Origin of the sequence: Thalassospira sp. CH_XMU1458 (assembly GCF_037027205.1) — a bacterium.
In the GTDB taxonomy this organism is placed as follows: Bacteria; Pseudomonadota; Alphaproteobacteria; order Rhodospirillales; family Thalassospiraceae; genus Thalassospira; species Thalassospira tepidiphila.
Window position 1 is genome coordinate 576,534 of sequence record NZ_JAYMDW010000003.1, and the last position, 230,686, is coordinate 807,219.

At 54.9% G+C, this 230,686-nt stretch carries 207 protein-coding genes and 2 pseudogenes (2 of these 209 only partly in view); 94 read left to right on the plus strand and 115 right to left on the minus strand.

Features of this window, described 5'->3' with window-relative positions; all coding sequences use genetic code 11:
• A protein-coding gene (locus WBY09_RS16660; protein ID WP_063087371.1) for a DUF4870 family protein crosses the window boundary here: on the minus strand, positions 1 to 417 show its 5' portion. 3 nt of this gene lie to the left of the window's left edge; only the first 417 of its 420 coding nucleotides appear in the window; it begins with the start codon at positions 415 to 417; its stop codon lies off the left edge, out of view.
• Positions 418 to 644: 227 nt separating this feature from the next.
• On the opposite strand from WBY09_RS16660, the gene gor reads away from it, so the two are divergent.
• Positions 645 to 2,006, plus strand: coding sequence for a glutathione-disulfide reductase (gor, locus tag WBY09_RS16665; protein WP_064782124.1), 1,362 nt, complete (start codon positions 645 to 647; stop codon positions 2,004 to 2,006).
• A 70-nt stretch (positions 2,007 to 2,076) separates the two neighbouring features.
• Here gor and WBY09_RS16670 read toward each other — a convergent pair whose 3' ends face one another.
• From WBY09_RS16670 to WBY09_RS16685, 4 genes are all read right to left on the minus strand, one after another.
• Positions 2,077 to 3,384, minus strand: coding sequence for a TRAP transporter large permease (locus tag WBY09_RS16670; RefSeq protein WP_336233342.1), 1,308 nt, complete (start codon positions 3,382 to 3,384; stop codon positions 2,077 to 2,079).
• A 73-nt stretch (positions 3,385 to 3,457) separates the two neighbouring features.
• A complete protein-coding gene (locus tag WBY09_RS16675) occupies positions 3,458 to 4,060 on the minus strand; it encodes a TRAP transporter small permease subunit (protein ID WP_064788924.1) in 603 nt (200 codons plus the stop codon).
• A gap of 155 nt (positions 4,061 to 4,215) precedes the next feature.
• Positions 4,216 to 5,244 (minus strand): TRAP transporter substrate-binding protein, encoded by a 1,029-nt coding sequence (locus WBY09_RS16680; protein ID WP_008891579.1) that lies wholly within the window; start codon positions 5,242 to 5,244, stop codon positions 4,216 to 4,218.
• Positions 5,245 to 5,265: 21 nt separating this feature from the next.
• Positions 5,266 to 5,853 (minus strand): gluconokinase, encoded by a 588-nt coding sequence (locus WBY09_RS16685; protein ID WP_336233343.1) that lies wholly within the window; start codon positions 5,851 to 5,853, stop codon positions 5,266 to 5,268.
• A 182-nt stretch (positions 5,854 to 6,035) separates the two neighbouring features.
• Here WBY09_RS16685 and WBY09_RS16690 point away from each other — a divergent pair, with 182 nt between their 5' ends.
• On the plus strand, positions 6,036 to 7,073 hold the full coding sequence (locus WBY09_RS16690; protein WP_008891581.1) for a LacI family DNA-binding transcriptional regulator: 1,038 nt from the start codon (positions 6,036 to 6,038) through the stop codon (positions 7,071 to 7,073).
• A 6-nt stretch (positions 7,074 to 7,079) separates the two neighbouring features.
• Here WBY09_RS16690 and WBY09_RS16695 read toward each other — a convergent pair whose 3' ends face one another.
• The gene (locus WBY09_RS16695; RefSeq protein WP_336233344.1) at positions 7,080 to 7,646 is read right to left on the minus strand and encodes an IMPACT family protein; all 567 of its coding nucleotides are present in this window, start codon (positions 7,644 to 7,646) and stop codon (positions 7,080 to 7,082) included.
• 68 nt (positions 7,647 to 7,714) lie between these two features.
• Entirely contained in the window at positions 7,715 to 8,458 is a 744-nt protein-coding gene (locus tag WBY09_RS16700; RefSeq protein ID WP_063087383.1) for a sulfite exporter TauE/SafE family protein, read from the minus strand.
• A gap of 18 nt (positions 8,459 to 8,476) precedes the next feature.
• Here WBY09_RS16700 and WBY09_RS16705 point away from each other — a divergent pair, with 18 nt between their 5' ends.
• The 3 genes from WBY09_RS16705 (at position 8,477) to WBY09_RS16715 (ending at position 11,776) form a co-directional block, all read left to right on the plus strand.
• A complete protein-coding gene (locus WBY09_RS16705; protein ID WP_336233345.1) occupies positions 8,477 to 8,830 on the plus strand; it encodes a hypothetical protein in 354 nt (117 codons plus the stop codon).
• A gap of 10 nt (positions 8,831 to 8,840) precedes the next feature.
• The gene (locus tag WBY09_RS16710; RefSeq protein ID WP_008891584.1) at positions 8,841 to 10,226 is read left to right on the plus strand and encodes a class II 3-deoxy-7-phosphoheptulonate synthase; all 1,386 of its coding nucleotides are present in this window, start codon (positions 8,841 to 8,843) and stop codon (positions 10,224 to 10,226) included.
• Between the two features lie 86 nt (positions 10,227 to 10,312).
• Positions 10,313 to 11,776, plus strand: a complete 1,464-nt coding sequence (locus WBY09_RS16715; protein ID WP_336233346.1) for a hypothetical protein — start codon at positions 10,313 to 10,315, stop codon at positions 11,774 to 11,776.
• Here the strand turns inward: WBY09_RS16715 and WBY09_RS16720 are convergent.
• Genes WBY09_RS16720 through WBY09_RS16730 form a run of 3 tightly spaced genes read right to left on the minus strand, consistent with a single transcriptional unit; the run spans position 11,766 to position 15,039 of the window.
• Positions 11,766 to 12,140 (minus strand): GtrA family protein, encoded by a 375-nt coding sequence (locus WBY09_RS16720; RefSeq protein ID WP_064782113.1) that lies wholly within the window; start codon positions 12,138 to 12,140, stop codon positions 11,766 to 11,768. The genes WBY09_RS16715 and WBY09_RS16720 overlap by 11 nt on opposite strands.
• A 53-nt stretch (positions 12,141 to 12,193) precedes the next feature.
• A complete protein-coding gene (gene asnB / locus WBY09_RS16725) occupies positions 12,194 to 14,053 on the minus strand; it encodes an asparagine synthase (glutamine-hydrolyzing) (RefSeq protein ID WP_197146835.1) in 1,860 nt (619 codons plus the stop codon).
• Positions 14,054 to 14,055: 2 nt separating this feature from the next.
• A complete protein-coding gene (locus WBY09_RS16730) occupies positions 14,056 to 15,039 on the minus strand; it encodes a glycosyltransferase family 2 protein (protein WP_157097785.1) in 984 nt (327 codons plus the stop codon).
• A 271-nt stretch (positions 15,040 to 15,310) separates the two neighbouring features.
• Between WBY09_RS16730 and WBY09_RS16735 the strand changes: the two genes are divergently transcribed.
• A complete protein-coding gene (locus tag WBY09_RS16735) occupies positions 15,311 to 15,796 on the plus strand; it encodes a hypothetical protein (RefSeq protein ID WP_197146836.1) in 486 nt (161 codons plus the stop codon).
• A gap of 94 nt (positions 15,797 to 15,890) precedes the next feature.
• Here the strand turns inward: WBY09_RS16735 and WBY09_RS16740 are convergent, their stop codons facing one another.
• Genes WBY09_RS16740 through WBY09_RS16750 form a run of 3 tightly spaced genes read right to left on the minus strand, consistent with a single transcriptional unit; the run spans position 15,891 to position 18,194 of the window.
• On the minus strand, positions 15,891 to 16,466 hold the full coding sequence (locus WBY09_RS16740; protein WP_197146837.1) for a hypothetical protein: 576 nt from the start codon (positions 16,464 to 16,466) through the stop codon (positions 15,891 to 15,893).
• A 3-nt stretch (positions 16,467 to 16,469) separates the two neighbouring features.
• A complete protein-coding gene (locus WBY09_RS16745) occupies positions 16,470 to 17,831 on the minus strand; it encodes a M48 family metallopeptidase (protein WP_336233347.1) in 1,362 nt (453 codons plus the stop codon).
• 18 nt (positions 17,832 to 17,849) lie between these two features.
• A complete protein-coding gene (locus tag WBY09_RS16750) occupies positions 17,850 to 18,194 on the minus strand; it encodes a YbjQ family protein (RefSeq protein WP_336233348.1) in 345 nt (114 codons plus the stop codon).
• 259 nt (positions 18,195 to 18,453) lie between these two features.
• Here WBY09_RS16750 and WBY09_RS16755 point away from each other — a divergent pair, with 259 nt between their 5' ends.
• The 6 genes from WBY09_RS16755 to WBY09_RS16780 all read left to right on the plus strand — a co-directional run bounded on the left by WBY09_RS16755 (position 18,454) and on the right by WBY09_RS16780 (position 26,305).
• Entirely contained in the window at positions 18,454 to 20,130 is a 1,677-nt protein-coding gene (locus WBY09_RS16755) for an NAD+ synthase (protein ID WP_336233561.1), read from the plus strand.
• 14 nt (positions 20,131 to 20,144) lie between these two features.
• Positions 20,145 to 21,497 carry a glutamate--tRNA ligase gene (gene gltX, locus WBY09_RS16760; protein WP_336233349.1) on the plus strand — a complete coding sequence of 451 codons (1,353 nt, stop codon included), beginning with the start codon at positions 20,145 to 20,147 and terminating at the stop codon, positions 21,495 to 21,497.
• 67 nt (positions 21,498 to 21,564) lie between these two features.
• The gene (gene cysS / locus WBY09_RS16765) at positions 21,565 to 22,941 is read left to right on the plus strand and encodes a cysteine--tRNA ligase (protein WP_336233350.1); all 1,377 of its coding nucleotides are present in this window, start codon (positions 21,565 to 21,567) and stop codon (positions 22,939 to 22,941) included.
• Between the two features lie 181 nt (positions 22,942 to 23,122).
• Entirely contained in the window at positions 23,123 to 24,064 is a 942-nt protein-coding gene (locus tag WBY09_RS16770; RefSeq protein ID WP_336233351.1) for an aldo/keto reductase, read from the plus strand.
• A gap of 25 nt (positions 24,065 to 24,089) precedes the next feature.
• A complete protein-coding gene (locus WBY09_RS16775) occupies positions 24,090 to 24,806 on the plus strand; it encodes a hypothetical protein (RefSeq protein WP_286791548.1) in 717 nt (238 codons plus the stop codon).
• A gap of 167 nt (positions 24,807 to 24,973) precedes the next feature.
• On the plus strand, positions 24,974 to 26,305 hold the full coding sequence (locus tag WBY09_RS16780; protein WP_336233352.1) for an MFS transporter: 1,332 nt from the start codon (positions 24,974 to 24,976) through the stop codon (positions 26,303 to 26,305).
• A gap of 15 nt (positions 26,306 to 26,320) precedes the next feature.
• Here WBY09_RS16780 and WBY09_RS16785 read toward each other — a convergent pair whose 3' ends face one another.
• The 3 genes from WBY09_RS16785 to WBY09_RS16795 all read right to left on the minus strand — a co-directional run bounded on the left by WBY09_RS16785 (position 26,321) and on the right by WBY09_RS16795 (position 28,197).
• The gene (locus WBY09_RS16785; RefSeq protein WP_336233354.1) at positions 26,321 to 26,977 is read right to left on the minus strand and encodes a LysE family translocator; all 657 of its coding nucleotides are present in this window, start codon (positions 26,975 to 26,977) and stop codon (positions 26,321 to 26,323) included.
• A gap of 121 nt (positions 26,978 to 27,098) precedes the next feature.
• A complete protein-coding gene (locus WBY09_RS16790) occupies positions 27,099 to 27,794 on the minus strand; it encodes a DsbA family oxidoreductase (protein ID WP_064782103.1) in 696 nt (231 codons plus the stop codon).
• Positions 27,795 to 27,948: 154 nt separating this feature from the next.
• The gene (locus tag WBY09_RS16795) at positions 27,949 to 28,197 is read right to left on the minus strand and encodes a hypothetical protein (protein WP_008891599.1); all 249 of its coding nucleotides are present in this window, start codon (positions 28,195 to 28,197) and stop codon (positions 27,949 to 27,951) included.
• Between the two features lie 338 nt (positions 28,198 to 28,535).
• On the opposite strand from WBY09_RS16795, the gene cimA reads away from it, so the two are divergent.
• The 3 genes from cimA to rpsD all read left to right on the plus strand — a co-directional run bounded on the left by cimA (position 28,536) and on the right by rpsD (position 32,007).
• On the plus strand, positions 28,536 to 30,149 hold the full coding sequence (gene cimA, locus WBY09_RS16800) for a citramalate synthase (RefSeq protein WP_064788905.1): 1,614 nt from the start codon (positions 28,536 to 28,538) through the stop codon (positions 30,147 to 30,149).
• Positions 30,150 to 30,341: 192 nt separating this feature from the next.
• A complete protein-coding gene (locus tag WBY09_RS16805) occupies positions 30,342 to 31,124 on the plus strand; it encodes an RNA methyltransferase (protein WP_336233356.1) in 783 nt (260 codons plus the stop codon).
• A gap of 265 nt (positions 31,125 to 31,389) precedes the next feature.
• Entirely contained in the window at positions 31,390 to 32,007 is a 618-nt protein-coding gene (gene rpsD / locus WBY09_RS16810) for a 30S ribosomal protein S4 (protein WP_063087428.1), read from the plus strand.
• 87 nt (positions 32,008 to 32,094) lie between these two features.
• Here the strand turns inward: rpsD and WBY09_RS16815 are convergent, their stop codons facing one another.
• The 4 genes from WBY09_RS16815 to WBY09_RS16830 form a co-directional block, all read right to left on the minus strand.
• A complete protein-coding gene (locus WBY09_RS16815) occupies positions 32,095 to 34,305 on the minus strand; it encodes a mechanosensitive ion channel family protein (protein WP_336233357.1) in 2,211 nt (736 codons plus the stop codon).
• Positions 34,306 to 34,514: 209 nt separating this feature from the next.
• Entirely contained in the window at positions 34,515 to 34,850 is a 336-nt protein-coding gene (gene grxD, locus WBY09_RS16820; protein WP_044827586.1) for a Grx4 family monothiol glutaredoxin, read from the minus strand.
• Between the two features lie 91 nt (positions 34,851 to 34,941).
• Positions 34,942 to 35,850 (minus strand): EamA family transporter RarD, encoded by a 909-nt coding sequence (gene rarD / locus WBY09_RS16825; RefSeq protein ID WP_197146847.1) that lies wholly within the window; start codon positions 35,848 to 35,850, stop codon positions 34,942 to 34,944.
• Between the two features lie 172 nt (positions 35,851 to 36,022).
• Entirely contained in the window at positions 36,023 to 36,256 is a 234-nt protein-coding gene (locus WBY09_RS16830; RefSeq protein ID WP_008891609.1) for a BolA family protein, read from the minus strand.
• A 333-nt stretch (positions 36,257 to 36,589) separates the two neighbouring features.
• Between WBY09_RS16830 and WBY09_RS16835 the strand changes: the two genes are divergently transcribed.
• Both WBY09_RS16835 and WBY09_RS16840 read left to right on the plus strand, forming a co-directional pair.
• Positions 36,590 to 37,084, plus strand: a complete 495-nt coding sequence (locus WBY09_RS16835; RefSeq protein ID WP_063087434.1) for a glyoxalase superfamily protein — start codon at positions 36,590 to 36,592, stop codon at positions 37,082 to 37,084.
• 71 nt (positions 37,085 to 37,155) lie between these two features.
• A complete protein-coding gene (locus WBY09_RS16840) occupies positions 37,156 to 37,539 on the plus strand; it encodes a GIY-YIG nuclease family protein (RefSeq protein ID WP_197146848.1) in 384 nt (127 codons plus the stop codon).
• Here WBY09_RS16840 and moaA read toward each other — a convergent pair.
• The 3 genes from moaA to WBY09_RS16855 form a co-directional block, all read right to left on the minus strand.
• Positions 37,536 to 38,534: a GTP 3',8-cyclase MoaA gene (gene moaA / locus WBY09_RS16845; RefSeq protein ID WP_197146849.1), complete on the minus strand. Its 999-nt coding sequence runs from the start codon at positions 38,532 to 38,534 to the stop codon at positions 37,536 to 37,538. The genes WBY09_RS16840 and moaA overlap by 4 nt on opposite strands.
• 223 nt (positions 38,535 to 38,757) lie before the next feature.
• Complete coding sequence (locus WBY09_RS16850) at positions 38,758 to 39,570, minus strand: hypothetical protein (protein WP_197146850.1); 813 nt, start codon at positions 39,568 to 39,570, stop codon at positions 38,758 to 38,760.
• 155 nt (positions 39,571 to 39,725) lie between these two features.
• A complete protein-coding gene (locus tag WBY09_RS16855) occupies positions 39,726 to 39,911 on the minus strand; it encodes a DUF3553 domain-containing protein (RefSeq protein ID WP_008891614.1) in 186 nt (61 codons plus the stop codon).
• A 294-nt stretch (positions 39,912 to 40,205) separates the two neighbouring features.
• Between WBY09_RS16855 and WBY09_RS16860 the strand changes: the two genes are divergently transcribed.
• The 7 genes and pseudogenes from WBY09_RS16860 to WBY09_RS16890 all read left to right on the plus strand — a co-directional run bounded on the left by WBY09_RS16860 (position 40,206) and on the right by WBY09_RS16890 (position 48,433).
• Positions 40,206 to 40,811 carry a histidine phosphotransferase family protein gene (locus tag WBY09_RS16860; protein WP_063087440.1) on the plus strand — a complete coding sequence of 202 codons (606 nt, stop codon included), beginning with the start codon at positions 40,206 to 40,208 and terminating at the stop codon, positions 40,809 to 40,811.
• Positions 40,812 to 40,953: 142 nt separating this feature from the next.
• Positions 40,954 to 43,659, plus strand: coding sequence for a hybrid sensor histidine kinase/response regulator (locus tag WBY09_RS16865; protein WP_197146851.1), 2,706 nt, complete (start codon positions 40,954 to 40,956; stop codon positions 43,657 to 43,659).
• Positions 43,660 to 43,675: 16 nt separating this feature from the next.
• Positions 43,676 to 44,182, plus strand: coding sequence for a chemotaxis protein CheW (locus WBY09_RS16870; RefSeq protein WP_008891617.1), 507 nt, complete (start codon positions 43,676 to 43,678; stop codon positions 44,180 to 44,182).
• 82 nt (positions 44,183 to 44,264) lie between these two features.
• Positions 44,265 to 44,630, plus strand: coding sequence for a response regulator (locus tag WBY09_RS16875; protein ID WP_008891618.1), 366 nt, complete (start codon positions 44,265 to 44,267; stop codon positions 44,628 to 44,630).
• Between the two features lie 68 nt (positions 44,631 to 44,698).
• Positions 44,699 to 46,354 carry a chemotaxis protein CheB gene (locus tag WBY09_RS16880; protein WP_336233362.1) on the plus strand — a complete coding sequence of 552 codons (1,656 nt, stop codon included), beginning with the start codon at positions 44,699 to 44,701 and terminating at the stop codon, positions 46,352 to 46,354.
• A gap of 9 nt (positions 46,355 to 46,363) precedes the next feature.
• Positions 46,364 to 47,176, plus strand: a pseudogene (locus tag WBY09_RS16885) (CheR family methyltransferase); the annotation flags it as partial.
• Between the two features lie 609 nt (positions 47,177 to 47,785).
• Positions 47,786 to 48,433, plus strand: coding sequence for a methyltransferase family protein (locus WBY09_RS16890; RefSeq protein WP_336233363.1), 648 nt, complete (start codon positions 47,786 to 47,788; stop codon positions 48,431 to 48,433).
• Between the two features lie 100 nt (positions 48,434 to 48,533).
• Here WBY09_RS16890 and ctrA read toward each other — a convergent pair whose 3' ends face one another.
• Complete coding sequence (gene ctrA, locus WBY09_RS16895) at positions 48,534 to 49,229, minus strand: response regulator transcription factor CtrA (RefSeq protein ID WP_008891622.1); 696 nt, start codon at positions 49,227 to 49,229, stop codon at positions 48,534 to 48,536.
• A gap of 405 nt (positions 49,230 to 49,634) precedes the next feature.
• Here ctrA and fliI point away from each other — a divergent pair, with 405 nt between their 5' ends.
• Together fliI and WBY09_RS16905 are read left to right on the plus strand one after the other, a co-directional pair.
• The gene (gene fliI, locus WBY09_RS16900) at positions 49,635 to 51,221 is read left to right on the plus strand and encodes a flagellar protein export ATPase FliI (RefSeq protein ID WP_063087450.1); all 1,587 of its coding nucleotides are present in this window, start codon (positions 49,635 to 49,637) and stop codon (positions 51,219 to 51,221) included.
• 26 nt (positions 51,222 to 51,247) lie between these two features.
• Entirely contained in the window at positions 51,248 to 51,676 is a 429-nt protein-coding gene (locus tag WBY09_RS16905) for a flagellar FliJ family protein (RefSeq protein ID WP_336233365.1), read from the plus strand.
• Between the two features lie 12 nt (positions 51,677 to 51,688).
• Here the strand turns inward: WBY09_RS16905 and WBY09_RS16910 are convergent, their stop codons facing one another.
• Together WBY09_RS16910 and WBY09_RS16915 are read right to left on the minus strand one after the other, a co-directional pair.
• Positions 51,689 to 52,168, minus strand: a complete 480-nt coding sequence (locus WBY09_RS16910; RefSeq protein ID WP_336233366.1) for a YbaK/EbsC family protein — start codon at positions 52,166 to 52,168, stop codon at positions 51,689 to 51,691.
• Positions 52,168 to 52,902, minus strand: coding sequence for a TerC family protein (locus WBY09_RS16915; RefSeq protein ID WP_336233367.1), 735 nt, complete (start codon positions 52,900 to 52,902; stop codon positions 52,168 to 52,170). Before WBY09_RS16915 ends, WBY09_RS16910 begins: the two co-directional genes overlap by 1 nt.
• A 207-nt stretch (positions 52,903 to 53,109) precedes the next feature.
• Between WBY09_RS16915 and WBY09_RS16920 the strand changes: the two genes are divergently transcribed.
• The 4 genes from WBY09_RS16920 to WBY09_RS16935 all read left to right on the plus strand — a co-directional run bounded on the left by WBY09_RS16920 (position 53,110) and on the right by WBY09_RS16935 (position 57,391).
• Entirely contained in the window at positions 53,110 to 54,339 is a 1,230-nt protein-coding gene (locus WBY09_RS16920; protein WP_336233368.1) for an ABC transporter substrate-binding protein, read from the plus strand.
• 6 nt (positions 54,340 to 54,345) lie between these two features.
• Positions 54,346 to 56,031, plus strand: coding sequence for an ABC transporter permease (locus tag WBY09_RS16925; RefSeq protein ID WP_336233369.1), 1,686 nt, complete (start codon positions 54,346 to 54,348; stop codon positions 56,029 to 56,031).
• 12 nt (positions 56,032 to 56,043) lie between these two features.
• Complete coding sequence (locus WBY09_RS16930; protein ID WP_336233371.1) at positions 56,044 to 56,694, plus strand: ATP-binding cassette domain-containing protein; 651 nt, start codon at positions 56,044 to 56,046, stop codon at positions 56,692 to 56,694.
• Between the two features lie 142 nt (positions 56,695 to 56,836).
• Positions 56,837 to 57,391 carry a prolyl hydroxylase family protein gene (locus WBY09_RS16935; RefSeq protein WP_197146861.1) on the plus strand — a complete coding sequence of 185 codons (555 nt, stop codon included), beginning with the start codon at positions 56,837 to 56,839 and terminating at the stop codon, positions 57,389 to 57,391.
• A gap of 4 nt (positions 57,392 to 57,395) precedes the next feature.
• On the opposite strand, the gene WBY09_RS16940 is transcribed toward WBY09_RS16935, so the two are convergent.
• From WBY09_RS16940 to WBY09_RS17060, 25 genes and pseudogenes are all read right to left on the minus strand, one after another.
• On the minus strand, positions 57,396 to 57,797 hold the full coding sequence (locus WBY09_RS16940) for a hypothetical protein (protein WP_064788884.1): 402 nt from the start codon (positions 57,795 to 57,797) through the stop codon (positions 57,396 to 57,398).
• Between the two features lie 86 nt (positions 57,798 to 57,883).
• Positions 57,884 to 59,527, minus strand: a complete 1,644-nt coding sequence (locus WBY09_RS16945) for a hypothetical protein (RefSeq protein WP_336233374.1) — start codon at positions 59,525 to 59,527, stop codon at positions 57,884 to 57,886.
• 6 nt (positions 59,528 to 59,533) lie between these two features.
• The gene (locus tag WBY09_RS16950; protein WP_336233375.1) at positions 59,534 to 60,322 is read right to left on the minus strand and encodes a MinD/ParA family protein; all 789 of its coding nucleotides are present in this window, start codon (positions 60,320 to 60,322) and stop codon (positions 59,534 to 59,536) included.
• Positions 60,319 to 61,299: a GTP-binding protein gene (locus WBY09_RS16955; protein ID WP_063087470.1), complete on the minus strand. Its 981-nt coding sequence runs from the start codon at positions 61,297 to 61,299 to the stop codon at positions 60,319 to 60,321. The genes WBY09_RS16950 and WBY09_RS16955 overlap by 4 nt, the downstream gene beginning before the upstream one ends.
• Before the next feature lie 57 nt (positions 61,300 to 61,356).
• Positions 61,357 to 63,519, minus strand: a complete 2,163-nt coding sequence (flhA, locus tag WBY09_RS16960; protein WP_157097810.1) for a flagellar biosynthesis protein FlhA — start codon at positions 63,517 to 63,519, stop codon at positions 61,357 to 61,359.
• 89 nt (positions 63,520 to 63,608) lie between these two features.
• Positions 63,609 to 65,180, minus strand: coding sequence for a sigma-54-dependent transcriptional regulator (locus tag WBY09_RS16965; RefSeq protein WP_336233376.1), 1,572 nt, complete (start codon positions 65,178 to 65,180; stop codon positions 63,609 to 63,611).
• An 87-nt stretch (positions 65,181 to 65,267) separates the two neighbouring features.
• Positions 65,268 to 66,062, minus strand: a complete 795-nt coding sequence (locus tag WBY09_RS16970) for a motility protein A (RefSeq protein WP_008891637.1) — start codon at positions 66,060 to 66,062, stop codon at positions 65,268 to 65,270.
• Between the two features lie 21 nt (positions 66,063 to 66,083).
• Positions 66,084 to 66,446, minus strand: a complete 363-nt coding sequence (fliN, locus tag WBY09_RS16975; protein ID WP_008891638.1) for a flagellar motor switch protein FliN — start codon at positions 66,444 to 66,446, stop codon at positions 66,084 to 66,086.
• Positions 66,439 to 67,695, minus strand: coding sequence for a FliH/SctL family protein (locus tag WBY09_RS16980; RefSeq protein WP_286791533.1), 1,257 nt, complete (start codon positions 67,693 to 67,695; stop codon positions 66,439 to 66,441). Before WBY09_RS16980 ends, fliN begins: the two co-directional genes overlap by 8 nt.
• A 79-nt stretch (positions 67,696 to 67,774) precedes the next feature.
• A pseudogene (gene fliF / locus WBY09_RS16985) lies at positions 67,775 to 69,376 on the minus strand (flagellar basal-body MS-ring/collar protein FliF).
• Between the two features lie 354 nt (positions 69,377 to 69,730).
• On the minus strand, positions 69,731 to 71,476 hold the full coding sequence (locus WBY09_RS16990) for a flagellar hook protein FlgE (RefSeq protein WP_286791535.1): 1,746 nt from the start codon (positions 71,474 to 71,476) through the stop codon (positions 69,731 to 69,733).
• Positions 71,477 to 71,524: 48 nt separating this feature from the next.
• Positions 71,525 to 72,322 (minus strand): flagellar hook capping FlgD N-terminal domain-containing protein, encoded by a 798-nt coding sequence (locus WBY09_RS16995; protein WP_286791536.1) that lies wholly within the window; start codon positions 72,320 to 72,322, stop codon positions 71,525 to 71,527.
• Positions 72,323 to 72,343: 21 nt separating this feature from the next.
• Entirely contained in the window at positions 72,344 to 73,984 is a 1,641-nt protein-coding gene (locus WBY09_RS17000; protein WP_286791537.1) for a flagellar hook-length control protein FliK, read from the minus strand.
• A gap of 262 nt (positions 73,985 to 74,246) precedes the next feature.
• A complete protein-coding gene (fliS, locus tag WBY09_RS17005) occupies positions 74,247 to 74,747 on the minus strand; it encodes a flagellar export chaperone FliS (RefSeq protein WP_008891644.1) in 501 nt (166 codons plus the stop codon).
• 57 nt (positions 74,748 to 74,804) lie between these two features.
• Positions 74,805 to 76,577, minus strand: coding sequence for a flagellar filament capping protein FliD (gene fliD, locus WBY09_RS17010; protein ID WP_197146870.1), 1,773 nt, complete (start codon positions 76,575 to 76,577; stop codon positions 74,805 to 74,807).
• Between the two features lie 102 nt (positions 76,578 to 76,679).
• Complete coding sequence (locus WBY09_RS17015) at positions 76,680 to 77,048, minus strand: flagellar protein FlaG (RefSeq protein WP_197146871.1); 369 nt, start codon at positions 77,046 to 77,048, stop codon at positions 76,680 to 76,682.
• A 93-nt stretch (positions 77,049 to 77,141) separates the two neighbouring features.
• Positions 77,142 to 78,482 (minus strand): flagellin N-terminal helical domain-containing protein, encoded by a 1,341-nt coding sequence (locus tag WBY09_RS17020; protein WP_167727176.1) that lies wholly within the window; start codon positions 78,480 to 78,482, stop codon positions 77,142 to 77,144.
• A gap of 431 nt (positions 78,483 to 78,913) precedes the next feature.
• A complete protein-coding gene (locus WBY09_RS17025) occupies positions 78,914 to 80,254 on the minus strand; it encodes a flagellin N-terminal helical domain-containing protein (protein ID WP_336233377.1) in 1,341 nt (446 codons plus the stop codon).
• Between the two features lie 253 nt (positions 80,255 to 80,507).
• Positions 80,508 to 81,851: a flagellin N-terminal helical domain-containing protein gene (locus tag WBY09_RS17030; RefSeq protein WP_167727170.1), complete on the minus strand. Its 1,344-nt coding sequence runs from the start codon at positions 81,849 to 81,851 to the stop codon at positions 80,508 to 80,510.
• Positions 81,852 to 81,961: 110 nt separating this feature from the next.
• Positions 81,962 to 82,432 (minus strand): flagellar assembly protein FliW, encoded by a 471-nt coding sequence (gene fliW, locus WBY09_RS17035; RefSeq protein ID WP_008890411.1) that lies wholly within the window; start codon positions 82,430 to 82,432, stop codon positions 81,962 to 81,964.
• A 99-nt stretch (positions 82,433 to 82,531) separates the two neighbouring features.
• The gene (locus WBY09_RS17040) at positions 82,532 to 83,764 is read right to left on the minus strand and encodes a flagellin N-terminal helical domain-containing protein (protein WP_083997195.1); all 1,233 of its coding nucleotides are present in this window, start codon (positions 83,762 to 83,764) and stop codon (positions 82,532 to 82,534) included.
• A 27-nt stretch (positions 83,765 to 83,791) separates the two neighbouring features.
• Positions 83,792 to 86,203, minus strand: coding sequence for a flagellar hook-associated protein FlgK (gene flgK, locus WBY09_RS17045; protein ID WP_197146873.1), 2,412 nt, complete (start codon positions 86,201 to 86,203; stop codon positions 83,792 to 83,794).
• 17 nt (positions 86,204 to 86,220) lie between these two features.
• Positions 86,221 to 86,682, minus strand: coding sequence for a hypothetical protein (locus WBY09_RS17050; protein ID WP_157194018.1), 462 nt, complete (start codon positions 86,680 to 86,682; stop codon positions 86,221 to 86,223).
• A 2-nt stretch (positions 86,683 to 86,684) separates the two neighbouring features.
• A complete protein-coding gene (locus WBY09_RS17055; RefSeq protein WP_245228008.1) occupies positions 86,685 to 87,029 on the minus strand; it encodes a rod-binding protein in 345 nt (114 codons plus the stop codon).
• 2 nt (positions 87,030 to 87,031) lie between these two features.
• Complete coding sequence (locus tag WBY09_RS17060) at positions 87,032 to 88,033, minus strand: flagellar basal body P-ring protein FlgI (protein ID WP_336233562.1); 1,002 nt, start codon at positions 88,031 to 88,033, stop codon at positions 87,032 to 87,034.
• A 42-nt stretch (positions 88,034 to 88,075) separates the two neighbouring features.
• Here WBY09_RS17060 and WBY09_RS17065 point away from each other — a divergent pair, with 42 nt between their 5' ends.
• Together WBY09_RS17065 and dksA are read left to right on the plus strand one after the other, a co-directional pair.
• Complete coding sequence (locus tag WBY09_RS17065) at positions 88,076 to 88,345, plus strand: flagellar assembly protein FliX (protein WP_336233378.1); 270 nt, start codon at positions 88,076 to 88,078, stop codon at positions 88,343 to 88,345.
• Positions 88,346 to 88,495: 150 nt separating this feature from the next.
• A complete protein-coding gene (gene dksA, locus WBY09_RS17070; protein ID WP_008890403.1) occupies positions 88,496 to 88,912 on the plus strand; it encodes an RNA polymerase-binding protein DksA in 417 nt (138 codons plus the stop codon).
• 247 nt (positions 88,913 to 89,159) lie between these two features.
• Here the strand turns inward: dksA and flgH are convergent, their stop codons facing one another.
• The 4 genes from flgH to WBY09_RS17090 form a co-directional block, all read right to left on the minus strand.
• Positions 89,160 to 89,933 carry a flagellar basal body L-ring protein FlgH gene (flgH, locus tag WBY09_RS17075; RefSeq protein ID WP_063087507.1) on the minus strand — a complete coding sequence of 258 codons (774 nt, stop codon included), beginning with the start codon at positions 89,931 to 89,933 and terminating at the stop codon, positions 89,160 to 89,162.
• A gap of 105 nt (positions 89,934 to 90,038) precedes the next feature.
• Positions 90,039 to 90,968 carry a flagellar basal body P-ring formation chaperone FlgA gene (flgA, locus tag WBY09_RS17080; RefSeq protein WP_336233379.1) on the minus strand — a complete coding sequence of 310 codons (930 nt, stop codon included), beginning with the start codon at positions 90,966 to 90,968 and terminating at the stop codon, positions 90,039 to 90,041.
• A gap of 186 nt (positions 90,969 to 91,154) precedes the next feature.
• A complete protein-coding gene (gene flgG / locus WBY09_RS17085) occupies positions 91,155 to 91,940 on the minus strand; it encodes a flagellar basal-body rod protein FlgG (RefSeq protein WP_008890400.1) in 786 nt (261 codons plus the stop codon).
• Between the two features lie 70 nt (positions 91,941 to 92,010).
• Positions 92,011 to 92,769 (minus strand): flagellar hook-basal body complex protein, encoded by a 759-nt coding sequence (locus tag WBY09_RS17090; RefSeq protein WP_336233380.1) that lies wholly within the window; start codon positions 92,767 to 92,769, stop codon positions 92,011 to 92,013.
• A gap of 484 nt (positions 92,770 to 93,253) precedes the next feature.
• Here WBY09_RS17090 and WBY09_RS17095 point away from each other — a divergent pair, with 484 nt between their 5' ends.
• The 11 genes from WBY09_RS17095 to WBY09_RS17145 all read left to right on the plus strand — a co-directional run bounded on the left by WBY09_RS17095 (position 93,254) and on the right by WBY09_RS17145 (position 105,861).
• Positions 93,254 to 93,790, plus strand: a complete 537-nt coding sequence (locus WBY09_RS17095) for a flagellar basal body-associated FliL family protein (protein WP_008890398.1) — start codon at positions 93,254 to 93,256, stop codon at positions 93,788 to 93,790.
• A gap of 42 nt (positions 93,791 to 93,832) precedes the next feature.
• Complete coding sequence (gene fliM / locus WBY09_RS17100) at positions 93,833 to 94,984, plus strand: flagellar motor switch protein FliM (RefSeq protein WP_063087511.1); 1,152 nt, start codon at positions 93,833 to 93,835, stop codon at positions 94,982 to 94,984.
• Between the two features lie 3 nt (positions 94,985 to 94,987).
• Entirely contained in the window at positions 94,988 to 95,680 is a 693-nt protein-coding gene (locus tag WBY09_RS17105) for a DUF6468 domain-containing protein (protein ID WP_286790917.1), read from the plus strand.
• Between the two features lie 151 nt (positions 95,681 to 95,831).
• On the plus strand, positions 95,832 to 96,560 hold the full coding sequence (locus WBY09_RS17110; RefSeq protein WP_197146878.1) for a MotE family protein: 729 nt from the start codon (positions 95,832 to 95,834) through the stop codon (positions 96,558 to 96,560).
• 219 nt (positions 96,561 to 96,779) lie between these two features.
• A complete protein-coding gene (locus tag WBY09_RS17115) occupies positions 96,780 to 97,166 on the plus strand; it encodes a response regulator (protein WP_008890394.1) in 387 nt (128 codons plus the stop codon).
• 35 nt (positions 97,167 to 97,201) lie between these two features.
• The gene (locus WBY09_RS17120) at positions 97,202 to 97,843 is read left to right on the plus strand and encodes a protein phosphatase CheZ (RefSeq protein ID WP_064788592.1); all 642 of its coding nucleotides are present in this window, start codon (positions 97,202 to 97,204) and stop codon (positions 97,841 to 97,843) included.
• Between the two features lie 11 nt (positions 97,844 to 97,854).
• Entirely contained in the window at positions 97,855 to 98,739 is an 885-nt protein-coding gene (locus tag WBY09_RS17125; protein ID WP_231959694.1) for a flagellar motor protein MotB, read from the plus strand.
• Positions 98,736 to 99,461 (plus strand): OmpA/MotB family protein, encoded by a 726-nt coding sequence (locus WBY09_RS17130; RefSeq protein ID WP_008890391.1) that lies wholly within the window; start codon positions 98,736 to 98,738, stop codon positions 99,459 to 99,461. The genes WBY09_RS17125 and WBY09_RS17130 overlap by 4 nt, the downstream gene beginning before the upstream one ends.
• Positions 99,462 to 99,463: 2 nt before the next feature.
• The gene (locus tag WBY09_RS17135; protein WP_336233381.1) at positions 99,464 to 102,934 is read left to right on the plus strand and encodes a tetratricopeptide repeat protein; all 3,471 of its coding nucleotides are present in this window, start codon (positions 99,464 to 99,466) and stop codon (positions 102,932 to 102,934) included.
• Positions 102,935 to 103,033: 99 nt separating this feature from the next.
• Positions 103,034 to 104,353 carry a tetratricopeptide repeat protein gene (locus tag WBY09_RS17140; protein ID WP_008890389.1) on the plus strand — a complete coding sequence of 440 codons (1,320 nt, stop codon included), beginning with the start codon at positions 103,034 to 103,036 and terminating at the stop codon, positions 104,351 to 104,353.
• A 239-nt stretch (positions 104,354 to 104,592) separates the two neighbouring features.
• Entirely contained in the window at positions 104,593 to 105,861 is a 1,269-nt protein-coding gene (locus WBY09_RS17145) for an NAD(P)/FAD-dependent oxidoreductase (RefSeq protein ID WP_336233382.1), read from the plus strand.
• 50 nt (positions 105,862 to 105,911) lie between these two features.
• On the opposite strand, the gene fliP is transcribed toward WBY09_RS17145, so the two are convergent.
• The 5 genes from fliP to csrA form a co-directional block, all read right to left on the minus strand.
• Positions 105,912 to 106,736, minus strand: coding sequence for a flagellar type III secretion system pore protein FliP (gene fliP / locus WBY09_RS17150; RefSeq protein ID WP_336233383.1), 825 nt, complete (start codon positions 106,734 to 106,736; stop codon positions 105,912 to 105,914).
• Positions 106,733 to 107,119, minus strand: coding sequence for a FliO/MopB family protein (locus WBY09_RS17155; protein WP_336233384.1), 387 nt, complete (start codon positions 107,117 to 107,119; stop codon positions 106,733 to 106,735). Before WBY09_RS17155 ends, fliP begins: the two co-directional genes overlap by 4 nt.
• 185 nt (positions 107,120 to 107,304) lie before the next feature.
• On the minus strand, positions 107,305 to 107,640 hold the full coding sequence (locus tag WBY09_RS17160; RefSeq protein ID WP_008890385.1) for a flagellar protein FliT: 336 nt from the start codon (positions 107,638 to 107,640) through the stop codon (positions 107,305 to 107,307).
• Positions 107,637 to 108,053 (minus strand): EscU/YscU/HrcU family type III secretion system export apparatus switch protein, encoded by a 417-nt coding sequence (locus WBY09_RS17165; protein ID WP_008890384.1) that lies wholly within the window; start codon positions 108,051 to 108,053, stop codon positions 107,637 to 107,639. Before WBY09_RS17165 ends, WBY09_RS17160 begins: the two co-directional genes overlap by 4 nt.
• A gap of 232 nt (positions 108,054 to 108,285) precedes the next feature.
• A complete protein-coding gene (gene csrA, locus WBY09_RS17170; RefSeq protein WP_008890383.1) occupies positions 108,286 to 108,552 on the minus strand; it encodes a carbon storage regulator CsrA in 267 nt (88 codons plus the stop codon).
• Between the two features lie 159 nt (positions 108,553 to 108,711).
• Here csrA and WBY09_RS17175 point away from each other — a divergent pair, with 159 nt between their 5' ends.
• The 7 genes from WBY09_RS17175 to WBY09_RS17205 all read left to right on the plus strand — a co-directional run bounded on the left by WBY09_RS17175 (position 108,712) and on the right by WBY09_RS17205 (position 115,288).
• Complete coding sequence (locus WBY09_RS17175; protein ID WP_232308331.1) at positions 108,712 to 109,239, plus strand: flagellar basal body protein; 528 nt, start codon at positions 108,712 to 108,714, stop codon at positions 109,237 to 109,239.
• 23 nt (positions 109,240 to 109,262) lie between these two features.
• Entirely contained in the window at positions 109,263 to 109,670 is a 408-nt protein-coding gene (gene flgC / locus WBY09_RS17180; protein WP_063087529.1) for a flagellar basal body rod protein FlgC, read from the plus strand.
• Positions 109,671 to 109,715: 45 nt separating this feature from the next.
• Entirely contained in the window at positions 109,716 to 110,042 is a 327-nt protein-coding gene (fliE, locus tag WBY09_RS17185) for a flagellar hook-basal body complex protein FliE (RefSeq protein WP_064782344.1), read from the plus strand.
• A gap of 185 nt (positions 110,043 to 110,227) precedes the next feature.
• Positions 110,228 to 110,497 (plus strand): flagellar biosynthesis protein FliQ, encoded by a 270-nt coding sequence (gene fliQ, locus WBY09_RS17190; RefSeq protein ID WP_063087530.1) that lies wholly within the window; start codon positions 110,228 to 110,230, stop codon positions 110,495 to 110,497.
• 27 nt (positions 110,498 to 110,524) lie between these two features.
• Positions 110,525 to 111,313, plus strand: a complete 789-nt coding sequence (gene fliR, locus WBY09_RS17195) for a flagellar biosynthetic protein FliR (protein WP_336233385.1) — start codon at positions 110,525 to 110,527, stop codon at positions 111,311 to 111,313.
• 50 nt (positions 111,314 to 111,363) lie between these two features.
• Positions 111,364 to 112,434: a flagellar biosynthesis protein FlhB gene (gene flhB, locus WBY09_RS17200; RefSeq protein ID WP_064782343.1), complete on the plus strand. Its 1,071-nt coding sequence runs from the start codon at positions 111,364 to 111,366 to the stop codon at positions 112,432 to 112,434.
• Positions 112,435 to 112,663: 229 nt separating this feature from the next.
• Positions 112,664 to 115,288: a hybrid sensor histidine kinase/response regulator gene (locus WBY09_RS17205; protein WP_336233386.1), complete on the plus strand. Its 2,625-nt coding sequence runs from the start codon at positions 112,664 to 112,666 to the stop codon at positions 115,286 to 115,288.
• Between the two features lie 36 nt (positions 115,289 to 115,324).
• Here the strand turns inward: WBY09_RS17205 and WBY09_RS17210 are convergent, their stop codons facing one another.
• Positions 115,325 to 116,362, minus strand: coding sequence for a sodium:calcium antiporter (locus WBY09_RS17210; protein ID WP_336233388.1), 1,038 nt, complete (start codon positions 116,360 to 116,362; stop codon positions 115,325 to 115,327).
• A gap of 85 nt (positions 116,363 to 116,447) precedes the next feature.
• Positions 116,448 to 117,347, minus strand: a complete 900-nt coding sequence (locus WBY09_RS17215) for a DMT family transporter (protein ID WP_197146888.1) — start codon at positions 117,345 to 117,347, stop codon at positions 116,448 to 116,450.
• A 688-nt stretch (positions 117,348 to 118,035) separates the two neighbouring features.
• Between WBY09_RS17215 and WBY09_RS17220 the strand changes: the two genes are divergently transcribed.
• The 5 genes from WBY09_RS17220 (at position 118,036) to WBY09_RS17240 (ending at position 122,452) form a co-directional block, all read left to right on the plus strand.
• Positions 118,036 to 118,467: a hypothetical protein gene (locus tag WBY09_RS17220; RefSeq protein WP_336233390.1), complete on the plus strand. Its 432-nt coding sequence runs from the start codon at positions 118,036 to 118,038 to the stop codon at positions 118,465 to 118,467.
• 383 nt (positions 118,468 to 118,850) lie between these two features.
• Complete coding sequence (locus WBY09_RS17225; RefSeq protein WP_336233392.1) at positions 118,851 to 119,354, plus strand: hypothetical protein; 504 nt, start codon at positions 118,851 to 118,853, stop codon at positions 119,352 to 119,354.
• A 225-nt stretch (positions 119,355 to 119,579) separates the two neighbouring features.
• Positions 119,580 to 120,299, plus strand: a complete 720-nt coding sequence (locus WBY09_RS17230; RefSeq protein ID WP_197146891.1) for a substrate-binding periplasmic protein — start codon at positions 119,580 to 119,582, stop codon at positions 120,297 to 120,299.
• 365 nt (positions 120,300 to 120,664) lie between these two features.
• The gene (locus tag WBY09_RS17235) at positions 120,665 to 121,351 is read left to right on the plus strand and encodes a substrate-binding periplasmic protein (RefSeq protein ID WP_336233393.1); all 687 of its coding nucleotides are present in this window, start codon (positions 120,665 to 120,667) and stop codon (positions 121,349 to 121,351) included.
• 201 nt (positions 121,352 to 121,552) lie between these two features.
• Positions 121,553 to 122,452 carry a DMT family transporter gene (locus WBY09_RS17240; protein WP_197146893.1) on the plus strand — a complete coding sequence of 300 codons (900 nt, stop codon included), beginning with the start codon at positions 121,553 to 121,555 and terminating at the stop codon, positions 122,450 to 122,452.
• Here WBY09_RS17240 and WBY09_RS17245 read toward each other — a convergent pair whose 3' ends face one another.
• Together WBY09_RS17245 and WBY09_RS17250 are read right to left on the minus strand one after the other, a co-directional pair.
• Positions 122,453 to 123,001, minus strand: a complete 549-nt coding sequence (locus WBY09_RS17245; protein ID WP_336233394.1) for a hypothetical protein — start codon at positions 122,999 to 123,001, stop codon at positions 122,453 to 122,455.
• A gap of 2 nt (positions 123,002 to 123,003) precedes the next feature.
• Positions 123,004 to 123,792, minus strand: coding sequence for a DUF4198 domain-containing protein (locus WBY09_RS17250; RefSeq protein ID WP_197146895.1), 789 nt, complete (start codon positions 123,790 to 123,792; stop codon positions 123,004 to 123,006).
• 105 nt (positions 123,793 to 123,897) lie between these two features.
• On the opposite strand from WBY09_RS17250, the gene nikR reads away from it, so the two are divergent.
• Together nikR and recA are read left to right on the plus strand one after the other, a co-directional pair.
• Positions 123,898 to 124,377, plus strand: coding sequence for a nickel-responsive transcriptional regulator NikR (gene nikR / locus WBY09_RS17255; protein WP_197146896.1), 480 nt, complete (start codon positions 123,898 to 123,900; stop codon positions 124,375 to 124,377).
• Positions 124,378 to 124,662: 285 nt separating this feature from the next.
• The gene (gene recA, locus WBY09_RS17260) at positions 124,663 to 125,736 is read left to right on the plus strand and encodes a recombinase RecA (RefSeq protein ID WP_040823385.1); all 1,074 of its coding nucleotides are present in this window, start codon (positions 124,663 to 124,665) and stop codon (positions 125,734 to 125,736) included.
• 103 nt (positions 125,737 to 125,839) lie between these two features.
• On the opposite strand, the gene WBY09_RS17265 is transcribed toward recA, so the two are convergent.
• Positions 125,840 to 126,841 carry a helix-turn-helix domain-containing protein gene (locus tag WBY09_RS17265; RefSeq protein WP_197146897.1) on the minus strand — a complete coding sequence of 334 codons (1,002 nt, stop codon included), beginning with the start codon at positions 126,839 to 126,841 and terminating at the stop codon, positions 125,840 to 125,842.
• A 133-nt stretch (positions 126,842 to 126,974) separates the two neighbouring features.
• Here WBY09_RS17265 and WBY09_RS17270 point away from each other — a divergent pair, with 133 nt between their 5' ends.
• The 6 genes from WBY09_RS17270 to alaS all read left to right on the plus strand — a co-directional run bounded on the left by WBY09_RS17270 (position 126,975) and on the right by alaS (position 132,325).
• The gene (locus tag WBY09_RS17270) at positions 126,975 to 128,027 is read left to right on the plus strand and encodes an alpha/beta hydrolase family protein (protein ID WP_197146898.1); all 1,053 of its coding nucleotides are present in this window, start codon (positions 126,975 to 126,977) and stop codon (positions 128,025 to 128,027) included.
• 216 nt (positions 128,028 to 128,243) lie between these two features.
• Entirely contained in the window at positions 128,244 to 128,384 is a 141-nt protein-coding gene (locus WBY09_RS17275) for an entericidin A/B family lipoprotein (protein ID WP_008890360.1), read from the plus strand.
• A 53-nt stretch (positions 128,385 to 128,437) separates the two neighbouring features.
• A complete protein-coding gene (locus WBY09_RS17280) occupies positions 128,438 to 128,614 on the plus strand; it encodes a DUF1328 domain-containing protein (protein ID WP_008890359.1) in 177 nt (58 codons plus the stop codon).
• Positions 128,615 to 128,820: 206 nt separating this feature from the next.
• Positions 128,821 to 128,964, plus strand: coding sequence for an entericidin A/B family lipoprotein (locus tag WBY09_RS17285; RefSeq protein ID WP_336233396.1), 144 nt, complete (start codon positions 128,821 to 128,823; stop codon positions 128,962 to 128,964).
• Positions 128,951 to 129,490, plus strand: a complete 540-nt coding sequence (locus WBY09_RS17290; protein WP_336233398.1) for a GNAT family N-acetyltransferase — start codon at positions 128,951 to 128,953, stop codon at positions 129,488 to 129,490. Before WBY09_RS17285 ends, WBY09_RS17290 begins: the two co-directional genes overlap by 14 nt.
• 180 nt (positions 129,491 to 129,670) lie before the next feature.
• Entirely contained in the window at positions 129,671 to 132,325 is a 2,655-nt protein-coding gene (alaS, locus tag WBY09_RS17295) for an alanine--tRNA ligase (protein ID WP_008890356.1), read from the plus strand.
• Between the two features lie 95 nt (positions 132,326 to 132,420).
• Here the strand turns inward: alaS and WBY09_RS17300 are convergent, their stop codons facing one another.
• From WBY09_RS17300 to WBY09_RS17345, 9 genes are all read right to left on the minus strand, one after another.
• Entirely contained in the window at positions 132,421 to 133,794 is a 1,374-nt protein-coding gene (locus WBY09_RS17300; RefSeq protein ID WP_336233399.1) for a DUF2254 domain-containing protein, read from the minus strand.
• Positions 133,795 to 133,982: 188 nt separating this feature from the next.
• On the minus strand, positions 133,983 to 134,825 hold the full coding sequence (locus WBY09_RS17305) for a tetratricopeptide repeat protein (RefSeq protein ID WP_336233400.1): 843 nt from the start codon (positions 134,823 to 134,825) through the stop codon (positions 133,983 to 133,985).
• A 210-nt stretch (positions 134,826 to 135,035) separates the two neighbouring features.
• Positions 135,036 to 135,752 carry a hypothetical protein gene (locus tag WBY09_RS17310; protein ID WP_064782326.1) on the minus strand — a complete coding sequence of 239 codons (717 nt, stop codon included), beginning with the start codon at positions 135,750 to 135,752 and terminating at the stop codon, positions 135,036 to 135,038.
• A 185-nt stretch (positions 135,753 to 135,937) separates the two neighbouring features.
• On the minus strand, positions 135,938 to 137,362 hold the full coding sequence (locus WBY09_RS17315; protein WP_336233402.1) for an aldehyde dehydrogenase family protein: 1,425 nt from the start codon (positions 137,360 to 137,362) through the stop codon (positions 135,938 to 135,940).
• An 85-nt stretch (positions 137,363 to 137,447) separates the two neighbouring features.
• Entirely contained in the window at positions 137,448 to 138,179 is a 732-nt protein-coding gene (locus WBY09_RS17320; RefSeq protein WP_197146904.1) for an MBL fold metallo-hydrolase, read from the minus strand.
• The gene (locus tag WBY09_RS19920) at positions 138,176 to 139,288 is read right to left on the minus strand and encodes an ABC transporter ATP-binding protein (protein WP_197146905.1); all 1,113 of its coding nucleotides are present in this window, start codon (positions 139,286 to 139,288) and stop codon (positions 138,176 to 138,178) included. The genes WBY09_RS17320 and WBY09_RS19920 overlap by 4 nt, the downstream gene beginning before the upstream one ends.
• Complete coding sequence (locus WBY09_RS17335) at positions 139,285 to 140,076, minus strand: ABC transporter permease (RefSeq protein WP_197146906.1); 792 nt, start codon at positions 140,074 to 140,076, stop codon at positions 139,285 to 139,287. Before WBY09_RS17335 ends, WBY09_RS19920 begins: the two co-directional genes overlap by 4 nt.
• A 1-nt stretch (position 140,077) precedes the next feature.
• Positions 140,078 to 140,941 (minus strand): ABC transporter permease, encoded by an 864-nt coding sequence (locus WBY09_RS17340; protein WP_197146907.1) that lies wholly within the window; start codon positions 140,939 to 140,941, stop codon positions 140,078 to 140,080.
• Between the two features lie 161 nt (positions 140,942 to 141,102).
• The gene (locus WBY09_RS17345) at positions 141,103 to 142,191 is read right to left on the minus strand and encodes an ABC transporter substrate-binding protein (protein ID WP_064782320.1); all 1,089 of its coding nucleotides are present in this window, start codon (positions 142,189 to 142,191) and stop codon (positions 141,103 to 141,105) included.
• 142 nt (positions 142,192 to 142,333) lie between these two features.
• On the opposite strand from WBY09_RS17345, the gene WBY09_RS17350 reads away from it, so the two are divergent.
• The 7 genes from WBY09_RS17350 to WBY09_RS17380 all read left to right on the plus strand — a co-directional run bounded on the left by WBY09_RS17350 (position 142,334) and on the right by WBY09_RS17380 (position 149,259).
• Positions 142,334 to 142,957 carry a TetR/AcrR family transcriptional regulator gene (locus WBY09_RS17350; RefSeq protein WP_197146908.1) on the plus strand — a complete coding sequence of 208 codons (624 nt, stop codon included), beginning with the start codon at positions 142,334 to 142,336 and terminating at the stop codon, positions 142,955 to 142,957.
• Between the two features lie 209 nt (positions 142,958 to 143,166).
• Positions 143,167 to 144,162, plus strand: coding sequence for a helix-turn-helix transcriptional regulator (locus WBY09_RS17355; RefSeq protein ID WP_286790937.1), 996 nt, complete (start codon positions 143,167 to 143,169; stop codon positions 144,160 to 144,162).
• A gap of 82 nt (positions 144,163 to 144,244) precedes the next feature.
• Positions 144,245 to 145,093 (plus strand): AAA family ATPase, encoded by an 849-nt coding sequence (locus WBY09_RS17360; RefSeq protein WP_286790938.1) that lies wholly within the window; start codon positions 144,245 to 144,247, stop codon positions 145,091 to 145,093.
• A gap of 5 nt (positions 145,094 to 145,098) precedes the next feature.
• Positions 145,099 to 146,286, plus strand: a complete 1,188-nt coding sequence (locus WBY09_RS17365) for a vWA domain-containing protein (protein WP_286790939.1) — start codon at positions 145,099 to 145,101, stop codon at positions 146,284 to 146,286.
• 125 nt (positions 146,287 to 146,411) lie between these two features.
• A complete protein-coding gene (gene glpQ / locus WBY09_RS17370) occupies positions 146,412 to 147,482 on the plus strand; it encodes a glycerophosphodiester phosphodiesterase (protein WP_286790940.1) in 1,071 nt (356 codons plus the stop codon).
• A gap of 133 nt (positions 147,483 to 147,615) precedes the next feature.
• Positions 147,616 to 148,218: an NAD(P)H:quinone oxidoreductase gene (gene wrbA / locus WBY09_RS17375; protein WP_064782315.1), complete on the plus strand. Its 603-nt coding sequence runs from the start codon at positions 147,616 to 147,618 to the stop codon at positions 148,216 to 148,218.
• 177 nt (positions 148,219 to 148,395) lie between these two features.
• Positions 148,396 to 149,259 (plus strand): pirin family protein, encoded by an 864-nt coding sequence (locus tag WBY09_RS17380; RefSeq protein ID WP_336233405.1) that lies wholly within the window; start codon positions 148,396 to 148,398, stop codon positions 149,257 to 149,259.
• Between the two features lie 122 nt (positions 149,260 to 149,381).
• Here the strand turns inward: WBY09_RS17380 and WBY09_RS17385 are convergent, their stop codons facing one another.
• The 7 genes from WBY09_RS17385 to WBY09_RS17415 form a co-directional block, all read right to left on the minus strand.
• Positions 149,382 to 151,982: a hypothetical protein gene (locus WBY09_RS17385; protein WP_336233407.1), complete on the minus strand. Its 2,601-nt coding sequence runs from the start codon at positions 151,980 to 151,982 to the stop codon at positions 149,382 to 149,384.
• 37 nt (positions 151,983 to 152,019) lie between these two features.
• Complete coding sequence (locus WBY09_RS17390) at positions 152,020 to 153,942, minus strand: hypothetical protein (RefSeq protein WP_336233408.1); 1,923 nt, start codon at positions 153,940 to 153,942, stop codon at positions 152,020 to 152,022.
• A gap of 95 nt (positions 153,943 to 154,037) precedes the next feature.
• The gene (locus WBY09_RS17395) at positions 154,038 to 156,590 is read right to left on the minus strand and encodes a tectonin domain-containing protein (RefSeq protein WP_336233409.1); all 2,553 of its coding nucleotides are present in this window, start codon (positions 156,588 to 156,590) and stop codon (positions 154,038 to 154,040) included.
• Between the two features lie 426 nt (positions 156,591 to 157,016).
• A complete protein-coding gene (locus tag WBY09_RS17400; protein ID WP_197146917.1) occupies positions 157,017 to 157,997 on the minus strand; it encodes an AraC family transcriptional regulator in 981 nt (326 codons plus the stop codon).
• 265 nt (positions 157,998 to 158,262) lie between these two features.
• Positions 158,263 to 159,252 carry a hypothetical protein gene (locus WBY09_RS17405; RefSeq protein ID WP_286790945.1) on the minus strand — a complete coding sequence of 330 codons (990 nt, stop codon included), beginning with the start codon at positions 159,250 to 159,252 and terminating at the stop codon, positions 158,263 to 158,265.
• Positions 159,253 to 159,371: 119 nt separating this feature from the next.
• Positions 159,372 to 160,157 carry a zf-HC2 domain-containing protein gene (locus WBY09_RS17410; RefSeq protein WP_197146919.1) on the minus strand — a complete coding sequence of 262 codons (786 nt, stop codon included), beginning with the start codon at positions 160,155 to 160,157 and terminating at the stop codon, positions 159,372 to 159,374.
• The gene (locus tag WBY09_RS17415; RefSeq protein ID WP_197146920.1) at positions 160,154 to 160,696 is read right to left on the minus strand and encodes a sigma-70 family RNA polymerase sigma factor; all 543 of its coding nucleotides are present in this window, start codon (positions 160,694 to 160,696) and stop codon (positions 160,154 to 160,156) included. The genes WBY09_RS17410 and WBY09_RS17415 overlap by 4 nt, the downstream gene beginning before the upstream one ends.
• 181 nt (positions 160,697 to 160,877) lie before the next feature.
• On the opposite strand from WBY09_RS17415, the gene WBY09_RS17420 reads away from it, so the two are divergent.
• Positions 160,878 to 161,786 (plus strand): hypothetical protein, encoded by a 909-nt coding sequence (locus WBY09_RS17420; protein WP_286790946.1) that lies wholly within the window; start codon positions 160,878 to 160,880, stop codon positions 161,784 to 161,786.
• Between the two features lie 196 nt (positions 161,787 to 161,982).
• Here the strand turns inward: WBY09_RS17420 and WBY09_RS17425 are convergent, their stop codons facing one another.
• Positions 161,983 to 163,197 (minus strand): NADP-dependent isocitrate dehydrogenase, encoded by a 1,215-nt coding sequence (locus tag WBY09_RS17425; RefSeq protein WP_063087614.1) that lies wholly within the window; start codon positions 163,195 to 163,197, stop codon positions 161,983 to 161,985.
• 419 nt (positions 163,198 to 163,616) lie between these two features.
• Between WBY09_RS17425 and WBY09_RS17430 the strand changes: the two genes are divergently transcribed.
• Positions 163,617 to 163,790: a hypothetical protein gene (locus WBY09_RS17430; RefSeq protein ID WP_167351223.1), complete on the plus strand. Its 174-nt coding sequence runs from the start codon at positions 163,617 to 163,619 to the stop codon at positions 163,788 to 163,790.
• Positions 163,791 to 163,873: 83 nt separating this feature from the next.
• Here WBY09_RS17430 and WBY09_RS17435 read toward each other — a convergent pair whose 3' ends face one another.
• Positions 163,874 to 164,515, minus strand: a complete 642-nt coding sequence (locus WBY09_RS17435; RefSeq protein ID WP_197146922.1) for a TetR/AcrR family transcriptional regulator — start codon at positions 164,513 to 164,515, stop codon at positions 163,874 to 163,876.
• Positions 164,516 to 164,608: 93 nt separating this feature from the next.
• On the opposite strand from WBY09_RS17435, the gene WBY09_RS17440 reads away from it, so the two are divergent.
• The 6 genes from WBY09_RS17440 (at position 164,609) to WBY09_RS17465 (ending at position 173,179) form a co-directional block, all read left to right on the plus strand.
• Positions 164,609 to 165,712: an HlyD family secretion protein gene (locus WBY09_RS17440; RefSeq protein ID WP_336233411.1), complete on the plus strand. Its 1,104-nt coding sequence runs from the start codon at positions 164,609 to 164,611 to the stop codon at positions 165,710 to 165,712.
• Positions 165,712 to 167,292 carry a DHA2 family efflux MFS transporter permease subunit gene (locus WBY09_RS17445; RefSeq protein ID WP_286790948.1) on the plus strand — a complete coding sequence of 527 codons (1,581 nt, stop codon included), beginning with the start codon at positions 165,712 to 165,714 and terminating at the stop codon, positions 167,290 to 167,292. Before WBY09_RS17440 ends, WBY09_RS17445 begins: the two co-directional genes overlap by 1 nt.
• Positions 167,293 to 167,610: 318 nt before the next feature.
• Positions 167,611 to 169,197, plus strand: coding sequence for an arylsulfatase (locus tag WBY09_RS17450; RefSeq protein ID WP_286790949.1), 1,587 nt, complete (start codon positions 167,611 to 167,613; stop codon positions 169,195 to 169,197).
• A 1-nt stretch (position 169,198) separates the two neighbouring features.
• Positions 169,199 to 170,209: a formylglycine-generating enzyme family protein gene (locus tag WBY09_RS17455; protein ID WP_286790950.1), complete on the plus strand. Its 1,011-nt coding sequence runs from the start codon at positions 169,199 to 169,201 to the stop codon at positions 170,207 to 170,209.
• A gap of 106 nt (positions 170,210 to 170,315) precedes the next feature.
• Positions 170,316 to 171,149, plus strand: a complete 834-nt coding sequence (locus tag WBY09_RS17460) for a transporter (RefSeq protein WP_286790951.1) — start codon at positions 170,316 to 170,318, stop codon at positions 171,147 to 171,149.
• A gap of 119 nt (positions 171,150 to 171,268) precedes the next feature.
• Positions 171,269 to 173,179 carry an autotransporter outer membrane beta-barrel domain-containing protein gene (locus WBY09_RS17465; protein WP_336233412.1) on the plus strand — a complete coding sequence of 637 codons (1,911 nt, stop codon included), beginning with the start codon at positions 171,269 to 171,271 and terminating at the stop codon, positions 173,177 to 173,179.
• Between the two features lie 77 nt (positions 173,180 to 173,256).
• Here the strand turns inward: WBY09_RS17465 and WBY09_RS17470 are convergent, their stop codons facing one another.
• The 3 genes from WBY09_RS17470 to WBY09_RS17480 form a co-directional block, all read right to left on the minus strand.
• On the minus strand, positions 173,257 to 174,327 hold the full coding sequence (locus WBY09_RS17470; protein WP_064781722.1) for a cytochrome-c peroxidase: 1,071 nt from the start codon (positions 174,325 to 174,327) through the stop codon (positions 173,257 to 173,259).
• Positions 174,328 to 174,653: 326 nt separating this feature from the next.
• Positions 174,654 to 175,631: an EamA family transporter gene (locus WBY09_RS17475; RefSeq protein ID WP_336233413.1), complete on the minus strand. Its 978-nt coding sequence runs from the start codon at positions 175,629 to 175,631 to the stop codon at positions 174,654 to 174,656.
• A 151-nt stretch (positions 175,632 to 175,782) separates the two neighbouring features.
• Positions 175,783 to 177,447 carry a GMC family oxidoreductase gene (locus WBY09_RS17480; protein WP_336233415.1) on the minus strand — a complete coding sequence of 555 codons (1,665 nt, stop codon included), beginning with the start codon at positions 177,445 to 177,447 and terminating at the stop codon, positions 175,783 to 175,785.
• A 215-nt stretch (positions 177,448 to 177,662) separates the two neighbouring features.
• Between WBY09_RS17480 and WBY09_RS17485 the strand changes: the two genes are divergently transcribed.
• Complete coding sequence (locus WBY09_RS17485) at positions 177,663 to 178,574, plus strand: LysR family transcriptional regulator (protein ID WP_336233416.1); 912 nt, start codon at positions 177,663 to 177,665, stop codon at positions 178,572 to 178,574.
• A gap of 23 nt (positions 178,575 to 178,597) precedes the next feature.
• On the opposite strand, the gene WBY09_RS17490 is transcribed toward WBY09_RS17485, so the two are convergent.
• Entirely contained in the window at positions 178,598 to 179,461 is an 864-nt protein-coding gene (locus WBY09_RS17490) for a LysR family transcriptional regulator (RefSeq protein ID WP_064781725.1), read from the minus strand.
• A gap of 102 nt (positions 179,462 to 179,563) precedes the next feature.
• On the opposite strand from WBY09_RS17490, the gene WBY09_RS17495 reads away from it, so the two are divergent.
• Positions 179,564 to 181,150: a proton-conducting transporter transmembrane domain-containing protein gene (locus WBY09_RS17495; protein ID WP_083997125.1), complete on the plus strand. Its 1,587-nt coding sequence runs from the start codon at positions 179,564 to 179,566 to the stop codon at positions 181,148 to 181,150.
• Positions 181,147 to 183,573 (plus strand): YbcC family protein, encoded by a 2,427-nt coding sequence (locus WBY09_RS17500; protein WP_336233419.1) that lies wholly within the window; start codon positions 181,147 to 181,149, stop codon positions 183,571 to 183,573. The genes WBY09_RS17495 and WBY09_RS17500 overlap by 4 nt, the downstream gene beginning before the upstream one ends.
• A 17-nt stretch (positions 183,574 to 183,590) precedes the next feature.
• Here the strand turns inward: WBY09_RS17500 and WBY09_RS17505 are convergent, their stop codons facing one another.
• The 6 genes from WBY09_RS17505 to WBY09_RS17530 form a co-directional block, all read right to left on the minus strand.
• Entirely contained in the window at positions 183,591 to 184,439 is an 849-nt protein-coding gene (locus WBY09_RS17505) for a carbohydrate ABC transporter permease (RefSeq protein ID WP_197146932.1), read from the minus strand.
• The gene (locus tag WBY09_RS17510; protein WP_197146933.1) at positions 184,436 to 185,329 is read right to left on the minus strand and encodes a carbohydrate ABC transporter permease; all 894 of its coding nucleotides are present in this window, start codon (positions 185,327 to 185,329) and stop codon (positions 184,436 to 184,438) included. Before WBY09_RS17510 ends, WBY09_RS17505 begins: the two co-directional genes overlap by 4 nt.
• Before the next feature lie 100 nt (positions 185,330 to 185,429).
• Entirely contained in the window at positions 185,430 to 186,695 is a 1,266-nt protein-coding gene (locus WBY09_RS17515) for an ABC transporter substrate-binding protein (protein WP_336233423.1), read from the minus strand.
• A gap of 16 nt (positions 186,696 to 186,711) precedes the next feature.
• Entirely contained in the window at positions 186,712 to 187,836 is a 1,125-nt protein-coding gene (locus tag WBY09_RS17520) for an ABC transporter ATP-binding protein (RefSeq protein ID WP_197146935.1), read from the minus strand.
• Positions 187,833 to 188,618 (minus strand): DeoR/GlpR family DNA-binding transcription regulator, encoded by a 786-nt coding sequence (locus WBY09_RS17525; protein WP_063087636.1) that lies wholly within the window; start codon positions 188,616 to 188,618, stop codon positions 187,833 to 187,835. Before WBY09_RS17525 ends, WBY09_RS17520 begins: the two co-directional genes overlap by 4 nt.
• A 262-nt stretch (positions 188,619 to 188,880) precedes the next feature.
• Positions 188,881 to 189,843 (minus strand): NAD(P)/FAD-dependent oxidoreductase, encoded by a 963-nt coding sequence (locus tag WBY09_RS17530; protein WP_336233424.1) that lies wholly within the window; start codon positions 189,841 to 189,843, stop codon positions 188,881 to 188,883.
• Positions 189,844 to 189,994: 151 nt separating this feature from the next.
• Here WBY09_RS17530 and WBY09_RS17535 point away from each other — a divergent pair, with 151 nt between their 5' ends.
• Complete coding sequence (locus tag WBY09_RS17535) at positions 189,995 to 190,453, plus strand: Rrf2 family transcriptional regulator (protein WP_008890312.1); 459 nt, start codon at positions 189,995 to 189,997, stop codon at positions 190,451 to 190,453.
• A 106-nt stretch (positions 190,454 to 190,559) separates the two neighbouring features.
• Here the strand turns inward: WBY09_RS17535 and WBY09_RS17540 are convergent, their stop codons facing one another.
• Positions 190,560 to 191,144: a TIGR00730 family Rossman fold protein gene (locus tag WBY09_RS17540; protein ID WP_008890311.1), complete on the minus strand. Its 585-nt coding sequence runs from the start codon at positions 191,142 to 191,144 to the stop codon at positions 190,560 to 190,562.
• A 339-nt stretch (positions 191,145 to 191,483) separates the two neighbouring features.
• Between WBY09_RS17540 and WBY09_RS17545 the strand changes: the two genes are divergently transcribed.
• From WBY09_RS17545 to pssA, 4 genes are all read left to right on the plus strand, one after another.
• Entirely contained in the window at positions 191,484 to 192,461 is a 978-nt protein-coding gene (locus WBY09_RS17545) for a hypothetical protein (RefSeq protein ID WP_336233425.1), read from the plus strand.
• Between the two features lie 219 nt (positions 192,462 to 192,680).
• Positions 192,681 to 193,805 (plus strand): Ig-like domain-containing protein, encoded by a 1,125-nt coding sequence (locus WBY09_RS17550; protein ID WP_336233426.1) that lies wholly within the window; start codon positions 192,681 to 192,683, stop codon positions 193,803 to 193,805.
• 148 nt (positions 193,806 to 193,953) lie between these two features.
• Positions 193,954 to 194,682, plus strand: a complete 729-nt coding sequence (locus tag WBY09_RS17555; RefSeq protein ID WP_336233564.1) for a phosphatidylserine decarboxylase — start codon at positions 193,954 to 193,956, stop codon at positions 194,680 to 194,682.
• Positions 194,682 to 195,542, plus strand: coding sequence for a CDP-diacylglycerol--serine O-phosphatidyltransferase (pssA, locus tag WBY09_RS17560; RefSeq protein WP_064788528.1), 861 nt, complete (start codon positions 194,682 to 194,684; stop codon positions 195,540 to 195,542). Before WBY09_RS17555 ends, pssA begins: the two co-directional genes overlap by 1 nt.
• A 44-nt stretch (positions 195,543 to 195,586) precedes the next feature.
• Here the strand turns inward: pssA and WBY09_RS17565 are convergent, their stop codons facing one another.
• The 4 genes from WBY09_RS17565 to WBY09_RS17580 all read right to left on the minus strand — a co-directional run bounded on the left by WBY09_RS17565 (position 195,587) and on the right by WBY09_RS17580 (position 201,882).
• Complete coding sequence (locus WBY09_RS17565; protein WP_336233427.1) at positions 195,587 to 196,423, minus strand: transporter substrate-binding domain-containing protein; 837 nt, start codon at positions 196,421 to 196,423, stop codon at positions 195,587 to 195,589.
• Between the two features lie 381 nt (positions 196,424 to 196,804).
• Positions 196,805 to 200,014, minus strand: coding sequence for an efflux RND transporter permease subunit (locus tag WBY09_RS17570; RefSeq protein WP_064781737.1), 3,210 nt, complete (start codon positions 200,012 to 200,014; stop codon positions 196,805 to 196,807).
• Between the two features lie 23 nt (positions 200,015 to 200,037).
• Positions 200,038 to 201,213 (minus strand): efflux RND transporter periplasmic adaptor subunit, encoded by a 1,176-nt coding sequence (locus WBY09_RS17575; protein ID WP_336233428.1) that lies wholly within the window; start codon positions 201,211 to 201,213, stop codon positions 200,038 to 200,040.
• An 84-nt stretch (positions 201,214 to 201,297) separates the two neighbouring features.
• The gene (locus tag WBY09_RS17580; RefSeq protein WP_197146942.1) at positions 201,298 to 201,882 is read right to left on the minus strand and encodes a PadR family transcriptional regulator; all 585 of its coding nucleotides are present in this window, start codon (positions 201,880 to 201,882) and stop codon (positions 201,298 to 201,300) included.
• Positions 201,883 to 202,280: 398 nt separating this feature from the next.
• Here WBY09_RS17580 and WBY09_RS17585 point away from each other — a divergent pair, with 398 nt between their 5' ends.
• Genes WBY09_RS17585 through WBY09_RS17595 form a run of 3 tightly spaced genes read left to right on the plus strand, consistent with a single transcriptional unit; the run spans position 202,281 to position 205,534 of the window.
• On the plus strand, positions 202,281 to 203,546 hold the full coding sequence (locus tag WBY09_RS17585) for a helix-turn-helix domain-containing protein (RefSeq protein WP_336233431.1): 1,266 nt from the start codon (positions 202,281 to 202,283) through the stop codon (positions 203,544 to 203,546).
• Complete coding sequence (locus tag WBY09_RS17590; RefSeq protein WP_336233432.1) at positions 203,543 to 204,823, plus strand: helix-turn-helix domain-containing protein; 1,281 nt, start codon at positions 203,543 to 203,545, stop codon at positions 204,821 to 204,823. The genes WBY09_RS17585 and WBY09_RS17590 overlap by 4 nt, the downstream gene beginning before the upstream one ends.
• Before the next feature lie 39 nt (positions 204,824 to 204,862).
• Positions 204,863 to 205,534 (plus strand): methyltransferase family protein, encoded by a 672-nt coding sequence (locus WBY09_RS17595; protein WP_197146944.1) that lies wholly within the window; start codon positions 204,863 to 204,865, stop codon positions 205,532 to 205,534.
• A gap of 101 nt (positions 205,535 to 205,635) precedes the next feature.
• Here the strand turns inward: WBY09_RS17595 and WBY09_RS17600 are convergent, their stop codons facing one another.
• From WBY09_RS17600 to WBY09_RS17630, 7 genes are all read right to left on the minus strand, one after another.
• Entirely contained in the window at positions 205,636 to 205,968 is a 333-nt protein-coding gene (locus WBY09_RS17600) for a hypothetical protein (RefSeq protein ID WP_197146945.1), read from the minus strand.
• 331 nt (positions 205,969 to 206,299) lie between these two features.
• Positions 206,300 to 206,566, minus strand: coding sequence for a hypothetical protein (locus tag WBY09_RS17605; protein ID WP_336233435.1), 267 nt, complete (start codon positions 206,564 to 206,566; stop codon positions 206,300 to 206,302).
• Between the two features lie 465 nt (positions 206,567 to 207,031).
• The gene (gene queE / locus WBY09_RS17610; protein WP_336233436.1) at positions 207,032 to 207,814 is read right to left on the minus strand and encodes a 7-carboxy-7-deazaguanine synthase QueE; all 783 of its coding nucleotides are present in this window, start codon (positions 207,812 to 207,814) and stop codon (positions 207,032 to 207,034) included.
• On the minus strand, positions 207,811 to 208,167 hold the full coding sequence (gene queD, locus WBY09_RS17615) for a 6-carboxytetrahydropterin synthase QueD (RefSeq protein ID WP_197147649.1): 357 nt from the start codon (positions 208,165 to 208,167) through the stop codon (positions 207,811 to 207,813). Before queD ends, queE begins: the two co-directional genes overlap by 4 nt.
• A gap of 154 nt (positions 208,168 to 208,321) precedes the next feature.
• Positions 208,322 to 209,059, minus strand: a complete 738-nt coding sequence (queC, locus tag WBY09_RS17620) for a 7-cyano-7-deazaguanine synthase QueC (protein ID WP_336233437.1) — start codon at positions 209,057 to 209,059, stop codon at positions 208,322 to 208,324.
• A 183-nt stretch (positions 209,060 to 209,242) separates the two neighbouring features.
• Positions 209,243 to 210,157 (minus strand): class I SAM-dependent methyltransferase, encoded by a 915-nt coding sequence (locus WBY09_RS17625; RefSeq protein ID WP_197146948.1) that lies wholly within the window; start codon positions 210,155 to 210,157, stop codon positions 209,243 to 209,245.
• Positions 210,158 to 210,298: 141 nt separating this feature from the next.
• Positions 210,299 to 211,636, minus strand: coding sequence for a flagellin (locus WBY09_RS17630; protein ID WP_336233438.1), 1,338 nt, complete (start codon positions 211,634 to 211,636; stop codon positions 210,299 to 210,301).
• A gap of 303 nt (positions 211,637 to 211,939) precedes the next feature.
• Here WBY09_RS17630 and WBY09_RS17635 point away from each other — a divergent pair, with 303 nt between their 5' ends.
• Positions 211,940 to 213,412, plus strand: coding sequence for a hypothetical protein (locus WBY09_RS17635; RefSeq protein WP_336233439.1), 1,473 nt, complete (start codon positions 211,940 to 211,942; stop codon positions 213,410 to 213,412).
• A gap of 66 nt (positions 213,413 to 213,478) precedes the next feature.
• Here the strand turns inward: WBY09_RS17635 and WBY09_RS17640 are convergent, their stop codons facing one another.
• Positions 213,479 to 214,153: a DUF5610 domain-containing protein gene (locus tag WBY09_RS17640; RefSeq protein ID WP_197146951.1), complete on the minus strand. Its 675-nt coding sequence runs from the start codon at positions 214,151 to 214,153 to the stop codon at positions 213,479 to 213,481.
• A gap of 422 nt (positions 214,154 to 214,575) precedes the next feature.
• Between WBY09_RS17640 and WBY09_RS17645 the strand changes: the two genes are divergently transcribed.
• A complete protein-coding gene (locus WBY09_RS17645) occupies positions 214,576 to 217,578 on the plus strand; it encodes a leucine--tRNA ligase (RefSeq protein WP_197146952.1) in 3,003 nt (1,000 codons plus the stop codon).
• Between the two features lie 72 nt (positions 217,579 to 217,650).
• Here the strand turns inward: WBY09_RS17645 and WBY09_RS17650 are convergent, their stop codons facing one another.
• Positions 217,651 to 218,466 (minus strand): substrate-binding periplasmic protein, encoded by an 816-nt coding sequence (locus WBY09_RS17650; protein WP_197146953.1) that lies wholly within the window; start codon positions 218,464 to 218,466, stop codon positions 217,651 to 217,653.
• A gap of 159 nt (positions 218,467 to 218,625) precedes the next feature.
• Between WBY09_RS17650 and WBY09_RS17655 the strand changes: the two genes are divergently transcribed.
• A complete protein-coding gene (locus tag WBY09_RS17655; RefSeq protein WP_197146954.1) occupies positions 218,626 to 219,915 on the plus strand; it encodes a nucleotide sugar dehydrogenase in 1,290 nt (429 codons plus the stop codon).
• Between the two features lie 10 nt (positions 219,916 to 219,925).
• Here the strand turns inward: WBY09_RS17655 and WBY09_RS17660 are convergent, their stop codons facing one another.
• The 8 genes from WBY09_RS17660 to WBY09_RS17695 all read right to left on the minus strand — a co-directional run bounded on the left by WBY09_RS17660 (position 219,926) and on the right by WBY09_RS17695 (position 227,905).
• Positions 219,926 to 220,294 (minus strand): MmcQ/YjbR family DNA-binding protein, encoded by a 369-nt coding sequence (locus WBY09_RS17660; protein WP_120226580.1) that lies wholly within the window; start codon positions 220,292 to 220,294, stop codon positions 219,926 to 219,928.
• 62 nt (positions 220,295 to 220,356) lie between these two features.
• Entirely contained in the window at positions 220,357 to 221,457 is a 1,101-nt protein-coding gene (locus tag WBY09_RS17665; RefSeq protein ID WP_197146955.1) for a glycosyltransferase family 4 protein, read from the minus strand.
• Positions 221,454 to 222,206 (minus strand): glycosyltransferase family 2 protein, encoded by a 753-nt coding sequence (locus tag WBY09_RS17670; RefSeq protein WP_197146956.1) that lies wholly within the window; start codon positions 222,204 to 222,206, stop codon positions 221,454 to 221,456. The genes WBY09_RS17665 and WBY09_RS17670 overlap by 4 nt, the downstream gene beginning before the upstream one ends.
• Positions 222,199 to 223,713 carry a hypothetical protein gene (locus WBY09_RS17675; RefSeq protein ID WP_336233442.1) on the minus strand — a complete coding sequence of 505 codons (1,515 nt, stop codon included), beginning with the start codon at positions 223,711 to 223,713 and terminating at the stop codon, positions 222,199 to 222,201. The genes WBY09_RS17670 and WBY09_RS17675 overlap by 8 nt, the downstream gene beginning before the upstream one ends.
• Complete coding sequence (locus WBY09_RS17680; protein WP_336233443.1) at positions 223,698 to 224,441, minus strand: hypothetical protein; 744 nt, start codon at positions 224,439 to 224,441, stop codon at positions 223,698 to 223,700. The genes WBY09_RS17675 and WBY09_RS17680 overlap by 16 nt, the downstream gene beginning before the upstream one ends.
• On the minus strand, positions 224,438 to 225,511 hold the full coding sequence (locus WBY09_RS17685; RefSeq protein WP_336233445.1) for a hypothetical protein: 1,074 nt from the start codon (positions 225,509 to 225,511) through the stop codon (positions 224,438 to 224,440). The genes WBY09_RS17680 and WBY09_RS17685 overlap by 4 nt, the downstream gene beginning before the upstream one ends.
• Before the next feature lie 64 nt (positions 225,512 to 225,575).
• The gene (locus WBY09_RS17690) at positions 225,576 to 226,784 is read right to left on the minus strand and encodes a glycosyltransferase family 4 protein (RefSeq protein WP_336233446.1); all 1,209 of its coding nucleotides are present in this window, start codon (positions 226,782 to 226,784) and stop codon (positions 225,576 to 225,578) included.
• The gene (locus tag WBY09_RS17695; RefSeq protein ID WP_336233447.1) at positions 226,781 to 227,905 is read right to left on the minus strand and encodes a glycosyltransferase family 4 protein; all 1,125 of its coding nucleotides are present in this window, start codon (positions 227,903 to 227,905) and stop codon (positions 226,781 to 226,783) included. The genes WBY09_RS17690 and WBY09_RS17695 overlap by 4 nt, the downstream gene beginning before the upstream one ends.
• Positions 227,906 to 228,082: 177 nt before the next feature.
• On the opposite strand from WBY09_RS17695, the gene WBY09_RS17700 reads away from it, so the two are divergent.
• Both WBY09_RS17700 and WBY09_RS17705 read left to right on the plus strand, forming a co-directional pair.
• Positions 228,083 to 229,546, plus strand: coding sequence for a WecB/TagA/CpsF family glycosyltransferase (locus WBY09_RS17700; protein ID WP_336233448.1), 1,464 nt, complete (start codon positions 228,083 to 228,085; stop codon positions 229,544 to 229,546).
• On the plus strand, positions 229,543 to 230,686 hold the 5' portion of the coding sequence (locus tag WBY09_RS17705; protein WP_336233449.1) for a GumC family protein. 977 nt of this gene lie beyond the right edge of the window; the window shows 1,144 of its 2,121 coding nt (coding positions 1-1,144); it begins with the start codon at positions 229,543 to 229,545; its stop codon lies off the right edge, out of view. The genes WBY09_RS17700 and WBY09_RS17705 overlap by 4 nt, the downstream gene beginning before the upstream one ends.

Below are 230,686 nucleotides of genomic sequence, written 5' to 3' on the forward strand. Positions count from 1 at the left end.
GCCAAAGAACCAGCTTTGCGGGTTATCAATCGGGCGGCCATTCAGCGCACGCAGAAGGCCGATCACATTACGCCCGATAAACCAGGCGGTGGTGTAAAGCGCCATCAACCCGACGACAGCCCAACCCAGAAGCGGGATCCAGCCAATCACGAAGGTGAAGAAACCCAAAATTATGGCATAAAGGATGCTGATCCAGAATGTCCGGATGACAAACGTGTAGTGGCTGTTGGTCCAGTGATTGTCGTCTTCGCGCGCGACATAGGACACAATCAGCGCAATCAAACCGGTGGCAAAGGCCGTAAACAGGGTTGCGATCATCAGCCCGTAACAGACAGCGGCCGTATTCCCGCCGCGCTCGTCAGTATAGCGCGGTGCATTGTCAAAAGACGCATCCTGACCGTGGATATGGTCGTTCATGGATAAAATCCTATCAAGTTGTCGCAATCCCCATCGCGTCTTTGCCATCATATAGCGCGAAAGTTTACAAAAGCTATCCCATAGCGGCATCTTGCGCCTTTGCGGGCACATTGGAGCCCTTTCACGCGGATTTTACGCCCGGTTTACCGTGTTTTGCCTCGACTCTTGGCAAATTCGCCCTACATTTGGCGCCATGTTGTCAATTGACCAAAAACAGGAATTTCCGCATGTCGGACTATGATTTTGATTTGTTTGTTGTTGGTGCCGGTTCGGGTGGTGTACGTGCCGCCCGCGTGGCATCGGGATATGGTGCCAAGGTCGCCATCGCAGAGGAAAGCCAGGTCGGCGGTACGTGCGTGATCCGTGGCTGTGTGCCGAAAAAACTGCTGGTCTACGGCGCACACTTTGCCGAGGATTTCGAAGATGCCTCCGCCTATGGCTGGACCCTTCCGGGCGAACCGAGCTTTAGCTGGAAGACCCTGATCGAAAACAAGGATACCGAGATCAATCGTCTCAATGGCATCTATAAAAGCCTTCTGAAGGGATCGAATGTCGAGCTGTTTGAAAGCCGTGCGGTCCTGAAAGATGCCCATACCCTTGAGGTCGGCGACAAAACGGTGACCGCCGAACGCATTCTGATTGCGGTGGGTGGAACACCGGTGATGCCTGACATTCCGGGCATCGAACATGCCATTTCATCCAATCAGGCCTTCCATCTTGAAGACCTGCCCGAACGCATCGCCGTTGTTGGTGGCGGTTACATTGCTGTCGAGTTTGCCGGTATTTTTGCTGGCCTTGGCGCAAATGTGACCCAGTTCTATCGCGGCGATCAGATCCTGCGTGGCTTTGATAACGATATCCGTAACCATCTGGCCGCCGAAATCGTCAAAAAGGGCATCGATCTGCGTCTGGAGACCAATGTCACGGCGATTGAAAAGAATGACGACGGCTCGCTTAGCCTGACACTGACCGGTGGTGGGCATCAGGAAGTCGATGCCATCATGTTTGCCACGGGGCGCGAACCGAAAACCCATGGTCTGGGTCTTGAACAGGCCGGGGTGGAGCTGAACGACCGCGGGGCGATCAAAACCAACGCCGGTTTGCAGACAAGCGTGCCAAACATCTATGCCGTTGGCGATGTCCGCGATCACGTGCAACTGACCCCGGTCGCAATCAAGGAAGGCATGTCCTTTGCTGATACGGTTTATGGCGGTAAGCCTTGGTCAATGTCCTATCAGGCCATTCCGACCGCTGTCTTCAGCCAGCCACCGGTTGGCACCGTCGGGCTTTCCGAGGAAGAAGCGCGCGATAAGGGCAAGGACATCGAAATTTATAAATCGACCTTCAAGCCGATGCGCCACACCCTCTCGGGACGTGATGAAAAAACGCTGATGAAGCTGGTCGTCGACAAAACCACTGATGTGGTGCTTGGCGCGCATATGGTCGGCCCGGATGCGGCTGAAATCATTCAGGGCATCGGCATTGCTGTCCGCATGGGCGCAACCAAGGCGCAGTTCGATCAGACCGTTGCGGTTCATCCGTCTGCGGCAGAGGAATTCGTCACCATGCGCTTCCCGGTTGCGAACTAGGCAATCTGCTTTAACGAAAAAAGGCGGGACCTGATTGGTCCCGCCTTTTTTGTTGTTCTTGTTTGGTGTCTTAGCCCCCGGCAAGGCCCGGGAAGATGATCAGAAGGACCACGGCCAAAATCTGCAGGCAGATAAAGGGCAGAAGCGACTTGAAGATATCACCAAGCGATATGTCGTGGGGCGCGACCGATTTCAGGTAAAAGGCCGCGGGCCCGAATGGTGGTGACAGGAAGCTTACCTGCATGTTCATGGCAAACAGCACGCCAAACCAGACCGGGTCGTAGCCGAGCTCTTTTACAATCGGCACAAAGATCGGCATGGTCAGAAGCGCAATACCGACCCAGTCAAGGAACATGCCCAGCACAAACAGGATCAGCATCATGAACAGGATGATGATGGTCGGATCATCGGAAATGCCGGTGATCAGAGTTGAGACAAACTTGATCCCGCCCATCAGGTTGAATACCCCGACAAGGGCCGATGCGCCGATGCCGATCCAGACAATCATGCCGCAGGTCGAAAGCGTTTGAAGTGCCGCCGCCTTAAGCATCGGAAGCGAAAATTCACGCCGCAGAACAGTCGAGGCGATCACACCGGCCACACCGACGGCCGAGGCCTCGGTCACGGATGCGATGCCACCATAGATCGACCCCAGAACGCAGAACACGACCAGAATGGGCAGGAAAAGGCCCTTGAGCAGGCGGATCTTTTCTTCGCGCGGGATTTTTTCGGTCTGCGGCGGCGGGGCGATGTTGTTGCCGGTGTAAGAGCGGAACAGCACATAGGCGACATAGAAGCCCGCCAGCATGAAGCCCGGCAAAAAGGCCGAGGTGAACAGATCGCCGATCGATACGTTCGCGGTCAGGCCATAAATGATCAAAACAATCGAAGGCGGCACCATGGTGCCCAGTGAGCCGCCAGCACAGACAACCCCGATGGCCAGGTTCTTGTCATAGCCTTGACGCAGCATCTGGGGCAGGGCGATCAGGCCGAGCAGAACAATTTCGCCACCGATGATGCCGCTCATGGCAGCCAGGATCACCGCAACAAAGATCGTCTGAACCGCAACGCCGCCTTTAAGGCGTCCGCCAAACAGGCGCATGGCATCAAACAAATCGCGCGCAATACCGGATCGGTCAAGGATGGCCGCCATCAGGACGAACATCGGCACCGAGACGAAAACAAAGGATGAAACGAATGAATAAACCCGGCTCGTGATCAGCGGCACCGCCATCGGGCCGAACCAGCCAAGGGTAAAGATCAAGGCAATCAACAGCGTGACAAATGCCAACGGCATGCCGGTCACAAGGAAACCGAGCAGCATGACAAACATGGCAAGTGTGCCGAATTCGATGCCAAGGGACTGTAAATCAAACATTTAAATGTATCCTGTTGCGCTGCTTGGCATGGCCGTGCGGAGACGCATCAATTGATTGGGCACGAGGCGCAGATTATTCGGTCGAAGTGTGGGATGCAGGCATGATTGGTGCCTTGCGGGCATAGTTGAAGGCCTGAACCAGGAACTGAACCATCAATACAATCAGGACCACCAACAAAAACACCTTAAGCACGCCCGGATAAGGCGCATTGAACGCACTGCCGGTCGTTTCAAGGTGGATGTCACCAGTGGGCGTAAAGACGGCACGTTCGACCATCAGCCAGGCGGCCCAGGCAAAGAAGCCCGATGCGATCATGCAGACCAGCGAAATACAGATATCAAGCGTCTTGCGCATTTTCGGTCCGGCAATGTCATAAAGCAGGACAACACGAATATGCTTGTCGCGCGCGGCGCAATAAAGGCCGCCAAACACAAAGCCGACAGCGCAGATAAAGGTCGTGGTTTCATGCGCCCACAAGGTCGGGCTGCCAAAAACGTGACGTGCCACGATCTCATAAATCAACGTCGCCATGGAAAGCAGAAATCCAATGGCGAACACGCTGGAAACCTTCGTAATCATCTGGCCCAGAAGACCGGACACCTCAGTTGCCTGATCGGTGCTTTCTTCAAGTTCGGGAAGTTCGGGCAACGGTGAGTGTTGCGGGGTGTCAGACATTTCTGCGTTCCTTGCATCAACAGGAAATACAATCCGGCAAGGAGGGAGGCCTTCAGTCCCGATACGTCTCGGATCACGGAACCAGCCGGATTGTATCCCAGCAGTTTGCCGGCAGCAACACGGTGCGTTGCTGCCGGCGAAAAAGCTGTTCTGTCTTAGATCATACCCTGTGACTTAAGGTAGTCTACAAGGGTGTCGTAAACACGCTGTGCATCTTCGGAACGTGCCGCGACTTTTTCCCACTGGCTGGTGGCAATCTGACGGAATTTCGCACGCTCTTCAGCCGACCAGTTGTGGATGGTGACGCCACCTTCCGAACGGGCCTTGGCAACAGCTTCCATGTCTTTCATCGCCAGACGTGCATCCATGTCATGGGCCAGATCACGGACCGACATTTCAAGGATCGCCTGGATATCAGCCGGCATGGAATCCCACTTGGTCTTGTTGATCGATACTTCAAGCATCGGCATGGAGTGGAAGCCCGGATAGACCGGATGCTTTGCAACATCGTGCAGACCCATGGCCTGGTTGGTCGAGAACACGGTCGCATCCGCAGCATCGATCACTTTTTTATCAAGCGAGGTGAATACTTCGGATTGCGGGATGTTCACCGGCGATGCACCGGCTGCGGCGAAGACCTGCTGAACCATGCCTTCCGGGGCACGCATTTTCAGGCCTTTAAGATCGGCAACGCCATCAAGCGGGACAGAGGAAACAAATGCTTCCAGACCCGGGGTAACGGCACCGACGAACTGCAAACCACGCGGGTTCAGAAGGCTGTTCATCAGTTCCTTGCCGCCGCCATATTCAACAAAGCGCAGCATTTCGGACGGTGCCGACCATGCGCCAACCGGGTTGGCGATCAGGCCGAATGCCGGATCTTTACCGGTGAAATAGCTGGTGTCGGTGATGTGACCGTCAAGAATGCCGGCCGCAATGGCGTCCTGGGTTTCGGCATGTTCGACAATCGAGTTAACCGGCAGCATTTCCACGGAAACGCGGCCACCGGTCATGACGCCGACACGTTCGGCCCATTCCTGTTCCAGCTCAAAGTTAGGCACGCCAGCAGCATCGCTCGACTGCATCTTGAGGGTAAATTCCTGTGCATTGGCGGCAAACGGCGCCGTTGCAATCAGGGTTGCGATAAAGCCTGCACCTGCAAGCGATTTAAGAGTCTTGGTCATTCGTCTTCTCCCTAAAATGCCTTATTTTCCGGCAGTATTCTCTTTGACAAAGGAAAAACTGCCGTCTTCACGCTCCGCCAGTCGGTCAAGGACCGTGGCAACAACAGTTTCAAGCGGGGCATCGATAAAGACAGTCACGCAATTCTCGTCCGGCCCCGGCGGCTCGAGAGCTGTAAACTGGCTGTCTAAAAGTGCGGATGGCATGAAATGACCGACGCGGCGTTCAAGCCGGGTCTGGATTACTTCGCGCGTGCCATCCAGAAAAACAAAGGTGATCGGGTCGAGGTGCGTGCGCAACACATCGCGATAGCGACGTTTAAGCGCAGAACAGGCGATGAAAATGGCCTGACCGGACTTTGCGCTTCCCTCTGAACTGGCAACTGAACCAGCCTGCGCGCGGGCCGCTTCTGCGACCGCATCAAGCCAGGGCCAACGCATATCGTCATTGAGCGGAAGACCACGGCGCATGTGTTCTACATTCGTGCTTGGATGGTGATCGTCGGCGTCCAGATACATGGTATCTGTCATGCTTGCCAGACGACGCGCAACCTCGGTTTTGCCCGATCCGCTCACACCCATGACAACGACATACTGCGTTTGCCGGTTCATTGAATTCGATGCACTCACTGATTTTCAGGGCGGGTTTTACTCTTGGACTGCCCTGTTGTGTTATAATGTTAGCGCTAACATAATGTTAGCGCTAACATTGAGTCAACAGCCGAATTTCCGGTGTTTGCTTTGCCGTCACAAGGTGCTTGTCGGTTTGGAAAAGACGTAATAAATGTAAGGTTATGAGGAAGCGCAAAGGGGCCGGACGGCCAACAATATCCGATGTTGCCGAACGGGCTGGCGTCAGCACCATTACGGTCTCACGCGCGTTGCGCGATCCGTCAAAGGTGTCTGATCACCTGCGACGAAAAATCAACGACGCGGTGCGCAAGCTTAATTATGTGCCCCATTCGCATGCCAGCGCGCTGGCCTCGACCCGATCAAATGTGATCGGTGTGATCGTTCCCTCGCTGACCAACAACGTGTTCGCCGACACGCTGCGTGCCATTTATGACGAGCTCTATCAGGGGCCGTTTCAGGTGCAGCTTGGCAACTCGCGCTATGTCGCCAAGGATGAGGAACGCCTTGTGCGCACCTTCCTGGGACAGGGCCCGTCAGCCATGATTGTTGCCGGGGTTGATCAGACCGATGCAACCCGAGAACTTCTTGAAAATGCCGAATGTCCGGTGGTCCAGGTCATGGATATCAGTGACGACCCGATCGATATGATGGTCGGGTTTTCGCATTTTGAAGGCGGGCGGGCCGCCGGGGTGCATCTGGTGCAAAAGGGCTATAAACGCATCGGGTTTCTCGGCGCGCGCATGGATCCGCGCTCGCACCGCCGTATGGAAGGTTTCAAGGAAGCCTTGCGCTCAGGCGGGCGATATGACCCGGACCTGATGATGACGACGACCGATTCTTCAAGTGTTTCGCTTGGTGGGCATTTGATCGAACAGTTGCGCAAACGTCGCCCGGACCTTGATGCCGTATTCTGCAACAATGATGACATGGCGCTTGGCGCGCTGTTTGGCTGTCAAAAGGCCGGTATCTCGGTCCCGGACGAGATGGGGATCATCGGCTTCAACGACCTTGAAATGATGGCGGCAAGCTATCCGTCACTGACGTCCATCCGAACCGACCGCTATCAGATCGGCAAACGGGCCGTGCAAATGATCAAAGCGGTTCTGGACGGCGAAACCCCAGAACAGAAAATCATCGATCTTGGTTTCGAACTTCAGTGCCGCGAAAGCACCATGCGCCCGAAGTCAAAGGCGCGCTAATAACTCTTACTCAGGCATTGGAAATTGAACGCTAAGCTCTGCCAGGCGTTCGCGTGGTCCGGTGATTTTGATGCGCGTTCCGTCGGTGTCGAACTGACGATCAATGATGGTGATGCCGTCCTCTGCGCAGGCTTGTTCAAGCGTTCCGGCATCGGAAAATCCGGCAAACAGTTCTGCCTCGCCCTGCGGAATATATTCGATGATTTCGGCAACATCGCAAACCGCATTGGCCGCCCCGCTATAGGCGCGCACCAACCCGCCGGTGCCAAGCTTCGTGCCACCGAAATAGCGCGTCACAATCACCGCAACATTGATCAGATCACGTCCCTGAAGAACCTTAAGGCACGGAATGCCCGATGTGCCGGATGGTTCCCCGTCATCCTTGCCATGTTCAATCAGCTGGCCTTCGTCATTAAGATAGCGATAGGCGTTTACATGATGATTGGCCTTGGGATGGAGGGTGCGCAATTCATCAATCCGCTTGGCCAGATCATCGTGAAAAACGAGTTCGGCCAGAAAGCGGGACTTCTTTTCTTCGGTTTCGGCAAAGGCAGGGCGCGCGATGGTTTTCATGGCGATGTGCTATCAGAAATGGCCAGGTTGTGCCAGACGACATCTCGGCCCGCTCTGGCGTTTGACCGTTAAGACGCAAACAGTTTGCCGACCAGAATGACGCCAAAAATGATCAGCATGATCAAAACAACCTTGCGGAAGGTTTCCGCATCCATGCGATCCCTTACCCGCGTGCCCAGCTTGGTGCCAAGATACACTGGCACCAACCCGGCCAGCGATATCCACAGCGTTTCAATCGTCATCAGCCCCAACCGCGCAAGACCAAGTGCCATGACGATGCTTGAAAGACTGAACGAGATATTGATGGCTGTCAGAAAGCGTTTGGGCTCAAGCCGCATGGAAAGCAGGAACGGCAATACCGGCATGACCTGTGATCCGGTGATGCCGTTGATAAGACCCGTGGCAAAGCCGGATATCGGGGCCAGTCGCCGTGCAAGCTTGTCAGATAGTGGCTTGCCATGACGAAACAGGGTAATCGCCCCGTAATTCATCAAGACCAACCCCAAAACCGCCCCGGCCAGAATGCTGTCGACCATTTCAAGCACGGCAAGCCCGATCAGAATGCCGGGAATGGTCGCCAGAAACATCGGCCAGAACCGGCTGATCGTTTCACGAAAGTGACCCGCCTGCGCCATGATGATGGAATTGCTGACAAGCGATGGAATGATCACCAGCGGCATACCCGCCTTAAGCCCCAGCCCAAGCGCCAGGATCGGCAAGGCCGATGTCGAAAAGCCAAGCCCGGTTGCCCCTTTGACGAAGGCGGCAACGAAATAGGCGCAGGCAATTATCGCAAGTGTTTCAAGGGGCATAGGGGATCCGGCTGAACGGTGGTGCTGCTGGTGGTGGGCGCTCGCAGTGTGCCCGCAAATCATGAACTGTGCAATTGGTCTGATGATTGCGCAGTGGCGGATTCGCACTACCTTGTTTGGTATGACGAATTGGCATTCACCGGTGCATCTTGCATGAATTCACGGTTATGGGTGGAATTTTGCGTGGTTTTTGGGTCGGTTGGCAAAAAATTGCGGGATTTTATTGTCCATACGTCGAGAAGGGGTGGAAATGCGTTTGCAAAACCCGTATCAAGTTTGGCCCGGTTGCATGACCGGATGCCAAGGCGGAAAACCGCCGGACAACTGGATTTGTGTTATAATGGCGGCATGATGATGAACATGCCGGATTGAGAGGAAGCAAATGAGCAAGAGCTGGAGCATTGAAAGCTGGCGTAACCTGCCGATCAAGCAGGTGCCGACTTATCCTGATGCACAGGCCGTAAAGGCCGTAGAGCAAGAGCTCGGCAGCTATCCTCCTTTGGTGTTTGCTGGCGAGGCGCGTGCGCTTAAGGAAAAGCTTGGTGACGTTGCAGAAGGCAATGCCTTCCTGCTGCAGGGCGGCGACTGTGCCGAAAGCTTTAAGGAATTCCACCCGAACAACATTCGCGACACCTTTAAGGTGATGCTGCAGATGGCGGTGGTTTTGACCTATGGCGCAGCATGCCCGGTAGTCAAGGTTGGCCGTATGGCCGGCCAGTTCGCCAAGCCGCGCTCATCTGACACCGAAACCATCAATGGCGTCGAACTGCCAAGCTATCGCGGTGATGTGGTCAACGGCATCGAATTCACCGAAGAAGCCCGTATTCCCGACCCGCAGCGCCAGATCCGCGCCTATAACCAGTCGGCTGCGACGCTGAACCTGCTGCGTGCCTTTGCGCAGGGCGGTTTTGCCGATCTGACCAAGATCCATCGCTGGAACCTGTCATTTGTTGATGGCAGCCCGGCCGGGGAGCGTTACAGCAAGCTGACCACCCAGATCGATGAGGCGGTTGCCTTCATGGAAGCATGCGGCATTACCGCTGAAAGCGCGCCGCAGCTGCGTGAAACCGATTTCTATACCTCGCACGAAGCACTTCTGCTGGGGTATGAGCAGGCACTGACCCGTCAGGACAGTCTGACCGGTGAATGGTATGATTGTTCGGCCCACATGCTGTGGATCGGGGACCGTACCCGTCAGGCCGATCATGCCCATGTTGAATTCCTGCGCGGGGTGAAAAATCCGATCGGTATGAAATGCGGACCGACCATGGATGAGGATGACCTGATCCGACTGATCGATATCCTTAACCCGCAAAACGAAGCTGGCCGTCTGACCCTGATTGCACGTATGGGGGCGGACAATGTGTTTGATAACCTGCCGCGCCTCGTCAAACGTGTGAAGGCCGAAGGCCGCAAGGTCGTTTGGTCCTGCGATCCGATGCATGGCAACACGATCAAGGCATCAAGCGGGTATAAAACCCGTCCGTTTGACGCGATCCTTTCGGAAGTCAAAAACTTCTTTGACGTGCACAAGGCCGAAGGCACCCATGCCGGTGGCGTTCATTTCGAAATGACCGGTACGGATGTGACCGAATGCATCGGTGGTGCACGCGAAGTCACCGAAGATGCGCTTTCGGATCGTTACCACACCCATTGCGATCCGCGCCTCAATGGCGGACAGGCGCTTGAGCTTGCCTTCCTGATGGCGGAAATGATCAAAAAAGAACGCGATAGCGTTCGTGCAGAACAGATGGCTGCTTCTGCTTGATTTGATCGGTCGGGTTGATATTGTCACGGGCGTCCGATTGTCGGGCGCCCGTTTTTTTATTTTTTATTTTTCAGGTGGTTACTGCTGTGAAGCGCTCAGCCTTTTCCGGTTTTCGGGCGTCAACCTTTGACGACAGAAAACTGTACCTTTCCGTCATTTTTATGATCCTGCTGTTCAAGATCGCTGTATTGCTCATTTGGGGGCCAGGAATTGCACCTGATACCGGTGGATATACACGCTTTGCCGAGTTGATATTGGAAAGTTCGGATTGGTTGACCGACGCCGGTCTCGAGGACAGTGCAATGCCGACAACTGTCTTTAGAATAGCCGGATATCCTATGTTCATTGCGCTAACGCAATTGATCTCCTCAGAGAATTGGCAGTGGATTGTTGTTCTTTCCCAGTTCTTGCTGTCAGCGGTATCGCTTTACAGTCTTTCTCGCCTTATTTCCGCGCTGGGTATGAAGCCTTTTTTGGGTGCGTTCAGTTTGCTGGCAACGGGGCTGTCATTCTCCTTGCTGTTGGACAACATGATCTTGACCGACAGCTTTGCCACGAGCCTATTTGTGATTGTGCTTAGCGAAAATGCGGTAGCAACTTTGCGCGGACGCCCCTTTGGGTTTGTTCAAGCGCTACTCTTTGGCATGCTGATCACCCTTGGCTTTCTTGTTCGAGAAGGAGTGGCGATACTGTCAATCCTGTTTGTCATACCGTTTTTAGTTCGAGCTTTTGTCGCGGAAAAGCAGCGGTGGAAATCATGCGCTGCAATCGCTGTTTTCTTTATTCCACTAATCGTGGCTACGCAATTGTATAAGACGTGGAATGAGGACCGGACTGGATATAGTTTTATCACATCAGGATCGCAAACCATCTACATGGTTGGGCTTGTCGACGCAGCAGAAAAAGATCAGAGAATATTCTCCGGCAATGAACCGGTAGACATAACCGCACGTGAAAAACTAAGCAATTACTCCTTCTCGGAGGTTCTCGCCGTTCAGTGGAGTTTGTTCGAGCAAGGGTGCGTTGCTCCAGAGTTGGCAAATATTTCGAAGCAGAAGTATTTCGAAAGCTGGGTTAACTATCCGGGTTCAATGCTGCGCATGACAATCGGGCACATACGTGAGAACTACGCGACGCTCACTTTCCGCCCGTTCGGCGCGATTAGGGAAACAGGTTTCTGGATTCACGGAGAAAAACCTTGGCCCGATTATCGGGAACTTCGCGAAAGTATGTTTGATGATGCGGCGGCATTCGCACTGTTCTCTGGCGAAATGGTCGAGCGCGTAATTGCTATCATCATTACTGTTGCTTTCGTGATTCTACCGATTGTCTGGCTTGTACGTCTTTATCTCGGCAAGAATGTGTGCAAGAGAGAAGTACTTGTCTGCGCGGCTTTGTGGGCAGTTTATTTTGGTGTGTTATTTGCACACGCTTTGGTCCACTTGGAAACGCGTTATCTTGCACCGGTGGTACCATTCTCAACACTGATTGGTTGTTTTTATCTTCAGCGTATTTTCGATCGGAAGAAGGTACTGGACGCTAGCTCCTGACGTCGTCGACAGGGTTATGTAACCATTTTTTTCCTGCGAGGAATTGTAAAGGGGCAGCGATTGCGACAACAACGAGCGGCGCGATGATATGTGGTACTGAAATTTGTAATGTAATCCACATAAGTGATGCGAATAAAAGAGAATAACCAGAATAAATCAGAAGTGATTTTCCTGCGTTTGCGAGCGTGAGCTTAGCGTTGAAAACAAAAGGTGCCATCATTGCGATCTGAATGACAAACGCTACTGCCAATGCACACCAGTAGGCAGTCATAGGTCCGAAAAACTGTAATGCTATCAGATAGGTCGAATAAGTCGCCGCGGTCGTAATTGCACCTAGTCCAATGAATTTAGCTATTGCTCTCATTTGGTCACTTGTCTCTGGTCGTTAGTGGCAAACGCCAACGGGGTATAGATCTGTTAAAACCGCCCAGTCGGACTGTTTTGCAGCGCCAACCAGTTCCATAGGAAAAAGCGGTTGTCGCTCTTGCCGCTGTGATGCTCAGTCCACTGGGATGCAGCGTAGTACATATCCACCCCTGGGACTGGCCGTGGCGATTGTACCTCAGGCGTTTTACGCATCCAGTCTGCCAACGGGATGCCAAAGCCTTTCTTCTTACGATTTATCGTTTGGCTGGGCAGCAGCGGTTCTAGAGCTTTCTTGAGTAGGTACTTTCTTTGACCGTTCCGGATTTTGAAGTGCGATGGCAGCTTGATGCAGAAATCAACAATGTCGTTGTCGAGGAAGATAGCGCGCGTCTCTAGCGACGACATCATGGATGCACGATCGACCTTGGTCAGGATGTCATTTTGCAGATAGAGATTGGTGAAAAATGTTAGTAGTCGGTCAGTTCTGTCCACAGCAGAATTGCTATCCCAGATTTCCATGGCTTCGGAGTAAAGATCTTCAAGAGGAAGGGGCTCTTCGAAGAACTCTTTCATTTGGTCAGGAAATAGTGGCGCCATCCAGACAGGTGCCCAAACAGATTCCTGATACGACAATCCAGCAAGTGTCCGCCGAAGCTTGAAATCGAAACTCATGTTGCGACCGGATTTCGGTAGTGCGTTTGCAAGTCCGGTAAACAACTTGTGCGCGAGATCTGGCACGTATTTCTTGTAGGCCTGTGCCGGCTTCAGAGCCAAAAAAGGGTCATACCCAGCAAAAAGTTCGTCGGCCCCATCGCCCGAAAGTGCAACTGTAACATTTTCCCTTGTGAATTTACTTAGAAGGTAAGTCGGAAGCAAAGAGGCGTCACCAATTGGCTCGTCCAGTTGCCCCAGGACCTCCGGAATGAGTTCTTGTGCGTTGGCAAGGTTTAGCATTCTAAGATGATGAATGGACCCCGCGTGCTCGGCAACCAACTGAGCGTAACCCGACTCATCATAGGATGCTTCCTCGAAGCCAATGGTAAAGGATGATACCTTCCTATCTTTGGCATTCTTGGCTGCTGCACACAAAATTGCGCTTGAGTCGACGCCGCCGCTCAGGAAAACTCCGAGAGGGACGTCACTTACAAGGCGGCGAGAAACTGATTGCAAAATAAGTTCCTGAAGATGTTCTGCAAGTTCGTCATCTTTGGCTGCGGTGAGGTTGTCATCCGGGGTGATCAAAAATTCCCAATACTTGCTGATCTTCGTGTCAAGTGTATCCAGTTCGACAGTCATTTGCTGGCCAGCTGGTAACTTAAAGACATTCTCAAGCAAACTGTTCGGGGCAGGAATGTAGCCGTAAGCAAACAGTTTCTGCAGGCCAAAGTTGGATATATTGCCGTCGATCCCAGAATGTTTTTCAAGCGATTTCAGTTCGCTTGAAAAGGCAAACAGATCACTTTTAGCTGTATAAAATAGTGGCTTTTCACCAAAGCGATCACGGGCGAGGTAAAGTCTGCCTCGTATCTTGTCGATAATAGCAAAGGCAAACATGCCGTTCAGGCGTCGAGCCAGATCGGTGCCCCAGTGGCGATAGCCATGAATGAGAACTTCGGTATCAGAGTGCGATGTCTGAAAGACGGCACCTAATGCTTCAAGTTCTGCTCGTAACTCGGGGAAGTTATAAATTTCGCCGTTAAAGACGATCCCCGTTTCGTTTGACGCATCCCACATCGGTTGGGCACCGCCTTCAATGTCTCTAACAGACAGACGACGATGTCCTAAGTAGATATGTTTTTCTTCGTCGAAGTAAAACCCTTCCCCGTCGGGACCGCGATGTGCCAGTGCATCAGTCATGGCATGGATATCTGAGCGACTACCCCGTCCCATAAAGCCGGCAATGCCGCACATCGCTATTCTTGCTCCATATTGACCGTCTCTTTGACGAGGTAAGGGCTGCGCCCTTGTGATTCAAAGTATGTTCGGACAATCATCTCCGCCAGAAGACCGAGTAGGATACACATTACGCCGACCAGGAAAGTCATCGTAACGACAAGCGGTAGTGGGGTCTGGATCATTGAAGTATTTTCAAAGAACTTCAGCCAAAGCATCCAGATTGTACTCAGAAAAGAAGCGAAGAAAGACACAAGACCAATTCCGCCGAACACATAGATCGGTTTGACCATGTGACGGTCGAGGAATTTCACGACCATAAGGTCCAGAAGCACTTTCGCTATCCGCTCCAAACCGTACTTTGACTGCCCAAATTGACGGGCATGGTGCTGAACCGGAATTTCACAGACCTTTGCGCCCATCCATGTGGCGTAAATGGGAATAAACCGATGCATTTCGCCATAAAGCCGAATGCCTTTAACAACATCTTTCTTATAGGCTTTGAGCGTGCAGCCGTAGTCGTGAAGGTGAACACCAGAAATCTTTGAAATCAGTCTGTTAGCCAAACGGCTGACAAAGTTCCGGCGTATGGCCGCGTCTTGACGGTCTTTGCGCCATCCAGATACGACATCATAGCCTTCTGCCAGTTTGCCGAGCAGTTTGGGGATGTCGGCAGGATCATTCTGCAAGTCGGCATCAATTGGAATGATGACTTCGCCTGACGCATGATCAATGCCAGCCATCGTGGCTGCGGTTTGGCCGTAATTTCGGCGGAAGTTGACGATTTTCAGTTCAATTCGCTCTTTTGCCGCATCTTGCAACAGCGAGAAAGAGTTGTCTGAGCTTCCGTCATTAACGAAGATTACCTCGAATGGTTTTCCCATTTCATCGAGGACAGAGAGCAAGCGTTCGCAGAGCGGCTTTATGCTTTCTTCTTCGTTATATATCGGAACGATGACCGACAGTTCGGTTAGGTTGACAGTTTGAGAAACAGCTTGCGCCACCTGAATGCCCTGTTATCTGATGCTTTAAAGGAGTAGCGCAATGGTTAGCATGATAACATTGGAAACGTCCAGATTTTGCCGCGTCTACCTTGTTACATTTGGCAAAGTTTCAAGTCTCTTTGTTGCTAGTTGACGACTCAAAATATCAATTTGTTGCGCAATCGGCACGAATTCATAAAAAACATCTACCAATGGGCTGTAAATATTCTTAAGTATGGGTAATTGCAGGGTGTTCCTGACAGACGATTAAGGGCGAGGGATCGCAACGGGTATGATGGACGACGCTGCATTCAGCGCATGGCAAAAGAAGGTGGAGGGAACCAACATTTCCTCGACCACGCTTTTGGCGACCGACTATCTGAACCATTTCAACGAGATCGTCATGCTGCTCGAAATGGTGCCCGACATGCCCGACATGATCGAGGATTGCAAGGAATGGGCGCCGAAAAGCTATCAGGAGCATTTCCGCGATAGTGCCTTTTCCGACAAGGAGCTTGCAATTGAGGCCTATGAACACGTCCCGCCAAGATTCCGTCAGCCGTTCGAGGAAACCATCGAGCACCTCAATACAATCGTGGCACACGCGGTTTCGCAGCTTGAAACCATCATCGAGACGGGTGATGAAGACCTTCTGCGTGTGACGGCCAGCGCAGTGACCACCTCGCTTCAGAAATTCATGGATGTCGCCAGTGGCATTATCCATGGTTCGGCCAAAACCATGAGCCAGGACGAGATCGACGCAGCCCTGGCACTTTAATTGTTGCCGACGTTTTCATGTATGCGGACACAAAAAAACCGGGACTGCGAACAGCCCCGGTTTTGTTTTTGTCTGGTCGAGAAGTTAATCGTGATCAATCCGTCATTTTGGCGAGTTCACCATCAAGACGCTGAATTTCGGACTGCAACAGCGGCAAGACATCGGCACGGGCGGTGGCGACAATTTCCTGCATGTTTTTAAGCGCATGTTTGGCCATGCCGTTGGCATTTTGTTGCATGAACATGATCGTCATCTGGGCTTCGATATCGGAATAAAACCGACGTACACCGGTGATAATTGCCGGATCGACTTCAAAGGTGCGCTGGGAATAGCGCATTGTTTCCCAAACCATATCGTCAAGCTTGTGACGTTCGCGCGGGGCGAGGTTTGCCGCATGCCAGGTCATCGGCCCTTCGGGATAGTCGGCAATCCAGGTTTCGATCTTTTCGATGTTATCGACAAACTCCGCCTCAAGCGATCGTTCGAGGTTATAGACATCAGACGTGCTTTGATAACGGTCGAAATCGACAGCAATTTCAAAACCGGCAAAGCTTGCCAGATACACACCCAGAACGGTTGATGCCAGAATGATGCACTGGGTAAGCCAGAACTCGGTATTGGGCTGGCCACTTACGCTCAGAAAGCGAAACGGGGCGAAAAGTCCGCGCATGGGCTAGTGTCCTGTATTGGTAAGATTGAATTGGTGGCGGTCTTCAAGCGCGCTTGCCGGGATTTCACCGGTGCGCACCAGAAAATTCTCAAAGGCGATTTGAAGATCAACCGGCTCCCCGATCGGAAGACCCTGTTCGCGCGCCATATCCTCAAGCCGTTCCACCCGATCACGCGGATGCGGATGGGTTGAAAGATAATCCAGCAAACTGCGGTCGCCTTGAAGCTGTCCCAGCTTTGCAAAGGTGGTGGATGCTTCTGCGACATGGCCGTATTTGGCCATGAGGATGCGCAGGCTCCAGTCATCGGCATCAAGTTCCTGACTTCGGGAATAGTCCCGATCAGCCAGAAGTTTCGGCCAGCTTGCCGCCCAGGTGGTCAAAACCGCATCGGTCTGAAACATCATGGCCGAAAGTGCGACACCAACGACTTCACGGCCAATGCCTTCAAGGTGATCGCGTCCGTTGTAATGACCGATTTCATGGCCAAGGATCGACAGCAGCTCGTTCTCGGTATCGACCAGTTCAAGCATTCCGGTATGAACGAGCATCAGGCCACCGGGCAATGCCGCGGCATTGGGACCGTCATCGGGGATGATCAGGACGTCAAAGTCATAATCCTTTGCCGGGCCAATGGCCTCCTTGGGGATGGAATTGACCAGATCGAGAAGATAGCGTTCCGGCAGGCTGCGTTCATAATCTTCGCGATGTTCTGCGATCAGTCCGGGTTCAAGCTCCGACCAGATAGCAACTTCTTCCTGAACCGAAATGCTGTTTGCGGCCCATTCAACCGCGAGGCCGCTTGCCGTATAAATCCCCCAGCAAATCAGCAGGAACGCGATACTGCCCGACGCAAATTCGGCCAGAAGATTGCGATGCGAAATATTCACCCCGTCATCGGGAAGGGCAGATGGACGCCCGCCCGTCGGGCGATGATAGGTATAAAGGGCGGTACCGGAAACGATCACCTCGATCATGCCGCGTCCAAGTTCGGCAGAATCAAAGCGCAGACCTATAATGTGACTTGCACCCTTGGCATTGGTGCGAAGCCGCAAGATCGCCTCGCGCTTGGCCCTGGTGACGGTGGCTTCGTGTGCGGCCAGTCGACCGCCGACAAAAATGCGCAGGCGGGCCAGAAGATTGCGAAAACGGTCTTCGGCAATGACGACCTTGCCGGTCACCAGTTTGCTGTCATGCAACGTGATGTCATCGGGAACTGCATCCCCGGAATCAAGATATTGATGGGGCAGCAATGCTTCGTCGCGTCTGAGCGCGCGTTCATGTGCCCCATCGGCCAAACGGCCGGTTATATAAGCGATTCCGATCAGGATGGTCAGGGCAATTCCCGGAAGAAACAGATCTTCCATGGTACTGTGCCTGCCCTGTTATTTCAGTCGTACGGCTGTGCCGTATGCGAAAATCTCGGCCGCCTTGTAGGCCACCTGTGACGTTGCGAAATGAACATCCACAACTGCGTCGGCATCCAATTTTTTGGCTTGGGCAATCAGGCGGCTGGTGGCTTCCTGCTGGGCGTCTTCCAAAAGCCGGGTGTAGGAACGTACTTCACCGCCGAACAGGTTTTTCAGCATCGCAAAAATATCGAAAAGGAAGTTGCGGCTGCGCACGGAACTGCCAAAGACAATACCAAGGTTTTCAGTGATTTCGCGGCCTGGAATACGGGAAATGGTTACCGCCGCCATTTCGGCGGCCGCATTGGGGCTGTGGGTCATGTTGTTTGCTCGTATTTTACTTTGTGTTTATTGCCGTGTTTTCACGGTCGCGTGCAATAGATCGGGATGAAGCCGATTTTGCAAGTCATTATCAACACGCTAAGTCGTTGATAAGAATAAAATCACGCTGAAGACCAAGGTGCTTGCTGGTTTCAAAGATTTGCATTTCTGCCATGCAAGAATGGTGATCTTGTCTGAAACATGGGATATTGCGCATTCCGCAATTGACAGCGCGCAGGGGCGATCCTATTCCAACATCATGACAAAGAAGCTTGCCATTGCGATTGCCCAACTCAACCCGATTGTCGGTGATGTCACCGGGAACCGGGACAAGGTTGTGGCTGCCTGGGAAACTGCGGCCGATCAGGCTGCGGACGTGGTTCTGTATTCTGAACTGGTCCTGTCGGGCTATCCGCCCGAGGATCTGGTAATGAAGCCGGCCTTCATGCGCCATCTTCATGACGCGGTCGAATTCATCTGCGAACACACAGCCAAACGCAAAGATGGCCCGGCCTTGCTGTTGACCACGCCATGGGAAGTCGACGGCACGCGCCATAACGCGGTGTTGCTGATTGATCAGGGCAAGATCATTGATGTGCGCGCCAAGAATGATTTGCCGAATTATGGCGTGTTTGATGAAAAACGCGTCTTTGCCGCAGGTCCGATGCCGACCCCGATTTCATTCAAGGGCGTCAAGCTGGGTGTGCCGATCTGTGAAGATGTCTGGACGCCGAACGTCGTTGCCCATCTGGCGAACGCGGGGGCAGAAATCTTCCTCGTGCCGAACGGGTCACCGTTTGAAGCCGACAAGGATGATTTGCGCCGTAAGCTGATCGAGGATCGGGTGCGCGAAAGCGGCAAGCCGATGATTTATTGCAACGAAGTCGGCGGTCAGGATGAGCTGGTGTTTGACGGCGGATCTTTCGGCCTGAACGGCGACGGATCGCTTGCGGTTGCCCTGCCGGCCTTTGCCGAGGATGTGGTGCTGACCACCTGGCAACAGGATGAAAACGGTCAATGGCGTTGCACGGATGACGCGCCGAAGGTTGGCTATCCCACCGGGCTTGATGCGATCTATCAGGCGCTGGTTCTGGGCCTGCGCGATTACGTAAATAAAAACGGTTTCCCGGGTGTTGTGATCGGCATGTCGGGCGGGATCGACAGTGCGCTTTCGGCCGCGGTTGCCGTGGATGCGCTGGGCTCTGATCGCGTGCGTCTGGTGATGATGCCATCGCCCTATACCTCGGCCGAGAGCCTTGAGGATGCGGAGCTTTGCGCAGGCATGCTCAAGACCGGGATTGAAAGCATCAATATTGGCCCGGCCATGGCCGCGTTCGAACAGATGCTCGCCCCCGCCTTTGAAGGCCGGGATGCCGACATTACCGAAGAAAACATTCAGGCCCGTTCGCGCGGGATTATCCTGATGGGGCTTTCAAACAAGTTTGGCCACATGGTGCTGACCACCGGCAACAAGTCGGAAATGTCGGTTGGCTATGCCACGCTTTATGGCGATATGTGTGGTGGCTATTCGGTTCTGAAAGACCTTTATAAAACGACCGTGTTTAATCTGTGCTACTGGCGCAATGAGCACAAACCGGTTAGGGCAATCGGCCCGGATGGTATGGTGATCCCGGAACGGATTATCACCAAGCCGCCATCGGCCGAGCTTCGCCCGGATCAAAAAGACGAAGATAGTCTGCCGCCTTATGATGTTTTGGATGATATCCTGCATCAGATGATTGAAGGTGAGCGGTCTGTTCGCGATATCGTGGATAGCGGTCACGATGAGGCAACAGTACGCCGGGTCTGGCGGTTGCTGGATCGGGCGGAATATAAACGCCGCCAGGCACCCCCGGGGGTCAAGATCACCCCGCGTGCCTTTGGCCGTGACCGTCGCTATCCGATTACCAATGGTTTCACGAACCTTGTTACGTGATTGAAAAGTTTGAAATGACAAAACCTGTTCTGCGATTTGCCCCCAGCCCGACCGGGCTTCTTCACGTCGGTAACGCCCGTGTGGCGCTGATGAACTGGCTTTATGCCCGGAAATCAGGCGGGAAATTCATCTTGCGCTTTGACGATACCGACCCGGTGCGCTCCAAAGACGAATATGTCGATGCGATCCGTGAAGACCTTGCCTGGCTTGGCATCGACTGGGATCAGGAAGAACGTCAAAGCCTGCGTCAGGATAAATATGACGCGGCGATTGATGACCTGAAAAAGCGCGAATTGCTGTATCCGTGCTACGAAACTGAAGGCGAGCTCAACTGGAAACGCAAGGCGGCCCGCCAGCGTCACCAGCCGTTCATCTATGACCGCAAGGCATTGACGCTGTCTGATGAAGAAATTGCCGCCCTTGAGGCCGAAGGCCGCAAGCCGCATTGGCGTTTCCTTCTGACCGACGGCATGGTCGAATGGGATGACCTGACACGCGGGATTTGCTCGTTTGATACCGAACATGTGTCTGACCCGGTCCTGATCCGTGAAGATGGATCGTTGCTTTATATGCTGGGCTCGGTGGTGGATGACCTTGAAATGGGTGTTACCCACATCATTCGCGGCGAAGATCATGTGACCAATACCGTGTCGCAGATCCTGTTGTATCTCGCCCTTGGTGGGAAGCCGGGTGCGCTTGAATTTGCCCATATGCCGCTTTTGGCCGGGCCGGGTGGCTCGCAGCTTTCCAAACGTCTGGGCAGTCTTTCACTGCGTGAATTGCGCAATGACGGGTTTGAGGTCGAGGCGCTTGTTGGTCTTCTGACCGGCCTTGGTGCATCGGACAAGATCGAGCCGGCAAACCTCTCACAGGTGCTTGAGAAATTCGATCTGGATCATTATGGCCGTTCCACGCCGAAATTTGATCCGGCCGAACTGGCAAGCCTCAATGAAAAAGTCATTCATGAAATGTCGTTCGAGGCCGCCAAGCCAAAGCTTGAAGCCGCTGGCATGGCAGATGCCGACGAGATGTTCTGGAATGCGGTGCGCGGTAATTGCTGGCGCGTGGCAGAGGCGCTGGAATGGTGGGATGTGATCCACAAAAACGTCATTCCGGAAATTGATGCCGAGGATGCCGAGTTCCTCAAACAGGCCGCCGATATGCTGCCCGAAGGTGAACTTGATGGCACCAGCTGGAAAACCTGGACCACAGCACTTAAGGATGAAACCGGTCGCAAGGGCAAACAGCTTTTCATGCCGCTGCGCAAGGCGTTGACCGCGCGCGAACATGGTCCGGAAATGTCGACGATGCTGGTTTTGATCGGGTCTGAAAAGGCGCGTGACCGGTTGTGTGGGAAGGCGGTCTAAGCATCTGCTTTGATCGCCGGAAAATGTACGCATTTGACCCGATAACACAGCCAAACGGACGTTTGAAATGACCAAAACACTTCGCATCTTTGATACGCTCACCCGCGAAAAGCAAGTGTTCGCGCCGATTGATCCCGATCACGTGCGGCTTTATGTCTGCGGCCCGACGGTCTATGACTATGCCCATGTCGGTAATGCCCGCCCGGTGGTGGTGTTTGATACGCTGGTGCGCGTGCTGCGCCATATCTATCCCAAGGTAACCTATGTGCGGAATGTCACGGACGTTGATGACAAGATCAACGCGCGTGCCAAGGAAAGCGGTGAACCGATTTCCGAAATCACCAAACGCACCCATCAGGCCTATCTGGATGACATGGGCGCGCTGAATGCCGCCAAGCCCGATATCGAACCGCGTGCGACCGAACATATCGCTGAAATGATCGCCATGTGCGAAAGCCTGATCGAACAGGGCTTTGCCTATGCCGCCGAAGGCCATGTGTTGTTCTCGGTCGAGAAGTTTGATGACTATGGCAAGCTGTCGCGCCGTGACCGCAAGGAAATGATTGCTGGTGCCCGTGTTGAAGTGGCGCCGTACAAAAAAGACCCGGCGGATTTCGTTCTGTGGAAACCGTCGAGTGACGATATTCCGGGATGGGATAGCCCGTGGGGCCGTGGTCGTCCGGGCTGGCATATCGAATGCTCTGCCATGTCGACGCGTTATCTCGGTGAAAACTTTGATATCCATGGCGGTGGCTCGGATCTGGTGTTCCCGCACCACGAAAACGAACTGGCGCAAAGCTGCTGCGCCAACAAGGGTTCCAGCTACGCCAAATACTGGATGCATAACGGCCATCTGATGGTCGAAGGCGAAAAGATGTCCAAGTCATTGGGCAACTTCGTCACCGTGCATGAGCTGCTTGAAAAATGGCCGGGTGAAGCGATCCGTCTGGCGATGATGGGGACCCATTATCATCAGCCGATCAACTGGACCGAAGAAAACCTGCGTCAGGCCAAAGAGGCGCTTGATCGTTTCTATACCGCGCTTCGTCAGAGTGCCGATGTCACGCCGGAAACCATGCCGGTGCCACGTGCGGTACTTGATGCGCTGTGTGATGACCTCAATACGCCGCTTGCGATTTCGGAATTCCATAACCTTGTGACCAAGTTCAACAAGGCGGAAAAGAAGTTCGAACGTGCTGAGGCCAAGGGTGAAATCCTCGCCGCGGCCAAGCTTTTGGGCATTCTTGAAGCGGATCCCGAAGCCTGGTTCACCGGATCAGCTGATGAAGATGAGGCGGCCGAGATCGACGGGCTGATCGCCCAGCGTGCGGATGCCAAGAAGAACAAGGATTTCGCAACGGCGGACAAAATCCGTGATGACCTTCTGGCGCGCGGCATCATCCTTGAAGACTTCAAGGAAGGTACAAGCTGGAAGCGCGTTTAACGCAGATTGACAGTTTTTGACCAAAGGGCTGCAAACATCAGGTTTGCAGCCCTTTTTTCGTTTCGGGTGATATAGGTCTCTTGCCAGTTTACCAAAAGTTGCGTTCGGGCAGAATTCTGCCCAAATCTTGATGGATCATGTTTGACGATTGGTCCGAAGCAACGAAAAGGTGCTCTAAGCCATGTCTGAATTTGACCGCCGAGGGTTTCTGAAGGCTTCTGCCTCATTAGGCGCGCTTGGCCTGTTGGCGTCGGGTATGCCTGCGTGGGCGCAGGGAAGCTCCGATGCGCGCGCATTGGAAGTATTGCAAAAGCAAATCCCCTCAACCGGTGAAGAAATCCCCGCTGTCGGGCTCGGAAGCTGGATCACATTTAATGTCGGCCAAGACATTGAGCTGCGCAATCAGTGCGCGGATGTCATGTCGGCGTTTTTCGATGCCGGTGGGCGCATGATTGACAGTTCGCCGATGTATGGGTCTGCCCAGGATGTGATTGGCTACGGGCTTGATAAGCTTGGTGCGCGGGATCGTGTGTTTTCGACCGACAAGGTCTGGACCGCAGGCGATGGTGCCGAACAGATCGCAGAAACATCAGATCGCTGGAAGATCGAGCAGTTTGACCTTTTGCAGGTCCATAATCTTTTGGGCATCAATGAAAACCTGCCGCTTCTGTTCCGGATGAAGGATGAAGGGCAGTTGCGCCATGTCGGTGTGACGACTTCGCACGGGCGACGTACCGAAGACCTGATTGCGGTGATGAAGAACGAACGGCTTGATTTCGTGCAGGTGACCTATAACCCGATTGACCGCAAGGTTGAGGATTATCTTTTGCCATTGGCATATGATCGCGGCATAGCGGTGATTGTGAACCGGCCGTTTCGCGGCGGCAGCCTGACGGAGCGTCTGGAAGGTCAACCCTTGCCGGAATTTGCCGCCGAACTTGAAGTCAAAAGTTGGGCGCATCTGATTTTGAAATATCTGATCGCCCATCCGGCGGTGACGTGCCCGATCCCGGCCACAACCAAACCGGCCCATGCGGCGGAAAACATGGCGGCCGCAACCGGGCCATTGCCCGATGATAAAATGCGCGAACAGATCGCCGCCGTCATTGGCGTTCTGGTGTGATCAAGGCAATCGGGGGGCAGACAGCATGACTGAATGGTGGGATTACGGACTGGCGGATTTGTTGCTGTTTTCGCCGCGTGTCTATTACCGGCTGTTTGAAACCATGAACACCACCTGGTGGCTGGTGGTTGCCAGTGCGCTGATTGCCGGGGTGATTGCATCGGGTCTTGCCCTGCGTCACGGTTTTCGCGGCAACCGGGTTATTCTGGTGTTGTTGGCACTGGTCTGGGCCTGGTCGGGCTATGGCTTCCTTTGGCAATATTATCAGCCGATCAATTGGGCAGTACCCTATCTGCTGCCGGCCTTTGCCCTGCAGGTGGTTTTGTTTGCCATCTTTGCCGCGCGTCCGTTGCCGCTTCGTTTTGGCTGGCGTGGGGATCTGTCCTGCTATGTCGGGGCGTCTCTGGTTGCCTTTGCGCTGATTGTCTATCCGTTTATTGGCCTGATTGAAGGGCGCGACTTGGTGCAGGCCGAAATTTTCGGCAGTGCCGCCGATCCAACAGCGCTTGGCACGTTGGGTTTTGTGCTGCTGTCGCGCGGGACCTGGCGGTGGGTTTTGTTGCCGGTTCCCCTGGCGTGGTGCGTGATATCGGCAGGTACGCTTTGGGTGATGGATCAGTATGTCGCGTATTTGATGCTAGCCGCCGTCTGGGTGACTGTTTTTTGCGGCTGGCTTGATCTTAAAAACGGGGTCACCACCAAACGCCTGACCGAGGCAGAGATCAGAGACCCGGCTGCTTAGCCCAAAAAATCCCCTTCATACCGAAAAAAGTCTGGAAACTGAATGTGATCAGTGGTTTCGTACTTTTCGCTGAGACTTGTCATTTGTCTGAACCAACACGACATCAGACCAAGGCGCGCTGAGCTCACAGACAGTCCGGTAATCCCCAAAGTGCGAAAGGGCGATTCATGATCCAGGTTTTAACCAGTGTCTGGGCACTTCTTATTGGAGTTGTCCTGATCATGCTGGGCAATGGCATGCATTTCACCCTGATCGGTTTGCGTGGCGGGATTGAGGGTTTTTCCTCTGCTGAACTGGCGATTGTCACATCGGGTTACTTTGCCGGTTTCCTGTCTGGCGCACGCATCACACCGCGCATGATCAAGCGGGTTGGCCATGTGCGCGTCTTTGCCGCACTCGGAAGCTTTACCTCGGCTGGGTTGATTGCCTTTCCGCTGATTGCAGAGCCATGGGCATGGACGGCGTTGCGCGTAATCTTGGGCTTTTGCATGTCGGGGATTTATGTGACGGCGGAAAGCTGGCTTAACGATGCCTCGACCAACGAAACCCGGGGCAAGGTTCTGTCAGCTTATATGATTGCGCAGACCCTTGGCATTATCGGCGCGCAGGGGCTTTTGACGCTTGGCGATGCCGCGAACTCGGCCCTGTTTATTGTTGCGTCCATTCTGGTCTCGATTTCCTTTGCGCCGATCCTGCTGTCGGCCTCGTCCGTGCCAGTGACCGAGGCGGCGCGTCCGATGGGGCTTAAGGAACTGTTTGCCGGATCGCCGCTCAGCACCGTGGGAATCTTCCTGCTGGGCTGTGTGTATGCCACGCAGACCGGTATGGCGGCGGTTTATGGCACCCAGATTGAAATGACGACCGTGCAGATCGCGACCTTTGTGGCGATGCTGTTTGCCGGTGCGTTGGTGTTTCAATATCCGATTGGCTGGTTGTCGGACCGCATGGATCGCCGCAAGCTGATTTTTGGTGCGGCGGCAGTTGCCATGTCAGCCTGCATGCTTGGCTGGCTTTCGGGTAACCAGCTGGTCTTTATGATGTGTGCAGCCTTTGTCGCAGGCGGCATGACAACGCCGCTTTATGCGCTGTTTCTGGCCTACACCAATGATTTCCTGTCACTCGAAGAAATGCCGGCGGCATCAGGTGGTCTGGTCCTGACCTTCGGGGTGGGCGCAATTCTTGGTCCGTTGATTGCCGGTTGGTCGATGGAACATCTTGGTCCGCAGTCGTTCTGGCTGGTGCTTGCCGGGACGTTTGCGGTGATTGCGCTTTATGCGCTTTATCGCATGACGCGCCGTGAAGCCCTGCCGGTTGAAGAAACCGAAAGCTATGTCAGCGTTCTGCCGACGGCATCCCCCATGGCGGTTGAAACCGCCGGGGTTTGGGCAGCTGAGCAGGCCGAGGCCGCCGCAGAAGAAGCTGCTGCCGAGGAAGCTGCTGCTGAAGAGGCCGAAGCAGAAAAGGCCGGGGCTTCTGAAGACAAGAAGCCCAAGGCATAGCCTTTCCCTGACAGCTTAGCGGTTGAACAACAACCGCAGCCCAACGGCGGCAAAGAACACACCAAGCAACCCGTTGATCCATCCGGCGCCCCGGCGATAAATCGAAATCGCCGGGGCGGTGGAAAAGGCGGTGGCATACAGCAAATGAATGCTGGTTGAAATCAGACCACAGCCAATCACAATCGCAGCCCCGACCCAAAGCGGGGCGCCTTCGTGAAACCCGATTGAAATGATGGCAATCCAGGTCAGGATGGCCTTCGGATTGGTCAGGTGAAGTCCCAATCCGCGAAAGTAATACCCGCGTCCGGATATCTTTCGGGCATCAACGGCGTCGGCGATATCTGATGTGGTGGGTGGTTTGCGAAATGCGGTGCGAAACGCCCGATAGGACATCCAAAGTAAATAAAGCCCGCCAAAAATCCGGATGGCCGTCATCGCATCGGCATAAGTCGCAAGGACGGCGGACAGCCCCGTCAGGGTCAGAAGACCGATCGAAAACGATCCGGTTCCAATGCCAAGGGCAAAATGTTGCCCGGCACGGCGGCCCTGATCAAGCGACACGCCCATCAAGCCCAAAAGGGCAGGACCGGGGCTAATCAGGCCGACAAGCAGGGCTGCATAAGACAGCAATATTCCGGGCAGATATTGCCCAAATTCGGCAAGGCTGATCATGGGGCGTTTCCTTGTGTGGTGGCAAGATCAGCCTAGATCGGTATTTGAGTTCTGTCGAGGGCCACGAAAAAGCCCGATCCAATGGACCGGGCTTTGTTCATCTGTCTGCACTGGCGTCTAATCAGGCGTCGTTTTGCGCTTCGGCAAGGATTTCATCACCCTGACGCGCGATTTCCGAAAGGGCCTGTTCGAACACTTCTGGCGGGTGGCCGCCGGAAATGGCGAATTTGCCATTGACCACATAGGTCGGTACCGAACTGATGCCGGCATCGCCAAATTCGTCTTCCTCGGCGCGGACTTCCTTGGCGAATTCGTCGCTGGCAAGGATTTCGGCGGCGCGTTCCGGTGAAAGACCAACTTCCTCGACCGCGCGTTTCAAAACACCATGGTCGGCGGTGTTGTCACCGCCCTGGAAGTAGGCGGCAAACAGATTGAGTTTCAGCGCGGTCTGCTGGCCGTATTCGCCTTCCTTGCCCGCCCAGTACAAAAGGCGGTGGGCGTCAAAGGTGTTATAGATGCGCGCATCTGACCCGAAATGGATCGGGAAGCCGACATTTTCGCCCATCATGGTGATGCGGGCGCGGTTATCGGCACTTTGATCGGCGGTCAGGCCGTATTTTTCGCTGATATGTTCCGAAAGGTCCTGGCCCTCGGGCGGCATATCGCGGTTCAATTCGAACGGGTGCCAGCGCAGGGTGACGTCAATTTCACCGTCCAGACGGCTGATGGCATCTTCAAGGTTCTTGTAACCGATGATGCACCACGGACAGACAACGTCCGAAACAATGTCGATCTGCATGGGAATGGCTTTGGTCATTGGATTAGGCTTGCCTTGGATTATGTAACGTTGTGCTACCCCAACACATAATCGACATGGCGTCAAACGCAAGGAAAAGCCGGGTTGGACGCCTATTTGAGGGTCGATTTATTAGTTGTATCTGATTTTGCGGGCGTGGTTACCCGTCTGATCATCAGGATGATTGCCGCCGGGCGTTATCAACCATGTATTCGGCAAATGTTTCAAGGATTGGGCAAGACCAGTCCGCACGGGTCAGTTCCCCGTCCCGTTCCCAGTCGCCATACCAACGTTCATCAATGTCACGGAATATGATGTAGCGGGCAAAACGGTCTGATGCAGTCCAGCAATTGCGACCGGTACGTTCCCACGTCAGGCCGGCAAGCATCATGATATCAACGCTGGTGGGGGCGTCATTTGCCATTTTTATTGTCCTTGGACGTCGCGCGATCATTAGCTTTGTTCTACATGTGCAGGGATTTGATCAAGCGTACTACAACCTAGGATAAAGGTAATCATCGCATAGTGGTGGTTGCAACCATTCAAGGGGACAGGTCAGCTATCCTAAAGATGGGTAATTTGTTGAAATAGAGCAGAAATTGTCGTCGGGATGGCAATTTGAGTAATGCTGTTGCGCTGCTGTCTGTTTTGCGGCAATTTGCCAGACCCGCAAAAGACATGAAATCATGAGCCTTGCGAACAGAATAGCGGCGGCCAAAAAACGGCCGCGGCACCCGAGACGATCGATCAGTTGGAATGAAAATGTCAGACAAGCGCGTCTATCTCTATGACAGTACCTTGCGCGATGGGCAGCAGACCCAGGGCGTGGATTTTTCGGCCGCGGACAAGACCGCGATTGCCAAGGCGCTGGACGAACTGTCGATTGACTATATTGAAGGCGGCTGGCCGGGGGCGAACCCGACCGATGATGCATTCTTTGCCAACCCGCCCAAACTCAAGAATTCCAAGCTGACCGCCTTTGGCATGACCCGCCGTGCCGGCCGTTCGGCGTCAAACGATCCGGGGCTGACCAGCTTGGCACAGAATGCGCCGATCGTTTGCATGGTCGGCAAAAGCTGGGATTTTCAGGTGACCGAGGCACTCGGGATCGAGCTTGATGAAAATCTGGCGATGATTTCGGATTCAATTGCCCATCTGAAGACCAAGGTTTCCGAAGTCATGTTCGATGCCGAACATTTCTTTGATGGTTACAAGGCCAACCGGGACTATGCGCTTGCCGCGATCAAGTCGGCCTATGAGGCCGGGGCGCGCTGGGTCGTTTTGTGTGACACCAATGGCGGCACGCTGCCCGACGAGATTTTTGACATTGTCACCGATGTCTGCAGCCAGATCCCCGGCAGCCATGTGGGTATTCATTGCCACAATGATACGGAAAATGCGGTTGCGAACTCTTTGGCCGCCGTACGTGCCGGTGCGCGGCAAGTACAAGGCACGCTGAATGGCTTGGGTGAGCGGTGTGGTAATGCCAACCTGATTTCGATCATTCCGACGCTGATGCTGAAAATGGGGTATGACGTTGGCATTTCCCATGACCAGCTGACCCATTTGCGTCGCATTTCGCACATCCTTGATGAGAGGCTTAACCGTGAACCGCTGCGTCAGGCGGCCTATGTCGGCGACAGTGCCTTTGCCCACAAGGGCGGCTTGCATGTCTCAGCGGTTGAAAAGAACCCGACCTGTTACGAACATATTGAACCGCATCTGGTTGGCAACCAGCGCCATATCCTTGTTTCCGATCAGGCGGGCAGGTCCAACATTCTGGCGCGTTTCCGCGAGATTGGCGTTGAAGTTGATCCCAAATCCGAGGCGGTTGGCAAACTGGTTGAAACCGTCAAGCGCCGTGAGTTTGACGGTTATGCCTATGACGGGGCCGAGGCCAGCTTTGAATTGCTGGCGCGCAAGGCCATGGGCGAGCTTGATCGGTATTTCCGGGTGACGTCGTTCCGTGTGATTGATGAACGCCGCTGGGTTGATGAACAGGACGAGCAAGTCATCACCATGTCGGAAGCCACCGTCAAGGTCGTGGTCGGCGATGATCAGTTCATGTCAGTCGCCGAGGGCAACGGCCCGGTCAACGCCCTTGATGCGGCCCTTCGTAAGGTCCTTTTGACCGTGCCGGAATACCGCGATGCGGTCGAACAGATCGAACTGATCGACTATAAGGTCCGCATCATAACCCGCGGCGATGGTACGCGTGCGGTGACCCGCGTCATGATCGAAAGCCGGGATGCCGAAGGCAATAATTGGGCAACGGTGGGCGTTTCAACCAACATTATCGAGGCGTCCTATAACGCGCTTCGCGATTCCATCACCTATAAACTGTTCAAGTCGGGCGTGCGCAGTCAGCACGCGTGATGCTGTGATCGGATATCCGTCAAATACATGCAGCCGGGCCATATCAAGGTCCGGCTGTTTTCGTTTCAATCCGGAGGCTTAAATCTGGAGACTGGCGCGAACGGTTGGCTTTTGCTAAGTAAGCGCCAATATGGACGGGGACGCCCGAAAAATAGCTTCTATGCCTTCCTTTGACGACCGGAGAATACCGCGATGAGCGAGCCCATCGGCAGTGCCAAGCCTGAAACAGGCGGGATTGCCAATCCGCCCGTAATCATTCTGATTGAGCCGCAGCTTGGCGATAATATCGGCAAGGCCGCGCGCGCGATGCTCAATTGTGGTCTGGTGGATTTGCGTTTGGTGCGGCCGCGAGATGGCTGGCCGAATGAACGGGCAACCGCCAATGCATCGGGTGCCGATATCGTCATCGACAACACCAAGGTGTTTGAGCACGAAGAAGATGCGCTGGCCGATCTGAACCGTGTTTACGTCACCACCGCGCGCACCCGTGATGCCATCAAGCCGGTCTTTACCCCCAAGGGGCTGGCACCGGAAATGCGCGCTGTGATCGGGCGTGGAGAAAAGGTCGGCGTGATGTTTGGCCCGGAACGCACCGGCGTTCGCAACGAACATATTGCGATGGGTGATGCGGTGGTGACTGTGCCGCTTAATCCCGGTTTTACGTCGCTTAACCTGGCCCAGGCGGTTCTTTTGATCGGCTATGAATGGTGGCAGGCGGGCGTTGATGTGCCCGATTATCAATTGATGATGGCCGATACCTTCCCGGCGACCAAGGATGATATGGAACGCCTGTTCCTTCATCTTGAAAGCGAACTTGATGAGTCGGGTTTCTTTCGGGTGGCGGAAAAGCGCCCCGGCATGGCGCGCAATATTCGCAACATCTTTAACCGCGCCAATCTGACCCATCAGGAAGTCCAGACGCTGCGCGGGATGATTGTTGCCATGCGCGGCGGCAAGCACAAGCCAAAGGACTGATTTTCCACCCGATTGCCAAGTGCGGTGCAGGTGGGGTGCTATTCAAGCGGAACTCGGCAGAAATGCAGGGCTTCCATGCGGGATGGCGGGCGCGATTAATGTTTGACTCTTGATCAATCATCTCTATATTGCGCCTCACTTCCGAGAAAGTGGGTCGAAACATGTGGTTTCGTCCCCGTTCTGCGTGTCTGGGCCGCATGTCCGGTTTCAGACGGTTGGAAACTATCGGGACAATAAGTGATCTTTAAAAAAAGAGAGTTACAAAATGTCGAAACGTATTGCTGCAAAGCATAAGATTGACCGCCGCCTTGGTGTGAACCTTTGGGGCCGTGCAAAATCGCCGCTGAACAAGCGCGAATATGCACCGGGCATGCACGGCGCAACCCGCCGTAAGAAGCCGACCGACTATGGTACCCAGCTGTTTGCGAAACAGCAGCTCAAAGGCTACTACGGCTCGATCTCTGAAAAACAGTTCCTGCGCTACTACAAAGAAGCATCCCGTCGTCCGGGTGATACCTCCGAAACCCTCGTTGGTATTCTTGAGCAGCGCCTTGATGCGGTTATCTACCGCATGAAATTCGTTCCGACCGTGTTTGCTGCACGTCAGTTCGTGAACCACGGCCACATTCTTGTTAACGGCAAGAAAGTAACCATTCCGTCCTACCTGGTACAGGAAGGTGACGTTGTCGAAGTGAAACCTGCTTCGCGCGAAATCCCGATGGTTATGGAAGCTGCCAACCTGAACGAACGTGACGTTCCGGAATATCTCGACGTTGACGCGAAGGCCTTCAAAGGTACCTTCGTTCGCGTTCCGAAATTCGCAGAAATTCCGTACCCGGTTCAGATGCAGCCGAACCTGGTCATCGAATTCTACTCGCGTTAATCCTTACGGATTTCGCGACGAACCGATACGAAGACGCCCGCTGGAAACAGCGGGCGTTTTTGTTTGTCTGCGTTTTGCAAAACGTCCTCAGGTGGGCGGTTTGTTCAGTTGCTCGGACGCCTGTTGGGCGGCGGCGGCAACTGCTTCCTGTTTTTGTTCAGGTGTTGCATCGGGCGGCACATCGACCTTGACGTTGCGCGAGGCCATCTGGATGCCGTTTTCCTTGAACATGGCGAGAACCCGTTGATAGACGGTTTTGCGGATGGTGAATTGTTCGCCGGGTTTTGATGTGTATTTCAGCCCGATCACCATGTTGAATTCTTCCATCCGGCGTACGCCCTGGGATTTCAGCGGTTCGATGAAGCTGTCGCCAATCAGCGGATCTTCCAGAAGTTCTGCCGCCAGTTTCTTGACCAGTTTCTTGATCTTGTTGACGTCAGTTTCAAACGGCACACGGAATTCGAGTTTGACGATCACCCAATCGCGGCTGTGGTTGACGATGGATTTGATCTCGCCAAACGGGACGGTCTGAAGCGGGCCCCGGTGATGGCGCAATTGCATGGACCGGATGGAGATATTTTCGACCCGGCCGCGCAGATTGTCGACTTCGATATATTCGCCAAGCCGAAATGCATCATCAAGCAGGAAGAACACACCGGCGACTACGTCGCGCACCAGTGCCTGACTGCCAAAGCCAAGGGCAAGGCCGACAACACCGGCACCGGCAATCAGCGGTCCGATATCAACGCCCAATGATGACAGGGTCACCATCGCGACCATGATGACAATCACGGTCAGCGCAAAGTTTTTCAAAAGCGGCAAAAGGGTTTCGACCCGCGAAAGCCCGGTGCCCCCGCCTTCATCGCCGGCATTGCCCGTTGCTGATGCGCTCATGCGTTCATCAAGGAACGTCTTGATCAGCGACCAGATCAGATCGGCGATCAAAAGGATCATGATGATTTCGGTCGAGCTATCAATGATCCGGGCAATGATCCCGGCATCATCGGCCTGAGCCAACCGGTCAAAGCCCCAGATGCGCCAGATACTTGCCAGCACAAACACCAGAGCCAGAAGCCGCACGCCGCGTTTAAGCACCTTGGTAAAAACAGGGGCCTTGGGCTTTACCGGTTCAAACACTTCGTCATGTTCATGGGCGGCCGCCTCTGCCCGGGCATTGTGTTCGGCGGCTTCCTGTTCGGCGACTTGCAGTTTCTTGCGATGCTGGCTTTCTATGATGTTGCGAAACACAGCGTCGAACAAGCAGGCAAGCCCGATGGCAAGCAGTGCCTTAAGGATGCGTTCGGCCCCAATGATTGCAACCCCACCCACCAGAATGAACCAGCCACAGACAATCATCGGCCACAGACGGGCAATCGATGTTGGCAGGGCCATTTTCTCGACCTCGGCACTTGCCGCATGGCTGGCAAAGAACCGGCCAATTGAAAGTGTGACCGCGCAAAAGGCGACGACTGAAATCACCACGGCTGCATCAAACAGGATGATATCGCCCGCAACCATGGTCGGTGCGGCACCAAACACATTGGCCAAGGCAAAGGCAAACAATGATATCCCCGCCGCCCAGGTCAGGCGTTTGGTCAGCACGGTGGCGGCCTTCGGGTCGACATTGATCATGCGAAGGCCCTCGGCCTTGGGTGCAAACAGGAATTGCAACACGATGATCAGGACACGCAGGGCAAAGAACGCCATCAGAAGCGACATCACGGCCGATTTCATGATGGGCGGCCAGTCAAACATCATAAACGCGCCAAGCGATCCTATGGCAAAGACAAGCAGCGAAAACAGCGAAAGCACACAAAGCCCAACCATGTGTTTGAGGCGTTCCGAAAACTTCCGGGGGCTTTGCGATTCAAGATAGGCGCATGCCGGTGCCGAGAGACGGCGATAAATCACCTCGGCTGCGATACCGACACCAACGAAAATGACGGTAAACAGCAAAATGCGCATCAGGCCGGTCTGGCCAAAATCGGTCGACAGCAAGGCCCGTGTGGCATCGAGTTCTGCGGGAAAGGCATCAAGGCCGGAGATGGTTTCGGCAATGCGGGCCTGGGTGCGGGTGACACCTTCTTCAAGGAAGCCATAATAGCTGAAGGTTTCGGCAATCACGCCGTCTTCGGGAAGTTCTGTGGCGGGTTCTGTTCCGTCTTCTGAGCCGCCCTCTGAGCCACTTAGGGCGGTAACGGCCGCCATCTGTGCTGCTGTGGGCGGGATGGGCAAGGCAAACCAGATTGCAAACAGCCAGATCGCAAAACATGCCATTGTTTTGATTGCCGGTTTCATGCCTGTGACTTCCCCTGTGGCGCAAATTTCAGCATGCCCTAAAGATGGGGAATAGCGGACAAACCATCAAGAAATAGTTTTGTCGCAGGCGGGATATGATCGCATTTGGCGAGTTCGGCGATGGTCCGGGCACAAAAAACGCGCTGGCAGGAAACCTGCGCAGCGCGTTTTGAATGGGGTCAGGTTTTATGCCTTGTTGTCTTGTTGCCTTAGGCGGCAACGGCAACGCCCTTGTCTTTAAGGTGCTGGGACAGCTCGCCGCTGGCGGCCATTTCACGCACGATGTCGCAACCACCAAGGAACTCGCCCTTGACGTAAAGCTGCGGAATGGTCGGCCAGTTGGAGAAGTCCTTGATGCCCTGACGGATTGCCGGGTCGACCAGAACGTTGATATCCTTGAACTGAACGCCAAGCTCGGCCAGGACCTGAACAACAGCGGCAGAGAAGCCGCACTGCGGGAACATTGCGGTACCCTTCATGAACAGGACGACGTCATTGTCATTGACGTCTTTCTGGATGCGTTCGAATACCGGATTGTCGGTCATGATGATTGTCCTTGGCTTGGGGGCCCTGTTCGGGCCGCGAATTCAGGTTAAACTTTTATGGGCGAAGATATGGCTGGAACCTGCGGTTCTGTCAACTCTTGGCGCGATTTTGCCGCGCGGTACGCAGGTTATCCCAGGTAAAAATTCCCAAGCCGAACCACACCAGCGCATAGGTGATCATGTGGGCCTCGGTAAAGATCTCGCCGAAAATCAGAACCGCGACAAAGAACTGGATGGTCGGATTGAGATATTGCATCAATCCAAGGGCCGAGAATTTCATGTTGCGCGCGGCAAAGGCAAACAACACCAGCGGGGCTGTCGTGCAAACCCCAAGCCCGATCAAAAGCGCATCTTCGACCCGTCCGATATGCCCAAACGTCATATCACCCTGATAGGTCAGCCAGCCAAGATACCCCAAGGCAAACGGGGTCAGAAGAATACATTCAACAAAAAGTCCGGCGATCGGGTCGGCCGGGACGAATTTGCGAATCACACCGTAAAAGCCAAACAAGGTCGAAAGCCCGACGGCAACCCAGGGCATATTGCCATAAAAAACCAGAAGGTTCAGAACCCCGGCCGCACAGATCAAAACGGAAATGATCTGAATGCGGTTGAGTTTTTCGGCAAAGAAAATGCGGCCAAGGATCAGCATGATCAGCGGCATGATGTAATAGCCAAGGCTTGCTTCCAGGGCGTGCGCATTATTGACCGCCCAGATGTAAAGCAACCAGTTCCCCGCGACCAGAAGGCTTGAAAGAAACAAAAGTCCGACGGTGCGTGCTGATGAAATCAGCTCAAGCAGCTTCTTGCGCCGACCCAGAACAAACACCAGCAGAAGTGTGAGAAGTGCTGACCACACAATGCGGTGCGACAGGATTTCAAGCGGGGTGGCAAAGGCGACCTGTTTGAAATACAGGCCGAAAAACCCCCAGAAGATGAAGGCGCCAAGCCCGGCGAGGGGGCCGGGGCCGATCAGTGCCGGTTTTTCTTTAGAAGACATAATTTCAAGCCGTGGTCAGTGAATGGGGCTGTGACCGGCCGCTTAAGTCTTCGGACCAGCTCAGTTCGATCGGAAAGGCAACAGGGGCCGAAGGCAAACGGCCCCTGAGTTTGGTCTGGCGAAGCGGTTCGTGGTGGCGAGGTGCTCTGCCAAAGCTTTATCTTGGATGACCTTATTCCGGTGCAGAAGTCTGCAGGGCCAGCGCATGCAGATCGCCGCCCATTTTGCCCTTAAGGGCGGAATAGACCATCTGGTGCTGAACCACGCGGGTTTTGCCGCGGAACTGCTCGGAGACGACAATCGCTGCATAATGATCGCCATCGCCGCGCAAATCCTCGATGCGGACCTGTGCATCGGGAAGGGCTTCCTTGATCATGCTTTCGATTTCATAGGCTTCCATGGCCATGGCGCATATTCCTTATGGTTGATCGGCGCATATTCGGGACCGCCGATATGACGTGTTTTCACTGGTATATGTTGTTGTCACGGGGGCTGTCAATTTTTGAGAAAGGCGCGCCATTCGCCGATGTCAGGCGATAACCACGCAATATCAGGCAATGCGAAAACCTTGTTTTTGGGCCGAGATTGGGCTAACACGCTTTTTACGGGGTGCGCACCCCTGCCGTCCGCAAGGTATATGCCTTTGGTAAAGTGCGTGGAACGAAATTTTCGGACCCGTTTCCCGATCAGGATACGGCCCGGCAATGCGGACCCCCGGCCTCCTGCGTGGAGACGATTTATGACTTCCAATACGCTCAATATCAGCCGTGCCGACATTGAAACGGACGCGACCGAGCAATTCAAGGCACAGGCCAAACGCCTGCGCAAAGCCTTGGCCGCGCGTGATGTCTCGATCTCGCATACCGGTTCGCTCGAACTGCTGGCACAAAGCCACGGTTTTCGTGACTGGAACACCGCCGTTGCCATGGCACGGCGCAATATCCCGACCAGTGTGTCTGATCTTGGTATCGGCAAACGTTTTGCCGGCTCCTACCTTGGTCATGCCGTCACCGGCCTGATCCGAAGCGTTACGGCGACCCCGACACCGGGCGTGTTTCGCGTCGAAGTGCATCTCGACGAACCGGTCGATGTCGTGGAATCAAAACGCTTTAGCGGCTTTCGCCAACGCATTGGCGCACGGATCAACGAACATTGCGAACCGGTCCTGACCAACGGCATGGCTGGCCCCGGACTTTCTATTGATCTGTTGCTGCGAGAGTCCCCGGACGCGTGAGCACGTTCTTCCCAGAGATCAATGACCAAACCCTCCGGCAGCTTCCCAAAGTTGCCGGAGCTTACGTTCTGGTGATCGAACTTACAGCTGACCTGACGCTTCAAAATAAACGCTTCACAGGCATCACCCTTGCCAAAGGCACCTACCTCTATTGCGGCTCCGCCAATGGCCCCGGCGGCATTGCCGCGCGCGTCAAGCGCCACTGCAAGGCGACCAAGAAACCCCATTGGCATGTCGATGAACTGACCTCAAACGGGGCCGGGCGGGTTGTGTCGGTGTTGGTGGTGCCGGGTGGGAATGAGTGTGAACTGCGTGCTGGATTACAGGACCAAAGCTCACCCGTGCCAGTGCCGGGATTTGGCAGCAGCGATTGCACCAAATGCGCGTCACATCTGATCAGTACAGGCGTTGGGAATCATTTGATGATTCTGAGAAGTCTTGCCGGGGCTGCTTAGCCCCCGGTCATACTCATATGGCGCCCGACAGCCGGTTTCTGGCCTTTGCGGTCGATGACAAAATCATGGCCCTTGGGTTTGAGGTCCATGGCGGCATCCAGCATTTGATCAAGGGCGCGCGGGTCGCCGGTGCGAAGGGCGGCACGCAGATCAACGTGGTCTTCCTGCCCCAGGCACATGTAAAGCGTACCGGTGCAGGTCACGCGCACGCGGTTGCAACCTTCGCAGAAATTATGGGTCAGCGGCGTGATGAAGCCAAGACGCCCGCCGGTTTCAGCCACGGTGGTATAGCGGGCCGGGCCCGGTGTGACATATTCGGACGGGATCAGGGTGTATTCCTGCTCCAACCTTTCGCGCACAGCAGTCAACGGCAGGTATTGGTCGGTCCGGTCACCATCAATGTCGCCGAGCGGCATGGTTTCGATCAGGCAAAGATCAAAGCCCTCCTTACCGCACCAGGCGACAAGGCGTGACATTTCGTCTTCGTTGAAGTTACGCAATGCGACCGTGTTGATCTTGATCGAAATGCCGGCCTGTTTGGCGGCCTCAAGCCCGGCCAGCACCTGTTCAAGGCGGCCACGGCGGGTGATTTCGGTGAATTTCTGGGAATCCAGACTATCAAGCGAGATGTTAAGGCGCTTCACACCCAGGCGCGCCAGATCATCGGCATAGGTGGCCAACTGGCTGCCATTGGTGGTCATGGTCAGTTCATCGAGCGCGCCGGTTTTAAGATGGCGTGACAGATTGGTGATCAGATCCATGATGCCACGACGGACCAGCGGTTCGCCGCCGGTCAGGCGCAATTTACGCACGCCACGCGTAATGAAAGCCGTGCACAGCTGATCAAGTTCTTCAAGCGAAAGAACATCGGATTTTGGCAGGAATGTCATGTTTTCCGCCATGCAATAGGTGCAGCGGAAATCGCAGCGATCGGTTACCGAAACGCGCAGGTAAGAGACATGTCTGCCATATTTGTCGATCAGCGGTTTGGTCATGGTGGCGTTTCAACGGTGTTGTTGAGTTTCCGGGCTTTTCGCAATCGTTGTGAGGCGACTGTGGCACAGCAGACGGGGTTTTGACCAGTCTGTTTCGATCTGTGGTGTTCACCTTTCCGTCAGGTGAAAACGATATGAGCCGCGATCCGATAACAGATCGCAGCTCATATATTCGTTCGTTGAGGGGTAACCGTCAGGTAACGGGTGCCCAAAAGGTCGACCATCACTTTGATAATTTGGCGACGTCGTCATCAATGCATTTGACCACTTCGCGCAGGGTGGCGACATTTTCGCGGCCCATCCGCGCGACCAGTTCGGCGGAATGTTCCGGCACGGCAAGCGTTTTGCGCACATCGGCAAACAGCGCATCAAGCAGTCGGATGCAATGGGTTTCGGTGAATTCCCAACGTTCTTCGCCGTGGACCATGTTGTCATTGACGAGCTGGATCAGCCATTTCTTGCGGTGTTCATAGTTGCTGAAATGCAGCGCCATGCGGGCAAACACCAGATTGATCCGCGACCGGACTTCCGGGGTTTTCGCCAGATGATCCCAGTATTCGGAAGGATTGCGCAATTCGTCATCATCATTGGCGTGGGCTTCGATGATTTCGTGAATTTCACGATCGATTTCCTGAAGCATGTCCATGCCGACCATCATGCGGATGACCTTGAAGAAAGGCTGCAGGATGGTGCGTGACAGGGCACCGTGTTCGGTATCGCCGGCTGCGTTGCCTTCAAGCAGATGATCAAAGCGCGAGACCAGCAGACGTCCGAACGGATCGTGGCGCAGGGCTGCATGTTCGCGGGTCTTGATCGCTTCGAGGTCGCTTTCAAGGATCGCCCATGCATTGTCGAACAGATCTTCGTTGTCGCGCAGGCTATTGAGCGATTTCAGGATCTGTTCTTCGGTAACGGAACCGCCATGGTCGCGGGCAACATGCACAAGACCCTGGGCAAATTGTTCCAGCACGGTAAAGGCCGCGACGTGGTGGCGCTGTTTAAAGCTGTCACGCGGTGGTTTATTGGCTGCGATCATGGGCTTCGAAACCTTCTTAAGACTGTTGTGCTCGTGTCAGGTTCATCTATCGAGTGTATGATAGAGTCCATCTTTATGGTGAATTGATTAACAATTCGATCCGAGCAATCCATGTGCCAAGCGTCGCCTTCAAGGACCGGTTGCAGGAAGGGCGCTTATTCGTAGCCCGCCGCGGCTTCGACAATTTCCAGAACGACATAGCGCTGGCGGATGATCTGGCGACCGGCCTCTTCGAAATTGACAGCGATTCGATCTCCGTCAACGGCCTGAATGCGGCCCAGTCCCCAGTCCGGTTGATTGGGATGACGCACGATGGCGCCTGGCGTCAGCAAGAAATCCATTGGGTGCTCTGTATCCTGTGTTGCTGGCTTCAATATAGGTCGTTTGCCGAGGTCGCGCAATTTGCGGCTGCGTGTTGCGGGCCGGATATCGGGTCCGATATCGCAAAGCGGCAAAATTTGCCGGGTCGGAAAAGCCTGATTTTCGAGCGTGCTAAATAAGCTCTTAATATATCGGCGGCAATCTTGTGGCTTCTGCGAGTGACCTGTTCGCTCAGAACGGACCATTCGGGAAGCGCATTGTGTCTTGGGGCATGATGTTGTGACGATACGCAAAGACCTTGGAGAGCCCGCGCTATGGAAGAGGATGCCACCCTTGAACTGACCTTGATCGAACTGATCAGTTCGCGGATCTGTCATGATCTTGTCGGTCCGGTCGGGGCGGTCAATGCCGGGGCAGAACTGATGGGGGAAGACGGGGTTAGCGACGATGAGGCGCTGGCACTCATGCGCAAAAGCGGTCTTGAGGCCGCACGTCGTTTGCAACTGTTCCGGTTGGCCTTCGGGCGTGCGGGCAGCAGTGCCGATACCGCCGCGATGCGTGAAGCGGCAAAACAGACCTATGCGGCCGAAGGGAAGGTCGCACTTGATTGGCCGGATCTTCCGATTGATCCATCTCACGGGCGAATCGTATTGAACATGGTTATGCTTGCCCGTGAAGCTTTGCCGTTCGGTGGAACGCTTTCGGTTATGCGCGACTCCGGTAAAGTAACGGTTCTGGGCGAAGGCAAACGCGCGGCCTTGCGCCCTGAAATCATGAATGTATTGGAAAAAGAAGTTTCTACTGATGCACTCGATCCGCGCAATGTTCAGGCGTTTTTCTTGCGGAAACTGGCTAAACTCGGGGGTGGAGTGCTTTCGGTCTTGCAACAGGACGGAAATATTGCATTGATCTATGGATAAAAATTTGACCGGCAGGTCTGGTAATGGCGTGCAATAGCTTCTACCTAAGATACCAAAGTATAGTACGTTTGCGCCATTTGGCGCTTTAATGGGAGTTCCAGTTCCGACAAGCTATTGATTGTTGGAGATTTGGAGGGGGTATATGGACGATCTTTTAAGTGAATTTCTGACCGAGACTTCTGAAAGCCTGTCGACGCTTGACGTCGAACTGGTGAAGCTGGAACAGAACCCGAATGATCCGGACATCTTGTCCAATATTTTCCGCTTGGTTCACACCATTAAGGGCACTTGCGGCTTCCTTGGCCTGCCGCGCCTTGAGGCTGTTGCCCACGCTGGCGAGAACGTACTCGGTAAAATCCGTGACGGCGAACTGGTGGTGACACCTGATGCCGTGACGCTTGTTCTTGAGTCGATCGACACCATTAAGTATCTGCTGGGGGAGCTCGAACAGAACGAAGCCGAGCCGGACGGAAATGATGCTGACCTTATCGGTCGTCTGAACCACTTTGCCGATACCGGTCAAATTCCGGGTGGTGCGCCGGCTGCTGCAGCAGCCCCGGCAGCAGAGGAAGCCGAAGAAGAAGTTCCGATGACGGATGACGAAAAACTGCAGGCTGCTTTTGACGCCGCAGAATACGATCCCGATTTCGAAGTTCCTGACGAACCGGCTGCGGCCGCTGAGCCGGAGCCGGAAGCACCGGCAAAACCGGCTGCTCCGCCCGCAGCCGCAAAATCCCAGGAAGTTGCGCCGGCCAAAAAGGCTGCCGAAAAGCCAAAGGCAGAGGCACCGCGCGCAGAAGCCAAGGAAAGCTCGGTTGCAGCCCAGACCATTCGTGTGAATGTCGAGCTGCTTGAAAACCTGATGACACTGGTTTCAGAACTTGTCCTGACCCGTAACCAGCTTTTGCAGATGGTTCGCGGCAAGGATGACAGTGAATTCACCGTGCCGTTGCAGCGCCTGTCGCACATCACGACCGACCTTCAGGAAGGTGTGATGAAGACCCGTATGCAGCCGATCGGCAACGCATGGGCAAAACTGCCGCGTATCGTTCGCGACCTTGCCCTTGAGATGAACAAGAAAATCGATCTGCAAATGATCGGTGCCGACACCGAACTGGACCGCCAGGTTCTTGAACTGATCAAGGACCCGCTGACCCACATGGTGCGTAACTCTGCCGACCATGGTCTGGAAGATATTCCGGGCCGCCGCGATGCGGGCAAGCCTGAAACCGGTACGGTCACGCTGAACGCGTATCACGAAGGTGGTCACATCATCATCGAGATTTCCGATGATGGTCGTGGTCTGAACCTTGAGCGGATTAAGGCGAAGGCGATTGCCAACGGTCTTGCGACCGAAAGCGAGCTTGAAGGCATGGGTGAACAGCAGATCCAGCAGTTCATCTTCAAAGCCGGCTTCTCGACCGCGGAAAAAGTGACTTCGGTTTCCGGTCGTGGTGTGGGTATGGACGTTGTGCGTACCAACATCGAAAAGATCGGTGGTACGGTCGAACTGAAATCGGTCGAAGGCCGTGGGTCGACCTTCATCATCAAGATCCCGCTGACGCTGGCGATTGTGTCGGCCCTGATCGTGGAGAGTGGCGGCGAACGCTTTGCCATTCCGCAGATCAGCGTTCTGGAACTTGTTCGTGCATCGAACAATTCCGAACATTCCATCGAACGCATTCATGATACGCCGGTCCTGCGCCTGCGTAACCGTCTGCTGCCGCTGGTCACGCTCAAGAAAATTCTTGGTCTTGATACCACCCAGGAAAGCGACGATGCGGTTGATGAAGAAGCATTCATCGTGGTTGCACAGGTTGGTACCTATTCGTTCGGTATCATCGTTGACCGCGTGTTCGACACCGAGGAAATCGTTGTTAAACCGGTGGCCCCGATCCTGCGCGATCTGTCGCTGTTCTCGGGTAATACCATCCTTGGCGACGGTAGCGTGATCATGATCCTTGATCCGAACGGCATTGCAACCCGCACCGGCGAAATCACCGTTGGTGGCTCGCAAGGTGTCGAAGGCAAGGCCAAGGCCGATGCATCGGATCGCGAAACCACATCCATGCTGGTCTTCCGGGCCGGTGGCAGCGAAGTGCGTGCGGTTCCGCTGGCGCTTGTTGCCCGTCTTGAAGAAATCGATGTCGAGAATATCGAACATTCGAATGGCCGTCCGCTGGTCCAGTACCGCGGCAAGCTCATGCCTCTTGTCTTTATCGACGGTAGCTACCAGATGAAGTCAGAAGGCCGTCAGCCGACCCTTGTGTTCCAGGATCGTGAACGCACCATGGGTCTGGTTGTCGACGAGATCGTCGATATTGTTGATGACGTTCTGAATGTTGAACTGACCGCGGATCAGGATGGTCTGGTTGGTTCGGCCGTGATTGACGGCAAGGCGACCGATCTTATTGATGCTGGTTACTATCTTGAACTGGCCTTCAGCGACTGGTTCGGCACCGAGGATAACGGCGGCGAGAAGAAGCGTGTTCTTCTGATCGATGACAGCCCGTTCTTCCGTAACCTGCTGACGCCGATGCTGTCGGTTGCCGGTTTCAATGTTACTGCGGTCGAAAATGCAGAACAGGCCATGGACCTTAAAAACCGTGGTGTTCTGTTTGACGCGATCATCAGTGATATCGAAATGCCGGGCATGAACGGCTTTGAATTTGCCGAAGCGCTTCAGGATGATGCAGAATGGGGTGAAATTCCGATCATTGCCCTGTCTTCGCACACCAAAGAGGAAGACTTCGAACGCGGTCGTCAGGTCGGTTTCAGCGACTATGTGGCCAAATTTGATCGCGATGCGCTTGTCTCGACCCTGATCCAGACACTGAGCAGCATGTAAGCGGGAGAACAGTCCTATGAGCGATAAAAACGCACTCGTCCCGAGCCAGGAAAAAGGCGGCGCCCTTGAACTTGGTGGTGACAGCCAGGATTTCGTGACCGCGAATATTGGCAAGCAGCTTTTCGGTATCCCTGTCCTGACCGTTCAGGATGTCTTGGGGCCGCAACGCATTACCCGTATCCCGCTTTCACCGCCGGAAGTGGCCGGATCGTTGAACCTTCGTGGTCGTATCGTGACCGCGATTGATGTCCGCAAACGTCTTGGTCTGCGTGACCGCGAAGACGATGAGCCGGGCATGAGCATCGTTGTCGATGAAGGTGGCGAGCTTTACAGCCTGATGGTCGATCAGGTTGGAGAGGTTCTGAGCGTTCCGAAAAAGGCGTTCGAACAGAACCCGGCAACGCTTGATCCGCGCTGGCGCGAATTTTCGGACGGTATTTTCCGTCTCGACAAGAAGCTGCTGGTGATTCTCGACGTGACCCGTCTGCTTGATTTCACGTCTTCGATCAAGCAAGCTGGTTAACCTGATTTCCCATGCCGGGCACGCAATGTGCCCGGTTCCTGCCATTGTGGCTTAACGACCTAAGTAAGCGAGAAGGAAGTCGATGAAGAGTTGTCTCGTCGTCGATGATTCGAAAGTCATCCGGATGGTAGCAAGACGCATTCTCGAGGAAATCGGGTTTGCGGTTGTGGAGGCAGTGGACGGTCAGGAGGCACTTGATAAGTGCCTTGAGTCCATGCCCGACGCGGTTCTGCTTGATTGGAACATGCCCGTAAAAAGCGGGATCGAGTTCCTGCGTGAACTGCGTGCAACGCCTGGTGGCGATGATCCTGTTGTTGTGTTCTGTACAACTGAAAACGACCTTGAACACATTCAGGAAGCCATCACCGCTGGCGCGAACGAATACATCATGAAGCCGTTCGATAGCGAGATCATCCAGGCCAAGTTCGAGCAGGTCGGCCTGATCTAGGCCGGGGTGCTCACGAACCTGTAAGCCTTCAAGATCCGATCTCCATCATCAAGCGGGGACGCTACCACGTGGAAGAAACGCCCATCCATTCGCCATACAAAGTCCTGATCGTGGATGATTCCGCCATCGTGCGCGGACTTGTTACACGTATGATGACCGAAGACGCCGAAATCGAAGTCGTCGGCTCGGTCAGCAATGGCGAAGAAGCACTGGCAGTCATGGAAAAAGGCGGCATCGAAGCCGTTGTTCTTGATATCGAAATGCCGGTGATGGATGGTTTGACGGCCTTGCCGAAACTGTTGGAAATTGATCCGACAGTCCGCGTGATCATGGCGTCCACACTCACCAAACGAAATGCCGATATCAGTTTCCAGGCGATGACGCTGGGGGCTGTGGATTACATCCCCAAGCCAAGCTCGTCAAAAGACCTGAATGTCGGCGAGGGGTTCCGCGAAGAACTTCTCGACAAGGTGAAAGCCTGGGCTGAACAGCGTCGCAAGATGCTTGAGGTCGAAGAAGCTGCCGCGGCAGAAGCGGCTGCCGCCCAAGCTGCACCCGAACCAGAACCAGAACCGGAAGAAAAATCAACTGCGCCCGATGCCGAGGCATCTGAGCCCGATGACGCAGCTTCTGGCGGCAAGGCGGCTGCTTTCCGGGCGGAAATGTCGGTCGAACATCAACAGCTTCACAAACAAGGCCGGATCCAGCGCAAACGATTTACCGCCGAATTGCGCCCCCGCCCGATGCAGCAACACCGCCCGCAGCCAACGCAGATGCGCCAGACGCCGATGCCGCAGCAACCGGCACCTAAGCCGCAACCGGCCACACCGGCGTCGTCGGAGACTGCAAAACCGGCTGCCAACCCGGCTGGTGGTGCGGCGCGCTCGACGACACCGTCACGCGATCCGGGCAGACTTATTCGCGATGCGGCCATTGCGGCAGGCGGGCAGGGCAAAACCGTGCCCAAAATGCCGGAACGCCCCGCCACAGCAGCACCCAGCGCAAGAACGGCACCGCCGGCCAAACGGCCAACCGCACCCGCGCCGCAAAAAAGTGCACGCGCCCAGCAGGTTCGTTCGGCAAGCGCACCCGCCCCGGCAAAACGCCAGTCCGCGCGTGGTGGCGTCACGCTGCTTCCGGAAAAACGCATCAATGTCGAAGCCATCGCGATTGGCAGCTCGACCGGTGGGCCGCAGGCCTTGTTTGAAGTGTTGCGCGGCCTGAATGGCGTGCGCCAGCCGATCTTTATTACTCAGCATATGCCCGCTACCTTTACCACCATTCTGGCCGAACACATCACCCGTCTGACCGGGCTTAAATGTCAGGAAGCACAAAACAATATGCCAATTGTTGGTGGACAGGTTTATCTTGCCCCCGGTGATTACCACATGACTGTAGAGGGGCGTGGTGCCAGTCGGCATCTGAAGTTAAATCAGAACCCGCCCGAGAATTTCTGTCGTCCGTCGGTCGATCCGATGTTGCGCAGTCTGGTCGCGAGTTACGGAGGAAACATTCTGACTGCAATACTTACCGGAATGGGGCAGGATGGTATGCTTGGTGGACGTGACGTGGTCAATGCGGGGGGCATGGTCGTGGCACAGGACGAGCAGAGTAGCGTTGTATGGGGGATGCCGGGCGCTGCGGCGCATGCCGGTATCTGTTCTGCGGTTTTGCCGGTGGGTGGGATTGCGGCCTATATCAAAAAATTCGCGGGGGGTCGTTAACCCACAATGATGAAGCCGGATGACTTCGAGTTTGTAAGCAGATTGATCAAGTCAAAGTCCGGGCTCGTTCTGAGCCAGGACAAGACTTATCTGCTCGAAAGCCGGTTGATGCCGATTGCACGCAAACGGGGTCTCAAGGACCTGACGGAGCTGATCGGTACGCTGCGCGGTGGCGACCGCAATCTGGTCGAAGAAGTCGTTGATGCGATGACGACCAATGAAAGTTTCTTCTTCCGCGATACCAAACCGTTTGACCAGTTCCGCCATGTTGTTCTTCCGCACATGATCAAGACACGTGCGTCGAAAAAACATCTGCGCATCTGGTGTGCTGCCGCCTCATCCGGGCAGGAACCCTATTCGCTGGCGATGATCCTTGATGAATTCAAGTCGCAGCTCGCTGGCTGGCGGATTGATATTGTCGGGACCGACATCTCGCGCGAAATCCTGACCAAGGCACGCGCAGGCCTGTATTCGCAGTTCGAAGTCCAAAGGGGCCTTCCGATCGGTCTTCTGGTCAAGTACTTCCAGAAGAAGGAAGACCAGTGGCAAATCTCGGCCGATATCCGGTCCAAGGTGCAGTACAAGGAATTCAACCTTCTGGAAGATTTCCGTCCGCTTGGGCAGTTTGATGTCGTCTATTGCCGTAACGTGCTGATCTATTTCGATCAGCCGACCAAAAGTGACGTTCTTTCGCGTGTTTCCGCCCTGATGCCAGATGACGGTTTCCTGTTCCTTGGCGGTGCAGAAACGGTTCTGGGCATTTCCGACAAGTTCAAACCGCTTGCGCGGCAACGTGGCATTTATCAGCTTAACCGTCCGGGGGCACCGGAAGTTGATCTGACGGCGCTTGAAAAGGCGCAGGCGGGGGCCGCAAGTGCGGCCGGTGCTGCTGCACCCGGCGGCTTGGCCTTCCAGAAGCCCAAACATATGCAAACCGGTGCCGCAACCACGACCGGTACAACGGCCCGCCCGGCAGTCGGGACAACAGGAACAACAGGAACAGCAGGGACGGCAACAACCCGCCCCGCAGGTTCAGGGTTTGGCACGACGTCGACCCAACGTCCGCTTGGCACCACCCCGTCCACCGCCCGTCCGGGAACAACCGGAACCGGCAGCACGGGATCAGGCACAACAGGCAGCGCGTTCAGCAGACCGTCAGGTTCGACTGGTACAGGTTCAACCACACGTCCGGGAACAACGGATACCACTAGTTCGACCTATCGCCGCCCGCTTGGCACCGGAACCGGTGCTGGTGCCGGTGGTACGACACAGCGGCCGGGGACAGGCAGCAGCAATACAAGCGGTTCCAGCGGAACCACGCGCCCGTCCACGACCTTTGATCGGTCCCGCTTTGGCAAACCGGACGACAAGAAGTAGCTGACAGTTGGTTTCTTGCCGACTGTTCTGTTGAACTGAAAGTCGGGAAGGCCAATGACCTTAAATCCATCAGACACGATCGCCACACCGCGTCAGGACCTTCGCCGTGTCCAGCGCCGTCGCAAGTTTGCCATTGCAGGCATTGCGCTGTTGGTGCTTTGCGCGCTTCCGCTCATGCAGTCGCTGGCACAGGTGGAGATGTTTACCCATGAAACGCTCGAGACCGGCGGGATCGTCCTGATCCTGATTGCCATTTTCGGGCGGGCCTGGTGCACGCTGTATATCGGCGGGCGCAAGGCCCGCGATCTGACTGATACCGGCCCGTATTCCATCAGCCGCAATCCGCTTTATATGTTCAGCTTCATCGGCGCGGTCGGCATTGGCGCACAAACCGGAAGCCTTTTGATTGCCCTGCTGTTCGGGGTGGCGGCGTTTGGTGTGTTCTTGCCCGTGATCCTGCGCGAAGAAAGGGCGCTTGCGACACTTTTTGGCGCATCCTTTGAAGATTACAAAACGCGCGTGCCGCGCTTTGGCCCGCGGTTTGGTGCCTGGTGCGATGCCGAGATCCTTGAAGTTCGCCCGCATCTTTTGTGGCGAACATTGCGCGACGGGCTGGTCTTTCTGATGGTGATCCCGATTTTCGAACTGATTGATCGGTTGCAGATCAGTGGCCTTGTTGATCCGCTTATCTATTTGCCGTGATCGGAAACGAAAAACGCCCCGGAGATGAACCGGGGCGTTTTTCGTATAGCGGCAACTGTTGGGGCGGTATCAGGCATGCCTGATACCAAGTTCCCGAAAATCAGGCCGCAGCGCTGTTGGTGTCGGGATCGCGCAGGACATAGCCCCGGCCCCAAACCGTATGGATGTAATTGTCGCCCTTGGTCGCAGACTGGATTTTCTTGCGCAGTTTGCAGACAAAGACGTCAATGATCTTGAGTTCCGGCTCGTCCATACCGCCATAAAGGTGGTTGAGGAACATTTCCTTGGTCAGTGTCGTGCCCTTGCGCAGCGACAGCAGTTCCAAGATGCCATATTCCTTGCCGGTCAGATGCAGCGGTTTGCCATCGACATCGACGGTGCGTGCATCCAGGTTGACGTTGAGCTTACCGGTCGAAATCATCGACTGGGCATGGCCGCGTGAACGGCGAACAATTGCCTGTACACGTGCCAGAAGTTCGGTTTTCTCGAAAGGCTTGGTCAGATAATCATCTGCGCCAAAGCCAAGGCCTTTGACCTTGTCTTCGGTTTCGGTCAGACCCGACAGGATCAGGACCGGTGTTTCGACGCGTGCGTCGCGCAAACGTCTCAGGACCTCGTAGCCGTCAATATCTGGCAGCATAAGGTCCAGAAGAATAATGTCATAATCGTAAAGCTTGCCGATCTCGAGACCATCTTCCCCAAGGTCGGTAGTGTCAATCACCATGCCCTCAGACTTAAGCATCAATTCGATGCTGTCAGCATAGGTGTTGTCATCCTCAACAAGCAGCACCCGCATGTCTCTGCTCCGTTACCGTGTTCCGCAATAAGTCCGTGTTGATCCGGTAGATCGACAAGCGCCCCAACGATTGCCGGCCTTTGGGAAATTTTCCCCATTCGGTTAACGATACGTTGCTTTGCGACTCGTGGCAAGCAGGCGAGTCGCAACTTGTTAACTTTTTTTCGTTCAAAGAAGCGACTCGGGGACGGAACGCAAGTTTTCCCAACGGTTTGCGGTGTTAATTCCAAAAGCCTTATGCAACGAAAAAAAATCGATTTAATCGTCTACACGGCTTTTTAATACCGATTATGACTATATATTTGGTACGACGCGGTACGATTTGCCACCCCTGTAACCGTTCGGCGGGGCAAAATTCCGTGTTACAAGAGTTGTTTGTACCATTTTCGCTGAAAAGAACCGCCCGTGTTTCAGATTGGCCGCAATATCGTCGCAGAACTCCGCCGTATTCCCGACTATCGCGTGGTTGGCCGGGTGACTGCCGTTTTGGGCCTTCTGGTCGAAATTGGCGGGGTTGAAGGTGCGTTGTCGGTTGGTGACCGGTGCAAGGTCAAACGGCGCGATGGCAAAACCGTGATTTGCGAGGTTGTTGGTTTTCGCAACGAACGCGCCCTTTTAATGCCGTTTGGCATTCTGGACGGGATCGGGATCGGCTGCGAAGTCGAACTTGGCGATACCCAACCGCAGGTCTATCCCGATGAAAGCTGGCTGGGCCGTGTGGTCAATGCCTTTGGCGAGCCGGTTGATGGCAAAGGCCCGCTGTCTGAGGGCAATCGGCCTTATCCGATCCGCAACATGCCGCCATCGGCCCATTCGCGCCAACGGGTGGCGGGCAAGATTGATCTTGGTGTGCGGGCGATGAACACGTTTCTGACCTGCTGTCGCGGGCAGCGTATGGGCATCTTTGCCGGGTCGGGTGTTGGTAAATCAAGTTTGCTGTCAATGATGACGCGCCACACGACATCGGATGTGTCGGTGGTGGGGCTGATTGGCGAACGTGGCCGCGAAGCACGCGAATTCATCGAAGATGATCTGGGCGAAGAAGGCCTGCGTCGTTCGGTCGTGGTCGTTGCGACATCGGATGAACCGCCGCTGATGCGCCGCCAGGCGGCCTATATGACTATGGCGCTTTCGGAATATTTCCGCGATGTCGGGCGCGATGTGCTGTGCATGATGGATTCCGTGACCCGCTTTGCCATGGCGCAACGTGAAATCAGCCTTTCGGTGGGCGAGCCGCCGGCATCAAAGGGCTATACGCCGACTGTGTTTGCCGAATTGCCGCGTCTTTTGGAACGCGCTGGTCCAGGCGGGCCGGGGCAGGGATCAATCACCGGGCTGTTTACGGTTCTGGTTGATGGCGATGATCATAACGAACCGATTTCGGATGCGGTGCGCGGTATCCTGGATGGCCACGTGGTGCTTGATCGCGCCATTGCCGAGCAGGGCCGTTATCCGGCGATCAATATCCTGCGCAGCGTGTCGCGTACCATGCCGGGCTGTAATAACGAGGAAGAAAACCAGATCGTTGCCCGCGCGCGTCAGCTTCTGGCGACCTACGATGACATGGCGGAACTGATCCGCCTTGGCGCCTATCGCAAGGGAACTGATCCCAAGGTCGATGAAGCCATTCATTACTTCCCGCTGATCGAGGAATTCCTGAAACAGCGCAAGACAGAATGCACGCGCCTGAATGAGGGATATCTGGAATTGGCCCGGCGCCTCGATATGCTGGCCGAGCAACCCGAACAGCCTGCACCTGCCCAAGGACAACCGGGTGGACAGGCGCGGCAAGCGGGAAGTGCCAAGCCGCAACAGCCCGCAGGAGGGCCGGAAATGCCAGCCCCCCGCCCTGCACCACCGCCGTCAATCGGGCCCAAGATCAATCGCGGGCCCAAGGTTAACAGCCGGTCACAACGTGACGGGCAGGACCTGAACGCGGCCAAGCGTGCGCTGAGCGAAGGCGGGAATGACGCATCAGGGAATGGATCGTAATGATCGCGGACCCTAGGGGGTAACCCATGGCCAAGGATTTCAAAACACTGGTGCGCATGCGCAAATGGGCGCTTGATGAAAAGCAGCGCCAATTGGGCGAAATGCTTGGTGTTCTGGGTAATCTTGAAGCGGAAAAAGAAGCCCTCGAACAGGCGGTACTGGCCGAACAAAAGATCGCGGCCGAAAATCCGGAACTTGCCGGGTTTGCCTATGGCGGGTTTGCCTCCGCAGTGATCGCAGAGCGTGAGGCAATCGAAAAAATGATTGCCGAACAGGAAGAAAAGATCGACGTCTTCCGCGATGAAGTTGCTGACGCCTTCAAAGAATTTAAAACTGCCGAAATTGCCGAACGTAATCGGCTTGAGGCCGAACGCGCCGAAGAAGACAAGAAAGAACAAGACGAACTTGACGAAATCGGCATGCGTTCGGCGACACGCGATGACGGGCTTATGTGATTTCCGGGATAGTTAGACGGCGATATTAACGCCGGTTTCGATGCCGGTTACGCGCTTGAGGTCGCTTGTTTTAAGCTCAAACACTGTTTTCGGTGTCCCGGCGGCAAGCCAGACGGTTTTCTTTGCCAGAAGCCTTTTATCAATCAGCGTTTCCACGGGCTTGGCGTGGCCAAAGGGTGGAACGCCGCCAATGGCGTAGCCGGTATGTTCGCGGACCTCGGTGGCATCGGCCTTGCGGACGGATAAACGCAGCAGGGCGGCGACCTTGTCGAGATCGACCTGATCGGCACCATTCATGATGATCAGGACCGGGCGGGAAGCCTCGGTCATGAAGACCAGTGATTTTCCAATGTCGCTGATATCGCAGCCAATGGCGTTTGCGGCGTCGGCTGCTGTGCGTGTGCCTTCGGGAAACTCAAATACGTCGACGTTTTCAAGTTCGCGTTCCATGAAGGCGTTTGCCAGACATAGCGGCGGATCAACTTTTTTCATCAGCCATTCTCTTGCGCACGACGTTTGAGTTTACGTTTGTGGTTCAGAAGATTGAGCGTCTCGACCGACAGGCTAAAGGCCATTGCAAAATAGATGTAGCCTTTCGGTACATGTATTTCGACCCCGTCAAGCAGCAGCACAAACCCTACCAGAATAAGGAATGATAGCGCTAACATTTTGACAGAGGGATTTTGTTCGACAAAGTCGCCAATGGTCTTGGCCGCCATCAGCATCACCAGTACCGATGCGATGACCGCGATCACCATGATCGAAATATGATCGACCAGACCAACCGCTGTGATGACGCTATCGAGCGAGAAAATAATATCAAGCAACATGATCTGCAGGATGGTCATGGCGAAGCTCGACATGATTTTGCCCGGGCCGTGTTCTTCGGGCTCGTCAATGGTGTGATGAATTTCCTTGGACGCTTTGGCAATCAGGAATAGACCACCAAAAATAAGGATCATATCGCGGCCGCTGATTTCCTGACCAAAGGCAGCAAAAAGCGGCGAGGTCAGTTGCATAACCCATGCGATACCGGCCAGAAGCCCCAGCCGCATGCCCATTGCCGCCAAAAGACCGATGCGGCGTGCCGATGCCTGTTGGTTTTGCGGAAGTTTCGACACAATCACCGACAGGAAAACGATGTTGTCGATGCCCAGCACAATTTCGAGCGCGGTCAGGGTGGCAAGGCCCATCCACATGTTGGGATCACTCATCCATTCAAACATCGAAAACTTCCTAAACAGGGGCGCAAAAAGCGAACAACTTGTTGCAGACAAAGTGTGTTTGATAGACCCCTAACGCAAGCGTGAATTGATTTTATGTGCCGTCTGTTGAAAAACTGACAGGAACAAAACCAATCAACCAGTCACGCCCGGCATGCGGGAAGGGCTTTGGGTCATCAGGTAAAAGGATTGTCCGAGATGCGATCAAAAATGCGCACTTTCGTTTCTGCTTTGGCGCTGGCAATGGGGCTTGCGACGACGACGTTGTCGACGCCTGTCTTTGCAGACCCGGCGCCGGATGTCGGGAACTGGCAATCGGTTCTGGATCAGGCCCGTGGCCAGACCGTTTACTGGCATGCCTGGGGCGGGGAGCCGCGCATTAATGATTACATCGCCTGGGCCGGTGAACAGGTGCGCGAACGCTATGGCATTGAGGTCGTTCAGGTCAAACTGACCGACACCGCCGATGCCGTTACCCGCGTTTTGTCGGAAAAGACCGCCGGTGTCGATGATGGCGGTGCCGTCGACATGATCTGGATTAACGGGGAAAACTTTGCGGCGATGAAGCGCAATGACCTTTTGTTCGGACCGTGGGCGGAACAGACGCCAAACTTTGCCTATGTCGATGTCGAAGGCAAACCAACCGTGATCAATGACTTCACGGTTCCGACCGACGGGCTTGAAGCGCCGTGGGGCATGGCGCAGGTCAGTTTCTATTACGATACCGCCAAGCTTGATACCGTTCCGAAATCCGCCCAGCAATTGCTGGAATGGCTGGTGAAACATCCGGGGCGGTTCACCTATCCGCAGCCACCAAACTATATGGGCTCGACCTTCCTTAAGCAGATCCTGACCGAACTGGTCAAAGACCCAAAAGTTTTGCAACAGCCCGCCGATGAAACCGATGCCGAGGCGACCCTGGCACCGCTTTGGGGGTATCTTGAGGACTTGCAGCCGCTTTTGTGGCGCGATGGTCAGGCCTATCCGCAGAACGGGGCATCGATGCGCACCCTTCTGGCCGATAACGAGGTCGATATCGCCTTTTCGTTCAGTTCTGGCGAAGTGTCATCGGCGATCGAGGCGTTCGAGCTTCCTGATACCGTGCGGTCCTATGTGTTTGAGAACGGCACCCTTGGCAATACCAACTTCGTCGCCATCCCCTATAACGCATCGGCCAAGGCAGGCGCAGTTGTACTGGCCGATTTCCTGATGTCACCCGAAGCGCAACTGCGCAAGCAGGACCCGAAATATTGGGGCGCGGATACGGTACTGGCGATGGATAAACTTCCCCAAGATATGCAGGAAGCCTTTGCCAATCTTGATCTTGGCATCGCATCGCTTGCGCCCTCTGAGCGCGGCACCGTGTTGCCGGAACCGCATCCAAGCTGGATGTCGCTTGTCGAAACAGAATGGCAGAAGCGTTACGGCGTTGTGCAATAATCGCGCATGCTGCGATTTATCCCGATTCTGACGATTGTTCTGATGATTGGCCCGGTTTCTGCCGGGCTGATCGGGACGATCTTGCCTGCGTTCGGGATATTGCCCGCCCTTGGCGGCACGACGCCCAGCCTTGATCCATGGCATGCCTTGGTGGCACAGCCGGGGTTGGGGGCCTCGATCCGGCTTTCATTGGTCAATGGATTGATCGCAACCTTTGTCTCGGTTGCGATTGTCATGCTTTTTTGTGCCGCGTGGCAGGGCACACGCACTTTTCACGCCCTGCAACGGATCCTCTCGCCGATCCTGTCGGTACCGCATGCGACGGCGGCGTTTGGTCTGGCATTCTTGATTGCGCCATCGGGCTGGTTTGTTCGGGTGGTGGCGCAATTTACCGGATGGGATCGGCCTCCGGATGTTGCGATCATCCATGATCCTTGGGGGATCGCCCTGATTGCCGGGTTGGTTGCCAAGGAAATCCCGTTTCTGTTTCTGATGACGTTGTCTGCCTTGCCACAGGCAGACACAGACCGCACGGCACAGGTCACGGCAAGTCTTGGCTATGGCAGGATTGCCGGATGGTTCAAGGCAACATTGCCCCGCATCTATCCGCAGATCCGTTTGCCGGTTCTGGCGGTTCTGGCCTATTCGACGTCGGTTGTTGATGTGGCGATCATTCTGGCCCCGACAACACCGGCCCCGCTGGCAGTCCGCATTCTGGGATGGTTGTCCGATCCCGATCTTGCCTTACGGTTCATGGCATCAAGTGCAGCCGTGCTGCAATTGCTGATCGTGATCGCGGCCATGGCGATCTGGATTGCGGGTGAGCGGCTTGTCGCCGTGATTGGTGCCCGTTGGGCGATCGATGGCCACCGGTTCAAGCAAGATGGGGCTGTGCGTGGTGTGTCGGCAGTGATGGCGCTGGTGGCGGCCGGAACAGTGGTTCTTGGGCTTGTGGTCTTGCTGGTCTGGAGTGTTGCCGGGTTCTGGGCATTTCCCGATCTGTTGCCGCGTGGTTTTTCGCTGCGTGTTTGGGCGCGGGAACTTGATGCGATTGGCAATAGCCTGACAACCACCCTTCTGATCGGTATTCCGGCGGTTGTGATTGCCGTAACGCTGGTTCTGGCCTGTCTTGAGAACGAAGTGCGCACCGGCAAGCCGGCCGGGCGGCGGGCGATGTTTTTGACTTATTTGCCGCTTCTGGTGCCGCAAATCAGCTTCATGTTTGGTTTGCAGGTGTTCTTTAGCCTGCTTGGGCTGGAACGTACCTTGGTCTCGGTCGTTCTTGGGCATCTGGTGTTTGTTGCGCCCTATGTGTTCTTATCGCTGTCTGAACCGTTTCGCGCCCTTGATCCGCGTTATGGGCAAACAGCCCTTTGTCTTGGCGCGTCGCCCACGCGGGTGTTTTGGCAGGTGCGCTTGCCGCTGTTGACCCGTGCGTTTTTAACCGCCGCCGCGGTCGGGCTTGCCGTCACGGTCGGGCAGTATTTGCCGACACTTCTGATCGGGGCAGGGCGCTTTGCCACCGTCACGACCGAGGCGGTTGCATTGGCCTCGGGCGGGGATCGTCGGATGATCGGGATTTATGGCCTGTTTCAGATGGTTTTACCGTTTGCCGGGTTTGCCCTGGCCTTGCTGATCCCGGCGGTTTTATTCTGTCACCGTCGCGGCATGGGTGCCCAGAACAAAGGATGACAAGGATGACACATGCCTGAAGCAGCCAAAAACGGTCTGGAATTGCATGACGTGCGGGTGCGCCTTGACGGGCGTGAACTGGTTGCGGTCGATCTGACCATTGCGCCGGGCGAGATCGTGACCCTGATGGGGCCCAGCGGATCGGGGAAATCCAGTTTGCTTGGGCATATCTGCGGCACCTTGCCCGATGCGTTCGAGGTGACCGGTCAGGTGGTTCTTGATGGCAGGGTGCTTGATGGTTTGGCACCACAAGACCGCCTTGTCGGCATTCTGTTTCAGGATGACTTGCTGTTTCCTCATCTTTCGGTGGGCGGCAATCTGGCCTTTGCGTTGCCCGCGCATATCAAGGGTCGTGCGGCCCGGCGTGCGCGGGTTGAGGCAGCCCTTGGCAGTGCCGAGATGGACGGGTTTTATGATCGTGATCCGGCAACATTGTCGGGCGGGCAGCGCGCGCGGGTGGCCCTGATGCGGGTTCTGTTGTCAGAACCTTGTGCCTTGTTGCTTGATGAGCCATTTTCAAAACTCGATAGCGGCCTTCGGTCCCAGATCCGGTCGTTTGTGTTTGACCTGTGTCGCAAGAACAGCCTGCCGACCCTGATGGTAACCCATGACCCTGAAGACGGTGCGGCGGCCGGTGGGCGGGTGATTGAACTGCGTGGCTAGATACGCGGACATGGATCGATGACAGGGTTTGAATTTTCTGGTATCGCGCGATGATTGGTCTTAAGAGCATCTTGTCGCAAAGAATGATCTTGGGCCCCAGACGTTAAATCAAAAGGCCCGTGCGGCCTGGAGAGTGTCGTAAATGTTCCCTGAAGAAATGTTTGCAATTGCCCCGGATGCGCTTGATCCGGCGACCTGTGACCGCCTGATCAATGGCTTTGCCCACGAGATGGATGAAGGTGGCCTCGTACAGGGGCAGGCCGCGACCCATATTCGCCGATCCAAAATCACCTGGTTTAACGAAGAACAGGAACCGGTTGTCTGTCGACGGATTGTTGATCTGGTTGCCGAGGTCAATCGCAACGTCTTTGACTTTTCCCTGACCGAGTTTGCCGAGGATGCCCAGATTGCATGCTATGCCGGGGATTTGCGCGGGCATTATGACTGGCACAGTGATGTTGGTGCATCGGACGTTGCACGCCGTCGCAAACTGACGATGGTGATCCAGCTTTCCGAGCCTGATCAGTATGAAGGCGGACAATTGCAGCTTAACCCGGCCGGGCACTTTATCGATGCACCGATGGCGCGGGGATCTGCGATCTTCTTTCCGAGCTTTGTTTTGCACCGCGTGGCACCGACCACGGCGGGTCTTCGTTATTCCCTGACCCAGTGGGTGCACGGGAACCCGTTCCGCTGATTGCTCAGTAACGTTCAAGCCGATCCAGAAGGCGCGGGTTGCCCCATTTCGGCTGCCGGTCTTCAAGCGCGGTTTCGTGGTGGAAGACCTGATCGTTATCGGCTGTCTGTTTGTCCAGACGCAGGCTGATCCAGCGTGGGACGAGTTCGTTATTGAAATCATCCATCAACAAAACGGCGGCGGCTTCGAAATTCTCGAACTCGATACTGGCGATCTCTGCGTAATATTCTGCCAGATTGCTGGTTTTAAGGATCAGGCGGTCGGGCACATAACGCAGCGTCAGGCGGGCTGGAAAGACATCCTTGGCGCCGGTCAGATTGCTTTGCAGGGTAACGACATAATCAATCCTTGTGCCCGGGTTCGGCTCTGTCTGGATCAGATTACGGCGCTGATAAATCTCAAGCATGGCTTCCAACCGTTGTCATAAGGGATGAATTCAAGGATACGTCCGCGCCCAAGGCAGGAAAAGCATTCATTTCAGAATGATGATGCTTATGCCTCGATCCCGTGGTGGGAATGCGGGTCTTTGCCATCGGGCACCGGACCAATTTCGACAAACCGCGACCCATCCTGAAACAGGATATGGCCGGTGTAACCGGCAATTTGAAGGGCCTCGCGGAAGATGCCGCGAATGTCATCGCGGTTATGGGATTGCAACGGGTTTTCGGTGCGGACAATCAGATCAAACTTGCTGTCCTCGCCCTTGACCAGACCGTCGAGCTGGGTGTGGCCGACAACACTGAAAGACAGATCCAGTAGGAAACGCGTGCCCTGATCATCGGGTTTGTCGGGATCATTTTCACGATCACCATGCCGCCAGCCCAATTGAAGCTGTTCGATCTTGTCGCCCATATTGAAGGGCATCGCCATCACGCGCCAGCCATCCGGACGTTCTTCGGTTGCCATCGCACGCAACTGGGCAAAATCACCTTCAAGCCGTTTAAGCCCGCCACCGTCTGTATCGGATAGTGTGGCCAGGCTGGTCGCGGCACGATCGCCCAGCCAGCCACGCAAACTGCCGCCTTGGCCTGTCATGGCAGCAAAGAAGAACATCATGGTGGTGGTCAGTTTGGGGCCAGCCTGGGGAATGTTGTTCAGCATGCTGAGTGCTGCGCCGGGATCATGTTGCTGCAGGGCACTAACCGCCCTGTGCAGACTGTCCCAGTCATGGGTGAGGGCGGCGGCCTGACCGCGCGCGATCAATTGTGCCTCGGTCATCGGGACGGATGTCGATACCTTGGCACCGCCCGATGGATCAACGTTAAATGACAGGGTTGCGCCCGTTGGCGCGGGAACCGGCAATTTGATGCCAACAATACCGGCGGATGTACGAAGGGCTGTGAAACCCTGCGGCAGCAGGCGGGCCTCGGCACTATCAGGGGGCAAGACTGTCCCGGTCAGCATCAAGGTGCCAGCGGGGGCCTGCCCGGCGGCTGTTTGTGCGGCAATTGTTGGTCCCATTCCGGCAGCCACGCCGCCTGTGCCTGCGCCACCAGCCATACCCGCCGAACCAGCAGAACCGGCCTGGGCCGCAGACGCCATGGCATTGGCGGCTTGCTGTGCGGTTACCGTGCCCTGACCCAGAAAGATGACTTGTGTCTGGCTTCCGGCGGGCAATTGGGTGCCATTGGGCATGGTCAGGATGGATGTCGTCACTGCGCCAAATGTCTGGCCGGGTGTCAGGCTGCTGCCAGCGATATTTCCGTTGGCAAGGGCACCGGTTACCCCGGATCCCCCCGGCGACAGGGTTTGCGGCAGAAGTTGCAGGCGCATGCCATCGGCCGGGTTGCCGCCCGTTGCGGATTGGCCGGTGGCGGGGTTGGTTGTCGGAATGCGGGCCCACAGAAGATCGCCGAGATTACTGGGAAGCGGGGTGGGGATCCTGACCGTGACCGAACCAAGGGCAGTGGCAAGGGTCAGTTGATTGCCCGATTGCGATTGGACCGAGGCCTGCAACAACGTTTCGACCGGGAGCTTGGCCAGTGCGGCAGCGACCTGTTGCGGGGTGGCGGTTGTGACGGTTGCATTGATTTGTGCCGGAACCGAACCCTGATTGGCCTGTCCGGCAGTACCACCCGCCGAAGCATGTCCACCGACGGCAGGGCCGGGCGATATTGCTTGTGGCGGGAGCGTCATGACAACCTACTCCTCAAGAAGGGTTTGGGCGATTGCCTCTATATCCTGGGCGGCATCGCAGTTCGGATGACGGGTCAGAAGCGGCGTCTGGTTGCGAATGCATTCCGATACCTTGGAATCCGCACGAATAACGCCAAGCAACGGCGGCGAAATCTTCAAGAAACCCTCGCACGCCTTGAGAAGCTTGTTGTAGATCGCCTGACCTTCTTTCTTGTCCTTGGCCATATTGACCACCACCCGGATATCGGTTTTCGGGCGGGCCATATGGGTGATCTTGATAAAGGCATAGGCGTCAGTCAAAGAAGTCGGATCGCCGTTGGTAATCACAATCACCGTATTGGCAAGGCCGGTCATCTGACGCACGCCTTGATCAACACCGGCACCAAGATCGATCAATACCTTATCATATTCCTTGCCGGTCTGGAGCAAATCGTCCGACAGCGCCTGAAGCCGGGTGGCCGGAAGGTTGGCAAGGCTGCCCGATCCGCTGCGCCCGGCAATGATATCAAAATCGCCATCCGGGAAGTGAGTGACTGCATCTTTCAGGCTGATCCGCCCGGCAATCACGCCGCCCAGATCATATTTCGGCATCAGGCCAAGCTGAATGTCGATGTTGGCCAAGCCAAGGTCACCGTCAAACAAAAGGGTCTTGTGGCCTTCGAGAACCATCGCATGGGTGAGCGTAATGGAAAACCAGGTCTTGCCAACGCCGCCTTTGCCAGATGCAACTGCAAGGACATTGCGGCCTTTGGCCCGCGGGGCAGATTTGGGTGATGCATCAGACTTGGTAGTCATTTCACGACCTCGGAGAAGCTCGGTTTCGCGGTATCAGCGCGATGGGACGGTATCAGAAGTTTTGCCAAGGCAAGGGGACTAAGGGCGGTGAGGCCGTCCGCAACCTGGGCTGTCATACTGACATTACAAAGGGAAAGATTTCCTGAATCGGCTCCATATAGCGCACCGCCAAGTCGGGCGGCAACATCAAGTCGCGAGATCACGACACGTGTTGCGCCACCATCTGCGAAGGCATTGGCAATGTCAGCCGCCTCATAGGCATCAATCCCCGCAGGGTTCACCAGCACCGGTTCACTCGGCACCGCTTTCATGAATTCACGAAGCGTGCCAATTTCGGTTTCAAGATAGGGGTTGCAGCTTGCCGTATCGATCAGGATGACATCGGCTTCGCGGATTTCGCCAAAGCGCGCCTTGAGATCGTCCGGTGATTTCGCCGCAAGCAGATCAATCTTGAGAATTCGCGTAAAGGCCTCAAGCTGGGCCATGCCACCGGCACGTTTGTAATCGGTTGAAAGAACAGCAACTTTGCGTTTCTTCATCACCGCACGTGCCGCGGTTTTGGCAACCGCCAGCGTTTTGCCCGATCCGGGCGGGCCAACGAAGGCCAACGCGCGCGGCGTGTTCTTTTCCGGCAGGGGCGAGAAATCAAAGATTTCATCAAGCGCACCGGCCAGCAATTGTTGCTCGGATGCAGCAGCCGTTTCGCGCCCCATCAGATCACACAGGCGAATGCGCAGCCGTTCCGGCAAATTATGCCGCGTCAAGGCGGCCTCGACCGCATCCAGCTGTTCCTGAAGGGCGGGGGCCGGGCCGTCGTCATCGCCATAGTCGGGATCACGATCAAGGGCGGCCGTCAGGCGCACACCACTGCCGGGGATATCCTGGGTGGAGACGATGATGGCATCAGTGCCCATGTGCTCTTTAACGAGCCCCATCGCCTCGGTCATGGTGGGGGCGGTGAAGGTCTTAAGACGCATTCAGTTCCCCCCGGTTTGTCATTTCCGCAAGCAGGGCGGTTTGGTCGATCATGCGCATCACACCTGCCCCAGCGTTTTCAGCTGTGCCTTGGGGTGGATTTCGTTTTGCGACATCACCACGGTGCTCGGGCGGAAACGCTCAACGATGGATCGCACATAGGGCCGGATGCCCGGGCTGGTCAGAAGAACCGGGCTTTCGCCCATCATGCCAAGGCGCTCGAACGTCGTTCTGACCTTGTTGATGAATTCCTGAAGCTGGCTTGGCGGAATGGAAAGCTGCTTTTCCTCGCCTTGACCAACCAGGCTTTCGGCAAAGATCTGTTCCCACTGCGGCGACATGGTGACCAGCGGAATGACGCCGTCCTGATTGGTATTCACATCCGACAACTGGCGCGCCAGTCGTGACCGCACATGTTCGGTCATGAAGGTCGGATTGCGGGTAAAGGCAGTTGATTCGGCAATGCCTTCAAGGATGGTCGGCAGATCGCGGATGGAAACGCGTTCGGTCAAAAGGTTCTGCAATACGCGCTGAACACCGCCAACCGAAACCTGACCCGGAACGATATCCTCGACCAGTTTTTTCTGGTCTTCATCAAGTTCATCAAGCAGCTTTTGCGTTTCGGCATAAGACAGCAGTTCGGGCATGTGATCCTTGATCACTTCGGTGATGTGCGTCGTGATCACGGTTTGCGGATCAACCACCGTGTAGCCGCGGAACATCGCCTCTTCCTTCATGCCCTGTTCGATCCACATCGCAGGCAGGTTGAAGGTCGGCTCCATCGTCTTTTCGCCAGACAGGGTAATTTCCTCGCCGCGCGGATCCATCACCAGCAACATGTTCGGGCGCAAATCGCCACGGCCTGCCTCGATCTCCTTGACGCGGAGCACATAGGTGTTGGCTGGCAGTTGCATGTTGTCCTGAATGCGCACCGACGGCATGACAAAGCCCATATCACCGGCAAGCTGGCGACGCAGCGCCTTGATCTGATCGGTCAGTTTTTGGCCGCGTTCGGTACTGATCAGCGATAACAAGCCATAGCCAAGTTCAAGACGCACATAGTCCATGCGAAGCGCATTGGCGATGGGTTCTTCTGGCGGCGGGCCTGCGGCATCGGCCGCGGCCTGGGTTTCTTTCATCTGTTCCTGAACGACGGCCTCTTTCTGGCGCTTGCCCATGTAGTAGGCGAGATACCCCAACCCGATCGCCAATCCGAGGAACCAGATCATCGGAATGCCAGGCAAAAGCGACATGCCCGCCATCAGGGCGGCAGCAACGCCAAGGGCCGCCGGATAGTTACTGACCTGCCCGAAAACGGCCTTTTCGGTTGCGCCATCAAGGCCACCCTTGGTGACCAGAAGGCCTGCTGCGGTCGAAACGATCAGGGCCGGGATCTGGGACACCAGACCATCGCCCACGGTCAGGATCGTGTAGGTTTCGGTTGCCTCGGCAAGCGAAAGGCCCATCTGGGCGGTGCCGATGATGATGCCGCCAATCACGTTGATAAACGTAATCAGAATACCGGCAACCGCATCGCCACGAACAAATTTTGATGCACCATCCATCGACCCGAAGAAGGAACTTTCATCTTCAAGTTCCTTACGGCGGGCCTTTGCCTGTTCTTCATTGATCAGGCCCGATGACAGGTCGGCGTCAATCGCCATCTGTTTGCCGGGCATGGCATCAAGGGTAAAGCGTGCGGCGACCTCGGCAATACGGCCGGAACCCTTGGTGATGACGACAAAGTTGATGATGACAAGGATGGCAAAGACGATAATCCCAATGACGAAATTGCCCGAAATCAGGAAGCTGCCAAAGGCCTCGATCACGGCACCGGCAGCATGCGTACCTTCGTGTCCATAACCAAGGATCAGTCGGGTTGTCGCAATATTCAGCGCAAGTCTGAGCGACGTTGCCACCAGCAGGATCGTCGGGAAAGAGTTGAATTCAAGCGGCTTCTGGATGAACAGCGATGTCATCAGAATCAGCACAGAGAAGCTGATCGAAAGGGCCAGCATGAAATCAAGCAGCCAGGGCGGCATCGGGAACATCATGACCACAAGGATCATGATAAAGCCGAGCGCCATGGCGATATCGCCACGTTTCATGGCCGAAGCGACACGCGACTGAATGGCGCCGAGATTTAACCCGCCCGGCGCACCGCCGCCGGGGCCGTCAGAGCCGCCGGAACCAGTCGGTGTGATGTCTTGACCTTCGGCCATTGTCTTTGCTTGTTATCCTGTTGCTTGCTCGATGTTCGTTGCGCTTTTACCTGCCTTGAAGATGGGGACAGCGCGCCGAAATTTCATGTTCAGTCGTGACCGTCGCCCGGGGCCGGTACAGCAAGTCCTTCGTCGGTATACTGGCGCAGTTTGTTGCGCAGGGTCCGGATGGAAATGCCAAGAATGTTGGCCGCATGGGTGCGGTTGCCAAAGCAATGCTTGAGCGTATCAATAATCAGATCACGTTCGACATCAGCAACAGTGCGCCCGACAAGTGCAGAGGTCACAGAACCGTTTCCAGCAGTACTCTCATCGGATGCACCGTCATCGCCGCTGTCTGCGTCATCATCGCGAGACGGAGCCTCATTCGCCGGTGCCGATGGGGCAGACGGTGCAGGTGCAGGTGCGCTGGGTTGATAGGCCGATGATGCAGCTCCATAGGCGGCATTGGCACTGGCATAGGCCGAACTGGCGCGTGCCGTCGTAGACGGTGCCGGTGCAGATGCAGATGGTGCAGGGGCCTGCGATACGGGGGCTGCGGCTGCCGGGGCGGGTGCGCTGCTTTCGCCAGACAGCATGATCGCCTCTGGCCCGATTTCATCGGGACCGGCGATCAGAACCGCACGGTGCATGGTGTTTTCAAGTTCGCGCACATTGCCCCGCCAGTGGTGAGACAGCAGGCGCTGGATCGCAAGCGGGCTGATCGGACGGACAGGGACGTCATTGGCATCAGAGTATTTTTTGACAAAGAACTCGGCAAGAACCGGGATGTCATCGGGACGTTCACGCAGCGACGGGATGTCAAGATTGACCACGTTCAGGCGGAAATACAAATCCTCGCGGAAGTTGCCAGCATTGACTTCGGCCTCAAGATTGCGGTTCGAGGTCGCAAGAATGCGGACATCGACCTTGACCGGGCTTTTGCCGCCAAGCCGGTCAATTTCCTTTTCCTGAATGGCACGCAGAAGCTTTGCCTGAAGGCGCACATCCATTTCGCTGATTTCATCAAGCAAAAGGGTACCGCCATTGGCTTCTTCGAACTTGCCGATACGTCGTGCCTGGGCGCCGGTAAAGGCGCCCTTCTCATGGCCAAACAATTCGGATTCAAGAAGGTTATCGGGGATGGCCGCACAGTTAACTGCAACGAACGGCTTGTCTGAACGATTGGATTTGCGGTGCACATAGCGCGAAATGATTTCCTTACCGGTGCCGCTTTCGCCCGTGATCAGGATGGATGCCGAACTGTTGGCCACCTGACTTGCCAGTCGGAGCGTCTCGGCCATGCGCGCATCGCGATGGATCAGAGCGTGGCTTTCTTCGGTGACGGCTTCGAAAATTGCGGCAATCAGGTCGGCTTCTGGGGGCAGGGGGATGAATTCCTGAGCACCTGCCTTAATCGCATTGACTGCACCGTTAACGTCATTGCCGATGCCACACGCGACCACCGGGGTCGTGATGCGTTCGGCAACCATACCTTCAATCAGGGCGGCGACATCAAGGGTGATATCAGCCATAACCAGATCAATCCGGTTGCCCGCCCGCAGGATGTTAAGCGCAGTCGTGACACTTTCGGCCAACTGGACCGAAGCGCCGCGCGCCATTGCGATCTTGCTGGCTGCGCCTATCTGTCCGCCCAGTCCACCAACGATCAGTACCTGCATCGTATCATCTCTTTCCGATCAGTTTCGGGGACCCGGCGCATCAAAAAAAGCGTTGATGCGCCAGAACCACCATATTCACATTCACGATCAATCGAAGTAGCTGACGCGTTTTGACGGCGGCAGGATCGAGTTGATCAGCATTTCCAGACGACGGGGGTTTTCCTGTCGACCGATGGAAACAGCACCAACCATGTAGACCGAATTCAAAAGTTCCTCGTCGCTGGAGTTGCGTTCAAGCTTCCCGGCAAGCGGCATGAACACCATGTTGGCCAGAACCGCGCCATAGAAGGTCGTCAAAAGCGCAACAGCCATCGACGGACCAATCGATGACGGATCATCAAGGTTACCAAGCATCTGCACCAGACCGATTAGCGTCCCGATCAGGCCCATCGCCGGTGCAACGTCACCGGCCTTTTTCATGATGTTGGCACCTTTCTGGTGGCGGCCGATGGTGGCGTTCATGTCCTTGCGCATGATGGCTTCGACTTCCTCGGGCGGGGTGCCGTCAACGACGAGCGACAAGCCTTTCCAGAGATATTCTTCGCTTTGCAAGCTATCAAGATGCCCCTGAAGCGACAGTACACCGCCTTTGCGGGCAATTTCGGCAAGCTGAAGAATTTGAAGTGCCGCATCCGCCGGATTGCGCGATTTGTGGAAAATCGTGCGCATCAGCACTTTGCCAGAGCCGAGAAACTCGCCCAGCGCAAAGCTGACAGCAGTGATGGCTGCTGTACCGCCGATAACAATCAGGACAGAGGGGATATCGATAAACGCACCCGGCGATCCACCAAAGATGATTGCAGCAATCACCAACGCAAAGCCAATGGCCAGTCCCCCGACTGTCGCAATGTCAAACGACGTTTTAGTCCCCCCTTCGGCCATAGTCGGATATCCTCTCTTACGTTAGCTTTTCTCGGATTTGATGATTTCCGTCATGGTCACACCAAGCCGGTCTTCCACGACCACCACCTCGCCGCGTGCGACGAGACGGTTGTTCACATAGATATCAATAGCTTCACCAACTTTACGGTCAAGCTCTACCACGGCACCACGACCAAGTTTCAGCAATTGGCTGACTTGCATGGTTGCTTTGCCAAGAACTGCCGAAACCTGAACGGGAATATCGTACACGGCTTCGAGATCCTTGGAAGTCTTCATCTGCTCGCTGCCGGCTTCGGCCGCAGCAAGAAGTTCGGTCCCTTCGCCCTCGAGTTCGATGTTATCGTCGTCGAGCTCCGAGAGTTCCAGATCGTCATCATCAGCCATTTTCGTCTCCTGCGTCTTTGGTCGGTTGCTTCACAGCAGCCGTTTTATCGGCTGTGGTCGTCGGGTCTTCCTGCGCAGCCGTCTGTTCGGTTTCCGGGCCGGAATTACCAGGCTGTGCAGGGCCTTGCGCTGTCGCCGTTGTCTGGTCTTTTTGTGGTTCAGGCTTGTTTTCCGCCTGATCTGTAATGTCTGGTTCCGGTGTCGGCTGTGGCGGCGGTGTCGTGTCCGTTTCCGGTCCGTGTATCGCGCCATCGGTGGTTGCCGATTCAGCCTTCGTATCTTCTTGCAATGTTTGCATATTCCGCGCCGCGGTGCCATCGCCTTCTTGCGTATCAGAGCCGGGCTCAGCGGGTTCTTTGGCGGATGGCATCTCGGGTGTGATCTGATTTACGGTTTCGGCCTGATCCGGTGCCGGTCCGCTTGACTGAACCGGTGCAGAAGGCTGTGCCGGGGCCTTCACCTCGGGGGGGAGGCGGCTTTCCTGCATTTCGGGATCGCCCATATTGCTTTCGGGCAGATCATGGTCGTTGGCATGCAGGGTCAGTGCATTGTCGATGATGGCGTTGATTTCCGACCATATCCGCGCACTGTCGCGAACAGCCGTGCCATCGCCCCAGGATACCTGACAATCACCCATTGCGACGTCCGGCTCGCCAACCACAACAACCTTGCCGGAAAATCCCCGGGAGTCTGCAATGCGCTGGGCGGCTGCACCGACTTCTGTTTCAAGGTCGGGATTGACCTTGATCATGACTTTCGGGGCTTCAAACAGGTTGGCAAGACATTGCCGGACGATGTCTTCGATTTCGGTCATCTGGTACTGTTTGGACCAGGCCGGGGCCAGCTTGCGAATGACACCAAGGGCAACGTGAATGGCATCTTCGTTGATCTTGGCATTGGCGCGCTTCTGCTGCTCGTCAATCTGGGCGAGCTTTTCGGCGATTTCGGATTCCACATCGCCAACCGCCTTTTCAAGCGACGCCATGATTTGCTGATGGGCTTCGTCAAAGCCTTGTTTGTGACCTTCGGCAAAACCCTGCTCTTGGCCGCGCTTTTCAGCATCGGCGACCATTTGTGCACCCTGTTCCTCTGTATAGACAGGCGGCGGGGGCGGCGGGGCTTCTTCTTCTTTCTTTTTCTTCTTTTTCGTGCCCAGTTCGTAATGCTCATCCTCTTTGCCTGCCGAACGGATTACGTTGTCGGCATCGTCGAAGCTGAGTGAGAATGTGAACTTTTCAATGGCCGTCATATCGAACTGCTAAAACGCCTTGAGCAACAAAAGGAAGGCAGCCCTGCGGCTGCCAGTGAGCCGATAACTGTCAGGAGAATTAGCTCTCCTGATACAGCCAGTTGCGAATGATCGAGAGAGCTTCTTCCGGGTGTTTCTCCACGATCTCGCCAATCTTCTTGACCGAGGATGCTTTCACGCGACCTTCAACCTGCGACAGGTTGATCAGTTCTTCGCCGTCATCCATACCAGGCGCCATCGGAACAGGTGCCGGACCTTCAAGGGCCGGCGTGCCGTCGGCGGTCATGTCATCGGCAAGAAGCTGACGCTGTGCCATATCCGCCGCACTTGGCAGAGTTTCGAACGCACGGGTCAGAAGCGGGCGTACCACCAGCAGGATGACGAGGATGGCAACAATCGCCAGCACCAGCATCTCGGCGATGCGGAAGATTTCAGCCTTGTCGAGGCCAAGGAAGGTCTCGATCTCTTCATCCGGGAACAGGTCGGCAGTATCAGCAAACTGCATGTTAATAACCTCGACCTGATCGCTGCGCTGTGGGTCATAGCCGATGGCACTGCGCACGAGTGCTGCGATCTTTTCAAGGTCTTCCGGGGAGCGTTCCTGATACAGGCGCTCGCCATTTTCATCAGTGGTATAGGTGCCATCAACAAGGACGGCTACCGTCACGCGTGAAATCTCACCGATTTCCTTTACCTATGTGGTGGTTGTTTTAGAAATCTCGTAATTGACCGTTTCTTCGGTGCGGCTTTCCTGACTTTGGGTCCCTGCACCGTTCGCAGCATCAAAATTGGCATCCGGCAGATTGTTCTGAAGCGTTACCGGATCGGTGCCTTCGGTCTCGGAATTGGTCGCGTTTTCTTCAATCGTCTGGCTTGAACGAATGACCCGCTCATCCGGATTAAACCGCTCATTGGCAGTCGTAATTTTGTTGAAGTCCATTTCGACCGAGACTTCGGCGCGGACTTCGCCGTAACCAAGGGAGCGCGACAGAAGATCTTCGATGGTATTGCGCAGGCGGCTTTCGGTGCGAATGCGCATTTCATCGGCGGTCTGGGTTAGGAATGTCGACGACTGCTGTTCGCCGTCACCGCGCGCAAGCAACCGGCCGCGTTCATCAATGATCGATACCTTGCCCGGATCAAGCTGGGGCACCGCAGCAGCCACAAGATGCTGGATGGCAACAACCTGTTCGGGTTTCAGTTCGCCACCGGCCATCTTGACCGCGATAGAGGCGCTGGCTTCCTGGGTTTCGCGTGAGAACATCTGACGTTTTGGCAGAACCAGATGAACGCGCGCCTGCTGGATCGCCTGAATGGATGCGATCGTGCGGGCCAGCTCGCCTTCAAGGGCGCGAACATGGTTGATATTCTGTTCGAAACTGGTGGCGCCAAAGCCGTCGGAATTGTCAAATACCTCATACCCGACAGAGCCGCCGGTCGGCAGGCCGCTTTCGGCCATGGTCAGACGCATGCGGTTGACCTGATCGGCCGGGACAAGAATTTCGGTACCGTTGTTCAGCAACTGGTACTGAACCTGCTGGTCTTCGAGGCGATTGACGATCTGGCTGGCGTCTGCCGGATCCAGATCGCGATAGAGCAGTTCCATGTTCGGGGCTGAAACACGCATGATCAGGAATGCAAAGAAGACAAGCAACAACACGCCCACGCCACTGATAGCCATCAGCCGCGTTGGTCCCAGACCCTTGAGTGTTTGTAACAAGCCGCCCACGTTCGACTGCTCCGAAACGAAAATTTACCACTGTCCCCATGCGGATCGATCCGTGCGGAATACGACCAGCATTAACAACGAATAGTTCTCCATGCTGAAGAACAGGTTAACAACCGGCAATTTTTGCCCAGTCATCGGATTCAAATTTATCAGTGATTTGAATCGCTTGGATATTTAATGACCGAATTGTTCTGTCCTTAATGTAGTGAGTCAATCGGGCAAAAAGAAGCCCGGCAATTGTGCCGGGCGAGTCTCTATTGGTGCAATATGTTTCAGGGCGGGCTAACGCCCTGAAACAGATGTCAATTACCGTTTGATACGGATCAGCTCGTCGAGCATTTCATCGGTCGTGGTGATCGTCTTGGTGTTCGCGGAGTAGGCGCGCTGGGTAACGATCATGTTGGTGAATTCCTCACCAAGATCGACGTTGGACCCTTCCAGTGCCGATGCCACAACGTTACCGGCACCGTTCAGGCCCGGTTCACGCAGCAGGTAATCACCCGACTCACGTGTCTGGCGATAAACGTTACCAGTGTGGTTTTCCATTTCATCAGGGGCTTCGAATGTTGCAATCGCCAGTTTATAAACCGGGCGTTTAACACCGTTTGCGAATTCCACCTGCAGGAAGCCTTCCTCGGTGAAGGCATAGTTCACCATGGTCCCGGCCTGCGCACCGTTCTGGTTGATGAAGTGGGTGGTGTATTCGACAAGGTTACCGTTCGCATCCGAACCGGCGGCGAACTGGGTAATGCCGTTGCCAAGGCCGATGGTACCGAAATCAAGGGTGAATTCGCTGGTGTCGGAACCATTGGTCCATTCAGCCGAAATATCAGTGTCGACCAGGCTGCCGTTTACACCGATGGTTGTGGCACCGATGGTCGCCTGCACACCCGTAAAGCTCTGAAGGTTACCAGAACCGTCGAATGTGACCGTACCGGCCTGGATCAAACCGTTCGGATGATCGGTGGTATCAAGTTCACCGGTCGTGGTGTTACCGATAAGTTCGAAGCCCCAACGGTTCTGACCCAGTTTGACAACCTGAAGGTTCACAGTGTGTGCCGAACCAAGGGAGTCGTAGATGGTAACCGGCATCGAGTTGTCTTCGGCAACTGTTCCGGTTGCAAGGTTACCTGCGGTATAGGTCGGCGCGAGGGTGCCTGGAACACCAGGAACCGTAATGCCCGTGGCACTAAATGGTGTGCCGGTGACGTTTGCAAAGGTCACTCCTTGATCTGCAAAAGCAGCTGTGAGTGTCAATGTGTCGTTCGTGCCAGTTGTGGTGGTGCTGGCATTGATACCAGTCACCGCACTGATGGCAGTTGCCAGATCTTCGAGCGTATCACCCGTATTGATGGTGATGGTCGTCGTTGTGCCGTTGTGAGTGATGCTGAACTGGTCGCCGTTGTTGATGCCGGCAAGCGTCGTCAGATCGGTCGTGTCATAATCGAGGCCCGTGGTGGTCGAGGTTGCCGTGCCACCGGTAACAGCCGTTTCGTCCGAGTTCAGGTTGGCGCCGAATTCGATGTTGGTGGTCGATGCAGCTGCCGTCAGGATCGAGTTGATATCAAGGACCTGAAGATCGGTGACAGCCGAACTGTTTGAAGTCGTTGCGTTACCGTTCGCATCAAGAAGGCCCCCTTCGCGGTCAGTCGCCCAACCCTGAACATAGTAGCCAGCGGTGTTGCGCAGATAGCCGTCATCATCCGGCTTGAAGTCGCCAGCACGGGTGAAGAACAGTTCGTCATTGGTACCCGGCGATGCAGTACCGCGAACGATGAAGAAGCCATCGCCAGAAATGGCTGCTGCTGTGGTTGACGAGGTGGCCTGCAACAGTCCCTGCTTGCTGATCAGTGCGGTCGGATGGAACCGAACGCCACCAGGCGTGTAGCGGGTATCTGTGGCAGATTCAGTTACAAGGGTCGAGAAACGACCGATGGTTCCCTTGTAACCGATCGTGTTTAGGTTCGAGATGTTGTCCGAGATGACGCCCAGGTTCTGAGACTGGGCATTCAGGCCGGAAACACCGGAAATCATTGCACCAAAAAGGCTCATTTTTCTTCTCCTGTTTCACAGGGTTTTGATCAAATCCGGATGAATGCCCTAGGCGGCTTCTTCCTGCTGTTCAGATCCGGAGTTATCCCCGGTATTATCAGTATTATCGGTATTGTCAGTATTGTCAGTGCCAGTATCGGTGCTGTTCGCGCCCAACTTGACGTTGGTGAGCGTCGAGAACGGCACAGAGACATCGCCAAGACGGAGATAGATGTCGGTATCGTCGATATCGACACTGTCGACAGTACCGATGATCCCAATCGCGACAGAGGCGGGTCTGCCCTTGTCATCCTTGAAGGTGTCACCGTTCGCGGCCATCGGTTGAACAACCAGCGTGTAGGCACCTGCGTCCTGTTCAACACCGTTGTTGTTTTTGCCATCCCAGGTAAAGGTCTGGAGGCCAGAAACATCGGTGAGTTCTTCGGAGTAGATCGTTTTCCCGCTCTGATCCTGAATTTGCAGTTTCATACGGGGAACTTCTGGCGCGACATTGTACTTGTAGGTGAGCTCTTCGCCTTCGTCGCGCCAGTTGGTGTCACCAACCGCCTCGATCTGCGCACCGACATAAGACAGGGCAGAGAGCTGACGCTGCTGTCCCTGCATTGCGAGCAGGTCTTCGAGGTTCTTGTTACTCTGAATGCCTTGCTCAACCTGGGCGAACTGGCTCAACTGGTCGGTGAATTTGTCACTTTCCATCGGCGAGGTCGGATCCTGATTCTTGAGCTGCGTGGTCAGCAGGGTCAGAAACGTATCAAAGTTTTGCGCTAGCTGACTGGCAGAGCTGCTTGAACCGGCATTGGTGTTGGACTGAGAGAGGCCAACGTTTGTCAGGGATGAAACGGTCATGGGATGTGCCCTCTACCTTTTCTATATCCGGATATCGACAAGGCCGTTGGGATTAATCCCATAGCCAATGGCGACATGTTCGGCGAGTTCGGTTCCACTCATGACGTCACCTTCATCCGGGCTGCTGCCCTGATCGGCGGTCATGCGGGATTGGCCGTTGCCTTCCTGACTCTGGCCACCTTCATTCCTGTGTTCGAAGGTGAAGCTTTGACTGTCTGCATTCAGACCGGCGTCTTTCAGCGCTTGCTGCAAGGCGCGTGAGTCCTGACGCAACATGTCGAGTGTTTCGCGTGTGTCAGCCTGAATGACACCCTGAATGCGGCCATCCTGACCGATTTCCATTTTGACATCGACGCGCCCAAGATGTTCCGGTCGAAGCTGAACAGAAATCTTGTCAACGCCTTCGCTGGCTGCATTGCGGATCGAAACGGCGACTTGCTGCTGAATCTGTTGCGACGGGGCCTGACGTGCGGTGTGCGCGGTCTGACCACCCGTGTTGGTCTGATGCAGGGTGTTGGTACTTCCCGGTTGGCCGTTGGCTGTTGCTGTGGCCTCAGTGCCACCAGTTGCGGTAACCGCACTGTTGGTTGACATATTCTGCACGGCGGTCGGGTTATTTTGTGCGTTCGGTCCGGCTGCTGCAGCCATTGCCTGCTGTGCTGCCTGGGCAGTTTGTGCCGGGTTGGCTGCGGAAGCCTGCTGGGTGCTGTTATTGGTCTGGCCGGTGGTTGCTGCGTTTGTGGTGCCGGTGGCATCGGTTTTACCTTTGCCGTCACCGGTCATTGAATCGACAACCCGCGAAAGGAACTTGTCAGAGGACATTTCATCACCGGCCCCTGCATCCGCACCATTCAGAGCCATCTTGGCAGAGGATGCAGCAGCAGGCTGCGACAAGGCAGTTGAATTCATCAAGCCGTCTGTCGTGCTATCCGCAGTGGCGTTACCATTGGCGGCACCGGTTGCTGCCTGACCATTTGCCAGGGCTGCATTCTGGGCATTTGCTGCACCATTAGCACCAGCAGCCTTCATTTTAGCGGCTTCTGCCTTGGCCAATTCAATGGCTTCGGGGGATCCGGGAAGCGGAACGGCTTGTGCAGGCTGGTTTGGATCAACCATGCCAGCGTCTGCCGTCAGGGAGCTATCCCCATCTGACTTGGTATCATCTGATTCTGCTGATGTGGTTTCGTCGGATGCGGAAGCAGTGTTTTCCCCGTCCTGAGGTGCAGCTTCGTTATCGTTTGAACGATCACCGCCATCGGCAGTTTCCATGTCCTCGCCAGCGCGATCATCTTCCGGGTTGGCTTCCACGTCGCGCGGTTCATCGGATTTTGGATCATCGATTTTGGCATGATCATCATGATCTTCGTAGTCATCATGTGATGCGCGCACAGGGTCTTCTTCGCGGCGATCTTCGGAACGCGCCTCATTGATGCTGCGTTCGTCGCGTGCGGATCTTTCGGCATCCATATCCGAGCGCCGATCATCGAAATTCTTCTGGGCAGATTTTGCCGCGTCGTATTTGACCTGATGACTTTGCTCAGACCAGTTGTCTGTGATTGATGCCATGACATCACCAAAGCCCGATCCCTTGCGTTCGCTAGGGTTTGTGCCGGGAATAGAGACAGTTGGCATCACGCTGTTTGTAATCGCAGAGCTGTTCATGACCTTGGTCCTTATGGAAGCAGTGTCAGAACATGTGCAAGTGGTGGGCCAGTTTTGATTGTTAACGTTTTCTACATATTTTCAGCAGGTTAGCAGTGCGTTGGCAGAAAGGGCAGATTTTGCCTTCCGCGGGGTTTGGCCGATGCCGGGCAAAAATGAACCTGTGATTTAGGGGGGCAGTCAAAAGCAGGCCAAAAACAAATAAAGACCTCCGAAAATTTCGGAGGTCTTTAATCCTGTGCGGGATACCTGGTGTTTGGGATCAGGCAGAAATTGACAGGCCGGTTTTCGCCGGTGCCTGTGGTTCTGTTTCTTCGCTTGCAGTTGCCGTTTCGTTGGTAAGCGCCGGGCGTGCTTGTTGCGCGGTCAAAACTGCTTGACGCAGTTCACCTTCGCTTTTCTCAGAAAGCTCGGCCCATGAATCCCGAAGTGGTGTCAGAAGCTTGATCACTTCTGCTGCGGCGTTGGGATCATTTTTCCGATCCACATCCATCAGACGGAGCATGCAGTGGGTATAGAGTCGTTCCAGATTTGCGGCGATTTCGCCACCCTGTTCCATATCCAAAGTGTTCGAAAGATGGGCAATCAGTTCCTGTGCACTGCAGTTCGCATTGCAACGGCCCTGAATGTCATTCCGCTCAATCGCGTGTTGCGCCTCCTGCAAGCGCGACAAGGTCTTTTCAAACAGCATGAACACCATCTTTGCCGGTGTGGCTGTATTGACCTGTTGTTGCTTGTATGTATGGGCGGCGTGTTCGTTCATGCGACACTCCTTGGTATGCTAAGCGTGAGTTCAGTGTGCATGTATGGCAGACAAAAGTTAACCACTATCTTTTCCGGCGGCCATCAATTCGTCGAGAGAACTCTGAATGTTCTTCATGCGTGCAAGGGCCGATTCCATTGCAATGAACTGATCCATAAGGACTTCTCGCTGCCGAGTAAGACGTTCGTCAATACGGTCAACTTTTTCTTCGTAGGAAGTGGTCTGGACTTCCAGATCGGAGATGGCCTGGGTCAAACTACCGTCTTCTTCGTCCAGAATAGAATCCAGTTCGAAGTAGAATTGCGCACCGATCCCGATGCTGGTGGTTACAGTCGCTGTATCGGATGCATTTGCATCCCCACCGTAAAACAAGCGCAAACCATCGGCCGTGCGGATGCTGTTGCCCGATACAACGGCGTTCTTGCCGGTCGTTGTCACGCCATTGACGGTGATATCGTAGGTGACGCTGTTGATCGTACCGCCGGATGCATCAATGTTGAACTCATAGGTTGCAGCATTGGTTTTTCCATCAAAACCGGTCATGGTGACATCAGAATTGTCAGACTTCCCGCGGAACAGGAACAGTTCCATCACTTCTTGCGGTTCGTTGAGCAACGCCTCGTTCAGGGCTGCCTCGTCAAGATCGATGGTTTTGCTGAGCATCGGGTCTTCGTTCGCGCCGTAGGCAACGAAATCCAGACCAATTTCTGCCAGGACCGAATAATCGTCCTTGTCGGGCCTATCGGTTACACCGTTCGCAAAGGAGCCCGCAATCTGTTGCAGGGCAGATTCAATACCTTTAACAGACGTATTGCCGAGCAACACCGCATCTTCCGAGGATTCGCCCGTGGTCGGGTCAACGAAAGTCTTTTCGTTGATGAATGTCTGAACAGCATTATAGGCTTCGACAAAATTGAGGATTGCCGTTTTCGCCTGATTAAGGTCCTGTTCGATTTCAATCGTGATCTCTGTGCCCGGTTCAGCGTCATAGAGGCTGATGCTCAGGCCATCAATAAGATCAGAGAATTCGTTGGACCCGCGCGTAACAGTAATTCCATCAAGCGTAATGCTGGCATTGTTGCCATCATCAATAACGTTGGCAGCATTGATCGTCGTCGGGTCTGTCAGAACACCGAGGTTTTGCAAAACACTGCCGGTGTCGTCACTAAACGACATGCGATTGGCTTCGCCTTCCTCGACCGAGGTCAGGATCAGTGTACTTTCGGTTTCGGACACCTTGACGACCGAAGCCTGAATGCCGGTCGTATCCTTGACGTTGTTGATCTTGTCACGGATGTCCTGAAGCGTATCACCGGCTGCGACGGTGACACTTGAGCTGCCAGAGCCACCGGTTATCGTAAATGTTCCAGTGCCCGTAAGCCCGGTGACGTCAGCGCTTGCCGCGACAGTCTGGGTGTTACTCGAAAGCTTGTGCTTGCTTGCGACCTGGTTGATCTCGAACTTGTAGCTTCCGGTCTCGGCGGCGTTTGAGGCGACAACACCGATTAAAGATCCTGCTTCGGTAGTGTTGCTCGTAGAAGCAAAAATCTGTTTGGATTCAAAGATATTTCGCGAGTTGTCAAAGCTGGTCGCACCATAGAGGTTCGCCATGGAGTCCTTAAGGGTACCAACAAGCGTCTGCAGCTCTTTTAGCGCAGCAATTTTCTCGTCGTTTGCTTCAATCCGTTTTTCAAGATTGTCGGCAGGAATACGACGGGCAGCAATCATCTTGTCGACAGTGTCGACGAAATCGATGTTGGAGGAGCCGCCAGACAACTGGACGCGACCGTTATCGCCAACATAGATATTATTTAAATTCAGACTGCTCATTGGTGTAGCTCCTTGGGTGCTCTCGGCTGATTTTGCCTGCTAGCGGTATGTTTTGTCAAACCGAACTGCAAGAACCGTGCCTATGTGCGCCCACTCGCTGTGTTAAATTTCTTCGTCGACAAAGCTGCCGAGATACTCGCGCATTTGCGAGAACAGTTGCTGGAGTTCCTTGGACGGCAGTTCGCGCAGGACTTCACCGCTGGTGCGGTCGGTAACTTTTGCCACGACGCGGCCGGTGTCTTGGTTGAAGTTCAGCTCAACCCGTGCGGTGCCATCGGCAAGGTCGGGCAGATCCATACTTGCAAGTGCATCCTGCATTTTCTGCGGAACTGCAGAAGGTTTGTTTTCCGGCTTTGCCACCGGTGAAGAAACCGCACTGGTTTTGGCCGGTGCGACATCAGGTACGCTCGCAGCAGCATGGGGGATGCCCCCGGAGCCACTCGACGTACTATAGTTTTTTACGACTTCCATTTTTCAGCTCCTTAAAGCCGCCATCCTGTAACAGCAGGATGAAACTTGAAAAAGACGATTACCGGCGATCAGTGCCGGGGGACGAGAGTTAGGTTACTGTAACAGACGCAGCAAGTTTTGCGGCATCTGGTTTGCTTGTGCCAACATTGCGACACCCGACTGAACCAGGATCTGCTTGGATGTGAAGGCAGTCATTTCGGCTGCAACATCAAGATCAAGCAGGGTCGAGCGTGCAGACTCTGTGTTTTCCTGCGTGGTCGCCAAGTTTTGTCCGGCGAAGTCCAAGCGGTTTTGATAGGTGCCGATATTGGCACGGGCACGCTGCAGGTCGTCAATTGCGCGACCTACAACTTCTACAGCCTCCTGTGCACCGGCAGCCGTATCAATCGCGTTTGCCCCAAGGTCAGCGATAGAAACTTCTGTGCCAAGGGCACCGGCACCCAAGGTATCGGAGTCTACTGACGAAAATTCAATCGACATTCGATCGTTTGCGGTATTTCCTGCTCCGACTTGGAAATCAACGCTCTGCTGGAGAGCCTGACCGTTGTCAGCGGCCATGTTAACGACATTCAATGAAGAGTCGTTACCGGCAACGCCGTTGAAGGTGGTGTCAGAGCCAAAGTTCGACGCACCAGTGTTGTCTGCAGCAATCGACGATACAGATGCCGAGAAGTTGGTGTTCACCGTGAAGCTCAGGCCAAGCTCATCGAAGTTCAGGGTCGCATTTTCACCTGCCCCAATTGCGGTGGTGCCGCCCGAAGCATAGTCCGTTACGTCGATCGACTGCGAACGGTTGTCGCCGTCAACAGTGGCATTCACCGTCATGATGACCTGACCACCGGCAGCGTAATCGATATCAACTTCAAAGTTGTTATCGGTGACGTCACTGTCGGTATCGGTCGCCCAGTAGTTGTTATCGGTGATGGCAAAGTTGTCGAAGCCGTTGACCGGGCTCAGGGCCGCGCCGCTTCCGCCGGTTGCGAGATCGCCAAAGTTAATCGCTACGTCACCGCCGTCACCCAACAGCTGAATGCCGTTGAAGTTGGTCGAGGACGCAATACGGTCGATTTCTTCGCGCAGCTGAACGAATTCGTCATTCAGGAACCCGCGTTCGGTGTCGGACAAGTTGCCCGAGGATGCCTGAACAGCAAGTGTCTTCATGCGCACCAGGATGTTATCGATGGTTGCCATGCCGCCATCGGCGATCTGGAGCATCGAGTTGGCTTGACCAACGTTCACCGAAGCTGTTTTGAGAGACTCTGTCGTTGCATTCAAACGCGCGCCAATCGCCATCGAGGCAGCGTCATCTCGCGCAGAAACTACGCGTGTACCTGACGACAATTTAGATAGGGAGCGGGTCGCTGCTGTGTCTGACGCGGTCAAGTTGCGATGTGCAACATTGGCTGCATAGTTCGAAATAATGTTAAGAGCCATAACGCATCTCCTACATGGACAGCTCTGGACAACATCTTGTTGTCCGTGATCCGGCACATTTGCCAGAAAATTTTCAGCCCAGACGTAGGGATGAAAACGGTAATACATATAGGGTGAAATATACTTTTAGGTTAGATTTGTGTCCAGTGAAAAAAGATTCCTCACTTTTACCATTAAAAACAAATGGTTGCGTGGAGGCCAAAGCACTGGCTGTGCCGGGTTTGTTAATGCTTTGTAAACGAATCCGACTCCAAGTCGACGGATCTGACGCAAGTTAAGCAATTATCCTGATGTATAGATTTCGTCTGATCTTTAAAAAGATTTTGTCACTATCAAGAAAGCGATTTGGAATTTAATCGCTGCTGTAGTCATGCGAAAAGGGGCGGCCCGAAGGCCGCCCCTTTTGATAAAGACGTGTTTTGCTTTGCAGATTACTGCAGCAGACGCAGGAGGTTCTGCGGCATCTGGTTGGCCTGTGCCAGCATGGCAACACCGGACTGAACTAGGATCTGCTTTGAGGTGAACGCCGTCATTTCGGCTGCCACATCAAGGTCCATCAGGGTTGAGCGAGCTGATTCAGTGTTTTCCTGCGTGGAAGCAAGGTTCTGTCCAGCAAAGTCCAACCGGTTCTGGGAGGTGCCGATTGCGGCACGTGCACGCTGCAGGTCATCAATCGCACGGGTGACAACTTCAACAGCATTCTGTGCGCCAGCAGCAGTATCAATCGCATTGGCGCCAAGGTCCTCAAGCGAGGTTTCCGAACCAGAAGACCCGGTGCCGAGTGTGTCGGCATCAACCGAGCTCAGGTCAATCGACAAGCGGTCGTTTGCCGTGTTGCCGCCGCCAACCTGGAATTCAATGCTGGTGGCGAGCTGCTGACCGTTGTCTGCAGCCATGTTAACAACGTTCGCCGAAGAGTCGTTACCGGTAACGCCGTTGAAGGTGGTGTCAGAACCGAAGTTCGATGCACCAGTGTTGTCTGCGGCAATTGACGACACAGATGCCGAGAAGTTGGTGTTCACCGTGAAGCTCAGACCAAGCTCATCGAAGTTCAGGGTCGCATTTTCACCAGCCCCAATTGCGGTGGTGCCGCCTGAAGCATAGTCCGTTACGTCGATCGACTGCGAACGGTTGTCGCCATCAACAGTGGCATTCACCGTCATGATAACCTGACCACCGGCAGCGTAATCGATATCAACTTCAAAGTTGTTATCGGTGATGTCGCTATCGGTATCGGTCGCCCAGTAGTTGTTATCGGTGATGGCAAAATTGTCGAAGCCGTTGACCGGGGTCAGGGCTGCGCCGCTTCCGCCGGTTGCGAGATCGCCAAAGTTAATCGCGACGTCGCCGCCGTCACCCAGCAGCTGAATGCCGTTGAAGTTGGTGGAGGACGCAATACGATCAATCTCGTCACGCAGTTCAGTGAACTCGTCATTGAGGAAGCCGCGTTCGGTGTCGGACAGGTTGCCAGACGATGCCTGAACGGCAAGTGTCTTCATACGAACGAGGATGTCATCAATGGTTGCCATACCGCCATCGGCGATCTGGAGCATCGAGTTGGCCTGACCAACGTTGACAGTTGCGGTTTTGAGAGCCTGGGTGGTTGCATTCAAACGCGCGCCGATGGCCATGGAAGCGGCATCGTCACGTGCAGAAACAACGCGGGTACCAGACGAAAGTTTGGACAGCGAACGGGTCGCCATTTCATCAGAAGCAGACAAGTTGCGGTGCGCAACATTTGCCGCATAGTTGGAAATAATATTGAGAGCCATTTTGGTATCTCCTACATGGATAGCTCTGACGGAGGCCCGTCACGAAATTCCGACTACATGCCGGATCGCTTTGTGTTTTTCATGCATTGAAATTACAAAGCTACACTTTAACACATTAAACTTATACGTTTGTATCGCCTGAGTCTATCAGAATATTAACCAAGCATTAGTGAACTGACGTAGTAGGCAAAAAGAAAACGCCGGCAAAATCATTTTGCCGGCGTTTGTGTTGCTTCTATCGAGTTGTGTTACGTTAGCCCTGCAACAGGCGCAGAAGGTTCTGCGGCATCTGGTTGGCCTGTGCGAGCATTGCCACGCCAGACTGCACAAGGATTTGCTTTGACGTAAAGTTGGTCATTTCGGCGGCAACATCAAGATCAAGCAGGGTCGAGCGTGCAGACTCTGTATTTTCCTGAGTTGAGGCCAAGTTCTGTGCCGCGAAATCCAAGCGGTTTTGATAGGTACCGATATTGGCACGGGCACGCTGCAGGTCATCAATTGCGCGACTGACAACCTCCACAGCTTCCTGTGCGCCGGCAGCTGTATCAATCGCATTGGCGCCAAGGTCAGAAATGGAGTCTGCTGTACCAGCTGCTCCACTGCCCAGCGTTTCAGAGTCAACTGCGGTAAACTCAATCGCTAGACGATCATTTGCGGTATTTCCTGCCCCGACTTGGAAGTCAACAGTCTGCTGAAGAGCTTGACCGTTGTCTGCAGCCATGTTGATCACGTTCGCCGAAGAGTCGTTACCGGCAACGCCATTGAAGGTGGTGTCAGAGCCAAAGTTCGACGCACCAGTGTTGTCTGCGGCAATCGACGATACAGATGCCGAGAAGTTGGTGTTCACCGTGAAGCTCAGACCTAGTTCATCGAAGTTCAGGGTCGCATTTTCACCAGCCCCAATTGCGGTGGTGCCGCCCGAAGCATAGTCCGTTACGTCGATTGACTGCGAACGGTTGTCGCCGTCAACAGTGGCGTTCACCGTCATGATGACCTGACCACCGGCGGCGTAATCGATATCAACTTCAAAGTTGTTATCGGTGATGTCGCTATCGGTATCGGTCGCCCAGTAGTTGTTATCGGTGATGGCAAAGTTGTCGAAGCCGTTGACCGGGGTCAGGGCCGCGCCACTTCCACCGGTTGCGAGATCGTCGAAGTTGATCGCGACGTCGCCACCGTCACCCAACAGCTGAATGCCGTTGAAGTTGGTCGATGAAGCAATGCGGTCGATTTCTTCACGCAGCTGAACGAATTCGTCATTCAGGAATCCGCGTTCGGTGTCGGACAGGTTGCCCGAGGATGCCTGAACGGCGAGTGTCTTCATCCGGACCAGGATGTTATCGATGGTTGCCATGCCGCCATCGGCGATCTGGAGCATCGAGTTGGCCTGGTTGACGTTAACCGTTGCGGTCTTGAGGGATTCGGTTGTTGCGTTCAGACGTGCACCGATGGCCATGGAAGCGGCATCGTCACGTGCAGAAACAACACGGGTACCCGAGGAAAGTTTTGCAAGCGAGCGCGTCGCCATCGTGTCCGAAGCAGTCAGGTTTCGATGGGCTACGTTCGCTGCATAGTTGGAAATAATATTAAGAGCCATTTTATTCCTCCTACACGGATAAGATAGAATGGCTCAGGCCATTCAATCTTTCGGCGACATTGCCTTGGGGGACATCAAAGCAATGCGCGTGCCAATATGCTAGGCAAAAATTACAGGTCATGCTGCACAGAGTATTTTTCATTGGGCAAAATATGCTGCCAGGCGACCTGGCGCGCAGTGTCGACAAGAATGGGCGCACGCAGATTGGTCGACATCGTAATGCCCTGACCACTTGGCGCGCTCCGGATGGTGACAACCATCAGAATGGCCATGTCAGCACTTTCGATCGCGAGACTTTTCTGCGCAGTCATCAGGTCTTTGTCTGCGTAAACACCGCTTTCCATATTGTACGGTGCGACGATAAAGGACAGGCTTGCATCCGTCAGGCTTTGATAAAGCTTGAACTGATCAAGTGATGTGTTGGGGATGTTAGCCAGTCCGAAAACATGGTGTTCAGGAAAGCCAAGGAGACCGACCGGCATATAGATGCCTTTGTCCCAACTGAACTCGATGTCGCCGAAGCGTGTTTCCACGACAACGGATTCAGGTGTTTCATTCTCGGCGACGTTTTCGGTTTCCATTCCCGCAATTCTCCGACGGTCGAAAGGTTATGCCGCGCATGCTACCCTTGGTATCATGCGGACAAAACAGTTAAAGACGCAATACGATTTATATCACAATCAACGCAAATAGTTAGCCAAAGATAAATCTGCGGCGCGTGAGATGGAAATAAAGCTGGCCTGAAGGGCCGTCGTATACTGACTGACTTCCGCAAGGGTCAGGGGAACGTCAACAGTTTCGATGTCGGTGATGGCCTGGGCGGCAAAAACTTTGAAATCCTGATGGCGTTCTTCGAACCGTTCGACATTGGCAATATCGAGACCGATTTGCCCCTGAACGTTTGGAAGTTCGTTGATTGCATCGTTGATAAAGCCGAGTGCGACAGTCAGCGCATCCTGGTTTTCAGTGCTTGCGGCAATGCCAAGGCCCTGGATCAATTTCTGGAATGCCGGGTTGTCACCCAGAATGCCATAGGAGACGTCATACTTGTCGTCGACCCGCAGATCCATGATCTGGTGATCGCCCATGTAATAATCGGCATCCGGGCGCGGATTGCCCATTTTCTCCATACCAAGTTTTGAGAGAAAATCACCGCCACCCGTTTCGGTAATAGTGATTGAGCCGTTTCCGACATTTTCAATATTCAAAAGCGTTGTGCCTTCACCGCCCAACCCCCGCAGCGACGCAATGGCGCGGTTGGTTGTGACGTTATTGATGGCATCCAAGATGTCATCGATATCGTCGGTGGCGGCGTTGTAGTTGACCGTGGAGGTCGAGCTGTTGCCATCGACATCTGTGCTGACGATCTGGAGCGTGCCGTTAGTTGTTACGCCAAGTGAGGAAAGAAGTGCGCCGCTTGTCACTGACGTATTAAGTTTGCTGATGTAGTTATCAGGCGCTCCGATTTTCTCGATATCCACTGCCGGTTCTTCGGAACGTCCACCGGCAAAAAGGAAGCGTCCGTCAAGGTTGGTATTGAGCAAGTTGGCAATCTGTTGCAGTGCCTGGTCTGCTTCGTTACGGATATTGACGTCATCAGCCTGTTGAGCAGAGCTTGCCTGGATCAGCAAGCTCTTCATTTCGGTCGCGATGGTCAGCATGCTGTCAACGGCGGTTTCCATACTTTGCAGACGCAATTTACCTTGCGTTGTATTGCGCAGGTACTGTTCCGTGCGGCTATATTCGGTCTCAAGATTGAGCAGGCGTTGTGTGCTGTCGGCGATACCTGCGTAATTGCGCGATTTGTACCCGCTGGACGCCTGATTCTGAAGGTCTGTTACACGCGCAGCATTGCGGAGTGCCAAGTCCGAGAGCAATGTGTGGTTTGTATATGTCGCGACACGAGTTACCATGACAGCCTCATTTCATAATCATGCAGTTTAAACTGCATTGAGCAGTGCATCAAACATTTCCTCAACCGTGGTAATCACTTGGGCAGAGGCGGTGTAGGCACGCTGAAAAATCACCAGATCCGACATCTCTTCATCAAGGTTGACGCCGGCTTCGTTCTGAATGCGGGTGCTAAGGTCAACCACCAGATTGTCCTGAAAATCATAGGAACTTTCGGCAATGCTGGCTTTTGTCGCTGCGGTTGCCACGATCCCTGCTGCATAATCGGTTAGCGATGTGCGTTCGCCCGACAGACCATCGGTCGCGCCGAATTGGATATCGGTGCGTTCAAAGGCATTACTGATCGAGTTTGCGGCACTGTTGTCGCCTTCATGAACGCCGAAAGTGATGCCAAGCCCCAGAACGGTCGTGAGTGCATCTGCGTTGGGCAGGCCATCGTCGCTGAAATAGAACGGATCGCCATCCGCATCTATGACATGGAGTTTATAACCACCCAACTGGCTATCGAATTTGACCTCAGCAGTGATATTGTTGTCCGTCAGCGTCGCACTGTTGTTGATGGCATCAGCGATGTCTTGTAGCGAAGTGTTGGTATCATAATCGATATCAACATCTGTAAAATTGCCACTGACAGTCAGTGTATAGTTGACCGGCGGCGGTACAAGCGGGCCCAAGTTAGGAATGGCCGCGTCCGGATCGATGATTGCGGTCGAGGTATTGTAAGTGTCCGCATTCATCTGTCCGCGCACAATCCGCGAGGGATCATTCTTGATTGCAGCGGCGACATCCATGTTGCCAGACAGGGACGGACGATCTTCGGTGAAGCCGATCTTTGAGGACAACGTACCCGAGTCATCGATCGTCAGGTTGGCATTATATTCAATGACCAGACGGTAACGGTTACCATCTTCGACAATGAACGCAGCTTCTTCGGCCGCAGCGGCGGTGAAGCCTGCACCCTGAAGTGCTGTGCGGATGTTGTCGCGGATATCTTCAAGCGAGTCTGTTGCAGTGTAGTTGACTGTAATACCCGCTCCGGCAAGCGCACCCGTGCCTGCACTGATTGTAAATGAACTTGCCGTCACACCCAGCGCACTGGTCGAACTTTGTTGCGCGGCAGAGGTCATGACATCGGATCTTTTGGTGGTCGTGACAAAGTCGTTCAAACCAAAATAGTGCGACATGCCCTGCTCACGACCATCGCTCAGCGTGATCTCACTGTCTAGTTCGTTAATGGCAACGCGGTTACCATCCTGGCCTTCGATAACCAGCCGATTGTCCACCAGTGATGCCGTCAGATACGATCCAGCATCCGAGGCATTGATCGCATCAACGATGCCCTGAACCGTTGCCGGTGTTGTTGGCAGGGCAATGTCAGCCCAGCTGTCAGTGGCAACAAGGTCACCATTTTGATCGAGTGCGGCAACGCGAAATGCACCGGTCGCTGTTAACGGATCGCTGCCATCAACCGTGCGTGTGCCCGAAAGGTTTGCTGGCGGCGGGAACGAAGTGCCTTTGTTATGTTCTTCATTGATGGCATCGCGCAGTTGAGTAGCCAGTTCGTTGATCTGGTCATTCAACGCCGGAATTTCGGAATCGCGCATCTCGAACAGACCCTTCAGGGTCCCTGTGCGCAGCGTATCCGTAATGTCTTCTCCATCAAGTGAAACACCCGAGCCACCCGTACCCGGTTCGAAACCGGCAGTCTGTGTAAAGGAGAGCTTGTTAGGGGTGCGATCAAGAAGAGTGTTTGCACCAGCCGCGGAATACACGACGATCGAACCATCACTACGGCTGAAGGTCGTGATATCGATGATCTTTGATAGCTGATTAAGCTTCTGATCGCGTTGATCTTCAAGCTCTGTCGTTGGCTGATCAAGGTTGTTCAGGCGAATGATGCCGGTATTGAGCTCAGAAATCTGCGTCAGCAATGTGTTGGCACTATTCACCTCATCGGTGATCTGGTCGTCGATGTCATCGCGCAGATCCTGAAGCTGGCTTGAGAGCCGCTCAAACGATTCCATGACCTGAATTGCGCTTTCGATGGCTTCGACACGCGGGGAATTCTGGTCCGGGGTGACGCCAAGCTGTTCAAACGCGTCGGCCAGATCGTTGATGCGCTGGCTGATCGCAGCATCAGACTGGGTGGTGCCAAACAGGGTCTGAACACGCATGAAAAACTCATAACGTGCTTCTTCGCGACCGGCTTTACCCAGTTCGCCGCGCATTTCACGTACCAGGCCCTCGTTGACGTTACGATAAATGTCAGCAACCTGGGAGCCGGCACCGACACCGTCAAGCGACAGGGTCTCCTGACCGGCGATCTTTCTGGAATAGCCCTCGGTGTTCACGTTCGAAATGTTCGAAGACGTGATCGCAATGCGGGCTTGTGCCGTGTTAAGGCCAGAGATCGCAGTATTGAGTGCCTGAGTAAGTGACATGATCTTTGCCTTTACCCTTAGAGCGTTTCGTTGACGCTATAGGCGCCACCGGACTTATTGATCGTGCGACCATAACCGCCGAGCGACGCCTTGCTGGTGGTGGCAGAGCGGGTATAGGTCGTGCATTCTTCTTTGGATTTGTCATTGACCGCGCGGACGATAGCCTGAACCACGCGTTCGTTGGTCGCCTTGGCCGCCTGTAGCGTGTTCATATTGCGCCGCGCAGCTTGCTGGAACTCGGCCTGAAGCTCGCGCAGCTCTTCACGTTCCTCTTCGGACATGGCGCGGAGTTCGTCACCACGGCTGCGCAGTTTCACGACCAATTGCTCGTACTGCATTGCCAAGGCAGATTTTTCCGACAGGAATTGCTCATATTCGGCAGATGTCAGGCTACGCAGTTCACTGGATTCACGTTCCAGCAGGGACATAAGGTCATAGGTGACGCTTTTAAGTTCGGTAACCAGCTCTTGGGTGGTCATTTTCATCCCTCCTGGACTTTGAGGATTTCGCGTGTAACGGCATCTGCAATTCCGATGCCACCTGCGCGGGACATTTCTTTGGCGTATTCATCAACAAGCATTGAACGCATCATCGTCTCGCCATGCCCGCCGCCAAACATTTCGTTGGTTTCAATGCCGGCAAACATGTGGCTGAGCATCTGGCCAAGGAACATCGATTCAAATTCCTCGCCAGCCTTGCGTGCCTGTGCTTCGGTCTTGATGTGCCCATCGGTGAGTGTATCCATGCGGGCCGCGATATTGTTTTGCTTGCCGTATTGTGCGCTGGCCTGTGCCTGCGCCATCAGAGCGGCAGTGCTGTCGGTCATCATCACATCACCTCGATTTCAGCCTGAAGCGCGCCAGACGTCTTGATGGCCTGAAGGATGGTGATCATGTCGCGCGGACCAACGCCAAGGCTGTTGAGGCCATTGACCAGTTCCTGAAGGCTGACACCGCCGTTCATGATGCCCAACTGATTGTCTTCGCCCTCATCGACCTCGATATTGGTGCGGTCTACAACCTCGGTTGTGCCGGCCTGCGAAAAGGGCGAGGGTTGGGAAACCTGCGGCGTTTCGGTGACACGGATTGTCAGGTTGCCCTGCGCAATCGCGACACGGTTGATCCGGACATTTTCGCCCATCACGATGGTGCCGGTGTTTTCGTCAATCACCACACGCGCGATCTGATCGGGTTCAACGCGAAGCTGTTCGATATCGGTCAGAAGGGCGACAATATTCTGATTGTAGCGTTCCGGAATGTTCAGCCGCACGGTACCCGGGTCGCTGGCGCGTGCAGCAACTTCACCCAGATAGGCATTAATTGCTTCGGAGACACGGCGTGCGGTGGTGAAGTCCGGGTTGCGCAGGACGACTGACATGTCCTGCATGGAATTCAGGTTAAAGTCGATTTCCCGTTCAACGATGCCGCCATTGGCAATACGTGCCGAGGTCGGAACGCCTTTGACGATGGTTTCAGCATTGCCACCTGCGGAAAAACCGCCAACCGCGAGATTACCCTGGGCCACAGCATATACCTCGCCATCAGCACCTACCATCGGAGTCACAAGCAGCGTGCCGCCCTGCAGGCTTTCAGCAGTGCCAATCGCGCTGATATTGACATCAATGCGTGACCCTTGACGCGAAAACGGAGGCAGGGTTGCGGTTGCCATCACGGCCGCGATGTTATCAGACTCAAGGTCTTCGATCTGGTCGCGGACGTTGATGCCGAGGCGTTCAAGCATCGCGACCATGCTTTGGCGGGTAAATTCTGCATCGCCCAGATCATCGCCGGTACCATTCAAGCCAACCACAAGGCCATAACCCACCAGCATGTTGTCACGCACGCCTTCGAAATCGGCGATATCCTTGATGCCTTGCTTGCGCTCCAGCAAAGCGGGGATGCACTGGATTCGCCTAAAAAGGCCGCGATGTTGCGCGCAAAAAGCATGCTCGAGCAGCTTGAAGCTGTGAGAGACGGCTTGCTAAGTGGCCAATTATCTCCCGCACGCCTGCAGCAATTGGTCGGTTTGCTCGACCAGCAGCGCGAAATGATTGATGATCCAGAACTATCTTCTGTTCTCGACGAGATTGATCTTCGCGCCCGGGTTGAGTTGGCGAAACTTGAAGTTTCCGGCCTGATCTGATTGTTTAATCAAAGGTATTTTCCATAGAAATATCGCAGAATTCTGCGCCTTTGAGGGGTGATTGGCATTTATTTGTTCAATCGGCTTGCACCGTTGGCGCGTGGCCTCTATATTGCCGCGCGATCGATGAGTCCTGTATAGAGGGCATACATGACTATCACTTTACCACCTGACTATCGTCCTGCTGAGGACGAAGAGTTCATGAACCCGCGTCAGCGGGAATATTTCCGCCAGAAACTTTTGACCTGGCGGGCAGAACTTCTGCATGAATCTTCAGAAACATTAGCGAACCTGCAAGATGGCGGGCTTCAGGAACCGGATCTTACCGACCGCGCGTCGGCAGAGACTGACCGGGCACTTGAACTTCGTACTCGTGACAGGGCGCGCAAGCTTATTTCAAAAATTGATGCTGCATTGCGTCGAATTGAAGACGGATCTTATGGTTACTGCGAAGAAACCGACGAGCCGATCAGCTTGAAAAGACTTGAAGCTCGTCCGATTGCGACCCTGAGCATCGAAGCCCAGGAACGCCACGAACGGATGGAGCGCACACGTCGCGACGATTGATCGCGCCGGGTGGAAAAAAATACTTGGGATTTGGCTTGGCCGATCCCCGTCATGCAACGACATGACATGGTGGGAGATTACTGGTTAGGGATAACCAAAATCACAAAAGCCCGGCCTTCTGGCCGGGCTTTTCGTTTTTGTGTCGCTCTGATGCGAAAAAGGCCACCCGAAGGTGACCTTTGGACGCTTCGCCATGTGGTCAACCGGAACCCGGAAAACGGGATTGAACCACAAGACTTTTCAGATGTTAGAACGGCAGAATGATGTCAAGAACTTCACTGCCATAGCGCGGCTGCTGAACATCGGAAATCGTCCCGCGTCCACCGTATGAGATACGGGCTTCAGCAATCTTGTCGTAATTGACTTCGTTTGCGGAGCTGATGTCAGCGGCGCGAATAACACCGGCAATCTGAACTTCGCGAATTTCACTGTTCACACGAATTTCCTGACGGCCATGAATGACATAGTTGCCGTTCGGCAGAACCTGAATAACGATGGCCGCAACGCGCAAATCAATGGCTTCGTTACGATCAAGAGTTCCGGCACCCCGGTTTGAGGTGTTGCTGTCGAAATCCAGCATCGAGGTCGGATCGATGGTTTCGGGCAGCACCTTGGTCATTTCTGCCTCAAGGCCGAACAGGTTCGGAACGGCGAGATCCTCGGAATTGGTGCGCGAACGTACTGTCGTGTTGGCAAGCGCTGCCCGGTCTTCCATTTCAACAACCACGGTCAGGATGTCGCCAACCTGGTTTGCGCGTTGATCCTTGAAGAAGGACCGTGCGCCGGCACGCCATAGTGAGTTCGGGTTGCGTTCAGCAACCTGCGGGGCCGGCATCGGCAAACTTACCGGGCGATAGGCCTCTGACTGTGTCGGGTTATCGATGGACGACAGCTTTGGCGGTTCGCCAACTTCGGAAAGCCGTTTCATCGCGTTGCAGCCTGACAGCAATGCTGTTGCCCCGATGAGCGAACTGACAAGCGCAATGCGCCGCCAAGATATCTGGGTGATTTTAGTAGGCATGAATTCCTCCTGGGTTCCTGCATTTCTTAACGCAAGTACCGTGCCAATTATCAGCTGGTATAAGAGGAAAAGCTTGCCGGGTTGTGTGGCATTTTGCGGCGCGGATTACTGCGACAGAGCGGGCAGGGCGCGGACTTCGTTCTCGGCAACGACTTCGACCTGAATGGTCTTGTTGCTCGATTGGTTGACCACGCGAATGACATCGCCAAGTGATCCGTCTTCCATTGCCTTGCCGCGTGCGGTCAGGGACATGTTGGCAGTGACCAGGCGAATAATCACAAGCGATCCGCGACGGACCAGAATGGGGTTGCTCAGATCCCGGAACATCAAGGGTTCATTGGGATTGCTGGGCCGCATGACTTCCTTGCCAATAACATCATTGATGTCGCGAATGGCCCCGTTTGGAACTCGCTCGGACCGGAAATCACGGTATTCGACCTGATCGGCACGGATGACGGAACCGCGCGATACTGGCTCGACCAAGACGGGAACGCTTGTTAGCGGGTAATATTTACCGCTGATCCGATATGTCCGCTGTTGGGCCGTCTGGGCGCCGGTTGTGACGCTGGCAACAAAGCGCTGGGTGCGTGAATTGACCTCGATGGCACTGACATCAACGCTGTTTCGGGCGTCTACGGGCAGATGAATTTGGAAATTGTCACTCGAAAGATCGACCGTGAAGGGGCGCTGAATACCATAGTCAACCAGCGAGATTTCGACCGCTTCACGGATTTCATCCATGGTAATCACTTGGCTGGCGCGGGTGATCAGGACCTGATCGGCTGTTGTGCGCGGACGCCATTCGACATTGTGGCGCTGGGCAATTCCGTATAGCCAGCGATAATCAAGAACGGTTTGTTTGCCCGGCTGTGGCGCATGGGCGACGGCAATATCTTGCTGTTGAGGATCAAGCCCGGAAAACAGATCACCCAAGGTCACATACTGACCTTCGACAAGGGCATCAGGTTTGAGAAAGACAGAAGAATTGCTCGGCTGATTGTTGCGAAGGTTGTTGCCTTGCGATGATTGCGCCAAAGCGCTCTCTGTCAATGGGGGCAGAGATGCAAATGCGGACAACAGTGCGAGCGCGAGGATTATGTTCTTTATCTTCATCCGCCTACTGTACCACGGAACGGTATAAATCGCGTAAATACAGTTTGCGCAAGTTCGCAGATCATGGGACCGCGACTTGCGCAAACGAAATGCCTTCAGAACCGGAAATTATCGCAGGTTGCTGACGGCGCTCATCATCTCGTCCGTGGTCGAGATCGATTTGGAGTTCATTTCATAAGCGCGCTGCGCCTTGATCAGGTTGGTGATTTCCTGAACCACGTTGACGTTCGAGGATTCAAGATATCCCTGCTGAACCGTGCCATAGCCAACATCCCCCGGGGCGCCGACATTGGCCTGGCCGGATGCTTCGGTTTCAAGGAACAGGTTGTCGCCAAGCGCGTTAAGACCCGGCGGGTTGATAAAGGTCGCAAGCTGAAGCTGACCAAGGTTCTGCGGGGCAACCTGACCATCGATCTCGGCAAAAACTTCACCGTTGGAGTTGATGGTTACCGAGCGCGCATTGGCAGGCACCGTGATGCCCGGCTGAACCGCAAAGCCGTCCTTGGTCACAAGCGCACCGTTGGCATCAAGTTTAAGCGTACCATCACGGCTATAAGCCGTTTCCCCGCTGGGCAGGTCGATCTGAAGATACCCGCGGCCCTGAATGGCAATATCAAGCTCGTTCTCGGTCATGGTCAGCGAACCCTGACCCATGTAGCGGCCGATGGCGGCGGTCTTCACACCAAGACCAACCTGAACGCCGGTTGGCACGATCGTGCCGGTGTCCGATGACGGCGAGCCTGCGCGACGCAAATCCTGATAAAGCAGATCCTGGAATTCCGCACGTTGGCGCTTGTAGCCGGTGGTGGTCATGTTGGCGATGTTGTGCGAGGTCACATCCACGTTGGTGGACTGAGCCTGCATGCCCAAAGCGCCGATATCAAGTGACCGCATCTGTCTTCTCCTTCGATTGCGCAGATTTTGCGCTATAATTCGATGTTATCTATCGGGTGCCACTGCCGGTTCAGGCGCGGACATCCCCGAGTTTGTTGATCATGTTGCGCATACGCTCGTTCTCGCTTTCAAGAGAACGGCTGACCGATTGATACGTGCGAAGAACGTCAATCATCTGCGTCATGGCGCTGATTGGATTGACGTTGGATTTTTCCAGCGCGCCCTGAACAATGCCGGGGTTCTCGACAAGCTCGACGGCGTCTGCGTTATTTTCATCTTCCGGCGCACGATAAAGGGTGTTCCCGGTGACGATCATTTCCTGCACGTTATCGACAGTAACGACCTGAAGTTTGCCGATCTGGCCGATATCGGTGGAAATGGACCCGTCACCCTTGATCTCGATCTGGCCGTCTGCCTCGTTAAAGAACAGTGGCTGACCGGCATCACTCAGCACGGGAAAACCGTCATTGGTGATCAGCTGGCCGCCCGGATCGAGGGAAAAGTTGCCCGAACGGGTATATTGGACACCGGCTGGCGTTTCGACGGCAAAGAACATGTCCGGCTGGCTAAGCGCGACATCAAGCGGACGATCTGTATGTTCAATGTTACCCACAGTGGTATTTCTGTATTGCGAGATATCCTGAACCAGCGAGATTTCGCGTTCGCCACGGAACGGCGCGTCCTTGTTCTTTGCGATCCAGTCAGTGAACATCATGCGCTGCTCTTTGTAACCGGTCGTGTTCATGTTTGCCATGTTCTGCGACAGGTTGTTCATCATGCTGCGCAGCGTCTTCTGACGAGACAGTGCAATGTATGAAACGTTTTCCATGGTCGAATTTCCCTTTCAGGACTGTAACTTGACCATCAGGAATGCGATCTGCGTGCCAGTTTGATTAAGTAATTGATTTAAAATAATAAATTTTAAGTTCGGCATTTGTTGCCGGTCATTTTTTGCGGTGGTTTGACTGAAAGTGCCGTTGCCGACTGCCGTTATGGGCAAAGGATTGCCGGGTGACCGGGGAGGTCGGCAAAACATGTCCGGTGTCCAGGGTGGTGCAGGGGCATCTTACAATTGCACCACAAGCCGGATACTCCGATCCGGCAATTTATTCCGGGATGGCCACAACAAGCTATTGCTTTGCGTGCCCGAGCTGAACATATGGCGCTGAGATGGGAATATTTGCCGCTGTGACAAATCACCAATAGACCGAAACGCAACATATTTTTAACGTGATAGCGTTATGGCTTTTAATCCGGCACAGTGTTTGCTGGATCAGGAAGATAGAACTTCAAACGCAGGAATTCGCGAAGCGATGGGTGACGACGTCGACGAAATCGAAATGGACGAGGGTGGCGGTGGCCGAAGCAAGAAGATGCTGGTCGTGGTCATTCTGCTTGTGCTGCTTTTGCTGGGCGGTGCTGCGGCGGCGTATTTCACCGGCATGCTTCAGCCGGTGATAGACATGCTGACCGGTGGCGGTGGCGAGCAGACCGAGGAAGTCATCACAGAGGATTCGATTGAAAATGACCCGGGCGTTCCGGAAAATGTCGGCTTTGTCGACTTGCCGGAAATTCTGGTCAATCTGAATACCGGTGGCGGAAAGCAGAGCTACCTTAAAATCCGTGTCAGTCTGGAAGTCGCCGATCAGGGAATGCTGCCGCAGGTCGAACAGATGATGCCGCGCATTGTTGACAACTTTCAGGTCTATCTTCGCGAACTGCGTCCAGAGGATCTTTCCGGCTCCGAAGGGATGTTCAGATTGCGCGAGGAACTTTTGATCCGGGTGAGTGCCGCGGCCAAGCCTGCGAAAATAAACGACGTTTTGTTCAAGGAAATGCTGGTACAATAATCTTGTAGCAGCCCGAGTGCCAAATTCAGGAAGCAATCGCTGATGGCTGATGAAGACGAAGATGATGATGCTCTCGCCGCTGAATGGGAAGCCATGGCAGGCGGCGATGACGAGGGTGGAGACGACGGCGGCGAGGATATGGCCGCCGAATGGGAATCCATGCTCGGCGATGATGACGGCGACGATGATGGCGGCGGCGACGATATGGCCGAAGCCATGGGCGGCGGTACATCTGCGCGCGTTCTGAACCAGGACGAAATTGACAGTCTTCTCGGCTTTGATGACGGTTCGGGTGCAGGCGATCAGTCGGGTATTCAGGCCATCATCAACTCGTCGATGGTGGCCTATGAACGACTTCCGATGCTTGAAGTCGTGTTTGACCGCCTTGTGCGTATGATGTCGACATCCCTGCGTAACTTCACATCCGATAACGTCGAAGTCTCGCTTGATAATATCCTGTCGCTGCGTTTCGGTGATTATCTGAACTCGATCCCGTTGCCGGCGATGCTTGGTGTTTTCAAGGCAGAGGAATGGGATAACTACGGGCTGCTGACCGTCGATTCAGCGCTGATTTATTCCATCGTGGACGTTTTGTTGGGTGGGCGTCGCGGTACGGCGGCCATGCGTATTGAAGGTCGTCCCTACACCACGATTGAACGTAACCTTGTGGAACGTATGATCCACGTGGTTCTTGGTGACCTTTCGGCTGCGTTTGACCCGCTAAGCCCGGTGACATTCCGCTTTGAACGCCTTGAAACAAACCCGCGTTTTGCCACCATTGCCCGTCATGCCAACGCCGCCATTGTGGCCAAGCTTCGCATTGACATGGAAGACCGTGGTGGTCGACTTGAACTTCTGATCCCTTATGCGACGCTGGAACCGGTGCGTGAACTTCTTCTTCAGATGTTCATGGGGGAAAAGTTCGGTCGTGACTCCATTTGGGAAAACCACCTCGCAAATGAGCTGTGGCAGACCCATGTTAATCTATTGGCGGTTCTTGATGAACAGATCATGGCCCTTGGCGATGTCCTCAACCTTGAAGTTGGGAACAGACTGGTTCTTAATACTGGTCCGACCTCGCCTGTCGAGGTTCGCTGCGGGGATGTGCCGTTGTTCAAGGGGTTGATGGGGCGCAAGGGTGACAGGATTGCCATTCAGGTTCGTGATCGTGCGCGCATAAACGAGGAAGACTAGCTGATGGACTTCGCGTTCTATCTGGATCTTGTGATGATCGTGCTGTTGGGGGCAACGATTGTCTATGCGATTATTCTGAACCGCAAGCTGGCAGCTTTTCGGCGTAGCCGCGAAGACATGCAGAACTTCCTGACCGCTTTCAATGCCGCCAATGAGCGCGCCGAAACGTCGATCACCGCCCTTAAGGAAATGGCGGAGCAGTCTGGCGAACGGCTGCGTGAGGATATTGAAAAGGCCGGCGCGCTGAACGAAGACCTGAGCTTTATGGTCGATCGCGGTGAAAGCATTGCCAACCGTCTGGAAAAGGCTGCGCGCGACGTTAATTCCGTGCGTCGTACCGCTGGAAATGCGGCCGATGGCATCGCTGCTGGCGGTGATGGCGGAAAATCGGCCGGGGCTGGCAATGCCGGTCTTGGGCGGATGAAGGCGGCCAAAGACCGCAATGATGTAATTGACGACCGTGATCGCGTCGGTGTTGAAACCCGTGCCGAAGAACTTGCCGCCAGAATGGTCGGCGAGATCGAGCGCGGGGGAAATGGCCCGGTCGATGATGGCTATGACCGTGAAGAGCCCGCGCGTTCGGGGGGATCATATGGCAGTCGGGCGGATGTGTCCGATCCCTATGATCAGGATGAAGATGCGGGACGTTCCGAGGCAGAACGTGAATTGCTGGCGGCCTTGCGGTCGGTTCGATAGGAAGTTTCAAGCAACGAATTTGCGTTGTTGTCGGTCTTGAGATTGCGAGTTTTCTATATATCTAATGGGTAGGATCCCGTTCCACTGGAACGGACAGAAATCAATCGGGAAGGAGCATGGGCACTTTGTGCCGACATGCTTGGGTGTGTGAATGTCAGGTGTGCGTATTCTGCCGTTGGTCGTTCTGGTTGGCGTGATGGTGCTTTCGATGCGGGTGGTCAACCTGTTTTCGTATGACTCCGCCAAGCAGGAAACGGCAGAGAATAAAGGTGTCAGCGTGGTGCAGATGGCCCAGGCGCAGGCACCGGCACCCGATCCTGCTGCCGAACAGGCCGCAACACCGGAAAATGGCGATCCGGGTCTGGATAACCCGGAAGGACTGACCATGGAAGGTGAGCCGATTGACGGTGTCACGGGTAACCCTGACGTGCCGCCGATGCTGGGCGGTGACCCGACCCTTTTCACCCAGGAAGAAATTGACCTGTTGCAGAACCTGTCTGTCCGCCGTGTCGAGCTGGACCGCAAGGAGCAGCGCCTTGACGAACGCGAAAGCCTGATTGCCGCCGCCGAGGCGCGCATCGATGCCAAGATCGAGGAAATGAAATCCCTTAAATCGGCCATCGAAGGTCTGGTCGAAACCAAGGAAGCGCAGGAAGACGATCGGATCAAAAAGCTGATCAGCGTTTATGAAAAAATGAAGCCGAAAGATGCGGCTCGCATCTGGAACGATCTTGATATGGATATTCTTTTGCAGGTCGCACTGGGCATGCGCGAAGCCAACACCGCAGCGGTTCTGTCAGAAATGACGCCGGATCGTGCGCGCGCGCTGACGTCCGAGCTGGCCTACAAGCAGGATATCAATATGTTACCGCTTCAATAGCGGAATGCTGCAAAGGATTGACCGCACGGCCCGAATGGGAAAGAGTGGCCGTTGGGGGGGGATTTTTGAGCGAAGACAACGTGGTGGCGAATTTAATCGTGGGTTAAACATCTTGATTAACCAATATTAAATAGGTACATCACGATTATTAGGGGCCTTGTTACTATGCGGAAGTATGGTAGGCAAGGGTGGGAGATCAGATAGCTGATGGAGTTGTGAATGGCCGTCGATCCGAATATGCCGATCCTGATTGTGGATGATTACAAAACCATGTTGCGTATCATCCGTAACCTTCTGCGGCAGCTCAACTTTACGAATATTGAAGAAGCGACCGATGGTAGCATGGCGCTTCGCAAACTGCGTGAGGCTCCGTTCAGCCTCGTGATTTCCGACTGGAACATGGAGCCGATGACCGGTCTTCAGCTTCTGAAGGAAGTCCGCGCAGACGCAAAACTGAAGGATATGCCCTTCATCATGATCACCGCTGAAGCCAAGACCGAGAACGTGGTCATGGCGAAAAAGGCAGGCGTCTCCAACTATATCGTCAAACCGTTCAACGCAGAGACGTTGAAAGGCAAGATGAAGACTGTCATTGGTGATTTCTGATCAGGAGCGCGGGGCAGGTGTCCCGCGATACCGCTATGTCTAAGGCGACCAAAGACGAACTACGTCAGTTGTTGAATGATCTTCAGGCTCGCCTTGATGGTGATGACCTGAAGGTCGAACAATTGTCCGATCTGATGGATCAGTTGTCGCGCTTTATGGGCGATAAACCGACCGATGATCAGAAACGTTTGTTTGGCGAGCTCGATGAGCTTTCCGGCATCATTCGCAAGATGAAATCGGAAATCGCCTCGCTTCGTCCGGACGATATCAAGGCCGAGTATATCCCCAACGCAACCGACGAGCTTGATGCCATCGTCGATGCGACCGCCGGGGCGACGCACGAAATCCTTGATGCCATGGACACGCTTGAAGAATTCGCAAGCACCTTGCCGCCAGAACAGGCCGAAATCGTGACCAGTGCAACGATGCGCGTCTACGAAGCCTGTAACTTCCAGGATATCACCGGCCAGCGCACCACCAAGGTGATCAAGGCCCTGAAATCCATCGAAGAACGGGTTGAAGGGCTTGTGACGGCATTTGGTGATGAAATCGCCAAATATGCTGCCGCCAACCCGCGGAAGAAAAAAGAACTGGAAGGCGAAGAGGCTTTGCTGAACGGTCCGCAGCTTGAAGGAAAAGGCGTAACGCAGGCCGACATCGACGCGATGTTTAACTAAGTGGCGTTATCATGGCGGAGATAGAGGACGATGGACCGACACCACCTTCCCCCCCTACAAACGGGGCAGTGGCGTTGTTTCTGGCGCTCTATCTTCTTCTGCTAGCCTTTTTCATTCTGCTCAATACCATTTCGACCTTTGAAGAGGTCAAAACCCGCGAAGTGCAGGAAAGCCTTTCCTCGGCATTTGCGGCCATTCTCCCGCCGACAACCAGTTTGCAGACCGTGACCTCCATCGAGGGGCCAACGGTATCAGCACAGGAAACCCAGGACAAGCTGGGGCATCTTTTTGAGACCGCCATCAAAGTGGTCCGGGTTGAAGTCATTCAGCCGGGCAAGCTGATGGAGGTCATCATGCATGTCGATCAGCTGTTTGATACCAATTCCATTCTGGTCCGCGAAAGACAGGCCGATTTCATGCGCCAGCTGGCCGAAGTGCTAGCTGATGACGATGGTTACGCCTCCTACGAGATGGAAATGGTCATGGGCAGCCAGATCGAAGACAAAGGCACGATCCAGATTGAAAACAATCTTCAGATCGCCCAGGCCGGATCATTTGCCCGCGAACTGACCGATGTCGGCGCACCCGAAGACCGTTTCTTTGTCGGGATTGATCCGGGTGCCGACCCGTTCATCGTGACATTCCGCTTTTTCTGGAATTTCGGTCCCAAGGAAGCGCCGGAACCGATCAATCGTAACGGCAATGGAAATGAAACGCCTGCGGCAACGCCGACCTCCACGACGCCGGACTCTGGCGCGAATGGCGGTGGTTCGGGCGGGCAGACGGGTGCTGTCGCGCCTCAACAATTCATGATCCCGCCGGCAAATGGTGGCGCGCAGCCATCCATTTCCCAGCCGATCCCGCTTGGACCACAAGCATCGGGAGGTGGCGGATGAGCGAAGACGCACCACGCAAGCCAGAGGTCAAGGGCCCACCGCCCTGGATGCTTAGTCTGGCGGATCTGATTTCGCTGCTGCTGACATTCTTTGTCATGCTGTTTGCCATGTCCAAGGTCAAGATCGATCGCTGGGACGAGGTCGTTGATGCCTTGTCGCAATCAATCAAACCGTCGCCGGTTGAAGATACCGACGAGCCGATGGCGAACATGAACATTCCGCGTGTGTATCGCAAACCGGCAATGAACCTTGATTATCTCAGTGCCGTGATTGACGACGCGATTGATGACAACCCGGTCCTTGGCGATGCGCGCATGTCGCGTGAAGCCGACAAACTGGTGATTTCCCTGCCGGGTGATATTCTGTTTGTTGCCGGTAGTTCGGATATGACACCCAAGGCGCAACAGGCCTTGTTTGTGCTGGGCGGGGTGTTGCGCAATATCGGTAACCGTATCGGTGTTCAGGGGCATACTGATCCAAGGCCGCTTAGTGGGCGTGGGCAATATGCATCGAACTGGGAACTTTCGCTGGCCCGTGCCGGGGCTGTTGCCAACGAGTTAAAGCAATCCGGTTACACAGATTACATAAATATTTACGGATTTGCGGCATCAAGATACGACCAGCTTCCCAAACTCTTGGATGAGGAGGCGCGATTTGCAATGGCGCGCCGGGTCGACATTGTAATCGAGCCTCACGGGGGAAGCGGGATCGGAGGCACGTAAGTATGGCGAAACTTGCCGTGCGCATCCTGCTGGCGGTTGCAATTGCGACCACCACGGCAATGGTTTTGCCTTATAGCGGAATGCGCCCTGCAATAGCCCAGGTGGCGGACCCTGTTATCATCCGCTCCGGGCTTCATAACGGGTATGGCCGAATTGTTCTGCAATGGAACGAGCCGGTCAATTACACCGCCGAGATCATCGGCGACCAGTTGGTCGTGCGGTTCGATCAGCCATTGGTGGCTTCGTTGCGCGGTGTTCTGACGCCGGTTTCACGCTATATTTCCGATGCATTCTTTGATCCTGATGGTCGCACAATCGCCTTTGTGCTGAGTGACGACTACGAAGTGCGCGCATTTAACGTCGGCAGCAACGTCGTCCTCGATATCCTAGATAAACCGGACGCACCGGCACCCGCAGTACCGACACCGCCGGCGCGTCCCGCACAGGATAACCAAACCCCCGAAATAACCCCGGCGCCGACAACACCGGTTGAAACGGTTGCCGATAACCCGGCAGAACTGGCGGAGCTTGACGTGCGGGTCGGACGCCATCCGACCTTCTATCGGCTGGTGTTTGACTGGCCAAACCGCACCGATTACGTCCTTGAAGGGGCGCAAGGCGCGCAGACCATCGCGTTTGATGCGCCGGCCCGTATCAATGCCAACGATATTTCACGACGCCTGCCCGAAGGTGTGCGTGTGCGCCAGGGCGATACCAATCCGCTGGATGTCGTTGTCGAAACGACCCCGGCACGGCAATTGCGCCATTTCCGGTCTGGCAACAAGGTCGTGGTTGATATCATGGGCGTGCAGCGTGCCCCGGCAACCACCACCGCGCAAACCCGCACGACAGACACACCAGAGGCCGGGGTGACAACCCCAGCCCCGCCTGCGCCCGCAACCCCGTCTGCAACTGCGCAGAACGAAGATGCGGCGCCAGAGGTTCCCGATGCAGGCGTGCCAACGTCCGAAGAGGGCGCGTTTGACCCCAACTCCCCCGAAGCCCTTGCGCAGGCCGCGCAGAGCGCAGGAAGCACGGTTCGAACCAATGGGCAGGCACCGATCGAACGACAAAGCATCGGCGATCTTGTTGTTACTGTTGATCAGACCGCGACCGAACTGACGCTTGGTTTCCCGTTTGGCCAGCCGGGCGGGGCGGCGGTATGGTCGCGCGCCGGGTTCTTGTGGTTGGCGTTTGATGTACGTGCCAATCTCAACCTTGATAATGTGCGCCAACAGGCCGCCCAGATCGTCGGCGTTGTCGAACAGATCGAAAGCCCGTACGCAACGATTGTCCGCATGACAATCCCCGAGGGCATCGGCCTTTACACCGGCCGGAGTGAAACGGGTGATTGGCGCATCACCATGCAGCAAGGCATCATGCAGCCGGTTGAAAAGCTGGGGCCGTCGATTGAATTGGACGAACAGACCCGTGCGCGCCTGATCGTGCCCCTTGAGGATGTCGGGCCGATTATCCCGATTGATGATCCCGAAGTCGGCGATACCCTGCGCGTGACCACGACAACCCAGAACGGCTATGGCATCGAGGTTGCGCTACGCTATCCGGAATTTGAAGTTCTGCCGTCGGTTCAGGGCGTGGTCGTTGCCCCGATGAATGACAGTGTTCAGGTCGCCGGGCGTGATGATGGACAGGCCGTGATTGTTACCGCCGAAGATGGTCTTAACATTTCACCGGAAGGTGCACGTTTGCTGGCCTCGGCAACCGGGGTGCGCGCGCAAACAGGTGATGGTCGCGAAGGTCTTATTTTCGAGCTGGATGACTGGCGGCGCGGTGGTCTGGACCAATACAACAAAACCATCCGTGGACTGCGCCGGAAGATTGCAGAATCCGGTGACGAGCATCGCAACAAGGCGCGCCTTGATCTGGCCCAGTATTATCTGGCGAACGGATTGGGCCCCGAAGCCGATGCGGTGATTTCCGCCATGGAACACGATGATCCGCTGATTGCGCAACGATTGCAGTTCCGTGCCCTTAAGGCAGCGGTCAAGTTCCTGAACCGGGAATATGAAGAAGCCGAACGCCTGCTTGAAGATGAACGCCTGCGCAAGATCCCCGAGATGCAGCTTTGGCGGGCGGTGACCCTGGCGGCGCGCGGGCGTCCGAACGAAGGTGCGCGCGATCTTCTTGAAAGTGTTCATATCCTTGATTACTACCCGCCTGAATTGCTGTCGCGTCTGGTGCCGATTGCGACTGAACAGGCCTTGATCGTCGGCAACCCCGAAGCGGGCATGGACATGATCGAAAAGATGCTGGTGACCCCGGGTCTTTCCGAAAGCAAGATCATGGATATCCAGTACCTCAAGGGTATTTTCGAAGAAGAAGCCGGCGAGCTTGAACAGGCTGTCGCGACCTGGGATCAGGTGGCAGAGGGAGAAAACCGCAAGGCGCGTGCGCACGCGATCTTTGATCGCACCGAACTTCTGATGCGGCTTGAACGCCTGACGGTCGAAGATGCGATCGAACAACTTCAGAAACTGCGTTTTGCGTGGCGCGGTGACGCGTTCGAGATGGCGTTGCTCAAACGTATTGGCGAATTGCAGATTGAGAACAAGGATTTCCGCGAAGGGCTCAATACCCTGCGTCAGGTCGCGATCTTCTTCCCGAATATGCCGGTGGCGACCGAGGCGACCGACATGATGCACAAGACTTTTGAAAACCTGTATCTCGGCGAGGAAATCAATAATATCTCGGCGATCAAGGCGGTTGCGCTATATGACGAGTTCCGCGAACTGACCCCGGCGGGTGACAAGGGCGACGAACTTATTCGCCGTCTTGCCGACCGCATGGTTGATGTCGAACTGTTTGAACGCGCCGAGGAACTCCTTGAACATCAGGTCGACTTCCGTCTGACCGGGGTGGAAAAGGCCCGGGTCGGGGCGCGACTGGCCTTGGTTTATCTTCTTGATAGCAAGCCCGAGGAAACCATCCGCATTATCGACGAGACCGAAGTGCCCGGCGTCTCCGACGAACTTGCCACCCAGCGTCGACACCTTCGGGCGCGTGCCCTGCTTGATACGGATCGCGGTGTCGAGGCGATTGCATCGCTTGAAGGCGACTATTCGCGCAATGCCGAATTGTTGCGGATCGACCATTATCGCAATACCCGCGATTACATGTCTGCCGCCGAGACCTTCCAGCGTCTGGTCGGTGAAGAACCGTTCGATGAAAACGGTATCTCTGATGAGCGTGGCCGATACATGCTCAATTGGGCGGTCAACCTGGCAATGGCTGGGCAGGAACGTACCCTTAACATGCTCAAGCGACGCTATGGCGAAGTCATGGCCCAAAGCCCCTATGCCGAGGCCTTCAGCCTGATCACATCTTCGCCAACCCAAGGGTTGATTGATTACCGGACGCTTGCCGATCGCGTCGACGAAGTAGAAGAGTTCCAAGGTTTCCTTGCAACCTATCGAGACCAGTTGGAAAAGTCGCAGCTTAGTGCTATAAATTAACGTTCAATAACTATATGGTGGCGCCTTTTTCGCCCAACGTGGGTGTAAGCGCTATGATTCTGTTGGATTTTTTTGAGCGGTGAAGAGTGTAGTGCTGTGATGGATCGTGCACTTAAAATGGTCTATTACGATGAGGCAAATGTCGAAAAAGACATTTTTGCCCAGCTTTCGCTTGCCCAAAAGCATTATCTGGGCGACGGCATGCCGCGTGATGAGTCCGCGACCCGCCGCATCCTTGACCAAATTCACAGACAGAGCCGTGCTTTTGCGGCGGTTTGCTATGGCTATATGCGCAGCAAGGGACTTGGCGTTGCCGAGGATCTTGGCGAAGGTCAGCAATGGTACCGCGAAGCGGCGTACTGGTTTAACGAAGAAGCTGCCGCTGGTGGTCCGGTATCGGCAAACAACCTTGGTTATCTCTATGCCAAGGGGCTTGGCGTTCAAGAAAATGCCGAAACGGCGGCGCACTGGTTTGAAGAGGCGATCGAGTTCGGTTCTGTCGCAGCGCTTTACAACCTTGGTGTTTGCTATCTGAACGGTTGGGGCGTGCCGCAGGACGACGAAAAGGCTGTGTCCTATTTCGAACGCGCAAGCGAACTGAATGACCCGTCTGCTGCCAGCGTTCTGGCATACCTTTATCTTGAAGGCCGCGGGGTTCGTCGCGATCCGTCTAAATCGTTCGAGTTTAACATGCGTGCGGCACGTGCTGGCAGTGTCGAGGCCGCATCGGCCCTTGGCTATGCCCTTGGTGTCGGGCTTGGTGCGGAACGCAATATCGCCGAAAGCATCAGCTGGTTTGAACTCGCCGCGAGCGAGGGCGATGCCTATGCGCAGGCGAACCTTGCGATGTATTTCTGCCATTCATCGGATTTGAAACTGTTTGACCGTGGCTGGAAGATGTTGAGCCATGCGGTTAATCAGGGGGATGCATCTGCGAAGTATCAGATGACCCAGATCCAGATTTTCGGTGTACCGCACCGCGAGCCCGATTACGCCAATGCGCTGGACCTTGCCATGGATCTGGCCGAGCTTGGCCATCCGGGCGGTTATCATCTGATCGGTGTAATGTACGAACATGGCCTTGGTGTGCCGGTTGATATGGTGCGTGCGGCGACCTGGTATGAGCGCGCCGCCCGCAAGGGATCGGCAAATGGTCAGGCCGCCCTTGGACGCCTTTATGCCATTGGCAGTGGCGTCGAACAGGACAATATTCTGGCCTATTACTGGCTGAAAATGTCGGCACCGACCGAAGGCAGTCAGGCGCAGCGCGAAATGGGGGCAATCCATGCCCGCATGAGCGAGGACGAACGCAAGGTGGCCGAAAAATACGTGGCGGAAAATCCCGGTCCGCGTCGCGGCAGCTTTGGCCTCAAGCCGCTTGAACAGGATGTTTTCAAATCCGGCCGCCGCCAAGGTTAGGACCGGATATCCGTTGGGCGCCAAAGCCCAAGTCTAGGGAAGACCAAAAGCCGTCCTGCGCTGCAGGCGGCTTTTTTATTTGCTGGCCGGGTTGGAGAGATGGTGTTGCTACCCATGGCGCTGGATACAGGAAAACTAATCCGTTGATGCCATCTGAATTTGAGTTATGGTTTTAAAATCAGTTCGTTAACCAATTCATTTCCGAGTTCCGCCGCAAGGCCCGGATGACCGAGGTCCAAATGCAAGATGATCTGACGTCGGTCTGGGAAGCGACCGCGAATAACGCCCCCGAAACGCAAAAGCCCGAAGGTGAATACGCCTGCGATGTCTTGGTTATCGGTGGCGGTTTTACCGGTATGTCCTGCGCGCTTCAGCTAGCCAAGGGCGGTGCGTCGGTGATTGTGGTGGATACCATCCGGCCGGGCTTTGGTGCGTCCGGGCGTAATGGCGGGCAGGTGATCCCGGGGCTTAAACACGACCCGGACAAGATAGACCGACTTTATGGCGAATTCTCAACCGCGTTTGCCGGTAAAACCGCCGAGACAACATTCAACCTGATCAAGGAAAACGACATTGACTGTGACGCCACGCCAAGTGGCTGGATGCAGGGTTCGGTCAAGCGCGATCACCTTGGCTGGTTGGAAACCCGCATGGGCGAATGGCAGACACGCGGTGCGGATGTCAAAATGCTCGATACTGCCGAAATTCAGTCCCTTACAGGAAGCCAGCGCCTTGTCGGTGGCTGGCTCGATAACCGGGCAGGCCAACTTCATCCGTTGAAATACATTCGCGGTCTGACGCGGGCAGCCCAAGCGGCAGGGTGTCGGGTATTTGCACCGGCACCGGTAAAGCGCGTTAAAAGCATTTCCGGGAAATGGCGTGCCGATATTGGTGATGGCACAGCATCCATTACAAGCGACCATCTGGTGGTTGCAACAAACGCCTATTCCGGCGACCTATTTCCGAAATTGCGCAGAAGTCTGATCCCGGTAAACAGCTTTCAGGTGGCAACAGTACCACTCAGTGAAGAACAGCTTGCGACCGTGCTACCAACCAAAACGCCCGTTTCCGACAGCCGCCGGATTGGTAATTATTTCCGCATTGGTCCGGGCGGACGCCTGATGATCGGTGGGCGGGGATCCTTTGCTGATCCCGTCAGTCGCGTGGCATTTAATGGGATCGTCTCGGAACTGCATGCCTATTATCCTTGGACGAAGTCGGTTCCGATTGAGTTTTACTGGTCTGGCCGCCTTGCCATGACCTATGACCATTTGCCGCATATTCATCGCCCGGTGGACAATATGACGATGGCGGTTGGCTATAACGGGCGCGGGGTGGCGTTGTCGACGTCACTGGGCAAGGCAATTGCCGATAACCTGTTGGCACCCGATACGCCGTTGCCCCTGCGGTTCAGTGACATCAGCCCGTTGATTGCCCATGATATGCATCGTGCCTATGCAACGATTGCGATCTGGTATTATCGCCTGCGGGATTACCTCGAAAGCTGAGATAAGCTGTTTTTCTGTTGTCTGGGATGCGACGTTTTCGGCCCGTCGGCCTAACCGCCGAAACTCTCGACCAGTGATCCGGCAATCAGGTACCAGCCATCCACCATCACAAAGAAGATCAGTTTGAATGGCAGGGAAATGATGACCGGCGGCAGCATCATCATACCCATCGACATCAGGATACTGGCGACCACCATGTCGATGATCAGAAACGGAATAAACAGCAAGAAGCCGATTTCGAACGCACGGCGCAATTCACTGATCATGAAGGCCGGGATCAGCGAGCGCAGCGGGATGTCGTCGGGGGATGTGATTTCCTCGATCCCGGCCAGATTAACGAACAGCTGAAGATCACGTTCGCGGACCTGGGTCATCATGAAATCATGAACCGGTTTGACGGACCGTTCGAACCCTTCGAATTCATCAATGTTGCCATTGATCATCGGCTCCAGCCCCTCGTCCCAGACGCGTTCCAGGGTTGGCATCATGATAAACAGGGTCAAGAACATCGCCAGACTGATCAGAACCTGGTTTGGCGGCGATTGCTGAATGCCAAGTGCGGTTCGAAGCAGGCTGAGAACCACGATAATACGGGTAAAGGAAGTCACCATCATCAGGATGGCCGGCGCGATGGACAGGACCGTGATCAGGCCGATCAACTGGATGAGACGTCCCGATGATGTCACCCCGGGGCCATCGCCAAGATCAAAGTTGAATGATTGCGCATGAACGGTGTCGCCGCCGACCATGATGGCGATCAGCGGGATCAGCGACCAGATTGCGCAAAGCGTTAACCAGCGCGGCGCGCGCCAACCGGTTTTGGCCGGTTTCACATCCTGGTTGCGTGCTGATGGTGATGGGATGCCACGGTTCATGCAGGGGCATTCCTGTCAGTCTGATCGATGTCTTTTGGGCTGTCGGCCGTGATCGAGCTATCCGAGGATGCGGGGATTTCATCGGCAAGGTTTTGACTGCCAAGGATTTCGCTGAATTGTGTGCCGATATTACGTTCGATCACGGTGTCGCCATTCGGGCCAAGCATGACAAGATGTTCGGTATCATCGCGTTTGAGCAGAACCAGACGGCGTTTGGTATCGACCGTGACGACTTCAACAACGGCCAGGCGTCTTTTCACACCACGGCGGTTGATGTTGCGCGCACCGGGTACGAACCGTCGTGCCAGAAGGGCAAACACGCCAATAATCCCCAGCACAAAAAGCAGGGCGGCCACAAACCGGAAATAGGCGCTTAGTTCCATCAGGCAGTTTTCCCCGTCGACAACCTGTGACGCTCAGTTGGCAGGTTGATCTTGACGCGATCACCTGTCTTCGTGTTTCTGTTTACCGTGCCGTGCAAGGTCAGGCAAGGCAGCATCCACATGCGCTGCCCCCCAAAGGTCAATTTCAAGGGCCGGTTTTAAATCAGCACCTTAGTGGGCACGACCTATTTCGTGCGGGCGGCCTGCGCATAGGCATTTGTTGCCTGTGCGGTGTTGCTGATGCCGCGCAGCTGGCGCTGGATGTCGCTATATTCCTGCTGCATGCGGGTTTCGAACTCTGCCAGTTCCTCGCTCAGTGCAGCAAGCAACGGGGCAACATCCTGACGCTGATCCGGGGCCATGGTGCGGGCCTTCTCGCACAGATCGGCAATGCGGCTTTCAAGCGCTGCCAGTTCGACCACTTTGCCGTCTTCAAGGTATCGCTGTCCGGTGCGGATCAATGACAGGACGCGCTTCAGGTCGTTTTTGAACTGATCGGGCTTGTACTGTTCTGGGCTCATGATGGGCCTTCCCCGTTTACGTCATTATTTGGTGTGGCCATGATCTGATCTTCGGGATCGGACTGGCTGCGCGACGGACCGCCATAGATGCGATTGATCCGGTATATATAGTTCAAAATCTCGGCGACGGCTGCAAAGGCTTCAAGCGGGATTTCGCTTTCAACATCGACAGCCATCAGAATTTCGGTCAGGTCACTGTCCTTGCGGACCTTGATGCCGTTGGCAAAGGCGACTTGCAATATCTGTTCCGCAACGCTGCCTTCGCCCTTGGCACTTAATGTCGGGGCATTATCCTTCCCATGCCGATATCGTAGCGCGACCGCCTTTTGGTCATGCGCACCCGGTGCGGCAAGATTTTCCGTCCTGCTTGCCGGGGTGTCGGTAATGTCATAGGTGGGCTTTTTCCCGCTCATTCGGTTCTTCAACTCAGGACGGTTTGCCTTGCCAGTCTGCGGCGATCAACCTCAATAGCGTCGACCATAGACCCAAGATGGTCAACAAATCGTTGTCGCCGACAACTGGGATGTGTTGTCGGGCAAACGACAGTCAGATGACACGGTCGATAAGAAGCGGGCTGAGATGTTCTGTAAGCGGCAAGTCAGAGGGGATAGGATTTAGGCGATCCGTGTGGCCGAGGCATAGTGCCTAATCGTCGCTGGAATCGCTCTTTTTCTCGGACGCGGTCTTGTCGGATGATCCGACAGTGCCGAGGTGGCGAATAAGATCTTCGCTGACTGCTGCCGAACGGTTTTCTTCCTGAATGCGATCATAAAGTTCGCGACGCAGAACCTGAACATCTTCGGGGAAGGTGAAGCCGAGCTTTACGGTCTTGCCGCGCACCTCAACGACAGTGACTTCAATATTGTCATCAATGACAACGGAGTCGCCAACTTTTCGTGTGAGATAGAGCATGCAATGTCCCGGTTTCGATAGATAGATGACAAATATAATTCGTCAGATGAGCTCAATATGCCCGGTTTCATACTCGGGGTCTAGTACCCGCATCGATTAGAACGAAATGCGGGCAAATTCAACGCTGTTTTTATATTTGGCACGCTACGTGCATCTGTGTTGGCAGGATTTATCGGGGCGGCAAAAACGGCCCTTCGAACGATCCGGGTCCGATCAGGGCGTGATGTTAACTTCGGCTTTACCCGCGCACTCAATACTGCAAGACGCGCAGACAAGGAGCAGGAAATGGATATCGGCAAACTTGGCATGTTCGCCAACCTCAAAGAGAAGATGGACTGGCTGACACAGCGTCAGGAAGTCATCGCGCAGAATATTGCCAACTCCGATACGCCAAACTACCGCGCCAACGATCTTAAGGAATTCGACCCGAAGAATATCGGCCGCGACCGTCAGTTCATCCTTGCGATGCAGGCGACCACGCCGGGCCATAGTCAGGGTCTTAACAAACCGCAGAACTTCAAGGACGAGGAAGTGCGCAAGAACTATGAAGTCGCACCGGGCAAAAACGCCGTGATCCTTGAAGAACAGATGGTCAAGATGAACGAAAACCAGGTCGATTATCAGACCATGACCCGTCTGTATGCCAAACAGAAATCAATGTTCATTTCGGCCCTTGGCCGCATTTAACCTGTCGTTAGAGAGTAAGAACCATGGAACTTTACAAGGCTTTTAAAATCTCGGCTGCCGGTATGCGCGCACAGGGTACCCGTCTTCGTGTTGCGGCTGAAAACGTTGCCAACGCAGACAGCCTTGCAACGGCACCCGGGCAGGAGCCGTATCGCCGCAAGCTTCTGACGTTTAAAAACGTCATGGACCGCGAAGTCGGTGTCGAGATGGTCAAGGTCAATAAGGTGATGCCGGATCGCTCTGATTTTGGTATGAGATATGAACCAAGCCATCCGGCCGCCAACGATCAGGGCTATGTTCAGACACCGAACGTTGAAACGCTGGTCGAAATGATGGATATGCGCGAAGCACAGCGTTCATACGAGGCGAACCTCAATGTGATCCAGTCATCGCGCAGTATGTTGCTCAAGACCCTTGATATCCTGCAGTAGGCAGTCGATATAACGGGACAAGAACACGCTTAAGGATTGATACCGATGGTCGCAAGCTTCAACGATGCTATTTCTGCCTACCGCAATGCGGCCGCTGGCAAGACCAACACCGTTACGGAAACCGTAACCGGTACGGGCCAGTCCGTGAATCCGGGGGAAAGTTTTGCCGACATGGTCAAGGGGGCGGCATATGATGCCCGCGATACCATGAAAGTCAGCGAACAGATGACCCAAAAGGCCATTACCGGTGATGCCGAACTGCACGAAGTGGTGACTGCAGTGTCCGCCGCAGAAGTTACCCTGCGTACCGTTGTCTCGGTTCGTGACAAGGCCGTCGAAGCCTATCAGAGCATTCTCAACATGCCGGTTTGATCGGCGTTTTCAGACGCCCGTGATAAAACCGCGCGATCATTCGTGCGGTTTTTGTGTTTTTGGGGAAATCCGCGAGGAAGCGTTTGATAAGTCAGGAAATCATGGCAAAACCCGTGATAAATCCTGTATGAAGGATAAAGGCCCGAAGCGGCCCGCATGACAAGACGGCGAAACAGGAAGACCCGATGGATCAAGCTGAAATCATGGACGTGGCCTATGACGCGGTGTGGACACTGCTGAAAGTCACCACGCCGTTGATGCTGATTGCACTTGGGGTTGGCCTGATCATCGCCCTGTTTCAGGCCCTGACACAAATTCAGGAAATGACACTGACCTTCGTGCCCAAAATTCTGGTGATCTTCATCGCCCTTCTGGTTTTGCTGCCGTGGATGATGACCGAGATGGTTGAATTTATGGGCCGAATGGTTGACCACTTTATCGGGTTACCGAATTAGCGATAAACCCGCCGCCCGCCAGCGTGGATGAGTAAGGCAGTCGAAGACGACATGGATCTTCAAGAACTTCTTACGCTGAATGTTTACGTCGTCCTGATGACTTTCGCCAGGGTGGGGGCGGCCTTTGCCTTTATGCCGGGTATTGGCGCGCGTTCAGTTCCGGCACGCGCGCGCCTGTTGTTTGCCTTTTGGGTGGCGGTAGTCATTTCGCCGTTGGCAGGGCCGCTTTTCCCGCCACAGCCGGCTGATGCGCCGTCGCTTCTGGTGGGTATCGGATATGAAGTCACGGTGGGATTGTTCTTTGCCCTGTTTGCCCAGGTCATGATGGCCGGAATCCAGACTGCCGGGTCGATTATTGCCTATCTGTCATCGATGGCGAACGCCTTTACCGCCGATCCGTTGTCCGGGGCACAAAGTGCTGTGACGGGTAATTTCCTGATGCAGGTCGGGTTGGTGTTGCTGTTTGCCACCGGGATGGATCACCTGATGATCCAGGCGGTGTTTGAAAGCTATACCCTGTTTCCGCCGGGCGGTGTTTTGCCGGCGGGCGATATGAGCGAGTTTTTTGCAAGGGCGCTGAATGACAGTTTCGCGATTGCAATGCAGATGTCGGCACCGTTTCTGGTGGTAGCAATCTGTTTGCAGATTGCGTTGGGTCTGCTCAACAAGTTGATGCCGCAATTGCCGGTGTTCTTTGTCGCGATGCCGGTCCAGATCGCGATCGCACTGCTTTTGTTGACCTTGGCCCTGCCATCCATGATGATGGTTTATCTTGCATATTTCGAGAACGGGCTTGAGGCGTTTCTTAGTCCGTAAGGCAATGAGGGGCAGCATTTTCCCCCGCATTGCCAAGCATGGGTTTACCAATGTCAGAAGAAGACGACAGCCAAAAGACAGAAGACCCCACAAGTAAAAAGCTTGAGGACGCGCGAAAGAAAGGTCAGGTGCCGGTTTCCAAGGAAGTCGGCAACTTCATGATCCTGTTCGGCGGTGGTCTGGTCATGACCATGCTCGGGCCGAGCATGGCCGCAAGCGTGCGCGATCTTGCTGTCGGTTTCCTTGAACATCCGCACCGATTTGACGTCACCCAGGCGGGCATTCCCGGCCTGTTTGAAGACGTGATTTTGGGCATGCTGTGGGTGCTGGGCATTCCGTTTGTGCTGTTGATGTTTTTTGCCGCAGCCGGACACATTGTTCAGAACGGTATCGTTGTGGCGATGGAACGGATCGAACCCAAGCCCGATAAACTGAACCCGCTGACCGGGCTCAAGAACCTGTTTTCGATGAAAAGCATGGTCGAGTTTGTCAAAAACGTCAGCAAGATCATCCTTGTTGGCGTTGTGCTTGGCCTCGTGATCGTGCCTGAACTGATGGACGTTGAACTCTATCCGCAACTGTCACTCGGCCTGACGCTGGAACGCCTGTACGACATGATCGTGATCCTGCTGATTGCGACGATCTCGCTCACCGCTGTGATTGCCGGGCTCGACTTTGCCTATCAGAAGTACGAGTTCAATCAGAAAATGAAAATGTCCAAGCAGGAGATCAAGGACGAATACAAACAGACCGAGGGTAGCCCCGAGATCAAGGCAAAGGTTCGCCAGATCAGGATGGAACGCGCCCAGCAGCGCATGATGTCAAACGTGCCCAAGGCTGACGTGGTTATCACCAACCCGACGCACTTTGCCGTCGCCCTGCAATATGACATCGATACAATGGGGGCGCCTGTCTGTATCGCCAAGGGCCAGGACAATGTCGCGCTTAAAATCCGTGAAGTTGCCGAGGAGCACAACATCACGATCATGGAAAACCCGCCGGTTGCGCGTGCCCTGTTTGCCACTGTCGAAATCGATCAGGAAATTCCGCCAGAACATTACAAGGCGGTTGCCGAGATCATCTCGTTCGTGTTCCGTCAGCGCGGCAAGAAACTCGGATAATTATTGCGTGTCATGCGATCATAGAAATGACGCGTTCAGAGGACAATATTGTTTGAAAGGCAGGGCCGGATTTGGTTCCTGCCTTTGGCATATCTTGTGGGAACTGTGTTCTGTTTGTCGTGATTGCCGGGCCGTCTTATCGACGATAAACTTGCCGGTAGCCAGTCGGGCGATAAGCAGCTAAAAGTATAGACTATTTTGTTAAGTTATTGTCGTTAAAGGCGGTCGCGTGCTGTTTCGGGGGCTTATCCTTGCTGTAAGTGTCGCATTCGTTGCGTTTGTCTTCGTCCTGATGGACGTCTTGGCAAAGGCGGGGCTTGACGCACGTCTGATGTGGATCATCGGTGCGATGGTCACCGGTGTTGCGGTGGTCGCCGTTGCCTCATTGTCGCTGTCTGCAAAGCTTCGCAATGGCGGGCATGACGGGCTTGGCCCGCTGATTTCGGGTTTCGCGAAATCCGATATCGGCGTTGCGCTGATTGATGCCTATGGCCGCACGCTTTACGCCAACCCGGCCTTTTCATCCAAACTCGGCATAGAAGCCGGATCGGACATGTTGTCCGCGCTTGAAGCGCGCCTGTCCTTCCTGGGTATTGGCAGTGAGGAACTGGCTGAATTGCGCACCCGTGCGATGCGCGGTGAGGGCGGGCAGATGTTTGTCGATCTGTCGCGTTCTGAAAAGTATCAAGCCGATAGTGCCACTTCGGATGCGGATGACGAAACCCCCGAAGAAGCCAAAGACGGCGAAGAGGCTGACAAAGAGGGCGACGGCACGCCTGATACGAACAACGCCGCCAATGGTGTTTGTCTTCGTATTTCTGTCACCGCGGCCGATGCGCGTGCCGGCAAGATGCTTTGGACTGTTGACGGTGTCGACAGCGCTGTGATGGCCGATGGCGGATCTTCGTTGCTGTTACCGGCCGAAGAGACCGAGAAGCGCTTTGCCCTGTCGGGGCCGCAGGTCAGTGAAATGGTCGCCAACCTTCCGGTTGCTGAGGCGCAAGGTGGGTTTGAACACGCCGATCAGATGATCGAACGCCTGCCGGTTGGGGTGTGTGGCCTGGATGAAGAAGGCCGCATTCTTTACCTCAACCGCCGTCTGGCAAGCTGGCTGGGCGGAGAGCCCGAAGACTTCAATAACGGGTCTGTCGAACTTGCCGATCTGATCGTTGGTGACGGCGTTAATGGCGAGGTCAAGTTCAAGGTCGCCGGTGGCGAACCCATTCGTTGTTTCGTGACCCATTCAATCAATGCGCCGGGCACCGGGCCTGTGCGCAGTCAGGCCGTGATCTTCCCCGATCCGATGCCGGCCCACGAATGGGAACATGCACTGGCCGAAACCGAACGTCGGGTGCGCTGGTTCTTTGATGAAAGCCCGCTTTCCATCGTTCTGGCCGATATGTCTGGCACAGTCACGGATGCCAACCGCGCCTTTATCGATACCGCCGGTCAGATGCATCACAAGGTTGTTGGTCGTTCGATTCTGGAGCTGATCGTGCCCGAAGACCGTGACGAAGTGGCGCGTTACCTGTCCAAGGCCGTGATGGGCATGGGCAAGGGCGGACAGATTGAAGCCCGCCTTGCCGGATCACGCGGAGTTGCCGCCCAGATTTATCTGCAACGTGTCGCGGGCCGTTCGGGCGAAGCCGGTGCGTTGCTTCTGAACTTCCTTGATACGACCGAACAGAAGAACCTTGAGGAACAATTTGCCCAGTCCCAGAAAATGCAGGCTGTCGGTCAGCTTGCCGGTGGGGTGGCGCATGACTTCAATAACCTTCTGACCGCGATGATTGGCTTCTGTGATCTGTTGCTGTCGCGTCACGGGCCGGGTGATCCCAGCTTTGCCGACATCATGCAGATCAAACAGAATGCCAACCGTGCGGCCAATCTTGTCCGGCAGCTGTTGGCGTTCTCGCGCCGTCAGACCTTGCAACCGAAAATCATCAATATCACCGATGCGCTGGCGGAAATGTCCAACTTGCTGCGCCGCCTGATCGGCGAGAAGATCGATCTTAAGGTCAGTCATGGTCGCGACATTGGTCTTGTAAAGGTCGATCCGGGCCAGCTTGATCAGGTGATTATCAACCTTGTCGTCAATGCGCGCGATGCCATGGCGGGCGAGGGCGGGACGCTGACGGTTCAGACCAGCACCGAAATTATCGACGAGCCGACAGCAACCGGCACCGAAGTCATCCCGCCGGGCGATTATATCGGCATCAAGGTGACCGATACCGGCATCGGCATTCCCAAGGATAACCTGACCCGCATTTTCGAGCCCTTCTTCTCGACCAAGCAACGCGGCGAGGGGACGGGTCTTGGTCTTTCGACCGTCTATGGCATCGTCAAACAGACCGGCGGCTTTATCGCGGTCAATAGCGAAGAAGGCAAAGGCACGACCTTTACCATCTATCTGCCGCGCTATGAGGCGTCAGAGGCCGAACTTGCCGAAACGCAGGCCGTTGTCGAAGAAACCCCGTCACGCGATTTGACGGGCACCGGCGCGATCTTGCTGGTCGAGGACGAGGACGCGGTGCGGACCTTTGGCGCGCGCGCCCTTCGCAGCAAGGGCTATGACGTGCTTGAGGCCAATAACGGTGACAATGCGCTTGAGGTGCTAAACAACACCGACAAGGTCATTGATCTGGTGATTTCGGACGTGGTCATGCCGGGCATTGATGGCCCGACGCTGATCCGCATGCTGCGAGAGAAAAAGCCGGAACTGAAAGTCATCTTTATCTCTGGCTATGCCGAGGATACCTATCGCGACGAGCTTGATGAAGAAAACGGTGTGCACTTCCTACCCAAGCCGTTTTCGCTGAAAGACCTCGCGACCAAGGTCAAGGAAGTGCTTTGAGGCGTTTACGCCACGGGCCAGCCCGCCAGATAGAATCTAGGCCGCCAGATAGAATATTGATCCACCATAAAGTGCCAGCATAGCGAAGCTTTCCCAGCCGATATTGCCAATGCCACGGCGTTCGCGGTTGAGCATACCTAACAGCAATACCCCACTCATCAGGATGACCAGCGCGATGGTGAAGATGTGCTGATCGGTAAAGGCGGCATAGATCGACCCTTCGCGATAGGCAAAGTCGGATGCGGCCAAAAACAGCACATCAAAAGCATTGCCGCCGATAATGTCGCCAACTGCCAGATTGACCGCCCCCATCCGCACAGCGGCAATGGCCGAAACAAATTCCGGGAAGGATGTTGAAATCGCAGTCAGGAAGGTGCCGACGGCGGTCTCGCTGATCCCGGTAACCGCAACGATTGCAAGGCCGGCCTGCCCGATGACGTGACCGGCAATGGCGGTCAGAAGCGCGAAGGCAAGAAATTCAACCCATAGCCGAACGGAGCTTTCCGGGTGGGTGTCGGCTTCGTCATGTTTGGCGTCTTCTTCGGTCAGGTCGGTTTTCTTGGGATGCCACATCGGTTCATCGCGGATTTCCGACAAAAGGTTCAGACCAAACGCATAAATGATAAACAGCAGGATCGATGCCGGGTGAATATGAAAAATGATCCATTCCGGCCCGGCATAGGCCAGAAGCGGCACGGACAGCATGCTTAAAAGAAGGGTGGTTTGCGCAAGGCCGGTAGCACTTGCGGCGGCATGTTCGAGATTGCCCTTGCGATAAACCAGATCGGCAATTGCCAGAAAGGTTGTCTGGGCGGCGATCCCGCCAAGGGCGTTGCCAATCGCAAGGTCGGTATGGCCCTGCCATGCGGTCGTCACCGACAGGACACTGCCCGGCAGGCTGGTCGACATGCCGACAAACAGTGCGCCTGCAATGATTTGCCCCATGCCGGTGCGCTCGGCCAGTTTGATGGCAATCCCTGCAAGTCGGGTCCCGGCAAAACCGATAATCAGTGTGCAGACCGCAAAGGTCATCACAATTATGCCGAGCGACTGCTGGCCAAGGTCAAAGGGCATGCGCTGCTTTCCGTGATCAGAGAGGACTATCTAGTCTAACTTCTCACAGGCCAGCTTGTTCCTTGGCGGATGTGGTGCGCGTGGCTTACGGAATTTCAGGGACGCTCGGACGCGGACGCATCCACGCAGGCACAAGGTTTAACACCAACGCGCAGCCCACCATGATTGTGACCCCGCCAATGAACTGCATGGCGGAAAGTTTTTCACCCAAAACTGTCGCTCCGATAAAGACGGCAATCACGGTGACCAGAAACTCAACACTGATCGCGCGGGTCGGCCCAATGGAGGCGACCAGTCGGAAATAGGCGATATAGGTGCACACACTCATCAAAACTGCGGCAATGACCAGATACAGGTAATCCATGGCAACCGGTGTGCGTTCCAATGGCACGGCAAAGATCAGCGGAAAGGTCATCAATCCGCCAAACAGAAACGCGCCGATGGTGGTTTCCCAGTTGCCACTGTTGCGCAGATGACGGCTGGCATAATTGCTGCCAAAGGCCGCACACAGGGCGGCAAGGATTGATGCCACACAGCCAAGAGCAAATTCGAACGTGACCGGGACGGCGGGGAACCCGACCAGCAACACAATGCCACTGATGCCAAGCACCAAGCCGGCAAAGCCCTGTCTCGTCGTGCGTTCAAGGCCCCAGAGTTGGCTGATGATCATGGAAAACAATGGAATGGCTGCGACAAAAATGGCGGCCATCGCAGTCCCGATCCGCGGTGCAGCATAGGAAAGGCCGATCAGTTGCACGGCAACCGTGGTGGCACCGACAATGGCAAAGGGGCGCCAACCAGCAGAAAAATCAAGTTTGCGGCGAAACAGTCGGGCAAGAAAGTAAAGCGATCCGGCGGCAATCAGGGCGCGGAAGGTGACGGCACCGACCCAGCCAAAAGCCTCGACAATTTTAACAACAACGAGGAATGACAGTCCCCACACGATGGCAAGGAACAGGTAGCGGGCGATATCCCCTGGTTTCATAGAGGGTGTCCGGAATATGGGGCGTCGTGCATCCAAGGGGGATGCAGGGCGGCACGGTTAAAAACTTTGGTGGCTTGGTGGCGCTGCTTTCCCGATTTTCGGGCCAGCCGCGCGCAGATGGTGCGCGCCATTTTTTCATCGGTCAAGCGCGGAATGCTTGTAATTCCAAAACATCGGGGGGTGCAGCATGTCGCACTCGGGACAAGATGTATCGATGCTATGAAGGATATGCGCATTCGGCGCTGGTCACATCATACAATAAGACGTATCGTTTGGTCTGTTGCGGTGCAAACGCCAGAACAAACAAGTTCCAGAGCATTCCAAAATTGCGGAACCTCGGCGAACAAAAAAGAAAATAGACCAAAGCCTCTTGGGAGTATGTATGGCCCGCTATTCAAGCCACAGGTTTGCCCGAAACTGTGTTTTTGCAGTGATATGTTTCATTGCCCTATTGCTTTCTTTCCGGCTTTTGCCCGCTGCCAGTGCAGATGAGAAATGTATTCGTATTGCAATGCCGGAAATCTACGTGGATCAGCAAAAAATCGAGCTCTATCGCAAGGCGATGGCAGACGTTGGCCTGTGCGTTCATCCCGAAGCCATGCCGCAAACACGTGCGGTGGCAGCACTGAATTCCGGGTAACTTGAAGGGGTTTTTGCATCGCGTGAAGATCTGCCGGAACTTGTTAGTGTGCCATTGATTTCCGGTGATGTGCTGCTTGGTCGATTGGCTGGATATCTTGTTGTGCGCGACGGTCCCGTCAATGGTATTTCAGATCTCACCACAGAGGTCCTTGGCGTACCGCTTGGCGCGACCTGGTGCACCAAGCTTGTTGAGCAATACGCCAACGTGATCAGGGTACCGCGCGGTACGGCGATGTTAAAGGAAATGCTGGCCGAAGGGCGCATTGATGCCATGCTGGCGGATGCTTATTCGCTTGGTCTTGCGGGCGGTGTGCCCGAAGGATACAAGGCGATTGAGGTTGATCATTTTGATGTGCATAGCTGGCTGAAAGCCGAGTTTGCCGATATCAAACCGCAATTTGACCGCGCCACGCGCGCCTTTCTGGCAAAACTTGGTATTACGATATCATGTTGCGATAAGGCGGCGCCTCCGAATTGAAACTACAGAAAACAAATAACTTGTCCTAGCCAATTGGCAGGTTTGAAGATATCGTCTGCAGCAGTGGGCCATAACGCTCCGAAAAAATTACACTTGTAGGCCAACTGCAAGGAGAATTTCCCGGGATACGGTCACTCAACAACCGTTCGGTGCCGTGGGAGTCTGAAATGGTGCGTTTTCAATTTCACAGGTACGTCAGGTCCTGTGTGCTTGCAACGATTTGTATTGCAGCTCTTTTCCTTTCCTTTACCCTGTTTCCAAGCGCGAAGGCACAGCAGCCATGCCTTCGTATTGCACTGCCCGAAACGGCCATTGGCCCGGTCGGGCCGGACGTTTATCGCGCGGTTATGGACGATGTCGGCCTGTGTGTTGATCCAGTACGAATGCCGAACGCGCGCGCATTCATGGCCTTACGCTACAATCAGGTCGACGGCGTATTTGCGATGCTTGAAGAATTCGAACAAAGCGTCGGTACACCGGTTGTGCGTGGCAACGTCCTTGTCGGCAACCCCGATGGTGTATTGGTTGTCAAACGCGACGGACCCAAAGCAGTGTCCGAACTGACCATCGAAGAGATCGGTGTTTGGCTCGGGGCGTCATGGTCGGAAAAACTTCTTGAACGCTATGACCACGTTGTTCGCGTGCCGGGGGGGCCTGAAATGATGAAAAAGATGCTTGTTACAGGGCGTCTTGATGGCATGCTAGTGAATGCTTTTTCTCTTGATCTCCGGGGTGGTGTGCCAAACGGTTTCGTGTCTATTCCCGTGAAAAAGCTTGCGGTTTACAGTTGGCTTCGCGCAGAGCATGCTGAGCTTATCACTATGTTTGACTCAGGCACGGCCAAATATCAGGAAAGAATAGTTGCCTGGGCCAAAAAACCTTCCTGACCGCCATTTGTTGCTGCACTGCGACTTATACGTTTGCCTTGGACGATTGGCAAACAGGCGCTTGCGCTTGATTTTGGATTGCACTTATAGTTTTCCCTAACGGCAAAAGCCGAAACCAAAGAGCAATGAAAATGACCCGACCGCGAACAATGACGGCGGGCAGATCAGGTAGGCTCTCAACATGTCCCGCTATCACTGGGAAGATGTTGCTTTGGGGGTGATATTATGGCGCTTCGCAAGCCCAATGCGATCGTTCGGTCGTGCATGTTTGCTATCATTTTTCTGGCAGTACTTTTCCTGTCATTTGAATTGTTGCCCGGTGCAAAGGCAAAGCAACCATGCCTGCGCATTGCCATCCCCGAAGCCACAATTGGCGATACCGGACACGATATTTATCAGGCGGCAATGAATGATGCCGGTCTTTGTGTCGAACCTGTTTTGATGCCCCATGCGCGAACGTTCATGGCAATGCGCCATGAACAGATTGATGGCGTCTTTGCCATGCTTGAAACATACGGGAAGACGACCGAAACGCCTGTGATCCGCGGCAGTGTCATTTTGGGGAAACCCGATGGTATGTTTGTCGTTAAAAAGGATGGGCCCAAAACCCTGTCAGAGCTTACGTCCGAGCAGATCGGTGTCTGGTTGGGAACAGGCTGGTCAGAAAAGCTTCTTGAACATTATGAACATGTTGTGCCCGTCGCCGGTGGACCGGAGTTGATGATGGAGATGCTTGTGAAAGGGCGTCTGGATGGCATTTTGCTCAATGACTATTCATTGCGCAGCCAGGGTGGTGCGCCGGAAGGGTTCGTTGCGATCCCTGTTGCCAATCTCGCCGTCTATAGCTTCCTTCGGGCCGAACATGCCGAACAGATGGCGAAATTTGATAATGGCACCGTCCGCTTCCGGGAAAAGATAGCGGCCTTGCGCAAGGACCCCTCCTGAGCCGCATCACATGTGGGCCAAAGGCGCTCCCGCCTTTACAGTTGTGTGTTTGCAATGCGCGATCAAAACGGCTTTGGCGCCCCGTCAGCTTGGCTCTGATTCTGGCGCGTAATGCTGCACTGCGACCTATACGTTTGCCTTAGACGATTGGCAAACAGGTGCTTGCACGCGCTTTTGGATTGCACGTATAGTTTTCCCTAACGGCAAAAGCCGAAACCAAAGAACAATGAAAATGACCCGACCGCAATCAATGACGGCGGGCAGATCAGGTAGGCTCGCAACATGTCCCGCTATCACCGGGAAGATGTTGCCTTGGGGGTGATACTATGGCGCTTCGCAAGCCCAATGCGATCGTTAGGTCGTGTATGTTCGCTGTCATTTTTCTGGCAGCACTTTTCCTGTCATTTGAATTGCTGCCCTCGGCAAAGGCAGACGAAGAAGTCTGTCTCAAGATCGCCTTGCCGGAAATGGCCGATCATGTTCGCTCTGCCGAGCGGTACCGTGCCGCGATGGCAGAGGCCGGGTTATGTGTGCAGCCGGTCTGGTTGCCAAACAAACGCACCGCTGTCTCTCTTAAACGGGGCGAAATCGATGGTGTCTTTGCCAGCGGCGAAACCATTCGACAATCGGCTGGTGTGCCGCTTGTTTCCGGGGCGGTGGTTGTTGGACGTCCCAAAAGCCTTTTGATCACGGCTGACGACACCGTGAAATCACTCAATGATCTAAAAAACAAGGAAATCGGCGTTTGGCTGGGCGACGACCACGGCAAACAGGAACTGCTCGGTCTTGCTGATATCGTCACCGTACCCGGGGGTGCCGGGATGATGTTGCGCATGCTCAATCTTGGGAGGCTAGATGGCCTGTTGATTGACGATTTCTCGCTTAAACAGACCGAAGGCGTGCCGGAAGGCTATCGCACCATCGAACTGGAAACCCTTACGACCTATAGCTGGCTGCGCAAGGAATACGAAGCCCTGTTGCCGCAATTCAATCGCGGCACCGATATCTTCCGCGCGGCTCTTGATTTGACAGGCCCGGAAACCAAGTCCTGATCAACCGACCTCGCGAGCCCAAAATCTATCGAAGCTGTCCATCTGGCGTCGGCGCGTGAGCCGTCAAACCGTCATGCAATAAAAGCAATTGCCAACGTCCGAATATTTACGGTTTATGACAGGCAGGGTTGCCCCACTACGACCCGCCAACACAACCGGCATCACGGTTGAATAACCAAACCCTTTCGGAAACGCGCCCCCATGATTTCCCTTTTTGGCGAGGCTGCTGCCTTTACTGCTGCGCTCTGTTGGGCGAGTTCCAGCATGATCTTTTCCAATATCGGCGGGAAGGCGGGGGCGCAGACGGTTAATCGCGGGCGTCTGGCCTGTTCGATTTTTTGTCTGACCATTTTGCATTGGATCCTTCAGGGCCAGCCATGGCCGAATGCCGTGACGTGGGAACAGCTTGGCTGGTTGTCGCTTTCATCGGTTTTGGGCCTGGTGATTGGCGATGCCATGCTATTTCAGGCTTTTGTTCTGATCGGTGCGCGGCTTTCGATGTTGTTGATGTCGACCGTTCCGATCATGGGCGCGGTTCTGGCCTGGGTCCTGTTTGATGAAACGCTGCGCCCGATTGAAATCACCGGGATCGCCTGTGGGGTGGGGGGGGTGTTGATTGTCATTCTTGGCAAAAAGGGCCGCCCGATCGGGCTTGAGGGACGCAATTATGCCATTGGCATTCTGTTTGGTTTTGGCGGCGCGGTCGGTCAGGTCGCAAATCTGATCACGGCGAAATATGCCCTGATTGATGGCTATTCAGCACTTTCCGCCACCTGGATCAGAACACTGGTCGCCGTGATCGCCATGTGGGGATTGGCGATCATCCTTGGCCGGGTGCGGCGGACTGTTACGGCCTGTATCGCGCCGGATGTTGGCAAATGGCTGTTGCTGGGCGCGCTTATCGGGCCCGCAATCGGTGTGTGGCTTTCAATGCTGGCGGTTCAAAACGCCAATGTCGGGATTGCCTCAACCCTGATGGCGCTGCCGCCGGTTATTCTGATCGTTTATGAAGGCCTGATCCTGCGCAAGCCGGTTGGCATTCAGGCGGTAATCGGAACCTGCCTTGCCTTTGGCGGTGTGACCTTGCTGTTCATGCCCTGATCAGTTCGACTGTTTTCGAGCCATCTGGCGACGCTGCCAAAGCATAAGCCCGCCAAACAGGTTCGCGAGGATGCTGCAGCCAAACAGGATGCTTGCCCAAATCGGCAAATCAAACAGCGCGGGCGTGCCTTGGATGGCCGTTGTCGACGACGCAGTTGCCGTCTGGCCGCCCCCCGGTGTGACTGTGGCGTTGGCGGTGTCCGTCGGCTGATAGGCCAATTGCACAACATGCCCCATGCCATCGGCCACCTTGATGTGGAGTTCACTTGGCGCATCTGGTGCTGGTGTGCCGCCAAGCCCAAGGGAGAACTGACCGACCCGGTCCGTGCGCGCCTTTTGCCAGACCTTGCCGTCCTTGGTTGTGACAACCACCTCGGCAAAGGCCATCGGGGATCCGTCGGTATATCGAAAACCATAGGTCTTTGTATTGGCACTATCTTCGACCTGCCAACCAGCACCATGGGCATGGGCGGGGGCAGGGACGGCCAATGGCCCCGCAATCAGCAGGGCCATCAGAACCAAAAGGCGATAAAAGCCGGTCCGTGCCATCATCATTTATCTACGGCGAATGATAGCGTCGCGCGGATGTTGTGGTTGCCAACGCCTTCCTCGGCATCGGGCATATCGGCCGCGATACGCACAATCCACAAACCGGGGGCCGAAACCCGGATCTTGGCAATGCCACTGCCGGCCTCGGTGCTCAGTGTCTCTGTCGCATAGGCCCAGGAGGACGGTGTTTCGGTAAATCCGGCATAGGTTGCCAGAACCGATGTCGTCAACGGGTGACCGTTCAAAAGGATCTGGAACTCGGCATCCTCGCCGACCTTGGTGTCACGCGGATCGCTGAGCGGCACGATTTCAAGTGCATCACCAAGTGGTTTGGTAACAAAATCGGCTGAGCCTTCGACACCCACCAGAAGCTTGGCAAACTTTTCATAGCGGGTCGATGCGATGGCATCGGGATGTTCATCGGCACCGCCGGCCTGCCAGCCATCGGGGGTTTGCGACCAGACAACACCCAGACGATGGCCGGAAATCCAAGCCGCCGTATCGGGCACTTCAAACGTGCCGATCAGATTGGGCGCGGTGTCATTTTGGGAAATCGCAATGTCGTTCGTGCCATTGGCGGTGATCAGCGTGGCGCGCACATCATTTACGCCTTCTGCTTCTTCCGGAAGGCCAAACTGATGGGTCGAATCAAGGATAAGTGTCGCATTCTCGCCCGGCTTCGCCGTCTCAGGCGATTGGCTTGCGATGAATTCATGCGCGTTTGCCGACAGACCGATCAGAAGCGTTGCGGCACCAATCACCATGCTTGCTGCGAACTTTGGTTGAAACATTTGCGTTCCTTTGGGAAATTGTTTTTATGGAAGAACCATGTGCGGGTATGAACTTTTCAAAAAAGATCATACTCGTCAAGCCGTTGATTGTGAGAGGTAGTCAAAATGACCCGCGTGACCGTATCGATTGAAGACGATCTGATGGAGGCGTTTGACGCGTTTCTTGATCACCGCGGCTATACCAACCGGTCAGAGGGATTTCGCGATCTGATCCGTGAAAAGCTTCAGAACACCAAGCTTGAAGACAATGCCGACGGGGTCGGGATTGCGGTTCTGAACTATGTCTATGATCACGAGGAACGCATGCTGGCATCACGCCTGATGAGCACTCAGCACGAACATCACAATCTGACGGTTTCCACGGTGCACTTCCATATTGATCATGATACCTGCCTTGAAAGTGTGACACTGCGCGGGCGGCTTTCTGAAATCCGCGCCTTTGCCGACAAGGTTCTGGCACAGCCGGGCGTGCGCCACGGGCAGCTTTACACCGTGCCGGGTGAATTGCATGTCGAAAGCCATCATCATGGCGATGATCACGATGGACATGCGCCTAAGCACGAACATCTTAAAATCACCACCTGATCGTATTGCCAAACCGTCACTGACCCCACGCCCCGCTGTTGTTGGGCGGGCGGTTGAAGCATCTGTTCTCTGAAAGTTCTAATCGAAGCCATGAGAACAAACTTGCAACATCCGAATTTTTGTGAGAATGTTCGCATTATGTTCTCAGTTGTTTTGTCGATAAGAACGCAGTGGCAGGCTGCGGCAACAGGCAAAACAGTCTAGCGGTGGCGTTCCGCATTATAGGTCCGGGGAACCGCCTGCGTTGCATCCAACCCGGCCCTGTGGAATAAGAGAGTTCGAGCAATGATTCAGACCGCGCTGCATTTGGTGGATAAGGATACTATGGATAAGCAGAAGGCACTCGAAGCCGCCCTTGGGCAGATCGAACGGGCATTTGGCAAAGGTTCGATTATGAAGCTGGGTCAGCGGGAAAGCGCCGTTGATATCTCAGCTATTTCAACCGGTTCGCTCGGTCTTGATATCGGACTGGGCATTGGCGGTCTGCCGCGTGGCCGTATCGTCGAAATCTATGGTCCGGAAAGTTCGGGTAAAACCACGCTGGCGTTGCACACGGTTGCCGAAGCCCAGAAGCTTGGCGGGACCTGTGCGTTTGTCGATGCCGAACACGCGCTTGACCCGGGATATGCCCGCAAGCTTGGTGTGAATACCGACGAACTCCTGATTTCCCAGCCCGATGCCGGTGAACAGGCCCTTGAAATCGCTGACACGCTGGTGCGTTCTGGCGCGATTGATGTTCTGGTCGTCGATTCGGTTGCTGCCCTTGTCCCGCGCGCCGAACTTGAAGGTGAGATGGGCGATACGCACGTTGGTCTGCAGGCCCGCCTGATGAGCCAAGCACTGCGTAAACTGACCAGTTCTGTTTCGCGTTCGAACTGCATGGTCATCTTCATCAACCAGATCCGTATGAAGATTGGTGTGATGTTCGGCAGCCCGGAAACCACAACCGGTGGTAACGCGCTTAAATTCTATGCCTCTGTCCGCCTTGATATCCGTCGTATCGGTCAGATCAAGGACCGCGACGAAGTCGTTGGTAACCAGACGCGTGTGAAGGTCGTCAAAAACAAGATGGCCCCGCCGTTCAAGCAGGTTGAATTCGACATCATGTATGGCGAAGGCATTTCCAAGATGGGTGAAATCCTTGATCTTGGCGTCAAGGCCGGTATCGTCGAGAAATCCGGTTCCTGGTTCTCCTACAACTCGACCCGTATCGGTCAGGGCCGCGAGAACGCCAAGAGCTTCCTGCGCGAGAATCCGGAAATGACCAAGGAGATCGAAAACAGCATTCGCGAGAGTGCCGGTCTGATCGCCGAAGCCATGACCAATATGAGCGAAGACGAACCGGTCAACGACGATTGATCTGATTGATCATTCCAACTGATTGCAAAAGGCGGCGCCACAATGGGTGCCGCCTTTTTCTTTACTGCTCACGCTGCCAGGTTGTCTTTGCCGGCTGAGGGGGCTAGGTGGAGCCTTGTTGTTGCCATTGGCTTGGCGTTTTGCCTGTAATCCGCAGGAATTCACGATTGAAGTTGGATTTGGTGTTAAAGCCGCTTTCAAGCATCGTGTTGGTCACATTTTCCCCCGCGTCAAGCATGCGGCAGGCATGCTCAATCCGGTATTTATTGATATAGCGCGACACGTTTTCACCGGTCGTGGTGTTGATCGCCATTGAAATCTGTTTGAGCGGACGTCCCATGCGTCGGGAAATTCGGGCAAGGGTCAGATCCGGATCAAGATACAACCGTTCCTGTGTCTGTAACGCGTTGAGTTCGTTCATGATGGCCCGACATTGCTCAGAACTCAGTGCGGCCTGGCTATCATCGACCGGGTCCTTCAATGCGACATCAATCGCAATGTCTGGCGACAGGCTGAGAAAGCCAATTGTCAGTAGCGCGATTGACGAGGTGACGCTGAGAACTACACCGGCAATCTCATCGTTCCCGTCAATCTTGGCCAGCAATATCAGCAGGTCGCTGATGGCTGATATGATCAGTGCAATGGCGATAAAACGCCAGACCAGTGCGGGGATCTGTCCCGATGTCAGACGCATATGTGCAAAATCACCCCGTTGGCGATGAAGCATCACCAAAATTGCCAATCCATATCCGACAAAAAGGCTGCACAAGACAGCATCAATCACGACAGGCAAAAAGAAGACACAGAGCGCGACAAGTGCCGGCATCGAAAAATGCAGCAGGTCCCCGCGTTGTAAACGGGCGCGAAGGCTTGCCTCAACAAATGCCATCCACGCTATGACCGGAATGGCAGAAGCCGTGATCGGCTGAAGCCATCTCAGCCCGTCGATGCCGTAATATTGAACAAGCCCGACCAAAAAACTTTGCGCGGCGGCAGCCAGTAGAAGTGCCATCAGCATCTTGGGCGTTTTCTGGCCGACAAGGGCGCGGACAAACAAGAACCCTAAAACCAGCGCCACAATCATCGGAACAGGTAGAACAAGCATCTGATCGCAATTTTCCGCCTAAGGGGTATCAAAACCGGTTTTGAGACGTCCACAAACCCGTTCGAGGACGCAAGGCCATCCTGTTTTGGGCAGAACTTCTTCTGTACTCCAACTTAGGACAAGGATCCTTGTGATGAAACCGATATATCTCGCCTTTGCCCTGTGTCTGTTCGCAGGCCTGAAAACATCGCCTGTACTGGCGGAACAGCAAACCGATTATGCCGGGTATGATCGTTTTGATGTGCGCGCTGCCCATCGTTCCATGCCAGTCGCGGCCTCAGTCTGGTATCCCGCAGACACCGTGATTTATAAGGCACCTGTCGGCAACAATATCATCTGGAAGGGAACAAGCGCCTATATCGGTGCGGCAATTGAACCGGGCAGGCACCCGCTGGTCCTTCTGTCACATGGCTCGGGCGGGAATATGGATGGACTTGGCTGGTTGTCTTCGCAACTGGCCTTGCGCGGGGCAATTGTTGTTGCGCTAAACCATCCCGGTACGACATCAGGGGACTCTTCACCCCGCCGGACACCATTTATTGGCGAACGCGCGGCTGATATTCAGGCGACCCTTGATCAGGTTTTGTCAAATCCGTCCTTTGCCCCCTTCATTGATCGCCAAAATATCTCTGCAATTGGCTTCTCTTTGGGCGGAACGACGGTCCTAAACCTTATCGGGGTAAGGTTTGATCAAACGCTTTTTGCGCAATATTGCGACCGATTTGGCGATGCCGCACAGGATTGCGACTTTTTGCGCAAAGGAGGCGTCGATCTTGATCATATGCCCAATGATTTCGACGTTCCCAGCCGGGATGACCGGATTACACGTAGTATTGCGATTGAACCGGGCATGGGGTTCGCCGCGACGGAGCAAAGCCTTGCAGCGGTGAAATCTCCTGTGCTTTTCATTGGCCTTGGCGAAGAAGAAAAATGGGCGGCTGCCGATTTTGGTCCGACTGGCAGCAATCTTGTTGCGCGCATCAAGAATGCGTCTTCGGCAAATTTTGCGCCTGCACATCACCTGACATTTCTTGACGAATGTCAGCCAAACGCCGCCGAAATCCTGAAAGAAGAAGGTAGCGATCCGATCTGCACCGATCCCCCTGGCACGGACCGCGCCCTGATCCATCGCCAGATCATTGATGAAATCAGTGAATATCTGGCGCTTGATGCAAAGGCATCCTGATTTCGCAGGTATTGATGTGAAGGAGGTCCACCGTGATCTCCTTCACTTGACGTGCCCCAAAATGATCACGATTGAGAAAAGATCATTTAGAATCAATCGATTGTTATGTTGTTCGCGCCGGAAAATTTGACCGGGAAGAACAATGCCGGGAACAATTATGAGTTGTCGCCGTTTGATTTCCTGTGAGCTTTGACACGATCAACCAGGAGAATGAACATGTCGAATACGATGAAAAAGTTTCTCGCGATTCTGATGATTTCGGGTATGGGCCTTGGCCTTGCTGCCTGTGAAACTGCCGAAGGCTTTGGCGAAGACGTCGAAGATGCCGGTGAAGCAATCCAGGACGGCGCTTCCTGATCTGTAACGGATCGTTATTCATTATCTTAAAGCAACAATAGTGGGAGAATCCCATGCTAGGTTGGGCAATATTCTGTTTGGTTCTGGCACTGATCGCCGCCGTTCTTGGCTTTGGCGGACTTGCAGGGACATTCGTCGGGATCGCAAAGATCTTGTTCTTTGTTTTCCTCGTGCTGTTTGTCGTATCGCTTGTCGTCAACGCGTTGCGTGGCCGTCGCCCGCCGGTCTGATGACCAGACAGTTGCAAAACTGCACGAAGCATACATGCCTATAGAAAGGACGCCATTTCGGCGTCCTTTTCTGCGTTTAGTGCGGCAAACGGCCACTGCGTGCGATAACGGTTGCAAGCCGGATGCCCCGAGGCCAGAATATCGCGATAAACAACAAGACAGGCGACATGCCTGTTATCCGGACTTGAATGGAGCATCCTGCAAAGATGGAAACGATGACAAAACGTCTTCTGGCCGTCCTGATGGTTATTGGCTTTGGTCTTGCCCTTGGTGCCTGCGAAACCGCCGAAGGATTTGGTCGCGATATGGAAAAACTCGGCAAGTCGATCCAGAACAGTGCAAACGACTAGTCCACGAACGGCCCATCTTCAGACAAACCGTCTTCACACAGACCGCCTCGACCTTTCGACGGCCAGATTGGCCGACATCCCCGACCTTTATGCCTTCCTTGGTGATCGTGATGCCATGCGGTTCACCCAGTGTGATGAAACCTTTGCGGCGTGTCGCAAGCGCGTACTGGTCCATGAATGGTTCCGGCGCCGCGATGGATTTGCACCATGGGTCGTAAGGCTGCGCACGTCTGGCGACATCATTGGATGGGGCGGGCTATATACCGATCCGTTTGATCCCGGTTGGGGGCCGGAGCTTGGCTATTATTTGGCGCCGAAAGTCTGGGGGCAGGGGCTTGGCCGGGAACTGGCGACTGCGGCGCTTGACTATGGACGCGGCCGGACATCGATTTCGTGTCTGACCGCCTTTGCCCATCCGCAAAACTCGGCATCGCGCAAATTGTTGCTGGGCCTTGGATTTGAGGCCGCCGGGTTTGTTAAGGAAATGAACCGGGATCGATTCACATTATTGCTGAAAACCGGCTGAATTTTGGCTGCCTTTGGCCCGACGGAGCGGCCCGAAATCGCCGAATTGGGCAAAACTTGCGGCAAATCCCCCGGACTCCTTTCGCCTGACTGGACAGGGCAGGGCCGAGCCGCTAAATAGGGCAGTCCGTTCGCCAGTATGGCGCGCGCAGTTGTTCCGCGTTTTCCGGGTTGGAGAGATATGCAGACCGTCAACGATATCCGCACCACGTTTCTGGAGTTCTTCCGTAAGAACGGCCACGAAGTCGTTTCGTCCAGCCCGCTGGTGCCGCGCAATGACCCTACCCTGATGTTCACCAACGCCGGGATGGTTCAGTTCAAGAACGTTTTCACCGGCCAGGAACACCGCGATTATTCGCGTGCCGCGACCTCGCAGAAATGCGTGCGCGCCGGGGGCAAGCATAACGACCTTGAAAATGTCGGTCATACCGCACGCCATCACACCTTCTTTGAAATGCTCGGCAACTTCTCGTTTGGCGACTATTTCAAGGAAAACGCGATTGAATTTGCCTGGAACCTGATCACCAAGGAATACGGCCTGCCAAAAGACAAGCTGCTGGTCACGGTCTATCACACCGATGACGAGGCGCATGGTCTTTGGAAAAAGATCGCGGGCCTGACCGATGATCGCATCATTCGTATCCCGACCTCGGATAACTTCTGGTCGATGGGCGATACCGGCCCTTGTGGTCCGTGCTCGGAAATCTTCTTTGACCATGGCGATCACATCTGGGGTGGCCCTCCGGGCAGTGCGGAAGAAGACGGCGACCGTTTCATCGAAATCTGGAACCTCGTCTTCATGCAGTACGAACAGATGGCAAATGGTGATCGTGTTGATCTGCCAAAACCGTCCATCGATACCGGCATGGGTCTGGAACGTATTGCCGCTGTGCTTCAGGGCAAACACGACAACTATGACATCGATTTGATGCGTGCCCTGGTCGAAGCATCGGCCGATGCCACCAACACCGATCCGGATGGTTCGCATAATGTGTCGCACCGTGTGGTTGCCGACCATCTGCGTTCGACCAGCTTCCTGATTGCCGATGGTGTTCTGCCGTCCAATGCCGGTCGTGGCAACGTTCTGCGCCGTATCATGCGCCGCGCGATGCGCCACCTGCATATGGTCGGAACCCAGGATCCGACGATGTATAAGCTGGTCCCGGCCCTGGTAAGCAAAATGGGCGGTGCCTTCCCGGAACTGGTCCGTGCGCAGGCCCTGATCGAAGAAACCCTCAAGCTTGAAGAGCAGGGCTTTAAAACCATGCTTGATCGTGGTCTCAAGATGCTTGATGACGCGACCGATGGCATGGATGCGGGCGCGACCCTTTCGGGTGACGTGGCGTTCAAGCTTTATGATACCTATGGCTTCCCGCTTGATCTGACCGCCGATGCGCTCAAAGAACGCAAGATCGGCATCGATGAAGCCGGCTTTACCACCGCCATGGAAGAACAGAAAGCCAAGGCACGTGCGGCATGGTCTGGTTCGGGCGAAGCTGCGACCGAGGAAGTCTGGTTTGACATTAATGACCGTGATGGCGCGACCGAATTCCTGGGGTATGAAACCGAAACCGCCGAGGGTGTGGTTACCGCGCTGATCAAGGACGGTGCCGAAGTCAAATCTGCATCCAAGGGTGACGAAGTTGCCGTTCTTGCCAACCAGACCACCTTCTTTGGTGAGTCCGGTGGTCAGCAGGGCGATGCCGGTGTGATCAAAACCGAACATGGTGCGATCATTGAAATCACCGACACCCAGAAAAAGCTGGGAAGCTTGCATGTGCATCTCGGCAAAGTGACCGAAGGTGACGTCAAGGTTGGCGACGCTGCGGAATTCCGCGTCGATCATACCCGCCGCTCAAGCTTGCGTGCCAACCACTCGGCCACCCACCTTTTGCATGCGGTTCTTCGCAAGCATCTTGGTGATCACGTGACCCAGAAGGGCTCCCTGGTTGCGGCTGATCGTCTGCGTTTCGACATCTCGCATCCCAAGGCCGTCACGGCCGAGGAAGCCGCAGTGATCGAAGCCGATGTCAACAGCCTGATCCGCGAAAACAGCGAAGTCACCACCCGTCTGATGACCCCGGACGAGGCGATTGAGCTGGGCGCGATGGCGCTGTTTGGCGAAAAATACGGCGATGAAGTCCGCGTTGTGTCGATGGGCCTGCCGGTTGCCAATGAACATGCCTATTCGCTTGAGCTTTGCGGCGGTACGCATGTCAAGCGCACCGGTGATATCGGCATGTTCAAGATCGTGTCCGAGGGCGCGGTTTCAAGCGGTGTCCGCCGTATCGAGGCCCTGACCGGTGCCGATGCGGCCAAATACATGTCGGCGCGTGAAAACGTTCTGACCACGGTTGCGGCAGACCTTAAGGCCGTTCCTGAAGACGTCCCGGCCCGCGTCAAGGCGCTGCAGGAAGAACGTCGTCGTCTGGAACGCGAAGTTTCCGATCTGCGCAAAAAGCTGGCAACGGCCGGTTCGGGTGCGGCTTCTGGCGGTGATGCGTTCAAGGAAGTCAATGGCGTTAAAATGGCACTGCGGTCGCTTGACGGCATACCGGCCAAGGAACTCAAAGGCATGGTCGACGAGCTCCGCGATCAGATGGGATCAGGCATCGTTGCCCTTGTGTCAGGTGACGGTGGCAAGGCATCCATCGTTGTCGGCCTGACTGCGGACCTGACGGATAAATACAGCGCCGTTGATCTTGTGCGCATCGGTGTTGAAAAGCTCGGTGGCAAGGGCGGCGGTGGCCGTCCGGATATGGCACAGGGCGGCGGTTCTGATCCTGCGCAGGCGGATGCCGCACTAGCCGCGATCGAGGCACATATCGCTGGCTAAGCGATCACCTGCCAAAAAGTCTGATGAATGAAAAGGGCCCCATTCGGGGCCCTTTTCTTTTGTCTGATGATATCGGTTGGTCCTGCGTTCGCTTGTTATGCGTCGTCTTCGGATGCAGAATTTTTGACCGGCTTCTGATGATGCAAGACACGCGTTGCAGCCCGAACGACGGTTTTACGGTCGTTTTCTTCGGGGATGTCGCGTTCGGCAGCATTGGCGATCATGCGGGCATGGGTGCGCAGCACTTCGCGTTGATGATCGGTCTCGGCCAGTCGCATCAGGCTTTCAAGGATTTCAGCCATCGGCAACAACACATCCGGCTTTGCCGTCGCAGACTGGCGGATCTGGTCATAGGCCGCCCCCAGCATGCCGCCAAAATCAGACATCAGGGCATGCAGGCGGACTTCATCGTCATCATCGCGCCAGATGCCGACCGGATAGCGAAACTGCATGGCATGTGGAAGGGCGTCCCCCAGACGATAGATTGCGGCAATGGCCGTGAACGGGTCGTTGATGCCCGGTGACAGGGCGCGCAAAGCAACTTCGACCAGTTGGCGCAAGGCAAATTCGATATCGAGCATGGCCGTGCGGTGCGATCCGATCATGATCGCCTCAAGAATATCGGCGTGGCATTGTTCGATATTGTCTTGTGCCTGTTTGGAGACGTCATCCTTCAAAGGGACGATACGTCCGACGATATCACCGATCAGCACGTGTTGGCCTGCACGGATCACAAGCGAGATACGCGTATCGGTCTGTTTGGCGATTTCACAGATTTTTTCATAATCGACGCCCTGTACATATCCCGAAGACGCGACGCAAATGGCCTGTTCGCGGGGAATGTCCTGCGGGTCGGGCAGGGTTATCTGGGCGCGTTCGGCAGCCTTGATCGGATCGGTCAGGGTGTTGCTGGCCGATTGAATGGTTTCTTCAAGGTTTTTGCCAACACGCTGAATGACCTCATCGGCAACGATTGATCGGCCAAGGTGGTGGACAAACAGGATCAGGACAAAAACGCAGATGACAAACAGCGCGATACCGACCGTCACAGCCAGATGCGGCACCGGGGCAGAATCCGGTTTTTCACCCATCAGCATCAGCGAGGTGATCAAAAACAGAATGCTGCCAACAAAAGTGCCCAGTGCATTCTGGGTTTTGTTATCGCCCATGAAGTTGCGGATCATACGCGGTCCAAGTGACCCGGCGGCAAGGGTCAGAACCACCATCGTGATCGACAGGGCAAAGGTTGTCAGGGTGACCAGTGTTGCCAACAGGGTTTCAAGCAATCCGCGCACCGCCTGGATTTCATTGAACCCGGGCAACAGGCTGGGAAACATGTCGCGCAAGATATCCTGCGGGGCTGCCATAATGCCCACCGCAAAGGCCGCACCGCCCAGTGCAAAAAGCAAAGGCGATACCCACAGGCTATAGGTCAGAAATTCCCAGACGCGGATCACGCGTTGAACCATGATGTAAAAACCCCTTTTGGGTCAAAGAGTGTCGCGTGACCCGGATCCGGGGAAAACGCATGGACATCATATGATTAAACGCCGATCAGCGCATGCAGTTCCCGCCTGATCTGTTTTGCCGTCGGCAAAGGGGATTTCAAAATGCGCAAGCAATGAGGAAACGTGCGCAGAAAGGCAGGGCAAACGTCTCAGATATCGACTTGTTCGATGGCTGCTTTGCCAATCAGCGCCTGTGCCTCTGGTGTGCCCTTGCGCGCGGTGTCGGGCAGCTTTGCCAGTTGATCGGCGGTTGCCCGGATGTCGTCAAGGTCATCGATCTCGTCACAGACTTCCATCACCCGGTTCCAGATCGCGTCATGATCCATCCCGCCCATAACGGTCAGGGCGATGGCGCGATTAAGCGTTGCCTGCGGATGGTTGGCATCCTGGGACAGGATTTGTTCAAACGCCTCAAAGGCTGCTATCAGATGGCCTTCACGCAGATTGATCACACCCAAATCGTTTGAAGCAGCAAGCGAGGACGGATTGATCCGAAGCAGTTGTTCAACCGCACGCCGTTCGCTTTCAAAATCCTCGTTGGCGCGGTGGCATGTGGCGATCAGACGGTGGATGCTTTCTGATCCCGGATTGTGATGGGCGGCAGTTTGCAGGGCAGAAAGGGCGGCGTCATAGCGTTCCAGCGCGATCAATGCCTGCCCACGCAAGGTCAGCATTTCAGGATCAGTCGGTTTGGCGCGCAGCACGATATCAATGTGGTTGAGTGCGCTACGTGCATCCCCGTTTTCAAGCAATGCGCGTGCAATGTGATGCAGGCAGTCTTCATGACCCCCATCAGATTGCAGCACCGTGCGATACTCGCCGATTGCTTCGATGATCGAACCTTTTTCATGAAGCGCACGCGCCAGCCCGAAACGGGCATCCAGATTATCCATATCTTCGCCAAGTGCCTGGCGCAGCATGTTGATTGCAGCGTCATACTGTCGCTGCTTCAAGGCGGCAAGCCCCATCTCAGAAAAGGACATTGCATTCATAGGAGGTCTCCCAATCCAATCGCAATCCGTTGACCGAACCGCTGAATTTATCGATTAACGATGGGATTATAATGCCCAAGCCGATCATTACCAGCCCTATGTCATAACGAATTCATGACGCCAGACCTGTTGCCGTTGTGAGCCCCAAAAAGAAAAGGCCCCGGAACCAGCCGGGGCCTGTGTCAGGACCGATTTGTGATCCCTGAGCACTTAGTTCAAGAAGGTGTCAGCAATCGGTTCTTCATGTTCCTTGGTCCAAGCAATGATGGTTTCAAGGTTGGTTTTCCAGAGTTCCGTACCAAACGGGCGATCATAAGAAAACTTTTCTTCCGGGATGTAACCTGGGATTACCTCGTCGGTGGGTTGGCGGTAATTAAAGCCGTACTGCACGGTTAGCAGCTTGTTGCGGCGGGAAAAGCGATAGTTGGAAAACACCATAGTTTCGGGTTTCTTTATGTTGTTTCCACGGAAATAGGCCTCAGCCTGTTTGACGCGTTCATTTGCGTTCGCCCCGACATGCAGCGACCAATCTTCAATAATAAAGCACTTTTGATTTCCGCCTTCCTGATTGGCCGACTGCTCATAATAGAGTGTGCTCTGATCAGGATCACAATAGTCGGTCGCATAGAAATAATACCGCATCGACGTCTCAAGTGCGGTGGCAAACATTACGAGGCCATCCAGATTTTTGTCAGCATCAATTTTGGCCAAAACAACCTCACCAAATGGCTGACCTGAGTTGTTTTTTGATATTGATTTTCCGACAACCTTCCAATCGCCTGGTGGCAAAAGAACTTGGCCTTGCGGGACGCTCACTTTCCCTGAATAGATCGTGCCAATTTTGTTTTGCTCGTTAAATGCACTGGTAGCCGTTACACATCCTGCAAGCAGGGCAGCAGTCGCAAGAATGACGAATTTTTTGATCATTTGTGTCCCTTTCCTCAACGTCCCGACAATTCTTACGTGTCTGAATGGAAAGGGTAAACTATCCAAATTCATGGGGACGCGCCCATTCGGATAGTGTCGTTCGCAGGAGGTATTTGAAGCATTTCCGATGGAAGCAGGGCCGGGCGCCATCAGCCAGTCAGCGCCCGGCAAAGAGGTAGGCGATTTTAAAGCTTATGGATCATCTTGATTTCCATGAAGTCTTCAAGGCCAAACAGACCGCCTTCGCGGCCGTTGCCTGATTGCTTGTAACCGCCAAACGGACTGCCCGCCATTGGGGCGGAGCCATTCAGCAACACCATACCGGCACGCAGTTGGCGGGCGACGCGGTCGGCCTTTTTGGCATCCGGGGTCTGGATATAGGCGGCCAAACCGTATGGCGTGTCATTGGCGATCTCGATGGCTTCTTCTTCGGTGTCGAACGGGATCATCGAGACCACCGGGCCAAAGATTTCCTCGCGTGCGATGCGCATATTGTTGTTCACATCGGCAAAGATGGTCGGTTTGACGAAGTATCCCTCGTTAGTGTCGTCGGGCTTGCCCGCACCGCCAACAAGCAGGGTGGCACCTTCGTCAATGCCAGCCTGAATAAGGGTCTGAACCCGGTCAAACTGGATGTGGCTGACCAGCGGGCCGATATGGCTGCCTTCCTTGGTCGGATCGCCGACGGATGCCTGTTCGCCAACGCGTTTGGCAACCTTGACTGCGTCATCATAGATCGAGCGTTGCACCAGCATGCGGGTCGGTGCGTCACAGGTCTGGCCGGAGTTGTTGAAAACGGCATTCACACTCCAGGCGATACGGTCTTCGATATCGACATCATCAAACACGATGTTGGGCGACTTGCCGCCAAGCTCAAGCGTGACACGTTTGATGTTTTCCGAGGCATCCTTGGTGATTTCCTTGCCCGCACGGGTCGATCCGGTAAAGGACATCATGGTGATATCGGGATGACGCGACAGGGTCGCACCGGCAACCGGACCAGCCCCCTTAACCATGTTAAAGGCCCCGGCCGGGAAGCCTGCCTCGTGGATCATTTCGGCATAAAGCACGGCATTAAGCGGGGTGAATTCGGATGGTTTCAGCACGCAGGTGCAGCCGGTGGCAAGGGCCGGGATGACCTTAAGCACGATCTGGTTGATCGGCCAGTTCCACGGCGTAATCAGGCCACAAACCCCGATGGGTTCGCGCAAAAGAAGCTCGCCATTATAAAGGATTTCCTCAGTCTTGAGCTTCTTCAGCGCAACAATGAAATCTTCCAGATGGGCCGTGCCGGCTGCGGCCTGCTGTTCGTGCGACATGGTGGTCGGCGCGCCCAGTTCGGTCGTGATGGTATCTGCAACTTCGCCATAGCGGCGCTTATAGATCGCAAGCAGGTTTTCAAGCCAGCCAAGACGCTGTTCGACGGTTGTCTGGCTGTAGCTTTCAAAGGCGCGCTTGGCCGCGGCGACGGCAAGGTCGACATCTTCTTCGCTGGCCAGGGTGATTTGGGTGATGACTTCTTCGGTGGCCGGATTGATCACGTCCATCTTTTCCGAGGAAATCGGATCAACCCATTTGCCGTTGATGTAAAATTTGCCTGCGTTATCCATAGGAAGCCTTCCTGATCATGTGTGTGGTTCGGGCCAGCGCATTATCCCTAGCACTGGTGACGCTGTTGGCGCCGGTGGCGCGGTTTCAGGTTCGTTCCCTCAGCCAGTTTTTTATTATTTCCCGGTGGCGTTCGGCCCCGTAACTGGCAAAATGCCCGCCATGCACGACCCGGGCCGGCAAATCATAAAGCCGTTCCATCGATCGGACATAGTCAGCTGCATTTGCATGATAAGTGTCTTCGATCAAAGGTCCATCATAAACAATGTCGCCGGAAAACAGGATACCGGTGGCCTTTTCCCAAAGCGCAATACCGCCCGGTGAATGGCCCGGTGTGTGGATGACCTCGAAATGGCGGTCGCCCAGATCAATCACATCGCCGTCCTCGACAATGCGGGTCGCCGGTGCGGCCTTGACGGCGTAAGTGGTCGAGGCATAGGGAAGCGGCGGGAGTTTCGTGAAAATCTCGTCGGTCACATAGGGATCGGCAAGCGTGTTTTTGCGCGTGGGCGCGGCCAGAAGATCGGCTTCACACCGATGGCAAACTCGGTTTTCAAATTCGTGGTGGCAGCCGATATGATCAAAGTGGGTGTGGCTGGCAACCGCCTGAACGCTGCGTTCGGTGACAAGCGGTACCCATTCGGTCAGCGACACAACCCCCATGCCACTATCGACCAGCATGTCGCCATCGCGGCCGCGCACATGCCAGATGTTGCAGCGGTAAAATTCCTCGATGAACGGTTCGCCGATATAGGTGACGTCATCGCCGACGGTTTTCAGGCTATACCAGTCTTCGGGTTCGGCGCGGTCGATCGTCATAGGGCGGCACTTTCTGGTGTGGGGCGGGGCGGATGGCCATGCAACACCACCACCGAGGTCGGATCAAGGGTCAGTTCAACCCATGCCCCCGGTTCGATGATGGCTGATTGCGGCATGTGGGCGGTGATCGTCATGTTGGGGTAATCAAGCGGGCTTAGATGGGCGCGATGATGGGTGCCAAAGAACGATCCATCTTCGACCTTGGCCTTGCCCAGCGTGATGCGCGGGCCGGTTCCGGTGCTGGCACGGAAGTGTTCCGGGCGAATGGCAAGGGTGACCGATGCGCCGGGGGCAAAGCCCCTGCATTCGAATTCAGGCAGTTCAACAGTACCAAGCGGTGTCTTGACGGAAATGGTGCTGTCGGTTGCGCTTTCAAACGTGCCAGGGATGAAATTGACTTCGCCCATGAAGCTCGCGGTGAAAATCGTCTTGGGCTGCATATAGATGTTTTCGGGGCTGCCAACATCTTCGATCCGGCCGGCATTCATCACAACGATCCGATCAGCAATCGCCATGGCCTCTTCCTGATCATGCGTGACGTGGACAAAGGTGGTGCCGACCCGTTTTTGGATGGCTTTAAGCTCGTCCTGCATCTGACGACGGAGTTTGAGGTCGAGTGCACCCAACGGTTCATCAAGCAACAAGACATCGGGTTCGACGGCAAGCGCACGGGCAAGGGCAACACGTTGACGCTGCCCACCCGAAAGTTCATGCGGTTTCTTGTTGGCGGACGTTTTTAGCCCGACCATATCAAGCAGTTCTTCGGCCTTGGCGTGACGTTGGGCTTTGCCGACCTTGCGCATTTTAAGGCCAAAGGCGACATTGTCGCGCAAGCTCATATGCGGGAACAGGGCGTAATCCTGAAACATCGTGGTGGTCGGGCGTTTGGCCGGTGCGACATCGCCCATATCCTTGCCATTGATTTCAATCGTGCCACTGGATGGTGACAGGAACCCGCCCAGAAGGGATAACAAGGTGGTCTTGCCGCAGCCCGATGGGCCCAGCAGGACGATATATTCGCCCGCCGCGATTTCGAGGCTGATATCGTCAAGGGCGGTAAAGTCGCCAAAAATCTTGGTGGCGTTGCGAATGGAGACAGGGGCGGTCATTTCTTTGCCGTCCTTCTAAAGACAATCAATTCAAGAATAAGCAGCAGCGCAACCGAGACCAGGAAGACAACACTCCCAACCGCGTTGGTTTTCGGGTTGAGGCCCGAACGCAACATGCTCCAGATTTCAACTGGCAGGGTGACGTCAAAGCGCGACAACAGGAATGCGATGATGAATTCATCCCAGCTAAACGTTACCGACAGGAAAAAGGCCGCAAGGATGGAGGGCATCAACATCGGGGCAGACACCTGCGTCATCACTTGCCATTCGGCGGCACCCAGATCGCGGGCGGCCCGTTCGATATTTTTCTGATGATCGCCCATGGATGCATAAATAATCGCAAAGCACAGCGGCAGATTGATCACCACATGCCCGATCCCGACCGTCCCAAGCGACAATGATACACCCAACCAGTTAAAGGTGGTCAGCAAACCCAGCGCAATGATCAGGTAACTGACCGTCATCGGCGCAATCAGAAGGCCACGCTGAATACGCGATGCGGGCAGAACAAATCTCGCCAACCCATAGGCCGCACAGAAACCAAGAACACAGGCGACCGTGGCCGAGCCGATGGCAACCATCAGGGAGTTGGTCAGAGCCGACATCAGACGACTGTCAGAAAAGACCTCGCCATACCATTTAAGGGTCGCACCGTTAAAAGGCGGAACCGGCAGGCGGCCATCCTGAAATGAAAACAGGACAAGCACGGCCACTGGCAAAAAGATGAAGCCATACAGTGCGATCAGATAAGACCATGAAGCCAGTTTTGATAAGCGTGAAGAGATCATTTTACGTTCTCTCCATCTTGAGCCAGCGGGCACAGGCAATATAGGCCAGTGTCACCACCATCATCAGAATGATCGAAAGGGTGGCAGCTATCGGGAAATCAGCCCGGCGCCCGAGCTGGAGCATGATGACTTGCGGCAGGGCGAGTTCGTTATTCCCGCCCAGGATCTGCGGGGTGATGTAATCACCAATGCAGAGCACAAAGGTCAGGAACGCACCGACCATGATTCCCGGCAATGTGAGCGGCAACACAACATGCCAGAACACCTGAAACCCGTTTGCGCCAAGATCGGCCGCAGCCCTGCGATAGTTCGGCGGCATCTGCACCAGATTGGCATAGATCGTGAGCGTCAACAGCATGACAAAGAAATGCACAAACCCGATGACGGTCGCACTGCGTGTGCTGGCCAGTTCGAGCGGTTCGGAAATCACCCCCAGATAGACCAGCGTGTTATTGATCACCCCGTTTTGCGCCAGCACCAGCAGCCAGGAATAGGACCGCACCACATAGCTTGTCCAGAATGGCAGGATCGCCATGATCAGCGCCATGCGCTGCCATTTCTGTGGTACGCGTTCGGCAATGATCCAGGCCAGCGGATAGGCAAGGATCACGGAAATGATCGTGACCGTGAAGGTGATTTCAAGCGAGACAAAAAGCCCCTTAAGTAAATGGGCCTTTTCAAAGAATTCGATGTAATTGTCGAAATTCCATGCCATGACGATTTCGCGCCCCTTGCGGGTCGCAAGGCTGATCGCGGCCATGACGACAAATGGAATAACGAAAAACGCGACGGTCCAAAGCAGGGCCGGGGTCACAAAGCCCCATGCGCGGCGATTTTCGCGTGTTTCAAGGCTGGCAGTGGCCATAACGGTATCCTTTTCGCAAACCAGCCCGCCTGGATGGGTGGGATGGTTGCTTGTAACTCGCTTGGGATGGTGGGCGCCGTTGGGGTCAGCTTACCGCAAGTTTGGCACCGATGCCCCGCAAAAAGCGGGACATCGGCCGGTGGCAGTAGACAAGGGATTGCTTACTGCTGGAGCATCTCGACCCAGGCATCCTGCATCTCGGCATCGAGATCGGCATCCGGGATCGGGTAAAGCTGCGAGTTTTTGAGGTATCCGTCCTGATCATCCCAGCGAAGGGCTGCTTTCTGGGCATCGGTCAGGTTTTCGCCAGCCTTGGCGTTGGCGGGCATCCCCCAATAACAAGACGAGGTCGCAAGGCGCGCCTGGCCTTCGGGGCTCATGATGTATTGAACGAATTTAAGGGCAAGGTCAGGCTTTTCGGAATCCTTCATTACCCCGATCGACTGTGCCCAACGCAAGCCACCCTGTTTGGGGATGATCCAGTCAAGGTTCGGCTTTTCTTCGGACAACACGGCCGTGATCCATTCACCACCACCAACAAGGATATCGACTTCCCCGGTTGCAAGCGCAGTCTGGGAAGACACAACTTCACCAACCTGTTTGGAGACCTTTTTCATCGCAAACAGCTTTTCCTTGATCGCGGGCATGTCGTCCGCGCCAAGATCAGCCGTATCGATACCAAGACCCAGGCCAACAAGGCCGATCACCGGCAGGTAATAGTCATAAACGGCAATACGTCCGGCATATTTGTCCGACCAGATCACCGACATGTCTTCCATGTCCTTGGGATCAACCTTGGTCTTGTCGAACGAAATGGTGTTGTAGCCGAACTTTTCGGTGACGGCATAGGTCTTGCCATCCACGACATTGTTCTCGGCCATCACGACTTCGGGAAAGATATCGGATGTCGGCAGGGCATCGGCCGGAATTTCGGCCAGAACGCCCATTTCAACCGCGCGATGAACATCAACACCATCAATTACAAACACATCCCAGTCGCCCGGACGGGATTGCTCAATGATCGAAAGACCGGCACCGGTGCCTTCATATTCCTTGAGATTGACTTTGACGTCGTATTCTTTCTCAAACGGCTCGATCAAGGCCGGATCGGTGTGGTCGCACCAGACCAAAGCATTCAATTCTTCGGTTGCTTGTGCGGTTTGCGCCATGGCAACAGCGCCCAGAATAAAGGTCGCAGTGCTACTCAGAAACTTGTTGCGGGTCTTCCCCGTAGAGACGTGACGAGACATAGGCTCTCCCTGATTTCATAGTTGAGGCCTCCCTTGAATTGGGTTTTTCGGCGCTTATCCGGCGCCGTTGAAAAAATATTGAACGCGTTCATTTTTTGAGTCAATGTTAATTTTGAACCCGTTCAGTTTTTCCGGAGTGACGATGTCAGGACTGCGCGCCCAAAAGAAAGCCGATAAAAACCGCCGTATTCTGGAGGCGGCGACGACCCTGTTCCGCAAAGTCGGATATGACAGTGCGCGCATCGAAGACATCGCCGACATGGCCGGTGTGTCTGTCGGGACGTTCTATAACTACTTCAAAAACAAGGGCGATATGCTGATGGCCACCGTCTCGATGGAGGTCGAGGAAGTGCTGGCAGCGGGAGATGCTATTATCGCGCGCGAACATGAAGATGTCGCCACGGCCTTGTCCGAACTGATCGGGAAATATTACGATCATTCCCTGACATATCTGTCCAAGGAGATGTGGCGCACGGCGATGTCACTGTCGATTGCGCAACCCGAAACGCCGTTTTCCCAACGCTATACAGCGCTTGATCATCGCCTGTCCAAACAGGTTTGCGATCTGATTCGCGCCTTGCAGGATCGCGGTGTCGTGCGCAAGGATGTCGATTGCGATGCCACAGGCGAGCTTGTCTTTAACAACGTCAACATGATGTTCATCGAGTTTGTCAAAGACGAGGAAATGGACGTCGATGGCCTGAAGGCCAGCGTGGCACGGCAGAATGCCCCGCTGGCATTGCTGATGTCTGGTGAAGCTGCCTGAAGCTTACCAGTCTGGTTCAGAAAACAACGTCCTGATCACACCGATCATTCGTTTAACAAGACGCTTTTAGACCCATGTTAAGTTCGACTTGAGGTGCTCGCTGTCACAGACAACCCATTGATTCCATGATATCAAAGACAAAATGCTGTTGATTGCGTCGGCGGGTGATCGCATCGACAGTCAGGCAAAAATAGTGGAACGGGCAGAGTATGCAGGAGACCGGTCAGAGCGCGGATGACGCGTTTGACATGTTTTCGGATCGGGACAGCGCAGACGGTATCGGTGAGCTCAGGCTTGCCGATGGTGAAATGTTTGAATTGCCCGGTGTGACAGGGCGTCTGGAACGGATCGATTTCGATAACGGCATCTGTTTGCACCGTGCGGAATTGAATGTCCGCGAGGATTCCAGATTTGATGTTCAAAACGCTTTGCCGCCGGGCTGGCTTGCCGGATCTGTCAATATTCTGGGCGACCTTGATTTTGATTGCCCGGATGGCAGCAAACACACCATGTCGCCCGAGATTGGATTGATGATGCGCGTCGACCGGCCCGGGACGCGCTATTTTCTGCCCGGTGGACAAGTGATCCGCCATGCCGGGGTTACCATCGGGCTTGATGCGCTGCGTGCCAAGTTTGGCGATGATCTGCCAGCAGCACTTGATCCCTATCTGTCCGATGATCAAAGCGTGATTGAAGTCGGGGCGCTTGGGCTTAACAACAAGATCAGAAGCATCGTCAGTGCGATGTTCTCCGCCCAAGCGACCGGTGTTGGACGCAAGTTCAAGCTTGAAGGTTTATCAACCCTGTTTCTGGCCGAGATGATTGATGCCTATTGCGTGCTGCATCACGATGGCGAAAAGACGCCGGAACCAAGCGTTCTTGAAAAGACGGTGATCGAAGACACGATGGCCAAAATCACTGGCGATCTGGCGGCCGCGGTTTCGGTTGCCCAGTTGGCAGATGCGGGCGGCATGACCGAAAGCCGCCTTAACAGCCTGTTCAAGCACGAGACGGGCAAAAGCTGTGCGGACTTTATCCGCTCCAGGCGGATGGAGCGGGCCCGGGAATTGCTGGCATCGCGTGATTTCACCGTCAAGCAGGTCGCAGCAGCGGTTGGCTTTAACCATGTCAGCAACTTTTCGCGGTCCTATCGCGACTGGTATGGCGAAAGTCCGGCTCAGGCACTCAAGCGCAATGGCACATAAGCTATGCGGGGTTTGTGCCCTTGCCCAAATCGTTTGGACGCCCTAGGTTAACGCAAACGTCAACTTGTGTTGCAGGGCAAAAATGAAGTTTCAGGGTACGGAAAATTACGTCGCGACCGAAGATCTGATGGTGGCGGTCAATGCCGCGATCACGTTGCAGCGACCGCTTCTGGTCAAGGGTGAGCCGGGCACCGGCAAGACGGTGTTGGCCGAAGAAATCGCCAAGTCGCTTGGCAAGAAACTGATCACCTGGTCGATCAAATCGACAACGCGCGCCCAGCAGGGCCTTTATGAATATGATGCGGTTTCGCGCCTGCGCGACAGTCAGTTGGGCGACGAGCGTGTCCACGACATCGGCAATTACATCGTCAAGGGCAAGCTCTGGGAGGCGTTTGAGGCAGATGGCGACGCGCCCGTCCTTCTGATTGACGAGATCGACAAGGCCGATATCGAGTTTCCCAATGACCTGCTTCAGGAACTCGACCGCATGGAGTTCTTCGTTTACGAGACCCAGCAGATGGTCAAGGCTACCAACCGCCCGATTGTGATCATCACCTCAAACAATGAAAAGGAACTGCCAGACGCGTTCCTGCGGCGTTGTTTCTTCCATTACATCCGCTTCCCCGATGCAGACACCATGGCCGAAATCATCGAGGTGCATTACCCCGGCATCCAGAAACGTCTGGTCGCCGAGGCATTGAACCTTTTCTATGACATGCGCGAGGTTTCAGGCTTGAAGAAAAAGCCGTCAACCTCCGAACTTCTGGATTGGTTGAAGCTTTTGATGGCCGAAGACCTGCCGCCCGAGGCGCTTCGGGCCAAGGACGCCAAAACCGCCGTGCCGCCGATGCACGGGGCGCTTTTGAAAAACGAGCAGGACGTGCATCTGTTTGAACGCCTAGCCTTCATGGCACGGCGTGAAGGGCGTTAATCCCGATGTTCACCGGCTTTTTCTATAAGCTGAAAGATGCGCGCGTTCCGGTCAGTCTGCGCGAATACCTGACATTGCTTGAGGCGGTGGACAAGGGCTTGGCGGGCTATTCGGTGGAGGATTTCTATTATCTAGCGCGGTCCGCGCTGGTGAAGGATGAACGCCATCTTGATAAGTTTGATCGCGTGTTTTCCGAGCACTTCAAAGGTGTGATTGACCTTGCCGAGGGCATGGACGAGGTCGAGAAAACAGAAATCCCCGAAGAGTGGCTGAAAAAGCTAGCCGAGAAATTCCTGACAGAGGAAGAAAAGGCCGAGATCGAGGCGCTTGGCGGATGGGAAAAACTGATGGAGACGCTAAAACAGCGTCTGGAAGAACAAAAGGGCCGTCATCAGGGCGGCAATAAATGGATCGGTACGGCCGGGACATCGCCGTTTGGCGCTTATGGCTATAACCCCGAAGGGGTGCGGATCGGGCAGGATAAATCCCGTCATCGCCGGGCGGTCAAGGTCTGGGACAAGCGCGAATTCAAGAACCTTGATGACAGTGTCGAAATCGGCACGCGCAACATCAAGGTTGCGCTGCGTCGTTTGCGTAAATGGGCGCGGACAGGGGCGGCAGACGAGCTTGATCTGCCGGGCACGATTACCTCAACTGCGCGCCAAGGCTGGCTTGATGTTCAGATGCGCCCGGAACGCCACAACGCGGTCAAGGTTTTGATGCTGTTTGATGTTGGTGGATCAATGGATGATCACATCAAGGTCTGTGAAGAACTGTTTTCGGCGGTGAAAACCGAATTCAAGCATCTTGAATATTACTACTTCCACAATTGCCCCTATGAAGGGCTTTGGAAAGATAATGCGCGGCGCTGGAACGAACAGGTATCGACGTGGGATGTGATCAATACCTATGGCGCGGATTACAAGCTGGTGATTGTCGGCGATGCAACCATGAGCCCCTATGAAATCACCTATCCGGGCGGGGCGGTGGAATACTGGAATGCCGAGGCGGGGGCTGTGTGGATGCAGCGATTGCTCGATCATTTTGAACATGCCGCATGGATCAATCCGCAACCGGAAAACTGGTGGCGTCACCATCAATCGATCCAGATCATGCACAAGCTGATGGAAGGTCGGATGTTTCCGCTGACCCTTGACGGGCTTGATCGCATGACCGGGGAACTTAACCGCTAGGCCCGCGTTCTTTGGTGTAACAGTTTCATGAAGATTGCACCCAAGACGCGGTGACGCGTTTTTGTGCTGCCAATCCGCGCCTATAGTCCTTGATCACAAAAGGACACTGGATAAGGATACCCGGGATGCTGATACGCAAAATGATCAAGTCGACCTTGCTGGCGATTGGCGGGCTTGCCGCAGCCACATTGATGCCTGTTACAGGTGCGATCAATTCGGCCGATGCGCAGGCACTTGATCAGGAAATGGTGGTGATTGCCCATCGCGGGGCATCGGGATATTTGCCTGAACATACCCTGCCAGCCAAGGCATTGGCCTATGGCATGGGGGCGGATTTCATCGAACAGGATGTTGTTCTGTCCAAGGACGGCGTTCCGGTCGTCCTGCACGATATCCACATTGATACCACCACCGACGTTACGGAAAAATTCCCGGATCGTAAACGCGAAGATGGACGGTATTACGCGATTGATTTCACCCTTGCCGAACTTAAAACACTTAATGTCACCGAACGGTTCAAGGCCGATACCGGCAAACAGGTCTATGCGGATCGCTTTCCGGCTGAGTTTGCCATCTTCAAGATCCCGACCCTTGAAGAAGAGATTAAGCTGATCCGTGGACTGAACCACTCCACCGGGCGCAATGTTGGTATCTATCCGGAAATCAAGGATCCGGCTTTTCATCGTGCGGAAGGGCAGGACATTGCCAAAACCGTGATCGCGGTGATGGAGAAGTGGGGGTATAATAACCCGGACTCAAATGCCTTTGTGCAGTGCTTTGACTGGTCTGAAACCAAGCGTATCCGCCAAGAGCTTAACTATCAGGGCAAGCTGGTGCAGCTTATCGGTGAAAACCGCTGGGGCGCGCCAGAGGGAACCGATTACGATTATCTGAAATCTGACGACGGCATCACCGAGATGGCCAGTGTTGTTGATGGTATCGGGCCGTGGTTGCCGCAAGTTATTGAAGGCCTGAGCGAAAACGGCACTGCGATCATGACACCGACCCTGATTGCCGCCCAGCGTGCGCAATTGAAGGTTCATCCCTATACCCTGCGCGCTGACCAGTTGCCGAAATGGGCGGGGGATATGCAGATCGCGCTTAAGGCGATTTTTGATGATGCCGGCATTGATGGCATTTTCACCGATTTCCCTGATCAGGTCGTTCAGTATCTGGCCCGGAATCCCGATGCTTAATCCCGATGCTTAATCCTGATGCTTGATCGGGTTCGCATCCGATAACGAACAGACTGTTTCCAAGCTGGCCGTTATCAGGGGTGCATTCTTAAGTCACTATGCAAGCCGACGAAATTCAACCAAGGAGGATGACGTGGCGAAAGTACTGGTACTTTATTATTCGATGTATGGTCATATCGAAACCATGGCCAACGCCGTTGCCGAGGGCGCACGCGGTGTTTCCGGAACGCATGTTGATGTCAAACGTGTTCCTGAAACCATGCCCGAAGATGTCGCAAAGGGCGCAGGTGCCAAGCTTGATCAGGCTGCCCCGGTTGCCGAGGTTTCCGATCTTCCGGAATATGATGCGATCATCTTTGGTGTGCCGACCCGCTTTGGCAACATGCCAGGCCAGATGCGGACCTTCCTTGACCAGACAGGTGGTCTTTGGGCCGAAGGCAAATTGATCGGCAAGATCGGTTCTGTCTTTACCTCGACCGGCACCCAGCATGGTGGCCATGAAACCACCATCACCTCGACCCATACCACCTTGCTCCATCAGGGGATGGTGATTGTCGGTGTGCCTTACAGCTGTGCTGGCCTGACCAATATGGACGAAATCACCGGTGGCTCGCCTTACGGTGCCGGTACGCTTGCGGGTGCCGATGGTTCGCGTACACCCTCCCAGAACGAGCTTGATATCGCCAAGTTCCAGGGCAAGCACGTGGCAGAACTTGCCGCCAAACTTGCAGGCTGATTTTCAAGTCGTCTGATCTGATCAAGGCAGTGCAGGGTTCCTGCGCTGCCTTTTTTTGTTGCGATTTGATAAACAATCAGGTGCCTGATTGGGCCTTGTTTGGCGACAGTTTTGTGCGACCATGCTGGGTATGAAATGTTGTCTGGCAAAAATGCCGACAGGCAGAGGAGTTTTGAAATGTCTGAGTCTGTGAAACATGCACGCGGTGTTGAACGTGTCTTGCGCGCGATGGATACATCCGATGGTGCGGGGGTGTCGTTGCGACGGTCCATCGGGACGCCGCAGCTTGATATGCTTGACCCGTTCCTGATGCTTGATTCACTTTCGACCGACAACCCGGACGAATATATCGCAGGCTTCCCGGAACATCCCCATCGCGGCTTTGAAACCGTGACTTATATGGTCGAAGGGGCGATGCGCCATCAGGACAGCATGGGCAATGAGGGCATTTTGCGTTCGGGTGGTGGACAGTGGATGACCGCCGGTAGCGGGATTGTGCATTCCGAAACGCCTGAACAGGAAAACGGTCTTTTGCAGGGCTTCCAGCTTTGGATCAACCTGCCGGCCAAGGACAAGATGATCGATCCGCGCTACCAGAATATGGAGCCCGATGAACTGCCGGAAATTTCCCCGGTGGATGGTGCGCAGCTGCGCCTTCTGGCCGGATCGATGCATGGCGCAACCGGTCCGATCAACGGTATTTCGACCGACCCGGTCTTTGTTGATGCAAAACTTGATGCCGGTGCGGAAATCACCGTTCCGCTGCCCGAAGGGCACACCGCAGTGGTGTATGTCTTTATCGGCGATGCGGTTGTTGGCGGCAAAGCTGTCCCGACCCATCATCTGGCGATCTTGAAAGACGGTGATGGTGTGACCCTTATAGGCGGTGCCGATGGTGGTCGCATGTTGGTGATTGCCGCACGTCCGATCCACGAAGAGGTCGTGCGCTATGGCCCGTTTGTCATGAGCAGCAAACAGGAACTGATGCAGGCGTTTGACGATTACCAGCGTGGCAATTTTGTTCGCAAGGCTGCGTCCTGACGCCAAAGACCTGACACAATACGATCTGGACGATCTGGACGATCTGGCAAAACGCCCTGAGCCATATGAATGGTCAGGGCGTTTTTCATTTCACTTCGTGATGAATGCGAAGCGAATGAAACCTAATCCTTGGCACGTTTAACGTCGGTACCGGAACTGGTATTCGCGATCCAGGGACGGCCATCTGACAACACATCGACCATGTTGGCAGTTACGTTGTTAACCTTGTCAAACGAGCCGTTTGTCGCATTCCATTTTTTCAAAGCGTATGCACTGTTTTCGAATACGGTGACATAGACACTGCCATCCGTCCCGGCACCAATATCTTCGACGGTTACACTTTGACCCAACGGACGGTTTTCAAACCTTGTCCCGGTGTATTGCTGAACAATGTTATTGTTGTCCGCGATCCACAAATCACCTGCACGACCAACAGCCACCTTGCGCACGTCATCATTGCTGAACTTGGCAAAGGCATTGGTTCCGGGTTTAAGGTGATAAAGCTTGCCGCTGATGACGGCATAAACCGTGCCATCCGGACCAATCGATATATTTTGAATGTTGCCCGGCGTTACAGAATAGGTCCGCTGGATCGTGCCCGTTGATGACAGCTTATAGATCGAGTTCGAACTGTTTCCGTTTGTCCAGATGCTGCCATCAGTCGCGACATCAAACTTCTCGACATTCTGGTTAAAGGACAGAGAGACTTGTTCGAGCTTCTTGGTCTTGGTGTTGAACTTCTGGAACTGGTTTGCTCCCTGATCTGAGGGCGTGCCATACAGGTAGAAACCATCATCCTGTCCGACGGCAATTTCATCAATCGTATTGAGGTCCGCGGTGAATGTTTCAAAAGTTATGTTTTTTGAAAACGTAAAGGCACTCGGGGATGTAACATCCACAACAGCCGCGGTATCGCCACTGCCGGTGGTATCCCCGACGGTTGAGGCCGCAACAAGGCGATCATTCTGTTCGTCACGCTCAAAGAACTTTGATGCAAGCACAACAGTGTCAGTTGTAACAACCCAGGGAAAGCCATTGGGGCCGACCGCGACGCTTTCCGGGGTGTGACCCGGTGTTTGAACGACTTCAAAGGTTTTGCCATCCGCAGCCAACCGCATCAGGAATTGATTGGCGGAAACAACATAAACGCTGCCATCCGGACCGATCGAGATGCTTTTGGCCTTTTGCGATAAAACCTCGCACGGTGATTGTTCGCATCGCTGGACAAGGTTGTCAGACCGAATTGTCCAAGGCGTTCCGTCCGGGTCGACTGCAACCAAGATGCCCTGACCGGGAATGCGATCAAACCGTGTCATGGCGTCATTAAGCTTGGATAGGCTTCCGCTGGCATCGGCAATGACAACTGATCCATCCCCGCCAATCGCAATGTCTGAACCGGTTGCACCCGGTATTTGCTTCCACAGTTTTCCGGTATGACGGAATACCCGGCCCAAGGTGGAAATGCCCCAAGGGTCGCCATTTGCATCAACGGCCAAACGCACCAGTGTTCCCGGAAAATCTTCAAAGCTTTTGCGGCTGTTGGACCAGCGGAAAACACTTCCGGCCGCGTTCAAAGCAAACACACTTCCATCCCGACCGATTGCCAGAGCCGTGGCGTTCTCACGGGTGTTGGTAAAAGTAATGTCGTCGGTCGTTGTTACCGTCGTCGGATCAAGACCGGGATCGTTCCCGGTTGACGGGGCCACGGTTCGGCTGGTGCCTTGCGCAGTTGCACCTGCAGTTGGTGTGACAGGTGACGCGGTTGCGCCAGTTGCCACCGCGACTGGTGCCGTTGATGGTGCTGCTTGTGCTGCGGGTGGTGCAACAGCTGCTGCTGGTGGCAGGGGCGGGGCTGTGACATCCGGGGCAATTGCCGCAGGCGCACTATCAACAGGGGCGACGGCATCGGGCGCGCGAATTTCCGGTGCCCGGCCTTCTTCGGTTTTGATTTTTTCCGGTGCAACCAGCAATGTCGTTGCCATGATGGCGCCACCGGCAACAGCCGCCCACGGCCCACCATCGGGTGTGGCGGCGGTGGCTGTCGCACCATTGATACCGGCGACAATACGCCAACTGCGTTGTGTTGCATTCCAGGTCCTGATCTGACCTTCGGCATCGACAATTACAACCGTACCGTTACCGGCAATGGCAATGTCGAGGGCACGACCGGGCATGGTGGTCCAGGTCTTACCGTCATAGGACCGAATGCCGCCATCGCGCGCCACCGCCCATGGATTTCCCGTCCTGTCGAGTGCAATGCGATACGCGCTGCCGTCGATCGGCCGCCATTCACTGCGCAACGGATACCATTTTTTGATTTCGCCACTGACTTTGGCAATAAAGACATTGCCCTGCGTATCGGCGGCAACATCGGCAACGTCGGTGTCCTTGTTTTCCCACCACAGCCCGTTATAGCGATAAACCACGCCGTCGGCGCTGATTGCCCAGGGGCGATTTCCCTCGGCTGCGGAAATGCGCACAAAATTGCCCGACATTTTACGCCAACGCTGTTCTATCGCATCCCAGCGCCACGGCGTGCCATCCGGGGCAACGGCATAGGCCTGCCCGTCACTGTTGATCGAGATGTCAACAGCCGTACCAGGCAAACGGGTCCAGTTTGATGATGGGGCGCTATCTTGCGCGTGTGCGCCGGTGATCGGATGAACTGTCGTAAAGGCAACACAGTACAAAACCAGACAGAACCGCATGATGAGCGGTGTCATTGGACGACTTCGCATCGCAGTCTCCGAATACAAAAAGCTATAGACCAAGCAACCGGTCACGCACCATCGCGATATGTTGCTGGCCATTTTCGTCGTTCTGCCAAGACTGAATTTTCACATCTCCATTCCTGAACTCTTCGAAGAATTCGCGCCCCTGAAGCTTTTCAATGACTTCGCTGAAGGTTGCGCGCGGCGTAAACCAATCCTTGTGACGGTTTTCGAGGCGTTCAATGTCGCGTTCAAGATCCGACATTTCTTCGATCATGACGTCACGGTCTTCCTGAGCCCGACGGGCATAAAGCGGACGGCGTGGGGTCATCAGGATCAATACAGATCGTTCGAACTGGCGTTCAATGCGCTGTGAGAACAACAAATTGACAATCGGTATATCCATCAAGCCCGGGACGCCATCGGCTGATTTGGATGTTTCGCGTTCACTGAGGCCACCCAAAACAAGCGTTTCGCCAAACTTCATGGTGACGGTCGAATTGACATTGGTTTTGGTGGTATCGAGGCGGAATTCAAACACAACCGAATTGGACGGGTCGGTCAGGAAGGTACGTTCTGCAACCACGTGCAATCGGATCATGTCATCGGGCAGTATTTCCGGCGTGACAGCCAGTTTGACGCCAACCTCTTTTTGCACCGAAACACTGTCGCCATTGCCGCCGGAAACGGCAGCGGCCAAAATTTCAGTCCCAGAGAAGAATTCCGACGTTTGTCCGGTCTGGGCCACCAAACTTGGTTTGGCCAGGACCTGATTGTCAGCATCGGCGGAGTTGGCAATATTGAGCGAATACGTCACGGCAGGAATACTGATGGCCCGGGTGATTGTTTGCGTACTTTGTTCCAGCCCGGTGTTGAGATAATCCTTGGTCCGTGTGGACTCATAGCCAAATCCGGATGTTCCGCTGAGCGGGTCGCCGAACTGCAACTGCAACCCGTTCAACAGGTTGATGCCACGCGAATTACGGACATCTTCCTGTGTGCCGATCAGGACCACATCCACGACCACCATGCCGGTATCTGCAAAGCCCTGTTGTGCAGGGTTTGTCGCACCATATGGATCTTGCTGCTGAGCGGCATAGGGATCGGGGGCTGCGCCGTAAGGATTGCTGGAACCGTAAGGATCTTGGGCGCCGTATGGATTTGCCGAGCCATAAGGATCACTGCTGCCATAGGGATCATTTCCATACTGCGCCAGCATGACTTTGGCATCACTGTCATAAAACGACTGCCATCCTTGGACGCGGCGTTCGAGATATTCGATGTTTTCCGGTCCCAGAACTGCCTTGCGATAGGCTGCCAAAAATGCCGACGCGCCTGTACGGTCGTCCATTGCCGCCAAAGACAATGCCGCAGCTTTGAGCACTTCGGGCTGTTGTTTGGCCTCGGGTGCCACATCCATCAAACGTTTTAACGCGGCTTCCGCCATTAGGGGATCACGCGCGTAATATGACGCCGAAGCCAGACTATACAGTACTGCGGGGTCATCACCGCGATGAAGGGCGACTGCTGCGAAATAGGCCTGCGCAAGGCCATAGCGCCGTTGGTCCATATACAAAAGACCCAACTGGTAGCTGGCCGACAGGTTGCCCGGATCGAATTTAAGCGCCTGTTTGTAGCCTTGCTCTGCCAGATCAAATTTGCTGGCGTCGCCCTGCACCCCCATCAGGTGGTAGGTCAAGCCATTGAGAAACTGCAAATCCGGATTGGTAACATCAAGCTTCAAGGCCAGATTGATCAAGCGGGATGCTTCATCCATTTTCTGGGCTTCCAGGGCCAGATTACTTGCGTTCACCAGTTCCGAAACAGCATCCGCCTCGACCCCGGAATTAACAACAAACTGATTGTCCGGCTTTGTCTGTGCGTTGTTTAAACCCACCGTCTGGCACCCGGCCAAAGTCACCAAGGCACAAACCGCAACCGTGCTGCGAAGAGACGTCATAAACAACCGCATCAAATACCTATTCCTGATGTTTCTTGTGCACGCTAGGTGCATAAATTCGGCGTGCGGGCGGGTTGGGGCCCCGATGAGCCCCAACCCGTGACCGGCTACTGCATTTGATAGATTTTATTGTTCTTGGTCAGCCGCCATACCTGACCATCGCCAGCACCAATCGCACTAGAGTCCGTTTCGTCTACAATCGGATCCCAGTCTTGCTTGGCGCCATTAAACAGGTAGGTTTTGCCGTCCGTGCCAATGATCAACGCCGCACCCGGGATATCGACCGCGATATCAACAGCCGCGCCCGGAAGCTTTTGCCACTTCTTGTTGTTGTCATGGACAAAGATATCGCCATTTTTGTTTACGACCCACGGTCGGCCATTCTGATCAATGTCGATCCGTTTTGCCGTTCCCGGAAGTTTTTGCCAGCGGTTCCCGTTCCGGGCATAGATGGTGCCGTCAACGGCGGTAATCCAAACCCCGTTGGCACTGGCGCCAATATCTTGTGCCGCCGGGCCAGGGATTTGCCGCCATCTCGATCCTGATTGGGCGAATATCAGGCCCGCATCGTTGATGACCCATGCGTCTTTATCTGAAACAGCGATACGGACTGCAGCACCGGCCATTTTGATCCATCTTTTTGCCGTCTTGGCGCGCTTGAAGATTTCATAGCCACCACCGGCTTTGCTTACACCGATGACATAGGTGGTTCCATCCGTGCCGATCGCAACATCGGTGGCGTCCCCAGGGATCAAGTCCCAATTCGTTGCACGACCAGCAGCGCCGGCTGTACCGGTCGATTCAATCTGGCTTAACGTGATCGTGTCATTTCTAGTGTTATTTTGGCCGCCATCAATGACAGTATCGATTTCGAAGTTGCCGACAACAACATTGCCGTTGTCCAACGTCACGCTGTGATCGCCGGCACCCGTTGCCTTCTCAGCCGGCATCAATTGTGCCCAGGTCTGTGTGTTCGGCTTGATGGTCTCCTGGGTCATGAGCCCCCAGTTCATCAACACCTCGGTCCGACCGTTATCAGTCAATAGAAGGCGGGATAAGTTTACGGGCTTTTTTGAGTTCGCGAGGGCGTCAGTGATGATGGACTCTTGTTTGATCTGATCCAGAGCGATATCGGTTCCGATGCTGGCGACAATCGAGCTTGTGGCCAAAATAATCATTGTCGGCGCCATAAAGGCCATAGAGGTGGTGCCAATACTAGTCGTCGTTACCGTTATCTTCATTGTTTCTTTCATACCGTGCACCAGGTGGGGAAAAATTGCTTGGCCAACCGTTCCTACCGCTTTAGCGACGGACGTTGACACAAGCGTTCCGGCCCCAAGCCCTACATATGCGACGACAACCGCAGCGCCCGGTGCAAGCAGCATGATATCGCCTACCTGGTCTTCCATTTGTGGCGGACGAACACCAATATCATTGGGATTCAAGCCGGTTGACCTGCCCGGACGCGCTACCTTCAAGCCGCGTTCCCAGCTTTGCCAGACGCCTTGCATTTCTTTCGCGACCAAAAGCCGGGACTGCTGAACGTATACAGCCAAATAATTCAATAAATCGCGTTCAGCTTTGGTCTTTGCCCCTCTTTTGATCACGTTGAAAACATGCATATAAACGGCCGCCTTTAGGATCGCCGATTCCTCGGGTTCCGTCAGGATCAGGTTCCAAGCTTCGGCTTTTAGCTCGTCTGCTTTGACTTTATTGAGTCCGGCAGCTGCGACGTAATTGCTGATGCTCTCATCGATCAGCGTACGGCCCTTAATTACCTCGGCAACGATCTCATGGGCGCCAGGCAGACCGAACAACCCATTGGGTGTACGTCTTGCGGGTTCCCAACGCATGGTAAGGTATTCACAAGCCTGACTGGTCTTAACGCCATAAACCGACCGGACCGAATTCACCGGGCATGACCAGCATGTCCCCCCGTCGATGAAGTCGAAATATTCGCCAGCTTTACAGGTCAGCGCAGTTATTTTTTCTGCAGCCACCAGGCTTTCATTGCGGAAACAGGCATTGTGCGCGCTGACCGCAGCCGCCGTACGGCGATATCCGTCAGGGCAGGTATAACAACTGCCATTCAGATCCGGGAACGAACCTTCTGGGCAAACCCGGTCAATGAATTCTGCCCGACGTGCCGATTCAAAGATTTTACCGCAAGCATCCCATTCATTCACGGCTGACAAGGTACGGCCAAATCCGGCTGGGCATGACCAACATTCACCGCCATTACGAAGATCTTTGAACGAGCCAGAAGGGCAGGATTTGTGTGCGCCGACGCGGGTTGCGCGTTTATATTCTGCTGAAATCTGCTTTGAACATGCCTTTTGCGTGTCCACCGCAAAACCGGTTCGGTTGTAACCGCTTGGACATGAGAAACAGGACCAGGTGCCGATGTCGAAGAAGGACCCCCGTGGGCATTCACCAACCGCCTTGCCTGTTTTGGTTGCCGATGCAAAGCCGCAAGCCCCCAAAAGGGTGTTTGTGCGCAAATCCATTGCGCCACAAATGGCATGGCCACCTTCTGTGAAGGCAGCTTGCGTCTGCTGCGCCTTTACCTCTGAAGTGCTTGCCAGAATACTGATGAACCCTGCAATCAGGACGATCAACGCCCGCCAGAGTATGTAGCCAGACTTAATACGGCTTCCCATCGATCTTTCCTCAACCAAACAACGCTTGTTATGTAAATTTTCCGCCCACCTGCCATTCAGCAGGCAGGTTCACTGCGCACATCCCACGAGGTGTGCCGCGTGGACTGCGTTGGGGATGAGAAGAAGTATAAAAATCGTAACCGCTTGCCTTGCAGCCGATCAATCAGCGACACACCAAGTCTCTTTAGAGCAAGGCCAACGCTTTGATTGTCGTTGGGTGGACAGTCCTGACAAATTTCAGGACTGTCCTGTTATCAGAGTGTTCCCCCACTCTCCATCATGTCTGAAAACAAAGGCATGACGGCCCATTCCCCGCACGGAGAATTGAGCAGCGACGACGATAAGGATACATGTAATTGGATGGTGTGGTACGTTTGCTGCGCTTACTGGATACTGAGGGCGCTTTTCGGATACCGGAGGCGAATATCAGCCGTGTTTGCGGATTGTCTCAGATGGAAGTTCGCCGAATTCCCGATGATAGTCCTGCGCAAATCGGCCCATATGGGTGAAGCCCCATTGCCTTGCGATTTCAGAGACCGTTTTTCCGTATGGTTCCGCCATCAAAATGGCCCGGACGCGTTTCAAACGCACAACACGTAAATAAGCCATCGGCGTGATGCCAAAGGCGTCCATGAAACCTTTTTGCAGCCCGCGATAGCCGCATCCGGCCGCAGCCGAAATATCGGCAAGTCCCAGTTTCTTGTAGGCATGGGCGTGAATGTAATCACGTGCACGTTTAATGTAATAGGGCACAACTTCGGTGACGGTGCGGCCATTCACAATGTCCTGATAACTGTTGGGCAACAGGCTCAGACATTGTGCGACCAGGATGTCTTTCATCTGGGTCGTGACGATCGGGTTATGCAATTCACGCAAAGGCCCGTCGAGCGCCTCGGCGACATAGTGGACTGTATTGCAGAAAACGTTCCAGCCTGGTGTGGTGGGATCAATCACAGGGTCGAACCGCAATCCATTTAATTCAACATCTTCGCCAACCACCGAACGTGTGTAGTTTTTGAGTTTGTCTTTCGATAAACGAAGGACAAAGGCGCTAAAGTTATCTTCTGTGGCGCTGACCGGTGCGGCCAAATCGCGCATGAACCCGGCATTGGGGAAGAATTCCAGTTCTTGCCCGCAATGCTGCGCAACACCCGCACCAGACGTGACAATATATAACAGCAGGCCATCGTCATCCTCTTCGGAGGATTCGACCGTCAGTCTTGAATTTCCGAATGCGACATGCATCAGACTGATGTCGTCACACTCCACGGCGGCGACGCGGGCGTTAAACTCTGCGTTGTGCCCTTTGACATCCAGATCGTGTCGTGACGCAAGGTTTTTGATCGACTCCCGGACCTCATCAAGGTCGCCCGAAGATAGTATCGTGTGATTTTGCAGATAGGTCATTGCCGTCCCCCCGACGTGCATACCCGGAAAATTGTCCATTCGGCGGATCATGGAGCCCTGTGGGCGTCTGTTCCCGGCAAATGAAGACAAACAGATGATACGCGCTCGTCGTAGGATAATCTATTGCTGATTGAGATATCGGGGGCAGTGGGCCTTGGCGATCGTTCGGGAAAAAAATCAGCAAGTAAAAAAATCCCCCGCCAAAATATGGGCGGGGGAATTCCGGGTTCGCAGTTTTGACTTTTATCCAGCCAGCCTGTTCAGGTCATTGCGTGGCCAGATCCGGTACATCATCTTCAAGTACCCAGCCATCATTCGTGCGACAGGCTGATTTGATTTGGCTGCTGGTGCGGTTGCGTGCGGTGAGTTCCTGGCGATAGGTCCTGCACCAGATGCCTTTGTCCGTCTGCACGGTTTTGAGCGGGGTCACCGCGATATCAAGCGCACCGATGGATGCTGTCTTCGCATCGCCGGAATTATTGGTTTCAAGCGACTGCTGAACTGTTTTTGCCAAAAGGTCCTGTGCGGATTTTGCAATTTTTGCCGGGGCAGGGCCATATGTCACCAGTTCTTCGCTGTGATCTTCGCCGGAATTCCATGAACGGTCACGTTTGACATAAAAGCCGATCTCCGGCGCGTACCACCATTTGGTCGTCTGCATCCACCACTGTTTGTAATAGCGTGAACACTCGATAACATAGGTGTCAAACGTACCTGCGGGCACCTCGACCGTTTCAGTTGCGGGTACCGTGCAGGTCAGCCACTGGTCATATTCGTTTACTTTCCCGGTGACGGGATCGGTATTGGATGACCGGGTTGAAATACGAACGTGGTCGCCATATTCCAACGGCCAGATATCTTCCGAGCCAGCCTTGAGCGTCGTAGAACCGGATCGTTTCTGATCCTCTTCATCGGTGTAGGACCAGTCAAGGATCGGGCCGGTGAAATCGCGGGTCATTTCGAAAAGATAGTCACCGCCACCATTCCAGACGATCCGATCCCCCTTGATATCGGCGACATAAATGGCGCGTCCACCGTCATAGACAAAGGCATCGCCAATGCCAAATTCAGGCAAGGATGCGGGCGGAAGGGCCGGGCCGGTATTCTCGGTCTTTTCGGCATATTCGCCCAGACCGTCATTGAGGCTGTTTAATGAATCTTCGAAACTTTCAAGCGTTTGGCACGCTCCGAGCAATGAAAGGCTTAAAACGCAAGAAAGCGCCAAAAACGGGCGCTGGTAGTTCGGCAAATTCATTGTTCTGATCCTGCTTATTCATTTTGTCAGGTCGTTAACGTCCTGGTTCTTATTGCTTGGTTGTTACGGTTGAAAAAACACCGACAGCGACGAGGAGCCCCTCATCGCTGTCGATTTACTCAAAGCTTTTGTTTGGGCAGTGTGTCGTCAGAGCTGCCAAGGTCTGGCAGGTCGACGCCCGGGATCAGTCGGTAAACTGTTTCCCACTGGCCATCCTCTGTGCGGCAAGCCCGACCAAAGAACCCGTCGGGGCCACTTTCAACGCGGTCTGTCGGGAACGTGACGTGATATTCCCGGCAGAAACGCGTCCCCTGACGGAAGGTTCTGAGCGGTTCGATCTTGATGGTGCCGCCACTGTTTTCCGTTGCCCCCAGCGAGACCTGGCGAATATCGCCGCTCAGCGTTTCTTCCAGCGTCTTGCTGATTTGTTCATCAAGCAAAGGGTTGTTGACGGGCGAATAGGAAAACATTTGTGCATCGTTAGATACCAGGGTGCCAACAGCCGCATCACGGGTGTTTTCGTTAAACCAGTTGCCGCCAACAAACGCCAGCAGGACCGCGGCCGCCGCACCAATACCGGTCCAGATCGGCGTATTGTTGTTTGCAACGGTGCGCGGGCGCGCATCGACGTCGCTTTTGCTAACGAAGTGTTTTGCCGGTGTCTTTTTCTGATCAAGGATATCTTCGATGTCCTGAGACAGCTGGGGATAAACCCGATCTGCCAGAAGGCGTTCAGACTGATTGCGCAGAACGACCGTTTGTCCCGCCATGATATTGAACTGGCGGGTCATGGCCGGGCATTTGGCAATTCTGTCTTCCAGCTCGCGACATTCTGTCGGGGCCAGTTCGCCATCAATATAGGCGGACAGCAAAACGTAGTCGCGGTCTTCAAGTTGTTTGCTCATGACGAACCTCTGTAAATGCTGTCTTGGTCTCTTGTCTCGCCGTCATCATCATGCAGGGTTGCAAGTGTTCTTCTGGCTCTGGCGACGCGGCTCATGACCGTGCCGTCAGGAACGCCCAGAATGTCGCCGGCTTCGCGATAGCTGTATCCTTCGATCAGGACCAGTGTCAGGGCGGCGCGCTGTTCCTCGGCAAGGGACGCAAGTGCTGCCTGCAAAAACATTCTGTCGGTGCCACCGTGATTTATGCCTGGAACGGCACTGTCACGTGCATCTTCAAACGAAACCACATTTCCCTGGCGTTGATCGCGGCGCTTTTCGTCAATCCAGCTTGTCTGGATGATGCGGTAAAGCCAGCTATCAAGCCGTGTGCCTTGCTCGAACTGTTCGATCCGTTCAACCGCCTTTGCATATGCCGTTTGCACCAAATCCTCTGCCGCGACAGCATCGCGCGTCAGCGATCGCGCAAACCGCAATGCGCGCGGCAGAAGATCTGCAAGCTCTTGTCTTAAAGCAGTGTCCAAACTAGACGTCCCATTCATGATCGCAGGCGCAATTTTTCAGTCTTGTTGAACATATAACGACGGGGCCTTCGTGTTTCTTCCCTCGGCCGCGAAAAAAATATTGTGAAAAATAATTTCGACAGCCGGGAAGAAAATTCGAACCCCGTGCGTTGTCCTCCCAAATGAACGCGAAATTCACTGCAAGGAAGTGGAGCTGACAATGTTGACCAATAAGAAGAAAAGTCTGCGCAGCAGGATTACGACAGCGGGCATTCTCGGGTTTGGCGCCTTTGCGTTGGTGGTGACCCCCCTCTCGCTTGACCTTTCACAGTTTGACGTCGCAGGCAAAAGTGCCTTTGCGCAAGGTCAAGGTAATGGCGGCGGCAACGGCGGCGGTAATGGCAACGGCGGCGGTAATGGCGGCGGCAACGGTGGTGGTAACGGCGGTGGTAACGGCGGCGGCAACGGTGGTGGCAATGGCGGCCCCGGTGGCGGTAACGGAAATGATGGCCCTGGCGGCGGTAACGGTGGCGGCAATGGCGGCGGAAATGGCCGCAGCGGCCCGGACGGCCCGGGGAACAGTGGTAACGCCGGTGGTGGCAATGGCGGCGGCAAAGGTAATGGTGCCGAAGCACAAGGCAAAGGTGCAGCTGCGCGTTCCAATGCCAAGGGTCTGGGTATGCAGGCCGGGGGCGTTGGACGTGGTGCATCCTCTGCAAGAGAAGGTGTCACTGGTGAAAAAGGCATGCCGCCGGGTATTGCAAATGCACCGGGGCTTGCTGGGGCTTTGCCGCCGGGGATCCAGCGGGTGTTTGGCGCGCCGACCGGTCCGGATGTCGATCCGGATGTCGAACGCGACATTATTACCAAGGGCTGGAAAGAGCTGACCGGGCCTGGCGCAGGTGATGACAGTGATACGCCAGATGATGGCGAGCCGGATACCGGTGATACCGGGGATACGGGTGATACAGGCGACACAGGTGACACCGGTGACACTGGAGATACTGGAGATACGGGTGACACCACAGGTGAGACAGGTGACGCCGGAGATACAGGTGACACGGGTGGTGACACCGGTGACGGAGCAGATAGTGGTGACACCGCCGATACTGGTGACACTGCTGCTTAAGACATCCCAGTTCAAAGCAGCTGATCCTGCTTTGACCGCCGCGGCCTGAGCCTGGGCCGTAGCAACTTGCAGCCCCGCCTGGCCCCCCGCCGGCGGGGTTCTTTTTGTTCGAATTTCAGTATTGATAAAAGAAAACCCCTGCCGATTTTCCGACAGGGGTTTTCCTGATTGGCAAACTGCCGCTTGATCAGATGGATCAGGCCATTGCAGCTTTCAGACCTTCGTCCAGTTTGTCGAGGAACTGGTTGGTGGTCAGCCATTTCTGGTTCGGGCCGATCAGCAGTGCCAGATCCTTGGTCATGAAGCCGGCTTCGACAGTGTCGACGCAGACTTTCTCAAGGGTTTCAGCAAACTTGACGACTTCCGGGGTATCGTCGAATTCACCACGGTACTTAAGACCCTGGGACCAAGCAAAGATCGACGCAATCGGGTTGGTCGAGGTTTCTTTGCCCTGCTGGTGCTGACGATAGTGACGGGTCACGGTGCCGTGGGCGGCTTCTGCTTCGACGGTCTGCCCATCCGGGGTCATCAGAACAGAGGTCATCAGACCGAGCGAGCCAAAGCCCTGTGCAACGGTGTCGGACTGAACGTCGCCGTCATAGTTCTTACAAGCCCAAACGAAACCACCGTTCCATTTCATCGCACATGCAACCATGTCGTCGATCAGGCGGTGTTCGTAGGTGATGCCAGCTGCTTCGAACTTGTCTTTGAATTCTTCCTGGAAGACTTCTTCGAACAGGTCCTTGAAGCGGCCGTCATAGGCTTTCATGATGGTGTTCTTGGTCGACAGGTAAACCGGCCAACCGAGCGACAGACCATAGTTCATGCAAGCACGTGCAAAGCCCTTGATGCTGTCATCAAGGTTGTACATCGACATGGCAACGCCCGAAGACGGGAAGTCGAAGACTTCGTGTTCAATGGGCTCGCCGCCGTCTGCCGGCTGGAATTTGATGGTCAGTTTACCTGCGCCCGGAACCTTGAAGTCGGTCGCACGGTACTGGTCACCAAATGCGTGACGGCCGATAACGATCGGCTGGGTCCAACCCGGAACCAGACGCGGAACGTTCGAGCAGATGATCGGCTGACGGAAAACGGTACCGCCAATGATGTTACGGATGGTGCCGTTCGGCGACTTCCACATCTTTTTCAGGCCGAATTCTTCAACGCGCTGCTCATCGGGGGTGATGGTCGCGCATTTAACACCAACGCGGTGTTCCTTGATGGCATTTGCTGCATCAATGGTGATCTGGTCGTCGGTCTCGTCACGTTTCTGAACCGAAAGATCGTAGTATTTCAGGTCAATGTCGAGATACGGCAGGATCAGTTTGTTTTTGATGAAGTCCCAGATGATCCGGGTCATCTCATCGCCATCAAGCTCGACGACTGGATTCTTAACTTTAATCTTGCTCATAGAATACTCCCTTGCTGGCCGCGGCCGACATGCAGCGCGGCTGCCATTCAAGATGGTTAAATCTCTGTCTTCCGGCGCGCGAGGGAGCGCCCTGGCCGCGTCGGGAGCCCGCAACATACAGGAAGCCACCAGAAAATCAAAGAGGGCTGGAATACAACAATGTGATGAGGGCTGCAAAACCCGGAAATCCGGGCATTTCGATCAGGTGAATTGGCGATTTTTGTTGCCAAAAAGATCAATAATCCTGATCGTTTAGGCGAATTTGACGACAAGTTCGAAAAAACTGTCTATCGGCCTCGCAGAGTTGATTTTTCTGATCCTGATCAATGACCAGTTGATCCGTTAGCCGATATTGTGACCGTATTGCCGGTGGATGGGGGAGACTCCGATTTCCGGGGCGCCATCAAAGGGGAACTGTCATGAACTTGGCAAGTGAAAACATCATTGTCCTGATCATCTGCGTTGTCGGCTTTTGCCTGCTTGGTTTCGGCTTTACCAATCGTGATCGCAACTGGGGTGTTGCGATGATGTGGGTTGGCGTTCTGACCATGCTGGGACCGATTGCCTGGCGGCTGTTGACGCTGTTTGCGTAACAGGCTTTGCCTGGGTGTGCCAAACGGGGCAGGGGATGTTATTCGCCAAGTCGCAGCATGGATTGCGGGCCTCAACGGCTAACTCAGGAAGTCATTTTTTCCGGATCTAGCCCGTGGCCACGCAGGAACATATCGACCGCTGCAATCACATGGCTGCGCAGATCTTTTTCCTGCGGTTCCCAATCGATATAGGACATTTGCCGGATATCGTAGTCCGCCTTGATCAGGCTGGAAAAGAACACCGCAGCTTGCCACGGATTGCCTTTGGGAAAGTTGCCCTCGTCCATCTGACGTTCGAAATAAGACGCAATGTATCGACGCCCCGTCATCAGTCCGCTTTCATAAAAGACCTTTCCCAGTTTCGGGAAGCGGGGCACTTCGGCCAGAAACAGGCGCATATACCGGATGGTGTCGGGCATGGTCAGAAGCGTCATCAGCGTTTCGCCGTAATGGATCAGGGCCGCGCGGAGCGGCAAGTCCGACATTTCAAGGTCGCTCATGACGGATGTGATTCGCCCGGTGCAATCGCGAATGACGGCTTCGAACACGCCATCCTTATTCCCGAACAGCTCATAGATCGTTCGGCGTGATCCGCCGGCCTCGGCCGTGATCATTTCAAGCGTCGTGCCTGCAAGTCCATGTTCGCAAAACAATTCCCGCGCCGTTGCGATGATAGCTTCGCGGCGTTTTACGGTTCTGGGATCAATCTTCTTGGTGTCTTGCACAGGGGATTCCGATTCCGGACTTGACGTTTGGTACTGAGTAGTACCATAAATAGACAAATGGTACTGATCAATACCAAAAGGAAAAATCAGGCAATGAGTGTGAAAAAGATCATTCTGCCCCTGATCGCAGCGGCGATTATTGGTGGCGGTGGATATTACGGGTTCTATTGGGTGACCGAAGGTCAGTACCATGAAAGTACCGACAATGCGTATCTTCAGGCCGATGAGGTCGCGGTATCGCCCAAGGTGTCCGGCTATGTCGGGGATTTGCGGGTGGCCGAAAACCAGCCGGTGCGCAAAGGTGATTTGCTTCTGACCATCCGGGATGAGGACTTCCGCCTTGAACTGGCCAAGGCCGAGGCGGCCCTTGAGGCACACCGGTCGGCTGTCGGCACCATGGAACAACAGATTACCCTTCAGGAAGCTGCAATCAATCAGGCCGCGGCCAATGTTGATATCGCGCGGGTCGAACTGGAACGCACCAGCGATGATTTCAAGCGCTATGACGATCTGGTCAAAAAGGGTGCGGCCAGCCGCCAGAAATTCGATTACGCCAAGGCCGATCGTCAAACCGCGCAGGCGGAGGTGGCGGCTGCCAACGCGACATTAGCCGTCGAAAAGGGTCGTCTTGGTGTTCTGCGCGCCCAGAAGATCGAGGCGGAGCGGGCTGTAAAACAGGCCGAAGCCGCACGTGATCTGGCGCAACAGGCGCTTGATGATACCAGGATTTTTGCGCCGTTTGATGGCGTGGTTGGGAACCGGTCGGTTCAGACCGGTGCATTGGTCCAGCCGGGTGAACAGCTTTTGGTGCTGGTGCCTTTGCCGGGTACCTATATCGTGGCCAATTTCAAGGAAACCCAGATCAGCCACATGGCACCGGGGCAGAAGGTTGCGGTTGAAGTTGATGCCTTCCCGGATGCCGAGATTGTTGGCCATATTGCAAGTTTTGCCCCGGCAACCGGTGCGCAATTCAGTCTGCTGCCCCCGGAAAATGCCACCGGAAACTTCACCAAAATTACCCAGCGTGTACCGGTTCGGATCGAACTTGATGACAGCAAATGGGCCAAGGCATTGCGACCGGGGCTTTCGGTGGTGGTCAATGTTGATACCCGCAATGCCAGTGGCGAAGAAGAAATCGCCGGTGTTGGTCTTGCGCAAGGGATCGTCCCGACGGCGGAACTTTCGGAGCTTAACTGATGGCAGCCGTCAGCCCGACAACAGCGCCGCAATCCGAAACGCGCCCGATGGAAACCGCCCAGTTTGTTGGCTGGGTGGCGATGGTTGTCGGCATGTTTCTGGCGATCCTTGATATTCAGATTGTCGCCAGTTCGCTTGAAAACATTCAGGCGGGATTATCGGCAAGCCCCGATGAGATCGGCTGGGTTCAGACCAGTTATCTGATTGCCGAGGTGGTCATGATCCCGCTTTCGGGCTTCCTTTCGCGCCTGATGTCAACGCGTTGGCTGTTCGTGATTTCTGCAATTGGCTTTACCGTGATGTCGGTGGCGTCCGCCTTTGCCTGGTCGATTGAAAGCATGATCTGGTTTCGCGCCATGCAGGGCTTTTTGGGCGGGGCGATGATCCCGACCGTGTTTGCCACGACCTATATCATTTTCCCGCCTGACAAACGCAATGCCGCCTCGGTGATGACCGGGTTGATTGCGACCATGGCACCGACCATCGGTCCGACCCTTGGCGGGTTTTTGACGCAATCACTGTCCTGGCACTGGTTGTTTTTGATCAACGTTATTCCGGGATTGATGATTGCCGCCGTTGTTGCCATGACGCTGCGTGTTGATCGCGGGGATATCGGCCTGCTTAAGGGATTTGATCTGCGCGGGCTTTTGTCGATGGCGGTGTTTTTGGGCAGCCTTGAATATGTCCTTGATGAAGGGCCCAAGGATGACTGGTTTGATGAAACTGCAATCGTTTACGGCACGATCACATGCGCCATTGCCGGGATCTATTTCTTCTGGCGGATGTTTACCTATGACAAGCCGATTGTGGATCTGAAATCCTTTGCCGATCGCAACTTCACCATGGGCTGCGTGTTCAGCTTTACGCTGGGTGTCGGGCTTTATGGCAGTGTTTATCTGATGCCGCTGATGCTGGGACGCGTGCGCGGTTATGACAGTCTTGAAATCGGGATTGTTATGGCCGTCACCGGTATTACTCAGTTTCTGTCCGCCCCGATTGCCGGGAAGATGACGGCGAAATATCCGCCGCGCGTGGTGCTGGGCATCGGGCTTGCGTTGTTTGCCACCGGTCTTGCCATGCATGGTTTTAACACCAGCGAAGTTTCGTTTAACGAGCTGATTTGGCCGCAGGTTGTGCGTGGTGCAGCACTGATGTTTTGCATGTTGCCGGTGACCAATCTGGCGCTGGGCACCTTGCCACCCGAAAAGATCAAAAATGCCAGCGGGCTTTATAACCTGATGCGGAACCTTGGCGGGGCGATTGGCATGGCGGCGATCAATACGCTGCTTGATAAGCGGATCGATTATCATTTCTCGATCCTGTCTGATCACATCAATCCGGCCAGCACGGCGTTCAAGGATTATCTTGCCACACTTACCGCACGGTTTAGCGAGATGGGCCTTGCCGATCCGCATGCCGCAGCAATGAAATTCATCGTCAATATCGTCAACCGTGAAGCCTCAATCATATCGTTCAACGATGTCTATCTGGCGATGGCGGCAGCCTTCCTGATTGCCTTCCTTTTACTGCCACTTGCCAAGCCGCCGCGTGCTGAGCCAGGCGTGGATACCGCGCATTAAAGGTTATTGAACAGGCGCGCCAAGGACACAAGAACAAGGTCGCACACAGTTCCCCCCGACCCCGGCAAGCATATGCTTGCGTGCGACCTTACCGGCCCCTGCATCGCAGGGGCCGGTTCCTTATGGCGATGGGTATGTGTGTCCTATTTCACAAACAAGTTATTCAACCCAAAGTTTTTATGGGGTACTATCAGTACCTCAAAGCAAGCCTCACAGGTTTACGCGCAACCCGGGTTTCGTGCGATGTGCCTTCATTGGATCCCCCGGAAATTCTCTTGCCGACATTGCTTGTGAAAGCGCGAAGGATAGGAGCAGATAATGAAGACGTTTCTGGTAGCGGCGGTGGCGGCGATTTCCCTGAATTTCATCTGGTCTCCAGCATCTGCGCAGGACGCGGAAAGGCCCAATATCCTTGTTATCTGGGGCGATGACATCGGGTGGCAGAACCTGTCTTCCTATGGGCTTGGCACCATGGGTTACACGACCCCCAATATTGACCGGATCGCCAATGAAGGCATTCGGTTTACCGACCACTATGCACAACCGAGCTGCACGGCCGGGCGTGCGGCCTTTATTACCGGGCAATATCCGATCCGGTCCGGCATGACGACGGTTGGCCAACCGGGCGCGGTCCTTGGCCTGCAAAAAGAAAGCCCGACACTGGCGGAGCTTCTGAAAGAAGAGGGCTATCGCACCGGGCAGTTTGGCAAGAACCATCTGGGCGACCGCAACGAACATTTGCCAACGGTCCATGGCTTTGACGAGTTCTTTGGCAATCTTTATCACCTCAACACGCAGGAAGAAGCCGAGCAGCGTGATTATCAACGCTTTGCCGAACAGTTCGCCGGATCGCTTGAGGAATATGACGCGCGCTTTGGCACCCGTGGGGTGTTACACAGCTTTGCCACCGAAGAGGACAACGGTACGGTCGATCCGCGCTTTGGCCGGGTTGGCAAACAGATCATTCAGGATACCGGTCCACTCACCCAGGAACGGATGAAAGATTTTGACGGGGCGGAAATCATCCCGGCCGCGATCAATTTCATGACCGCTGCCAAGGACGCCAACGAGCCATTCTTTGTCTGGCTTAATACCAGCCGCATGCACCTTTACACCCGCCTGAATGACCAGTGGCGTTACGCCGCCGAGGAATATACATCCGAGGCCGATTATCACGGCAGCGGCATGTTGCAGCATGACCATGATATCGGCGGTGTGCTTGATTGGCTTGATGCGCAGGGTTTGGCCGAAAACACCATCGTCTGGTATTCGACCGATAATGGGCCTGAGCATGCATCCTGGCCGCACGGCGCGACCACTCCGTTCCGCGGCGAGAAAATGACCACCTATGAAGGTGGTGTGCGGGTGCCATCCATGATCCGCTGGCCGGGCAAACTGCCCGAAGACAAAATACTGAACGGTATTCAGGGCCATCAGGACATGTTCACATCCCTTGCCGTTGCTGCGGGGATTGATGATCCTGCCGAACGTGTGATGGAAGAAAAAAACCAGTATATCGATGGGGTGAACAACCTGCCTTACTGGCAGGGCGAAACAGACCAGTCGGCACGCGATCACATCTTCTATTATTTCGAAAGCCAACTGACGGCTGTGCGTGTCGGTCCTTGGAAAATGCACTTCGCGCTTAAGGAAGATTACTACGACAACATGACGCCGCGGAACTTCCCGATGATCTTCAATCTGCGGATGGATCCGTTTGAAAGCTACAGCAGCATTGATTCCTATGGTCACCTTGCACAGAAGGTTTCGTGGTTGATGCAGCCCGTGAGCGTTCTGGTGACCCAGCATCTTCAAACGCTTGGTGAATATCCGCCTGTGCAGGGCGGGGCCTCGTTTGACATGTCGAACATGGTGCAGGATTTCCTTGCCAAGGGACGCCAATAGGATGAAGGGACTGACGGTTTTTGGGAGATATATTTGGCCGGACAATCTCTCGATCCTGTCTTTGGCGGTCGCAGGCCTTTTGGGGGTACCCGCCGCCCTTGCGGCAGACCTGCCTGAGTTTGTCGAACTTTCGGGTGGCACCTTCCTGATGGGGGAAGACCGCATTTATCGGGAAGAAACCGAAATCCATCAGGTGACGGTTTCGCCCTTTGCGATCAGCCGAACCGAAATCACCAATGCGCAGTTTCGCGAATTTGTCGAAGAAACCGGATATGTGACGTCCGTGGAAAAGCCGCTTGATCCGGCGGACTATCCCGGTGTGCCCGAGGAACTGCTTCAACCCGGATCAATGGTTTTTGCCCAACCCGCAGGTGCTGTGGATATGGGGGATATCGGAAACTGGTGGCGGTATGTCGCCGGGGCAAACTGGCAACATCCAACCGGACCCGAAAGCAACATCGATGGCCTTGATGATCATCCGGTAACACAGGTGTCCATCGAAGATGCGCGTGCCTATGCCAAATGGGCCGGTGGCAGGCTTGCGACCGAAGCAGAATGGGAATTTGCCGCGCGCGGTGGCTTGTCGCGAAAGGCCTATGTCTGGGGCGACACATATGACCCTGCCCAAGGCTGGAAAGCCAATAGCTGGCAGGGGCAGTTTCCGACAGACGATCTGGCTGATGACGGTTATCACGGAACCGCACCCGTCGGTAAATTTACGGCAAATGGTTATGGTCTTTACGACATGGCCGGAAATGTCTGGGAACATGTCAACGACTGGTGGGTGCCGGGCCATCCTAACACTGCCCAGACGGACCCAAGCGGCCCGCCGATGAAACTTGCCGTACGTTTTGCCAGCAGCGCAACCGGCCCGATGACCGTTGTGAAAGGCGGATCATGGTTATGTGCGCCAAATTTCTGCCTGCGTTATCGCCCGGCAGCCCGACAACCGGCCGAGGGGCATATCGGTTCCAACCATATCGGATTTCGCATCGTCAGGGATATCCAATGATCCTCCCTTTCTCCTGACGGCGGATTGGCTGTCAGGAAATGCTGTTTGATCTGTGCATCGGTTGTCGCCGCGACATGCGCCCCATCAACGGAGAAAGGAACAGACCATGCCTTTCGTAAGGTTTCTAAAATTTTGCGTCCGCCAGCGGGTCTTTGCCGGTGCTGCCGGGGTTGCCATCATGTTGATGCAGGTCCCGGCGGTTGCGCAAAGTGACAATTCCGATCTTGCCAAACAGTTGGCCAATCCGGTGGCCAATCTGATCAGCGTCCCGTTCCAGGGCAATTATGACAGCGGGTATGGATCGGCAGACGGGGAAAAATACCTGATCAATGTGCAACCGGTCATGCCGATGCGCCTGAATGATGACTGGAACCTGATTTCGCGCACCATTTTGCCGTTGGTGCATCAGAACGATGTCAACGGCAACAGTGGCACGGATACCGGCATTGGCGATACGGTTCAAAGCTTCTTCTTCTCGCCGGTTGAACCCACCGAAAGTGGTCTGATCTGGGGTGTTGGTCCGGCACTGTTATTGCCGACAGCCAGTGAAAGCAGTCTTGGCGTTGATCAATGGGGTGCTGGCCCGACGGCTGTCGGTTTGTTCGCCGATGGTCCGTGGACCTATGGCATGTTGACCAATCATATCTGGGGCGCGGACGAGGGGTCTGCTGCCTCGGCGACCAACGCCAGTTTTTTCCAGCCGTTTATCAATTACACCACGCAGAATGCCTGGACTTTCGCGCTGAATACCGAAAGTACCTATAACTGGACGGCCGAACAATGGTCGGTGCCGGTCAATGGCATCGTTTCCAAGCTGACCAGCATCGGCGATCAGAAAATCAGTGTCGGGGCAGGTGTACGTTATTGGGTGGATAGCCCGGATGCGGGGCCGGATGGGTGGGGCGCGCGACTGATTTTGACATTCCTGTTTCCAAAATAACTGGTGGATATCAACACAGCTTTGGGACCGCTTTGAACAGCATAAATGCTATGGGGAAATAGTCGGATCAAACCGACAGGTGCTGGGCGTACAACTTCGATACCATGATGGGGGATGATATGGGACGGTCAGTTGTTGGCCAGTTTGCTGGTCATTGGGCGATTGCGGGTGTTGGGGCGTTATTTGCAACGGCGTCGCTGTCTGAGGCGCGGGCGGCCAATTGCGCCGCAGATGGTGGGCTGATCTTTGTCGGGAAAACAGCCGATAATTCCAATTCAGTGTGGTTGTCAGGCACCAGTTCCGGGGCGTTTCGCCTTGATGCACAAGGGGCAACCAAGGATAGCTGGAACCAGGCGCGGCGCGGGTTGCATCTGACCCTGTCTGATGTTGTATCGACCGGTAATGGCGGCACGCACCATCTTTATGACAATAGCGGTGGGGGCTGTCTGCTTGATAGCCAGAACCAGAAAGGCGGCGTGAACCTGCCACCCATCGGTCGGTTGTTTCCTGATTTTCTGACACCCGAGGTGCCGACGGTTGTTGATCCGCCCGTGGCGATCAAGCCCCCGATCGGGATTTTGCCGCCCCAAACGATCACACCGGAAATCCCCATCGCCGTGATCCCGCCAATCGGTATCCTGCCGCCGACCGGCATCACGCCCGAGGTCCCGATTGCCGTCAAACCGCCCATCGGCATTTTGCCACCCGATCTGATTACGCCGGAACTGCCGATTGGTGTAACGCCCCCCATTGGCACCTTGCCGCCAACCGGGATTACCCCGGAACTTCCCATCGACACAAAACCACCCATCGGTGTGCTGCCACCGGAGCCGATCACGCCGGAGCGCCCGATTGGTGTCACACCCCCAATCGGCACGTTGCCGCCAACCGGGATCACCCCGGAACTTCCCATCGGCACAAAACCACCCATCGGGGTGCTGCCCCCGGAACCAATTACGCCTGAGGTTCCAGCCATCACCCCGCCATCGCCAAACGTGCCCGAAACAGTTGCCAATGCGCAGCTTTCAAAGCGCCCTGACGCATATCTTGCGGATAGTACCTGTGCGATCCTTGAAGGGAATGGATACCTGTATCTCGATGAAAGCGGGGCGATCTTTACCGCACCCTGCACCTTGGTCCGTCAGGGCGGGTATGAGGGGATCACGGTGGCATCCTTGCTTGAACAGTCGGACGTGCCATTGACGCCGGGGCGTGATTTCATTCGTGAACCCTTGTGGAACTTCTGGTCGGAAACGCGCGGGTTTTATGCCGAGGACCGTCGACATAATCTTGATACCGAAGGTTACAGCGGTTCGTTCCTGTTCGGGGTTGATCGCGAAATTGCCGAGGATACGGTTGCCGGTATTTCTGCGTCATTTGAAACCAGCGGGTCTGATGGATATGACGGCGGGCTGGAAACTGCGGCCTATGGCTTTTCGGTCGGGCCGTATTTTGCCCATCGGCTGTCGCCACAATGGGCGGTGCAGGGATCGCTTGGCTATATGTTGTTGCAAAACGATCTTGAGGTTGTCGTTCTTGAAGGGAATTACTTTTCCCATCAACTTTCCGCCGCGGCTGCAATCAACGGGCAGTATCGTTACGAAGAATGGTTCTTGCGCCCGCGCCTTGGTCTTTCCTATGCCGAAACCTTTGTCGAGGACTATGATCTGAGCGGTACGATCAACACCACCCCGGTGACGGTCAATATCGGCTCGGATCATTTTGGCTATGGTTCAGCGGAACTGTCAGGCGAGGCCAGCCGGTATGTCGATCTTGGCGATGACCTTTTGGGAATGCCCTATGGCGAGCTTGGGCTGCACATCGCACTTGATCGCCCCAATGACGGCAAGATCCTGTCGGGTGATCTGCGACTTGAAGACACATCGCCCGTGACCGGCACCATCCGCGGCGGGATGCGGTTTTTCTATGAGGACCGGATCGCCTTTGACGTCGGGGCCGGATATCTCAGTATCGGGCAGAACGGGCTTGATATCTGGGAGGCAAAGGCACGGGTATCCTTTGCCTTTTGACGGTGACAAAAAATGCCCGCCACCCAACGCAGGGTGACGGGCACCGGATCAACTTGATATTGCGCGCGGATGCAATATCAGTTGGCAATCATCGCGGCCGGTTTTGGCGTGTCCGTGCTGCTGACTGGAAGGATCGGGTAGGTGACCTGCGGTTCCTGACCTGTCAGGGTTTGAAGGAAGGCGGTGATTGCCTTGACTTCATCCTCAGACAGCTCGGTGCCAAGTTGTGAACTGCTCATGATCGCAACCGCCTGTTCCAGATCCCAGACCTTGCCGGAATGGAAATATGGTGCGGTAAGCGCGATATTACGCAGCGGACCGGCACGGAACACATAGTCATCACTTGCGGTCTGGGTAACTGCAAAGCGGCCCTTGTCATCAGGCGGCAGGACTTCGGAGCCCGGCTTTTCAACAACACCGAACGGATAATAACCCGTACCGCCGACATTCACCCCGTTGTGGCAGGATGCACAGCCGGTATCGATGAACAGTTCCAGACCGGTCATCTCGGTTTCGGTCATGATGGTGTCGTTGCCTTCAAGGAACTGGTCAAACCGGGAGGCCGGGGTGATCAGGGTTGCCTCGAATGCCTCGATCGCCTTTGCCATGTTGTCAAAGGTCACCGGATCATCTTCGCCCGGGAATGCCGTTTTGAAATGGTCGACATATTCCGGGATGGATTTTAGCACGGTCACGACACGTTCCGGCGTGCTGGCCATTTCAACACCGGCCTGAACCGGGCCTTTGGCCTGTGCCTTAAGATCCTCGGCGCGGCCATCCCAGAACTGGGCTTCGTTGAAGACGGCGTTCAGAACGGTTGGTGCGTTGCGCGGGCCTTTCTGCCAGCCATGTCCGATGGAGGTTTCCAGATTGTCGTCCCCGCCCATGCCAAGGTTGTGGCAGGTGTTGCACGAAATGATCGCACTGGCCGACAGACGCGGTTCAAAGAACAGCATCTTGCCCAGTTCGACCTTTTCACGGGTGACGGCATTGCCTTCGATGGCGGGAACCATCGACGGAATGACTTCGAAATAGTCCAGCGCACTTTCACGAAGTTCGGCTGGTTCTGCCGCGATTGCCGCACCGCCAAGGGCACATGCCGCAACGGTGGACAGAAGGGCTTTGGAAAACAGGCGTCGGGATGTCATTTCTCTCTCCCATTTTTGGTGGTTCGGGTACTAGACCAAAAACGGGGTTGTAAAACCGTGACATACATCAACTTGTTAATTAAATAACGTTTTATATCAATGGTTTAAATTGAATTTCAATAATGAGAATTCGCAAATGTGCCTTGGCGATCCGTGCGGGCACAAAGAAAACGCCCGGGTGGGAGGCCCGGGCGTTTCAGCCTTTCGGGGGGACACCGAAAGGCGCAAGATGCCGGGGGACATAGCGACCGGGGAAGGTCATATGTTCTCTCCGATGGAGGGGAGAGATGCATCCTGCAGGGAGATCGTGGTCTTGTCTTCTTTGGTCAGGTCGTGCTTTGGGTTGCAGGCGTACTTGCCGTTGCAGCAAGCCGTTTGGTCTTTGCGGCGTGACGGTGTTTTGAAGCTGTTATCTGGATAATCCCGATCATCACCAAAAGGGAAGAGATCCAGAACACACTGTCATGAGTTGGAGTCGGTGTGAGGTCGAATTTGGCGGCCAGCATCTCAAGGCCCAAAAGGACAAAGGGCAGGATGCTTGTCGACAGGATGTATTTCTCGACCCCGGCAATCTTGATGGATCGAAGGGTTAAAACCATTGCCGGCCCACGGAACAGAATGCCGATCAGAAGTCCGGCAATCAGGGTTTCGGTGCCAAACAGCCCATCGGTCGAGATATAGGGGATTGCAACCGGATTTATGAATTCGACCACCGGCGGAGCAATCAAAAAGACCGAGGCCGTAATCAACAACAACACCCCGGTAAAGCGCAGATGCGCCCAGGTGTCCTTGTCCTGATTATCAGGATGAAGTTCCGCCAGAACCGAGGACGAAATTGCCGTGACTTCGGATGCCAGCATCAAAAGCACGGCCGGGTTGGCGAACCCGCCGGGCAAATGCCAGGCCAGCCACAGGGCGCCGGATATCAGGATCGCATGGCCAAGCCATTCCGAACGCCCCGGTGCGCGCCCAAGGATAAAGGTCGCGGCAAGGGCTGCCATCGGCATGCCGGTTTGCGACAAAATGCCGCTTTCAGGTGCGCTGATATATAAAAGGGATGCCGTCCAACTGACCCCGGTCAATACACGCAGGAACCCATAGGCCCAGTTGATCGGAAGGGCAAATTGCCGCCACGGAATGCGGCGCCCCGGTGCAAGAAGGACAAGCGCCATCCCGCCAAAGACAAGCTGCCAGCAGGTCATGGCATAGGCATCAACCGCAAAGCTGGTCAGCGCAATGCGGTTGCTGACCAACATCAGGGCCCAGACGAGTGTGGTGCTAAAAAGCAGGAGCAATACGGGCATATGAAGATTTTTTAAAAGTTATGATCTTCGGCCATGTTGCACCAAACACGACAAAAGCGCGACAGGAATTTGGGTATCAATATCTGAATTTATTTCATGAAAACAAAAGTGTGGTTCTCAGTTGTTTGGAAAGGCCGCGCGCAGATCGCACTTATTGGTCAGACAGGATCCATCCAGCGGCCTTTTCGGCAATCATCAGGGTCGGCGAATTGGTGTTGCCGCTGGTGATTTCGGGCATCACGGACGCATCGACAACGCGCAGGCCCGCAACGCCCTTAAGGCGCAAATGCGGGTCAAGAACGGCCGATGTGTCATCCTTGCGGCCCATCTTGACGGTGCCGACCGGGTGGAAAATGGTCGTGGCGATATCGCCGGCCAGCTTGGCGAGCTCTTCATCGCTTTGATATTGCACGCCCGGTTTGAATTCGTCGGGCTGGTACTTTGCCATGGCCGGTTGCGACATGATGTCGCGGACCTGTCGCAAACTCTCGGCGGCGACTTTGCGGTCTTCATCGGTGTCAAGGTAATTGGGCGCAATTTGCGGCGCGTCGCGAAAATCAGCAGACTTGATCTGAATACTGCCGCGGCTGGTCGGGTTCAGATTACAGACCGACACCGTAACCGCGGGAAAGTCATGAAGATCACCGCCAAAGGCCTCAAGGCTCAGCGGCTGGACGTGATATTCAAGATTTGAATATTGCCGCGATGGATCGGATCTTGTGAAGGCGCCCAATTGGCTGGGGGCCATGCTCATCGGGCCGGAACGGCTGAGCAAATATTGCAGGCCGATTTGCGCCTTGCCGATCAGGCTGTTGGCAAGGGTGTTGAGCGTGCGCGCCCCATGCACCTTATAGATCGCCCGAATTTGCAAATGGTCTTGCAGGTTCTGTCCGACGCCGGGCGCATCAAGCACGACGTCGATCCCATGCTGCTTAAGGAGTGCTGCCGGACCAATGCCAGACAGTTGCAGGATTTGCGGCGTGTTCACAGCCCCGGCAGACAGCACGACTTCCTTGCTGGCAGTGACGCCAATTGAGGTACCCGCCTTGTTGACGATTGCCCCGGTGCACACCGTTTGGACATCTTTATTGGTCGCAAAGGTCAGTTTTTCGACCTGTGCCTCGGTCCAGACTGTCAGGTTCTGGCGCGACTTGATCGGGCGGATAAAGGCCTTTGACGTGTTCCAGCGCCAGCCGGACCGTTGGTTGACTTCAAAGTATCCGATGCCGGTATTATCACCATCGTTGAAATCATCGGTTGGCTCGATCCCGGTTTGACCGGCAGCCTCGATGAAGCTGTCAAGAATGTCCCAGCGAAGCCGTTGTTTTTCAATGCGCCATTCGCCGCCATGACCATGCATCTCGGAGAACGGTTTGCCACTTTGTGTGTCGGGCGTGTTGCCATTATCAAGCTTGTAATGATCTTCATGGCGCTTGAAATCGGCGAGGGAATGCTGCCAATCCCAGGCTTCTTCGCCGGTGATCCTGGCCCAGTTGTCATAGTCACGGGCCTGACCGCGCATATAGATCATGCCGTTGATCGACGAACACCCACCCAACGCCTTGCCGCGCGGATAGCGCAAGACGCGGCCGTTCAGGCCCTTGTCCGGTTCGGTCTGATACATCCAGTCGGTGCGCGGATTGCCAATACAATAAAGATAGCCAACCGGGATGTGTATCCATGCATAGTTATCTGCCTTGCCAGCCTCAAGCAGCAGCACCTTGTTCTTGGCATCAGCACTCAGCCGATTGGCAAGCAGACTACCGGCAGAACCGGCTCCGATGATCACATAGTCGAAGTTTTCTGTGGTTGTCATCGTTGTGACGCGCCTTCCCTGTTGGTTTCTATCGGTTTGGTCGTCGACCTAAAGGGCCGCGCAACCAAAGGCCTGCAAAGGCAATTCCGACGGCCGCTTGTTCTTTTGATCTGCAAGCGGTCTTCATTTGGTGCGAACACCGAATGTGTATTAAGCGGGCAAGCGTCGAATAAATCTAATGACAAAATCCGAATAGCAATATTAGTGTTATTTATATGACTCGTTTTTCGAACATCAACATGTTGCTGGCTTTTGTCACCGTCGCGCGCGAGGGAAGCGTTTCGCGTGCCGCATCGGTGCTTAACCTGACGCAACCGGCGATCAGTCACCAGATCAAGCGTCTTGGTGAGGAAACCGGCATTTCGCTTTTCAAGCGGACCTCGACCGGCCTGCAAATCACGCCCGACGGGCAGGCGATGCTCAAAAAGGCTGAGCTTGTCCTGGATGCGATGGACGAGTTTCGTCGTAGTGCGCGCAAGCGTGCCGGGCGTGTGGGGGGGAAGCTTCGGATCGGAACCATCGTTGATCCGGAATTCATCCGTCTTGGCCGGATGCTAAGCCAGATGCGCATTGATTACCCCGATATCGAAACGGAACTGGTCCATGGCGTTAGTGGCGAGATGCTGACACGGGTCTGCCGCAATCAGATCGATGCCGGGTTTTACCTGAGCGGGCCGGATGTCGATGGTGATATTGCCGCCATCTCGACCGAAGAAATCCACGCGATTAAGCTTGCCGATTTTAATTATCGGGTGATCGCCCCGGTCGGTTGGGAAAACGCGGTCGCAAACGCCGACTGGACGACACTGGCAAAGCTTCCTTGGATCGGCACGACGGACGCATCGGTTCATTCCCGGTTGCTGAGGCGGATTTTTGATCAGTATGATTGCACGCAAAATTGCGTCGCGCGCGTTGATCAGGAAGCCTCGATGCTCGAAATGGTCCGATCCGGTGTGGGGTTAAGCTTGTGCCGTGATTCCATCGCGCTGCATGAAAAGCAGACCTTCGGCCTCGCCGTGTGCAACACCGTTTCCATTCCGGCCTGCCTGAGCCTGATCACAACCGAACGGCGCAAGGAACTGCCGATGATATCGGCCTTGTTTGAGGTTCTTGAAGCGACCTGGTGAAATGCTGTTTGCGTGTTGACGGCTTAACACACCATCGCCAGGGCCGGGTTGGGAAAGCGTCGACGCATCGTTACGGCATAGAATGTCTCGACAATGTCGGGCAGAACCTGTGCCTCAATCAACTCACCACGGGCAATTTCGTCTTTGACAACGATCGGCGGAATAACGGCCAGTCCGGCCCCTTCACGGGCCAAAAGGCGCATCATTGCCATATCGTCAATCTCGGCGGCGATTTGCGGCACAATATCAAGACGGTCACACAATGCGTCAAATCCCATGCGCATGCCGCTCGATGAGGATGGCAAGATCAGCGGCACAGTGCGCAAAAGGTCTTCAAGCTTGTCATTGGCGGTACATAACTTTGGTGTGCCGATCAAGCCGACCGGCTGGGTATCAATCGTTTTGACAACAAATCCTGACAGGGCATCGGAATCTGGCGGTTGGTTGGTCAGCACGACATCGAGTTGATGCGCGGTCAGGGCGTTCAAAAGTTCGGCCGAACTGCCGGACCGCAAAATCAGTTCAATGTCGGTGTTGCCCAGAACCGGGGCCAGAAAGGACAGCTGAAAGTTACGCGACAATGTCGAAATCGCCCCAATCCGCAAAGCCCGGCGTGCGACGCCCGATTGTTTCAGCGTGTTGATCAATTCACGCCCGGCAGAAAAAATTGCGTCCGCATGATCAAGCGCGATGCGGCCGGCCTCGGTCAGGATCAGGGACCGTCCACGGCGTTCAAATAATTGCTGCCCCAAACGTTCTTCCAGCTGTTTGATCTGACTGGAAAGCGCCGATTGCGAAACATGCAGCTTTTCCGCCGCCCGGGTCAGGTGGCCTTCATGGGCAACAACATGGAAATAACGCAGGTGATGATAATTCAGCTCGGCCATATCGTTCACATAAACAGAACAAAACAATAGAATCTATATATTTTAATTTACCATGGCTTTGACCCTATTGTCTGCGGAAATCGAGCGGATTGGAGATAACCATTGGTTTTCGCATCTTTTTTGCCAGTTCTGACCATTGCCTGCCTGCTGGCGGCCGGTTTGACGGGGTTTAGCAGTACCCAACGCCTGTCGCGCGGTCATGAACGCCTGATCAAGGGGCTATCCCTTGCGGGGCTGGCAAGTGCGGTTGCCACGGCAGTCGTTCTGATAACTGGCGGTGACATGCGTGCGGTGGTGCCGATAGTGGGTCCGATCCGGTTTGAACTGATGATCGATATTGTCAGCGTCACCATGCTCTGCCTTGTGGCGTTTCTGGCATGGGTCATTTTGACGTATTCCATCAGCTATCTTCGTGCCGAAGACGGTCAGGGAAAATTTGTCGGGTATCTTGGTTTGTCACTGGCAAGTGTCACAGCCTTTGTCCAGTCGGCCAACCTGATCCAGCTGGCGATCTTCTGGGTGACCACCAGTTTTCTTCTGCATCGGTTGTTGCTGTTTTATGCCGACCGCAAGGCCGCCAAGCGGGCCCAGCGCAAGAAATTCGTCATTGCGCGGTTGGGGGATGCTGCCCTGATCAGTGCGATTTTTCTGACGTATCTTCAGTTCGGGACGTTCGATATTTCCGAAATCAGCCAAGCTGTGCGGGCTATTGGCTTTGATGGTTCGGTTGCGTGGATTGTCGGCCTGATCGGGATTGCCGCGATGATGAAATCTGCGCAGTTTCCGACCCATACCTGGATTGTCGAGGTGATGGAAACCCCGACACCGGTTTCCGCCCTGTTGCATGCGGGCATTGTCAATGCCGGTGGGTTTTTGTTGATCCGGTTATCGGATCTTGTGGTTGTGGCCCCCAATGTTATGGTTGGCATTGCCATGGTCGGTTTGGTGACGGCCCTGTTTGGCAGCGCGGTGATGATTACCCAACCGGCTGTCAAGACCAGGCTTGCGTGGTCGACCATTTCGCAGATGGGCTTCATGATCCTGCAATGCGGACTTGGTCTGTTTGCCTTGGCTTTACTGCATATCGTGGCCCATTCGCTTTACAAGGCATATGCGTTTCTGTCGTCAGGCAGCACGATTGAGAAACTTCACACCTTGCGCAAGCTTGGCCCGCAAAAATCCATGGGCACGGCATCGGTTATCGGAAGCCTGGTTTTGGCCATCGCAATCTCGGTTGGGATCGGTGCGCTGTTTGGCGACGGGGGTGCGCCCGCGGTGATGGCGATCAGCGTGGTGGTGATTTTTGCAAGTTTCCACCTTGTCTGTTCGGTCCGCAAGGAAGGGGCTATTTCGCAAAGTTGGCTGATTGGCGCGCTGACATCCGTGATTATCTGCGTGACCTATTTCGGTTTTCACACATTGGCCCATCACGCAGGGCTTGATGCGTTCCCCGACTGGCAGGGCAGCCCCATCGTCATGTGGGCGATGAGCATCCTTGTCATCGTAAGCTTTGCGTTGCTTGGTCTGATGCAAAACCATGTTTTGTTCGGGCAGGCGCCGTCGCCTCGGTTGGCGCGATTTTACGTTCATCTTTGCAATGGATTTTACCTTAATGCGATCACGGACCGGGTGTTTGGCACCTGGCGCATTCCGGCAACACCGGCCAGTTTAAGTGGAGAAAAATCATGAATGTTACCGTGACCAATATCGCGTTTGAAGATGACGGCGCGGTGCCATCCTTGATTGATGATGCGATTGGGCGCGCGATTGAAAACATCGCCCCGGCTTGGCCGCTTGAAAGTACGGTTGCAGTTAATCCATTTGTCGGACAGGCCAGTAAACGTCTGGCAGAGGTCGCAGCCCAGCATCAAAGGCTGATCGGGACGGACACCTTGCAGCCGGGTGACTGGTATCTTGGCAAAATCAAGTCAGGCGCAATTGCCAAACACGCCCTGAGCGAGGCATTGGATGCCGCGCCATATTGCGTCAAGCCTGTTGGTGTTGCCGAACTTGAAGACGCGCTGCGCGCAGAGCGGGCATCAGCCTGCAAGGTGCCAACCCTTGCCGATATTGCCATGACGGCAACGGGCACCGACTGGCCAACGATTATCGAGGATTGCATTGGTCGATGGGCTGCGGCCTATTTTGATCGTGGCGGCGCACTTTGGCAGGGGGCTTCTCAGGCACAAACCGCTTGGAAGTCCTGGCAATTCTGGGCGCAACATGATCGCACGGCGCAATTGCTGGGATTGGCCGATTTTCGGGCGACTGTTCGCGATCTGCCAAGTGATGCGGTGGCGGCAATCGATGAAATGGTTGCAGTGCTTAATCCGCATAACCTTGGTCTTGATGGCCAATTGCATCAGGCATTGCTATCGATCAATGGCTGGGCGCAGCATGGGCGTTATTTGCGCTGGATCGCCGAGCTTGATGGCCGCTCTGATGATACGATCATTGATCTTTTGGCAGTGCGGTTGTCATGGGATTTCGCCCTTTATCAGGCGTTGCAGTCCCAAATCGAAGTCCATTGGCTGAGTGCCTTGTCAGACCATGCAATGCCGATCAGTGCATCCGAATTTGATATTGCGCGTGAAATTGCGCAAGACGCCTATGAACGGTCCCTGCAGGGCAACCTGACCAAGCAGCTTGGGGCAGTGGATGCGAATGACCGCAAGGATCTGGCTCCATCAATCCAAGCCGCATTTTGCATTGATGTCCGTTCCGAGGTGTTTCGTCGGGCGCTTGAAAGTGTATCAGACGATATCGTGACCCTTGGTTTTGCCGGGTTCTTTGGTTTGCCGGTCGCCCATGGTCCAGCCAACTCAGCGCTTAGCGAAAGCCGCCTGCCGGTCCTGCTGTCACCGGGATTGCAAAGCTGCACCCATGATCACGCCGAAACAAGCGGCCTTGTTAACGAGCTTGTTCATAAGGCCGTCCGCCCGTGGCATCAGGTCAAGACAGCCGCACTGACATCCTTTGCCTATGTCGATGCGATTGGGCCAACTTATATCTGGGAACTGGCGAAAAGCACGATGGGGCTGACTGGGGACAAAGGCAAAGCAGAAAAATCGCCAAAGCCGGTGTTTCAAACTGCACTTGATGATGGGGCGAAATGCGATATTGCCGAAAAGGTCCTGCGTGCGATGTCGCTGACCCATGGTTTTGCACAAACGGTTTTGTTGGCCGGTCATGGCGCGAATGTCACCAATAACCCGCATAAAAGTGCGCTTCATTGCGGGGCGTGCGGTGGGCATGCCGGGGATGTGAATGCACGTCTTTTGGCAGATCTGCTCAATGATCAGGCGGTGCGCGATGGTCTGGTAGATCGCGGTATTGGCATTCCCGATGCGACGGTTTTCGTTGCCGGTTTGCATGATACCACAACCGACAGTGTGACCCTTTATGATGGCGATATTGATCGCCCGATGGATCGCGCGGCGCTTGATCGGCTTTTGGATGTTATTGGCAAGGCCGGGATGATTGCACGTGCCGAGCGGACGGCTCGATTGCCCGGGGCCAAGTCCGAACGCGATGTTATGGCACGGGCTGCGAACTGGGCGGAAACCCGCCCGGAATGGGGGCTTGCGGGTTGTAAATACTTTATCGCCGCTCCGCGTAGTTATAGTGCGCAGACCAGTCTTTCGAGTGAAAGCTTCCTGCATGATTATGATCACCATGCCGATCAGAAGAACGATTATGCGGTTCTTGAACTGATCCTGACGGCACCGGTCGTCGTGGCAAGCTGGATCAGCCTGCAATATTACGCATCAAGCGTTGCGACAGAGCTTTATGGTTCGGGCAACAAACTGCTGCATAACGTTGTTGGCGGGATTGGCGTTTATGAAGGCAATGGTGGGCAATTACGCACCGGGTTGCCGATGCAATCGGTATCTGGCGATGACGGGGCTGGGCACGAACCGGTGCGGTTAACCGTGTGCATTGATGCACCGACATCTGCGATTTCTGATGTGTTGGAAAGGCATCCAACCGTGCGCGCCCTGTTTGATAACGGCTGGCTTCATTTGATGGCATTTGAAGGGGCTGGCAAGCTATCGCGTCGGTACACCGGTGATCTGGTCTGGGAAGATGTCCACCCGTCGGCTGACGCCTAAGACGAGTGGACCATACACTATCGAATTCCAGCGCGCAGGAACGCCTGAATGAATTGCCGCTGGAAAATCAGAAACGCCATTAAAAGCGGCGCAATCGTCATGATGGTTGCCGCACTGATCACCGAGATATCCACCCCGGTTTCCGGTGCGCCAAACAATGATAAGCCCACCGTCAGCGGCCGTGTTTCTGGCGAGTTGGTGACGATCAACGGCCACAGGAAGTTGTTCCAGTGCGTCGCAATCGATACCAGCGCGTAGGCCAGATAAACCGGTTTGGCCGCCGGCACATAGACCTTCCACAGAACGCCCATCCAACTGCATCCTTCGATCCGGGCGGCTTCTTCAAGCTCAATCGGTACGGATTTGAATGCTTGCCTTAACAGGAAAATACCGAATGCACTGGCCATGTAAGGCAGGCCGATGCCAAGTGCTGTATCAAACAGGCCAAGCTTGGACACGATGGCGTAGTTTTCGACAATCAGCACTTCCGGCAGAATGAAAAGCTGCAAAAGGACCAGGATAAAGACCGTATCGCGGCCCTTGAATTCAAAGCGGGCAAAGGCGAACCCGGCCAATGTGCACAGCACCAGTTGGCCCGCAAGGATCAGGGTTACGAGGATCACGGTATTGGTAAAATACCCACCCCACGGCACAGCACCCCAGACATAGACAAAGTTCTCGAACGTCAGCGGATTGGAGAAATCCAGACCAAGGGCGGTGCCGGATGGCTGTAACGCCGCCCAGGCGGCAAACAGCAGCGGTGAAATCCAGACGATTGCGAGAACCCATGCGCCAAGCGTATCAAGGACCTTGTCGAGATCAGGCAGTTTGAGTGTGGTGTTGGCGGTAACGGTATCTGTTTTCATCGGTAGTGGGTCCGTTTTTCAACCAGTCGGAACTGCGCGACGGCAACAAGGCCAAGGGCCAGCAAGACAAGAATGGTCATGGCGGCCGCATGCGGGCTGTCGAAATAGGCAAATGCCATTTCCCAGATCCAGTACAGGATCAGCTTGGACGCATTGTTGGGCCCGCCCTTGGTCAGGATGAACAGATGGTCGATCAGTTTGACCGAGTTGATCATCGCATTGACGAACACAAAGATCGTGGTCGGCATCAAAAGTGGCAGCAACACACGGCGTGTGTAGGTCCAGCGGCCAGCGCCTTCAATCCGGGCGGCTTCGCGCAGATCCGGCGGGATAGTCTGAAGGGCGGCAAGGTAAAAGATCATGAAGAACCCGGCTTCTTTCCAGATCGTCACGATGATGACGGATGCCAGTGCGGTTTCCGGCTGGCCCAGCCAGTTGGTTGGCGATGCGCCAAAGAAACCGGTGATCTGGTCAATCACCCCAAGATCGGGGGTATAGAAAAACAGCCACAAATTGGCCGCGGCAATCATCGGCAAAATGGTCGGCGTGAAATAGGCGCTGCGGACAAACGAGCGCGCCGGGATATGGGCATTGGCCCAAAGCGCCATGATCAGCGCAAAGATGATCGAAACCGGGATCGTCACCCCGGCATAAATCAGGTTGTTGGTTGCAACCGTCCAGAAGGTCGGGTCGGCAAACAGATCACTATAGTTTTCAAACCCGGCAAAAACAGACGGGCGGCGCGATGTGCCCCGACTAAACAGGCTGTGCCAGAAGGTCGCAATGGCCGGGTAAAAGGCAAACAGGCTCATCAGCGCCAATGCCGGTGCGGCCAGCATCCAGCCATAAAGCGCCAGCCTGCGTTTTTGAAGTCGGGCCATTTCATTCATGGTCGGCACGTCCTGCGATCAAAACGGATTAATCAAAGTCATCAAAGAATAAGGTGCCGAAGCGGGGAATATCCCGCTTCGGCGTGCAGATCGGGCGCTCTTAGTGGAAGGCCCTCAGAAGACGTTCTGCTTCGGACTGGGCATCGCCAAGGGCTTCTTCCGGGGTCTTTTCACCGGTCAGGGCCGCCTGAATGGCGTTGTTCAGACCTTCGCGGACACGCGCGGTGTCATAGGTGGAAAACTCGGCAACTGAAACTTCAAGCTGATCACGCGCGACCAGTGCCGGCGGGAAGTCCGCAACATAGGCCTTAAGCGCGTCGGTTTCGTAGGCATCCGGGGTAACACCGACATAACCGGTCGCAATCGACCATTCTGCCGCACGTTCTGGTGCGGTCATGTATTTGATCAGCGCCAGAGATGCTTCTTTCTGCTCATCAGTTGAGTCCTTGAACAGATAGAAGTTGCCGCCACCCGTGGGCGAACCCGGCTGTTTGTGTTTCGGCAGCATGGCAACGCCGAAATCAAACTGTGCTTCGCGCTTGACCGCCGACAGGTTGCCGGTCGAATGCCACATCATGGCCGTCTGGCCCTGAACGAAGGCCTGACGGAGTGTGCCCCATTCAATCGTGCCTTCCGGCATGATTTTTTCTTCGGTTGCAAGGCCGCGCCAGAATTCAAGCGCCTCGACAACAGCCGGATCGTTGAAATAGGTCTCGGTGCCATCAGCACTCATCAGTTCCTTGCCATTCTGGATGGCAAAGCACTGGAACATCCAGTACGGATAACCGGTCGACGGAACCATCAGGCCCCATTTGCCGTCTTTCGAAAGTGCCTTGCCGGTCGTTACCAGTTCTTCCCAAGTCTTAGGCGGCATTTCCGGATCAAGACCGGCTTCGCGGAACATGTCCTTGTTGTAGTACATGACAATGGTCGAACGCTGGAACGGGATGCCCCAGGTTTTGCCATCGACTTCGCCATTGGCCATCAGTGCCGGATAGAATGACTTCAGCCATTCCTTGTCTTCGGCGGTTTTGACGACATCATCAAACGGAACAATCAGGTCCTGTTCGATCAGGTCGTAAACGTCGATTGAAAACATCACGGAAAGCTGTGCCGGATCGCCGCTTTTGATTGCCGAAACCGCGCGCAGGCGGGTGTCGTCATAGTTGCCGGCATAGATGGCGTTGACTTTGACATCCGGGTTTTCGGCTTCAAAGCCTTCTATCATGCCGTCAATCACGCTGGTCAGCGGGCCGCCAACAGCGACGGGATAATACATGGTCAACTCGGTCGCAGCAAAGGCCGGGCTCGCCGCCGTTGCCATCAGTCCGGCCGCAATAGCGGCACTGGTTACGATGTTACGCATGAACAAAAGTTCCCTGTTAAAGTGTCGAAGTTGCAGTGTCAGGTTGAGAGGTGATCTTGGTATCTTGCGCTGGTGTGCCCGGTACCGTCGGTGTCAGACGATGACCGTGTTCGCCATCAAACCAGTGGGCCGCAGCGCCAGCCCAACTGAGCGAGACTTCTGTCCCGGGCGAAATTTCAACGCGACCGGGCAGGCGGGCGGTGGCCCCATCCGTTCCCGGGATCGCGACAAATACAAATGTCTCGGCCCCCAAAAACTCGCTGCCGGTCACGGTCGCTGGAATGCCCCATGGATGATCGTTCTGCCCGGTCGACAGGATCAGATCTTCGGGGCGGATGCCAAATGTCAGGTTATTGGCATCAAGGCCATCCGGGATGACTGAGGTTGGCAGGGCACTGGCCGGGATCAGCGTCATCGGCGGGCTTCCGACAAATCCGGCGGCAAAGGCGGTGGCGGGTTTCAGGTACAAGTCGGCGGGGTCACCAACCTGCTCGATCCGGCCATCCTTCATCAGAATGACGATGTCAGCCATGCTCATGGCTTCGGTCTGATCATGGGTGACATAGACAACCGTGATGCCGAGGCGCTGTTGCAGGTCGCGGATATCCTTGCGCACGGCATGGCGCAGCTTGGCATCAAGGTTTGAAAGCGGTTCATCCATCAGACACAGCGGATGACCGGCAACAATGGCGCGCGCCAGTGCCACGCGCTGGCGCTGCCCACCGGAAAGCTGAGCGGGTTTGCGGTCTTCATATCCCTCAAGGCCGGTGACACGCAGGGCATCCTCAAGACGGGTCCTGATCTCGTCCTTTTTGGCTTTGCGCACCTTGAGGCCAAAGATGATGTTTTCGGCAACGCTTAAGTGCGGGAACAGGGCATAGGATTGAAACACCATCGACAGGCCGCGCTTGGAGGGCGGCGCACTTGTGACGTCCTTGCCATCAATCGCAATGGTTCCCTGATCGGCGGTTTCAAGCCCTGCAATCAGACGCAGGGTTGTCGACTTGCCACAGCCCGATGGCCCCAGCAGAACGACAAAGCTTCCGCGCGGAATGTCGAGTGACAGGTCATGCACGCCATTGCCGCCGTTAAACACGCGCGACACAGAATGGATGCGAATAAAAGGGGGCTGGTTGGTCATTCGTAACTTTCGCTTTTGGCAATTTGCAGACGCGCGCGAACGTCCTGACGGTCAAACAACGGATCGAAAACGCCGCCGGGCACACCATCAACGACGATCAGGTCGGGGTCGGTCAGATGGCCGCCCTTGGCCGGGGCCGGGCGGCCGAATTTGGATTGATCGGCAACAAGGATGGAATTGCGGCAATTGGCGGCAATCGCCTGACGAAGCGATACTTCGCGATGGTCGAAATCGGTAAGCGTCCCGTCCGGCTCAACACCGCCGACGCCAAACAGGCCGTAATCGACCTTGTATTTGTTAAACATGGCCTCCGCTTCGGGACTGATGACGTCGCGATCGGGCAGGCGCAGCGTGCCACCCGGAATGACAATCCTGTTGCTGGTATTGTTGCCCAACGCCATGGCGGCATTCATGTTGTTGGTAATCACGGTCAGATGGCGATGATCGACCAGATTAAGCGCAACCAGTTCAAGCGTGCTGCCGATCCCGATCAGGATCGAGGCCCCGTCAGGGATCAGACTTGCGACATGCAGCGATATGGCATGCTTGGCGGCGATATTGGTGACCTGACGACTGTCATAGGACAGGTTCATGCCCGGTTCACCAGCATATTCAACCCCGCCATGGCGACGGCGCACCAGATTGGCGTCGCTGAGCATATTGACGTCGCGCCGCACGGTTTGCGGGGTAACGTCAAAATGTTCGGCCAGCTTGTCAATCGAGACAAAGCTGTCACGGCGCAGGATGTCGATGATGTCGCGCTGTCGCGTAGAAATATTCATTTGATCGTTCAATTTGTTGTTTTGAACATTGAAGCGATCATACGCGGCTTCGTTGTCACTAAGATTTCAGAAGCGTGACATTCATATGAATATTCAGACGGTTACGAACCGCGCGGAAATTATGGGGTTTTAGGGCGATGATCAAATGAACACCGTCCCCGGATCATCCATTTTGCACGGGCGTGTAACAAAAGCACCGCCGCGCGGTATGCGTGGCGGTGCCTGTTCGGATATGTTTAAAGTTTGTCCCTAGTTTACGATCTTATCGAAACACTAGCGATTGGTGCGCGCCAAACCCGGCCATGACACCGGTGGCCGACGCCAAGGTTGCATTGTGACGTGCAGTTGCGGCATCACCGGCGGCAAATACCCCCGGCACACTGGTTTCCTGACTGGGATCAACAGCAATGAACGGACCCTGTGGTCCTTCATCAAATCGGCATCCCAGCATCTCGGCAACCGGGTTTGGCATGGAAACGGTCGGACCGGCGAAAATGGTTTGAATATGCAAAGTGCGCCCGTCCGCCAACCGAACACCATCAATGACCGGTGCCTTGCCCAGCAGTTCGACAATCGGCGAATGTTCGATTGTGATGCCACGATCACGCATGGCCAGTACCATGTCGTCATCGGGCATATGTTCAGACTGGCTGAAATAGGTGGTCGGACCCCAGTCGGGCAGCATCATTGCTTGATGGCTTGATGCTGGCATGGTCGCGATGACACCGATCTGGCTATCGCGCACTTCATAGCCATGGCAATATGGGCAATGCAAAACCGTTTTGCCCCAGCGTTCGGCAAGGCCGGGAATATCGGGCAGGCTATCGCGTACGCCGGTGGCCAGAATGATACGCCGGGCTTCAAGGGTGATGCCATCTGCCAGTTTCAGTCCAAACAGCGGATCGGATGCATCGCGAAGCGTGCAGGCCATGGCGTCGGTGACCAGCCCGCGACGAAAATCAACAGTTTCATAGCGACAAAGCTGATCAATGGCGGTAGTGCGAATTTCGGCCGGGGTTTTGCCGTCATGACCCAGAACTCCGTGGGCGGTGGTTGCAAAACGGTTACGGGGCTCTCCGGCATCAATCACACATATATCGCACCGGGCGCGCGCAAGCTGCATCGCTGCCGAAAGCCCGGCGAACCCGGCCCCGATAACGGCGACGTCATATTGTTTCTTGCCTGCCGTGGTTGATTGGGCAGCAGAAGGGACATTTGGTGACATTGCATTTCCTCGTCAAACATAGGGATGTGTTTCATGTAACTTTATAAGTATCGTGATATAAGCGAGTCAAAGGAATTCGAAACTTTTGTTGTTGCGAGATGTGCCAAGTGCTACGAATTGCTGGAAATCAAACCTGCATCAGGAGTTCGCAATGCGCCGTGACAGCCGACTTTCGCGCATGCTGCATGTTCTTATTCATATGGACCGGATAGACGGTGCTGCGACGTCTGATCAAATCGCGCAGATGCTTGGGACAAATCCGGTGGTGGTGCGACGAACCATGGCGGGGCTTCGCGATGATGGGTATGTGCATTCGGAAAAAGGTCACGGTGGTGGCTGGGTTTTGACCAGGCCCTTATCGGAAATCACAATGCTCGATATACATCGCGCCATTGGCAATCCCGCTTTCTTTGCCGTTGGAGTTGCCGTCGATCATCCGGAATGCCTTGTTGAACAGGCGGTTAATTCGGCACTTGGCAGTGCGTTCGAGGCTGCTGAAAAACTGCTGATCGAAAAATTTGCCTCTGTCACATTGGCCGATCTGGCCGATGAATTTGATCAGCGCATGGCGAAGATTGCCGATAAACCAACCTGCGAGCTTTCCCGTTAATCTTCATTCGAGCTGAAGTATCGGTTCTTCCAGTGGCGTGGTTACCACAAAAAAAAGCCCGGTCAGGTGAGGCTGGCCGGGCTTTGGTCAGGCTATTTTGCCGAGATCAGAACAGCTTTTCGCGCGGGTCAAAGCGCGGGGCCGGTTCGGCGGCAAGCTGTTCAAAGATTTCATCGAGCGTGTTGGCCACGGTATAGAGGTTCTTGTGGCTGGGGCGGGCAAAGCCTTCGTCGATGATGGCGTCAATCATGTCAAAGCACTTGTCCCAATAACCAAGCGCATTGAGGAACACCATCGGCTTGTCATGAATGCCAAGCTGGCGAAGTGTCATGGCTTCGAACGCCTCATCGAGGCTGCCAAGCCCGCCCGCAAGGGTGACAAACGCGTCCGAGCGACGGAACATCTCGACCTTGCGTTCATGCATGGATTTGCAAACGATCAGTTCGGAAAGGCCGGTATGGCCGACTTCGATATCGTCAAGATGGGCGGGGATGATGCCGACAACCGATCCGCCATTTTGCATAACGCCATCTGCCACGGCCCCCATCAGGCCGATCCGGCCGCCGCCATAAATCAGCGTGATGCCGCGTTCGGCCATCATTTTGCCAAAGGCGATGGCATTTTCCATGTGTTGCGGATTCTTGCCATCCGAAGCACCGCAAAAGACACAGATTGATTTTACTTTTGTCATGGCGACCTGCCTTGTGTTTCTTGTTTCGCAGGTAGCGGGGCCGCGCATTTCTGAACGAAACCCCGTACGGAAAGGGACCTTAACCGATCCGATCGCATCTGTGGCAGTAATTTCCGCATAGCAGCATCTGAATTTTATCGATCGTGCCCTGATTTGTTCGCCTTTGGCCGTAATCTTGCCAATTGGCTATGGCATTGACGGACAAGCCGTCGAAGGCCGCAAATCGCGCGCTTTTTGTCGCAGGGTTAACAAGTTCTGAACCTGATTGTGGGATGGGTAATTCTCACAGCAGGAAACTGCGTTAAGCATATTCATAAGAAGAAGGCAGGACCGCCCAACGTGTTTGTCGATAGTCCATTCATTCTCGCCATTGTGATATCGGGCATTATCGCCGCCGTTCTGATGCTGGCCTTGTGGCTGGGGTTGGAACGTTCCATCGCGCGTCGCCTTGTTCTGGGCGCGATCATTCCGGCGGTTGCCGTGGCTGTGCCCGCGGCCATCGGACTGCCTGAAACCGCACGTGGTGGCGTGGGCGCAGCGCTTTTGATGTTGGTGCTTGGCGGTGTCTGTGGCGCGATCATGGATATTTCGCGACTGTCGGAACGCATATCGCTGGGCGTTGCCGGGCTGACCCTGCTTTTGGGCGGTTGGTTGGTGTTGGCCGCACCAATCCGGGGGCTGTCATACCATCCCGGCGCGATCCAGATTTTTGCATGGCTGGCGTTTCTGATTGTCGGCGGCTGTTTCCTGTGGGTGACCCGCCCGGATTTCACAGAGGACGACGATGACGGGGCAAAACCCGCCAAGGGCAGAAAAGCCAAAAGCACCAAATCAAAATCCGGCAAGTCGACGACGGATGCCAAAAGCGACGTGGAAACAATCGCGAAACCAGGCCCGATTGCGGTTTTAATGACCCTGGCGCTGGGGCAGGGGATCATCGTTCACCTGTTTGGTCTTGCCGATCATGTTGTGTTTCAGGCGGCCTTGACGGTGGCATTGCTTGTCGCGCTGATTTCTGAAAAGGCGGCCCCGCAATACCGGGTGGCGGTGTGGCTTGGCGTTGTTGGTGCGCTGATGTCAGGTGCGGCAAGTGCGATGATCATGGTGCCCGCATCCTGCCTTGCCTTTGCGGTGTTGCTTCTGGTGGTTTCAGCACGTCAGGCCTCAGTCAGGCTGGCGGCGCATCTGCCCACCGATAACCCGGCACAGGCCGCACTTTTGGGTATGATGATCCGGGTCGGTGTTCTGGCCTTGCCGCTGATCATGGCCGCCCTTGTGGCCTATGTCGGGGCGGAGATGGCGGCCAGAAGCCTTTGAGCTCAAGGGTGTTTGCTTTGAGCGGTCTTGCTCTCTTCATCTTTGCCTAACGGTTGCGATGTATCGTTTGTAGGTTACGTTATGGAAACTGCACGTACAAAGTAGTACAAGTTTCTAATTAACGTGCTCGCACGGGTTGTTTGAGGGGAATATGGCAAGCAATTTCAGTGTCTTGAGCATAAGAGTTATAAACATAAACATCGTTCAAGGATATTTCCGGTGAAGCGACCCTATATCCTCGTCATTGTCGGCGTTGTACTGATCATTGCAGCGATTGCGCTGAATTACATGCTGACCAAGAGTGCGGATGAAGAAACCGCACCGGCAGTAACACAGGCGCCTGCGGTTACCACCGAGACGACGCCAAACGAACCGGCGTCTGAACCGGCCACTGACGCGCCTGCGATCACCAATCCAAGCTTTGATGTCGTGCGCATCGGCCCGGACGGAAATGCCGTCATCGCCGGCCGCGCCGAACCCAACAGCACGGTTCGCATCCGCGAGGGTGAGGAAGTGATTGGCGAAGCCACGGCCGACGAACGCGGTGAATGGGTCGTTCTGCCAAACAAACCGTTGGCCAGTGGTGATCGGGAATTGTCGCTTGAAGCCGAAGACGCCACCGGGAATGTTTCCAAGGCAGACGACAAGGTTGTTGTCCTGATCCCAGAGGAAAAGGCACCGGCAGCCACCAGTGAGCAAAGCGGTGAAACCGGCGAGACCACAGGAACCGCCGGGGCCACCGACAGCGAACCGGCAAGCGAAAAGCAGCCTGTGATCGCGCTTAAGGTGCCATCTGATGGTGACGGTGCGGTTACCGTAATGCAGGGACCGGCACCCGAAGCCGCAGCAAAACAGGAAGAAGGTTCTGATACGCAAGACGCGACGCTTCCGCGCCTGTCGATTGATGTTGTCGACTACGATACCGAGGGCCGCGTTGCAATGTCGGGCAAGGCCGACCTTAATCACACAGTTCGGGTTTACCTTGATAACAACCATGTAGGCACCGCGCCAGCCGATGAGAACGGCAACTGGGCACTGACCATCGGACAGCCTATTGAGCCCGGTAATTACACGTTGCGCGCTGATCAGCTTGACAGTTCCGGCAAGGTGACCGCACGCGTTGAAATTCCGTTCGAACGTGCACGGCCAGACCAAATTCTTGAGCCGGGTTCACGCTATGTCGTTCAGCCGGGCAACAGCCTGTGGCGGATTGCGCGCAGTACTTATGGCGAAGGCCTGAAATACTGGGTGATCTATCATCAGAACCGCAACCAGATCCGCGATCCTGATCTGATTTATCCGGGGCAGATTTTCGCACTGCCGAACGAAGAAAATCAGCAATAAGCATCACTTTTCTTTGCGAGGGGCAAAGCACATGGTAAGTGTGTTTTGCCCCTTTTAAGTTTGGGGCAAAACAGTTGAACGCGGGTTGCGTTGCCCATTGTCATCACTAGATGGTAGGAAAGCGCCCGCACGGTACCATGCGTACCAAATTGATACGCCCAACCATGGCAACCAGGGAATAAAGACTTTGAAATCCGTTCTTGTGCCGATCAATCCCGAAGGCTGGAAATTCGTTGCGATCTTTGCGGCGATCACTGTGGGCTTGTTCCTGATTGCGGAACCGCTGGGCTGGATCGGGGTGATCCTGACACTTTGGTGCGCGTACTTCTTCCGCGACCCGGATCGCATTACCCCGACCGATGAAAATCTGGTGATTTCCCCGGCAGATGGCCGTGTTTGCATGATTTCGCAAGCGCCGCTGCCCAAGGAACTAGAACTTGACGACAAAACCCCGCGCACGCGTGTTTCGATCTTCATGAATGTGTTCAACGTTCATGTGAACCGCTGCCCGGTCAATGGCGAGATCGTTGGCGAGGCCTATGTGCCCGGCAAGTTCGTTAATGCCGAACTCGACAAGGCATCGGAAAACAACGAACGCCAGATCCTGCTGGTCCGTGATAAGGAAGGCCGCGAGTTTGGTGTTGTCCAGATTGCCGGTCTCGTTGCACGTCGCATCCTGTGTGATGTCGGCACCGGTTCGCAGCTTAAGTCGGGTGAACGTTTCGGTCTGATCCGCTTTGGCTCGCGCGTGGATGTTTACCTGCCCGAAGGTGTGTCACCCAACGTGATTGTCGGTCAAACCACGATTGCCGGTGAAACTGTTCTTGCCGATGTATCGGCCAAGGGCAAGGAAGCCGCGGTCGGGGAGATCCGCTAATGGCAGGCGGCATCGATCCCATTCGTCGTCCCCGTCGCTTCAAGGCGCTGTCGCTGACACGGCTGGTGCCCAATGTGGCAACGATAATGGGCATGTGTGCCGGTCTGACTTCGATCCGCTTTGCGATGCAGGATCGCTGGGAGGCCGCCGTTGCCGCCATTCTGATTGCCGGGATCATTGACGGTCTTGATGGCCGTCTGGCCCGGATGCTCAATGCCTCCAGCCGCTTTGGCGGTGAACTCGACAGCCTGTCGGACTTTGTCTGCTTTGGCGTCGCACCGGCGATGATGCTGTATTTCTGGTCGCTGCATGAATTTGGCGGCATTGGCTGGGCGTTGTCGCTGCTGTTTGCCGTTTGCATGATGCTGCGTCTGGCGCGCTTCAATACCCAGATGCTGGGCGAACCGGAATTGCCGACATGGGCCTATCGGTTCTTTACCGGGGTTCCGGCCCCGGCGGCGGCCGCCCTTGCGATGTGGCCGATTGTCCTGACCTTCCAGTTTGGCGAAGGCATCTTTGACAGCCCGTATATCGTTGCACCCTATGGCGTGATTATCGCCGGTCTGATGGTGTCGCGTTTGCCGACATTCAGCTTCAAGAAGGTCAAGGTGCCGCGTGCCTGGGTGCTGCCATTGATGTTGGCCTTCGGGGCGTCTGTGGCGTTTCTGGTGTCCTCGCCGTGGCTGACACTTTCGGTGATTGCCGGGATCTATTTCATTACCTTCCCGCTGTCCTATCGTTCCTATCGCCGTATGGGCGTCGAGAACCAGCAAGAACAGGATAAAGCGGACGAGGAAGATGATGATGGCGAACCCGATGATGATCCCGACGAGGGACTGAACCGCGTCCATCAGAACTGATCATCAGATCAAAACAAAAGTCGGCATTTTTGCCGGCTTTTTTGTTATTGCGCCGATGACGGGCGGTATTCCAGACGGGTTTCGAAATGCTCTGCATGGATATATTGATCGCGTGCGGCATAGAACCATTCCCGGTCACTCGCGCCAAGCCAGTCGGCATAATAGTCGGTCCAGGGCATGGTCGGATGTGCATCGACAATGGCATTGATGGCTTCAATGGCCTTTTTGCCAGCTGGTGTTTTTGCACAGCCAATAGTGGCCTCAAGCAAGGTAGTGTTTCCGGCAATCGGCAGGGCCTTTATCAAAAGGTCGGGCGTCTGGGACCGACGGTAAAATTCCGCCTCGGACGGGAAATAGAGTGTCCAGTCAATCCGTTTGAGATCAAGCATCCGGACGAACTTGGTGTCTTCTGCGACCTCCATGATGCGGTCTGTATTGCGATACCGGTTCAACTGTCCGTCAACCAGCGTCCCGTAAGCGCGCCCAATTCGAACCGCGGTTGCAAGTTCCTCGTCTTTAAGAAGATCCTCGATCCTGATGTGGCCTTCTTCGTTGAGATAGGGCGCAAAACGGGCCTCATCCTCGGCGCGGATAACGATCGAGATCGGCAAATGCAGCAGAATGGTTTTGGCAAACGTAATATAGGTACGCCGTTCCGGCGTCGGGATCAGTGTGGTCGAGCAGCGCAATTCACCATCGCCACTTTTCATTTCCGCCAGAAGCCGGGCCAGGGGCACATGCATAATGCGGTGCTGATACTGTGAAAGCCTGGCTGCGAACCAGTTCTGGGTATCGGCGGCATAGCCGCTGAGTTCGCCGTAATCTTTGATGAATGCCGGCGCAAAGGAAGGCACCGCCCAGATCAGGGATTGGTCGGACACGGCATTTTCCGCCGCCGCCCCATGGTGCGCAAACGCGCCTAGCGCGCAGACAAGTCCAAATACCTGTGATCGCGCTTTATGCCAAACAGCCCATACCATACAGATCCTTTGTTTCCGCCGGAAAACAGTTCTCGATAACCATTCTAAAAATACGCCCGGAAACATTAGGAAAGTGTGTATTCCGGCCTTCGCAGACGTAGAAGGGGTCAAAAAATTAAATGATTAAGATGTTTGAATGCAAAAGTTTACATCGCAATTAAACCACACGGTTTTGATCACGCCGATTGAAGAAAAAGTAACCGGCCCCCGGGGAGGGGGCCGGTATAACCGCACGGCGGGGTCGGGGGAAAAGTCGCGCGGCTATTGGGTTAAAGGGATCGATTATGCAGTCGGGCCTGATGGCTTTGTCCTGTTACGTCCAAACCGCGAGGAGACAAGCGATTTCAGTCGATTGCCAATCGACGTCTTGCGCAGACGGTTGGCAATCTTGTGGCGCATCATCAACGCACAAGGCGTAAAGATCAGGGTCAAAGCCGTTGCAAAGGCCAAACCAAACGCGATCGAGGTCGAAAGCTGTACCCACCACTGGGTGGACGGTGCCCCGACCGTGACCTCACGAGACGTGAAGTCGATATTGATCTGCATGACCATCGGCACCAGACCAAGAATGGTTGTGACCGTGGTCAGCATCACCGGACGCAGACGCTGCGCACCGGTTTGCAGGATGGCAGCCTCGATGCTGCTGGCGGTGTGTTTGAGCCGGTCAAAGGTATCGATCAAAACGATGTTGTTGTTCACAACAATCCCGGCCAGGGCGACAACACCGATGCCGTTCATGACGATCGAAAAAGCCTGCCCGGTGATCATCAGACCAAGGAACACGCCCGCCGTCGACATGATGATGGCGATCATGATCAGAAGCGAGCTCGAGATGCTGTTGAACTGGGTGACCAGAATGATGAACATGATGAAAAGGGCCACCGTAAAGGCGTTCATCAGGAAGTCTGCCGATTTCTGCTGTTCTTCATCCTGCCCCTTGAATTCGACCGATATACGCGGATCGATATCAAGGGTCTGCATCCATGCCTTGACCTCGCCAAGCTTGGTGTCGACCAGAACGCCTTCCTGCACGTCGGCCTTGACGGTCAGGGCACGGCGGCTGTCAACACGGGTTAGCGTGCCGGTTTTGGGTTTGGGGGTGCGGGTGATGAAATTCGACATCGGCACCAGACCCTTATCGGTCACGATCTGCAAGTTCTCAAGCTCGTCAAGAGAGCGATACTTGGCCGGGTAACGCCCGACAATATCGATTTCCTCGGTTGAGTCATCGGGACGATAGGTCGTGAAGTTGATGCCGTTGGTCACCAGTTTGACGACATTGCCAATCTGGTTGATATCAGCACCAAATTTCAAAGCCTGGGCGCGGTCGACTGTGTATTCCCAGTCAATGCCCGGGGGTGATTTGCCGTCTTCGAAATTGTACATCCCGCCCATTTCCTGAAGACCGTTGACCAGAATGGTCGCCGTTTCATCAAGAAGTTCAGGATAGTATGAGCGAAGCTGGATCTGGATGTCCTTGCCCTGCGGCGGACCGGCTTCTTCGGCGCGGACTTCGACGTGAATACCGGCAAGGTCGGCGGTATCGGCAAGGATACGTTTTTCAATCTCGCTTGCGGGCGGGCGCATTTGCCAATCGGCATATTCAAGCTGAACCGTGCCGATCACGTCCTCGGATGCCTCGTTGCCACCGGCACCATCGCCGGAACGGGCATAGACCGTATCAAACCAGTGTTCGCCTTCGTGACGGGCATCAAGGGCAAGGATGCGGTCCTCGACCTCTTTAAGCAGGGCATCCTGTTCGTAATAGGACAGGTTGCCGCGTGCCCGGACCTGAACCACGGCGACTTCGGGTTCAACCGCCGGGAAGAACTCAACGCCCTTGCCAAGCTTGCCAAACGCCACCCAGACCGAAATCAGAATGATGAACGCCGCCGGGATCACCAGCCAATAGAAGCGAAGCGATCCGCTGAGAATACGGACATAAAGCCCGGTGCCGCCTTTGACCTTGTGGATGTCATCGCCATGATCGGCTGCGATGGCCTCAAGGCTTTCGTTGCTTTCGCTGCCCGGTTTACCAAACCACGCGCCCACGGTCGGCACAAAGATCAGCGCCATGGCAAGCGAAGCGGTCAGCGTGAACAGAACCGTAATCGGCAGGAATTTCATGAACTCGCCGACGATATCGGGCCAGAAGGCCAGCGGCAGGAAGGCTGCAAGGGTGGTTGCGGTTGACGCAATAATCGGAAGCGCCATGCGTTTTGCCGCCAGCGGATAGGCCTTGCTGCGATGCAGGCCGTCGATCATCTTGCGGTCGGCATACTCAGTCACAACAATCGCACCATCGACCAGCATCCCGACGGCCAGGATCAGACTGAACAGAACAACGATATTGACCGTCATGCCCAGCGCCCAAAGGATCAGGATCGCGGTCAGGAACGAGCCCGGAATGGCAAGCCCGACCAGAAGACCCGACCGCCAGCCCAGCGCCCAGATGACGACCACCATCACCAGCAGGATCGCAAGGATCACGCTGTTCTGAAGGTCGGTCAGCATGGTGCGGATGTCAGATGACTTGTCCTGTGAATAGCTGATTGTCAGGTTCGGCGGGAATGCTTCCTGTGCCTCGGCGGTGACCGCCTTGATCGCATCAATGACTTCGATGATGTTTTCGCCGACACGTTTGGATACTTCAATCGCGATGGCCGGTTCGCCGTTAAGACGCGCAAAGCTTTTGGCATCCTTGAATGTCCGGCGCACGTCGCCGATGTCGCGGAACCGAATGACGGAATCGCCATCAACGATCAGCGGCATATCAAGAATGTCATTTATGCTTTCAAACAGGCCGGGTACCTTGATGTTAAAGCGCCCCGTACCGGTATCGATCGCACCGGCCGCCACCAGCGCATTGGAATTGCGCACAAGACTGACGATGTCGATACCATTCAGGCGATAGGCCTCGATCTTCATCGGGTCGATGATGAATTCGACCAGTTCTTCGCGATCACCGGCAAGTTTGGCTTCAAGCACCGCAGGCAGGCCTTCGATGGCATCTTTCAGATCGCGCGCCATGCGCAGAAGCGCACGTTCGGGCACATCACCCGAAAGGGTTACCACCAGAACCGGGAACAGCGACAGGTTGACCTCGTGGACTTCGGGGTCGTCGGTGTCTTCGGGCAGTTCGGATTTGGCAATGTCAACGCGTTCGCGCACATCGGCAAGGGCTTCGTCGATGTCGACGTCGGAGTAAAATTCAAGCGTCACCGATGCCCCGTCCTGATAGGACTGGGAGCTCATTTCCTTGACACCTTCGATGGATCGCAATTCCTGCTCCATCGGGCGCAAAAGAAGGCGTTCGGCATCTTCCGGCGATACGCCGTCATGATGCATGGTGACATACAGAACCGGGATCTGAACATCCGGGTCGGCTTCCTTGGGGATGGCGTTATAGCCAACCGAGCCAGCCAGAAGCAGCAGGATCAAAACCAGAATGACGGTGCGCGATCGATTGAGCGCGTGATCAATCAGGGACATTTTTTATCTCCTCATGATACGCGCTATTGCGCGGAGTTTTCCGAAAGGGTCTGGCCGGTATCGTCAGACGCCGTCGAAGGTGCTTCGTCATCCTGCATGATCGGAAGACCGTCCTTGTCGGTTTCAAGGTGGACAACCTCAACAGTTGCCCCTTCCTTGACCCAGTCATGGCCGACAACGATCAGTTCAAACGTGTCGGGCAGACCACCGATCCAGATCCGGTCACGATTGCCGCCCTGCAATTCGACAGGCAGGAAATCGACCTTGTTGTTATCGACAATGGCGCGGACGCCAAGTTCACCCTCGTCATTAAGCGTCAGGACGGACGGCCTCACCTGATGGGCCCGTTTGATGCCGACCGGAATTTCAAGTTCGGCGGTCATGCCATCAGGAATGCGCAGATCGGGATTATCAATTTCAACCTCGACCCGGAAGGTGCGGGTGTCATTGTTAGATGCCCGGGCTGTATAACGGACGATGCCGTCATGGGTGCTGCCGTCAAACAGGGTGACGCTTGCCAGTTGGCCAAGGTCAATCGCGCTGATCGAATGTTCGGGAACATGGGCAACGACCAGCATCGGGTCACCCTGGATCAGGGTTGCAACCCGATCCCCAATTGACAAAAGGTCACCGATCTCGGCCGGGCGTTCTTCGACAATGCCGTCAAACGGGGCGCGGATTTCGGTATTGCCAAGCTCGGTGCGCGCGATCATCAGATCAGCGCGCGCCTCTTCAAGCAGGGCAAGTGCCTGTGCCACACCGGTTTTTGACCGATAGTTCTTTTGCGCCAGACTTTCGGCGGCGGAATGTTCAAGTTCACGCTGTGCGACCAGCGCGCGCGCCTTGGCAACACGGGCCTGACGGTCACCGGTGTCAAGGCGTGCGATCAGATCGCCTTTCTGAACGGCCTGGCCTTTGATCGCGCCAACTTCAATCACGCGTGCTTCGGTTTCGGCACTGATTTCAACAGAAATGACCGCTTCGGTGCGGCCTGTGATGCGCAAATGATCGACGTGATCCACAGCGTGGCTGGTAATGGTGCGCACACTCGCCGTTGTTTTGGCGGCCTTGTTTTCAGTGGTCGCATCTGAGGCGCTGGTCTGTTCCGTCGTCTCATCACCACCCGTCAAATAGGCGCTGCCGATCCATACAACGGTCCCAACGACCAAAAGAATGGCGATCAGGCGTGAAGCATTCATTGTTCTGTTCCCTCAAATATTCCGCTATCGGAATGCGTCAGTGGCTCTGTTGGGCACGTCTTGCGCAAAGCGTTCGGTTGCGTCCTAGGACTTGTTGGCCTTGCGCGTCTTCAACTCGTCAAGCAGGCCCTGCTTGTTTTCGCGAATAAACTTCAGCGTCGCATTGCACATGGCCTGTCCCAGTCCGGCAACGAAACAGCATCCTGGTCTGAGTTCGCCGTTTTCATCGCGGGCATTCGATTTTTGATGCGCCGGTTTGTCGGTGTTTTCCGGATCGATCTGCTGGCTCATCAATTCATGACGGGCAGCAAATTCATCAATCAGCGCCTCGGTCAGCTCAATCGGCATTTCTTCGGCAAAGGTCAGCATGAACAAAATATCGGAACGATAACGATCCTCGGCCGGTCTGGTCTGCAACAACGTGCGCAGAAATGTGCGACGTCCTTCGGATGTCAGTTGATAGATCTTCTTGTCCGGTCTGTTTTCCTGTTCATGTTCAACAAATGTCACCAGACCGTCCTGAGTCAGTTTGGTCAGGGCCGGATAGATCGAACCAAGGGACGCGATTTGAAAATGGCTGAATGTGCCATCTTCAAACATCTTGCGGATTTCATATCCTGTTGCCTCGCCGCCCATCAGGGCGCCCAGACATAAAGTACGTACGTCCATCTTGTGTTCTGTATCCTTGTTTACGCATCCGGGACTGAGTGTGCCGCGGCGGGGGAAGTTACCAAAGCGACTATATCAATCCGATATATATCGAACTATCATATATCAATTCGATATAGTCAATTAAATATGATGGAACCTTTTGTGACAGTCCTTCAATCTGGACGAGGCATGTTTGGTTCGTGTTACAACATGATTGTTGTGATGATCGGCCACGGGGTCGGGGTATCGGTAACCATCGGGTGGTCACTTTCGCAAAATCGATCCTTGGCGGCGTCCGCCTGTGCACAATCGGACGCCGATAGTGTCCGGCTGTGTATATTGAAACGATATAGTTGATCGGGCCGGACATTGTTCGTCGTCTGAAGATCCATCTGAAAAATCAGGAGCATGCCGGAATGACCGGTTGGACGTATTATGTAAGCGCTGTGGTCGCAGCCGTAGGCATCGTGCAGGCGGTGTTTCTGTGTCTGATCCTGCGGTCCGAAGGTTCGCGTGCCTTTGGGGCCAACCGATGGATGATGCTGTTTATTGCTGCTGTTGCGCTCAATCTGATTGAGGATGTGGCTGAACCTTTGGTCTCGGCCGATATGGGCGGGTTGCTTGATCTGTTCTTTAGTCCGATCAATTTTGCAATTGCGCCTGCGGTTTACCTTTATTTCCAGGAAATTTCGGGCAACCCGTCGCGCCGCCCGTGGGGGCATTTCATTTTGCTATTTGTGGTGTTTAACCTGACCGCGTGGGTTGTCACACATAATGGTGGTGGGAGCGTTTGGGCGGGGCAATATACGATCGCGGAATTCGTTGATGCCTTTAGCTGGGGTACGATCTTTATCCAGATAACGATATATATTGTTCTGTTGTGGCAGGTGGCTGGCCGCTATTTGCGCAAGACCGAAGAACAGCTTGGTGCGGATCGCAAGGCCATGCAACGCTGGATTGGCGTGGTTCTGGGTGGCCTGACCTTCGTGTTTGTTACGGTCGCGGTAAGCAAGATTGTTGAGCTTTACTTGCCCGATAATGCCGAAATGTTTGGCACCGAGATCGCGTTTGCGCTGGTGCTGTTTGCCATGAGTTATGAAATCGCCACGCAGCCGGCCGTGTTTGTCATGGCTGATTGGCCATCAGATGACGCCTTGAATGATGCCAATGAAGCCGGCGATGAGCAAAGCCAAACGGTCATGTCACCAGACGAAAATGCGCCCGTGCAAACAGCTCGGACGGATCATCGTGCGCATGACGATGCGACCCCGCGTCCGTTGCTTGATCCCGATGGTGTGGAACGGGCCTTGGCGCGCCTTGAAGAGATTCAGGCGCGGGGGGATATTCTTCTGGACCCGCTGGTTTCCTTGCCGAAACTGGCGCGTGCGGTTGGCATAACACCCAATCAGCTGTCCTATGTGCTTAATCATCATGTCGGCAAAAGCTTCTTTGATTTCGTCAATTCTGCGCGCATACGCGAGGCCCGGTCCGTTCTGGTGCTTGAGCCCGATCGTACCATTCTTGATATCGCGCTCAGTGTCGGGTTCAATTCGAAATCGACCTTTAATCTGGCCTTCAAGAAAATTACTGGTGAAACCCCAAGTGCCGTGCGTGAAGCCAGGGCAGGAAATGCCAATAATGATGAGCAAGCCGGGCTCCAAAGCCTCACGGGAAAATCATGATTGACACTATGCTTGGTTATCTTGATGTGACAATCGCTGTCATTGGGCTTCTACAGGGCGGTTTTCTGTGTCTTTTGCTAAGATCGGAAGGTGTTCGGGCATTTGCTGCCAACCGATGGATGATCTTGTTTATTTGCTGTTTGATGATCAATCTTCTTGCTGATATCGGTGATAATTTCAGTTCTGAACAGGTTCGGGATTTGATCGTTCTGTTTTCCTTTCCCTGCAATTTCCTGATTGGCCCATCGATTTATCTGTATTTTCGAGAATTATCAGGCACCCCGGAGCGTGGCCCATGGGGGCACTTCCTCCTGCCGGCGTTGGTTCTTAATTTGTTGGTCGTGCTTTTTGCCGTCGACGGATTAAGTGGGCAGGCCTCAGTCGGTTCTCTAGTTTTCCTTATCGAAGGCATCAAAGGCCTTTGTTGGGTGGCGATATTTTTACAGGCCTGTTTCTATATCTATCAATTGTGGATGCTGTCTCAGGTTTATTTTCGGCAAGTTCAGCAACAGCTGGGAGTAGGTCGTCGCGTGATTCAGCGATGGGTATTTGTTATTTTCGGCGGGGTTTGTTTGATCTTTGTGACGGTTTTTGTCAGCCGGGTGGTCGCATTTTATATACCCGAGCAAATGGCAATGACCGGAACGGGTATTGCCTTTGTGCTGGTTCTTTTTGCGATGAGTTATGTGATCGCAACGCAGCCTGCGCTATTTGTCATGGCCGATTGGCCGGAAAATATCAAAAGGTCTGCAATCGCAGACGGCGTCTTTGATAACAAGCGGGCGCAAGATCAAGAAAATGGCATGGGTGTTGGTGTTGCTTCGTCTTCGGAAGCTGCGCGATCACTGCTTGACGAGGACGCTTTGCAAAGGGCTTTGACAAAGCTCGCCGAAATTCGGTCTTACCGCGAACTGTTACTTGATCCTTTGGTGTCTTTACCCAAACTTTCCCGGGCTGTTGGTGTGTCTCCCAATCAGCTTTCCTATGTGCTTAATCGTCATCTTGGGCAGAACTTTTTTGATTACGTCAATAGTGCACGTATTGAAGAAGCACGTGCAGTTCTGGTGTTGGAGCCCGAAAGGACGATCTTGGACATCGCACTTAGCGTAGGTTTCAATTCGAAATCGACCTTTAATCTGGCCTTCAAGAAAATCACGGGTGAAACCCCCAGTGCGGTGCGCGAGGCAGCAAGACGGGAAGTCTTGTCTGCGTCGGTGACGTCCGAACCGCCAATTGCAGGACCGGATCAACAGCATTGGACGCCAAAGATCGGGTGATCGCGGATGCTGTGGCCTCTTTATCTCAAGGGGGCATACATGCTGCAACCACGCTTTATCATTCAAGCCAATTTTAATTCTGCAACAGACGCGCACGCGGCAAAAGATCTACAGCGCATTCAGCGCTACCGAAAATGGACGCTTCGCGTCGGTGTTGTGCTGCTTTTGGCATTGGTTTGTTTTACCCGTGCAGGATTTGATCGCAACAGTGTATGGCACCACGCTATCCAGGTTGTCGGTATGATGGCGATCATGGTCTGCATCGTGGGGCGGGGCTGGTGTTCGCTTTATATTGGCGGGCGCAAAAAGACCGAACTGGTGACGTCCGGCCCTTATTCGATGTGTCGAAACCCGCTTTATGTTTTCAGCTTCATTGGTGCATTTGGTGCCGGTGCCCAGACCGGCAGTATTGCCATCGGGTTGGTCTCTGCTGTTTTGTGCTGGGCGGTGTTCCGGCATGTGGTGCTGCGTGAAGAAGCCATGCTGGCGGAGCGGTTTGGCCGGGCATTCAAGCGTTATGTGAATACGGTTCCGCGTTTTCGCCCGACATGGTTCCGCTGGCGAGACGAGAAAGAGATTTTGTGTCGACCGGCCCTGTTTTTGGCGACCACCCGCGATGCGATGTGGTTCTGGATTGCCATTCCTGTGTTGGAAGGTGTCAAAATTTTGCAAGATCACGGGTGGCTGACACCGGTATTCTGGTTGCCATAAATCCATGATCCTATGCAGGGCAGAGGTGTTGGGACGCGATCAGTTGATAACGTTCTCTGCCCGGGGTGCTTTATGTTGCGCCCTTTCGGCTTGGCATGCCGTCAGGCGGCGGCGTTATCCGTTGGCCTGCCGCCAAAGGATTTGATCATCTGATTGCGTTCATCTTCACGCAACGGATCGGAATCAAGGGCAAGGGCGGCTTCAAGCACTTGCGGTTCGACCATCAGGACGTCGATGCCGTCCTTCATGTCCTCCTTCGCCCAGAGATGGACATGACATTCCATCTTGATATAGCTGCGCATTGCAGCATCGGGATCAAGTTTTTCAAGGGTGTCGACTTCATACTCGCCAGGCGAAAGCAACCCGGCATGACCGGGCAAGTGGAACGGATGAAAGAACGTCACCGTACGATGGGTTGTGCGGGTTATGCTCATGATCATGGCTCCTTCGAGCATCCTGAAGATGACCTTGAAGGTGCGGATCTGATTTTCTTTTGAGTGTTCACCCCTTTGGGGCGGCTTAAGATCCGCAATCCCCGGTCTCTTCGGGTCATTCGGTAAAGCGCCGATACCTGTGTCATATGCTCGGGACGCACAGGCATCATTGGTCAGGCGCCAAGTGTGTCACCCTGCCTGCGAACAGGTACGGTGTATACATTATATATGGGGGTTTTCGTCCAAAACACAACGTTTCGCACAAATACGTGCGCCATCCAGGTTTGAAAGACGCGGGATAAAATACGGCGGATTTCAAAGGATGGCTGGCTCAATGATGTTCCGGGCGGTCCGGATCTGCATCGCGTGTCAGGGCAATATCAAGATCAACCGGTTTGATGATAAGAATGCGATCAACCATCATGCCGTTATGTTTGTATTTCAGATGCAAATCGGTCGACACCCTGCGATAGGCCGTAATCGAAACACCTTCGATCAGTTCTTCGGTGGTATCGACGACATAGCTTCCCGGTGGAAACAGATCGCTATGTCCGCGCAAGTGAAACGGATGAGCAAAGGTCACGGTTTTGTGCGTCATCCTGCTGTGCTGCATGGCACCAGCCCTTTATGAAGCGGGAAACGGGCGTTTCCTGCATGTTCATGATTTTCGGAAAAGTTCGGCCAGAAAAGGCGATGGCGGAGGATAACCTCCGCCAGCACGGTATCAGTCATTCGCGCCTTGATGCGCGGTCGGTTTGGTTTCGGCAGGGGAATTTTCGGGCTTTGGCTTTGCAGCAGGGGTCGACGCGCTATCTGACGATTTTGCATCCGGCTTCGAGCCCGCTTTTCCCTGGCTTGTCGAAAAACTGCGAAATGACATGATGTGATCTTTCTATTTGCCGGCGCAAAGCGCGCCCGCTAATGGGGAAGTGGTGCGCGTGCGGGCAAATAGCAAACATGCCAAACGGCCTGTAACGGGTCATCTGGCGCAATCGTGCGGGAAAGGCTCGCTTATTTCGGATAAAATATATTTTGTCATCACTGGCATAGTGCCGGGGCGGGCTCACACCCCGCGCAGATTGCCCCAAACATGCACATGCCATTGCGGCAGCACGCGCACATCAAACCATTTGCGCCTTGCCACTTCATCGACCAGCCAGCGATACCGTTCGGTCAGGCCATCAATATCAACACCGTCTGCGCCATCCGGGTGCGGCTCAGCAGGCGTTGTGTTGACCGGCTGTAAACAGACCGGAATGCCAATGTGAAGGTTCCTCACATAATCGGCAAACATCAGGTCGGCGGCATCGCGCACCGGGAATTTCAACGTAATGGCCGGACCATTCAGGATGCCGTTGGATTGGGCTGCTTCGATACAGGCAGCAAGCGCATCCTTATCAAAACTGGTCGAAGAGCTTGGCGGCTTTGGGCTGATCGTCAGGAAATTGAGGTCGGCAAACCAGTCCTTGGCGATGCTGCCCTGGGTTTCAATCGCAAAGGTAAAACCTTCATCCTTGCCCATGGCAATCAGATCCCCCAACGGCTGGATCGCCGGGTTGCCGCCCGAAAGCGTAATCAGGATCGGCTTGCCACCGGAAAGCTTTTTGACCGCATCCAGAACCTCGGCAGCCGACATCGGTTTCCAGTCCGCCCGAAAGGCCGGATCGACCGCATAAAGCGTGTCGCACCACGAACAGCGGAAATCACAGCCGCCGGTGCGGACAAACACTGTCGGCATGCCAATCAGCGCACCTTCGCCCTGTACGGTCGGGCCAAAGATTTCCGAAATGCGGATTTTACCGCGCGCATCGGAAAGGTCGGCAAGGTTTGGATCGTGCACCGTCATGGACGATATTCCGCCCAGGTTTTCGGCGTTTCGGACACGCGCACCGCCGATACTTCCGGCCAGCGATCATGCGCCCATTCATAAAAGAACAGCGCAAGCCGTTCGGCGGTCGGGTGATCGTGACCAAGAACCTCGTTCAGGTGACGGTGATCAAACTCGTCATCGATCAGGCGTTTGAGTGGCCCCAGTTCGCGGTAATCACGCACGAAACCACGTTCATCAAGGTCGGCACCCTTAAGCTCCACCTCGACAATATAGTTATGGCCATGCAGGCGCGCACACGGGTGATCTTCTTCAAGGCCGCTCAATTGATGGCTTGCGGAAAAGGCGAATTGTTTGGTGATGGTGAACATCGGTTTTCTTTCGGTGTCGTCTTGTCTTGCTGAAGGGTGCGCTTGGCCCGGGGTTCCCGCCTTCGCGGGAATGACGGTACGCGTTTGGCAACACAACAGCCAAACGTCATGCCCGCGCAGGCGGGCATCCATACAGCAAGGCAGTTATAAGGAGTTACTCGGCGGCGTCGGTTTCGCCTTTGGCAAACTTGCGCGCCATATGATCGGCACGGGCCTGTTTCCAGTAATCGCGATCGACGTAAACGGTCGGATCCTTGACGCGCGCCAGTTCAAGTGCCTCGCGCCGCTCGACACAGGTGCCGCACCGTCCGCAATGGGTTTCCCCGCCCTTGTAACACGACCATGTCAGATCGACCGGCACGCCAAGACGTCCGGCCTCAAGCGCGATATCGGCCTTGGAGACATTTACAAACGGGGTATAAAGCTTGACGTCCTTGACGCCCTCAAGGGCGTGGTCCTGCATCGTCTGGAACGATTTGATGAAATCGGGGCGGCAATCGGGATAGATGAAATGATCCCCGCCATGCACAGCCGCGGCAACCGCATCGGCCCCGGCACTGGCCGCCGCCCCAAAGGTCACAGCCAGCATGATCGCATTGCGGTTCGGCACCACGGTGATGCGCATGGTTTCTTCGGCGTAATGGCCATCGGGCACATCGATATCATCACTGGTCAGTGACGATCCGGTCAAAAGCGCACCGACCGGGGTCAGATCAACGATGTGATGTTTGACGCCAAGATTACGCGCCGCACGGGCAGCGAAATCGAGTTCCTTTTTATGGCGCTGGCCATAATCAAACGAAATCAGGGAATGGAGCTTGTGCTCGGTCGCGACCTTATAGGCCAGCGTGACGGAATCCAGCCCGCCAGAGCAGACGACAATCGTCTTCATAGTAATCAGTCTTTCGTGTTTTTAACCTGGTGCTACGACAGGGGAAGGATCATCCTTCCAAGGGGGCGGGGTTTGCCATGCCGGTTGCCAAAACGCAAGCACAAATCCGCGCATGCGGCCATGCGTGATGCGCAGGAATGCTTGGGTTTTACAGGAAATCAGCGATCAGACAGGTTGGCCGGATCAGGCGCGCTTTGCGCTAAGTACATGAAAACAAATCGGGACCTGAAAATGGCCGTCTTCGATATAGGGGGCCAACGTTTCAAACATCGCTGCATTGATCGCGCCGACTTCCATGTCCGATGATTTGCGCAGAACATTGCCAAACAGCATATCCATTTGCGGTTTCCAGAACGGGGCGTTTTCGGGAATACGGCCAGCCGGGCTGTGGGTTGTTGCTTCAATCCCGGTAAAGCCTGCTTTCTCAAAGCGCATCATGGATTGATCGGCATCGCCAAAGCAGAACGGGTCGAGCCCGGCGGCATCAAAGCCGATGCCAAGGATGTTGCCAAGAACTGCGTCCATGGCGGCAAACAACGGATTATCCACGAGCGGCGCCCAGACCATGAACACCGCTTTGCCACCGGGGCGCAGAACGCGGAATGCCTCGCGAAGCGCCTTGTCCGGATCCTCGCAAAACATCACGCCGAAACGGCACGACACCACGTCAAAGCTTTGATCCTCGAACGGCAGTTTTTCCATATTGGCCGGAACGGCCTTGATGTTGGAAATTTCTTCTTCGGCGGCGCGTTCCATAAGGGCATCGCACATATCAGAAACGATATCGGAGGCGGTCACGTGCCCGGCAATTCCGGGGATGTTAGCGCTATCATCCGTGCCGCCGCCCAAGGCACGGGCAAAGGAAAAGGCAGGTTCACCCACCCCGGATGCCAGATCAAGCACATCAAGCGGTGCGCCATCGCGCAAAGCTGCAAGCCCCGGAAGGTCGGCTGCCTCGATCATGTGGCGGTTGATCTTTTCGGCCGCCGGTGCCAGGCGTTCGGCCCAGGTGATCCAGTCGGTCGAAAGGTTTTGCCAGGTTTGGGATGATTTGTCGGCGGTGGTGTCGGATGTGTTGTCGGATGTCGGGGTGGTCATGGCCGATCTGTCTTTCTTTGGGTGTTTAGACGACCATAGACGTAAAAGCCCCACCGGTTAAAGGATGTTTTGCAGCGCAATGAGGGTCAGAAGCCCCGCGCGGGGGCGCGGGGCTTCCTACACTCGCTGAGAGGTGGCTCTTCAACCTGCCAGCAAGCGTATCAGGTTCTGGCGCATTTCACTGACGCGGGCCAACATCGCGACACTTGATTTGATCAGGATTTGTTTCGACGCGTAGTTGGTCAGTTCCATCGCAACGTCGAGATCAAGCAGGCTTGAGCGCGCCTCTTTGACGTTTTCAAGCGTCGAGGCAAGGCTTTCGCTGGCAGCATCCAGACGGTTCTGGTTGGTGCCGATATTGGCCCGTGCGCGTTGCAGATCATCAATCGCGCGCGCCACGGCCTCGATCGCACTTTGGGCCTTGGCGGATGTGGCAATCGCATTGCTGCCCAGCTCATCAAGGCTTGTCTCCGTGCCGGTTTTGCCCGTGCCAAGGGCGGCACCATCAACCGCGGTCGTCGGAATCGAGAGCTGCGCACCGCTGGTATTGCCGCCGCCAAGCTGGAAGTAGATCTTGTCAGGCAGTTTGTTGCCCTGATCCTCAAGAACCGAGAAAACCGGGCTGGCGCCAAAAATCTGGGTCGTGGTCGATCCATCCGCACCGACACCATCGGAGCCTTGGGCCAGGGCGTTGGCGATGGTGGTTGCGATGTTGAAGTTCAGGTTCACTTTCACACCGACATCCTCGAAATCGAGTGTTTGTGTTTGACCGGCAGTAAGCGCCTTGCTGCCGCCGGACGCATAATCGGTGATATCGATGCTTTGGGTCCGGTGCGGGCTGGTGCCGTCGATTTCGGATATGGCACTCAGCAGAACGCGATCCCCGGTCTTGAGCACATCAAAGCGAAGCTGATTATCCACCGATCCGTTTTCGTTGGCATCACGCGCCCAATAATTGTCATCGGTGATGGTGAAATTTGAAAAGCCATTGGCAACCGAAAGAACCTCGGCAGAGCCAGCAGCCTGCAAATCCGAATAATCAAGGGACACATCACTTCCATCACCCAGCAACTGGATGCCGTTGAAATTGGTTGCAGCCGCAATGCGATTGATCTCGGTGCGCAGTACGACGAATTCATCATTGAGAAACCCGCGTTCCGTGTCCGACAGGTTTTCCGATGCGGCCTGAACGGCCAGTGTGTTCATGCGCACCAGAACATCGTCGATGGTGGCCATGGCCCCGTCGGCAATTTGCAGCATGGAATTGCCCTGACCGATATTGACAATCCCCGATGTCAAAGCAGAGGCCGTTGAGTTCAGCCGCGACCCGATGGCCATTGATGCGGCATCATCGCGGGCAGAGACCACACGTTTCCCCGATGACAGCTTGGCAAGCGATCTGTTCGCGGCCTCCTCGGCACGCGCCAGATTGCGGTGCGCCAGATTGGCCGCGTGGTCGGATATGATATTTAACGCCATAACGCAGTTCCTACCTGAACAAGCAAAGATAAAGGGTGGCGGCGTGGACGACCTCCTCCTGAGATCGGCTGAGGGCAATGTTAATTAGATAAAACTTAAATGGCAATATCTAATATTAGAATCTTCTTAATAGTAAGTGTCTGAAAAATATAAGAAATATTCCATCCTATGCGAAAGAGGGGGTGTCTCATACGGATGGAAATCAGCCGTTTTGCGGCTGTTAACTTAAACCCGCGATATCGCGCGCCCTCACAGGCATTTTCGCTCCGCGTCGACAGGGGACGTAACGCGTGAAGGTGCCCGATGGAGCAAGAAAGACAAGAAGGCCTGAACATCTGGCGGTTGGCGGGGTCTTCGATCCTGGCCGGATTGACCTGTGTGCTTTATTTCGGGTTTGTGATTACGCTTTTCGCCGGATTTACCGCCGATATTCAGCGCGATTCCCTGCTGCGCGAACTCGGCGTGTCATCGCCTGGCATGTTGGAACGACTGGTCCTGCAAGCCTTTCACGAGGCCGCGTTGCGCGAAGAGGCCGACATTTTGCGCGATGACATGCGTGCGATTGATACCAGATCCCTTGAAGAGACCCGGAATGGATTGGCCTTGCGCAAGGATGCGATTGCCGCATGGTGGGACGCGTTTGGCAGCTATTCACGGCTTGGCGCAACCGTTGCCAGCAATCGCGATGCATTCGACCCCGACTTCGCAGGCGCGTTCTTAAGCGCGCTCAATGCGGCGCATCAATTTGTGACAAGCCAGCAAACCGCCATGCCGAGCGACGGGTTTTTTGATGTGCCAACCGGCATGGTCGGCGGGGGCGGTACAACCCTTGGTCGCGCCGGATCGCCAATGCTTGATGTCCCCTTCGGGGAAAGCGATGCGGACAGGAAACGTCGCGCAGACGGCATCGACATCATGACCCGGCTTCACGCCCTGCTTGATCACCCGAAATTCACCGACATAGCCCCGGAAACCCTGATGGATCGCGCCCGCCAGCAAGTCGATGCCATCCGAAGTTCAATGATCCGGTTTGACGAGAAAAACGCCCGCGCCCAGATCGAATGGGCCAATATCCGCGCAGAAAACCAGCACGCCGCAAAGCTAAGAACGAGCTTGCAAAATGAGCTGGCCGAGATCGAGGCAGAGATCAGGCGTCAGGACGAAGAGTTTGGCCAGGACACGGTTTCGCTGGTTGCCCTGTTTCAACACCCCGTAGGCCATATGCTGTCCTACTTGATCCAGTTGCCTACCATCATGCTGACCTTGTTGGTCACAGTCGCGGCGGGCGGATTGGGGGCTGTGGTTGCCTTTACCAGACAGAATTTCGGCCAGCCGCCCACGGCCCAAACGCCGCCCAAAACACCGCTTGATGAAAATGCCACGGATCACAACGCCGCAGATCACAGTGCCATGGATCAAACCGCGACGGAGGCAGTACCAGCGCCGCAGGCTGAAACACTGCCGCGGCTTCAGGGATGGGCACAGCTTGGTAAAAGCCTGAAGCCCGCCGCAAGGCTGCTCGTCATGACGGGGGAGGGGATCGCCGCCGCCATGGCCATCTTCCTGTGTACAGAGGCAGGGGTACTGATGGTCAGCCAGGGCGGACCCGACGGATCAGGACAAATCGATATCAGCCCGTTTCTCGTGACCTTCATGGCTTTTGTCTCGGGCTTTATGGCGGAGGACGCTTTTGCGCGTATTCAAGCTGCGGGGCAAAAGCTGTTTCGGGTTACGGATGATCATGATCCCGGTGGGGGTGTCGGGCGGGTGTCGTAACCGGCAAAAGAAAAACCGACCCCAAGGGAGCCGGTTTTAATCTGTGCGAACGAGATGTTTGGAGGGTTAGCCGTTGGTGCCGTAGCGCGGCGCGTTGCGCTGGGCATTGCTGCCCGCTTCGGCGTAGGCTTGGCTGGCCTGTGCGGTCTGGGTGACCTGCGATTGCAGGACCTGTTCATCGCGTTCCGGCGTTGCGGCCTCGGCGGCTTCTTCTGACGCGCTGCTGTTAAACAGCTCGGTCAGGCGCTGCTCGATGCTTTGCAGGCCTTCATTCAGGCGTTCTTCGGTCTCGTTGATATTGCCGTTGATTTCGTCATTCAGCGCGCCCAACCCGTCAAGGATGGCGCGGGCATCTTCAAGGCCGGCCTGAATGCCACGGCTTGCCTGATCAAAGATCTCGCGGGCTTCGGCCTCGGAGCTTGCGTTCGAGGCAATCAGATCGCCAACGCGGGCGAGAATGCGGTCAGCAACGCCTTCTGGCGTGTAATCGTCGGGATTGACACCCTGGATCGACAGGCCGGTGGATTGCAGGCTTTCATTGATTGCGGCAACGATATTGTCCGCCGACAGCCGGTTTGCCGATTCAGAAGACAGCGAAACAGACGTCGCAGCGGCAAAGGCGGACGTGCCATTATTGTTGCCAGCTTTTTCAGTATCGCCCTGGCCCGGCAAATAGGATTGTGCCGAACGCGTAGACGCGCCGGATTGTTGGGATGACAGACCACCAATGGTGATATCCATAATCGTCCTCCCTGGACGGAGAGCTTTGAGAGCTGTGCTGACAATCAGCACTTTTCCAAGCAAGCTTGCGCGGCAGTTTCGCGCGCGAACAAAGACTTGGCAAATTTCACCTTTTAATATGGCATGGATGGCCGGGAAAATCCAGTGTTGTTGTATCAGGGCTGATGTGCAAGTTCGGGTTGATGGGGGCGCGGGTGTATGCATTCCGCGCCGGTTGGCGCGGGCGGTTGGCGGCGGGTGGCGAATGTTTGGCAAAATCGTCGGGTTTTCGCCAGAAATCTCGTTATCTGATGTTGCACGTCGATCAAAGCGCGCTTATGAACACAGCTTAAGAATATTTTGGAACCCGATCCGGGGGAGGCGCGCCATTTGGGCGGCGCCGGAGCCAGGGTCGGCGTTGGACAGGCAGGAGTTGATTAAGCGTGGCGAACTATCAGGAAAGTGCGCGGGTATTTGAAAAGCGCTGGCAGGAGTATTGGCGGGAAAACGATACCTATCGCACGCCAAATCCCGGCGATGCCGATTTCGACGCAAGCAAGAAGAAAAGCGTCATCCTGGACATGTTCCCCTATCCAAGCGGGGTTGGCCTGCATATCGGCCATCCGCTGGGCTATATCGCGACCGATGTAAAGGCGCGCTTTGAACGCATGCGCGGCAAAAACGTTCTGCATTCCATGGGCTTTGATGCCTTTGGCCTGCCGGCAGAACAGTTCGCCATCCAGACCGGTCAGCATCCGCGCATCACGACCGAAGCCAATATCGAAAACATGCTGCGTCAGTTGCAAGTCATTGGCCTTGGTCATGATCCGCATCGCCGTTTCGCTACGACCGATGTCGATTATTACAAATGGACGCAGTGGATCTTCCTGCAGCTTTTCAACAGCTTCTATGACCCGACCGTCGAATGGAAAGGCCCGCAGGGGCAGGTGATCAATGGCCGTGCGCGCCCGATTGCCGAGCTGCGCCCGTTGCTTGAGAGCGGTGAATGGCTGCTTGACGAAGACGGCGTGCCGCAGCCGAAATCGGTGATTGGTGAAGGCACCAAAGCCGAAGGCAAAGAGATTGATCGTGCGATTGATCGCGGGCGTCTGGCCTATGTCGATGAAGTGCCGGTCAACTGGTGCCCGATGCTGGGGACGGTTCTGTCGAACGAGGAAGTCACCAACGAAGGCAAGTCCGAACGTGGTGATTACCCGGTTTATAAACGTCCGCTGAAACAGTGGATGTTGCGCATTACCGACTATGCCGACCGTCTGGTTGCCGACCTTGAAGGCCTTGATTGGCCAAATGGCGTGGTCGAGATGCAGAAGGGCTGGATTGGCCGTTCTGTTGGTGCGCGGGTGAACTTCCCGGTCAAGACCGTTGATGGTGCGGATGAAAAGATCGCGGTTTACACCACCCGTCCGGACACGATCTTTGGCGCGACCTATATGGTTCTCGCACCTGAGCATCCGCTGGTTGATAAGCTTTGCGCCACCGACAAAAAGGCCGATGTTGCGGCCTATCGCGCGCAAGCGTCCGAGCTTAAGGCCGTGTCGGCCAAGGATGATGCCGAGCGTGAAAAGACCGGCGTGTTTATTGGCGCACATGCGACCAACCCGGTCACCGGTGAAGAAATCCCGGTCTGGATTGCCGACTATGTCCTGATGGGCTATGGCACCGGTGCCATCATGGCGGTTCCGGCCGGCGATCAGCGCGACTTTGAATTTGCCCATAAATTTGGCCTGCCGATCAAGGCAACCACCAAACCGTCCGAAGCTTGGCTTAAGGACAACGCACCGGCAGATGCGGCGGATGCTGATGCTACAACGCTTCTGGCGCGCTATGAGGCGGAACCGGGCGCGTTTAAGGTTGCCCAGACCGAAGTGGGCGAGACGATCAATTCCGCGAATGATGAAGTCTCGATCAACGGTCTTTCGACCCCGGATGCCAAGGCCAAGATCATCGAATGGATGGAAGCCAAGGGCATTGGCCGTGGTCGCGTGCAGTACAAGCTGCGTGACTGGCTGTTTTCGCGTCAGCGTTATTGGGGGGAGCCGTTCCCTGTTCTGTTCGATAAGGAAACCGATCAGGTTCACGGCATCGCCGAGGCGGCCTTGCCGGTTGTCCTGCCGGAAATGACCGATTTCAAACCGAAATCAAACGAAGACCCGAATTCCGAGCCGGAGCCGCCGTTGGCACGCGCCAAGGACTGGATGGAAGTCACCGGGATCGTCCTTTCTGATGGTTCGGTTTTGCCGGTCGATGCGGCTGTTGGTTCCAAACACACCCATGACGGTGCGGAATATGAAGTGCGCGCGTTCAAACGCGATGCCAACTCCATGCCGAACTGGGCGGGGTCTTGCTGGTATTACCTGCGCTATTTCGATGCCAAGAATGATGCGAAATTTGCATCAGATGATGCCGCGGCCTATTGGGCGAACAGCACGGATGCGGGTGGCAACGCCCTTCCGGGGGCGGTTGACCTTTATGTCGGCGGGGCGGAGCATGCGGTGCTGCATTTGCTCTACTCGCGTTTCTGGCACAAGGTTCTGTTTGATCTTGGTTACGTCGCAACGCCCGAGCCGTTCCAGAAGCTGTTTAACCAGGGCATGATTACGGCCGATGCCTATACCGATGCGCGTGGTGTTTATGTCGACATCCATGATGTTGAAATGCGCGATGTCGATGGCAAGAAAGTGCCGTTCAACGCCAAGACGGATGAGCAGCTGATTACCGTTCCGGGCAAGATGGGCAAACGTTACAAAAATGGTATCCCGCCCGAGGAAATCTGCGATCAGTACACCATCGATACGTTCAGAACGTACGAGATGTATATGGGGCCGCTTGATAGCTCCAAACCGTGGCAGTCGGATGCGATTGTTGGCATGATGCGCTTCCTGTCGAACGTCTGGAAAGTCACGACCCAGATGGAGCGGACCGATAGCGTTGATGGCAAGATCGAGACGCTTCTGCACAAGACAATTGCCAAGGTGACTGGCGATATTGCCGACCTGCGTTTGAATACCGCAATTGCGGCATTGATCGAACTTACCAATGCGCTGACCAAGCAGAATGCGGTGCATGATGATCATGCCAAGGCCTTGGCATTGATGGTCGCCCCGTTTGCCCCGCATCTGGGCGAGGAGCTGATGAGCCGGATGGCAGCGGACGAGTTCGGTGCCAAGAAATCGGTGATCAAGTTCGACTGGCCGGAATTTGATGCCGAAAAGGCCAAGGATGACGAGTTCGAAGTGCCGGTTCAGGTCAATGGCAAGAAGCGTGGTTCGGTCATGGTGGCAGCCGATGCCGATCAGGCAACGGTCGAGGCGCTGGCCAAGGCCGATGAAAACGTTGCCCGCCATCTTGAGGGCAAGGAGATCGTCAAGGTGATCTATGTTGCCAAGCCGACGCCGAAACTGGTCAATATCGTGGTGAAGGGCTAAGCCCAGACCGCGAGGATGGATTTTACGAGAAGGGCATGTTGCTTCGGCAGCGTGCCCTTTTTTCGTCGCGGGTTAGCGGTCTGCAAAGATGGCCTTGGGATCGCAATCGCTGATGATTGCGGAGGATGGCAATTCGCGTTCAATGATCTCCTGATCTGGCAGGAGGCTTGCGCGGCCAAACAGTTTTGCCAGGCTCCCGTCGCACAGCATTTCGTAGATCGCCTTGTTAAAGGCCTTGCGGTTTTCAATACCGGCAAGATCGGCCTTGAACAGGATCAGGACATTTTCGCTGGTGACCGGATCCTCGGTGACAGAGATGGTGTCTTCAAGGCCAAGCAGCTTTCGGACATGGTTGCCCGAAAAACGTTCGATGATGGCGGCATCGAGGCGGTTGCTGGCAATCATGCGCAACAAAAACGCATCGTCGGGCACGCGCTCAAGGTTGAGTTCCTGACGATCTAGAATGTAGTCAGGGTAATGATAAGCGGCCAGCCCAACGCGCGTGCCATCAAGGTCTTCGAGCTTGGTGACATTGCCATGACCAAATTGATTAGTGCTGTAAAAAATCAGATTTTCGCGGCGATAAAACGGGACAGAGGCCAGCGAGACCGGAATTTCAGAAAGCGACGGATATGCGCCCAGCGCATCATATTTACCGCTTATGAAGTCCTGTACCGCGCGCCGTACCGGCAGAATGTCAATTACGACGTCAGTGTCCGACCGCCTTGCTATTTCCGCATACATATCAATGAAAACACCGTGATCCTTGCTTTCTGCCATCAACGGAATATAGGGAAAAACCACCCGGATTGGTGACGTTGATGGTCTCGCCAGTGCATGACTGGTGATCAGAAGCAGACAGCCAAAGGCGAGGAAGACAAAGCGCATCAAAATAAGGTCGCAAGTTGCAGAGCATGAGAAGAAACTAGATCACGTTCCGGGAGACGGCACAAGGGCGCTCTCTTTTGCCGCAAAGCGCTTAGCAATTGACGGGGCATGGTCGGCTGGCTACAAATCGGCGACCAGATTATTTGCAAGGTTTTACCAATGAGCCACGGGCGCAAGATTTCAGTTATCGGTTTGGGCTATGTCGGATTGCCGGTGGCGGTTGCATTTGGCACATCATGTGGTCGCACTGTTGCCTTTGATATCAATCAGGCGCGCATCGCCCAGCTTAAAGCGGGACATGACGCGACGGGCGAAGTCGATGACCATGAACTTGCCGCAGCCGATCTTTTGTTGACCGCGGACGCCAAGGATCTCGCGCAAGCCGATTTCCATATCGTAACCGTGCCGACACCGATCGACAGTTCCAACCGTCCGGATCTGTCGCCGCTGCGCTCTGCTTCGAAAACCGTTGGCGCCATCCTTAAAAAGGGCGACATTGTTGTTTACGAAAGCACGGTTTATCCGGGGGCGACCGAAGAAGAATGTGTGCCGATCCTCGAAGAACTTTCGGGCCTGAAATCGGGCACCGACTTCACGGTCGGCTATTCTCCGGAACGTATTAACCCGGGTGATCGCGAACACCGCTTTACGACCATTACCAAGGTTGTATCAGGCCAGGATCAGGCAACGCTTGATATCGTCGCCGATGTTTATGGCAGTGTGGTGACCGCTGGAATTCACAAGGCGCCGACGATCAAGGCGGCCGAGGCGGCGAAAGTGATTGAAAACACCCAGCGTGATTTGAACATCGCACTGATGAACGAGCTTTCACTGATCTTTGACCGGGCTGGTATCGATACCCGCGACGTGCTTGAAGCTGCAGGCACCAAATGGAATTTCCTGAAGTTCACCCCGGGTCTTGTCGGTGGGCATTGCATCGGTGTTGACCCCTATTACCTGACCCATAAATCCGAAGAGCTCGGCTATTATCCGCAAGTGGTTTTGGCCGGTCGCCGGGTTAATGATGGTATGGGCGATGTGGTGGCCAACAAGGTTATCCGGGCACTACTGCGTGAAGGGGCAACCAAGAACCCGACTGTCACGGTACTTGGTCTGACCTTTAAGGAAGACGTCCCTGATATTCGCAATACGCGTGTGATCGATATCGTTCGGTCACTCGAAGAGGCCGGGGTCACTGTGCAGGTCCATGACGTGCATGCGGATGCTGGCGAAGTGGCACACGAATTTGATGGCTTGAAGCTTTGCTCGGACAATTGCTTGGAACCCGCCGATGCGGTCGTTCTGGCCGTGTCGCACAAGGAGTATGTGGCTAAGGGCTGGCCGCTTGTCAGCAGCTTGCTTAAAGATGGCAAGGGTTTTGTTGCTGATGTACGTGCGGTTTTGCCGCGTAATGCTGTGCCGACCGGCATCGACCTGTGGCGTCTCTAGGCTTCCGCTCCTATTCGTCCTGATAAAGATCAAGCTCGCGCTGCAGTTTTTTCGTCAAACCCTTGGCGACGATGCGGTGCGAGCTTTTTAAATGGTCCTTCAAGTCATCATCGCTCAAGCCCGGCGCATCATAGTGTTGTATCCACTTCATGCCGCGCGATGCCAGATAGGGCGCAGGACGCAGGCCAGGCATATCTTTCAAGACCTCATAGCCGATTTCGGATGTCTTGAATGTGACACCCAATGTCTCTTTTGTGGCCCAGCCACCAATGGCGAACACCTTGCCGCCGACCTTCCAGACATCCGCGTCCCCCCACTGAACAACGTGGGTTGTCTGTGGCAGGGATTTGCAAAAGGCGTTGAATTCGTCCCGATCCATTCTGGCCATCCTGTTCATGCGTTTGCCGTCGGTGTTGATGGTACGCAATCGCCCACGGCACGTCAGTGATTTTCGATAGTGCTGTGAACCAGTTGGCGCAGTTTTTCGGCAAACCTGTCTTGGCGGAAGTTCTGTCGGCACATCTGATAGGCGGCATCGCGCATTGTGGTTGTTTTCTCCGGTGAACGGATTGCTGCGCTGATCGCATTTGCCAGTTCTTCAGGGTCTTGTGGCGGACAAAGCTGACCGGTTTCACCGTCCCGGACAAACTCGGGCAGGGTTGCGATGTCGCTGGTGATCACTGGCACATTGGCCGCCATGGCTTCGAGCACCACAAGTGGTTGGGCTTCGTTGGGATAGTGGCTGGGAAAGATGAAGAGGTCGGAGTTTTCAAAGGCTCCCTGCCGTTCAGGATCGGAAACCGGCCCCAAATATGACGCTGCCGTATGCATCTGATATTTTTCAAGTAATGTGGCGAGCTCGGCTTTGCTGATGTCGCCTTCGGCCCCGGCAATCGTCAAATGGCAAGCGACATCTTGGGCGTGCAGGATCTCACAGGCAGCAAGCAGGGTTTCGATGCCTTTGGCCTGAAACAGATTGGACAGCCATAAAAGCCGGATCGGATCATGGGGCACCCATTGTTTGGTGGCTGGGCCGACGAAGGCACTATCATCCAGGCAGTTGGCGATGATGGCAGACTTGCAATCAAGGCCTTCTATTTCGGCGCGTAAGCTCTCGCCGAGCAGGATGACGGTTTGCCCTTTAAAAACCGTCTTCTGAAGCAAGTCAGACCATTTTGATCTTCGCGTTTCGGGAAGACGGCGACCGTGCAGGTGCAGGATTGTGGGCACTCGCAGGAGCTTGGCCAAAAGCACATAAATGCAGTCGCGATAATAGGCGAAACCATTTGGTGCAAAGCAGATATAAAGCGCCTTGGCGCTTGGCAATGCAAAGATCAGGCGCAGCAGTAACCAAACTGCCAACCCGATCTTGCGCAGCGAAAATTGATTTACGTCGGACAATGTCCGGGCAAAGCGCATTTCAATGACATGCAAATCAAAGTCTTTCGCCAAGGCCGTAATGGCAAACTGGTTCATTTGGGCCGCCCCGTGCATGGGCGGTGGCAACTGAACCATGGCGATGATTTTCGGGCGGTTGGTCATCGAACGTCCCTTGCCGAAAACAATTGCAAGTCGCGAAGTTTGGCAGCTGCGAGCCAGATCGAACAAGGCAGGTCAGGTCGATAACGCGCAAGAACGGAAGCACGTGTTTTCTGATAAAGCGCGTTCGGTATCCTTGCGAAATGGCGGGTGCCCGCATCAAGGGTACGTTCGATCAGGCGCCTGTTAAGTCGACTGATGCGGGCCTTGGTAACACAGCAGGCGCGCAGATAAAAATCCAGATCAATGCAGCAGGGTAAATCCGTCGCATAACCACCCGCACGCGCCCAGACAGAGCGATGCATGACAAGTGACGAATGATGTAGTGGATTACTGAAACAAAGCCGTGCGGCTGAAAAGTGCTGGACGGCTGCCATAGTCGGTCGCCACGGATCGGACATGGCGCGCGCGAAGACAAGTTGATTGTGGTTATTGCAAAGCACATCAACTTGCCGATCCAGTCGACTGGCCAAGGAAATGTCATCGATATCTTGAATGGCAATCAGATCGGTCGGGCTGTTCTCAATCGCGAGGTTAAGTGCAGCACCGCGTCCAATTTTGCCGGGATAAAGGACGATCAGTCTCGGTTCGTTGTGCCAGTCTGATGGCGTTGCAAGGGGCGCGGTTGAACCGTCATCGACAATAAACGCATGATCACGGGGACCGAGTATCTGGCGCAGATTGCCGAAATAGCGATCCATATGGGCGTCGCCATCGCGCACGGTCGTGATGATGGTGATCGGCTCACGCATCAGAATCTCCCCATGAGATGGCTAGAGTGACGTTATGCCCTTGCCCTGTCTTCGCACTGATCCTTGTTGCCGGACCAGCAGCGCTGAATGTTGCTTGTGGGATCATGTGAAGCGGGGCGCTTGCGATCAGCTTTATTCCGAGTTCTGGACAGATGATGGTGTTTTTCGCGATCTGGGTCAGGCCGATGTTGCCATCAATCAGAATTCGGAACAGTTCGACTTCGTTAGCTGCGCAGTCGGGAATCTGATCAGAGACAATAACACGCGCGTTTTGAAACTCGATCGTTCGATGACCAACAATACCTGCAAGCTCGAAACTTACATCAATCTTGTTCTCAGATATCTGGCGGGTTTGAAGAAAGCGGGAGAATTCTGTCTCGCCAATCGCGGGAAGCGGCTGTGAACCTTGATCATAAAGGCTTGCTGCATTCTGTTCGCCGCCGGTTGGTGGCAATAAGAGGCGGGCAGATTTTCCTTGGCCCGAAACAATGACGGGGGTGCCGGAGACATCAAAATTCTGTCTGCCACAAAGCGTCATTTGCGCGTGATAGTACGAGGATGAAAACTGCGTGATTATGTTTTTCGCGGTAGTTTCCGGTGCGTGTGACCGGATCTTTGGGGCTAGCAGTTGTGAGGCCTTCAGAAGCCAATAGCCAGCAAAGGCAAGGTAATCATCGTGGCGGTTATAGCTGTACCATCCCGGTGTTTGTGGATTTTCGGGGCCGGGGTTTTCGGGCAAGGGGGCAGGGGCGAGCAGGTTGAGCGGCAGTTCACCTGCCGTGAGACCAGCATCTTCCAGCCGATGCAGGATTGCCTCTGCTTCGTTGTGGGAGCCGGTTTTTAACAACACATAAAGCCCGCAGGCCGCGCCAAAACTCTGCCCCGCACCACGTCCGAGCAGATTGACAAAGCCATGCGTGCCGGCAAGTTGTGCCAGCATTTCGGTGGCCCGGTTGGCAATCCGTTGATGGCGTTTATGGGGACTGTCAGACAGAAGAGCTGCACAAAAGGCGTGGTATTGTGCGGAGAAACAGTCTGGTCTATCCATGAAAACCTGTGCACGCCAATAGCGAAGCAAGATGAACGCGAAATGGGCGTGGTTGAGGAGCTTTGCGGTTAGTCCAGCATTTCGTTTCTGTCGATTGATCAGCCCAAGTATTTGCCAGTTGGCGACATCTGGGCATTGCTGTTTGGCGCCCTGAAGGATGTCGGCGATGGTATCCGATGACAGGCCCGGCGTATCCAGCAACGCATATTCGATGAATTCGCGGTGCCAGGTTTTATCGCGCGGCTCTGATTTCAGGGCAGGAAGGGCGCGGTCGATATTGGGGCCAAACTTAACAGGATCAATCCGGTGCCAGAGATTGACGGCAAAGGCCTTGGCGTAAAAATCCGGCTGTTCAAAATGCCCCGTCTTCAGTTGACGTGTTGCAAGATTGTTTGCAATCCGCTTGGCCAGATTGAGGCAGCGTAAGCGAAGCGTGTCTTGGGTTACTGAAAGTGACATGTCACCTCCATGGACAAGGATCGGCCTGCTTTGAGGCAGTTCAGGGGTACGGCCTGAATTTCCGGACAGTGACGGCCCATGCGTTCGCGCAAGCGCCAGAGCAGCTTTTTGAAAACAGGTATACGCCAGAGCAAAGCTGATAACCAACCAGGTGCAGAAAGCGTGAAAAATCGGTTTGCCCAGCGCAGCCAGACCCGATCAACCGGATCACTTGGCAGCAGGCGGGCATGAATGATCCAGTGATCGTCGCGATCGCGCAGATACATGTATGGGTCAAACCGGCCCACCCCATCGGCGTGATCCAGTGTCACGGAAATGATTGCGCCATCCTGCCCGATCAGTGCGACCTCATTGGTTGGATAAAGACGGTATTTGTCGCTGTTGGTGTGGTGAACTGTTTTGTCTGCGATGCGCCCGTGTTTGATGGCAGTTTTGTCAAATACCAGCCGGATGACGGCATCTTGCAGCAGGATATCGTCGAGTGCCTGAATGCATAGCTTAAGCCCGATTGTGTTTGGGTTGCGCTTGCGGGTTTCGTACGCGATACGTATTCGACCCCCGGAAAGGTGCCAGATATCGCCGATCTGTTTCGCATTTCGCGGTTGGTCGGTGAGTGTCACAAAGGAATGCTGGTCCGAGCATTCCAGACCCCACGAGCCAAAGGTGATGTCACCATAGTGGCCTCTGATCAGCATATTATTTGTGATGGTGGTGGTCAGTTGCCTCATGCCACGACCTGCCGTCTTGTTGCAACTTTCTGGCAGGCCAGCAGGATCAGAACCAGACAGACCAAGCGGACCTCGATCAGTTTCATGATGTCGGATGCGAGGTCGCTGGCCGGCATGGCGAATGCCGTGATGATCATGAGCGCAAGGCATCCCCAACCCAGCCATTTCACCGTTGATAACTCCTGCAAGATCAGGATTTGTCGGGCGATGAACGCCATCAATACCGGCCAAGCTGCACCGACCTGAAGGATCGTGATCAGATCATCTGATGGGCTGCTATAGAACAGATCGGCCAATTTGTCTGGCAGGAACAACAGCAGGCCTGCGATCAATACCATTGGTGCCAAAAGCCAGATGTCACGGAGTTGCCCCACCTCATTTTTGGCAAACAGGGTTGAGGTAATGGCCGCAATCAGACCGGCGCAAAACAGGAAAACGCGTTGCGCCAGAAACAGCGGATCGTTGTCTGCGCCCAACAGGACAAAGTCGAGATTTGGCAGAAACCCGGCGAGCAGGGTAAAGCCGACAAGGCCGAATACGCTGGCCGTAGGGGCCAGTGGGCCTTTGGTGGAGGATTGTTCAAATGCAAATACTGTTGCGAGGGCAAGGCTTGCCACAGAAACCGCAGGGGCAATGAGATAAAGCGCCAAATCTGAAGGGTTGAGCGACGCCCAAATCGCCACCATTATCCCGCATGCCTGACCAATAACCGCAATCATGCCAAGCCGTGAAAAGCGGGTTTTGGCCGCAATCATCCAGTCGGGCGAAAGGGCGGCGGCAAACGGGATCAGGATAAGTGGCCAATATTGCGCAAGCGGAACGCTGCTTGTCGTAACGATCAGGATCGAGGCGAACCCTGCAATCAGGCACCTTGTTCCGACAACATGTATGGCCTGTCCAAAGGCCGCATTTTGTGCCAGTCGTACCAGAAGCGGACCACTGCCAGCCTGCGTCGCAGTAACCGCAAGACCGACCATGGCGAGCAATTGGAAGTAGGTGCCAAGATCGGCCTCTGAATAGGCATGACCGATCAGAACAAGGATTGCCATGCCGCCCAGCCGCGCAATCATATTGGCCCCGATCATCCACATTGGATATAGGCGAGAACCCGCTGATTTTAGGAGGGCTGACCATCTAACCATGGCGCGACAGGATGGTTTCATATGCATGATCAACCCGCGTGCCATAGGTGTGGCGAAGATCGCGGGCGATTTGATCTCGCGCCTTTTGGGCGATGGTTCGGCGCATCTCCGGCTGTGTGATCAGTGCCGACGCGGCTGTTACAAGCGCATCCTGATCCCTTGGCGGGATGATCAGGCCACTTTGATGATTGATGACCGGACTTCCGGCATCGAACGTGGTGATGACGGCACAACCGGCTGCCATCGCCTCCATGGTGGCAAGGCTGCTGCCCTCCGTCAGGCTGGGAAAGACGAAAATGTCGGAAGACAACATATGATTGGCAACCTGATCGTGCGGGAGGGGGCCAAACCACGTCACCCCGTCGGGCAGATTTGAAAGCAGGCCCTTGGCACAGGGTTGTGCCGCGCCGATCAGGGTGAGGTCGACCCTCAAGCGGAACAGGCAGCGAATTGTTTTCCAAGCTGCCAGAAGATGGGCTGTACCCTTGGCAAGCGACAGGTTGCCAACATAAAGAAGCCGGATGACGGTATCGTCGCGCGCGAAACGTTTCCGATCCAACAGCGCCTGACAATGTGGTGACGTAAAGGGGACCAGATATATCTTGTCGGGCGCTATGCCAGTTCTTTGCAGACCGTCCACGACCGTATCCGAGGGTGCAAATACCGCATCGGCAAATCGGGCTTCTGCCGTGCGTCGACCGGCAAGGAAGTTTGATATTTCGCGGTGGGTGCGACCGTGGGATGCATATTCGCCGACAAGCTGAACATGGCGGGTTTCGGCCAGTTGGCCGGTGACATCGGAGATCGTGATCATATTGCCTGCCTTTGCGCGACGCATGGCAGGCAGGCTGTAATTGCCCTGCCCATGCAGGATGTCGGCGTTTGGCATTTGAAAGGCGGCCAGCAGTGACAGTGGAATGTCGGAATAAAGATTGCGCGCTGGTAACCGAAGCTTTTGGGCCGTTTGTCCAAGCAAGTCGGGCAGAAGGTGGCGACCCGGGATATTGCAAAGTGCAGTGCCGACATGGCGTGATGACGGGCGGATAAGACCCGTGCCGTCATGGCGCCAAAAACTGTCCCAACGTACCAGCCGATCCTGATCGGCGAGGTGCTTGGCAAGAATCCTGGCCTGATCGACACGGCTTATCATCCAGACCGAAGGTTCGGATTTCAAGCCGCGATTGCGGTTTGGCGTGATCATCCCCACCGCCGCACGTCCGGGTTATGATTAACCGCCTGATGAACTGCCTGCCACATGGTGTCGCTGTGATGGGTAGGATTGTTGTTGGCAATTGCCCATGCTTGATGCAGGCGCGTGTCTTCGAGAAGTTGCGGCGCATCAAGAAGGCGTTTGCAGGCCGTGATCCAATCTTGCGGATTATCGATCGGCAGGATTTCGGGACCGCGCAAAACATCTGGTGCGCAGCCGGTGAATGGGCTTGCAAGCGCCACCGTGCCACAGGCAATCGCATCAATTACACCAACGCCATAGGCATCATTTCGGCTGGGGAATAGGGCGATCTTGCTGTTGGTCAGAATGGGCGGCAGTTGATCGGGGGGAAGTTGCCCGAACACATCCGCCCGGTCACCAAGGCCGGAAGATTGCGTAAGCCTTGTGGTGCTTTTAATGTCGGTACTGCCAACGATGGCGATACGGTTTGCAATGTCTGTCTTGGACAGTTCTGATGCGATCCGCATGAAGAGATCAAAGCCCTTTGAAACCGTCGTGCGACCACACCAGACGATGTCGTATTGTCGTTCCGCCAAGGTTTGGTTGGCGGGAATATCGGGTAAAGGGAATGACGGTGGGATGGGGGCGATCCAAATATGATCAGGCGATGCGCCAAGGCCTTCAAACCACGCTGCCCCGCGTGAACTTGCGGCGACAAAGCCATCGGCACGGGCAATCATGATCCGGCGTAATCTGCGCCGAAGCGGATTGTCATAGGTGGCATCAGAGCCTGCCCAGCCATCGAATTGCAGCACGGTCGGAATGCGGTGTTTCAGCGCCCAGTTTTGCGCCTGCCATTGCGCGATGCCAAAACCGTTTATGATCAACGCATCACTTGGCTCACGGCAAACAGCCCGGGTGACGCCAAACGGAAGTGATAGGGTTCGGTTTTCACCAAGGGGAATTTGAACGCCCGGCAAGGTGATATGGTCAAATGCGGGTGTTGTGATTGACCAGTTGCGTTGTGGTTCGCGATGTTGGGTACATAGGACACGCAAACATCCGCCTGCGGCCATCGCGCCATGATGAAGCGCGTTATAGGCGTCAGATCGGTAGGGTGGCACAAGGTTGGTCAGCAAAGTCACCCTCACCGCGGCGATCACCTTGAGATGCTAATATTGCCTGCAACTCAATCATAAGTTACCATTCAATTCAACCAATTAGCCGTGACTTAAATCGTTGACGGCGGCGAAAGACGGACGCCAACAGCAGGAACTTTGTGTTTCTGTCGTTTTTTAAGTGTCCGGCCGGGGTGACAGGGGTGGCAGATGCGTGACGAACTCAAAGGGCACAAAGCTGCCTTCTTCGGGTTGCCGCTGGAGACGAGACGACGCCGTCTCGTCTGTGCTGATATCGCCTTGATGCTTCGCAAAGGTACGGCGACTGCCAGCCAAGCCTGTTTTCGTCACCATTGCCTGAATGCGACCAAACTGCCCGCAGCCTTGCGCGATGATCGGTTGTTTGCAGCACTTTCGCGCGCAGATTGCCTGTCAGCTGATGGCATGGGGATTGTGTGTACAGCCCGCCTGTTGGGGATCAGGGTTGCAGAGCGTGTCACTGGCATTGATCTGATGACAGATCTTCTGGCGCAGTTCGCACAGGATGGCACGCGGGTTTTCCTGTTGGGGGCGCGTCAGGATGTTCTTGATCAGTTGCAGGCGATATTGCCTGCACGTTTTCCCGGACTGATCATCGCGGGTACCCATCACGGTTATGAGCCCGATGATGAAAAGCTGGCTGATTGTGTTGCACAGGCCAAACCAGATGCCCTTTTTGTCGCCTTGCCATCCCCGCGCAAGGAGCTGTTCGTTGATCAGTATGCGGACAAGACTGGATGCCGTTTTGCCATGGGTGTTGGCGGGGCGTTTGATGTTCTGGCCGGGAATGTCCGACGCGCCCCGGTTATCTGGCAGCGGTGCGGGTTGGAGTTCCTTTGGCGCATCTTCTGTCAGCCGCGCTACATGATCCCGCGCTATGGGCTTGGGCTTTGGGCATTTGCCCGCCTTGTCGGGCCAAGGATTGTGCGTTTTCAAATCCGGCGCTTTTGGCGTGCCTTGCGAAAAGCGGCAATCATTTCGGTCATCTTTATGATGCTGACAACCGCCGCCGATTTACAGGCGCAGCCGACAACCACAGCGACGTTCGATTTGGAAAACCGGCAGGCGGCGATCAGTTGGATTGAAGCGGAAATCGCAAAGGTGGAGGCCACCGAGGACGTCGCCAAATTGATTGACGCACTTGTCGGAGCTGTGCTGTCAGAGGATGTCGCTAACCAACAATCTGACATCGATTGGCAGGTGGCAGAGGACAGCCTTAAAGTATTGCTTGGTCTGTTTGATGTGGTTCTGGGCGGCGGCAGTAGCCGTTTTTTGCTGGAGACCGTGCTGGGTGGGGTGGTTCTGCGTCTGCTTGATCTTCATCCCGACCCGGGGCGCCTTTCGGAAATCATCCGGGGTAATTCTTCGGATTTGGCAGAGCGCCTGTTTGAACGCAATGCCAATCAAACAGCGATATTCGCAGGCGAACAGCAATCATTTACCGCAAGCATCGAGCCCGAAGTAGCACCGCGTGTTGTCGGTTCGGTTCGGCCACCTGAAACCGAACGGGCGCGGCGTTATTCGCTTCTTTTTGTTGGCGGTCCGAGGAACCCAGTCGTCGATAGCTATTGGGGAGTTGAGGATTATCAGGAACCTGTCGGAATTCCAGAGCTTGAGGATGCAAGCCCGAGATGACAGAGCATCCCAACCATCCCGTCGCGATTACCAGCGTCCCGCAAGAACGGTTTGATCCGTCCTTGCGCGATTTGTTGAGCATTCTTTGGCAACGGCGCGGGGTTGTCGCACTGACCTTTGTTGTGGTCCTGATCGCGCTTCTGAGCGGGATCGCCAATTGGCAGGGGGATTATCGATCCGTCACCGAAATCGGGCTTTCTGCAAATGTGGAAATCGCGGAACGCCAGATGCCAGCGGCATTCAACACCGACCGGCGCATTGTAACCGCCCAGGAAATCGAAACGGCAATTGCGGAAATCAAAGGGCAGAAAACACTTTCCACCGCACTTTCGGTTATGCGCGGAGAGGGTGTTTCGCTGACGGATATGCCGGTATCCAGTGATCTCGAAACAGACGGGATCTCTCATCTTCGCAATGCTTTGGAAACCACCCGGGTTGGCAATGCGGCGGTCATTGAAGTGGCCTTTGTCGCAAGCCAGCCGGAAACAGCGCAAAAGGCGTTGATGGCCGTTATTGAAAGTTATCTTTGGCAGCGCGAAGACCGGCAAAAAGCCGCCATTCGAAGACAACTTGCCGAGGCGGAGGCGCAATTTCAATCTGCGCAAACTGAATTGGATGGTCTGGAAGGAGATCTGGCCAGCTTGCAAAACAGCGCCGGTATTCTGGACCCGGATGAGAATGCGCGGATGCTGGATCGCATCTATGCACTCGATGAGCAGGCTGAAAAACTGGGGCAGGAGGTTGTCAGCCTCAGGCTTGCGCGCCAAAGCCGCAATGAGGCGGCAAACCTTGATGATTTGCTGGCGATTGACGATGTGGCTAGCCATCCGATGGTGCGCCAAATCTCGGCCCAGTTCGAGACGACAAAACAGGAATTTGTCAGGCTTGATCAGCGTTACGGTCCCAAGCATCCGACCATGCAGGGCAAGCAGCAAGAACTGGATGATCTTCATAACCAACTGGCTGCTGTCGCCAGCAACATCGCCGGTCAAATGGATATTACCCTTGCCGGGGCGGAAGAAAAGCTGCGTCTGATCACGGCCCAACGGGATCGTTGGCAGGATCGGATGGCTCTCCGCAATACAAGCGTTCAGGGGCAGGCTGCCCTGGTGCGATCTGTCGCCATGGCGCGCGCCAATG

Excerpts from the sequence above, each read along its gene's own strand:
- gor (WP_064782124.1), top strand. The coding sequence starts at position 645 with ATGTCGGACTATGATTTTGATTTGTTTGTTGTTGGTGCCGGTTCGGGT.
- WBY09_RS16670 (WP_336233342.1), bottom strand. The coding sequence starts at position 3,384 with ATGTTTGATTTACAGTCCCTTGGCATCGAATTCGGCACACTTGCCATG.
- WBY09_RS16675 (WP_064788924.1), bottom strand. The coding sequence starts at position 4,060 with ATGTCTGACACCCCGCAACACTCACCGTTGCCCGAACTTCCCGAACTT.
- WBY09_RS16680 (WP_008891579.1), bottom strand. The coding sequence starts at position 5,244 with ATGACCAAGACTCTTAAATCGCTTGCAGGTGCAGGCTTTATCGCAACC.
- WBY09_RS16685 (WP_336233343.1), bottom strand. The coding sequence starts at position 5,853 with ATGAACCGGCAAACGCAGTATGTCGTTGTCATGGGTGTGAGCGGATCG.
- WBY09_RS16690 (WP_008891581.1), top strand. The coding sequence starts at position 6,036 with ATGAGGAAGCGCAAAGGGGCCGGACGGCCAACAATATCCGATGTTGCC.
- WBY09_RS16695 (WP_336233344.1), bottom strand. The coding sequence starts at position 7,646 with ATGAAAACCATCGCGCGCCCTGCCTTTGCCGAAACCGAAGAAAAGAAG.
- WBY09_RS16700 (WP_063087383.1), bottom strand. The coding sequence starts at position 8,458 with ATGCCCCTTGAAACACTTGCGATAATTGCCTGCGCCTATTTCGTTGCC.
- WBY09_RS16710 (WP_008891584.1), top strand. The coding sequence starts at position 8,841 with ATGAGCAAGAGCTGGAGCATTGAAAGCTGGCGTAACCTGCCGATCAAG.
- WBY09_RS16720 (WP_064782113.1), bottom strand. The coding sequence starts at position 12,140 with ATGAGAGCAATAGCTAAATTCATTGGACTAGGTGCAATTACGACCGCG.
- asnB (WP_197146835.1), bottom strand. The coding sequence starts at position 14,053 with ATGTGCGGCATTGCCGGCTTTATGGGACGGGGTAGTCGCTCAGATATC.
- WBY09_RS16735 (WP_197146836.1), top strand. The coding sequence starts at position 15,311 with ATGATGGACGACGCTGCATTCAGCGCATGGCAAAAGAAGGTGGAGGGA.
- WBY09_RS16740 (WP_197146837.1), bottom strand. The coding sequence starts at position 16,466 with ATGCGCGGACTTTTCGCCCCGTTTCGCTTTCTGAGCGTAAGTGGCCAG.
- WBY09_RS16745 (WP_336233347.1), bottom strand. The coding sequence starts at position 17,831 with ATGGAAGATCTGTTTCTTCCGGGAATTGCCCTGACCATCCTGATCGGA.
- WBY09_RS16750 (WP_336233348.1), bottom strand. The coding sequence starts at position 18,194 with ATGACCCACAGCCCCAATGCGGCCGCCGAAATGGCGGCGGTAACCATT.
- WBY09_RS16755 (WP_336233561.1), top strand. The coding sequence starts at position 18,454 with ATGACAAAGAAGCTTGCCATTGCGATTGCCCAACTCAACCCGATTGTC.
- gltX (WP_336233349.1), top strand. The coding sequence starts at position 20,145 with ATGACAAAACCTGTTCTGCGATTTGCCCCCAGCCCGACCGGGCTTCTT.
- cysS (WP_336233350.1), top strand. The coding sequence starts at position 21,565 with ATGACCAAAACACTTCGCATCTTTGATACGCTCACCCGCGAAAAGCAA.
- WBY09_RS16770 (WP_336233351.1), top strand. The coding sequence starts at position 23,123 with ATGTCTGAATTTGACCGCCGAGGGTTTCTGAAGGCTTCTGCCTCATTA.
- WBY09_RS16775 (WP_286791548.1), top strand. The coding sequence starts at position 24,090 with ATGACTGAATGGTGGGATTACGGACTGGCGGATTTGTTGCTGTTTTCG.
- WBY09_RS16780 (WP_336233352.1), top strand. The coding sequence starts at position 24,974 with ATGATCCAGGTTTTAACCAGTGTCTGGGCACTTCTTATTGGAGTTGTC.
- WBY09_RS16785 (WP_336233354.1), bottom strand. The coding sequence starts at position 26,977 with ATGATCAGCCTTGCCGAATTTGGGCAATATCTGCCCGGAATATTGCTG.
- WBY09_RS16790 (WP_064782103.1), bottom strand. The coding sequence starts at position 27,794 with ATGACCAAAGCCATTCCCATGCAGATCGACATTGTTTCGGACGTTGTC.
- WBY09_RS16795 (WP_008891599.1), bottom strand. The coding sequence starts at position 28,197 with ATGGCAAATGACGCCCCCACCAGCGTTGATATCATGATGCTTGCCGGC.
- cimA (WP_064788905.1), top strand. The coding sequence starts at position 28,536 with ATGTCAGACAAGCGCGTCTATCTCTATGACAGTACCTTGCGCGATGGG.
- WBY09_RS16805 (WP_336233356.1), top strand. The coding sequence starts at position 30,342 with ATGAGCGAGCCCATCGGCAGTGCCAAGCCTGAAACAGGCGGGATTGCC.
- rpsD (WP_063087428.1), top strand. The coding sequence starts at position 31,390 with ATGTCGAAACGTATTGCTGCAAAGCATAAGATTGACCGCCGCCTTGGT.
- WBY09_RS16815 (WP_336233357.1), bottom strand. The coding sequence starts at position 34,305 with ATGAAACCGGCAATCAAAACAATGGCATGTTTTGCGATCTGGCTGTTT.
- grxD (WP_044827586.1), bottom strand. The coding sequence starts at position 34,850 with ATGACCGACAATCCGGTATTCGAACGCATCCAGAAAGACGTCAATGAC.
- rarD (WP_197146847.1), bottom strand. The coding sequence starts at position 35,850 with ATGTCTTCTAAAGAAAAACCGGCACTGATCGGCCCCGGCCCCCTCGCC.
- WBY09_RS16830 (WP_008891609.1), bottom strand. The coding sequence starts at position 36,256 with ATGGCCATGGAAGCCTATGAAATCGAAAGCATGATCAAGGAAGCCCTT.
- WBY09_RS16835 (WP_063087434.1), top strand. The coding sequence starts at position 36,590 with ATGACTTCCAATACGCTCAATATCAGCCGTGCCGACATTGAAACGGAC.
- moaA (WP_197146849.1), bottom strand. The coding sequence starts at position 38,534 with ATGACCAAACCGCTGATCGACAAATATGGCAGACATGTCTCTTACCTG.
- WBY09_RS16850 (WP_197146850.1), bottom strand. The coding sequence starts at position 39,570 with ATGATCGCAGCCAATAAACCACCGCGTGACAGCTTTAAACAGCGCCAC.
- WBY09_RS16855 (WP_008891614.1), bottom strand. The coding sequence starts at position 39,911 with ATGGATTTCTTGCTGACGCCAGGCGCCATCGTGCGTCATCCCAATCAA.
- WBY09_RS16860 (WP_063087440.1), top strand. The coding sequence starts at position 40,206 with ATGGAAGAGGATGCCACCCTTGAACTGACCTTGATCGAACTGATCAGT.
- WBY09_RS16865 (WP_197146851.1), top strand. The coding sequence starts at position 40,954 with ATGGACGATCTTTTAAGTGAATTTCTGACCGAGACTTCTGAAAGCCTG.
- WBY09_RS16870 (WP_008891617.1), top strand. The coding sequence starts at position 43,676 with ATGAGCGATAAAAACGCACTCGTCCCGAGCCAGGAAAAAGGCGGCGCC.
- WBY09_RS16875 (WP_008891618.1), top strand. The coding sequence starts at position 44,265 with ATGAAGAGTTGTCTCGTCGTCGATGATTCGAAAGTCATCCGGATGGTA.
- WBY09_RS16890 (WP_336233363.1), top strand. The coding sequence starts at position 47,786 with ATGACCTTAAATCCATCAGACACGATCGCCACACCGCGTCAGGACCTT.
- ctrA (WP_008891622.1), bottom strand. The coding sequence starts at position 49,229 with ATGCGGGTGCTGCTTGTTGAGGATGACAACACCTATGCTGACAGCATC.
- WBY09_RS16905 (WP_336233365.1), top strand. The coding sequence starts at position 51,248 with ATGGCCAAGGATTTCAAAACACTGGTGCGCATGCGCAAATGGGCGCTT.
- WBY09_RS16910 (WP_336233366.1), bottom strand. The coding sequence starts at position 52,168 with ATGAAAAAAGTTGATCCGCCGCTATGTCTGGCAAACGCCTTCATGGAA.
- WBY09_RS16915 (WP_336233367.1), bottom strand. The coding sequence starts at position 52,902 with ATGTTTGAATGGATGAGTGATCCCAACATGTGGATGGGCCTTGCCACC.
- WBY09_RS16920 (WP_336233368.1), top strand. The coding sequence starts at position 53,110 with ATGCGCACTTTCGTTTCTGCTTTGGCGCTGGCAATGGGGCTTGCGACG.
- WBY09_RS16925 (WP_336233369.1), top strand. The coding sequence starts at position 54,346 with ATGCTGCGATTTATCCCGATTCTGACGATTGTTCTGATGATTGGCCCG.
- WBY09_RS16930 (WP_336233371.1), top strand. The coding sequence starts at position 56,044 with ATGCCTGAAGCAGCCAAAAACGGTCTGGAATTGCATGACGTGCGGGTG.
- WBY09_RS16935 (WP_197146861.1), top strand. The coding sequence starts at position 56,837 with ATGTTCCCTGAAGAAATGTTTGCAATTGCCCCGGATGCGCTTGATCCG.
- WBY09_RS16940 (WP_064788884.1), bottom strand. The coding sequence starts at position 57,797 with ATGCTTGAGATTTATCAGCGCCGTAATCTGATCCAGACAGAGCCGAAC.
- WBY09_RS16945 (WP_336233374.1), bottom strand. The coding sequence starts at position 59,527 with ATGACGCTCCCGCCACAAGCAATATCGCCCGGCCCTGCCGTCGGTGGA.
- WBY09_RS16950 (WP_336233375.1), bottom strand. The coding sequence starts at position 60,322 with ATGACTACCAAGTCTGATGCATCACCCAAATCTGCCCCGCGGGCCAAA.
- WBY09_RS16955 (WP_063087470.1), bottom strand. The coding sequence starts at position 61,299 with ATGCGTCTTAAGACCTTCACCGCCCCCACCATGACCGAGGCGATGGGG.
- flhA (WP_157097810.1), bottom strand. The coding sequence starts at position 63,519 with ATGGCCGAAGGTCAAGACATCACACCGACTGGTTCCGGCGGCTCTGAC.
- WBY09_RS16965 (WP_336233376.1), bottom strand. The coding sequence starts at position 65,180 with ATGCAGGTACTGATCGTTGGTGGACTGGGCGGACAGATAGGCGCAGCC.
- WBY09_RS16970 (WP_008891637.1), bottom strand. The coding sequence starts at position 66,062 with ATGGCCGAAGGGGGGACTAAAACGTCGTTTGACATTGCGACAGTCGGG.
- fliN (WP_008891638.1), bottom strand. The coding sequence starts at position 66,446 with ATGGCTGATGATGACGATCTGGAACTCTCGGAGCTCGACGACGATAAC.
- WBY09_RS16980 (WP_286791533.1), bottom strand. The coding sequence starts at position 67,695 with ATGACGGCCATTGAAAAGTTCACATTCTCACTCAGCTTCGACGATGCC.
- WBY09_RS16990 (WP_286791535.1), bottom strand. The coding sequence starts at position 71,476 with ATGAGCCTTTTTGGTGCAATGATTTCCGGTGTTTCCGGCCTGAATGCC.
- WBY09_RS16995 (WP_286791536.1), bottom strand. The coding sequence starts at position 72,322 with ATGACCGTTTCATCCCTGACAAACGTTGGCCTCTCTCAGTCCAACACC.
- WBY09_RS17000 (WP_286791537.1), bottom strand. The coding sequence starts at position 73,984 with ATGAACAGCTCTGCGATTACAAACAGCGTGATGCCAACTGTCTCTATT.
- fliS (WP_008891644.1), bottom strand. The coding sequence starts at position 74,747 with ATGAACGAACACGCCGCCCATACATACAAGCAACAACAGGTCAATACA.
- fliD (WP_197146870.1), bottom strand. The coding sequence starts at position 76,577 with ATGAGCAGTCTGAATTTAAATAATATCTATGTTGGCGATAACGGTCGC.
- WBY09_RS17015 (WP_197146871.1), bottom strand. The coding sequence starts at position 77,048 with ATGGAAGTCGTAAAAAACTATAGTACGTCGAGTGGCTCCGGGGGCATC.
- WBY09_RS17020 (WP_167727176.1), bottom strand. The coding sequence starts at position 78,482 with ATGGCTCTTAACATTATTTCGAACTATGCAGCCAATGTTGCACATCGC.
- WBY09_RS17025 (WP_336233377.1), bottom strand. The coding sequence starts at position 80,254 with ATGGCTCTCAATATTATTTCCAACTATGCGGCAAATGTTGCGCACCGC.
- WBY09_RS17030 (WP_167727170.1), bottom strand. The coding sequence starts at position 81,851 with ATGGCTCTTAATATTATTTCCAACTATGCAGCGAACGTAGCCCATCGA.
- fliW (WP_008890411.1), bottom strand. The coding sequence starts at position 82,432 with ATGGAAACCGAAAACGTCGCCGAGAATGAAACACCTGAATCCGTTGTC.
- WBY09_RS17040 (WP_083997195.1), bottom strand. The coding sequence starts at position 83,764 with ATGGTAACTCGTGTCGCGACATATACAAACCACACATTGCTCTCGGAC.
- flgK (WP_197146873.1), bottom strand. The coding sequence starts at position 86,203 with ATGTCACTTACTCAGGCACTCAATACTGCGATCTCTGGCCTTAACACG.
- WBY09_RS17050 (WP_157194018.1), bottom strand. The coding sequence starts at position 86,682 with ATGACCACCCAAGAGCTGGTTACCGAACTTAAAAGCGTCACCTATGAC.
- WBY09_RS17055 (WP_245228008.1), bottom strand. The coding sequence starts at position 87,029 with ATGACCGACAGCACTGCCGCTCTGATGGCGCAGGCACAGGCCAGCGCA.
- WBY09_RS17060 (WP_336233562.1), bottom strand. The coding sequence starts at position 88,033 with ATGCTGGTGGGTTATGGCCTTGTGGTTGGCTTGAATGGTACCGGCGAT.
- dksA (WP_008890403.1), top strand. The coding sequence starts at position 88,496 with ATGACTATCACTTTACCACCTGACTATCGTCCTGCTGAGGACGAAGAG.
- flgH (WP_063087507.1), bottom strand. The coding sequence starts at position 89,933 with ATGCCTACTAAAATCACCCAGATATCTTGGCGGCGCATTGCGCTTGTC.
- flgG (WP_008890400.1), bottom strand. The coding sequence starts at position 91,940 with ATGCGGTCACTTGATATCGGCGCTTTGGGCATGCAGGCTCAGTCCACC.
- WBY09_RS17090 (WP_336233380.1), bottom strand. The coding sequence starts at position 92,769 with ATGGAAAACGTTTCATACATTGCACTGTCTCGTCAGAAGACGCTGCGC.
- WBY09_RS17095 (WP_008890398.1), top strand. The coding sequence starts at position 93,254 with ATGGGTGACGACGTCGACGAAATCGAAATGGACGAGGGTGGCGGTGGC.
- fliM (WP_063087511.1), top strand. The coding sequence starts at position 93,833 with ATGGCTGATGAAGACGAAGATGATGATGCTCTCGCCGCTGAATGGGAA.
- WBY09_RS17105 (WP_286790917.1), top strand. The coding sequence starts at position 94,988 with ATGGACTTCGCGTTCTATCTGGATCTTGTGATGATCGTGCTGTTGGGG.
- WBY09_RS17110 (WP_197146878.1), top strand. The coding sequence starts at position 95,832 with ATGTCAGGTGTGCGTATTCTGCCGTTGGTCGTTCTGGTTGGCGTGATG.
- WBY09_RS17115 (WP_008890394.1), top strand. The coding sequence starts at position 96,780 with ATGGCCGTCGATCCGAATATGCCGATCCTGATTGTGGATGATTACAAA.
- WBY09_RS17120 (WP_064788592.1), top strand. The coding sequence starts at position 97,202 with ATGTCTAAGGCGACCAAAGACGAACTACGTCAGTTGTTGAATGATCTT.
- WBY09_RS17125 (WP_231959694.1), top strand. The coding sequence starts at position 97,855 with ATGGCGGAGATAGAGGACGATGGACCGACACCACCTTCCCCCCCTACA.
- WBY09_RS17130 (WP_008890391.1), top strand. The coding sequence starts at position 98,736 with ATGAGCGAAGACGCACCACGCAAGCCAGAGGTCAAGGGCCCACCGCCC.
- WBY09_RS17135 (WP_336233381.1), top strand. The coding sequence starts at position 99,464 with ATGGCGAAACTTGCCGTGCGCATCCTGCTGGCGGTTGCAATTGCGACC.
- WBY09_RS17140 (WP_008890389.1), top strand. The coding sequence starts at position 103,034 with ATGGATCGTGCACTTAAAATGGTCTATTACGATGAGGCAAATGTCGAA.
- WBY09_RS17145 (WP_336233382.1), top strand. The coding sequence starts at position 104,593 with ATGCAAGATGATCTGACGTCGGTCTGGGAAGCGACCGCGAATAACGCC.
- fliP (WP_336233383.1), bottom strand. The coding sequence starts at position 106,736 with ATGAACCGTGGCATCCCATCACCATCAGCACGCAACCAGGATGTGAAA.
- WBY09_RS17155 (WP_336233384.1), bottom strand. The coding sequence starts at position 107,119 with ATGGAACTAAGCGCCTATTTCCGGTTTGTGGCCGCCCTGCTTTTTGTG.
- WBY09_RS17160 (WP_008890385.1), bottom strand. The coding sequence starts at position 107,640 with ATGAGCCCAGAACAGTACAAGCCCGATCAGTTCAAAAACGACCTGAAG.
- WBY09_RS17165 (WP_008890384.1), bottom strand. The coding sequence starts at position 108,053 with ATGAGCGGGAAAAAGCCCACCTATGACATTACCGACACCCCGGCAAGC.
- csrA (WP_008890383.1), bottom strand. The coding sequence starts at position 108,552 with ATGCTCTATCTCACACGAAAAGTTGGCGACTCCGTTGTCATTGATGAC.
- flgC (WP_063087529.1), top strand. The coding sequence starts at position 109,263 with ATGGAACTTTACAAGGCTTTTAAAATCTCGGCTGCCGGTATGCGCGCA.
- fliE (WP_064782344.1), top strand. The coding sequence starts at position 109,716 with ATGGTCGCAAGCTTCAACGATGCTATTTCTGCCTACCGCAATGCGGCC.
- fliQ (WP_063087530.1), top strand. The coding sequence starts at position 110,228 with ATGGATCAAGCTGAAATCATGGACGTGGCCTATGACGCGGTGTGGACA.
- fliR (WP_336233385.1), top strand. The coding sequence starts at position 110,525 with ATGAGTAAGGCAGTCGAAGACGACATGGATCTTCAAGAACTTCTTACG.
- flhB (WP_064782343.1), top strand. The coding sequence starts at position 111,364 with ATGTCAGAAGAAGACGACAGCCAAAAGACAGAAGACCCCACAAGTAAA.
- WBY09_RS17210 (WP_336233388.1), bottom strand. The coding sequence starts at position 116,362 with ATGCCCTTTGACCTTGGCCAGCAGTCGCTCGGCATAATTGTGATGACC.
- WBY09_RS17215 (WP_197146888.1), bottom strand. The coding sequence starts at position 117,347 with ATGAAACCAGGGGATATCGCCCGCTACCTGTTCCTTGCCATCGTGTGG.
- WBY09_RS17225 (WP_336233392.1), top strand. The coding sequence starts at position 118,851 with ATGCCGAACGCGCGCGCATTCATGGCCTTACGCTACAATCAGGTCGAC.
- WBY09_RS17230 (WP_197146891.1), top strand. The coding sequence starts at position 119,580 with ATGGCGCTTCGCAAGCCCAATGCGATCGTTCGGTCGTGCATGTTTGCT.
- WBY09_RS17235 (WP_336233393.1), top strand. The coding sequence starts at position 120,665 with ATGTTCGCTGTCATTTTTCTGGCAGCACTTTTCCTGTCATTTGAATTG.
- WBY09_RS17240 (WP_197146893.1), top strand. The coding sequence starts at position 121,553 with ATGATTTCCCTTTTTGGCGAGGCTGCTGCCTTTACTGCTGCGCTCTGT.
- WBY09_RS17245 (WP_336233394.1), bottom strand. The coding sequence starts at position 123,001 with ATGGCACGGACCGGCTTTTATCGCCTTTTGGTTCTGATGGCCCTGCTG.
- WBY09_RS17250 (WP_197146895.1), bottom strand. The coding sequence starts at position 123,792 with ATGTTTCAACCAAAGTTCGCAGCAAGCATGGTGATTGGTGCCGCAACG.
- nikR (WP_197146896.1), top strand. The coding sequence starts at position 123,898 with ATGACCCGCGTGACCGTATCGATTGAAGACGATCTGATGGAGGCGTTT.
- recA (WP_040823385.1), top strand. The coding sequence starts at position 124,663 with ATGATTCAGACCGCGCTGCATTTGGTGGATAAGGATACTATGGATAAG.
- WBY09_RS17265 (WP_197146897.1), bottom strand. The coding sequence starts at position 126,841 with ATGCTTGTTCTACCTGTTCCGATGATTGTGGCGCTGGTTTTAGGGTTC.
- WBY09_RS17270 (WP_197146898.1), top strand. The coding sequence starts at position 126,975 with ATGAAACCGATATATCTCGCCTTTGCCCTGTGTCTGTTCGCAGGCCTG.
- WBY09_RS17275 (WP_008890360.1), top strand. The coding sequence starts at position 128,244 with ATGTCGAATACGATGAAAAAGTTTCTCGCGATTCTGATGATTTCGGGT.
- WBY09_RS17280 (WP_008890359.1), top strand. The coding sequence starts at position 128,438 with ATGCTAGGTTGGGCAATATTCTGTTTGGTTCTGGCACTGATCGCCGCC.
- WBY09_RS17285 (WP_336233396.1), top strand. The coding sequence starts at position 128,821 with ATGGAAACGATGACAAAACGTCTTCTGGCCGTCCTGATGGTTATTGGC.
- alaS (WP_008890356.1), top strand. The coding sequence starts at position 129,671 with ATGCAGACCGTCAACGATATCCGCACCACGTTTCTGGAGTTCTTCCGT.
- WBY09_RS17300 (WP_336233399.1), bottom strand. The coding sequence starts at position 133,794 with ATGGTTCAACGCGTGATCCGCGTCTGGGAATTTCTGACCTATAGCCTG.
- WBY09_RS17305 (WP_336233400.1), bottom strand. The coding sequence starts at position 134,825 with ATGAATGCAATGTCCTTTTCTGAGATGGGGCTTGCCGCCTTGAAGCAG.
- WBY09_RS17310 (WP_064782326.1), bottom strand. The coding sequence starts at position 135,752 with ATGATCAAAAAATTCGTCATTCTTGCGACTGCTGCCCTGCTTGCAGGA.
- WBY09_RS17315 (WP_336233402.1), bottom strand. The coding sequence starts at position 137,362 with ATGGATAACGCAGGCAAATTTTACATCAACGGCAAATGGGTTGATCCG.
- WBY09_RS17320 (WP_197146904.1), bottom strand. The coding sequence starts at position 138,179 with ATGACGATCGACCGCGCCGAACCCGAAGACTGGTATAGCCTGAAAACC.
- WBY09_RS19920 (WP_197146905.1), bottom strand. The coding sequence starts at position 139,288 with ATGACCGCCCCTGTCTCCATTCGCAACGCCACCAAGATTTTTGGCGAC.
- WBY09_RS17335 (WP_197146906.1), bottom strand. The coding sequence starts at position 140,076 with ATGATCTCTTCACGCTTATCAAAACTGGCTTCATGGTCTTATCTGATC.
- WBY09_RS17340 (WP_197146907.1), bottom strand. The coding sequence starts at position 140,941 with ATGGCCACTGCCAGCCTTGAAACACGCGAAAATCGCCGCGCATGGGGC.
- WBY09_RS17345 (WP_064782320.1), bottom strand. The coding sequence starts at position 142,191 with ATGTCTCGTCACGTCTCTACGGGGAAGACCCGCAACAAGTTTCTGAGT.
- WBY09_RS17350 (WP_197146908.1), top strand. The coding sequence starts at position 142,334 with ATGTCAGGACTGCGCGCCCAAAAGAAAGCCGATAAAAACCGCCGTATT.
- WBY09_RS17355 (WP_286790937.1), top strand. The coding sequence starts at position 143,167 with ATGCAGGAGACCGGTCAGAGCGCGGATGACGCGTTTGACATGTTTTCG.
- WBY09_RS17360 (WP_286790938.1), top strand. The coding sequence starts at position 144,245 with ATGAAGTTTCAGGGTACGGAAAATTACGTCGCGACCGAAGATCTGATG.
- WBY09_RS17365 (WP_286790939.1), top strand. The coding sequence starts at position 145,099 with ATGTTCACCGGCTTTTTCTATAAGCTGAAAGATGCGCGCGTTCCGGTC.
- glpQ (WP_286790940.1), top strand. The coding sequence starts at position 146,412 with ATGCTGATACGCAAAATGATCAAGTCGACCTTGCTGGCGATTGGCGGG.
- WBY09_RS17380 (WP_336233405.1), top strand. The coding sequence starts at position 148,396 with ATGTCTGAGTCTGTGAAACATGCACGCGGTGTTGAACGTGTCTTGCGC.
- WBY09_RS17385 (WP_336233407.1), bottom strand. The coding sequence starts at position 151,982 with ATGACACCGCTCATCATGCGGTTCTGTCTGGTTTTGTACTGTGTTGCC.
- WBY09_RS17390 (WP_336233408.1), bottom strand. The coding sequence starts at position 153,942 with ATGCGGTTGTTTATGACGTCTCTTCGCAGCACGGTTGCGGTTTGTGCC.
- WBY09_RS17395 (WP_336233409.1), bottom strand. The coding sequence starts at position 156,590 with ATGGGAAGCCGTATTAAGTCTGGCTACATACTCTGGCGGGCGTTGATC.
- WBY09_RS17400 (WP_197146917.1), bottom strand. The coding sequence starts at position 157,997 with ATGACCTATCTGCAAAATCACACGATACTATCTTCGGGCGACCTTGAT.
- WBY09_RS17405 (WP_286790945.1), bottom strand. The coding sequence starts at position 159,252 with ATGAATTTGCCGAACTACCAGCGCCCGTTTTTGGCGCTTTCTTGCGTT.
- WBY09_RS17410 (WP_197146919.1), bottom strand. The coding sequence starts at position 160,157 with ATGAGCAAACAACTTGAAGACCGCGACTACGTTTTGCTGTCCGCCTAT.
- WBY09_RS17415 (WP_197146920.1), bottom strand. The coding sequence starts at position 160,696 with ATGAATGGGACGTCTAGTTTGGACACTGCTTTAAGACAAGAGCTTGCA.
- WBY09_RS17420 (WP_286790946.1), top strand. The coding sequence starts at position 160,878 with ATGTTGACCAATAAGAAGAAAAGTCTGCGCAGCAGGATTACGACAGCG.
- WBY09_RS17425 (WP_063087614.1), bottom strand. The coding sequence starts at position 163,197 with ATGAGCAAGATTAAAGTTAAGAATCCAGTCGTCGAGCTTGATGGCGAT.
- WBY09_RS17430 (WP_167351223.1), top strand. The coding sequence starts at position 163,617 with ATGAACTTGGCAAGTGAAAACATCATTGTCCTGATCATCTGCGTTGTC.
- WBY09_RS17440 (WP_336233411.1), top strand. The coding sequence starts at position 164,609 with ATGAGTGTGAAAAAGATCATTCTGCCCCTGATCGCAGCGGCGATTATT.
- WBY09_RS17445 (WP_286790948.1), top strand. The coding sequence starts at position 165,712 with ATGGCAGCCGTCAGCCCGACAACAGCGCCGCAATCCGAAACGCGCCCG.
- WBY09_RS17450 (WP_286790949.1), top strand. The coding sequence starts at position 167,611 with ATGAAGACGTTTCTGGTAGCGGCGGTGGCGGCGATTTCCCTGAATTTC.
- WBY09_RS17455 (WP_286790950.1), top strand. The coding sequence starts at position 169,199 with ATGAAGGGACTGACGGTTTTTGGGAGATATATTTGGCCGGACAATCTC.
- WBY09_RS17460 (WP_286790951.1), top strand. The coding sequence starts at position 170,316 with ATGCCTTTCGTAAGGTTTCTAAAATTTTGCGTCCGCCAGCGGGTCTTT.
- WBY09_RS17465 (WP_336233412.1), top strand. The coding sequence starts at position 171,269 with ATGGGACGGTCAGTTGTTGGCCAGTTTGCTGGTCATTGGGCGATTGCG.
- WBY09_RS17470 (WP_064781722.1), bottom strand. The coding sequence starts at position 174,327 with ATGACATCCCGACGCCTGTTTTCCAAAGCCCTTCTGTCCACCGTTGCG.
- WBY09_RS17475 (WP_336233413.1), bottom strand. The coding sequence starts at position 175,631 with ATGCCCGTATTGCTCCTGCTTTTTAGCACCACACTCGTCTGGGCCCTG.
- WBY09_RS17480 (WP_336233415.1), bottom strand. The coding sequence starts at position 177,447 with ATGACAACCACAGAAAACTTCGACTATGTGATCATCGGAGCCGGTTCT.
- WBY09_RS17485 (WP_336233416.1), top strand. The coding sequence starts at position 177,663 with ATGACTCGTTTTTCGAACATCAACATGTTGCTGGCTTTTGTCACCGTC.
- WBY09_RS17490 (WP_064781725.1), bottom strand. The coding sequence starts at position 179,461 with ATGGCCGAGCTGAATTATCATCACCTGCGTTATTTCCATGTTGTTGCC.
- WBY09_RS17500 (WP_336233419.1), top strand. The coding sequence starts at position 181,147 with ATGAATGTTACCGTGACCAATATCGCGTTTGAAGATGACGGCGCGGTG.
- WBY09_RS17505 (WP_197146932.1), bottom strand. The coding sequence starts at position 184,439 with ATGAAAACAGATACCGTTACCGCCAACACCACACTCAAACTGCCTGAT.
- WBY09_RS17510 (WP_197146933.1), bottom strand. The coding sequence starts at position 185,329 with ATGAATGAAATGGCCCGACTTCAAAAACGCAGGCTGGCGCTTTATGGC.
- WBY09_RS17515 (WP_336233423.1), bottom strand. The coding sequence starts at position 186,695 with ATGCGTAACATCGTAACCAGTGCCGCTATTGCGGCCGGACTGATGGCA.
- WBY09_RS17520 (WP_197146935.1), bottom strand. The coding sequence starts at position 187,836 with ATGACCAACCAGCCCCCTTTTATTCGCATCCATTCTGTGTCGCGCGTG.
- WBY09_RS17525 (WP_063087636.1), bottom strand. The coding sequence starts at position 188,618 with ATGAATATTTCTACGCGACAGCGCGACATCATCGACATCCTGCGCCGT.
- WBY09_RS17530 (WP_336233424.1), bottom strand. The coding sequence starts at position 189,843 with ATGTCACCAAATGTCCCTTCTGCTGCCCAATCAACCACGGCAGGCAAG.
- WBY09_RS17535 (WP_008890312.1), top strand. The coding sequence starts at position 189,995 with ATGCGCCGTGACAGCCGACTTTCGCGCATGCTGCATGTTCTTATTCAT.
- WBY09_RS17540 (WP_008890311.1), bottom strand. The coding sequence starts at position 191,144 with ATGACAAAAGTAAAATCAATCTGTGTCTTTTGCGGTGCTTCGGATGGC.
- pssA (WP_064788528.1), top strand. The coding sequence starts at position 194,682 with ATGGCAGGCGGCATCGATCCCATTCGTCGTCCCCGTCGCTTCAAGGCG.
- WBY09_RS17570 (WP_064781737.1), bottom strand. The coding sequence starts at position 200,014 with ATGTCCCTGATTGATCACGCGCTCAATCGATCGCGCACCGTCATTCTG.
- WBY09_RS17575 (WP_336233428.1), bottom strand. The coding sequence starts at position 201,213 with ATGAATGCTTCACGCCTGATCGCCATTCTTTTGGTCGTTGGGACCGTT.
- WBY09_RS17580 (WP_197146942.1), bottom strand. The coding sequence starts at position 201,882 with ATGGACGTACGTACTTTATGTCTGGGCGCCCTGATGGGCGGCGAGGCA.
- WBY09_RS17585 (WP_336233431.1), top strand. The coding sequence starts at position 202,281 with ATGACCGGTTGGACGTATTATGTAAGCGCTGTGGTCGCAGCCGTAGGC.
- WBY09_RS17590 (WP_336233432.1), top strand. The coding sequence starts at position 203,543 with ATGATTGACACTATGCTTGGTTATCTTGATGTGACAATCGCTGTCATT.
- WBY09_RS17595 (WP_197146944.1), top strand. The coding sequence starts at position 204,863 with ATGCTGCAACCACGCTTTATCATTCAAGCCAATTTTAATTCTGCAACA.
- WBY09_RS17600 (WP_197146945.1), bottom strand. The coding sequence starts at position 205,968 with ATGAGCATAACCCGCACAACCCATCGTACGGTGACGTTCTTTCATCCG.
- WBY09_RS17605 (WP_336233435.1), bottom strand. The coding sequence starts at position 206,566 with ATGACGCACAAAACCGTGACCTTTGCTCATCCGTTTCACTTGCGCGGA.
- queE (WP_336233436.1), bottom strand. The coding sequence starts at position 207,814 with ATGACGGTGCACGATCCAAACCTTGCCGACCTTTCCGATGCGCGCGGT.
- queD (WP_197147649.1), bottom strand. The coding sequence starts at position 208,167 with ATGTTCACCATCACCAAACAATTCGCCTTTTCCGCAAGCCATCAATTG.
- queC (WP_336233437.1), bottom strand. The coding sequence starts at position 209,059 with ATGAAGACGATTGTCGTCTGCTCTGGCGGGCTGGATTCCGTCACGCTG.
- WBY09_RS17625 (WP_197146948.1), bottom strand. The coding sequence starts at position 210,157 with ATGACCACCCCGACATCCGACAACACATCCGACACCACCGCCGACAAA.
- WBY09_RS17630 (WP_336233438.1), bottom strand. The coding sequence starts at position 211,636 with ATGGCGTTAAATATCATATCCGACCACGCGGCCAATCTGGCGCACCGC.
- WBY09_RS17635 (WP_336233439.1), top strand. The coding sequence starts at position 211,940 with ATGGAGCAAGAAAGACAAGAAGGCCTGAACATCTGGCGGTTGGCGGGG.
- WBY09_RS17640 (WP_197146951.1), bottom strand. The coding sequence starts at position 214,153 with ATGGATATCACCATTGGTGGTCTGTCATCCCAACAATCCGGCGCGTCT.
- WBY09_RS17650 (WP_197146953.1), bottom strand. The coding sequence starts at position 218,466 with ATGCGCTTTGTCTTCCTCGCCTTTGGCTGTCTGCTTCTGATCACCAGT.
- WBY09_RS17655 (WP_197146954.1), top strand. The coding sequence starts at position 218,626 with ATGAGCCACGGGCGCAAGATTTCAGTTATCGGTTTGGGCTATGTCGGA.
- WBY09_RS17660 (WP_120226580.1), bottom strand. The coding sequence starts at position 220,294 with ATGGATCGGGACGAATTCAACGCCTTTTGCAAATCCCTGCCACAGACA.
- WBY09_RS17665 (WP_197146955.1), bottom strand. The coding sequence starts at position 221,457 with ATGACCAACCGCCCGAAAATCATCGCCATGGTTCAGTTGCCACCGCCC.
- WBY09_RS17670 (WP_197146956.1), bottom strand. The coding sequence starts at position 222,206 with ATGCGTGAGCCGATCACCATCATCACGACCGTGCGCGATGGCGACGCC.
- WBY09_RS17675 (WP_336233442.1), bottom strand. The coding sequence starts at position 223,713 with ATGTCACTTTCAGTAACCCAAGACACGCTTCGCTTACGCTGCCTCAAT.
- WBY09_RS17680 (WP_336233443.1), bottom strand. The coding sequence starts at position 224,441 with ATGAGGCAACTGACCACCACCATCACAAATAATATGCTGATCAGAGGC.
- WBY09_RS17685 (WP_336233445.1), bottom strand. The coding sequence starts at position 225,511 with ATGATTGCGCGGCTGGGCGGCATGGCAATCCTTGTTCTGATCGGTCAT.
- WBY09_RS17690 (WP_336233446.1), bottom strand. The coding sequence starts at position 226,784 with ATGATCACGCCAAACCGCAATCGCGGCTTGAAATCCGAACCTTCGGTC.
- WBY09_RS17700 (WP_336233448.1), top strand. The coding sequence starts at position 228,083 with ATGCGTGACGAACTCAAAGGGCACAAAGCTGCCTTCTTCGGGTTGCCG.